Source organism: Arthrobacter sp. B0490, from assembly GCF_002929355.1.
Taxonomy (GTDB): domain Bacteria; phylum Actinomycetota; class Actinomycetes; order Actinomycetales; family Micrococcaceae; genus Arthrobacter_D.
The window spans coordinates 1-201,550 of sequence record NZ_PJIR01000007.1 but is presented as its reverse complement, the minus strand read 5'-3'; the positions used below and the strand labels follow the sequence as shown (position 1 = coordinate 201,550).

Below are 201,550 nucleotides of genomic sequence, written 5' to 3'. Positions count from 1 at the left end.
CGCGAAACTCGGCTTCCGGCGACGGACCCAGGCCGCCGTCTACATCTCGACGCCCTCGGGCGCCCCGTCCCGTCAGGTGCTCGGGTAGCACTGGGCATCCATCCCCCTGCGCCTCTGGGCCGGGAGGGCATGCCACCACGAACCCCGGCAGCCGGCGCCTTGCGGGAGGACGTCCGGGCCCTTCGGCGTGAGGCGCTCGGGCAGGTGTTCACCCCGACACGGATGGCGATCGATGGGTCGCGCCCTGGGCGATCCCCGCGTCGGTCCCGCCGGGTGCAGCCCGCCCGGGCGACGTGATGACGAGCGTCAGGCAGGGCGGGCGCAGCAGGAGTGTGTGCGTGACCGAGCCGACCCCCATCCCGGCCCTGGCACCGCGTCCGTGGCGGCCGATCACGAGGAGTTCCGCATCCCGGCTGTGTCGCATCAGGGCCCGGGCAGGGGTGCGCAGCACGTCCACGATCCAGCTGACCCCCAGGGACGGGTAGGCGGCGTGGACCGACCGCAGCATACCGGGAGCACTCGCAGCCAGCGCGTCCGAGGAGGGTGATCCCGGTTTCACCGCTGCGACGACACGCAGTGCGGCACCCGACCGGTGCGCCTCGGCTGCTGCCCGGGCCAGCGCAGCGTAGGATTCCTCGGAGCCGTCGACGCCTACCACCACATGGCTGTGGGCGGTACCGTTCCTGTCGCCGCTGTCCCTGTGACCTGCCGGGATGATCAGGACCGGAGCCAGCGACCCCAACACCACCTGGATGGCCACGGAACCCTCGAACACGCCGGTGAGGGTGTTCATGCGGTCAGCGCCCAGGACCAGTAGCGATGCGTCGGCCGACAGCCCCAGCAGGGCGTGGACGACATCGCCGCAGTGGAGGTAGGTGCCCACCCGCAGCGTCGGGTACCTGGTCGACCACCGGGTGGCCTCGTCCTGCAGCATCCTGCGGCCCGCAGCGACCACGTCGGCGTAGCACGTGCCGGGGGGCACCGAATCGGCAGCCGGGACGGCATGCACCAGCGTCAGTGGAAGATCGGCCGACCGCGCCCGACGGGCCGCCCACTCGAGGGACGGATTCAGACACGTGGCACCCCGCACGGCGACCAGGATCGCCCGCCGGTCCACCGGGCGCGGCGCCGCGGGATCCCCCGGCTGGATGGCCGTCAGCAGGGGAACCGCCGCCGGCTCCCGTTCCTGGACGCCGTCGTCGACCTGGTGTGTGGACCCGGCGGACAAGGGCCGGGAGACGGACCCCGGACGCCTGCTCGTGGTCGGTCGGTAGTGCGGTGCCGGGATTGTCATCTGCCGTGTCCTTACCGTTGACGCGACCGCAGAGAAATCCTCCTGCAGCACGAGGCCCCCTGGCCGGTCGAGACCGGATACGTGGGGGCCCTCCCCTTAACCGTCGCCGTAAACCGCCGGCCCGGGCAGGGCCTTTCGACCCTGATCCGGCTCTTTCTCCGGGCCGGGACCGAACCGGGCGGTCTTGCGTGCGACGGGAGGACGCCTCCGAGCGAGGACCACGAGGACGAGGTGCACAGGTGTCGTGCACTGTTCGAGACGGGCCTCCTGGACAGGGGCGCGGAGCACCGGTTCGACCGATTCACGGCCGAGGCCCGCGCACACTTCGGGGTGAGCTCGGAGGAAGGAGGTCGGGTGGTACCGGCCGTCCACCTGGGTCAGTTGGTGAAGTGGGTGCTCGAGGCCTTCCCGGTGGCCTGCACGATCAGGGACTCCGCGACCTCGCGGAGCTTCGTGTTCCGTGAGTTCGAGGCACTCTTCAGCAACGCGAACGCCTCCTCCTGGGTGCACCGATTCTGCGCGATGATGATGCCGATCGCGATGTCGATACTCGTCCGCGACTCCATCGCCTGCAGCAGATCCTCGGACGTGTCCTGGTGCCGTGCCACCCGCATCGCCATCTCCAGCGCCCGGCTCGCCTGCTCCACGAACACCCCCACCACCCGCTGCCGCTCACGCGTGAAGAACGACCGCGGCCGGGCATAGAACGTCAGCACACCTATACCCTCGGTACCCAGCCGCAACGGCGCCGCGAGCACGGACGCGAATCCCAGCGCATCACTGAGGCCGAAGTACCGCGCCCACCGCGCGTCGCTCGAGGCGTCCTCGACCACCACGACCTCCCCGCTCGCGGACGCCTCCAGCGCCGGACCCTCACCGACCCGGGACTGGCCCTCGTTGAGGATCTCGGCGGTCGGGGAACTGCTGGCCACCGTCGACTTCCTGTTGCCGCGCTGGGACATCAGCCCGCACGGCACCTCGCCCTCGTCGCCGAAGAGCGTCTCCCCGAGCACCGCCAGATGCTGCAGGAACTCGGCGATGCCCCGACCCTGCAGCAACAGATCCTGGGAGTCGTCGCCGGTCCTCATGGGGCGCACTTGCGGGGGCGGCTCGCCGCGGCGAGGAAGGAAGTGGTGCCCGAAGGAGGCATGGTCATGAACCCCGAGGTCATGGGTCGCTGAGGACCCGTTCGGTGTGCGCTCGCTTCTGAACGCGAACTCATCATAGGGGCGTGCAGCGGACCCCGCTGACATCGCCCGGGTACGCCGGTGCATGGGCGGCCTCCCGACGCTCCCTCGGACCCGAGCGGTGCGCGGGATTCTCCGGCTTCCACCGGATACATACATATGCATGGAATAACGGTGGGGTCGGGCCCGTTCTACCAGCAGGCCCAGGGTGGGCCTCACGGCAACCACGGGAGTACGACGATGGCACGCGAACTGGAACTCGGTCTCGACACCTTCGGGGATGTCACGCGCGGCGAGGACGGCCGGCCGCTCCCCTACCCGCAGGTCATCCGCAACGTCATCGCGGAGGGCGTCCTCGCCGACGAGGTCGGCGTCGACTTCATCGGCCTCGGCGAGCACCACCGCGACGATTTCGCCGTCTCCGCACCCGAGACGGTCCTCGCGGCCATCGCCGGGCAGACCGAGCGCATCCGCCTCGGGTCTGCGGTCACCGTCCTCAGCTCCGACGATCCCGTCCGCGTCTACCAGCGCTTCGCCACACTCGATGCCGCCTCGAACGGCCGGGCCGAGGTCATCCTCGGGCGCGGGTCCTTCACCGAGTCCTTCCCCCTCTTCGGCTACGACCTCTCCGACTACGAGCGGCTCTTCGAGGAGAAGCTCGACCTCTTCTCGGAGCTGATCAAGGAGGGTCCCGTCACCTGGTCGGGCAGCACGCGTCCCGGGCTCGAGAACCACGAGGTGTACCCGAAGACCGAGGGCGGGCACCTCAAGACCTGGATCGGCGTCGGCGGCAGCCCCGAGTCGGTGGTGCGCGCCGCACGCTACGGCATGCCGCTGATGCTCGCGATCATCGGCGGTGACCCTGCCCGCTTCGCCCCCTATGTCGACCTCTACCATCGTGCGCTCGATCAGCTCGGCATGCCCGCCCTGCCCATCGGCGTCCATTCGCCGGGCTACATCGCGGACTCGGACGAACAGGCCCGAGAGGAACTCTGGCCGGACAACCGGATCATGCGCGACCGCATCGGCCGCGAGCGCGGCTGGGGGCCCACGACGCGCGCGGAGTTCGACCAGGAGGCCGACGCCGGATCGCTCTACGTCGGCTCGCCGGAGACGGTCGCCCGGAAGATCGCGGCGACTGCGCAGGTCCTCGGGATCGACCGTTTCGACCTGAAGTACAGTGCGGGCCCCTTGCCGCACGAGAAGCTCATGCACAGCATCGAGCTGTACGGCACGAAGGTCATCCCCCTGGTGCGGGAGATGCTCGCGTAGGGGGCTTCCTCCCCCATCGATCCACCGAAATCGATCCACCGAAGGGCGGGCAGACGAATGCCCGCCCTTCGGCGTCCCCGCCGAAGGGCCGCCGCGTCCCTGCCGCGTTCACGCACGCGTCCGGGGCCTTCGCTCTTTCTTCGGTCTTCTTTCGCACTTCGGGCACGTCGCGTTTGAGCGGGGCCGAGGAGAGTGGACCTCAGGAGCGCAGCACTCCGCGATCTTCCCGCCGGTTCCGGACCGTCCACCGGAGCCGGCGGGCAGCTCCAGCAGGAACCAGAGGCAGTACACCGGCCGCACGACACCAGCGGCGTACAGAGGAGCAGGCGTGACGACGATCGACCTTCCGTCCATCACTCCGGGGATGCGGGCCACCCCGCGCGTGCTCCACTCCGCCGTGGTCCCGGAAGCCGACCCCCAGCCCGCTCCGGCCGGACCCGCGCCCGGACCCGCGCCCGCGGCGCAGCGTCGGTCCTTCGTCCAGCGACTGGCGAGCCTCCTCGGCACGCTGCTCATGGTGCTCGCCATCGTCGCCGTCCTGTTCTTCGCCGTCGGTCCCCGCTTCTTCGGGTACCAGACGGCCACGATGCTCACCGGCAGCATGGCACCCGAGATCGTGCCGGGCGACGTCGTGGTCACCACGCTGCAGCCCGTCAGCGGGATCGCCGTCGGGGACGTCATCAGCTACCACATCCCGGTCGAGGACCACCGCGTGGAGACCCACCGCGTCGTCGAGGTCATCCGGGGGGCCGACGGCACTACCGCCGTGCGGACCAAGGGCGATGCCAACGGATCGGTGGACCCGTGGATCGCCACGCTCGAGGGTGATTCCGTCTACGAGGCTGCGGCGGTGATCCCCCAGGTCGGCAACGCGATCCGCGCCCTCCGCACCCCGGTGGTCAGCCACGTGCTGGTCTACGGCATCCCCGCGGTGCTCGTCGGCGCCCTGCTCCTCATGATCTGGTCACGCCCCGACCAGGACGAGGCCGGGGACGACACCGAGGACGACACCGATCGGGCGATGATGACGGGCGACCCTGAGGGACGAGGGCATCGGGGCCCCTCACCGGAGCGCATCGAGGGTCCTGCGCTCGACCGGGCGGTCCTCGAGGGGCTCGGGGAGGAACTGGCGAGCCGGGCGGGTGCACTGCAGTTCGCCGAGGCGTTCGTGGACCTCCTCCCGCAGCGGGTCCGCGCCGTCGAGGACGCCTTCGCCTCCCGCGATGCCGATGCCGCGGTCGTCGCCCTGCTCAGCCTGAACGTCAGCGCGTCGATGGTCGGCGCACGCCGGCTCGAGGAGGGCTCGTCAGCGGCGTTGGGTCTGATCGACGACCCGCGTGAGTATCCGGCGGTCGTCGCCCGGTTGCGCATCCTGAGCGGGGAGTTTCAGGCCGCACTCGGCGGGATCATGCGGTAGCCGACCCCGCGGACGGTGCGGATGAACCGCGGAGCCTTGGTGTCCTCGCCCAGCTTCTTCCGCAGGTTCCGGATGTGCACCTCCACGAGGTGCTGGTCGTTGATCCAGCCGTCGCCCCAGATGCGGGCGAGCAGGGTCTCCCGCTGCCAGACGCGGCGCGGACCCGAGACGAGCGTCGCCAGGAGATCGAACTCGATCCGCGTGAGCGGCAGCTCGACACCGTCGAGCAGGGCGATCCGGCCTTCCGTGTCGACGTCGATGGGCCCATGGGTCAGCAGGTTCCCGGCCTGGGCCGGCTGTCCGACCGTCGCCGTGGCCACCCCGGCAGGCTGTGATGCCTCCGCTGTCCCGGCGCCGGGCCGGGGCTGTGAGCCGTCGCGGCCCGTGCTCCGCGGGCGGCGGAACATGGCATTCACGCGGGCCCCGACCTCACGCGGGCTGAAGGGCTTGACGACGAAGTCGTCCGCGCCGATCTCGAGGCCGATGAGGCGGTCGATCTCGTCCTGCCGCGCCGTGATCATGACGACGTAGGCGTCGGTGAGCGGCCGGATCTGGCGGCACACCTCCACCCCGTCGATGTCCGGCAGGTTCAGGTCGAGGGTCACCAGGTCGGGACGATGTTCCCGCACGAGGGCGACGCCCTGTCGTCCGTTCTCCGCCTCGAAGGTGGTGAAGCCGTTCATGCCGAGTGTCATGACCAGCAGCTCCCGCACATCGGCGTCGTCTTCGATGATGAGTGCGACGCGCGCATGGGGGTCGGATGTCATGGGTGACACACTGCCAGATGTTGGATCAACCACCGAGCGTGTCGGGGCCGGCAGGGCGTTTCTTTCGTCGATCCGTCAGCCGGATCCGCTCGCCTCAGCGGCCCGCCCCCACGCCGCGGGCGGCGATCCAGGCCGAGACCTCCGGGGCGGGTAGCGGCTCGGAGAGATGGAACCCCTGCACGACGTCGCATCCCCGTGCGAGCAGTTCCTCCTGCATCTGCTCGTCGCAGACGCCCTCCGCGACCACCCGGAGGCCCAGGCTGTGCGCCAGGTCGATGATCGAGCCCACCAGCCCGATGGCGCGCGGGCCCTCCCGCATGGCCGTGACGAAGGACCGGTCGAGTTTCAGTTCGTCGACGGGCAGGTCCCGCAGGTAGGCCAGGGAGCTGTAGCCGGTCCCGAAGTCGTCGATGGAGATCCGGACACCTTCCGCGCGGAGCCGCGCGAGGATCGCGGCGGTGCCGGCCGGTGTGGACATCAGCACGTCCTCGGTGATCTCGAGCACGATGCACGACGGAGGCACGTCGTGCTGCTCGAGGAGGGCGAGGATCTGGTGGGGCAGGCACGGCAGGATGCAGGAGCCCGAAAGGTTCACCGCGACGGTCAGATCGAGGCCCTCGGCCCGCCAGTGGGCGGCCCGGCGGATGGCGCGCCCGAGGACGAGTTCGGACAGCGGGGGCATCAGGCCGGCCTCCTCGGCGAGGGAGACGAAAGCGGCCGGGGAGAGCCGGCCGCGCGTCGGATGGTTCCAGCGCAGCAGCGCCTCGACACCCGTGACCCGGCGGTCGCAGAGGCGTACCTGCGGCTGGTAGTGCAGTTCGAACTGGTTCTCGGCCAGCGCCGTGCGCAGTTCCTGGACCGTCCGCAGCCGCAGCGCGCCGTCGTCGTCGTCCGTGGCGTCGTAGACGTGGTGGCCGGTGTGCCCGGACTTGGCACGGAACATGGCGATGTCCGCCTTCCTCAGGAGCAGCCCCAGGTCGGCGCCGTGTCGCGGCGTCAGGGCCACGCCGATGCTGGCACTGACCTGCAGGGTGGCGGTGCCCACCCGCACCGGTTCGGCGAGTTCGGCTTCCAGTCGCCGTACCGCCGAGACCGCTTCCGCCTCCGACACGCCCTCGAGGAACACGGCGAACTCGTCGCCGCCCAGCCGTGCGAGCAGGTCCCCCGGCCTCAGCTGACCTGCGAAACGTCCGCCCACCTGCACGAGGAGGGCATCCCCGACGGCGTGGCCGAGTGCGTCGTTGATGTGCTTGAAGCGGTCGAGGTCGAGCAGGAGCAGCGCGCCGGTGCTCCCGGCGGCGAGCCGGTCGGGCACATCGGTGAGCAGGGCGCGGCGGTTGGGCAGGCCCGTCAGTTCGTCGGTCCTCGCGAGCAGGACGAGCATGCGGTGCCGGAACACGAGCGGGACGGCCGCGAGCGCGAGGGTGGAGGCGGCGAACACCACGGCGAGGAGCGGGATCCGGACCTGGCTCCCGACGACCAGGACGGTGAGCGCCGCGGCCGTGGACACGACGGGCGCGGCGAGCTCCGGCACCCCGCGGCGCGGGAGGAGCGCCACACGGCCGGTGTCCGCCGCGCCGTCGACCCAGACGGCGATGGCGATGACGCCCGCCACCCAGCCGGCGTCGATGATCGAACCGACCGCGTAGTCCTGCATGCCCAGCGCGTAGGCGACGTCCGCGGCGGAGAAGACGATCATGCCGCCGATGAGGACGGGCCAGCGGGGGCCGATGTCGAGACCGCGGGTCGCCAGGATGCCGGCGATGGCCGTGATCAGGAGGAGGTCGAGGAGCGGGTAGACGACGGCGACGATCACCTCGATCGTCGTCCCGACGATGGCCCCCGGACCCAGGACCGGCGCGAGGATCATGGCCATGACCGACGCGGCCCCCAGCGCTCCCACCATGCTCTCCAGCAGCAGCGGCCACAGCAGGCTCTTCAGCTGGCGGATCACCACCACGCCCAGTGCTCCGAGCATGAGCGGGTAGAAGGCGAGGTAGGCCACGTCGGCGAGTGATGCGGAGGCCAGTGCCTCCTCGTTGCCGAGGGATGCGGCGTAGTAGGCGTCACCGGCGGTGTAGGCGGTCACGGCCGCCGTCCCGAGGACGATCCGGGGCTGGACGAAACGGGTCCGCACCACCGCGCTGACGCACAGGCCCACGCCCAGCAGTTCGGTCAGGATGGAGAGCCACCCATCCAGCAGTGGATCGAAGGTCGCCGGATCGCCGAGGAGGAGTCCCGTCGTGTAGACGGCCATCAGGACGGCCATCGCGGGGATGAGCACCCGGGAGGGGCCCCACCCGATCGGACGCCTCCCGGCGCGTGCATCGTCGCGCCGCATGGAACTCTCCTCGGTCGTGGTCCTGGTGCCGAAAGCATAGGTCGGCGTCCGGGGACCGGAGGCGATCTTCGGTCCCCGGACGCCGTATCCTGCGGCAATGCTTGGCTTGGGGCGGCGGACGCGCGACCCTCGGTACCCTCGTCCTATGCTCAACATCCTCGACCAGCTCCGGATGATGCCCGAAGTGGCTCGCCTCGCCAAGCGGACACCGCGCGATCCGGCCGCGGCCTGGGAGGGGTACTGGAGCCGCGTCCGCAGCACAGGGACCGAGGGGGAGGTGCTGTGGGACGCGGAGATCGGCACGGAGGCGGATCAGTACGCGCACGTCCTCGAGGGCCACATGGATGACGGCCTGCCGATCATCGACGTGGGGTGCGGCAACGGCCGGTGGACCCGCTGGCTCGCAGGGCGTTTCCCCTCGGCCCTCGGTGTCGACGTCGCGGAGAGCGCCGTGCGGCGTGCGGCACGCGAATCGGAGGGACTGCCCGCGGTCGTGTTCCGGACCCTCGACCTGACCGTGCCCGGCACGGGCAGGCTGCTGCAGGAGGAGCACGGTGATTCGAACGTCTTCGTCCGCGGGGTCTTCCACGTGCTGAGGCCCCGGCAGCGGAGGGATCTCAGCGAGAACATCCGGCAAGTCGTCGGCAGCCGGGGCCGCGTGCTGCTGACCGAGACGAACTTCCGGGGGAACCCGCTCTCCTACATGCAGAGCCTCGGTGCGCGACCGGGAAGCATCCCGGCTCCGCTCGAGCGTGCCATCGGCGGCATCCCGGTGCCGGGCCATTTCGGCCGGGCGGAGCGCCGTGCCGCCTTCCCCGACGGCTCCTGGTCGGTGCTCGCGGACGGCCCGGTCACCATCGAGGCCGTCCCGATGAGCGGCAGGACCAGCACCAGCATCCCCGGATACTTCGCTATGATGGGCGCTCGCTGATCCTTGGTCTCACAGGGTGTGCACGGCCCTCCGGTCCGGAAGCCTCAGCGTCGTTAGGAGACCGGCCATGACCGCACGACCGATCGAGGGCGGCAAGGCCACGCTCGAGCTGCTGCCCGACGGGATCCTCCACCTCGCGTGGGACAGGGACTGCACCATCACGGCGGAGGACGCCGAGTGGGCCATGGCGGCCGTCAACAGCCTCGCCGTGGGCGCGGGCCACCCCATGCTCGTCGACATGGAGACCACGAGGACGGTCACCCGTGGCGCCCGCGCGGTCTTCGCGATCCCCTGTGCCGCGTCGCGGATCGCCCTGCTGGGGTCGTCACCCGTGGACCGGATGCTCGCGAACTTCTTCCTCGGCGTGAACTCGCCTCCCTGCCCCACCCGGTTCTTCACGTCGCGGCACCTGGCGGTCGCCTGGCTGCAGAGCGGGGCGCACGAGCACCCCGCGAGCGCGTGACCTAGCCGAGGTGCACGGCGTCGTTCGACGTCGTGAACGCGTCCCGCGGCACGTTGATCATGAACCAGGAGACCGGCGACGCGAGCGCGAGGGCGATCGCAGCAGCCAGGAACACCACGGAGTAGCCGTCCACGAGCGACTGGAGCCCGCCGGCCGCGCCGCCCGCCAGGGTTCCCGCACCCGCCGTGTACAGCGCCGTGAAGACCGCCGTGCCGATCGAACCGCCGATCTGCTGCGTCGCGGTGACCGCGGCGCTGGCAACGCCCGAATCGCGCGGAGCGATACCGAGCAGGGCGACGTTCTGGAGGGGCACGAAGACGAGGGCCAGGCCGATGCCCAGGAGGATCTGGGCGGGCAGCACCTCGAGCACGTACGAGCCGCCCACCGTGATGCGGCTCAGCAGGAGCAGCCCCGCGGCGGCGATCAGGGGGCCGGCCGTCATGAGGACGCGGGGGCCCACGGTGGGCAGGAGCCGGGAGACGAAGCCCGCGGACACGATGATGGCGGCCGTCATGGGCAGGGACGCCAGCCCGGACACGAGCGGACCCATGCCGAGGACGATCTGGAAGTGGAGCGTCAGGTAGAGCAGCGCGCCCAGCAATGCCGCGCCGACCGCGATGGAGGACAGGTACGCGCCGGCACGCGCCCGGTTCGTGATGATGCGCAGCGGCAGGAGGGGGTGGTCCGCCCGGGACTCGACGAGGACGAACAGAGCCAGCAGCACCACGCCGAGGGCGAGGAACCCGAGGGTGTCCGGCCGGATCCAGCCGGCCTCGGCCCGCGAGAACCCGTAGACCACCGAAGCGAGACCGAGACTGACGAGGACGGCTCCCGGCACGTCGTAGCGGGTGCTCCCGTCGGCGCGGCTCTCCCGGAGCACGGGGATGCCGACGGCGATGGCCACGACGGCGATCGGCACGTTCACGAGCAGGCACCAGTGCCAACTGGTGTACTCGGTCAGCACGCCGCCGAGCAGGAGTCCGACGGCCGCACCGCCTCCGGCGATCGTCCCGTACACGGCGAAGGCCCGCACGCGGTCCTTGCCGCCGGGGAAGGTCACCGACAGGATGGCGAGCGCCGCGGGAGCCAGCAGTGCGGCGAAGGCGCCCTGGAGGCCGCGGGCCACGAGCAGCATCTCGCCCGACGTCGCGATGCCGCCGAGGGCGGAGGCGAGCGCGAAGCCGCCCATGCCGAGGAGGAAGGACCGCTTCCTCCCCCAGAAGTCGGCGATCCGGCCGCCGAGGAGGAGGAGCGCCCCGAAGGTCAGGGCGTAGAGGGTCACGACCCAGCTGCGGTCGCTGTCGGACATGCCGAGCTCCGCCTGGGCCTGCGGCAGGGCGATGTTGACGATGGTCCCGTCGAGGACGACGGTGAGCTGGGCGAGCGCGACGATCGCGAGCACGAGCCAGCGGTTCGCGGCGGCTCTCGGGGTGGCGGCGTCATCCAGGGTGGACGGGCCCGGGGTGGGGACGGACATGGATCTCCTCGTAGTGGTGGCGATCCGACAGTAGGGCGGGCATCCCGCCCAAGTCAAACGAACTAGTTCGTTTGGGTATACTCGAGGAATGCCTTCTCCGACGGACGTACGCTCCCGCATCCTCCTGGCCGCGCGGACCGAGTTCGCGACCTGCGGCCTGGCAGGGGCACGGATCGACCGCATCGCGAAGGCCGCCTCGGCGAGCAAGGAACGGCTCTACGCGCACTTCACCGACAAGGCGACCCTGTTCCAGGCCGTCCTCGACACCAATGCAGCCGAGTTCCACGAGGCCGTGGTGCTCGACCCCGCCGATGTCCCGGCCTTCGTGGGAGCCGTCTTCGACCACGCGTACGAGCACCCCGACATCCTGCGCATGCTCACCTGGGCGCGGCTCGAAGGCGTGGACTACGACCTCCCGGGCGGCACCTCGCCGGACGCCAAGCTGACGGCGGTGCGGAAGGCGCAGGACCTCGGCCACGTGGATGCGTCCTGGGCGCCCGAGGAACTCCTCCCGATCCTCTTCGGCATCGCGCAGGCCTGGGTGCAGGCTCCCCTCGTGGCGCATGAGAACGCCGCGACGACCCCGCTGTCCGCGCACCGCGCCTGCGCCGTGGAGGCCGCCCGGCGCGTCGTCGGACCGGCGGGCTGATTCCCCGCCCTCAGGGTCGGGTCGGCAGTCCCAGCGCCGGCACGGGCAGGCCGAACTCACGCCTGAGAGCGAGCCGGGCCGCATGGAATCCTGCCATGCCGTGCACCCCGGGCCCCGGCGGCGTGGACTGGGAACACAGGTACACGCCCTCGAGCGGAGTCGCCCAGGGCTGCAGGGACGGGACGGGACGGGCCACGATCTGGCGCAGGTTCACCGCGCCGCTGCTGAAATCGCCGCCCACGTAGTTGGCGTTGTAGGCCTCGAGCGCGCTCGCCGTCGTCGTGTGGCTGCGGAGGACGACGTCGCGGAAGCCGGGCGCGAACCGCTCGATCTGCGCCGTGATCGCCTCGGCCATGTCCCGGGTGGAGCCGCGTGGGACATGGCAGTAGGTCCAGAGCGTGTGCCTGCCCTCCGGCGCCCGCGTGGGATCGAACGAGGACGGCTGGGACAGGAGCACGTACGGACTCTCGGGGTGGCTGCCCTGCCGAACCTGCTTCTCCCCGGCGGCGATCTCCTCGCGCGTCCCGCCCAGGTGCGCGGTGCCCGCCCGGCGGAGCTCGGGATGCGCCCAGGGGACGGGCCCGGACAGGATGAAGTCCACCTTGCAGGCGGCATTGCCGTAGGTGAAGGCGGACAGTGCCGCCTCGTAGGTGGCCGGCAGCCGTCCGCGGGACATCGCCTGGAAGGTCTTCGGTGCCACGTCGAGGAGCACCGCCCGTGCATCGGACACCTCGGCGAGGGCCCCGATCCTGCTGTCGGTCACGATCTCTCCGCCGTGCTCGCGGAGATCGAGGGCGAGGGCGTCGGCGATCGACTGCGAGCCCCCGACGGGGATGGGCCAGCCGACCGTGTGGGCGAGGAGGTTCAGCACCAGGCCGGCCCCCGCACCGGTCAGCGAGGGCAGCGTTCCCACCGGGTGCGCCATCACACCGGTGACGAGGGCACGGGCCTCGTCGGTGCTGAAGCGGCGGTTCCACGACGGCAGTCCCTGGTCGAGGACGGCGAGACCGAAACGCAGCGCCGCCTCCGGCTTCTTCGGGACGCGCACCACGGAATCGAGCGTGAAGGCGAGGATGCCCTGCTCGCGCTCGGTGAGCGGCTGCAGGAGCCGGCGGTACGCTTCCCCGTCGGCGCCGAGCCCGGCCACGGTCCGCTCCAGGCTCCGGTAGGCGATCCCTGCCCGCCCGCCGTCCAGGGGGTGGGCGAAGGAGACATCGGGAACGGCGAACCCGATGCGCCGGCTCAGCTCGAAGTCCCGGAAGAACGGCGACGCGAGGGCCATCGGGTGGACGGCCGAGCAGAAGTCGTGGAGGTGCTCCTCGTCCATGAGCCGGAGGGACCTCGATCCGCCGCCCAGCGTCGGCGCGGACTCGTGCACCCTCACCGACAGTCCGGCGCGAGCCATCACGACGGCGGCCGCGAGTCCGTTGGGGCCCGCTCCGACGACCACGACATCTGGCATGAGGCTTCCTCTCCTGCCCTTCGGGGTCCGTCCCCGCGGGGCGCTGCTAGCTGTGCCCTGCGGACGCGCCGACGGCGCCCGGCCTGCTCCCCACCCGCCGGGCGAGACCCGTCACGCGCCGTGCAGCGGCCCTGACCGCCGCAGGACCCGTGCGGCGGGCTGCGAGCAGCGACGCAACGGCGGTGTAGCGCAAGGGATCGAGCGGGATGTCGTAGGTGGTGGGAACAACCACCACGTTCTTCGAGAAGTTCCGCTTGAAGGTCGTGACGTTCGCGAGACCCGGGTAGTTCTCGCTCGCGATGCCGGTCAGCCCGCACGCCGTGTTGCCCGCTGCCTTCAGCACGCGGAACGCCTCCCACAGGAGCAGGTACGGCGCGAAGGTGGAACGGGCCTCGAGCGTGCTGCCTGCGAAGTAGTACACGGAGTAGCCCCGGTACTCGGTGGTGATGAGCCAGCTGAGCGCCACGCCGTCGCGGTAGGCCACGAGGAGCCGCAGGTGATCACCCAGCACGGTCAGCAGGGTCTCGTAGTAGGAGGCGTCGAAAGCCTGGAAGCCGTCGCGTGCCGCGGTCTCCTGCATGATCGGGAACAGCTGCTCAGCGAACACACTCTTCCATTCGACTCGAGGAATATGTCTCACCTCGACGCCGTTGCGCCGCGCGCGGCGGATGCTGTTGCGCGCATTCGGGCGGAAGCCCCTGAGCAGATCAGCCTCGCTCGGCGTCAGGTCGACCACGATCTCCCGCTCGTACCACCCGTGCTCGATCGGACCGGTGGCCGGCGCCTGGAGGGTCGCGACCTGCATCCGCGCGTACAGCGGGTCGACCGCGGGGTGCTCCCGGAACTGCCCGCGCACGGCCTCCATCAGCAGGCGTTCGGCTGCGGGTGTGCGCTCGGAGAACCACACCGGGCCGTTGACGACGACCACGGACTCCCTGAGCCGGCGCACCACCTGCACGAAGCTCGCGGTCGCGACGAGGGTCCCGGCGGCGTCGAAGTAGGCCCAGATCCCCAGCGGCGTGCGTCCGAGGGCCCGCTCGAAGTCGACCCAGTGCGGCGTCTGCTCGATGGGGATCACGACGTCGGGGTGCGCTGCGGCCAGCTCCTCGAAGGCGTCGGGATCGAGGGGGGTGTAGGTCAGGGGTGCTGCGCTCACTGATGATCTTCCGCTGGTCGGTCTCGGTCGTGACGGTTCGGGGGGCCCGGGGCTGCTCCCCGCAGCGCATCGGCTCCGTCCGGCGGACCGGGTGGAGTGCCCGCGCCGTCCTGCAACCCTAGCGGAGCAGCGGGTCCCGGTCCCCTGCGGCTCCGTCCGGGCGCCGACCCTGTCACTTCCGGACGGGGTCGGGTCCGGAGGCGGAGGGTGACCCGGTCCGCCGCGTGGTCGAAGGCGCCTCCCTGCGGATCGTCGATGCCGATGCGTCGCACGGCATCGAGCCGCGGATCGAGGATCTCCCGCACCACCACTCCCATAACGTATGCAGTAGCAAGAATATGACCGACAACCGCCCACGCGTACATGCCGAGCCCGAGGTTGTGCTCGGCGGCGCCGCCGCTCGTCCGGCCGCCCAGGTAGAGCCAGACGGCCCACCAGTGCAGCACCTCGACGAGCTGCCAGGTCAGGACCACGTGCCACCGCGGGACGGCGAGCGCGATCAGGGGCACGAGCCAGAGGGCGTACTGCGGCGAGTAGACCTTGTTGCACAGGATGAAGGCGGCGACGATCAGGAGTGCGAGCTGCACCAGGCGGGGGCGCCGCCGTGCGCGCAGCGCGAGGACGGCGATGCCCAGGCAGGCGAGGGCGAAGAGGACCGCGGCCCCCGCGTTGATGGCGGGCGCCGGGATCACGGTGCCGGCGGCCTGGCGCGCCAGGGCGTTGTACACGTACCAGCCGGAGGAGAACCCGGCGTCGCGGGTCTCGGAGAACGTGAGGAAATAGCCCCAGCTGTCCGGGTCACGGAGCATGAAGGGGATGTTCACCGCGAGCCATGCCGCCGCCAGGCCCGCGGAAGCGGCGATGCAGGGCCGGTACCGTCCTGTCCGGACGGCCAGGACCAGCACGGCCCCGAGGAGGAGGACCGGGTAGAGCTTCAGTGCCGTGCCGAGTCCCCACAGGATGCCGGCGAGCACCGGCCGGTCGCGGGCGAAGGCGAGCATCCCCGCCGTCGCGAGCAGGACCGCCCACAGGTCCCAGTTGATGGTGCCGGACAGGATGATCACCGGGGCGGTGGCCACGATCGCCGCGTCCCACGGACGCCGGCCGGCGAGGCGGAGGGTCGCGAGGACGGTCAGGATCCACACGGCGGCGACGAGCACGGCGTTCACGTCGAAGTACAGCAGCGACTTCGTCCCCGCGGCGGCATCGCCGGCCGCGACGTCCACGAGGAACGCGGTGGCGGAGGCGATCAGGCCGAGGAGGACCGGGTACTCGAACAGGGCGCCGGGCGTGATGAACGGACGGATCCCCTCGCCCAGGCCCCGGCTCTGGTAGAGCTCGGTCCAGTCCGAATAGCACGCACGGTAGAAGTAGTCCGGTGAGGCCCACCCCGTCACGCGGCAGGGATTCTTGGTGATCACGGCGAGGACTGCGGAGGCGACCGTGAGGAGGATGAGCACCCGCTCGACGGTGAACCAGTCCGGCGCGACGCGCCCCGGGTCCGCATGCCGGCCCAGGGGTCCACCCGCCCCGTCGACGAGCGGCCGGAGCAGCGGATCCGACCGGCTCGGGATGCTGATGCGGTACGGTCCGCGTGGTCCCGCACCCGACGTCATCCTCCGAGCCTAGCCGTCTCGGGTCCGTCGACGGGTGATTCCGGGCCGCAGGGCGCGGGCCGGCGGAGGCTGCGGGAATGGGAGTGCCGACCGCGTGGTTGGAAACGGAACGTAGACTGGCATTTCCTGCCCACCGCGCTGGAGCGATGACGGGCGGGGCATATTCGACTGGCTTTCGAGGAGAACTGTGGGACAGAACCCCATTCGCGTGGCAATCATTGGAGTCGGCAACTGCGCCGCGTCGCTGGTGCAGGGTGTGCACTACTACCGGGACGCGGACGCATCGGGCGCCATTCCCGGCCTGATGCATGTCGAGTTCGGCAAGTACCACGTGGGGGACGTCGAGTTCGTCGCGGCGTTCGACGTCGACGGCAAGAAGGTGGGCCACGACCTCGCCGAGGCCATCGGCGCCAGCGAGAACAACACCATCAAGATTGCCGACGTGCCGCCCACCGGTGTCATCGTGCAGCGCGGCCACACGCTGGACGGTCTGGGCAAGTACTACCGCGAGACCATCGTCGAATCCGATGAGGAGCCCGTCGACATCGTCGCGCAGCTCAGGGACTCGAAGGCCGACGTGCTGGTCTGCTACCTGCCCGTCGGGTCCGAGCACGCCGCCAAGTACTACGCACAGTGCGCCATCGATGCCGGCGTGGCCTTCGTCAACGCCCTGCCCGTCTTCATCGCCGGGACCAAGGAGTGGGCGGACAAGTTCACCGAGGCCGGCGTGCCGATCGTCGGCGACGACATCAAGAGCCAGATCGGTGCCACGATCACGCACCGCGTGATGGCGAAGCTCTTCGAGGACCGCGGCGTCACGCTCGATCGCACGTACCAGCTGAATGTCGGCGGCAACATGGACTTCAAGAACATGCTGGAGCGCGACCGTCTCGAGTCGAAGAAGATCTCCAAGACACAGGCCGTGACGTCCAACGTCAAGGCCGAACTGCGTGCCGACGACGTCCACATCGGCCCGTCGGACTACGTCGCCTGGCTCGACGACCGCAAGTGGGCGTTCGTGCGCCTCGAGGGCCGCAACTTCGGCGACGCCCCCGTCTCGCTCGAGTACAAGCTGGAGGTCTGGGACTCCCCGAACTCGGCCGGTGTCATCATCGATGCCATCCGGGCAGCGAAGATCGCCCTGGACCGCGGTATCGGCGGCCCCATCCTCTCCGCCTCCAGCTACTTCATGAAGTCCCCGCCGGAGCAGTACGCGGACGACATCGCCCACGAGAAGGTCGAGGCCTTCATCCGCGGCGAGATCGAGCGCTAGAGGCGGTCGACCGCCGGGACCTCCGCATCGGGGCCGGGACGCGCTACGGCCGTCCCGGCCCTGTCGCGTCCGGTGGACCTGCGGCGCCGTAGCGCCTGATGGAGTGGCTGGCCTGGGCGAGGGCGACGACTTTCAGGACGAGCTGGTTGTGCAGGTGCATGCCGACGGCCGCCGTCAGGATGAAGTCCTCCACGGTGTCCTGCAGCTCCGTCGCGGCGAGCTGGGCGCCGGCGATCGTATCCGCGGCCCGCCCGTAGGCCTCCAGGACGTCCGGGCGCACCCCGACGCCGGCCGCGTCCATGACCGCGAGGTGATGGTCGACCGCCGAGCGTGCCTCGCTGTCCTCGTCCGGCCAGGCCATCGCCCGCACGAGCGCGTCGCCCGCCGCAGAGGCGGCGGCGGCGCCGTCGAGCCGGAGGACCACCGACTGCACCGTCGCGAGCAGGGCGAGCCTCCGTGGCGCGGAGTCCTCCACACCCGTCGAGGCGTCGAGGATGCGGCGGATGTCCTCGAGGCCCATCCCGACCGTGGACCGCAGCCCCCGGATCAGGCGCAGCCGCCGCACGTGCTCCTCCGTGTAGTCGGCCCTCGTCGGATTGATCGGAGTGCCGGGCTGCAGGAGCCCGGCGCGCAGGTAGAACTTGATGCTCGCGGGGCTCGTCCCCGAAACCTCGCTGAGCTCGGCGAGCCGCATGGACGGTCCTCCTTCTCGAGGGTCTCGACCCGGATAGTGGACCCGGACGGTACTATCCGGATATCCAACATCGGATAGTACAACTATCCTCGGGGCATGGACTGGAACCCGCTCCTCGTGACACACGTGGTCGCAGCGCTGTACGCACTCGTCGTCGGTCCGATCAACATCCTGCGGCGCCGCCGTGACCGGACACACCACCTCCTCGGCTACACCTGGACGGCGTCGATGTACTACGTCTGCGCCAGCAGCTTCTGGATCGTGAGCGACGGCCACTACAGCTGGCTCCACGGCCTGTCGGTGCTCACCATCGTCACGGTCAGCCTCGGGATCGTCAGTGCCGTGAGGCGGGACATCCGGGCACACGCGATGAACATGGCGGGCAGCTACCTCGGGCTGCTCATCGCCTTCCTCTTCGCGGCGACGGTTCCCTCCCGCGCCATCCCGAGGCTGCTCGCCGGCGACCCGGGCACCGCCTGGGCCGCCGGTGCACTCGTCGCCGCCACCGTCGCCGCCGTGTACCTCACGGTCCGGCCCCGCGACTCCCGCCCGCGATCCGGGAGGCGGACCGACGTGGGAGCCTAGGTCAGGCCGACAGCGTTCCCGTCGCCGTCCACGTCCATGCGCAGGGCTGCGGGCTCCTTCGGCAGTCCGGGCATCGTCATCACCGACCCCGTGAGGGCGACGATGAAGCCCGCCCCGGTCTTCGGGATGAGGTCCCTGACGTGCACGGTGAAGCCCTTGGGAGCACCGAGCAGGCCGGGGTCGTCGGAGAAGGAGTACTGGGTCTTCGCCATGCACACGGGGAGCCCCGACCAGCCGTTCGCCTCGATCTCACGGAGCCGGCGCAGGGCCGGCACGGAGAAGTCGACGCCGTCGGCACCGTAGATCTCCTGGACGATGATGCGGATCTTGTCCTCGACGGGGAGGTCGAGGGCGTAGAGGTGCCTGAACGTGACGGGCCGCTCCAGGGCCGCGAGGACCTTGGCGGCGAGGTCGTCGCCACCGGGTCCGCCGCCCCCCTGGGCCCAGACGTCGGCGACAGCGGCGGCGATGCCCTCACCCGAGCACCACGCCAGCAGCCAGTCGAGTTCTTCGGGCGAGTCCGTGGCGAACCTGTTGATGGCGACGACGGGCGAGGCGCCGAACTTCTCGGTGTTCCGCACGTGGCGGAGGAGGTTGGCCGTCCCCTCGCGGAGGGCGTCGAGGTTCTCGTGCGCCAGATCCGCCTTCGCAACACCGCCGTGCATCTTCAGCGCCCGGATCGTGGCGACGATGACGACGGCGTCCGGCGCCACATCGGCGGCCCGCGCCTTGATGTCCATGAACTTCTCCGCGCCGAGGTCCGCACCGAAGCCCGCTTCCGTCACCACGATGTCCGCGAGGCGCCGGGCGGTCTGCGTCGCGATGACGGAGTTGCAGCCATGGGCGATGTTCGCGAAGGGTCCGCCGTGCACGAGGGCGGGCGTCCCGGCGATGGTCTGCACGAGGTTCGGCTTGAGGGCATCCCTGAGCAGCAGCGTCAGGGCTCCCTCGACCTGGAGGTCCCGGACCGTCAACGGCCTGCGGTCGAAGGTGTACCCGAAGGTGATGTCCGCGAGCCGCCGTTTCAGGTCCGGGAGGTCCGTCGCGAGGCAGAACACGGCCATGATCTCGGAGGCCACGGTGATGTCGAAACCGTCCTGGCGGGGCGTGCCCTGGGCGGGACCGCCGAGGCCGATCACCACCTCGCGCAGCGCACGGTCGTTGACGTCCAGGACGCGCTTGAACGTGATCCGCCGCGGGTCGATACCGAGCTCGTTGCCCTGGTGGATGTGGTTGTCGATGAGGGCGGCGAGGGCGTTGTTCGCCGAGGTGATGGCGTGGAAATCGCCCGTGAAGTGCAGGTTGATCTCGTCCATGGGCAGCACCTGCGAGTACCCGCCGCCCGTCGCGCCGCCCTTCATGCCGAGGACGGGCCCGAGGGACGGCTCGCGGAGGGCGATCATGACACGCTGTCCCGCCCGGGCGAGGGAATCGGCGAGGCCCACGGTGCACGTGGACTTGCCCTCACCGGCGGGCGTGGGGCTCATGGCGCTGACGAGGACCACCCTGCCCCGGGTCCCGCCGGCGTCGGGCAGGAGGCGGGGATCGATCTTCGCCTTGAAGCGGCCGTGGAACTCGAGCGCCTCCCGCGGGATCCCCGCCGCATCGGCTATGTCCTCGATGGGCCTGACCGCGGCGGCGCGGGCAATCTCAAGATCGCTCATGCGCCCAATTTACCAGCGGAGCCGGGTCAGGTCGCGGGCAGTCCCGCGCGCTCGAGAACGTACGCGATCAGCGGCGCGTACAGCCCGGGGCAGACGTTGTCGTCGAGCGGGACGGCCACCTCCACCTGGCCCTGGGCCTCGGAGACGAACATTCCGGGGTCGTTGCAGTCCGCGAATCCGAGCGTGGGCAGGCCCGTGCTGGCGGCGTGTCCCGCCCACCCGTGGTCGGCGACCACCAGGTCGGGCAGCGCGAGGCCGTGCCCGGTGAGGGTGTCGAGGCTCAGCCGCATGGGGTCGGGGAAATGCGTATGCATCAGGCCGCCGTGCTGGTGCCACACGAGGACCCCGAAGACCTGGCGGATGTCGCCGGCCCCGAAGTGCCGCCCCTCGGGGACCTGCACGACCTCCGCCCCCGCAGCGGCCGCCGCCCGGGCGAAGGCCGCATGCACGGGCAGCAGGCCCGCGGGGTGGCCCGTGGCGAAGAGGATGCGCTCGCGACGGCGCACCGAAGCGCCCAGGCGGTCGGCGAAGCGGTCGAGGGCGGCCACGCATCTCGCCGCGTCGATGGTGTCCTGACCTTCGATGTGGCCGCGGTCGGGGCTGGTGCCCACGCGCTCGTGCATGAGGTCGAAGACGTCGTCGAACGTCCATGCGCGCGTGAGCTCCACCCCGAACCCGAGGTGTTCGTTGCCCTCGAGGAACAGGCGCATGTGTTTCAGGTTGTCCTGCCGGGAGGTGGCCACCTGGCCGGTGATGCGGACGGAGTCGAGGTAGTCGGCAAGCTCGGCGGCATTCACCCTCCCATCCTAGGGGCGCGGACGAACGGCCTCAGCGCGCGCCCGCCGGGGAGAAACGGTCGACGGCCGTCCGATAGCTCTGCGCCGTCAGCAGGGCGGTGCGCTGCCAGCCGAACGCGAGCGCATGCGTCGCTGCGCCGCGTCCGAGCGTCTCCCGGAGCCGGACGTCGTCGTGGAGCCGTTCGAGGGCGTCCGCCCAGTGATGGGCGGAGTGGCCGTTGACGAGGAGTCCGCTGCGTCCGTCGCTGATGGCCTGGGGCAGGCCGCCCACGTTCGCGGCGACGACGGGGGTACCGCAGGCCTGAGCCTCGAGCGCGACCAGACCGAAGGATTCGCTGAAGGACGGCATGACGACGGCGTCGGCCGAGCGGAACCACTGCGCGAGGTGCGTGGCCGTGACCGGCGGGTACAGCCGGACGTCGTGGGTCAGGCCGGCTGCGTCGATGACGGGCTGGAGCCTGAGCGCCTCGGAGCCGCTGCCCGAGCCGAGGATGCTGACGGCGAGCGGGATGTCCGGCCTGCGACGGCGGAGTTCGGCGGCCGCCGCGACCAGCACCTGCGGACCCTTGAGCTTTTGGATCCTGCCCGCGAACACCACGTGGAACTGCCCCGGCGGGACAGCGAGCCCGGTACGTGCGGCGTCCCGGTTCCCGGGGTGGAAGGTCGTGAGGTCCACGCCGGGCGCCACGACGTCGATCCGGTCCCGCGCCGCGCCGTACAAGGAGACGAGTTCGGAGGCCTCGGTGGTGGTATTCGCGATGAGGCGCGCCGCCCCGGCGACGATGTCCTGTTCACCGGCGACCCGGTCCGCCGGCTCCGGGGTGACGAGGGACTTCATGCGCAGGTTCTTCACCTTCGCCATGGTGTGCATCGAGTGCACGAGCGGGAGGTTCATCTCACGGCTGAGGGTGAGGCCCACGGCACCCGACACCCAGTAGTGCGAGTGCAGGACGTCGAAGTGGCCGTCCGCGAGGAGATCGGCGACATCGGTGAAGGCATCGGCGAAGGTCCCCGTGAGGCCGGGGAGGGTCTCCTTCGGGAGGCGTCGGCGGGGACCGGCTTCGAGGTGGTGGACCACGACGCCGTCGTCGAGGGCTTCGCGGTCGGGCCGGCCCTCTCCCGCGTCCCGCGTGAAGATCTCGACGTCGATGCCCACCCTGGCGAGTTCGAGTGCCGTACTGCGGACGTAGACGTTCATCCCGCCCGCGTCGCCCGCACCGGGTTGTTCGAGCGGCGAGGTGTGCAGGGACAGCATGGCTACGCGCCTGACGCCGAACACATGCTCTCCTCTCCGACCGGCTGGGGCAGCGCCGGTCGAACGACCCTGTCGACCATATAACGCGTCGTCCGCGCACTACATTCCGGTGGGTGCCTGCGTCAACGGAGTAGGCACCGGCAGGTACCGTGCCACGACAGCGAAGCCCGCGCGGGAGGCGCGGGCTTCGCAGGGTGGCTCGACCGAGGGGCCGATCGTCGTCGGCCCGGTGTCGGGCCGTGGCGCATCGGTGGGATCCGGATGGCCGTCACCTGATGTACATCGAGTGGGAGGGCAGCAGAAGCCGGTCACGGGCCTCACGGGAGCCGTGCGACGGTGACGACAGGATCCGTCCCCACAGCGAGAGGCCGTTCCTCCATCTCCTCAGCATGAGTTGTACCTCCTTCCTGTGGTGGAACCCGGGCATGGGAGCCACCGGTATACCTGGCAGGTCCTCGGTACCGGAGTCGTGCTGAAGCGGAGTCAGCGATCCGCTCAGAATGAATTCACCGCGCGCGGGAATCACCGGATCGGGGATCGCGGTCGGGGATTCCGATTCGTCCGCTAATTGGGCAGGAATGAGCCGGGAATTGGGCATGACAGAACTTCCTATGAGAAAAGGCAGGAAAAGGCCACGAAGAATGACGGGGGTGGCGCCGGGGAAGGAAACATGAGGGATCCGTGCACGGGGGGCACGGGATCTGCCGGCTGGTGCCGGTGCGCCGACTTCCTAGTGCGTACGGAGGAAGGCGGGATCGGCGCTACGGGCGAAAGCTCCGGTGAGCATGGTATTCACGATCTCCACCTCCATTTCATCGATAGCACGTGCGGTCGGGCGGCCGGGGCGACTCCCGATGATCGAGTTGGGAAGGCCCAATGGCACAACAGTTAAGCTACCCCATTCCATGTCATGGGTACAGCCCTTTGCACGGATCGATCGATATTTATTCTCGGGGAGGGGAATTCGACGTGGCGGCTGACGGCTAGAGATTCCAGTGCACGATCGCCGGGGTGTGCTTGTCCCAGCCGAGCGCGCAGACCGCGGCGGTGCCGAGGACGAAGCGGCGACCCTCGATCCCGCCGAACTGCAGCCACCGGGCGGCGACGATCCGCAGGAAGTGGCCGTGGGCCACGAGGAGCGCGTTCTCCACGGGTTTCGCCCCGGGATCACGGTCGGCGGGGGTGCCGCATCCGGCCTGTACCCGGGCGATGACACGGTCCGCCCGCTCCGACACCTGGTCCAGCGTCTCCCCGTTGGGTGCGCCGTCGTTCCAGATGAGGTATCCGGGGTTCTCCGCACGGACCGTGGCGCTGTTCCTGCCCTCGTTGTCGCCGTAGTCCCACTCGTGCGCGAACGGCAGCACTTCGGCGTCGGGGAATCCGGCGAGCTCCGCGGTGCGGACCGCGCGCTGCAGCGGCGAGGTCAGCACGAGGTCGAACCCGACGCCCTCGAGGTGTTCGCGCGCGGCGAGCGCCTGCTCCTCCCCGTGCTGCGTCAGCGGGAGGTCGGTGAGTCCCGTGTAGCGGCCGTCCCGGGACCATTCCGTCTCGCCGTGCCGCAGGAGCCACAGCTTCGGGAGCGGGGTCCCGGAGGGGGTGAGGTCGGGTGCTGCCGCGCCTGTCATCGGATTCATGGGTTCTCCTGGGATTCGGGCTGCTCGCTCCACCACTGGCGGAGCTTGGTCTCGGCCTCTGCGGGGTCATGCGGCCCGTGCTCCATCCGTTCCTCGAGGAGGAACCGGTAGGCCCGCCCCACCGCGGGGCCGGGGCGGATGCCGAGGAGCGCCATGATCTGCTCTCCGTCGAGGTCCGGCCGGATCGAGTCGAGTTCCTCCTGCTCGGCGAGCGCCGCGATCCTCGCCTCGAGGTCGTCGTACGCGAAGGCGAGGCGCTCGGCCTTCCGGCGGTTGCGGGTGGTGACGTCGGAGCGGGTCAGCCGGTGGAGCCGCTCGAGGAGGGGGCCGGCGTCGCTCACGTACCGTCGGACGGCGGAATCGGTCCAGCCGGCCTCGCCGTACCCGTAGAACCGCATGTGCAGTTCGACGAGCCGCGCGACGGCCTTGACGGTGTCGTTGTCGAACCGCAGCGTCCTGAGCCTCCTGGCGGCGAGCTTCGCACCCACGGCATCGTGGTGTCGGAAACTCACGGCACCGCCTGGTTCGAACTTCCGTGTCGCCGGCTTCCCGATGTCGTGCAGGAGTGCCGCGAGGCGCAGGACGACGTCCGGTGCGGGTACCGGGCCGTCGTCGCCCGTCTCGAGGGCGCAGGCCTGGCGCAGCACGGTCAGCGAGTGCTGGTAGACGTCCTTGTGGCGGTGGTGCTCGTCCGTCTCGAGGCGCAGTGCGGCGACCTCCGGGAGCACGTGCTCGGCGAGGCCGCTGTCCACCATCAGGTCGATCCCGGCGTCGGGCGCAGCTCCCTGCAGCAGTTTCACCAGTTCGTCGCGTATCCGCTCGGCGGAGATGATCGAGATCCGCTCGGCCATGGACACCAGGGCCTCCGAGACCTCAGGGGCCACGGCCATCCCCAGCTGGGACACGAAACGGGCGGCGCGCATCATGCGCAGGGGGTCGTCGGAGAACGACGACGACGGCGTGCCCGGCGTGCGCAGGACCCCGGCGTGCAGGTCGCGGACGCCACCGAAGGGATCGACGAGTTCGAGGGAGGGCAGCCTGAGCGCCATGGCGTTGATCGTGAAATCGCGGCGGACCAGGTCGTCCTCGAGGCTCGTGCCGAAGGCGACGGTCGGGTTCCGCGATGCCGGGTCGTAGGCCTCCGCGCGGTACGTGGTGATCTCGATCTGGTAGCCGTCCTTGCGCAGGCCGATGGTGCCGAAGGCGCGGCCGATCTCCCAGTAGGCATCGGCCCAGCGCTTGATGAGTGCGAGGGTCCGGTCCGGGTCGGCGTCCGTGGTGAAGTCGAGGTCGGGCGACACCCTGCCGAGGAACAGGTCGCGCACCGGGCCCCCGACGAGGGAGAGTTCGTGCCCCGCGGCGTCGAAGAGTTCGCCGACCTCGAGGACCACGGGAGGAAGGGGTGCGGTGAGTGTGGAAGTGTCCAGCAGGTGCGCCATAGTCCCTTAAGGGTGCCAGATCGGGGCCGGATTCCCACACCGCGTGCGGCCCCGCACGGATGCTGTACGAACGGGCGGGCGACGCGTCGCGCCGTCATCGGGGCTCCTGAAAGATCGTTAGAGTGGACTGCATGGACCGACCCGTTCCAAGTGCTCCCAAGCGCACTCCCTTGACAGTGTCAATGGGAACCACGGGTATGCCTGCCGTGCAGCACCAGCTGCCCACGGTGGAGGAGGTGTCGGCCGGCGGGATCGTCGTGGACACCACGCGGGAGACGCTCGACGTCGCCATCATCGCCCGCCTGAACCGCGGCGGCCGGCTCGAGTGGTGCCTGCCGAAGGGCCACCCGGAAGGCGCGGAGAACAGCGAGGAAGCGGCTGTCCGGGAGATCGCCGAGGAGACCGGCATCGAGGGCAGGATTGTCTCGGCCCTCGGCAGCATCGACTACTGGTTCACCGTCAGCGGGCACCGGGTCCACAAGACGGTCCACCATTTCCTGCTCATCGCCACGGGCGGCTATCTGACCATCGAGAACGACCCGGACCACGAGGCCGTCGACGTCGCCTGGGTCCCCCTGCAGGAACTCGGACGCAAACTGTCCTTCCCGAACGAACGCCGGATCGCCGATCTGGCCCGTGAGGTCCTGCCCGGGCACCTCTGAGCTCGCGCACACCGTCGTCCTCCGGATGAGACGATGGAGAGCGATGTCCGACACCAACACAGCCTCGACCCCCCTGCAGGATGCCGACCGGCCCGTCCCCGACGATCCTTCGGCTCCCCGCAACGGGTCCACCGCACGCTCGAGCGCCATCATGGCGGCCGGCACCCTCGTCTCGCGCCTTCTGGGCCTCGTCCGGGTGGCACTGCTCGCCACGGCGATCGGTGCTTCGGGGCAGGTGTCCGATCTCTTCACCTCGGCGAACAATCTGCCGAACTTCCTCTACCTGATGCTTGCGGGCGGCGTGTTCAATGCGGTGCTGGTGCCGCAGATCATCCGTGCCAGCCGCCGGCCCGACCGCGGAGCGGACTACGTCAGTCGGCTCCTCACGCTCGCTGCAGCGGCCCTCCTCGTGCTGACGGTACTGGTCACGCTCGCGGCACCGGTCATCGTGAGCCTGACGACGAGCTTCACGGGCGCCAACCTCGCCCTGACCACCGTGTTCGCCTACTGGTGCCTGCCGCAGATCTTCTTCTACGGCATGTACGCCGTGACCGGGCAGATCCTCAATGCCAACGGCTCCTTCGGTCCCTACATGTGGGCGCCCGTCGTCAACAACATCGTGTCCATCGCCTTCCTGACGGTCTTCATCGTGCTCATGGGGACCGAGCAGGTGGAACTGCACAGCCCCGACACCTGGACCTCCACGCAGACACTGCTCCTGGCGGGCGGAACCACGCTCGGCATCATCATCCAGGCGCTCGTGCTGTTCGTCCCGCTGAAGCGCCTGAACCTGGGGCTGCGTCCGAAGTTCGGCGTCCGCGGGACAGGACTCGGCCGGACGGGGAAACTCGCGTCCGTCACGATCGTGACCATGCTCGTCGGCAACGGCCTGTACCTCGTGAACCAGCGCGTCGCCACGATCGCCTCCGATGCCCGGCCGCGGTTCCTGGCACAGGATCCGCCGGTGCAGATCGCGGGGTCGACCAACCTGGAATTCGGCGCCATGGTGTACCAGTTGCCGCACGCGGTGATCGCCCTGTCCCTGGCCACCGTCATGTTCAACCAGCTGTCCTCGGCGCACGCCGACGGAGATCTGCCCACCGTCCGTGCCACCCTCTCCCACGGGCTGCGCATCATCGGCGTCGCGACCGTGTTCGGCGCTGCAGGCCTGCTCACGTTCGCCGGCCCCCTCGGCATGCTGTTCAGCGAATCGCCGGAGAGCGCCGCCATCAACGGTGTGATCATCGCGATCCTCGCCGTCGGAGCCCCGTTCCTCAGCGCCAACTTCTTCCTCAACCGGGTGTTCTACGCGAGCGAGGACGTGAAGACCCCGCTCAAAATCCAGCTGATCCTGTCCGTCGTAGGGGTGATGTTCGCCGTGGCGGCGGGCATGTTCGACCCACGGCTGATCGTGCCGATGCTCGCGGTCGCCTATTCGGTCGGCAACATCATCGCCGTCGCGATCAGCCATGTCTTCCTCACCCGGACCATCGGACCGTACGGGGCCGGGCACGTCTTCGACGTCCATGTGCGGCTCACGATCGCCGGCATCACCGCCGCCATCGCCGGGACGGCGCTGTGCTGGGTATTCGGCGGGTACGACGCCGAGGGCTTCGTCTGGCAGTCGAAACTCGCCGCCGTCGTGGTGCTCGTGATCGGCGGGCTGGTCATGGCGGCGGTCTACCTCGGGATGCTGAAACTGCTCCGTATCACCGAACTGGACGACTTCGTGGGGCCCCTTCTCGCGAGATTCCGCCGCGGCGGCGCCCCACCGTCCAGCCCGGGAAACGACTGACCGCCCGGTAGCATGGGTAGAAATCAGCCATGGTCCGCCGGGAGGAACACGTGCCAGAAGCAGTAGACGTCGGATCGGTGCTGGGCGGGCGCTACAAGGTGACCGCCTATGTGCTGGCCTCTGCTGAGCGGGACCTCGTGCTCGACGGCGTCGACCAGGTGCTCAACCGGCCCGTCAGCATCCTCGTGGCATCGGTCGGCAACGCCTCCCAGGTCGCCGAGAGCGCCCGTGAGCTGGCGACGGGCGACCGGAGCGGGAACATCCAGGTCCTCGATCTCGGCATCACCGAGTCGGGCACCTACCTCGTCACCAATCGCGCTCCTGCCGCGGACATGCTCGACCTCATCGTGCAGCAGGAGGCCCCGGCACGGGACACGCCGTACATCGAGCCGTTCTTCACCGACACCCTCGGCTCGGAGATCTTCGGTGGCCCCCGTTCCACGGAGCCCGAGATCCACGACGACGACGAGGACTACGACGACGCCCGGCACCACCGGAAGCCCCGCCTCTCCGGTCTGACGCGGCGCTTCGGACGGCAGAATCCCGAGGACGCGCCGCAGGACGAGACCTCCGACCTTCCTCCGGTCGTCGCGGAGCGCCGACCCAACTCCCACCTCGTCCCCCCTCCGCCCAGCCGTCGGCCGGGCGGAGCATCGCCCGCCGTCGTAGCGTCCGCTCCCGGCCATGGGGACAGCGGGCAGGCGCGCGACGGGGACCGGTCGCGTCAGGTCCCCGCGACGGCGGCAACGGCCGTCGCAGCCGGTACCGCCGCGGCGGTTGCCGTGCCCCCGGTCGCGGCGCAGCGTCCCGCGCGGGCCGCCTCACTCTTCCCGCAGCACCAGGACGACCCCGAGCATGACGACATCGAGCATGACGACATCGACCGCGTCGACGCCCCGGACCCGACGGACGACGATGGCGGTGGCCGCAAGTTCACCCGGGTCCTCGTCGGCGTGGTCCTCAGTGTCGTCCTCGTGGTCGCCGTCGTACTGGCCGCGACACAACTGGGGTCGCTCTTCGGTGGAAGCACCCTCGCCGACACCGGTGCCGACCAGGCGACGAGCGCGCCGGCGACGGAGGAACCCACGACGGCTCCGACCGCCGAGCCTTCGGCCGAGCCCGTGGTCGAGCCCGTCGTCCCGGTCGTATCGGGCATCACCCGCGTGGTACCCGACAACCAGGCTCTCGATGCTGCCAACGACGCCACCCTGCCCCTGATCATCGACGGCAATCCGGCGACCTTCTGGGGCAACCAGGTCTATGCGAGCGACACCTTCGGTGGCCTGGCGTCCAGCCTGGCACTGGTCGTCGAGCTCGAGGAGGAATCGGAGATCTCGGAGGTCTCCATCGATCAGCTCAACGGTGCCGGCGGCAGCTTCTCCGTGCTGGTCAACGACCAGCCGAACCTCGAGGGCGCGCAGCAGATCGCCCAGAGCGGCTTCACCGCACCGACGGTAACTCTTCCCATTCCGGCAGGTACGGCGGGCCCGCAGACCGGTCGATACGTCATCGTCAACTTCACCCAGCTGCCGAGACTCTTCAATATCCAGGCCCAGTACCCCTTCGGCCTGCGGATCGCCGAGATCCGGGTCGGCTGACCCCGGAGTTGCCGCCGGACGACCGTCCGGACGACGATCGGGTGTGTGCGCGAGTGCCCCGTCGACGGAATATCCACGACCGTGGATCCGTTGAGGGAAGTGTCCGCTGATACGCCCGATGCGGCCGTATCAGCGCATGAGAAGACAGAAAGGTCTTTCGAAACGTGACAACGCAAATCGATGTCCAGTTGGACACGCCCACTACAGGAAGCCCCGCCGGTGAACCGAAGATCCATGATGTCGTCATCGTGGGATCGGGGCCTTCCGGGTACACGGCAGCGGTCTACACCGCCCGTGCCAACCTGAAGCCCATCCTCATCGCCAGTTCGGTCAAGGCCGGCGGTGAGTTGATGAACACCACCGACGTCGAGAACTTCCCCGGGTTCGCCGACGGTGTCATGGGGCCCGACCTCATGGAGCAGTTCGAGAAGCAGGCCCGTCGCTTCGGCACCGAGATCCTCTACGAGGACGTCGTCTCGGCCGACCTCGCGGGTGACATCAAGAAGCTGACGATCGCCACAGGTGAGGAGTTCCTGGCACGGGCCGTCATCATCTCCACGGGCTCGGAGTACCGCGAGATCGGTCTGGACGACGAGAAGCGGCTCTCCGGCCACGGTGTGAGCTGGTGCGCGACCTGCGACGGCTTCTTCTTCCGCGATCAGGACATCGCCGTCGTCGGTGGTGGCGATTCGGCCATGGAGGAGGCACTCTTCCTCACCAAGTTCGCCCGCTCCGTCACCGTGATCCACCGCCGTGACAGTCTCCGGGCCTCCAAGATCATGCAGGACCGCGCCTTCGCCCACGAGAAGATCGACTTCCTGTGGAACTCCGAAGTGGTCGGCATCCATGGCGGCGACAAGGTCACCGGTGTCCGCGTGGCGAACACCGTCGATGGGACCACCAGCGACGTGGAGGTCACCGGCATCTTCGTCGCGATCGGCAACGACCCGCGCGTGGACCTCGTGAAGGACCAGCTCGAACTGACCAGTGAAGGAACCATCGCGGTCCAGGGACGGACGTCCAAGACCTCGCTGGCCGGCGTGTTCGCTGCCGGCGACGTGATCGACCCGACCTACCGCCAGGCGATCACTGCCTCGGGCAGCGGCTGTGTTGCCGCCCTCGACGTGGAGCACTACCTCGCCGACACCGCCGACCTCTCGGAGACGGCGGCCCGGGTACCCACCCCACCCGCCGAGGCAGTCTCCGAGTCCGCCACCCTCTGATCGACCAACCACAAGGAGTAGTGCTATGAGCAACGCAAAGGATGTGACGGACGCGTCATTCGACGCCGACGTCCTGCAGTCCAGCAAGCCAGTGATCGTCGACTTCTGGGCGGAATGGTGCGGCCCGTGCCGTATGCTCTCTCCGATCCTCGACGACATCGCTGCCGAGCATGCCGAGAAGATCGACGTGGTCAAGGTGAACGTGGACGACAATCCCGCGATCGCCGCGAAGTACGGCATCACCTCGATTCCTGCCGTGTACGTCTTCCAGGGCGGAGAGGTCGCCGCGACCTCGATCGGCGCGAAGCCGAAGCAGGTGCTCGAGCAGGAGTTCGCAGCTTTCATCAACTGACGCTGCGCGGAAAGGGAGGGCCCGTCGGATACCGACGGGCCCTCCGTCGTTGTACGGGCACCAGCTCGAGACGCAGGGTCTGTCGCCCACGCGGGGGACGGCATGGTCCGGCTCTCCGCGGCTTCGCCATCCGCGCGGGACCCCCTCTTCCGTTCGCTACCTGCCGAGCCTTTCGCGAATACCGGCAGCACGCATCCTGCGGCAGTCCTCCAGTGGTTTCACGTGGAACCGACACGGGAGTCGATGCGTGCCACCGTACGCCCCGACGCGGAGCCCGACGGACCCGGGCGGCGACGAGGTGGACAGAGGGGCGCAGTCGTTGCGCCCGCACGTCGGCATACCTCGGGACAAGCCCCGGCATACCCGGCCGGTTGGTCCGGCTGCTGACGATACCCTGCGTCCCGATGGGCAGAACGCCCTCCACCGGCTCCCGATGATGATCGAACATGGAGCTGCGTGCCTGATCTGCACATTCAACGCCAGCCGTTTGATCACGTTGCAACACGACCTCGGAAGACCGCGATATCTGCTGAAGCCGCATCGGCAGAAAACTTGGCGGCCCATGCGGAGCTCCTCGAGATCGTCGGTTCCACGTGAAACGACGACGGACGATAGTCCGTGGACGCGGGAGGCCGACCACAGCGGGAGACGCCGGGGACTGCGACTCTGCGCGCAGCAGCCTGCTGAGCTCGGCGCCGCGTCCATCCTTCCGTCGAGCGCCACTGCAGGACCCGCACGCCCACGCGGTCGATACCGGGCGGCTGCCGGATTCCACCGGCCACCGCTCACGAGAACGGGCCACGACCCCGCGGTCGGCGACAGCGCCCCCTCGGCAGCATGAGATGGCTACTGACCCGAAGTTCTCCAGCAGAGTGATCCTCCCGCCTGCGCTCACAGGACCAGGGCGCATCGACCCTCGTGCCGGCGCGCTGCACCTGATCACCCTCGCAGCAGACGCCGGCTCGTCGTTCTCGTCCGGCGATGTCCGTTTCCGGCGCTATCGCTCGATGTGGATCACGCCGGCATCCGTTCACCGCCCTCCGACCGTCTGAGCTGCCCCGCCGAAGGACGGAGCCGGGCGCGGCGGCGCGGCGGTGCGGGAGCGCGGGAGCTCGGGAGCTCGGGAGCTCGGGAGCTCGATCCACCGAGAGGGCAATTCGGTCCCCGCAGCGACGGGCTCCAATGCACCGTGTTCCACGTGAAACCGCGGCGTCCACGGATCGGATACTCCTACACCACGATCCTGCTACCGGACGCCTGCACGGCCCGGCGCTGGTTGTGTGCCGCAACACCTCGCGTACGCCGGTGTGGTCGACGGCTGCTTCCGGGTCCACCAGGGACGGCAAGAATACGCGGGAAATTATCAAGGTCTGACAACGAGGCGCCCATACAGCTCCCAACAGTGCAGTGCGGACTGCGCCAGGTCGATAGGATCTCCCGAACCCGCAAGGTCCGGTTTCACGTGAAACGTTTCCTCGGACGGGCATATTGCTGATCGTCCGGCAGATGCGGGGCTCCTCGCGCCCTCGTTGCACATCCCCGTCTCCAGCCTCGACGTCCTGCTCAGCGCGTAGCCAGATCCCGGCGCTGGGATCGAGGAGCAGCGATACGGTGGGATGTTTCACGTGGAACGTTCGGATATCGGGAGACGGCACGGCCGAGGAACAGCAAGTGTAACGGGTACAACCCAGGAACAGACTTCATCGCGCGCCTCCGGCCTAGTACCGGGCAGCGGCGGCCTATGATCCACGTGAAAAGCGGGCCCCGTGCGCGACACCAGGTGACATGTGCCAGCGGAAGCCCCGATCTCCCGGTGGCGGATGGGCGGAGATCCTCGCTTCGGCGTCAGCGGATGCTCGGCGTTCCTTCTGCGGCCGCGATCGCTCGCAGGCCCACGCAATACCTACCGAGCGGGGCTCGATCGCAATGGAGAAGGCCTCCGCAGATCGGCAGGTCGAACGCTGCCGTGCCGTCCCACGAGGCCACGATCAGGTCTCCGATGATCAGCCCGCCATTGATGGAACCAGGAAGGGCCGTGTTCCACGTGGAACACGGCCCTCCGATGTCGGGTCCTCAGTCTTTTGCCGGCGAGAGAACGCCGACGATCCTGTTCAGGTCGTCGACGCTCGCGAACTCGATACTGACGCGGCCCTTCTTGGCTCCCAAGGTGATCTTCACGTTGGTGTCCAACCGATCGGACAGCGACGTCGCCAGGTAGTCGAGGCGTTCGTGACGCGCCCCGTCACGGGGGCTGGACGGCTTGCTCGCCCTGCGGAGACCGCCCGACAGCGCGACGATCTCCTCCGTGGAGCGGACCGACAGTCCTTCCGCGACGATCCGCTGCGCCAGCTTCTCCATCTCGGCGGGATCACCGAGACCGAGAAGCGCCCGCGCATGCCCTGCGCTCAGGACGCCGGCGGCGACGCGGCGCTGCACCAACGGGGGCAACTTCATCAGGCGTAGGGTATTGGAGATCTGCGGCCGCGACCGCCCGAGTCGGCCGGCCAGTTCGTCGTGGGAGCAGCCGAAGTCGTCGAGGAGCTGCTGGTAAGCGGCAGCCTCCTCCAACGGGTTCAAGGCGCTCCGATGGAGGTTCTCCAGGAGCGCGTCCCGCAGGAGATCGTCGTCGAGGGTCGAGCGGATGATCGCCGGGATGCTCGACATCCCCGCCTCGCGTGATGCTCTCCATCGGCGCTCGCCCATGACCAGCTCGTAGGCGGGCTGGCCACCCTCATGCGAGGGTCGCACGACGACCGGCTGCAGGACCCCGATCTCCCGGATGGAATGCACCAGCTCCGACAGTTCGTCCTCGTTGAATTCGACGCGGGGCTGCTTGCGGTTCGGGTGGATGCTGTCGAGCGGCAGCTCAGCGAAGGTTGCTCCCGGCACCGGCAGAAGTCCGTCAAAGTCCGCCTGCGCCGGGCCGCTCTCCGATGCAGCGATATCGGTGGTTTCACGTGAAACGGATGCGGCGTCCGTAGAGGCGATCGATTCGGCCGCGGGGGTGTCCTCCGGATCGGGCCGCGGACCGGTTGACTCCGGCGACTCCTCCGATGGGCCGATCGACGACAGGCCCCCCTCGGGGCTCGTCGGATCATCGGCGGAGGAATCGCCACCGGGCGCACGACTCGGCCTCGTCCGGGACGGCGGCTCCGCGCTCGGGTCCGACGTGGAGGACTTGCGCGAAGCGGTTTTACCAACCCGTTTCGTTTGTGCGTCGAGGACGTTCTTGTTGATGCCGGTGCGGAGCGCCGACGAGTAGGAGCGGGGTTGCTCTGCCACGTCCTCTTCGGTCACCCGCTCGAAGAAGAGATCGACGGGTCGACCGCCCAGCTTCTTGGAGGTGTCCGACGCTGCTGCCGGCTGCCGCGGGGCGGGCTCGGGCTCCGGCTCGGGCTGAGCCACTTCTTCTGGTGGGGCGCTCGGTATCAGTGCCCCGAGCCCTCGCCCCAGTCCGCGCCGCTTTTCCGCCATGACATTCCTTCCGATCGGTGGAGCGAAGCTCCACCACGACTTCTTCGTGGCCGGGCCGGACGAGCCGGACCGGGTGCAGTGCTATGAACGCGAGGCGATCTCGGCGGCGGCTTCCTGATAGGACAGAGCGCCGCTCGAGGACGGGTCGTACGTCATGACGGTCTGCTGGTAGCTCGGGGCTTCGGAGATCCGCACCGATCGTGGCACGACCGCCTTCAGCACCTGCTGAGGGAAATGCTCGCGGACCTCGGCAGCCACCTGCGCGGCGAGGTTCGTCCGCCCGTCGTACATCGTCAGCAGGATCGTCGACACCGTCAGGTCCGCGTTGAGATGCTTCTGGATCATCTCGATGTTCTTGAGCAGCTGACTCAGGCCTTCGAGCGCGTAGTACTCGCACTGGATGGGGATCAGCACTTCCTTGGCCGCGACGAAGGCATTGACGGTGAGGAGTCCGAGGCTGGGCGGGCAATCGATGAAGACGAAATCGAGCCGCGGTTCACCCTTCTCCTCACGTGTCCTGGCGTACACATCGATGGCCCGCCGAAGGCGCTGCTCACGGGCGACCAGCGATACCAGTTCGATCTCCGCGCCGGCCAGATGAATCGTGGCGGGAGCGCAGATCAGGTTCGGCACGTCGGGACAGGGGGCCACGACGTCCCCCAACGGCACATCGTCGATCAACACGTCGTAGATCGAGTCCACGTCGGCGTGGTGATCGATGTTCAGCGCGGTCGAAGCATTTCCCTGGGGGTCGATGTCGATGACCAGTACCTGCAGCCCGGCGGTAGCGAGCGCTGCAGCGATATTGACCGTCGTCGTCGTCTTGCCGACGCCACCCTTCTGGTTGCTGATCGTCATGATGCGGGTACTGCTCGGCTTGGGAAGGGGCTTGCCCAGCAGTTTCTCCCTACGCTTCGTCTCCCTCGCCAGCTCGCGGCCGAGCGGAGAGGAATCGTCCATCGTCTCGAGGACGTTCTTCCCCTTGGCCTGCTTCCCGGCAGGCGGTGCGTCGACGGCGCCGGCGGATGCGCTCGTTGTTTCACGTGGAACGACGCCCATATTCGCCGGGTCAACAAACTGTCCGGGTTGAAGACGGCCGATGCTGACGGCGAGCGGGGATCCGGACATCGACAGGGGATCGGATTCGGTCGCGGGGGCGTCCTTGATGGTCACTCAGTAACTCACTCTCACATGCCAGACGTCGTTATGTACAAGGGTAGCCGTTCGCGCCCCGCGGGATCGGGTGCAGCGCTGGCGCCACGATGCCCGGACGTCAGGCGGTACGCAGCGGGATGCGGACGACGGTCGTCGGTTCCTGCAGCACCCCGACCCCCGCCGTGACGATCTCGGCGCCGCCACCACCGAGTTTCCTGATGATCTTCCGTGCCTTCTCGATCTCTTCCGCCGCACTGCGACCCTTGATCGCGAGGACCTCCCCGCCCGGCTTCGTCAGAGGTATGGTCCAGCCCGCGAGGGTGGAGAGAGCCGATACCGCCCGGGCCGTGACGTAATCCCCGGCGATCCTCCCCACCAACTCCTCCGCCCTGCCGCGATGCACTGTCACGTTGGTGAGAGAGAGATCCTCGACGACCTCGTTCAGCCATGTCACCCGCCGCTCGAGGGGTTCGACCAGATGGAGGTGGAGATCCGGCCGTGCGACAGCGATTGCCAGTCCGGGGAGTCCGGCACCGCTTCCCACGTCCACGACGGTTGCATCCCTGCGCATCAGATCAGCCACGACAGCGCAGTTGAGAACATGCCGGCCCCACAGGCGGGGCACCTCCCGCGGACCCAGCAGACCACGCTCGATCCCCGACGACGCCAGATGGGCGACGAAGGCCCGGGCCAGCGGAAGGCGGGATCCGAAGACGGTCTCGGCAGCGACGGCTTCCTCCGCAGAAGGCTCCGGGAAGGCAGCGACCGTCGGCAGGGACTGGTCAGTCATCACTGGGTGACACGACGATGTGCCGGGCCGGGCCCTCACCTTCGGACTCGCTCACCAGGCCCAGATCCGCCACGACATCATGGACGATCTTCCGCTCGTAGGCCGACATCGGCGCGAGGGCCACGTCCTCACCCGTCTTCTTCACGTCGGCGACGGCGTCCTGGGCGATCTTCGTCAGCTCGCGCGAGCGACGGTCCCGATAGCCGTCGACGTCGAGTACGAGGCGCGAACGCGAATCGGTCGCGGTCAGTACACTGAGGCGCGTCAACTCCTGAAGGGCTTCCAGCACCTCACCGTCCTGACCGACCAGCGTGCTGAGACCGGTGTCGGACGTGTCCTCCGAGACGATGGAGATGTAGGTACGTCCGCTGCGCACCTCGATGTCGATGTCACCGTCGATATCGGCGATGTCGAGCAGCTCCTCGAGGTAGTCCGCGGCGACGTCGCCCTCCTCGTCGAGCCGTGCAGCCTTCGTCTCGCTACCGGCCGCGACGTCGTCGTCGGACTCGGGATCGCCGAGGTCGGGAGTGTGCTCTTCGTTGTCTACCGTCATCGCTTCTTCCTCTTCTTGCGCTGGGGCTGGACCCGCTGGACCCGCTGTTCCTGGACGGTCTCGATCGCCGGCTCGGTCTTCCGGTCACCGAGCAGCGGAACCGCAGGCAGCCCCTTCTTCGCGCGCCGCTCCGCCAGCGCCTTGGCAGCGGGCGACCCGGGGGTCGGCATCCTGCGGATCACGTAGAACTGCTGGACCATGGTCCAGAGGTTGGTCGTGGTCCAGTACACCAGGACGCCGATCGGGAAGTTGATGCCGCCGATACCGAACACCAGCGGAAGGATGTAGAGCATGATCTTCTGCTGACGCATGAAGGGGCTCTGCATGGCCTCCTCCGACATGTTCTTCGCCATGATCTGCTTCTGCGTGATGAACTGCGACGCGGTCATCGCGATGATCATCAGCAGGGACAGGATGATGACGCTGAGGTTGCCGTCGGCGCCGAAGCTGCCGAGGAAGGTCGAGGAGAGGGGGGCACCGAAGATCGTTGCTTCGTCGAACTGGCGGACGGACTCCGGGGAGAGTGCACCGATCTCGGTGCCTTCCTCGCTGGCCCGCGCGACGCCGTTCAACACGGTGAAGAGCGCGAAGAAGAACGGCATCTGGATGAGGATGGGCAGGCACGCAGCGAACGGGTTGGTCCCGTGCTTCTTGTACAGCGCCATCTGCTCCTGCGTCATCGCCTGACGGGAGAGCTGGTCGGTCTTGCCCTTGTACTTCTGCTGGAGCTTGCGGAGGTCCGGCTGCAGGGCCTGCATCCCGCGCTGCGCCTTGATCTGCTTCACGAAGACGGGGATCAGGGCGGCACGGATGACGACGACGAGCCCGACGATCGACAGCACCCAGGTCCAGCCGGAGGCCGGGTCCATTCCGAGGAAGGTGAAGCCCTCGTGGAACATGAACATGATCCACGACACGAGCCACCTGAACGGTGCCAGGATCGTCTCAAAAAAACCCATAATCAGTTAGCTCCTCAAGCCGCAGGGCGGCTTTCGTCATCGGCCGGGATCACCGGATGGTTCAACACAACAATCGAGGGGGTCTTCCCCGCCGGGAAGACCCTGGAACCAGCCGGCACGTGGTCGACGCCGCCGTCGTTCCACGGGTGGCAACGGACGAGCCGCCTGGAGGCGAGCAAGGTGCCACGCATGAAACCGTGAACTGTCACGGCCTCGAGTGCGTAGGCGGAGCAACTCGGGTAGAACCGGCATACCGGCCCGTACAGCGGAGAGACGACCTTCCGGTACGCGATCAGCAAGCCGATCGCCGCCAGGCGGGGCAGCCCGACGGAGAAGGACAGGGCACTGGCAGCGACGCTCTTCACGATACTCTGCCTCGCCTTTCCGCCGTGTCGGAGCCTTCCAGCCTACGGACCACAGCGGCAAGGGAGCCGGTGAAATCCTTCCGCAGGCCCGACCAGTCGCTGTCCGCCGCTGCGGGGAGCGCGCGGACGACGACGTCGTACCCGTGGGGGTGCAGAGCCACCCACTCCGCCGAAACATGGCGGAGCCTTCTCTTAACGAGGTTGCGCGTGACCGCGTTCCCTACGTTCTTGCCGACGATGAAGCCGACGCGCGAAGGCGAGGAGACCGGTGTCCTGGAGCCGTATAGCACAACGTTCCGGCGCCCTGAGCGGGCGCCGGAACGTACGATACGTGCAAAATCCGCTGCCGTCCGCACCCTGTGGATCACCGGAAGCACTACGGGGTCCTGGCTGCCGAGGCAGGGAACCCGGTGCCGACGCGATCACCCGGAGGACGCATGGCGTGGGAGGAACCGCTTATGCCGAGAGTTCGGTACGGCCCTTGCCGCGGCGTGCCGACAGGATGGCACGACCAGCGCGGGTGCGCATGCGAAGACGGAAACCGTGCTTCTTGGCACGACGGCGGTTATTCGGCTGAAAAGTCCGCTTGCTCACTGTAGTTACTCCAGAACGATCTTGAGATGCGTCCGGCCCATTGCAACAAGGGGGAAGAACAGACTGACGCGATGAAGGTGTACATCCGACATTCGCGCTGGAGCTGTCACATCCCGAGGCCTCTTAGTACCCGGGAACACCTGTGATGGCATGCGAAATGCAGACATGTTGGACTACATAACGTTAGGGGACGCGCCTCAGGGGCGTCAAACTCGCTGTCACCAGCCTGTGGGCACTTTTTCCACCAGCCTGTGGACAACCGGTGCCCGAGACACACTACACGCCCCCCTCGGACACCCGTGTGAGACCCTTCACGATGGCCCCCGTACCGCGTCAGTCCGCTATCTTCTGCAGTTTTCATCCTCTAGTCTTGGCTCCGGTCCGTTTATCCACGACATGTGCACAACTCTGTGGATGACGGATCTTTCCGAGTGCGGGCAGTGCAGTCAAGAGAGGTCTTTGTGGGTACAGATGAGGTCAATGACGTCGGGAGCTCCTGGCGTAAAGTCATCCGGACCCTGGAACACGACGATCGAGTGACGCCCCGCCAGCGGGGATTCATGGTGCTGGCCCAGGCCCAGGGACTCATCGGTACCACCATGCTCATCGCCGTCCCGAACGAGCTGACGCGCGAGGTCCTGCAGACCCAGCTCAAGGGAGCCCTCGACGAGGCGCTGCGCGACGTGTTCCGCGAGGACATCCAGTGTGCGTTCGTCATCGACCCCGAACTCACCCCGGTGCGGGAGGAAGCACCCGAGCAGGAACCCGAGCGGGCATCGCCGGCGCCGAAGGGCGAGACCAAGCCGTCCCCGACGCCGCCCAGCAACTCCCACGAGTTCGGCCGGCTCAATCCCAAGTACATCTTCGACACCTTCGTGATCGGCTCGTCGAACCGCTTCGCCCACGCCGCCGCGGTCGCCGTGGCGGAGGCGCCGGCGAAGGCCTACAACCCGCTGTTCATCTACGGGGACTCCGGGCTGGGCAAGACGCATCTCCTCCACGCGATCGGTCACTATGCCCGGCACCTCTACACGGGCATCCGCGTGCGTTACGTGAACTCCGAGGAATTCACCAACGACTTCATCAACTCGATCCGCGACGACGAGGGATCGAGCTTCAAGCAGACCTACCGCAACGTCGACATCCTGCTCATCGACGACATCCAGTTCCTCTCCGGCAAGGACCGGACCATGGAGGAGTTCTTCCACACCTTCAACGCGCTGCACAACCACAACAAGCAGGTGGTCATCACGTCGGACCTGCCACCCAAGCAGCTCATCGGATTCGAGGAGCGCATGAGGTCGCGCTTCGAATGGGGCCTCCTGACGGACATCCAGCCGCCCGAACTGGAGACGCGCATCGCGATCCTCCGCAAGAAGGCGATCAGCGACAGCCTGAGCGCACCGGACGACGTCCTCGAGTACATCGCGTCCAAGATCGCCACGAACATCCGCGAACTCGAGGGCGCGCTGATCCGTGTGACCGCCTTCGCCAGCCTCAACCGGCAGCCCGTGGACGTCAACCTGGCCGAGGTGGTCCTGAAGGACCTCATCTCGGACGACGGTGCCCGGGAGATCACGTCGACGGTGATCATGGCGCAGACGGCGGACTACTTCCAGATCAGCATGGAGGAGCTCTGCAGCAAGTCACGGACGAGGACCCTCGTGACTGCGCGGCAGATCGCGATGTACCTCTGCCGGGAGCTCACGGACATGTCCCTGCCCAAGATCGGGCAGGAGCTGGGCGGCCGCGACCACACGACGGTCATCCATGCCGATCGGAAGATCCGCGAGCTGATGGCGGAGCGGCGGGCGATCTTCAACCAGGTCACCGAACTCACCAACCGCATCAAGCACAAGCAGCGCGAAGCCTGACCGAGGCGACTACCCGAATCGCACGCCTGTAATTAACAGGTGTGGACACAGCTGTGGATAACCAGGGGCACATCACCCCTCATCCTGAGGACAACCCCCGCCCAACCTGTGGATCCGCAGAATGACAAGGATTTCGCCCACAACCGCCGGCAGTCGACCGTCGTCCGACCTCACACGTTATCCACACCCCGGATCGGCCCCAGCCCCGGGATCAGCGCACTTATCCACAGTATCCACAGCAGTTATTAACACTACGAACCTTAAACTTCAAAAGTTCGTCAGATAACATTCCACGTCCCGTCCGTCCTCCATCGCCCCCGGTCCTGCTGCGCCGGACCGGTACGCGGCTAAGCTGTCACCCAGTAGGGTTGTAGTTCCCCGTGCCCGGACAACTCCGTGGGCGAACCCGATCCGACCATCCGCCGGTGATTCGCCGGGGGCTGTTTTTTTGACCTGGCGAAAGGCGGCACTGCTCCGTGAAATTCAGAGTTGAACGGGATGTACTTGCGGAGGCTGTGTCCTGGACCGCCCGTTCCCTGTCCCCGCGACCTCCCGTCCCCGTGCTCGCAGGACTGCTGATCAAGGCAGAGGGTGGCACACTGAGCCTCGCCAGCTTCGACTACGAGATCTCGGCCCGTCTCGAGATCGCGGCCGACGTCCTGGAGGAAGGCACCATCCTCGTCTCGGGGCGCCTGCTCGCCGACATCTGCAGGAGTCTGCCCTCCGCACCGGTCGAGGTCGCGACCGACGGGTCGAAGGTCACGCTGACATGCCGGAACAGCCGCTTCAATCTCGCCACCATGCCCGAGGGCGAATACCCCGAACTGCCGAAACTCCCGGCCGTGAGCGGCGTCGTCGACGGGGACGCCTTCGCACAGGCCGTGTCGCAGGTGATCATCGCGGCAAGCCGCGACGACACCCTCCCGATCCTCACCGGGGTCCGCATGGAGATCGAGGACGACCTCATCACACTCCTGGCCACGGACCGTTACCGGCTCGCGCTCCGCGAAGTGTCCTGGAAGCCGTCCACGCCCGGCATCTCGACCAGTGCGCTCGTGAAGGCGAAGACCCTGAACGAGGTGGCGAAGACCCTCGGCGGCGCGGGTGACCTGAACATCGCCCTGTCCGACGACTCCGAGCTCATCGGTTTCGAATCCGGCGGGCGGCGGACCACCTCCCTGCTCGTCGATGGGGATTACCCCAAGATCCGCTCGCTCTTCCCGGACAAGACCCCCATCCACGCCACGGTCCAGACCAGCTCGCTCGTCGAGGCCGTCCGCCGCGTCTCGCTCGTCGCCGAGCGGAACACCCCGGTGCGCCTGGCGTTCCAGGAAGGCCAGGTCACCCTCGATGCGGGGACCGGCGAGGATGCCCAGGCGTCGGAGGCCATCGAAGCCACCCTCGACGGCGAGGACATCACGGTCGCGTTCAACCCGCACTACCTGAGCGAGGGCCTCGGCGCGTTCAGCAGCCCGTTCGTGCGGTTCTCCTTCACCTCACCGCCCAAGCCTGCGGTCATCTCCGCCCAGGATGACGCCTCCGGCGAGGACAGGGAAGACTACAGGTACCTGCTGATGCCGGTCCGGCTGCCCAACCAGTAGCAGCCCCGCCAGGTATCCCGACCGGCCGGACCGCCGGCCGGGCACATCGTCAGAAAGAGAAGCTCATGCACATCGGCCTCGTTGGACTCGGAAAAATGGGATTCAACATGAGGGAGCGTCTCCGAGGGAAGGGGATCGAGGTCACCGGCTTCGACCGGAACCCCGACCGGACCGATGTACCGACCCTCGAGGAACTCGTGGCAGCGCTTCCCGCGCCGCGGATCGTGTGGGTGATGGTGCCCGCCGGTCAGGTCACCGATGCCGTGGTGAAGGACCTCTCGGAGATCCTGTCCGAGGGCGACCTGGTGATCGACGGGGGCAATTCGAAGTTCACGGACGACCAGATCCACGCCGTCCTGCTCGCACAGAAGGGCATCCGGTTCCTCGACTGCGGCGTCTCGGGCGGGGTCTGGGGACTCGAGAACGGCTACGGCCTGATGGCCGGCGGTGTGCAGGACGACGTCGAACGCGCCATGCCGATCTTCGACGCCCTGCGCCCTGAGGGCGACCGGGCCGAGAGCTTCGTCCACGTAGGGGACGTCGGTGCCGGCCACTACGCCAAGATGGTCCACAACGGGATCGAGTACGGACTCATGCAGTCCTACGCCGAGGGGTACGAACTGCTCGAGGCCAAGGACATCGTCAAGGACGTCCACGGCACGTTCGCAGCCTGGCAGAAGGGCACCGTCGTGCGGTCCTGGCTGCTGGACCTCCTCGTCAAGGCGCTCCAGGAGGACCCGGGACTATCGAAGATCGCGGGTTTCGTCGAGGATTCCGGCGAGGGACGGTGGACCGTGGAGGAAGCCATCGCCAATTCCGTGCCGGCCCCCGCCATCACCGCTGCCCTGTTCGCCCGCTTCACCTCCCGGCAGGAGGACTCACCCTCGATGAAGATGGTGGCGGCGCTCCGCAACCAGTTCGGCGGCCACGCGGTGAAGCCGGCCCAGCCGAAACCGGAGTAGGCAGGTCCCGGTGTACGTGGAGCACCTCTCACTCACCGGGTTCCGGAGCTATGAGCAACTCGACACGGCGATCGAACCCGGCATCACGGTCTTCGTCGGGCCGAACGGCGTGGGCAAGACGAACATCGTCGAGGCCATCGGCTACCTCGCCACCCTCTCCTCGCACCGCGTGAGCAGCGACAAGCCGCTCATCCGTTTCGGTGAGGACCGCGCGATCATCCGCGGCCGGTTCGTGCGCGGGACACAGCGCACCGGCGTCGAGGTCGAGATCAACGCGGACTCCGCGAACCGTGCCCGCATCAACAGGGCCAACCCCGTGCGTGCGCGGGATGCGGCGGGCATCCTGAAGACCGTCCTCTTCGCTCCCGAGGACCTGTCGCTGGTCAAGGGCGATCCCTCGGGACGGCGTCGGTACCTCGACGACGTCATGGTGTCCCTGCTGCCGCACCAGTCCGGGCTGCGGGCCGACTACGAGCGCGTGCTGAAGCAGCGCAACGCCCTGCTCAAGTCGGCGAGGGCCGCCGGGCGGTTCTCGACGGGACACGAGGCCACCCTCGACGTGTGGGACCAGCACCTCGCCGAGGCCGGGGCGCGGCTGCTGTCCGCCCGGCTCCTCCTCGTCGATCATCTCCGCCCCCATGTCCAGCGTGCCTACCAGGAGCTGACGGACGGTTCGAAGGTCACCGACATCACCTACGTCTCCAGCGTCTCGTCCTCGACGGACCTCCCCATGGACGACGCGGCGGACGCCGCACACGCCGGGGCGGCCGACGGGCTGAGGGAGCTCGACCTCCCGGCGCTCACGGAACTGTTCGTGGCGGGTCTCCTCCGCCACCGGAGGAAGGAGCTGGACCGCGGCCTCTCGCTCGTGGGTCCGCACCGGGATGAGCTCGGGCTCCTGCTGGGCGGCGCTCCGGTCAAGGGATATGCGTCCCACGGCGAGACCTGGTCGATGGCCCTTGCCCTGCGGCTGGCCTCCTACTACCTGCTGCTCGAGGAGGACCACACCCCGGGCGGCGATCCGGTCCTGATCCTCGACGACGTCTTCGCCGAACTTGACGCGCAGCGACGCACGCGCCTCGCCGCCATCGTGGCTCCTGCCGAGCAGGTGCTGGTGACGGCAGCCGTGGGTGACGACATCCCCGCGGCACTCCTCGGCCGTCAGATCCGCGTGATTCCGGGAGCCCTGGCCGGGGCGACGGACGACGCCGGTCGTGTCGGGGAGGACGGGGACGGCGTCGCGGACCGCCCTGCGGGAGAGGCACATGCCTGAGGGTCGCGAGGAGGACCCGTCGGACGCCGGCGAGGCGGAGTCGCGGGGCCGCCGGGACACGGACGGTACGGACGACGGCGATGGTCCGGCCCGGTCCCGACCTGATCTCCCCGAACAGGATGCACCCCAGGCTCTCCTCAACCGGCTGCGCAGTGCATCCGAGGCCCGCGGCACGCCCCGCGGACCGGCGGCGAAGCAGCCGGGGAAGACACCCCGGCGCCGGTACTCGCCCGAACCGGTCTACGGCGGACGTGACCCGGAAGGCGTGGGCAACGTGTTCTCGCGGATGCTCGCCGAGCGCGGCTGGAAATCCCCCGTGGCCATCGGATCGGTCCTGTCCCGGTGGGCGGAGATCGTCGGGACGGACATCGCGGCGCACTGCGTACCCGAGAGTTTCGACGCGGACACCGTCCTGGTCCGGTGCGACTCGACCGCGTGGGCCACGCAGTTGCGCCTCATCTCACCGGACGTGCTGCGGAGGTTCGAGGCCGAGCTCGGCCCCGGCGTGGTCAAGCGGCTCTCGGTCGTCGGGCCGGCCGCGCCGAGCTGGCGCAAGGGTGGGCGCACGGTCAAGGGACGCGGTCCGCGCGACACCTACGGGTGAGCCGAGAGCGCAATGCCATGTCCGCTGGACGGCCTGTAGCGCAATCGGGGGTCCCTCCGCCGTATCCGTCCTCATGGAAGGACCTACCATCCGCTCTGGACCCGGTTTATTGGCCGATGAGAGGCGGTTGGTACGCTCCCGCAACCATCCGCAGGGTAGAATACTAGGAGATTCATGTGGTCTATCCAGCTGAGGAGCCGTCTACGCCTGTGGCACACGAGAACGAGTTGAACGCAAGTGATGTGTTGATCGGCGAGGGTGAGTCCCCGATCCTGGAGGCCGCGACGGAACACGCGTACGGCGCCAGTGAGATCACCGTCCTGGAAGGCCTGGAAGCGGTCCGCAAGAGGCCGGGCATGTACATCGGATCGACAGGCCCCCGCGGCCTCCACCACCTCGTCTACGAAGTGGTGGACAACTCGGTGGACGAGGCGTTGGCCGGGTACTGCGACCACATCGAGATCACGCTCCAGGTCGATGGCGGCGTCAAGGTCGTCGACAACGGGCGCGGTATCCCCGTGGACATGCACCCCACCGAGGGGCGGCCGACCGTCGAGGTCGTCATGACCATCCTCCACGCCGGCGGCAAGTTCGGCGGCGGCGGGTACGCGGTATCGGGTGGCCTGCACGGCGTGGGCATCTCCGTCGTCAACGCCCTGTCCAAGCGCGTCGAGACCGAGGTGCGCCGTCAGGGGCACGTCTGGCGACAGTCCTTCAGGGACGGTGGCAAGCCGTTCGGTGAACTGGAACAGGGTGAGGAGACCTCGGAGACGGGCACCACGCAGACGTTCTACCCGGACGACACGATCTTCGAGAGCACCGAATTCGACTTCGAGACGCTCCGCGCGCGATTCCAGCAGATGGCGTTCCTCAACAAGGGACTGCGCATCACACTGACGGACGAGCGGGTCGACGCGGTGCAGACCGACGAAGTGACGGAGGCCGAGAGCGCACAGGAGTCCGACGGGGAGCCGAAGCACCGGGCGGTGGTGTACTTCTACGAGAACGGGCTGCTGGACTACGTCCGCCACCTCAACTCGTCCAAGCGGGTGGACGTCGTCCACCCGGACGTGATCGCCTTCGAGACCGAGGACACGGACCGGACCATGTCCGTCGAGATCGCACTGCAGTGGACCTCGGCCTACTCCGAGAGCGTGCACACGTACGCGAACACGATCAACACGCACGAGGGTGGCACCCACGAAGAGGGTTTCCGTGCGGCCATGACCACGCTGATCAACAAGTACGCGCGCGAGAAGAACATCATCAAGGAGAAGGACGACAACCTCACGGGTGACGACATCCGCGAGGGCCTGACGGCGGTCATCTCCGTGAAGCTCTCCGAACCGCAGTTCGAGGGCCAGACCAAGACGAAGCTCGGCAACTCCGAGGTCAAGGGATTCGTCCAGCGCGTCGTCACCGACCAGCTCGGCGACTGGCTGGAACGCAACCCCGGGCCCGCCCGCGACGTCATCCGGAAGTCCATCCAGGCGTCGCAGGCGCGCCTCGCGGCCCGCAAGGCACGCGAGTCCACGCGCCGCAAGGGGCTCCTGGAATCGGGCGGCATGCCCGGCAAGCTCAAGGACTGCCAGTCCAAGGACCCCGCACGGTCCGAGATCTACATCGTCGAGGGCGACTCGGCCGGGGGTTCGGCCGTCCGTGGGCGCAACCCCGAGACCCAGGCCATCCTCCCCCTCCGGGGGAAGATCCTGAACGTCGAACGGGCCCGCCTCGACCGCGCGCTCGGCAACAGCGAGGTGCAGGCCATGATCACCGCGTTCGGCGCGGGGATCGGCGAGGACTTCAACGTGGAGAAGGCCCGGTACCACAAGATCGTGCTCATGGCCGATGCCGACGTGGACGGCCAGCACATCACCACCCTGCTGCTGACCCTGCTCTTCCGCTACATGCGTCCGCTGATCGAGAACGGCTTCGTGTATCTGGCCCAGCCCCCGCTCTACCGGATCAAGTGGTCGAACGCCAAGCACGACTACGTGTTCAGCGACCGCGAACGCGACGAGGTCATCAAGATGGGCCTGGCCAACAACCAGCGCCTGCCCAAGGACAACGGGATCCAGCGGTACAAGGGCCTCGGCGAGATGGACTACACGGAACTGTGGGACACGACCATGGACCCCGACCACCGCACGCTGCTCCAGGTCACCATGGACGACGCCGCCGCCGCGGACCAGGTGTTCTCGGTGCTCATGGGCGAGGACGTCGAGTCCCGCCGCAACTTCATCCAGCAGAACGCGAAGGACGTGCGTTTCCTGGATATCTAGTGGGCGATTCCGGCATCCTGCCGGCGCCCTGATATCTGCTCGCTCCACGCAGATGTCAGGGCGCCCACACGGACCACCGGAATCACCCATGGCTCGGTCACGCGGTATCGCAGAGCACAAGACATGACGAACGGAACTGATTCATGAGTGACGACATCACCGGCAACGGCCCGGACGAGCCCATCGAGGGCGAGGTCCTGACGGACCGCGTCGAGCAGGTCGACCTGCAGACCGAGATGCAGCGGTCCTACCTCGACTACGCGATGGCGGTCATCGTCGGACGGGCCCTGCCCGACGTCCGCGACGGCCTGAAGCCCGTCCACCGGCGGGTCCTCTACGCGATGTTCGACGGCGGCTACCGCCCCGACCGCTCCTTCAACAAGTGCGCCCGTGTCGTCGGTGAGGTCATGGGCCAGTACCACCCGCACGGCGACTCCGCGATCTACGACGCCCTGGTGCGGCTGATCCAGGACTGGACCATGCGCTACCCGCTCGCCCTCGGCCAGGGCAACTTCGGCTCGCCCGGCAACGACGGCGCGGCGGCTCCCCGGTACACCGAGACGAAGATGGCCCCGCTCGCCATGGAGATGGTGCGGGACATCGACGAGGAGACCGTCGACTTCCAGGACAACTACGACGGCAAGAACCAGGAACCGACCATCCTGCCGTCGCGCTTCCCGAACCTGCTCGTCAACGGATCCTCCGGCATCGCCGTGGGCATGGCCACCAACATCCCGCCTCACAACCTCCGCGAGGTCGCCGAGGGTGTCCAGTGGTACCTGGAGAACCCCGGCGCCACGAAGGAGGAACTGCTCGAGGCCCTGATCGTCCGCATCAAGGGACCCGACTTCCCCACCGGCGCGCAGATCCTCGGGCACAAGGGCATCGAGGACGCCTACCGGACCGGACGCGGCTCCGTCACCATGCGGGCCGTCGTCAACGTCGAGGAGATCCAGAACCGGACCTGCCTCGTCGTCACGGAGCTCCCCTACCAGGCCAACCCCGACAACCTGGCCATCAAGATCGCCGAACTGGTCAAGGACGGCAAGGTCAGCGGCATCGCCGACCTGCGTGACGAGACCTCGGGCCGCACCGGCCAGCGCCTCGTGATCGTGCTGAAGCGCGACGCCGTCGCCAAGGTGGTGCTCAACAACCTCTACAAGCACACGCAGCTGCAGGACAACTTCAGCGCGAACATGCTCGCCATCGTCGACGACGTGCCCCGCACGCTGAGCCTCGACGCGTTCATCCGCCACTGGGTGACCCACCAGCTCGAGGTCATCGTGCGCCGCACCCGCTACAGGCTGCGTAAGGCGGAGGAGGAGGCCCACATCCTCCGCGGCCTCCTGAAGGCGCTGGACGCCCTCGACGAGGTCATCGCCCTGATCCGCGCGTCCTCCACCACCGAGCAGGCGCGCGACGGACTGATGGGGCTGCTGTCCATCGACGAGCTGCAGGCCACCGCCATCCTGAACATGCAGCTGCGGCGCCTCGCGGCCCTGGAACGGCAGAAGATCCAGGACCGCCACGCGGAACTCGAGTCCATGATCACCGAGTTCAACCGCATCCTCGCCTCCGAGGACGTCCAGCGCGGCATCGTCAGCACCGAGCTCGCGGAGATCGTCGCGAAGTACGGCGACGACCGCCGCACCGAGATCCTCATGGGCTACGACGGCGACATGAGCATGGAGGACCTGATCCCCGAGGAGGAGATGGTCGTCACCATCACCCGCGGCGGATACGTCAAGCGCACCCGCAGCGACAACTACCGCCAGCAGGCACGCGGTGGCAAGGGCATCAAGGGCGCCCAGCTGCGCGGCGACGACGTCGTCGAGCACTTCTTCGTGACCACCACCCACCACTGGCTGCTGTTCTTCACCAACCTCGGCCGGGTGTACCGCGCGAAGGCGTACGAGCTCGTGGAGGCGGCACGCGACGCCAAGGGCCAGCACGTCGCGAACCTGCTCGCCTTCCAGCCCGACGAGACCATCGCGCAGGTCCTCGACCTGCGCGACTACCAGCAGTCACCGTTCCTCGTGCTCGCCACGAAGCGCGGGCTGGTCAAGAAGACGCGCCTGGAGGACTACGACACCAACCGGACGGCCGGGGTGATCGCGATCAACCTCAGGGACAACGACGAGCTCGTCTCCGCGCAGCTGGTCTCCAGCGAGGACGACATCATGCTCGTCTCCCGCAAGGGACAGTCGCTGCGCTTCACGGCGGACGACGACGCCCTGCGCCCCATGGGCCGCGCGACGTCCGGCGTGACGGGCATGAAATTCCGCCACGACGACGAACTGCTCGCGGCCAACGTGGTCACCGACGACTCGTACGTCTTCATCGTGACCGAGGGCGGCTTCGCGAAGCGGACGAAGGTCGACGACTACCGTGTGCAGGGCCGCGGCGGGCTCGGCATCAAGGTCGCGAAGCTCGCCGAGGAACGCGGTGATCTCGTGGGTGCCCTCGTCGTCCAGGAGGAGGACGAGGTGCTCGTCGTCATGGGCGGCGGGAAGGTCGTCCGCTCCGCCGTCGCCGGCGTGCCCGCGAAGGGCCGGGACACCATGGGCGTGATCTTCGCGAAGCCCGACAAGACCGACCGCATCATCGCTGTCGCCCGCAACAGCGAGCGGAGTGTCGCCGTCGAGGAGGGACTCATCGACGATCCCGCCGAGGCGAGCCCGGACGTCGATGTCATCGGCACGATGACGCCGCAGGAGGATCCTGCGGAGTTCACAGCGGATGAAGTACGGTTGTCGACAGAGGAAACGGCTGAGCCTGACGCTGAGTCGCCGGAACACGGAGGTACTGAGTGAGCTCGGCCAACACCAACCCGCGGTCGCCCGGCGGACAAGTGCGAACGCCCGGGGCTCCTCCGCGCGTCAACGCCCCCGCGCGTCCCACGCAGCGCCCCGCCTCCGCAGGCGGGCAGGGGCGACCCGGACTCGTGAAGCCGGCACCGAAGGCGAAGGCCCGCAAGGCACGCCTGCTCGTGAGCAAGGTGGATCCCTGGTCGGTCCTCAAGATGTCCTTCCTCCTCTCGGTGGCGCTCGGTATCGTGACCGTCGTCGCGTCCTTCGTGATCTGGACGGTCCTGGACCTGACGGGTATCTTCGACGGCGTCAATGCGCTCCTGCGGGAGATCGCAGGATCGGAGAGCGGCGGGTTCGACCTCCGCCAGTTCGCGTCCCTGCCGCAGGTATTGTCCTTCGCGACCATCCTCGCTGTGGTGAACGTGGTGCTCCTGACAGCCCTCGCGATGCTCTCCGCGGTGCTGTACAACATCTCGTCCACCCTGGTCGGCGGTATCGGCGTCACGCTGACCGACGACTAGGAGGCCGGCCCCTTCGGCGCCGCCGGGCGATTTGAAGAATGCCGAGCCACTACTGTAAAGTCGTGTCTCGGCCCGAAGAGGTATCGGGGCGTATAGCTCAGGCGGTTAGAGCGCTTCGCTGATAACGAAGAGGTCCCAGGTTCAAGTCCTGGTACGCCCACGGATCCACCACCGGCAGGCGACTGCAAGGAGACTGTTGTGAAGAAGTTGCTCATCGCGGCAGCGGCTGCAGCGAGTCTCCTCGTGTACAAGCGCTGGCAGTATTCCGAGAAGAGCAAGGGTGTCTGGAGCAACGCGACGGACGACGTAGCCTAGCAAGGAGCAGAATCCGGTGAACGCGTGCCGGACGAGGTCCATTCGGGGGCATGGCGCAATTGGTAGCGCACCTGCTTTGCAAGCAGGGGGTTCGGGGTTCGAGTCCCCGTGCCTCCACCGAACGGAAGTCCCGGTCATCGACCGGGACTTCCTGCGTTAACCGTCCGTGCCCTGCCGGCGCCGGGCCGCGTGCGGCGTGTCATAGGGTTGCCGCGTGACCATCTTCCTCTCGCTCCTCGGCGTCATCGGGGTCTCGGCTTCCGGGCCGATCATGGCTGCGACCGCTGCGCCCGTCCTGGCGATCGCCTTCTGGCGGAACCTGCTCGGGGCCCTCCTCATGGGAGGGCCGGCCGCCGTGTCCAAGCGGGCGGAGTTCGCGGCCCTCACCGCAGCCGACTGTCGGAGGCTCGCCGTCGCCGCCGTCGCCCTCGCCCTGCACTTCGCCTGCTTCATCACGGCCCTCAAGCTCACCTCCGTGGCCGCCGCCACGGCCCTCGTCTGCCTGCAGGTGGCGTGGATCGCGCTGTTCGACGCGCTGCGGGGCTCCCGCCCGCAGCGGGCCGTGGTGGCCGGGCTGGGTGTCGCGTTCATCGGCGTCGTCGTCATCACCGGGTTCGATCTCTCCCTGTCCCCGGACGCACTCCTCGGCGACGTGCTGGCCCTCGCGGGCGGTGCCCTGGCGGGGGTCTACCAGATGGCCGGCGCCGCCGCCCGCCGCACCATGTCCACCGGGACGTACACGACGCTGTGCTACGGCGCCTGCGCGGTGATCCTGCTGGCGCTCTGCGCCATCACGCGGCAGCCGATCACCGGCTTCTCACCGGCAGCCTGGGTCGGGATCCTCGCCGTCACCCTCCTGGCGCAGATCATGGGTCATTCGGTGTTCAACCACCTGCTCGCCGTGATGAGCCCGCTCGTCGTCTCGATGATCATCCTGCTCGAGATCCCGGGAGCGGCCATCCTCGCGGCTGTGTTCCTCGATGAGACGCTACCCGCCGGGACGTACGGTGGACTGGCGCTGATCCTCGTGGGGCTCGCCGTCGTGATCCGGGGCCAGCAGAGGCGCCGCTCACGCCGTCCGCTGGACGAGGGAACCGCCCCGGCTCCCCCTCCGGTGCTCGGCGGGGAATAGTACCCCTCGCGTATATGTCCGTAGAAGCATCCCCCGGACAGACGAAGGGACCCCCGGCGCCAGGCCGGGGGTCCCTTGTCGTCGAGGACCGGCGTCAGACCTTGGGGTCGTCCGTGGGCTCTGCGGCGTGCTTGGCGCCGTCGGTGCCCTTCGCCGTGTCCGAGACCGAGGGGGTGCCCGTGGTCGCGGTGGCCGCGGGGACCTCGCCGGACGTCGCGGAGGCGCGATCCGCCGCCTCCTTGATGCTGATGACCGTGTCCTTGGCATCCTGCGGCTTCTGGGTCGAGGCCGGACCGGCGGTGGCCTTGATCGGGGCGGGGGTCTTCCAGGGGTCCTCGACGGGCTGCGAGGCGCGCCACGCGGCGACGCCCGCGACGATCGCGGCCGCGATGATGCCGAAGATCAGCCAACCCCTGCCGGACTTCCGGGCCTGGCTCTTCTTCAGGTCCTTCGACGCCTGCATGGTCGCGGCGACCAGGCGCTTCTGGGCGTTCTTGACCGCCTTCTTGTCACCCGTCATACGGATCACGGCGTTCTCCACGACGGGCGGCACGGTTGCCGCCGCAAGGGAGCGGGAGGCCGTGTCCGCGGCGTCGCCGAGCCTCGTGGACAGCGCGGGAAGGTACTCGTCGACGACCTTGCCCTTGGCGGTATTCAGTGCGGGGGTGGCCTTGTCGAGGGTTCCCTGGATCTTCGGGGTGGTCTCGTCGATCACCTGGGTGATCCGGGACCCCACCGTGTCGATGCTCTCCTGGATCAGGGGGGTGACGACGGCGACCCCTCCGGCGAGTCCCTCGGTGGCCTTGCGGACCGTGTCCTGCAGGGCCGGCCTGGCGGTCTCGAGGCCCTTCTCCCACCGCGGCTTCGCCCAGCCGTACGCGGCGTCGACACGCGGCGTCGCCCATTCGCGGGCGGCGGCCAGTCCGGCGGCGGCTGCCAACCCGAGAGCGACGCCTTCTTCGAGTTGGTGGGTGGCGCGTTGGTTCTTCTTCACAAATACCTCCAGGGGTGGTTGCTCGTTTTGATCAGCCTACGTGGCATGCGCGGAGGGTGCTATCCGTGCCGGGCGCAGGGGCGGTTCCGGGGGAACGTTTCACTGTGCGCGGAATGGGACCCCTCCAGCTTATTGTCAGGAGGCGCGTGGAAGAATGGGCGGATGACTGCTATTCCGACAGCAAAAGCGACCATCCACACCAACCAGGGCGATATCGAGATCAATCTCTTCGGCAACCATGCCCCGAAGACGGTCAAGAACTTCGTGGGCCTCGCGACGGGCGAGATCACGTGGACCCATCCGCAGACCGGCGAGGAGAGCAACGCACCCCTCTACAACGGCACCGTGTTCCACCGGATCATCAAGGACTTCATGATCCAGGGTGGGGACCCCCTCGGCCAGGGCATCGGCGGTCCGGGCTACAAGTTCGACGACGAGATCAACCCCGACCTCACGTTCACCGAGCCCTACAAGCTGGCCATGGCCAACGCAGGCCTCCAGAGCGGACGCGGCACCAACGGGTCGCAGTTCTTCATCACGTCCGTCCCCACCACGTGGCTGCAGGGCAAGCACACCATCTTCGGCGACGTCACCGACGAGGAATCCCGCAAGGTGGTCGACAAGCTCAACGCCATCGCCACCGACATGAGGGACAAGCCCCTCGACGACGTCGTGATCGACAGCATCACCGTGGAACAGCTCTAACCGAATGTCCTACGGTGTCCCCGCGCCCGACGCCGGCAGGCAGGAGGCCCCGGTCTGCCCCCGGCACACCGACCGCGTCAGCTATGTGAGGTGCCAGCGGTGCGGACGCCCTGCATGCGCGGAATGCCAGCGTCCTGCCGCGGTCGGGTTCCAGTGTGTGGACTGCGTCCGCGAACAGGCTGCCAACACCCCGACCCGGAAGAACGCGTTCGGCGGCGTCTCGCGCGGGGACACCCCCGTGGTCACCTACACGCTCATCGGCATCTGCGTGGTGGTGTTCCTCCTGCAACTCGTGATCCCGGGGATCACCCGGGCCTTCACCTACGCTCCGGTGTTCACCGCAGGCGCAGGGGGTGTGATCCCCCCCGAACCGTGGCGGATGCTCACGGCCGCGTTCCTCCACTCGCAGAACTCGTTCCTGCACATCGCGTTCAACATGTACGCGCTCTACATCCTCGGCAAGGTGCTCGAGCCCGCGATGGGACGGGCACGGTTCCTGGCCCTGTACCTCATCTCGGCCGTCGGCGGGTCCATCGGGGTCCTGCTCCTGAGCGACAACCCGCTCCAGGGCGTGGTCGGCGCGTCCGGCGCCGTGTTCGGACTGTTCGGAGCGCTGTTCATCGTCCAGCGGAAGCGTGGCGGCGACGTCCGCCAGATCGTCGTCCTGATCGCGATCAACGCGGTGCTCGGCTTCGTGGTGCCCGGCATCGCCTGGCAGGCGCACGTCGGCGGTCTCGTGGCCGGTGCAGCATGTGCTGCGGCCATCGCGTATGCCCCGCGCGGGAAACGGCAGGTGCGGACACAGATGCTCGGTCTGGGCGGCGTCGTCGTCCTGCTGGCCCTGCTGACCCTCGTGGGCGTCTCCCGGCTCCCCGTCTAGGACTGCCCGAACGACGAAGGAGCCGGTACCCGGGTACCGGCTCCTTCGTCGTTGTCCACACCCCTTATCCACACGGGGGATAACTTACACACATGTAATTCCACACCTGTGGATAAGCGGGGCCCGGAATCCCGCGGCAATCCGTGAATCATCAACAATCCCATGCACATCTGTGGATAACTTCATGCACAGCATGTGTACAGAGCGGAAGCAGCAGGACGAGCGGTTCGGAGCACCTGCCGTCGGGGTGACCAGCTGCCGGTCCTACCGCCAGCGTGTCGTCATGAGGAAGCCGACGATCGCGATCCCGAAGCCGGCGAGGATGTTCCATGATCCCCAGGCGGCGACGGGGAGGGTCGCCTCGGAGATGTAGAACGTGATGATCCACAGCAGGCCGATGATCATCAGCCCGAACATCACGGGCTTGTACCAGACCGGGTTCGGCTTAGGCTGCGACGACTTCGCGGCAGGCGCGGCGGTGCTGGCTCTCTTGCGGGGCTTCGATTCAGGCACGGATTCTCCTCGACGGGGTGCGACTGGGGTCAGTGGCACCGGTAGCTCGGTGGCGGCCCCGACGCGCTCCTCCCCGCAGGCTATCCTGTGGGGAGACTTTCATCCGGCCGGTTCTCCGATCGATTCTAGCCAAGATCGGCCGGCTACCGGTGCATTCCCAGGGGCAGGAGCGGCAGTGGCCCGATCGACCATGGACGCCGCACCCGAGACCCGGGTGGGACGCCCGCAACGGGCGCGCCGTCGTCGTACGCCCTTCCAGCTCGTCGCGCAGGTACTGGGCGAACTCCTGATCACCGCAGGTGTGGTGCTGCTGCTGTTCGTCGGGTGGGAGCTCTGGTGGACCAATATCGACTCGAGCATCAAGCAGGAACAGGCGCTCGAGCAGTTCTTCTCCGATGTGCCGCCCATCACGGCCCCCGATCCCGTCCAGGGCGGCGCCGGACCGGCGGCGCCCGAGGACTTCGGCGACCCGGTCGTCCTCCCGCAGCAGGACCTCGTGGGCACCTTCGGCGTCGTCTACATTCCGCGCTTCGGTGAGGGCTACTCGCGGCCCGTCACCTCCGGCGTGGGCACCGATGTGCTGGACAACCTCGGTCTCGGTCACTACCCCGGCACGGGTGTGCCGGGCGAGCTGGGGAACTTCGCACTGGCGGGCCACCGTCAGACCCACGGCCAGGTCCTCGACCAGATCCACACGCTGATGCCGGGGGACCGGATCTACGTGCAGACACGGGACGGGTACTACACCTACGTCTTCCGCAACACCGAGATCGTCCTGCCCGATCGCGCGGACGTCATCGCACCGGTTCCCACCCGACCCGATGCCACGCCGGAGGACAGGATCCTGACGCTGACCAGCTGCAATCCGCGCTTCGGCGCCCAGGAGCGTATCATTGCGTACTCGGTGCTCGAGTCCTGGCGTCCCATCGGGGCCGGGCCGCCCCCCGAGATCGCGGAGAACGTGGCCCGCGCAGCAGGACAGGGGTAGCGGCGATGTACGGATGGATCTTCCGGGCGCTGCCCGGTCCGCTCTGGATGCGCGTCATCCTGTCCGTGATGCTGGTGCTCGCGGCCGTCCTGGCGCTCATGCTCTTCGTGTTCCCCTGGGTCTCCCAGTTCAACCCGCTCACAGATTCAACGATTGGTTCCCCGTAGCTCATGGCTGACACCACCCGCATCCTCGTCGTCGACAACTACGACAGCTTCGTCTACACGCTGGTCGGCTACCTGCAGGAACTCGGGGCGGAGACGACCGTGGTCCGGAACGACGACGTCACCCTCACCGAGGCACAGGACATGGCCGCGTCCCGCGACGGGGTCCTGATCTCCCCGGGTCCCGGCACACCCGCCGAAGCCGGTGTCTGCGTGGACCTCATCAGGTGGTGCGGTGAGCACGGCAAGCCGATGCTCGGGGTCTGCCTGGGCCATCAGGCGCTCGCCGAGGCCTACGGCGGAACCGTGACGCACGCCCCGGAACTGATGCACGGCAAGACCTCCCTGGTCGAACACGATGCGACGAGCGTCTTCGCCGGCCTGCCGTCTCCCGTCACCGCGACGCGCTACCACTCATTGGCGGCGGTGAGCGACGACGTCCCGGCGGACCTCATCGTCACGGCCCGTACGGCGAGCGGCATCATCATGGGACTCGAGCACAGGACGGCTCCGCTGTGCGGCGTCCAGTTCCACCCGGAGTCGGTCCTGACCGAGGGCGGCTACCAGATGCTGGGCAACTGGCTCGAGTCCCTCGGACTCGAGGGCGCCGCGACCACCGCCGCCGGGCTGAGCCCGCTCATCGCTCGCTGACCTCCGTCCGGTGCTGATCGGCGGGCGGACCGCGGCCGTCGCGCGGCAGGGCCGGACGGCGCGGGCGGAGCGGACGGGCTAGTCGTCGCCCTCGGTGGGCCGCGGGTCGGACTGCTCGCCCGTGCCCCCGGTCGGCTGCCCGCTCGGCGTCTGCGAGGGTTCCGGGACCGGCGACGGTGCCGGTGGCACCGGCACCGGGACCGGCGGTGGTGCCTTCGCGACCGTCAGGACGATCTCCGTGCCCTGGTCCACCTCGGACCGCGCCGGCGCGGACTGCGCCGTGACGATCCCCGGCGCCACGACGCTGTTCTCGACCTCGCGCACGGCGGAGGGCAGCTTCACCGCGGGGTCGGTCAGCAGGGCCTGCGCCTGCCCGAGCGTGAGGTCCGTGAGCAGGGGAACGGTGACCTTGCCGTTGGACAGCACCAGGTCCACCGGACTGCCGACCGGCACGGACTGGCCGGCCTGCGGACTCGTGGTGATGACCCTGCCCTCCGGGACGTCGGCACTGGTCTCCTCCGTGATCGCGCCGCCCCGCAGTCCGAGGACCTCGAGCGCATCGCGGGCCGAGGATTCCGTGAGCCCGGCGAGCGTCTCCGGCAGCACCACGTTCGCCGGACCCAGCGAGACGGTGATGTTCACGCGCGATTCCCTGTCCACGGACGCTCCCGCGGCAGGATCGGAGGCGATCACGTCGCCCTCCTCCACGGACGCGTTGAACTCCTCGTCGCTCGACGGCACCAGCCCGGCGTCCACGATGGCGTCGGTGGCGTCCGCCTCGGCCAGACCCACGAGGTCGGGCACGCTGACGGTCACGGCCTCCTGGGAGGGCTGGTTGTCCGGGAGGTTGTTCAGGACGACGTAGCCGCCGGCGAGCACGAGCAGGACCGCGACGAAGAAGACGGTGAGCCAGGCCGCCCTCGACGACCTGCGCCTCCGGTCGTGCCCGTCGTCCTGCGGATGCACGGCATCGCGGGAGCCGAGGACGTCGAGCCGTCCGTCGTCGGGATGGTCCGGCGGTGTCCCCTGCACCGCGATCCGGTCCATCGCGCGCGTCTGCGGGTCGGCGGAGGCGAACGGCGCAGCCATCGCCGTAGCACCCCTTGCACCCGGACGGGGCGCGGGGACGTCCAGCGTCTCGGTCGCCGCGCCCGTGACGCCGGCGACGGCGATGCCGCGGGCGGCGTCGAGCAGCGCCCTGCGGAAGGACAGTGCATCCTGGAAGCGGTGTTCGCGGTCCTTCTGGAGTGCCTTGGCGAGGACGGAGTCGAGGGCGGGCGTCACCCCGGGATCGAGACTGCTCGCGGCCGGCGGTTCCTCACGCACGTGCTGGTAGGCCACGGACACGGGGCTGTCCCCGACGAACGGCGGCCGGCCGGTCAGCAGTTCGAAGAGCAGGCAGCCCGCCGAGTACAGGTCGCTGCGGGCGTCCACCGTCTCGCCCCGGGCCTGTTCCGGCGAGAGGTACTGAGCCGTCCCGAGGACGGCCTGTGTCTGCGTCATCGTGGCCTGCGAGTCGGCCATGGCGCGGGCGATGCCGAAATCCATGACCTTCACCGCGCCGTCGGGCGTGATCATGACGTTGGCGGGCTTGATGTCCCGGTGGACGATGCCCGCCTTGTGGCTGTAGTCGAGGGCGCCGAGCACCCCGGCGACGTACGTGACGCTGTCCTCGTGGGTCAGGTCGCCCGCCCTGACGTGGTCGCGCAGGGTGCGGCCGGCGACGTACTCCATCACGATGAACGGGACCCGGACCTCGTGTTCCGGCCGGTCGGGGATCTCCTCCTCGCCCGTGTCGTACACGGCGACGATGCTGGGATTGTTGAGCCCGGCAACGGCCTGTGCCTCCCTGCGGAACCGGGACTGGAACAGCGGATCCCGGGCGAGGTCCGAGCGGAGCACCTTGATCGCGACCGACCGACCCAGACGGAGATCACGGCCGAGGTGCACGTCGGCCATGCCGCCGCGCCCGATCAGCTCGCGGACCTCGTACCGCCCGTTCAGGATGCGGTCGGTGGTCATCACTCGGTGCCCTTCCCGCCCGGGCTCGTCCCCCGGGTCATGGTCCGGTGGTCGCCGTCGGTGACGCCGTCGGGCTCGGCGGAGCGGTCGTGGGCGCCTGGGTCGGGGGTGCCTGGGTCGGGGGTGGGCCCGAGGAGACCACGTAGTTCACCTGCGTCCCGGGGGCGAGCAGGGCCCCCGCCCCGGGCTCGACCCGGAGCACTGTGCCCGCCGCCTGCTCCGACTCCTCACTCCCCACGTTGACCGGCCGGAGACCGAGGTCGACGAGGATCGCCTCGACGTCGGCGGAGGTCCGTCCCTGCAGTCCGCCCGGGACCGTGACCTGCTCGACGGGTTCGGGGCCATCGGAGACGATGAGGGTGATCGTCGCGGGAGGGATCTGGGCCCCGCTCGGATTGATATCGAGGACGATGCCCTGGTCCTGTTCCGCGAACTGCCTCTCGATGTTCACCCCGAAGCCCAGGCCGATGAGTCGCTGTGTCGCCTCCGCTTCGGTGATGCCGCGATACTCGCTCGGCGAGATGATGACTTCGTTCGGCTCGCTCGTCGTCTGTTCGGGCGTCGGTGTCGGCGTGGTGGGCGCCGACGACGGCGTGGAGGCGCGGGACTGCGACGGGGTGGCGCTCGCGGACGTGCTCGTCCCGGCCGGGACGCTGTCCGGATCGTCCCCGTTCAGGAGGGGCTGGAGGACCAGGAACGCGATGGCGGCCAGTGCCAGCAGGAGCAGCACGATGAGCGGGATCAGCCAGGGGCTCCGGCGGTTGTCCTCCTCCCGACGGTACGGCTGGTCCGGCGTCGGGTCGACGTCCTCCTGCGACCAGTCCCGGGACGCGGCGATGCCGGCCGCGGCACCGGCCGCAGCGGGTGCCGCAACCGTGGGCAGGGCGGAGGTGGTGGGCGCGGGGACCGCCGTCGTCGACTGCGTGTCCTGGCGGGGGACGGCGGCCGTCGGGACGCCCGCTCCGGTTCCGAAGGCGAGCATGCCGGGGACCGCCGCCTCGGCAGCGCGGAGGTCGCCGGCCCTGATGGCGTCGACGCCGCGCGCGAGCGACTCGGCGTCGCCCGGCCGTCCGGCCGGGTCCTTGGCGAGCATGGACCCGATCAGTGCGCGGACCGGCTGGGGGATGGATTCCGGCAGGGGCGGCGGGGCGTCGTTGACCTGGGCGAGGGCGATGGCGATCTGCGATTCGCCGGAGAACGGCCTGCGGCCCGCGAGCAGTTCGTACCCGATGACGCCGAGCGCATAGATGTCGGAGGAGCCGGTGGCCGGCTGCCCGGTGGCCTGCTCGGGTGCCAGGTACTGCGCCGTCCCCATGACCTGCCCGGTGGCGGTCAGGGGGACCTGGTCGGCGAGCCGGGCGATGCCGAAGTCGGTGATCTTCACCCGGCCGTCGGGCATCACGAGGATGTTGCCGGGCTTCACGTCGCGGTGGACGAGGCCCTGCCGGTGCGCGACGGCGAGGGCCGTGGCGGTCTGCCCGATGATCGAGAGGGTGCGGTCCGGCGAGAGGACCTGCTCCTTCTCGATGACGGCGGACAGCGGCTGCCCCGGCACGAGTTCCATGACGAGGTAGGCGGAGCCGGCCTCCTCGCCGTAGTCGAAGACGTTGGCGATGCCCTCATGGTTCAGCAGCGCGGTATGGCGTGCCTCCGCACGGAAGCGGTTGAGGAACGCCGGGTCACCGGAGTACTCCTCCTTGAGGATCTTGATCGCGACGACGCGACCGAGGATCTGGTCCCGCGCCTTCCAGACCTCGCCCATGCCGCCGATGGCGATGCGCTCGGTCAGTTCGAACCTGCCGCCCAGGGTGATTCCTGACGTGGGCCTCATCTGTTCAACACCGCCTCTATGAGTCTCTTGGCACTGGGTGAGGTCAATTGCTGACCAGTAGGGATGTCCACGTTCTCCATCACGATCGATATGGCAACCTGCGGATCGTCCGCCGGCGCGAATCCCGTGAACCAGGCGTTGTCGCCGGTTTCGGAGACCTCCGCGGTTCCCGTCTTGCCGGCGACCTCGACGCCCGGGACCTGCGCCCCGGCCGCCGTGCCGTTGTCCACCACGTTCACCATCCAGTCGGTGAGCTGGTTCGCCGTCTCCTCGCTCACCGACTGCCGGAGCACCTCGGGCTGGGGCGACTCGATCAGCTCGAGGTCCGCTGCCCGGATCGACTTGATGAGCTGGGGCTTCATCTGCTGCCCGTCGTTGGCGATCGCCGAGGCCACCATGGCCATCTGGAGGGGTGTGACGCGTGTGTCGAACTGCCCGACGGCGGACTGCGCCAGTTCGGGTTCCGTCAGGTCGGAGGGGAAACTGCTCGCGATGACCTGCGTCGGGATGAACAGTTCCTCACCGAACCCGAAGTCCGCGGCCTGCTCCTGGATCGCTTCCTCGCCGAGATCCAGCGCGATCTGCGCGAAGGGGGTGTTGCAGGACTGCTCCAGCGCGAACTCGAGGTCCGCCGTCGTCCTGCTGGAGCAGCCGCCGGTGACGAAGTTCGGCAGGGCGTACTCGATGCCGGGGAACTCGAGGGCCGGCGGGTTCGGGATCTCGGACTGCGCGTCGTATCTCCCGGACTCGAGGGCCGCAGCGGCGTCCACGAGCTTGAAGACCGATCCCGGGGACACGAGGGACTGCGTGGCGGGATTCGTGTAGATGGACAGGCCCGGCTGCTCGGACAGAGCCGCGACGTTCTGCTCGATGATCGCGGTGTCGTGCCCGGAGACGAGGTTCGGGTCGTAGGTCGGCTTGGAGACCATCGCGAGGACGTTGCCCGTCGAGGGCTCCATGACCACGATCGAGCCCCGCTGCCCCTCCGGGATCAGGTCCGACGCGAGGCGCTGGATCTCCGGGTCGATGGTCAGTTCGACGGACGCGCCCTGCGCCTCGACGCCCGAGAACAGGCCGACCACGCGGTCGTAGAACAGCGAACTGCTGGTCCCGGCGAGGATGTCCGATTCCTTGTCCTCGAGCTGCGTCGACCCCAGCGAGAGGGAGTAGTAGCCCGTCAGGTGCGCGTAGAGCTCGGGTTCGTTGTACACGCGCTGGAAGTTGAACTCGTCGTCGGAGGGGACGGACTCGGCGATCGCCCGGCCGTCCACCAGGATGGCTCCACGCTCCCGGCCGAAGTCCTGATAGAGCTGGCGACTGTTCCAGTCGTTCTCGTTGAGATCCTGTGCCTGGAAGAACTGCACGTACGTGAGGGCACCGAGGACGAGGGCGAACATGCCGATCGCCACGACCCACGCGCTGCGGATGGCCTGGTTCATCGGGTTGCCTCCTTCGCGGGCCTCTTCTTCACGGGCTTCCCGTTCACGCCGAGCACTTCGGGGAACGAATCCTTCATGGGCACCGTCGGCGCCGGCCGGCGTGCGGTCTCCGAGATCAGGAGGAGCAGGGCCACGATGAGCCAGTTCGCCAGCAGCGAGGACCCGCCCGCCGACATGAACGGCGTGGTGAGGCCCGTCAGCGGGATCAGGCGGGTGATGCCGCCGATGACCACGAAGCACTGGAGGGCGATGGTGAACGAGAGGCCGCAGGCGAGCAGCTTCCCGAAACCGTCCTTCGTGCCGACTGCGGCCCGGATGCCGCGTGACACCAGGATCACGTACATCATCACGATGGCGACGACGCCGATGAGTCCCAGCTCCTCGCCCAGTGCGGCAATGATCATGTCGCTGTTGGCATATGTCACGAGGTCGGGACGCCCCTCGCCGAGCCCGGTGCCGATGAGCCCGCCGTTCGCCAGGCCGAACAGGCCCTGGACCACCTGACGGCTCCCGCCCGGAGCGCGGTCGTACACCTCGGGCGCGAAGGCGTTGATCCAGGAATCGAAGCGGAGAGCCACGTGGCTGAACAGCTCGAGGGCCACGAAGACGCCGGCACCGATCATCGCGAGGCCGATCAGGACCCAGCTGACGCGGCTCGTCGCCACATAGATCATGACCATGAAGAGGCCGAAGAACAGGATCGACGAGCCGAGGTCGCGCTGGAAGATCAGGACGCCGATGCTGACGAGCCAGGCCGCCGCCATCGGCGCGAGATCCCGGAACCGCGGGAACTGCAGCGGGCCGATCTTCTTGCCGGCCAGCAGGATGAGGTCCCGGTTCGTCGAAAGATACCCGGCGAAGAATATGGCCAGGGTGATCTTCGCGATCTCGCCGGGCTGGAACGTGCCGACGCCGACGGTGATCCAGATGCGCGCCCCGTTGATCTCCAGGCCGAGCGGTGTCAGGGGCAGGAGCAGCAGGATCGCGCTGACGATGAGGGAGATGTAGGTGAAGCGGCGCAGGATCCGATGGTCACGGAAGAGGATCAGCAGGACGGCTGCCGCCCCGATGGCCACGGCGGTCCAGAGGACCTGCTGCGGCGCGACGGATGTCGACCCCGACACGGCGGAGAGATCGAGGCGGTGGATCATCGCGAGTCCGATCCCGTTCAGCGCGACCACCAGCGGAAGGATCACCGGGTCGGCATACTTGGCGCGGAAGCGCAGGATGACGTGGATGAACAGGCTCATCAGGCCGAGCGTCAGCACCTGCGACCAGAAGTAGTCGCCGAAGGGCTCCTCCCGGCCGATGCCGGCCAGGTGGTTGGCCCCGCCGGCCACGACGAGGGCCAGGACCAGCAGCGCGAGCTCGATGTTGCGCCGCGACCGGGGCACGGTCAGGACATCACTCATTGGCGGCACCTCCACAGGCGACGGCGGGGGACGAGGGACTCGGCGAGGGCGCCGGTGCGGCCGACGGGCCGGCGGATGCTCCGGCCGTCGGGGAGGGTGCCGACGTCGCGGACGGGGCAGCCGTCACGGAGGGCCTCGCGGACGGGGACGGGGTGGCCGACGGGGTTGCCGACGGGCGGGCGGATCCTCCGGCCGTCGCGGACGGAGTCGGGGCGGGTGCTCCGGCCGTCCCCGACGGGGCCGGCGAGGCGGATGGGGTCTGCGGGGCTTCCGGATCGCAGCTCACGGCCCGCAGTTCGCTGCGCAGGTCGCCGACGATCCGCTCGGCCTCCTCCAGGCTGGCCGCCGGAAGTGTCTTCGACACCTGCGACCGCTGGTACTCGGGGAGGTTCGAGACGGGGATGTCGGTCATCTCGTAGAGCTCGCTGAGGCTGATCGGTCCGATCCTCTGGGGTACGCCGGTGAAGATCGCGACGCGGTTCTCCGACTCCGCCACGTAGTAGCGCGTCTGGGTCCAGGTGTAGCCGAGGCCGAGGACGGCGATCAGGATGAGGGTCATCAGGGAGAGGAACGCCGGGACGAGCCAGCGGCGTTTCCGCTTCCCGGTCTCGTGTCCTGCGTCCTCGCCGGCGTCGTCCGTGCCGGGTTCGGCCTTGTGCGTCAGCATCATCGCGGCGCGGCGCTCGGTGGAGCGCTGGGTCACGATGGGGATCTGGCCGGTCTCCGTGGCGAGGGCGGCGGACCCCACGAGGACGTGGGGGCGGGTCAGGAGGTCCTGGCGGATGATGTCGGCGCGGATCGCGGCGCCGGGGAGGTCCCCGTTCCGGTCGATCCCGTGCGCTGCGGCCGCCACGTCCCCGGGCCTGTCCCGTTCTCCGGCGGCCTGCCGCGCAGGGGGGATGGTGACGGGAGGCACGGCGTCGTCGTCGTCCGCCTCGACGACCTCGACGACCACGATGGTGATGTTGTCCGGCGAACCGCCCGCGAGGGTGAGCTCGACGAGGGTGTCGACGCACGCGCGGATGTTCCCCGTCTCCCGCATGACCTGCTCCACCACGCGGTCGTTGAGCACCGCGTTCAGGCCGTCGGAGCAGAGCAGCCAGCGTTCCCCGGGGTCGGCGTCGAACTCCTCGAGGTCCAGTTCCGGGCTCGCGTCGACGTCACCGAGGACCCGCATCAGCACGTTCTTGTGCGGATGGATCTCCGCCTCCTCCGGCCGGAGGCGTCCTTCGTCGATGAGGCGCTGGACGAAGGTGTGATCGGTGGTGATCTGGGCGAAGGTCCCGTCCTTGAGACGGTAGGCGCGTGAGTCGCCGATATGGGCGAGCTGCAGCTTCGAGTCCTCGAGCAGGATCGCCGTGACGGTGGTGCCCATGCCCGCGAGCTGCGGATTGGTGGTGACGAGTTCGGAGAGCAGGGAGTTCGCGGTCTGGATCTCGTCGGCCAGGTGGGTGGCGGCCTTGCCCCCGTGGGAGCCGTGGTCGAGGTGGACGAGGTCCAGGACGGTGGAGGCCGACGCGACGTTCCCGCCCGCGTGTCCGCCCATGCCGTCGGCGACGACCGCGAGGTATCGGCCCACGTAGGCGGAGTCGTCGTTCTTGGCACGCACCATGCCCACGTCGGAGCGGGCGGCGAACCTCAGGGCGAGCGGCACGCCTATGGCCTCAATTCGATGACCGTCTTACCGATCCGGATGGGGATGCCCGGCTCGACGGGCAGGGCGCGCGTGAGCTGCGCGCCTGCGAGGTAGGTGCCGTTGGTGGAACCGAGGTCCTCGATGAACCAGCGGCTGCCCTGCGGGAACAGGCGTGCGTGGCGGCCGGACGCGTAGTCGTCCTCGAGGACGAGGGTCGCCTCCTGGGCGCGGCCGAGGAGGATCGGGCTCGCGGCGAGGTCCAGGGTGGTCCCGGTGAGCGGACCCTCCGTGACGACCAGCCGGCGGGCGGCGGCGCGCACCGGTGCCGGTTCCTCCACGAGTTCGGGGTGCTTGCGGATCTCGCGTGCGGTCGGTGTGCCGACCTTGTTGCGCCGGCCCACCACGAGGTCGCGGCGCAGGGCCCCCACCGTACCGAGGACGAGGGCCCACAGCAGGATCAGGAAGCCGAAGCGCAGGAGCGTGACGGTGAGTTCGCCGGCTTCGCTCATCGCTGGACCCCTCCGGTCTGGGTCGGTACCAGGCGGAAGGTCAGGCGCGAACGCCCCATGGTGATCGTGGATCCGTCCGTGAGTTCGGCCTGCCCCTGGACGCGCTGCCCGTTGACGTAGCTGCCGTTGGTGGAGCCGAGGTCCACGGCGTACACGCGTCCCTCCTGGGTGCGGATCTCGAGGTGCCGCCGCGAGACGCCCGTGTCGTCGACGAGGATGTCCGCCTCGGAGGAGCGCCCCAGCACGATCGATCCGGAGTTGATCGAGTAGCGCTGACCGTCGATCTCGAGGACGGGCTGGTAGCGCGTCGGCTGGCGTCGGGGTGCCGCCGGAGCGGCCGGCCCGGCGGGGCGGCGGCCGGCGGCCTGCTTCTCGATGGACGAATCGATCTCGAAGATTCCTGCCTTCAGGTCCGGATCGTGCTCGAACGAGACGCGGACCGGCCCCTGGAGGCTGTACTGCTGGCTGTCGACGTGCGCGATGACGACGTCGCAGAGTTCCTCGGCAAGGGCCGAGCCCCACTGCTGGGCGAGCTCGAAGTCGGAGTCGGACAGTCGCGCCGTGAAGACGTTGGGTGCGAGGGTGCGGCCCTGCGACAGGACGAGGGAGCGGTTGTCCAGTTCCTTGCGCAGGGCACTGGCGATCTCGAGGGGTTGTACCTGGGAGCGCGAGCCCGTGGTGAAGGCGCCCCGGACAAGCTTCTCGAGTCCGCGCTCCACGTTGTCGAGAATGCCCATACGTCCCCTCCTCCCTCTTGCTGCACTGTGGTGTCGGATCCCGCCAGCGGTGTGCTGCGGGGCTTCTCCCGGTCCTGGGCACGGCGATGTCCCGCCGGGCATGTTCCCTCCGATACTACTGGGAGGCTCCGGGAATGGGCTTCACCGGCGGGCCCGGAGCATTACTTTGTCCTAACGATCCATGGCCGCAGGCTCCGGTCGGTGAGGCCGTCCGGACCCGATGGACGGCGTCGTTTAGGTGATTCCGTCCGGGCTCCGTTATGCTTGTCACTGCTGTTCACAACACCGGCGCCTGGCGTGTGGAGTTGGAATCTCGAAATTGCGCGAGTGGCGGAACGGCAGACGCGCTGGCTTCAGGTGCCAGTATCCGAAAGGGTGTGGGGGTTCAAATCCCCCCTCGCGCACATGGACAAGGGCTCCCGCCCGGCGGGGGCCCTTCCTCGTATACGGGGTGTCGGTCAGCGGAAGTCGCGGGACCTGGTGGTGGCCTTCAGCTGCAGGACCTCGATGCGGTCGGCGACGACGTTGACCACCCCCTCGGACGAGCGCTCGAGGACGCCGCGCACGATCACGCTGCTGGCTTCCCGCGCAACCCGGCGGTAGCGCTGCCAGACCCCCACCGAGCAGATGACGTTCACCAGCCCCGTCTCGTCCTCGAGGTTCATGAACGTGATCCCGCTCGCCGTCGCCGGCCTCTGCCGGTGCGTCACCACTCCCGCCACTTCGATCCGCCGGCCGGATTCCGCCGTCCTCAGCTGCACGGCGGTCAGGGCACCGCGGCGCTGCAGCCGCCCCCTGGCATGGCGCACCGGGTGGTCGTCCGGGGTGATGCCCGTGGACCACAGGTCCGACCCCACCTTGTCGACGTCGGAGAGTTCGGGCATCAGGGGGGGCTGGATGTAGACGGCGGTCCCCTTGATCTGCCCTTCGCGCTCCGTCGAGGCGGGACCGGCGTTCCACAGCGCCTCGCGGCGGCTGAGGCCCATCGAGTCGAAGGCGCCCGACGCCGCCAGTGCCTCGAGCTGTCCCGCATTGACGCCCGTGCGCCGCGCCAGGTCCGGCATGTCCTCGTAGGGACCGTTCCGTTCCCGCTCCTCGACGATCCTCTCCGCGAGCTTCACCCCGAGGGATTCCACACTGGCCAGCCCCAGCCGCACCGCGAAGTTGCCGTCACGGCGGTGGGGTGCCGAGTCGAAGGGCGTGTCCGGGTCGAAGTATCCGACGGGGGCCTGCTCGTCCTCGGTGCAGCAGTCCATGCCGGTGGTCCGTGCCCGGGGGTCGTCCGGGAGGTCGTAGCCCTCGAGGGGTTCGAGGCCGGCGTGCACCCCGGAGTGCAGGATGTCGGGGCGCAGGACGACGGCGCCGTGCCGTCGGGCGTCGGCCACGAGGGTCTGGGGTGAGTAGAACCCCATGGGCTGGGCGCGCAGGAGCGACGCGAGGAACGCCCCGGGGTAGTGCAGGCGCAGCCAGGCGCTGACGTACACCAGCAGTGCGAAGCTGATCGAATGGCTCTCCGCGAATCCGAAGTTCGCGAAGGCATGGATCTTGTCGTAGATGGTGTCGGCCACGTCACCGGTGATCCCGTTGGACGCCATCCCCTCGTACAGTTTCGCCTTGAGGGAGTCGATCCGCTCCTCCCCCCGCTTGGATCCCATGGCCCGGCGCAGGAGGTCGGCGTCCGCTCCGGTACAGCCGCCCACCACCATGGCCATCTGCATGAGCTGTTCCTGGAAGAGCGGCACCCCGAGGGTCCGTTCGAGGACGGGTTTGAGGTCGGGGTGGAGGTACCGGACCTCCTCCTCGCCCATCTTGCGCTTGATGTACGGGTGCACGGCGCCGCCCTGGATGGGACCGGGCCGCACGAGGGCCACCTCGATGACGAGGTCGTAGAACTGGCGGGGCTGCAGGCGCGGGAGCATGCCCATCTGGGCACGGCTCTCCACCTGGAAGACCCCCACCGAATCCGCGAAGCACAGCATGTCGTAGACGCCCTGCTCCTCCTTGGGGATGGTGTGCAGCTCCCAGGTCTCGCCGAAGTGCCGTGCCACGAGGTCGAAGTTGTACTGGATGGCCGCGAGGATGCCGAGGCCCAGCAGATCGAACTTCACCAGTCCCATCCAGGCGCAGTCGTCCTTGTCCCACTGGAGGACCGTCCTGCCGTCCATACGTCCATGCTCGATGGGGCATACCTCTCCCACCGGCCGGTCCGTCAGCACCATGCCGCCCGAATGGATGCCCAGATGGCGGGGGAACTTCAGGACCTCCTGCGCCAGGCCGACCACGGCGTCCGGGATGTCGTGGTCGCTGCTCGAGACGAGACCGCCCCACCGCTCGATCTGCCGGGACCAGGCGTCCTGCTGTCCCGGGCTGTGCCCCAGCGCCTTCGCCATGTCCCGCACGGCGAACTTGGGACGGTAGGTGATGACATTGGCCACCTGGGCGGCATTGAAGCGCCCGTACTTGCGGTAGACGTACTGGATGACCTCTTCGCGGCGGTCCGAGTCGAAATCCACGTCGATGTCCGGTTCCTCGTCCCGCATGCTCGAGAGGAACCGTTCGAAGGGGAGCTGGTACTTGATGGAATCCACGGCCGTGATCTCGAGCAGGTAGCAGACCGCGGAGTTGGCCGCCGATCCCCGTCCCTGGCACAGGATGCCGTTGCGGCGCGCGTAGTGCACGAGGTCGTGGACGATCAGGAAGTACCCGGGGAAGTTCTTGTCCTCGATCACCTCCAGCTCGCGTTCGATCCGCTCGCGGACGTCGGCCCTGCCCCCGTAGAGCTTGTCGGCGCCCTGCCAGACGAGCTCGCGGAGGTAGCTCATCTGGGTGTGGCCCTCCGGGAGGTCGATGTTCGGCAGCCCGGGTCGAACGCTGCGGAGGGTGAAGGCGAGATCGGAGGCGATGTCCACGGTGCGTTCCACGGCCCCCGGATAGTCCCTGAACCGCCGCGCCATCTCCGCTCCGCTGCGCAGGTGGGCGGCACCGGCCGCGGGCAGCCAGCCGTCCATCTGGTCCAGGCTCCGGCGTGCCCGGACGGCGGCCAGGGCGGAGGCGAGTCGGTGCTGCCCGGGGGTCGCGTAGTGCACGTTGTTGGTGGCGACGGTGGGCAGTCCCAGACGGGTGGCGACGGCGGCGAGGGCGTCGTTGTGCGCGGTGTCGAGGGGGTTGCCCTGGTTGGTGAGTTCGACGGCGACCGATTCCCTGCCGAACAGGTCCACGAGTGCCCGGAGCTCGGCCTCGGCCGCTTCCACGCCGTCCGCGACGAGCGCGGAGCGCACCGTCCCCTTCCGGCAGCCCGTGAGGATCATCCACTGGCCGCCGGCGTGCCCGGCGAGGCGCTCCAGGCTGTAGCGGGGCTTCCCCTTCTCGGCGTCCGGGGCGAGCTGGGCCTCGGTGATGGCCGTGGACAGGCGGTGGTAGCCGGCCGATCCGCGGGCGAGGACGAGTAGGTGCCGTCCTTCCGGGTCGGCCTCGCCGTTCTGCGGCCTGGACAGGCCGAGGGACAGCTCCGTGCCGTACAGGGTCGAGAACCCGGGATACTTCTCGGCGGCCTCCGCGAAGTGCACCGCGCCGTACAGCCCGTCGTGGTCGGTGAGGGCCATGCCGGTGAGCCCCAGCCGCTGGGCCTCCTCGGCGAGGTGCTCGGGGCTCGACGCACCGTCGAGGAAGCTGAAGTTGGAGTGGACGTGCAGTTCGGCGTACGGCACCACGGGACCTTCGGGGGCGGAAACCTCAGCAGGAGCCGTGTAGGGCTGGCGTTTCCGTGACCAGGCGGGGCTGTCGCCGCCGTCGGCCCCCGGGGGCGGTGCTCCCGGCCGGGTGGCCGAGAGGTTGCGTTCGAAGTCCGACCAGGGGATCGGTGGATTGTTCCAGCCCATGGCGTCCCTCCCTGTCTGGATGTCCTGCGGTCGTCTCGGTGGCGGATCCCGCCGTCAGTCGTAGCCGGCCTCCACCCACCACGCGTGGTCCTCGAGCAGCAGCAACCAGGCGGACCCCGAGTGGTCCACCAGCTGGAAGCGGTTGAGCACGCGCCCCTTCGGGTCCCACCAGCGTTCGTTGATCGGCCAGGGGCCGGCCCAGGAGTGCACGGGCCGGCGGCCGTCGTCGGGCCCGGCGCTGAAGAAGGCGGGATCGGCGCTCAGGAGGCCGCGCGTGTCGACGTCCACCGGGTTGCCGTTCGCGTCGACGACGACGGCGGGCACGGGGTCGGCGAACACGGTGGCGGGGGCAGGGCCGGGCAGCCTGCCGGGCCAGGGCTGGTTGCGGTCCTTCACCGGCACCTTCGCGGTCTGCTGCCCCGCCGGCGCGTCCCCCCACGGGATGTACACGCGGCGGTCCGCCAGCAGGCGCCCTCCGGCGATGACCGCGGTGAGCACGGCGCCGTGGCCCAGCATGCTCTGCACCCGGGCCAGCCCATGGTGGATGCCCTCGTCCGGTCCCGTTCCCCACAGGCCGTCCGCGTGGTCGCCGAGGTCCTCGACGATGTCGGGGACCAGGTGGACCCGGGTGATGCCGGAGGTCAGGCCGTGGTCGGAGGCGTTGGTGCCCTGGAGCTGCCAGCGCACGCGGTCCACGACGTCGTCGGCGTCGAACCAGCGCGGGTGCTGCCAGCGGCGCTCGGACGTCTCACCCGACTCCGTGTGCAGCGACACGTGCAGCACGGTGCATACGAGCCCCGCCTCGCGCAGTGCGTCGACGAACTCGCCGGCCCTGGTCCTGAGGGCGAACGCGAGCTGGTCGATGCGGGCGAGGGGAGGCTCGAAATCGGCGACTGCGTCGAGGTGGGGCGGCGGCGTCCGGGCGACGACGCTCCGGTGGTCCAGCCCGCGGGCCTGGCGGTGCGCGATGGCCCCCTCGATGCCGAAGCGGTTGCGGACATCGGAGGCCCTGAGCGCCGCGAAGTCGCCCAAAGTGCGGATGCCGAGGCGCCTGAGCAGCACGGCGAGCCGGGGTTGTCCGAGGACTTCCAGGGGGTAGCTGGCGAGGAACCAGGGCGAGCCGCCCGGCGGGATGACGACCAGCTGCTCGTCGTCGTCCAGCTGGTCGGTGGCCCTGGCCGCCTGCTCGGCGGCGAAGGGCCCGTCCGCGATGCCGACCCTCACGTCGGTGAGCCCGATGGCGGCGAGGGTCTGCAGGACCACGTCCGCGGCGTTGCGCTCGCCGCCGTAGTAGCGCGACGGCCCCTGGGCCCGGACGGCGCACAGCCCCGGGCGGACGACCTGCACGCCGGGCAGGATGGCCTCCACGGCCGCGGTCACGGGCTCGAAGGTGCGCTCGTCGAGTGCCGGGTCGTACGGGAGGGACACGAGCCCGGTGCTGCGGGCCTGGGCCTCGCGGATGCGCAGGCCCCGCTTCACGCCGTCCTGCCGGGCCGCAGGGGAACAGGCGAAGACCTCCCCGCGGTCCACGAGGACGAGTGCGGTCTCGGCGGGCAGCGCGTGTTCGCGCAGCGCTGCCGTGATGGGCCAGTCGGGGCACCAGAACATCAGGGTCCGGGTTGCCGGGGCCGTACCGGGAGGCCCGGTGGGCGGATCCGGCGTCATGAGGATTTCATCAGCCGGGGCTCGAACAGGGTCCCGGACGCGGTACCAGGGGTACCGTGCTGCAGATGCGGTGGCAGGGCCGTGCCCCGGAGCGCGGCTCCGGCGGGGGTCCCCTGCAGGTCCGCGAGTCCCACATAGGCGTGGCGGAGCCGCCCCGAGGGCTGGGTGGCGGTGATCTTCATGGAACGCGCCCTGAGGTGGCCGGTCCCCGAGCCGAGGCCCTCCCAGGCGCTCTCCGCCACGCCGATCGTCGAGTCGCTCTGCTTCCAGTTGCCGAGGGTGATCAGGGCCGCGCCGCGCTGGCGCAGCCTCGCCTTGAGGCGGGCCCATTCGGTGGGGGCGAGGTGTTCCGGGGAGCGGGTCAGGACGATCGAGACGACGTCCACGAGGGCCGCCGTGACGGTGAGCCACTGGGGTCCCGGATCGGGGACCAGGATGAGGCGTTCGAGGTTGATGCCGAAGCCCTGCGCCGCCTCCACGCTGAAGTCCGGCATGCCGATCACGCTGCACCACGCGCCGGTCGCTGACGGCCCGGCGAGCAGTGCCATGGCGAGGAAGGTGGAGTTCCGGACGGAGTAGGAGCCGCCGGACTGCAGGCCTCCGCCGGGCAGGATCCGGGCGAGGGCCGGAACCGTGGGCAGCCGGCGGGAATCGAGCTTGCCGGCCTGCATGCTGTTGATGCGGGCCTGGAGGCCGAGCGCGACGTCGGCCGGGGATGTCCCGCGGCGGTCGGCAGGGTTCGGCTGGAACGTGTCCTCGGAGTCGGGGGAGGGCTCATCCCGGGCGAGGGAAGGGCCGGCGGCTGGAGGCGTCACTCCCTAATATTCGAATACCTGTTCGATTAAGTCAATCGGCGTGTCGTCCCCGGAAACCGCTGTCCCCATGGTATGAGAACGCCCCGATCAGGGCCGTCCCCGGGGTGTCCCGTCATCCCGGGAGGCGCCCGCGCGGCACCCCGAGGCCCTCCGCCGCCCGTGTCCGGGGCTCAGGTGTCGGTCGCCTTGCGTGCCGCCTCGCGTTCCTTGACCCGTGCGGCGTCAGCGCGGACCGCCGCCTGCGTGGACCTCTCGGCAACCAGCCAGGCGGGCGGGTCCTGCAGGAGGGTGGTGATCTGCTCGCTCGTCAGGGGGTCGGTGACCCCGCCGCGGGCCAGCCCGCTGATGGAGATGCCGAGTTTCTGCGCGACGACGGGGCGCGGATGCGGGCCGGTGCGGCGCAACTGGGCGAGCCACTCGGGCGGGGTCTGCTGCAGTTCGTCGAACTCCGCACGCGTCAGCTCGGTCTCCTGGAAATCCTGGGGAGCTGCGGGCAGGTAGATGCCCAGTTTCTTGGCCGCTGTGGCGGGCTTCAAGGTCTGGGGGGTCTTCGGGGGATTCATGGTCCCAGCTTAACGGCCACGCCTGCCGGGGATGGTCAGGCGCTACTGTGAGGAGGTGCCCGCCGACCAGTCCCGAACCCTGTCCGTCGGCTTCGTCCCGGGTGTCACGCCGGGCAAGTGGGTGGCCCGGTGGCGTGAGCGGCATCCGGAGACACCCCTCGAGCTCCACCAGCACGACGACGCCCTGACGGCGCTCCGCGACGCATCCGACGACGTCGTCTTCGTGCGGCTTCCCGTGGACCGTGCCGGCCTCCACCTGATCCCCCTCTACGAGGAACAGCCCGTGGCGGTCATGTCGCGGGAGAACGAGCTGTCGCTCTACGAGGACGTACCGCTCGAGGAACTCGGGGGGGAGACCCTGCTCGACGTCGCCGCGTGCGGCGGCCCGAAGACGGCCGTGGAGGTGGCGGCCTCCGGTGCCGGCGTCGTCGTCCTGCCGATGTCCCTGGCCCGCCTGTACGCCCGGAAGGACGCCGTGCACCGGCCCGTCCCCGGCCTCCCCGGAACCACGATCGGCATCGCCTGGCGGGTGGAGGACGAGTCCGACGACGTCGAGGAGTTCATCGGCATCGTCCGCGGGCGGACGGCCCAGAGCTCGAGGCAGCCCTCGCAGCGGGAGGCGCCGAAGAAGAGTGCGTCGGAGAAGGCGGCGGCGAAGAAGGCAGCCACCGGAGGCGCCGGGGTACAGAAGGGTGGAACGGGTCGGAAGGGCACCGGGAGATCCCAGGCGGGGAAGCAGCAGGGGAAACCCGCCCGCCCGTCGGGCACGCGGGGTAAGCGGCGCTGACGGTCCGCTGATCGCCGTGACGCTGCACGTCATCGCGCGGAAGTCCCTGGGCGGCTGCATCTTCCCAGGCCGCCGATCGGGTCGCCACGGTGCTGCGGCCCGGGACTGGAGGGTCGTCCGGTCCCGCAGCGACGCCGGCCACGGCCGCGGTCCTCGTCGGTCGGCGGGACCCCGCTTCGGACCTGGAGGACGCGGAGAGGGAGGCACCGCCGGTGCCTCCCTCTCCGCGCGGACCGGGTTGGTGCGTCAGACCGTGGCGTGGTCCGTGCCGACGGGCGTGACGACCTCGGCGGTAGGCTCCATGTTCTCGGCGTCGACCATCCACGCGTACTGCTCGAGCTTCGCGATGAACCCGTGCAGCAGGTCGGCCGTCGTCGGATCCTCCTCGTCGATCTGGTCGTGGACGTCGCGCATCGTCTTCACGGAGGCGTTCAGCATGTTGACCACGAGGCCCACGGTGTCCTTGGTGGAGACGAGCCCGGCCGGGAACGGCTGGATCTTCGTGCCCTCGGCGACGGCGACGCTGCGGCCGTCGGGGACGGCGTGCAGGGCTCGCATGCGCTCGGCCATCTCGTCGGCGAAGGCGCGGGCGTCGTCGATGATCTCGTCCAGCTGCAGGTGGAGATCGCGGAAGTTCTTGCCGACGACGTTCCAGTGGGCCTGCTTGCCCTGCAGGTGCAGTTCGATGAGGTCGACCAGGACGGCCTGCATGTTGTCCGTGAGGGTGGGTGAAGCCTTCATGAATCCTCCAGTACTAGATTTTCCTGCTCGCGGCGGGGGTCCGGACACGCCGATTCCCGCCGGGCGGACTCCTTTCACCCTAGACCCGCGCGTTGGTCAATTCCAGCCGACCTGCATACGCTAAGGGGACTTATGGTCAGCCCTGCCGGATTCCCCGCGAGCGGGGTCGGGCGGCCCCGGACTCTCTACGAAGGAGGAACCTTTTGGCTTCTGTGCAGGAATCTATCGACGTAGCAGTACCGGTCAGCACGGCGTACAACCAGTGGACCCAGTTCGAGAGCTTTCCCCAGTTCATGGGGGGCGTCGAGTCCATCACGCAGACCTCGGACACCCGGACCCACTGGGTGACGAGCATCGGCGGCGTGCGACGCGAGTTCGACGCCGAGATCACCGAACAGCACCCGGACGAGCGGGTGGCCTGGAAGAGCACGGACGGCGAATCGCACGCGGGCGTGGTGACCTTCCACCGCATCGACCAGAACACCACGCGCCTCATGGTGCAGATCGACTGGCACCCGGAGACCTTCACCGAGAAGATCGGTGCCGTGGTGAACGCGGATGCCCTGCAGGTGAAGGGCGACCTCAAGAGGTTCAAGCAGTTCATCGAGAAGAGCGGCGGAGAGACCGGCGCCTGGCGTGGGAACGTCGACGCGCCGCCGACGGGCGGCTCGGAGGCCGAGCCGGCGAACAGCACCCTGCCGGACGCGTCCACCGACGACCCCGATTCGGGCGGACCGCGCGTCGACTGACGCACGACGCAGGACGAGGCGGGTCCCCTCCGGGGGGCCCGCCTCGAGTGGTCCTAAGGGATGTCGCCGACCTCGACGGACGCGATCGCCGCGGTGGCGAGGCGGGACAGTTCGGACGAGATGGGTGAGCTCCTCGCCGCGTCCGCGGCCACGGCCTGTCCCTCGGCACTGACCGCGTACGTCCCGAAGGCACGCACGACGACGGCGGTGGCCTCGTTCTCGTAGCGCGTGCAGTACACGTGGTAGGACACGAGGACCAGCGGGTAGACGCCGGGTGCGCTGGTGGTCCGATCGAGGTCGAGCGCGATGTCGTGGTCCTGGCGGCCGGGGACACGGCGGGCGAGGTCGACGGCGGCCGCGGCGGCTTTGGGCCCGGCCGGGACGTAGGCGTCCCCGACCTTGAGGGCCACGCGGCCGAGGGGGTCCCCCACGGCGGAATCGTCGGCATAGGTCACGGCGCCCACGGTGGCGGCCACGGTGCTCACCACGCCGGCGTTGCCCTTGGCGTTCTCGTTCTCGAGTGCGGACGGCCAGGTGCCGTCGGGCTCCTCGGTCCAGATCCCGGGCGCCACGGCGTGGAGGTAGTCGGTGAAGTTCTCGGTGGTGCCGGAGTCGTCGGATCGGCTGACCGCCGAGATGGGCAGTGCGGGGAGCTCGACGTCCGGGTTCTGGGCCGCGATGGCGGGATCGTCCCAGCGCGCGATCCCACCCCGGAAGATCCGGGCCACGGTGGCGGCATCGAGGTCCAGCCCGGAGATGCCGGGCAGGTTGAACGCGATGCTGATCGGGGAGATGTAGGCGGGGATGTTGAAGGCGCCGCCCGGGCCGCACGCCTGCGTCGATCCGGCGAGCTCCTCATCGCTGAGGAAGGCGTCCGATCCGGCGAATCCCACGGCTCCGGCGAGCAGCGCGCCCCTGCCCGCGCCCGAGCCGTCGGGCGAGTACTGCACCTGCGCGCGTGGGTGGAGGGTGGCGAATCCGGAGCGCCAGGCGTCCATGGCCGGTCCCTGCGCGGAGGATCCGGCGGCCGTCACCGCGCCCTGCAGGCTCATGTCCCCGCGTTGCGCTGCGGCCTCCTGCTCGGCGCCCAGCGGGTAGTCGGAGCCGCAGGCCGTGAGACCGAGGACCACGGCGAGGGACAGGGAGAGGGATGCTCGGGTTCTCACCCACGCCACGTTACAGGTGAAGACGAGGTGAACCGGAGGTGGACAGCAGGTGGACGGGTCGATCCGGCCGGGGTCAGCCGCGGCGCAGGCGGTAGCCGTCGCTCCTGTGGACGAGCCGGCGGCCACCGCCGTCGTTCAGCTGGATCCACACCACCGACGCGTCGTCGGTCCTCATGTCCAGTACCCCGCGGAGCTGCGTCCCGGCCGAGTGCTGGAGGGTGACATGTTCGCCGCGCTTGAAGCCGGACCAGTCCTGCAGGTCGGCGTCGGGGGTGAGGGGGGCGTCCATGGCGGGCCTTTCGCAGGGAGGTCGGGAACTACCACGCTAGCCACCCCTCCTGAACGCCGCGTGAACGTCCGCTGAAGACTGCCGCATGCCCGTCGACGGATCAGAGGGTGCGCCAGTCCCCGCTCGTCAGGTGCGAGCCGGCCTGCGGACCCATGAGGAGCATCCCGCCGTCCACGACGAACGAGGCGCCGTTGACGTAGCTGGAGGCACCGGAGGCGAGGAAGGCGATGACGTCGGCGATCTCCTCCGGCGCCCCCGGACGGCCCATGGGGATCCCGGGGCGGTCCATGGTGCGGGGGTCCTCGTCCTCGGAGGAGTTCATCGGGGTGTTGATCTCGCCGGGCAGGACCGCGTTCGCGGTGATCCCGCGGTCGGCCAGCTCGAGTGCGATGGTGCGGATCAGCCCGCCGAGCCCGTGCTTGGAGGCGTCGTAGGCCGCGGAGCCCACGCGCGGCTGCTCCTGGTGGACGCTCGTGACGGCGATGATACGGCCGCCCTGTCCGCCGTCGAGCATGTGCCGTGCGGCGCGCTGGAGGCAGACGAAGGCTCCGTCCAGGTTGGCGCCCATGGTCCCGCGCCAGGTGTCCCAGTCGGTCTCCATGAACATGGTGCCGCCGTTGACGCCCGCGTTGTTGACGAAGACGTCGAGACCGCCGAGTTCCTCCGCGAGCCGGTCGACGACGTCGCCGCATGCGGGGGCGTCCGTGGTGTCCAGCTGCGCGACGGCGGACCGCACGCCCTTCTCCCGGACGAGGCGCGCGGTCTCCTCCGCGCCCTCCTGGTCGGAGTGCCAGGTGACGCCGACGTCGCAGCCTGCCGCTGCGAGGGCGAGGGCCGTGGCCCGGCCGATGCCGGAATCGGAGCCGGTGACGATTGCCTTGGTGGGTGTGAAGTCCATGCCCCCATCCTTCGTGCCCGGCGCGCGACGCCGCAAGGGGTCCGTCCGACGCAGTACCCCCGGGCCCGGGCCCGGGGGTACTGGTAGGGCTCAGGACTCGACGGCGTCCTGGTGTCCGCTGCCGGAGGTCGGACCCCGGACGGCGCCGGACCGGATCGGCGTCGAGGCCTCGCCGCTGACGATCTCGATCTTGCGCGGCCTGGCGCGCTCGCTGACGGGGATCGCGACGCTCAGGACGCCGTTCTCGTACCGGGCGGAGATGCCCTCGGTGTCGACGCCCTGGCCCAGGCTGAGCTGGCGGAGGAACGAGCCGCTCTCCCGCTCACGGGTCAGCCACTTCACGCCCTCGGCGCTGCGCAGCGTGCGCTCCGCACGGATGGTGAGGAGCTGGCCGTCGACGTCGATGTCGACCGATCCGGGATCGATGCCCGGAAGATCCGCGGAGAGGATGTAGTGGTCCTTCTCGCGGTACAGGTCCATCGGCATGAGGCGGAGTCCGGGACGGCTCTCGAGGAGGGCGCCGGCAACGCGGTCCAGCTCGCGGAATGGATCGAACTTCATGGCCACTGGAAACAACTCCTTCGCATCTGGAGGTTGAGCGTCCTTCGCTCAACTACGGAAAAAATGTTAGCACTCGACCCCTGCGAGTGCCAGCAGGATCCGTGTTCGCCCAGGACGAACCCCCGGTGTCCCGGGCAACGCAGAAGGCCCGTACCGACGGGTCGGTACGGGCCTTCTGCGGTGCTGTCCCCAGCTGATCCTCGTGCCTGCGCGGGGCCTCGATCCCCGGGCCTTCCGCGTGTGAAGCGGATGCTCTACCAGACTGAGCTACACAGGCAATTGGTTCTCCAACAGCTTAGGGCATCCGGGCGCCGCGCCAAATTCCCCGCCACGCCCCGCCGGATACGCCGGTGATCGTGCTGGTCAACCGCCGACCGCCTCAGTAGCCTGAAGAAAAGCCTGCTGATCAGCCGCTCACGCCGAACCGGCGACGACGAAGGGATTGCACGATGGACGACCAGGACCTCCTCCAGCGCATCCAGGCACTCGTGCAGGAGGAACACGACCTCCGCGAGCAGCCGCAGGACGCCGGCGCGGCCGAGGCGCACCAGGACCACGTCGCACGCCTGAAGAAGGTGGGGGAGGATCTCGACCAGTGCTGGGACCTGCTCCGCCAGCGCCGGGCGAAGGCCGACGCCGGTGGGAACCCCGCCGACGCCGATGCGCGGCCCGTCAGCCAGGTGGAGGGGTACCGCCAGTAGTAGCCCGATCGCTACTACCCGCCGATATCGCGGCGGGACAGCCCCACGACGGCGGCCACCACGAGGATGCCGCAGAGGCCGAGGATGACCGCCATGCCGCCCGCCGCCCCGTTCCCGAGGCCGTTGGCGAGCGGCGCCGGGGAGAAGGCCCAGTCGTAGGGGGAGAGGTCCTTCACCCAGCTCGCCGCCTCCGCCTGGTTCCCGAGCGCATTGAAGGCGTAGCCGAGGACGGCCACGGCCGCACCCGCCGCGATCGAGGCCGTCCTCGAACCGGTCAGGGCGCCCGCGGTGAGCGACGCCAGGCCGCTCAGCAGGGACAGCAGGTACAGCGCGAACGTCCCGACGACGGCGTGGGCCGCGGGTATCCCGAGCTCGGAGGGGCCGTCGAGCGCGAGGAGGGCGCCCAGCAGCACGCCGCACACGACGGCGAGCCGGAGGCCGAGGGCGAGGGCCGCCTCGAGGGCCACCTGAGGGCGCGTGACACCGTGCGCGAGGGTGAGCTCGAGGGCGCCGCTCTCCTCCTCGCCGCCGATCGCGGCCGCCCCCCAGCCCACCGCGGCGATGGTCAGCAGGACGAAACCGATCAGTCCCAGCAGGGTCGCCTGCGCATAGCCCGCGCCCGTGGTGATCGAGTCGAAGCCGAGGGTGGAGACGAGTTCCGCAGGCAGGGACGAGACGACGGACTGGAGCTGGCCGGACGCCCCCATGGACGGGTAGATCGGCAGGTAGAGCAGGCTCGCCGCCACCACACCCGCGGACCAGCCGACCAGCCCCACGCGGGAGCGCTGCACGGCGTGGCGGACGAGGGGCAGGGTGCTAGCCATGGCGCACTCCGGCGTGCACCGGACCGGGCCGCCCGTACAGGCCGAGGACAGCCTGTTCGAGGTCGGGCTCCTCGATGACGACGTCCCGCGGTGCGAGCTCGGCCACGAGGGGGATCAGGGCCGCGGGTGAACCCGACACCCGGCCCTCCACCACCACGCGCCCGCCCGCGGGGCCCTGCGCCTCCTCCATCGCGAGGATCTCCAACCCCGCGCGGTCCAGTGCCCGGGCCTGCGCCTCGGTCAGGGCGTGGTCCAGCTCGAGGCGCACCGAGCGGGGAGCCTCGTCGCGCAGGTCGGCGACGCGTGCCGAGCGGACCAGGTGGCCCTCACGGAGCACCGCGACGTGGTCGGCGCCGTGCTGCACCTCGGAGATCACGTGGGAGGAGAGGAAGACGGCCTGGCCGCCTGCCTTCGCCTCCCTGACGAGGGCGAGGAACTCGCGCTGGACCAGGGGATCGAGACCCGACGTCGGCTCGTCGAGGACCAGCAGTTCGGGCCGGTGCATGAACGCCTGGACCAGGCCCAGTTTCTGCTTGTTCCCCTTGGACAGGGTGCCCACGCGGCGGGAGGGATCCAGGCCGAGGCGGTCGACCAGTCCACTGCGGAAGCGCCCGTCGACAGGGCCCGAGATGCGCCCGAAGTGCTCGAGCAGATCCGCGCCGGTGATGCGGCTGTCGAGCCTCAGCTCTCCCGGGAGATAGCCGATACGGCGGCGGAGACCCGGTCCCGCCCGCCACGGATCCGCGCCGAGGACCGTCGCCGAGCCTCCGCTCGGCCTGATCAGGCCGAGGATCAGGCGCATCGTGGTGGTCTTCCCGGCACCATTGGGGCCGATCACACCCACCACGCTGCCGGGAGGCACGGTGAGCGACACGGTGTCCAGCGCGGTACGCGTGCCGTACCTCTTGGTCAGGTCCCGTAGCTCCAGGGCGTGCTGCATGCTTCCTCCGATGGATGCCCGGCCGCGGCATCAGGCCTTTCGCAGCAGCCAGGAGAGCGTCAGTGCGCCGGAGCTGCGCCGGAACCCGCTCTGGCCGGAGATCACCTCGAGGGCGGCCCAGACCGCCAGGCAGACGGAGCTGGCGAGGCGGAGGCGTTCGCGGTTGCGTTCCTCGAGGGCCAGGAAGGACGCGGCGCCGAGCAGCGCCCAGCCCAGGATCGGCGCGTTCGGTCGCTGCGCCACGGTCTGGCGGCCGAGATCGTCGGTGAAGAATCCCATCATGCGCCCTTCTTCTTCGAGGTGCCGGAGGCCTTGGCCTCCCCGGCCTTCTTCTCGCGGTTCTTCTCCACGCTGCGGCGCAGGGCCTCCATGAGGTCGAGCACGTTGTCGCCGTCGTCGTCGTCCTGGGTCGCACCGAAGGTCTCCTCGGTGTCGATCGTGTCGCCCTTCTCGATCTTCGCATCGATCAGGGTGCGCAGCTGGACCTGGTAGTCGTCCGTGAAGTTCTCCGGGTCGAAGTCCGTGGAGAAGGAGTCGACGAGCGCCGCCGACATCTGCTTCTCCTTGGCCGAGATGCGCACCTTCTCCTCGAGGGCCGGGAACGAGGCCTCCCGCACCTCGTCGTCCCAGAGGAGCGTCTGGAGCATGAGCACGTCCCCGCGGACCCGCAGGGCGGCCAGGCGGCTCTTCTGCCGGAGCGAGAACTGCACGATCGCGGTCCGGTCCGTCTCCTCGAGCGTGCGCCGCAGCAGCACGTACGCCTTGGTCGAGGTGCCGTCGGGCTCGAGGTAGTAGGCCCGGTCGAGCATGATCGGATCGATCTGGTCGGTCGGCACGAACTCCACCACCTCGATCTCCCGGCTCCGTTCCACGGGCAGGGACGAGAGGTCCTCGTCGGTCAGCACCACCGTGTGCTCGCCGTCGTCGTACGCCTTGTCGATGTGCTTGAAGTCGACCACCTCGCTGCAGATCTCGCACCGGCGCTGGTAGCGGATGCGGCCGCCGTCCTCGTCGTGCACCTGGTGGAGGGGGATGTCGTGGTCCTCGGTGGCGCTGTACACCTTGACCGGCACGTTGACCAGCCCGAACGCGACCGCTCCCTTCCAGATGGCTCTCATGGGTCAAGTGAACACCAAGCAGGCTTAGTGGGCCAGAGGGCGCCGCCCGCCCACCCCTAGACTTGGGAGGTGACTTCCGAGACCGTAGAGCCCATCGTCAGCAAGACCACCAGCGACGACGGCGGCACCGTGCTGCGCCTGGAATTCCAGTTCGCGTTCCCGCCGACCGTGCTGTGGAAGCACCTGACGGAGGGCGAGAAGCTGAAGTACTGGTTCCCGTGCGAGATGGAGTTCGAGCCGCGCGCCGAGGCGGAGATCCTGTTCCGGTACGCCGACCAGAAACCGCTCCGCGGGGACGTGCTGGAGGCCGTGCGGCCCACGGTGCTCGCCTACACGTGGGAGAGGGACAGCCTGCGCTGGGAACTGACGCGGACGGGTGACAACGGCACGCGGCTCGTGCTGCTCCTGACCCCGGGCAGCCCGCGGCACTCGGCCACCATGGCCGCCGGCTGGCACCTCACCATCGCCGGCCTCGACGACTTCCTGAACAAGCGCAGCCTCGGGCAGGACCCGGCCCTGTGGGACACCTACGTGGCCCGGTACCGCGAGCAGTTCGAGGACTAGGGCCAGGACCGGACCCCGGCCGGCCCTGACCGGCAGGCGCCCCGCCGATTGGTACTGGACCGCCCTCGGCCATCCGGTCAAGACTGGGGACATGGCTCCTCCGCGCACGGCACGGCAGCAGACCGTCACCGTGGACGGACGCACGCTGCGTCTCTCCAACCTGGACAAGGTGCTGTACCCGGCCACGGGCACCACCAAGGCGGATGTGCTCGCCTACTACGCCGCCGTCGCCCCGCACCTCATCCGGCATGCGGCCCACCGGCCCGTGACGCGGAAGCGCTGGGTCCATGGCGTGGGCACGCCGGAGGAACCGGCCGAGGTGTTCTTCCAGAAGAACATCGACGACAACGCGCCTGCCTGGGTGCCGCGCCACGCGATCCGGCACAAGGACCACACGAACGTCTATCCCATGGTCGACGACCTCGCCACGCTCACCTGGCTGGGGCAGATCGCCGCGCTCGAGGTCCACGTGCCGCAGTGGCGCTTCACCGCGGACGGCGCCAGGGGGAACCCGGACCGGCTCGTCCTGGACCTCGATCCCGGCCCCGGCGCCGGCCTGGCGGAATGCGCCGCCGTGGCGCGGCTCGCACGGCCGATCCTGCAGGGCATGGGACTCGAGCCGTTCCCCGTCACGAGCGGGTCCAAGGGGATCCACCTCTACTGCGCGCTGGACGGTCGGCAGACGTCCGAGCAGGTGTCCGCCGTGGCCCGTGAACTCGCCAGGGCCCTCGAGGCCGACCACCCCGACCTCGCGGTCAGCGACATGAAGAAGGCGCTGCGCCCCGGCAGGGTGCTGGTCGACTGGAGCCAGAACAACGCGAACAAGACGACCGTGAGCCCCTATTCGCTCCGCGGACGCTTCGAGCCGACCGTCGCCGCACCCCGCACGTGGGACGAGCTCGGTGACGGCGAGAACCTCCGCCACCTCGACCACCGCGACGTCGCGCAGCGCGTCGAGGAGCTCGGGGACGTCCTCGCCCCCGCGACCCCGCCGGCCACGGGCGGCGACGGCGGCGATGGCAGGGGTGGTGCCGCGCCGTCGGACCGCCTGTCCACGTACCGCGCGATGCGCGACGCCGCGAAGACGCCCGAGCCCGTCCCAGAGGCCGTGGGTCCGCCCGGTGGGGACAGCTTCGTGATCCAGGAGCACCACGCCCGCCGCCTCCACTACGACTTCCGGCTGGAGCGCGAGGGCGTGCTCGTCTCCTGGGCGCTCCCGAAGGGACCGCCGCTGACGCCGAGCAGGAACCACCTGGCCGTGCAGACCGAGGACCACCCGCTCGACTACGGGACGTTCGAGGGAACTATTCCGCATGGGGAATACGGTGCCGGTGAGGTGACCATCTGGGATGCGGGCACGTACGAGCTGGAGAAGTGGCGGGACGGGAAGGAAGTCATCTGCACGCTCCACGGGAAGGCGGACGGCGGCCTCGCGAAGGGCGGGGCCGCGATCCGCCGCTACGCGCTCATCAACACCGGCGGTGGCCCCGACGGCAAGGGCAACTGGCTGATCCACCTCATGAAGGACCAGCCGGCGGCGGGACGGGACGCGACGGACCACGCCGAGGACACCGTGGCCGGTACGGCTCCGGGTGCGGCGTCCGATGGGGCGTCCGATCCGGCGTCCGGCAGGGATGCCACGGGCAGGGATGCTGACACGGCTCCGGGTACGACAGTGCCGGCTCCCGCCCGGCGCGGCCCGGAGGCCGTGCGGCCCATGATGGCCACGCTCGGCTCCGAGCAGGCCATCCCCGATCCCGACGCGTGGGCCTACGAGATGAAGTGGGACGGCGTGCGCTGCATCGCGGTGGTTCGGGACGGGGCGGTGACCCTGGTCAGCCGTAACGGGATCGACACCACGCCCACCTACCCGGAGCTCGGGGACCTGCCGGGCCTCGTCCACGCCGACGGCGCCGTGCTCGACGGCGAGATCGTCGCCCTCGATCCCAGGGGCCGGCCCGACTTCGGCCTGCTCCAGACCCGCATGAAGCTCACGCACCGGGCGGAGATCGACGCCGCCCGCCGTGTGACGCCCGTCCGCCTCATGCTCTTCGACCTCCTCGAGCTCGATGGCACCGACGTGACGCACCTGGAGTACTGCCAGCGGCGCGAGCTGCTCGGGAAGGCCGTGGACGCGGCGGACGACGGGCACGTGCAGGTCCCCCCGGCCCTGGACGCGACGCTGGGGGAAGCGGTCGAGGCGAGCCGGCAGCTGGGCCTGGAAGGGATTCTGGCCAAGCGCCTCACGAGCGACTACCAGCCCGGTGCGCGGTCGTCGTCGTGGGTGAAGATCAAGCACGTCCGCACGCAGGAGGTCGTGGTGGTGGGCTGGCGGCCCGGCAAGGGTACCCGGGCCTCGAAGGTCGGCTCCCTGCTCGTCGCCGTCCCCGACGGCGTGGACCTGCGGTACGTGGGCCGCGTGGGGTCGGGCCTCACGGAGCGGGACCTCGCGGAGGTGGGTGCCCGCCTCAAGAAACTGGGCCGCAAGACGGCACCGCTCGACGACGTGCCCGGCATCGACGCGTCCGACGCGCACTGGGTCCGGCCCGCCCTCGTGGGGGAGGTCCAGTACAGCGAGCACACCGGTACCGGCCGCCTCCGACATCCCGTCTGGCGCGGCTGGCGGCCGGACAAGACGCCGTCCGACGTCGTCGTCGAACTCTGAATCCGCCCCGTCCACGTAGTATGACCTAGGAGGCATATATGAGCAGTCTCGATATCCAGGGGTTGGACGCGTGGTGGCGGGCCGCCAACTACGTCTCGGTGGGGCAGATCTACCTGCGGGACAACGCCCTGCTGACGCGCCCGCTGACCGGGGAGGACGTGAAGGCACGGCTGCTCGGGCACTGGGGCACGACGCCCGGGCTCAACTTCGTCTATACGCACCTGAACCGGGTGATCTCGGCGCGCGGGCAGGAGATGCTGTTCGTCACCGGTCCCGGGCACGGCGGTCCCGCGAACGTGGCCAATGCGTGGCTCGAGGGGACCTACTCCGAGATCTACAGCACCATCGGCAAGGACGGCGCAGGCCTGAACGCCCTGTTCAGGCAGTTCAGCTATCCCGGCGGGATCCCGTCCCACGCCGCACCGGAGACGCCCGGGTCCATCCACGAGGGCGGGGAACTGGGCTACACCCTCGCCCACGCGTACGGCGCCGTCTTCGACAACCCGGACCTCATCGCCGCGGCAGTGGTGGGCGACGGCGAGGCGGAGACCGGGCCGCTGGCCACCAGCTGGCACTCGAACAGCTTCGTGGACCCCGCCGTGGACGGCGCCGTGCTGCCGATCCTGCACCTCAACGGCTACAAGATCGCCAATCCCACGGTGCTGGCCCGCATGCCCGAGGAGCAGCTCCGGCAGCTGATGTACGGATACGGGTACGAGCCCCACTTCGTCACGGTGTCCGATCCCTCGGCCACGGAGGAGGCCCACCGGGACTTCGCCGCCGTCCTCGACACCTGCATCGACGACATCCACGCCATCCAGGAGAAGGCCCGCACCTCACCCGCCGGGGCCGATGCGGGAGCGGCCCGGTGGCCCATGATCGTGCTCCGCTCGCCGAAGGGCTGGACCGGCCCGGCGGTCGTCGACGGCAAGCCCGTGGAGGGCACCTGGCGCGCCCATCAGGTCCCGCTGACCGAGATCCACAGCAACGAGGGACACCTGCACCAGCTCGAGGAGTGGATGCGGTCCTACGACCCGGCCTCGCTGTTCACCGGGACCGGGGAGCTGCGGCCCGAGATCGCCGCGCTCGCCCCGCACGGCGACCTCCGCATGAGCGCCACGCCCTACGCCAACGGCGGCTGGCTCCTCCGCGACCTGGTCCTGCCCTCCTACGCCGACCACGCCGTCGAGATCTCACGTCCCGGTGCGGAGAAGGTGAGCCCCATGATGGCCGTCGGCGGCTACCTCCGCGACGTCATCGACCTCAACCCGCACAACTTCCGCCTGTTCGGCCCGGACGAGACGGCGTCGAACCGCCTGTCCGCCGTGTACGAGGTGACGGACAAGGTGTGGCAGCCGCGGATCGAGGACGTCGACGAGCACCTCGCGCGTTCCGGCCGCGTCCTCGAGGTCCTCAGCGAACACCTCTGCCAGGGGTGGCTCGAGGGCTACCTGCTGACCGGGCGCCACGGCGTCTTCAACTGCTACGAGGCGTTCGTGCACATCGTGGACTCGATGTTCAACCAGTTCGCCAAATGGCTGAAGGTGCACCGCACGCTGCCCTGGCGGCAGCCCATCGCCTCCTTCAACTACATGCTCTCCAGCCACGTCTGGCAGCAGGACCACAACGGCTTCTCGCACCAGGATCCCGGCTTCATCGACCACGTGGTCAACAAGAAGGCGGACATCATCCGGGTCTACCTGCCGCCAGACGCCAATACTATGCTCGCCGTGACCGAGCACTGCCTGCAGACCCGCGACACCGTCAACGTGATCGTCACGGGCAAGCAGCCCACGCCCACCTGGCTGGGTCCGGAGGAGGCGCACCTCCACGTGAAGCGCGGGATCGGGATCCTCGACTTCGCGGGCTCCGAAGAGCCGGGCGTGGAGCCCGACGTCGTCCTCGGCTGCGCGGGCGATGTGCCGACGCTCGAGGCCGTGGCCGCGGCGGGACTGCTCAGGGCCGCCATCCCGGGGCTCAGGATCCGCGTGGTCAACGTGGTGGACCTCATGCGGCTGCAGGACAGCTCGGAGCACCCCCACGGACTGTCGGCGCGCGACTTCGACACGCTGTTCACGACGTCGAAGCCCGTGGTCTTCGCCTACCACGGCTACCCGTGGCTCATCCACCGCCTGACGTACCGGCGCAGCAACCACACGAACCTGCACGTGCGCGGCTACAAGGAGGAGGGCACCACGACGACGCCGTTCGACATGGCGATGCTGAACCAGATCGACCGGTTCCAGCTGGCCATGGACGTGATCGACCGCGTGCCGGCCCTCGGGGCCACCCAGGCCCGGTTCCGGCAGGACCTCCAGGACCAGCGGCAGCGCGCCTGGCAGTACACGCGCGACGCCGGGAAGGACCTGGAGTCCATCACCGGCTGGACCCTCGACGAATCCTCACCGGATGATGCACAGCACTGACCAACCCCACCAGAAGGAGAACCCCGCATGACCGAGACACGCATTTCCGCCACCCGGACGATCGATGCACCAGCAGCCGCGATCTTCACCCTGCTCACCAACCCGGCGCAGCATGCCGCGCTCGACGGCTCGGGGATGGTGCAGTCGGACAGCAAGTCGGACCGCATCACCGCCGTGGGCCAGGTGTTCACCATGAACCAGCACTGGGACAAGATGGGCGGCGACTACCAGACGGACAACCACGTGGTGGGCTACGACCCGAACAAGCTGCTCGCCTGGAAGACGGCGCCCGCCGGCGAGGTGCCGCCGGGCTGGGAGTGGGTGTGGGAGCTGCAGCCGTCGGGCCCGGATTCCACCGAGGTGTCCGTGAGCTACGACTGGTCCGGCGTGACGGACAAGGAGATCCTGAAGAAGCTGACCTTCCCCGAGGTGTCGCGGGACGCCCTGGACTCGACGCTCGCCAACCTCGCGGCGCAGGTCTCGGAGGCCTAGGAGGGCCCGGGCCGCGGACCAGTGACGGCCGGTCCCCTCGGGGCCGGCCGTCGTCGTGGGCGGCCTATCTCAGCAGCGCGACGTCCGAGACGAGTTCGATGTGGCGCTGCATCGCCTCGGCGGCAGCGGGCGCGTCCTGCGCCCTGATCGCCGCCGCGATGACCCGGTGCGATTCCAGGGACTGCTCGGGCCGGCCGGGCTGGGCGAGTGACTCGAGGCGCGTCTCCAGCACCATCTCGCCGATGAACGCCATGAGCTGCGCCATCACGGGTGAGTGGGCCGCCGCGGTGACGGCCTGGTGGAAGAGCTCGTCCCCGTGCGCGCCGCGGTCGCCGTCGTCGATCTCCGCCCGCATCGTGTCGAGGGCCCGTGCGATCGCGACCAGGTCCTCGTCCGTGCGGCGTTCGGCCGCCAGGGCCGCGAGCTTCACCTCGAGCGTGCTGCGGGCCTCGACGATGTCGGGGAGGCGGCTCTGGTGCTCGCGCAGCCCCTTGATCACGCTCGCCACGCTGGCACGGTGGCGCAGGACCGCGCCCGTGCCGTGCTGGACGTCGATGACGCCCAGGACCTCCAGGGCCACGAGGGCCTGCGCGAGGGTGGCGCGCGAGACCCCGAGGCGCTCGGCGAGCTCACGCTCCGCCGGCAGGAGGTCCCCCGGGCGCAGCTTCGCGGACTCGATGTAACCGAGCAGCTGCTCGACGAGCTGTTCGTACAGGCGCGGACGGGCGAGGCGTCCCAACGGTCGAGGACTGGCGTCGTCGGTCATCCTGGCTCTCCCCGTGTAGTGGTGCGCCCATGGTACCGGTGAACAGTTGACACAGACACATACTCTCCTACAGGCTAGGCCAGTGGTTTTGTAAGCCACATCACACGCTCGTCCGCCCTGTCCGTCGCCTGCTGGAGGATAACGATGTCCGCCCCACTCCTATCGATCATCATCCTCGCGGCGATGTTCCTGATAGCCACGCTGCTCCCCATCAATATGGGAGCCCTCGCATTCGTGGGTGCCTTCCTGCTCGGCGCCGTCGTCCTCGGCATGGATACCGACGACATCATCGCCGAGTTCCCGGGCGGGCTGTTCCTCACGCTCGTGGGGGTGACCTACCTGTTCGCCATCGCGCAGAACAACGGCACGATCGACCTCCTCGTGCAGGGCGCGGTGAAGCTGGTCCGCAACCGCGTGGCCCTCATCCCGTGGGTCATGTTCCTCATCACCGCCGTCATCACCGCCGTCGGTGCGCTCGGCCCGGCCGCGGTGGCGATCATGGCGCCCGTGGCGCTGGGCTTCGCGGCGCGCCACAAGATCTCGCCGCTGCTCATGGGCATGATGGTGGTCCACGGTGCGCAGGCCGGCGGGTTCTCGCCCATCGCCGTGTACGGCGTGATCGTCAACGACATCGTCGGGGAGTCCGGCTTCGAGTCGAGCCCCCTCGCCGTCTTCCTGGCGAGTTTCATCTTCAACCTGCTCATCGCCGTCGTCCTCTTCGTCGTCCTCGGCGGCCGGAAGCTCCTCTCCTCGCGCATGACCGAGTTCGTCGAGGAGGCCGCCGAGGCCCGCCTGAAGGCCAGCCCCGGCGTCCGCGCGGCCGACGTCGCCTACAAGGGGACCGGCAGCGGAACCTACGGCCCCCGCGATCCCGCCGGTGACGGCGTGCTCGCCACCAGGACGAAGGAGGACCGCTTCTCGCAGGGGGCCACCATCCTCGGCCTCGTCGCGCTCGCCGTCATCGCGCTCGGCTTCAAGGTCGACGTCGGTTTCGTCGCCATCACGGTCGCCGTCATCCTCGCGCTGATCTCCCCGAAGGCGCAGAGCGGGGCCGTGAACAAGATCGCCTGGTCCACCGTCCTGCTCATCTGCGGCATGCTCACCTTCGTCGGCGTCCTGCAGGCCGCCGGTACCATCGAGTACGTGTCCGACGGCGTCGCGGGCCTCGGCATGCCGCTCCTGGCCGCCCTGCTCATCTGCTACATCGGCGCGGTCGTCTCGGCCTTCGCGTCCTCGACGGCCATCCTCGCGGCCCTCATCCCGCTGGCCATCCCGTTCCTGGAGACCGGAGCCGTGGGAGCCGTCGGCGTGGTCTGCGCGCTCGCGGTGTCCTCCACGATCGTCGACGTCTCGCCGTTCTCCACCAACGGCGCCCTCGTCCTCGCCAACGCCCCCGAGGGGACGGACAAGGACCGCTTCTACAAGCAGATCCTCGGCTACGGCGCGATCGTCGTCGTGGCCGGCCCGGTCATCGCGTGGCTCGTCCTCGTGGTGCCCGGCTGGCTCTGAGCCGACCCCCGACCGATCCGCCAGCACGACACAGCACGACCACCGGAGGAAGCATGAGCGCCGAACAGACCACCGCCGGGACGACCGGCCGCGGGGGGCCGCTGGCCGGTCGCCTCGTCGTCGACCTCAGCCGTGCACTTGCCGGGCCCCACGCCGGCATGATGCTCGGGGACCTGGGAGCGCGTGTGATCAAGGTCGAGACCCCCGGCTCGGGGGACGACACGCGCGGGTGGGGCCCGCCCTTCGTCGGCCCCGAGGACGATCGCCAGTCCACCTACTTCCTGTCCTGCAATCGGAACAAGGAGTCCATCGCGCTCGATCTCAAGAGCGACGACGGCAGGACCGTCCTCACGGAACTGCTGCGCCGCGCGGACGTCGTCGTCGAGAACTTCAGGCCCGGCGTGCTGGACCGGCTCGGCTTCTCCACCGATGCCATGCTCGAACTGAACCCGGGCCTGGTCATCCTCTCCATCACCGGGTTCGGCCACGACGGCCCCGAGGCGAAGCGCAGCGGGTACGACCAGATCGTGCAGGGCGAGGCGGGGCTGATGTCCGTCACCGGACCCGACCCCGACAACCCCCAGCGCGTCGGCGTGCCGATCGCCGACCTGCTGTCCGGCATGTACGGGGCGTACGGCGCCGTCGCCGCGCTGCTCGAGCGCGAGCGGACGGGCAGGGGACAGGTGGTGCGGACGTCGCTGCTCGCCGCGATCATCGGAGTCCACGCCTTCCAGGGCACGCGCACCACCGTCGCGGGCGAGGTGCCGCAGGCGCAGGGCAACCACCACCCGTCGATCGCGCCGTACGGACTGTTCAACTGCCGGGGCGGCAAGGTGCAGATCAGCGTGGGCAGCGAGAAACTGTGGGCCACCTTCACGGCCGCCTTCGGGCTCGACGGCGCCCGCCCGGAGTTCGCGACGAACGCCGACCGCGTGCGGAACCGGGACCTGCTGATCGGCGTCGTCGAGGACGCGTTCTCCGCGTACGAGGCGGAGCCGCTGCTCGCGAGGCTCAACGAGGTGGGCATCCCCGCCGGCAAGGTGCGCACCCTCGACGAGGTCTACGCCTGGGAGCAGGTGCACTCGCAGGGGCTGCTCCTCACCGTGCAGCATCCGGTCCTGGGCGACATCGCCCTGCCCGGGCCGCCCCTGCGCTTCTTCGACGGTGCCTCCGAGACCACGCCGGCCGGCCATACAGCCCCGCCGCTGCTCGACGGCGACGGCGAGACCATCCGCGCCTGGCTCGCCCCGGCACCGGGCGGGCCCCGGGCGTGAGCGCACCCACCCGGCACCTCACGGCCCGCGAACTCATCGGCGCCGTCCTCGACGCCGGGTCCTTCACCTCGTGGGACGGTGAGGTCCCCCCCTATCCCGGAGCGACCCCCGCCTACGAGGAGGAACTCGCACGCGCACGGGAGAAGAGCGGGGCGGACGAGTCGGTGCTGACCGGCGAAGGTCTCATCCACGGCCGTCGGGTGGCCGTCATCGTCTCGGAGTTCACCTTCCTCGCGGGCTCGATCGGCGGCGCCGCCGCGCACCGGATCACCGCTGCGATCCGCCGGGCGACGGCGGAACGGCTGCCCCTGCTGGCCGGTCCGGCGTCGGGCGGCACGCGCATGCAGGAGGGTACCCCCGCGTTCCTGGCGATGGTGGACATCACCGCGGCCGTGCGGGCCCACCGGCAGGCGGGTCTGCCCTACCTCGTCTACCTGCGGCATCCGACGACGGGCGGCGTCATGGCCTCCTGGGGGTCGCTGGGCCACGTCACGGTCGCCGAGCCCGGTGCGCTCCTCGGGTTCCTGGGCCCCCGTGTGTACGAGGCGCTGTACGGGGCGCCGTTCCCGGCCGGCGTCCAGGCCGCAGAGAACCTGTTCGACAAGGGCCTCATCGACGCCGTCGTCCCGCCGGAGCACCTCGCGGGCATCGTCGACAAGGCCCTGACCGTCCTGCTCGCGCAGCCGGCGGGGAAGCCCGAACCGCCCCCGTCGGCCGCCGTCCGCCCCGGCACCGGTGACGCCTGGACGTCGATCCTCGTCTCCCGCAACCGGAGGCGGCCGGATCTGCGCCGCCTCCTCGCCTATGGTGCCCGGGACGTCCTGCCGCTCAACGGCACCGGCCAGGGCGAGAAGGATCCCGGGCTCCTGCTGGCCCTGGCGCGTTTCCGGGACCAGCCCTGCATCGTGCTCGGACACCAGCGGCCCCGCCGGCCGGGCGACTCCGTGATGGGCCCGGCGTCGCTCAGGGAGGCGCGGCGGGGCATGAAGCTCGCCGAGGAGCTCGGCCTGCCCCTGCTCACGGTCATCGACACCGCCGGCGCGGACCTGTCGAAGGAGGCCGAGGAGGGCGGGCTCGCCGGAGAGATCGCGCGGTCCCTGCACGACCTCATCGGCCTCGCGTCGCCGTCGGTGTCCCTGCTGCTCGGGCAGGGCGCCGGGGGCGGTGCGCTCGCCCTGCTGCCGGCGGACAGCACGATCGCCGCCGAGCACGCGTGGCTCTCCCCCCTGCCGCCCGAGGGGGCCAGCGCCATCGTGCACCGCACCGTGGACCGCGCGCCGGAGATGGCGGAGGCCCAGGGCGTGAAGATCGCCGCGCTCGTCCGCCGGGGTGTCGTGGACCACGTGGTGGACGAGCGGCCGGACGCCGCCGAGGAGGGCCGGGCCTTCTGCGAGCGGATGGCGGATGCCATCGAGTACGAGCTGGCGCGCGTGAAGGAACTCCCCGCCGACGACCGGCTGGAGCGCCGTGCCGCGAAGTACCGGGCGGGGACCGGCTGACGCGGACGTCCGGCTCCATCGCTCCGAACGCGACCCCGCCCGATCAGGCGGGGTGCTGCGCCCGGTACAGCTCCATCTGCCGGTACCGGCGCTGGAGGCTGTCCCGGCGGGGGGTGCTCTCCGCGTCCGTCGGCTCGGCGGTGAGATCGATGTGCCGCTCGCCGTAATGCCAGAGCAGCATGTCGTCGAGGAGCCGGTCCGGGCCGGGCGAGTACCGGTGGTCGAGCGCCTTGCGCACGGTGGTGATGGTGTCCGCCTGCAGCAGGGCCACGAGCCCGAGGGTGGTCTTCAGGCCATGGGCGGCCAGCAGTTCGGCAGCCCAGCCCCAGTTGTCGTCGGCCTTCCGGTCCACGTGCGGCAGGAGCGTCTGCCACACGTCGCGGATGCGGTTGGGCGTCAGGGGGGCGCTGCCCTCCCCGTCCTCGTCCCAGAAGCCGGTGACCGTCTCGTACCGCTCGTGCAGTTCCGCGAAGGCCGATTCCACCGTCTCGAGCATGGCCGCCGTCCCGGTGAACTGCCGGTCGAAGTACGGGCTCCAGGCCTTCGGGTTGGACGCCTTGAAGCGGATGTCGTGCTCGATCTCGGACCAGGCGTGGGCGAGCACGGTGCGCACCTGCACCTCGAACAGGTAGCTCCCGGCCGCCCTCGTCTCCGGGTCCACGGTCTGCTGGAAGGCGCGGACCACGTCGTTGTGAATGGTGCGCATGATGAGGTGGCGGCTCGAATAGCCGTACGTACCGGACTCGATCGACCCGATGTCCTTCTCGCGGTCGCCGCGGCAGTCGAACTCGTGGCGCTGGCGCTTGAGCAGGGTCGCCGCGAGGTCCACCTCGTGCGGGAGCGTGGTGATGATGCGGACGCCCACCAGGTCGGTGAGGTTCCGCAGGGGATCGGGGAACACGACGACCGGGGGCGCGCCGGCGTCGGGGGAGGGCAGGGTACGGGACGCCTTGTCGCGGAAGGACTCGACGGTCTTGGTGCGCGCGGTGACGAACAGGGGCTTGAGGTCCGTTCCGTCGAAGATCGCCTCGATGCTGTCCCGCATGGCGGCGGTGACGCGGTCGAGGGCCGGCCGGACGCGCTCGTACTCACGCGTATGCGCCTCGACGGCCGGCCTCAGCCGTTCGTCGAGATCATCCCATGCGCCCATGCACCGTGCCTTTCGAGAGGAGTGCCTTCATCGTAGCCAACCCGGCCGACGGTTACGCTTCAGCTGTGAATCCGGTGAACCCCGTGGGCCGACGCTCCCTTCTCGCCCTGCTCGCCGCCGCCGGGGCCGCCGTGCTCGCCGCCTGCGGCGTCGGGGGCACGGGACCGGGAGGGTCCCGCGGCGAGACGCGCGCGGTGGCGCCCCGACGGTACGGCTACGGCGACGATCCGAGCCAGTTCGCCGACCTCCACCTGCCTGCTGCGGACGTGGCCGTCCGCGGCGTCGTCGTCATCATCCACGGCGGCTACTGGCGTTCCACCTACGGCGCCGAACTGGGGGAACCCCTCGCGCAGGACCTCACGGGGCGCGGGTACGCGTGCTGGAACCTCGAGTACCGGCGGGCGGGCAACGGGGGCGGCTGGCCGGCCACGTTCGACGACGTCGCCGCCGGCATCGACGCCCTCGCACCCGCTGCGGCGGAGCACGGGCTCGACCTGGCGTCGACGACGGCACTCGGCCATTCGGCGGGCGGACACCTCGCGGTCTGGGCGGCGGGCAGGTCCGGGCTGCCGCCCGGTGCGCCGGGGGCCGGGACCCCTGCGGTGCCGCTGACCGCCGTCGTCAGCCAGGCCGGTGTGCTCGATCTCGCCGGGGCCCGGGAGCTGGGACTGAGCGGCGACGCCGTCGAGAACCTGCTGGGCGCCCCCGAGGACCCCGAACGGTACCGGCTCGCCGATCCGATGACCGCGATACCCCTCGACGTCCCCGTGTACGCGGTCCACGGCACGAAGGACACCACCGTCCCGCTCAGCCAGTCCGAGGACTACGTCGAGGCGGCGGCCTCCGCGGGCGCCGTGGCCGAACTGGTCCTGGTCCCGGGGGACCACTTCGCCGTCATCACGCCCGGGTCGGAGGCCTGGGAGCGGATCGTCGCACTGCTCGACGCCGCAGCGGACGCAGCCGACCCCGGCCTGCCCGAGGGGCCGGGGTCGGCGGGCGCTCCTAGTTGAGCGGGAGCGTGCCCTCCGGGAGGGCGCCGCCGGCGAGGAGTTCCCGCGCCGAGGCCGCCAGGGCGGTGAGCGCCACGCGCTGCGTCCACGGCCCGTAGGAGATGCGGGCCACGCCGAGCTCCTGCAGGCGGGACGGCGCGAGGCTGCCCGGTACGTTGATGACGCTCAGGCGCCGCGGGCCGAAGGCCTCGACGAGTGCGGTCACGGCGTGCTCGTCGAGCAGGCCGGGGACGAAGACGCCCGTGGCGCCGACGGCCAGGTAGGCCCTGCCGCGCTCGACGGCATCGGCCAGGACGTCCGCCGGGTCGCGGTCGCCGGCCTTCACGAACGCATCCGTGCGGGCGTTCAGCACGAAGTCGATGCCCTCCGCAGCGCCGGCCCTGAGGACGGCCTCCATCTGGGCCACGGCGTCGGCCAGCGGCCGCATCTGGTCCTCGATGTTGGCGCCGACGATCCCGACGCCGATCGCGCGGCGGACGGTGTCCCCGGGGTCGCCGTACCCGGACTCCAGGTCCGCCGAGACGGGCAGGTCCGTCGCGGCGGCGATCCGCCCGACGGCGGTGATCATCTCCTCGAGGGGGATGTTCTCGCCGTCCTCGTAGCCGAGCGACGCCGCGATCGAGTGGCTCGCCGTGGCGAGGGCCTTCGTGCCGGGGACGTCCGCGATCGTCCTCGCGCTGATGACGTCCCAGACGTTGACGACCTGCAGGATCTCCGGGGCGGAGTGCAGCTGGGCGAGAGTGGTGGCCTTCGCGGCGAGGTCGTTCCGTGCTTCAGTCATCGAGTACCTTCCGGGTGTGCGAGGCGATCCAGGCGGCTGCGCCGTCCACCTCGGTGGGATGGATTCCGTGGCCGCCCTCGCGGACGTGCCTGTCTACTTCGGCGCCGCGGCTCTCGAGGATCGAACCGACGCGGACCACGCTGTCGATCGGGGCCATGGCGTCGGATTCCCCGTTGAACAGGGCGACGGACGATCCCGAGAGGTCCGCGTCGATGGCGCGTCCCTCCAGCGGGAACATGCCGGAGAACGCGACGGCGTCCTTCACGGCGTCGGGGTGCAGGAGTGCCGTGGCGAGCGCGATGTTCGCGCCGTTGGAGAAGCCGACGGCGACGAGCGGTCGGTCGCCGATGCCGTAGTGCTCCCGCGCCCAGCCGACGAACGCCGCGAGTTCGCCCGCCCGGCGGACCACGTCGTCGACGTCGAACACGCCCTCGCCGAAGCGACGGAACCAGCGGTTCAGGCCGTGCTCCTGCACGGGTCCGCGCGGGGCGAGGTGGCCCGCGCCGGGAGCGAGGCGCTCCACGAGCGGCAGGAGGTCGTGTTCGGTACCGCCCGTGCCGTGCAGGAGCAGCAGCACGGGTGTGCCTGCCGCTCCTGCGGCGAACAGGTGCGGCCACTCGGAAGGTGGTGTCATGTCCGCCCCTACTTGAAGGCCTGGACGGCCGGGTTGTTCTCGGCGGGCAGCTCGATCTTCGCGACGGAGTGCGCGATGGCCTCGCGGTTCGGCTCGAGCCACGGCGGCAGCTTCAGGGAGCGGCCGAGCTCCAGCAGGGGCTCGTCGATGTCGAACCCCGGCGTGTCCGTCGCGATCTCGAGGAGCGTGCCTCCCGGCTCGCGGAAGTAGATCGAGGTGAAGTACTGGCGGTCGAGGATGGCGGTGACCGCGTAGCCGCGCTCGGCGAGCTCCTGGCGCCAGAGCTCCTGCGTCTGCTGGTCGGGGACACGGAACGCGATGTGGTGCACCGTGCCGCCGGCCACCAGGCCGCGCTCGCCGCGGGGATCGGTGACGACGTCGACGACCGTGCCGGGTTCGCCGTCGTGCGTGCTCAGGCGGTAGCGGCCGTCCCGTTCGCCGAGGACCTTCATGCCGAGGTCACGCGTGAGCGTCTCGAGGGTGCGGGCGGGGTCCTGGACCGTCAGCACGGAGGAGTGCTGGCCGCGCACCGCGTACTCGGCGGGCACGGAGGCGGAATCCCAGGGGTTGCGCGGGTCGGAGACGGAGGAGGCCACGAGGTCGATCTGCAGGCCGTCGGGGTCCCGGAGCGAGAGCCGCTCCTCCTCGGACGATGCGCGGGAGACGGTCGACCCGACGCCGAGGTCCCTGAAGTGCTCCTGCCACCAGCCGAGGGTGCCCTGGGGCACGGAGAAGGCCGTGGTGGTCGACTGTCCGCTGCCGATGCGTCCGCTCCGGATGCCCTGCCACGGGAAGAAGGTCAGGAGCGAGCCGGGGCGCCCGGACTCGTCGCCGTAGTACAGGTGGTAGGTGCCGGGATCGTCGAAGTTGACGGTCTTCTTGACGAGCCGCAGCCCCAGTCCCTTGATGTAGAAGTCGATGTTCTTCTGGGGGTCACCGGCGATCGCGGTGACATGGTGGAGACCTTCGGTTTGTACGGTCACGCTGTCCTCCTTCGGGGAACCGGGCGGGTGGGCACCGGCATGTCGATGCAAACGCATGCATCGCGGCGTTTGTTCCCCGGCGTCGCAGACAGCCCCCGCGAGCGATCCGCAGCCTGCTGAGCGTCGTGGGTCCCCAGCTTCCTGTGTCATCCTGTTCGCATGGCAGCGAGAGGGCGGGTCTCCGGGTGGGTCCGCCGCACCGGGATCGAGGTGGTCGGCTGGACCCTCGTGGTACTCGGTGTCGCCGCGCTCGTGCTGCCCGGACCGGGACTCCTGATGCTCGCCGCCGGCCTCGCGGTCCTGTCGCAGCAGTACCACTGGGCGCGCCGCTACCTGAAACCCCTGAAGTCGAACGCCTACCACGCGGCCGCGCTCGGGGTGAAGACCATCCCGAGGATCGCCGCGAGCTGTGCGAGCGCCCTGCTGATCATGACCCTCGGCGTGGTCTGGATCCTCCAGCCGGCGGTGCCGTCCTGGTGGTTCCTCGAGGACAGGTGGTGGCTGTTCGGGGGAGCGGGCACGGGCATCAGCCTCATCGTCTCCTCCATCATCGCCCTCGCGCTGATCGTCTACAGCGTGCGCCGGTTCCGCGGCCGCCCCATGCCCGCGCGCCCGTCCGGGCTGCGCACGGAGACGGAGTAGGCGGGGCGGGACCCCCGGATACGGGAGGCGTCGGGGCTGGTACGTTGAACGGGTGCTCACCGTGATCGGGGAAACCCTCATCGACGAAGTCGTCAGCGACACCGCCCCCATGCGCGCGCACGTGGGCGGCAGCCCGATGAACGTGGCCGTGGGACTTGCGCGCCTCGGACACCCCGCCCAGTTCGTGGGCCGCTACGGCGACGACGAGTACGGCCGGATGATCCGCGAACACCTCCGCGACAATTCGGTGCCGTTCCCCGTGGAACCCGACGCGTCGCCCACGAGCATCGCGACGGCGCGCCTCGACCCCGCGGGAGGAGCGTCCTACGACTTCCGGCTCGTCTGGGAGCTGCCGGGCCTCGCGGGACGGAAGGACGCGCTCCTCGACGGCACCACCCTGCTGCACACCGGGTCCATCGCCACGATGCTCGCCCCCGGGGCCGACGACGTCCTGGCCCTCGTGACGGCGGCCCACCCCCTCGTCACCGTCACCTACGACCCGAACTGCCGGCCCAGCATCATCCGCGATGCCGTGTTCGCCCGGCGGCAGGCCGAGAGGTTCGTCGCGCTCGCCGACGTCGTGAAGGCCTCCGACGAGGACCTCGAGTGGCTCTATCCCGACCGAAGCCCCGAGGACTCCGCACGCGCCTGGCTGGACGCCGGCGCCGCCGTCGTCGTCGTGACCCGCGGATCGAGCGGGCCCTGGGGCGTGAGCCGGGCCGGTGAGGCCGCCGTCCCCGCACCACCCACCAGCGTGGTGGACACCGTGGGCGCCGGGGACTCCTTCATGGCCGCCCTGGTGGGAGCCATCGTGGACCTCGAGCTCGACGGCGCCCATCGGCGGGACGACCTGCGCCGAATCACCCTCGGACAGCTGACCGGGATGCTGCAGTACGCGGCCCGGGCGGCAGCCATCACCGTCTCCCGCGCGGGCGCCAACCCGCCCTCGCGTGACGAGATGGCGCGCCAGGCCTGACCCCGCACCACGACACGAGGAGCACACCCATGACCCGCGACCCCTATGCGGACCTCCCGCAGGTACCCGCGTTCGAGCTGACCAGCGAGACGGTCGTCCACAACGAGCCCCTCGACCCGGCGCAGGCATCCGGGGTGATGGGAGCGGGCGGCAGGGACGAGTCGCCGCAGCTCAGCTGGAGCGGCTTCCCCGACGGCACGAAGAGCTTCGCCGTCACCGTCTACGACCCGGACGCCCCCACCGCGAGCGGGTTCTGGCACTGGTCCGTCGCCAACCTGCCCGTGACCACCACGTCCCTGCCCGCAGGTGCGGGGACCGACGGCTCCGGCCTCCTGCCCGACGGTGCCGTGCAGCTGCGCAACGACGGCGGCTTCGCCGGTTTCGTGGGTGCAGCGCCGCCGGCAGGTCACGGCCCCCACCACTACCACGTGGTGGTGCACGCCCTGGACGTCGAATCCCTCGAGATCCAGCCCGAGGCCTCGCCCGCCTACCTCGGCTTCAACCTCTTCTCGAGCACCATCGGCAGGGCCCGCCTGATCGGCACGTTCGAGCAGTAGGCACCTGTGACCGCCGGGAGGAACCGGGCGTCCGGCGTGAGCGGGGCCGCCGGTAGGGTGGAGTTCCGGAACCTGAAGGAGTCAGCGATGCGCCTGGTGGCGAGCGACATGGATGGGACCGTCGTGGGGCACGACGGCAGGATGAGCGAGCGCACCATCCGTGCGTTCCGCGCGTGTACGGAGGCGGGGGTCGACGTCGTGTTCGTCACCGGCCGCCCCCCGCGCTGGCTGCAGCCCCTGCGGGACCAGCTGGGCCACACGGGGACGGTCATCTGTTCCAACGGCGCGCTCACGTACGACCTCGAGGCGGAGCGCGTCCTCGACGCGAGGCTGCTGGAGCCGGAGGACGTCTACGCGGCGCGCGACATCATCCGCGATCTCTTCCCCGGGGCCACCTTCGCCGCGGAGACGGTGACCGGGTTCAAGATCGAGTCCGGGTTCGCCGAGGCGGCGACCTCCGAACTCCTCGGGGGCATCTCGGCGCAGCCCTTCGAGGAGTCCCTGCCGGGAGAGCACGTCGTGAAGTTCCTGGCGCGCGAGAGGACCGTCTCGCCCGACGAGTTCCTCGCGGCCGTGCGGCCCGCCGTCGCGCACCTCGTCTCCACGACGCACTCCGCGCCGACGATCGCGCTGCTCGAGATGGCCGTCCCCGACATCGACAAGTCCGTCACGCTCGCCCGGTACGCGGCCGAACGCGGGATCGACGCCGCCGATGTCGTCGCCTTCGGGGACATGCCCAACGACGTCCAGATGCTCGACTGGGCCGGCCAGGGCTATGCCATGGCGTCGGGACACCCGGACGCGCTCGCCGCCGCGAACCTCGTGGCACCGCCGTTCGAGGAGGACGGCGTGGCGCAGGTGCTGGAGGAACGGCTTGCGGCGCTCCGCACGGCCTGACCCGGGCCCCTACCGCTACCTCGACAACCGTCCCGGACCGGGCGACCGCGCCCTTCCCCTCGCGCTCGCACACCGGGGGTTCGCCCCCGGCGGCGGGGAGAACACGATGGCCGCCTTCGCCCGGGCCGTCGGGCTCGGCTTCCGGTACCTCGAGATCGACGTGCGCGCGTCCCGTGACGGCGTGGTGATGGTCTTCCATGACGGGATCCTGGGCCGCGTCACCGGCGCCGAGGGGCCGATCGCCGCACGGACGGCGGAGGAGCTGGCCGTCCTGCCCGTCGGCGGTGGCGGTGGCATCCCCCCGCTCGAGGAGGTCCTGCTGCGCTGGCCCGACGTCCGCCTGAACATCGACATCAAGAGCGACGACTGCGTGGAGCCCTTCGCGGAGCTGATCAACCGGCTCGGCGCCCATGACCGCGTGCTCGTGGCGTCGTTCTCGGACCGCCGTCGTCGCAGGGTGCTGAGCCTCCTCGACGCGCCGACGGCGTCCTCGGCCGGCATGGCGGTCAACGCCCTCCTGAGGCTGGCCGCGCCGCTCGGGCTGGCAGCACCGGTCGCCCGGCTGGCCGCCGTCCAGGCCCTCCAGGTCCCCGAGACGTACCGCGGCGTACGCGTGGTGACACGCCGCTTCGTCGCCTCGTGCCATGCCGCGGGCCTCCAGGTCCATGTGTGGACCGTCAACGCGCGGGAGGACATGGACCGGCTGCTCGATCTCGGCGTCGACGGCCTCGTGTCGGATGCAGCCGACGTCCTCGCGTCCTGCCTGCAGGACCGTTCGGCGTGGCCGCCGGGCCGCCCGGAAGGACCCTGAGCCCGCCTGCCGCGGTTCCTATGCCTGCAGGACCGGCTGGGCCAGTGTCCTCAGGTGGTGCAGGGCGGCAGGCGCGTAGGAGCGCATGGACGCGTCGTCGGCGTACACCAGCAGGCGCAGCCAGGCTCCGTACCTGTGCACCCGGGCGAGCTTCAGCGCCGGCTCGACCGCGGCACGCAGGTCCGGGAGGGGGGCGAAGCCCGTCCAGCGCCGGAGGTAGGTGCCGATCACGGCCTGGATCCGCGGGTCGTCCGGCGTCGTGTCCCACTGCCGGCACATCTCCGTGACGGGGACGAGCAGGGCGCTGAACGGGTGCGCCCAGTAGGAGTCGGCGAAGTCGAAGAACCGCAGCGGATCGGTGCCCGCCCCGGGGAGGAAGCAGTTCCGGGCCTGCAGGTCGTTGTGGTCGAGCGAGAGGGGCACCGGGATGCCGCGCAGCGTGTCCACGGCGCCGCGGATGGCGGGGAGGCCGCGCACGACGCCGTCCGCCTCCTCCGCGGACAGGTACAGCGGGTGCTCGGCCGGCAGGCCTGTGTGGAGCAGCAGCTGGTTCTCGACGAAGTTGGCGGCCACCTCGGGGTTCATGAGGACCAGCCCGGCCCGGGTGAGCCGTTCGCCGTGCGGGGCGACGAGCTGCTGGAGGTCGGCGAAGTCACCCGCGATGCGGGACCAGACGGCGGGGTCGCCCGGGTCCAGGCTGTCCAGGGTGGCGCCATGGTCCGCGGTGAGCATCCATCCGCGGGACGGCTCGATCGCCAGGGGCGCCGCCACGTGGTCCGGCGCCAGCTCCCCGAGCAGGGACATGATGGAGGCCTCCGCCAGCTGCCCCAGGTTGTTCTCCTTGAACCACAGCGTCCCGTGGTCGGTGGGAACGGTCAGCTGCGTGGACCAGAAGCGGAGGCCCGGCTGGTCGGACGGGCCGAGCCGCCGGACGCCGAGGGCCTCCAGTGCGGCGTCGATCCACTGGTCCGCCTCGTGCCTCCATCCGGGGGACGCCCACACCTCGAGGGGGTTCATCGGCCACTGGACGGGGTGACGGAGTGACGCATGCGTTCATTGTGACACCGCATCAGCCCAGCTTGGAGGGCCTGCTCCCGTGGTCGCTCGACTCGAGGTCCTCCGGGCCGGCCACGTGTTCGCTGCCCCGCGCCCTGGCGATCGCCGTCATGCCGTGGAAGATCACGAGCGCCGCCGCCGTTCCGAGGGCGATCCCCGCGAAGGTGAGGTCGCCGATGACCCAGGTGAAGTCGGCGATCCCGATGACCAGCGCCACGCCCGCGGTCGAGAGGTTGATGGGGTTCGAGAAGTTCACCTGGTTCTGCACCCAGATACGGACGCCGAGGATCCCGATCATGCCGTACAGGACCACGCCCGCTCCGCCGAGGACCCCGGCGGGCACGGTGGCGATGAGCGCACCGAACTTCGGGAAGAGGCTCAGCAGGATCGCGACGATCCCCGCGACCCAGTACGCGGCCGTCGAGTAGACGCGGGAGGCGGCCATGACGCCGATGTTCTCGGCGTACGTGGTGGTGCCGGAGCCGCCTCCCGCACCGGCGATCATGGTGGCGAGCCCGTCCGCCATCAGTGCGCGCCCGGTCAGGGGATCGAGGTCCCGATCGGTCATCGCTGCCACCGACTTCACGTGGCCGATGTTCTCCGCGACGAGCACGAGCACCACGGGCACGAAGAGGCCGACGACGGACAGGTGGAATTCGGGGGCCGAGAAGTCCGGGAGGCCGATCCAGGCGGCGTTGCCGATCGCGGCGAAGTCGACCTCACCGCGGATCATCGCGACGGCGTAGCCGGCGAGGACGCCGACGAGGATGGAGAGCCGCCCGAGGATGCCCTTGAACAGCACCGTGACGAGCAGGATCGCGACGACGGTGACGAAGGCGGTGAGGGGCGCCTGCTCGAAGCTCGCCTTCGCGGTCGGGGCCAGGTTCAGGCCGATCAGGGCGACGATGGAGCCCGTGACGATCGGCGGCATGGCGACCTGGATCCACCGGGCGCCGGCGGTGTGCACGATCAGGCCGATGAGCGCGAGGGCTGCACCGGCCATGATGATGCCGCCGAGGGCGCCGGCCGCGCCGTGCTGCGACTGAGCCGCCGCGATGGGCGCGATGAACGCGAAGCTCGAGCCGAGGTAGCTCGGCACCTTCCCCGCCGTGATCACGAGGAACAGGATGGTCCCGATGCCGGAGAACAGCAGGGTCGTGGAGGGCGGGAACCCGGTGATGAGCGGGACGAGGAAGGTCGCGCCGAACATCGCGACGACGTGCTGGGCGCCGATGCCGATGGTCCTCGGCCAGCTGAGGCGTTCCTCGGGTGCGACGAACCGCCCGGGAAGGACGTTCTTGCCGTCCCCGTGAAGGGTCCAGCCGATACCTCGTGAGCTCATGGACATGCCTTCCGGAAGGGGCGAGGGGTTTCCCGGAATCCTATCGGCAGCACGTGACCGGGATGTTACGTTGCTAGTTCTCGAGGGGAAGGGTAGGGGATGGTACTCACGGTCCGAGGACGCACCGTACTGGTGACCGGCGCGGGGAGGGGCATGGGCAGGCTGTACGCCGAACGCGCCGTCCGGGAAGGAGCGGCCGCCGTCGTGCTGTGGGACGTGGACGGCGCGGCCCTCGAGGAGGTGGTCGCGGCCCTCACGGCGCAGGCGACCACGCTGCACAGCTACGTGGTGGACATCGCGTCGGTGGAGTCCGTCCGGGCGGCGGCGAGCGCGGTCCTCGCCGAGGTCGGTGTGCCGGACGTGCTGGTGAACAACGCCGGGATCGTCCGCGGCAAGTACTTCTGGGAGCACGACCACGACGCCGACATCGACCTCACCCTGCGCATCAACGCCGGCGGCCCGATGCACGTCACGCGTGCCTTCCTCCCCGCGATGATGGAGCGCGGTACCCCGGCCAGGATCCTCAACGTCGCGTCCGCGTCCGGGACCCTGGCCGTGCCCAGGATGAGCGTGTACGCGGCGTCGAAGTGGGCCGTGATCGGCTGGAGCGACTCGCTCCGCCTCGAACTCGTGGCGGCCGGGCACCCCATCGCCGTGACGACCCTCATCCCGAGCTACACCAGGACCGGCATGTTCGAGGGCGCCCGCGGTCCCCTCCTCACGCCGCTCATGGAGCCGGGGTACGTGGTGGACAAGGCCTGGCGCGGCATGCTCGCCGGCCGGGCCCGTGTCCAGCTGCCCTGGACCGTGCAGCTCGCGGGGACGCTCCGGAACCTCCTCCCCCAACCCGCCTGGGACGTCGTCGCCGGGCGGGTCTTCGGGGTGTACAGCTCCATGGACCGATTCACCGGCCGCCCGGGCGGCACCCACGACCAGAAGGGCGCTCGATGAGCACCTCCGCGCACCTCCGACCGACGGACGCCGCCGCACTGCTGGCGGACCGGCGACGATACTTCGACACGGGCGTCACCCGCCCCGCCACCTGGCGCCACGGACAACTGCGCGCCCTGCGCCGGCTGCTCTCCGAGCGGTCTGACGATCTCACGACAGCGCTCGGGGAGGACCTCGCCAAGAACCGCACGGAGGCGTTCCTCACCGAGGTCGCCTCCGTGCGGGCCGAGATCGACTTCGCCCTGAAGCACCTGGACCGCTGGATGGCGCCCGAGAAGGTCGGTGTGCCCGCAGGACTGCTCCCGGCACGTGCCTGGACGCAGGCCCGCCCGCTCGGCGTCGTACTGATCATCGGGCCGTGGAACTACCCGCTGCAGCTCGTGCTGGCACCCCTCGTCGGGGCGCTTGCCGCGGGCAACGCCGCCGTCCTGAAACCCAGCGAGCTCGCCACCGCCACGTCCCGCCTGCTCGCGAGGCTCGTGCCCCGGTACCTCGACCAGGAGGCGGTGTCCGTCGTCGAGGGGGGCGTCGATGCCAGCACGGCGTTGCTCGCCCAGCCGTTCGACCACGTCTTCTACACCGGCGGTGAGCGCGTCGGGAAGATCGTCATGAGGGCCGCGGCCGAGCACCTGACGCCCGTGACGCTGGAGCTGGGCGGGAAGTCGCCCGCCGTCGTCGTGGGCGGGGACCTCCGCGCCGCGGCGCGCCGGATCGCGCTCGGCAAGTTCATGAACGCCGCGCAGACGTGCGTGGCCCCCGACTACATCCTGACGACACCGGTCGCCGCGCCGGAGCTGGCCGCAGCGCTGGCGGACACGGTCCGGGACTTCTACGGCAGCGACCCCCGGACGTCGAGGGACTACGGGCGCATCATCGACGAGCACCACTTCGACCGCCTCGTGGGCCTGCTGGCGGACGGCACGGTGGTCTCGGGCGGACGGCACGAGCGCGCGGAGCGGTACCTGGAGCCGACCATCCTGCGCGACGTCGACCCCTCGTCCGCCCTCATGCAGGAGGAGATCTTCGGGCCGCTGCTGCCCATCCTCGAGGTCGAGGACCTGGACGACGCGATCCGCTTCATCGGAGCCCGCCCCCACCCGCTCGCCGCCTACCTGTTCAGCGACCGCGACGAGCACCTGCGCGTGTTCACGGAGCGCGTCCAGGCGGGCGGCATCGCCCACAACGTCTGCAACATCCAGGTCGCGGTCCCCGGCCTGCCGTTCGGCGGCGTCGGCGCGAGCGGGACGGGGAGCTACCACGGGCGGCAGTCGTTCCGGACCTTCAGCCACCTGCAGCCCGTGATCTCCAAGCCCACCGGGATGGACACGCTGCGCCTCGCCTACCCGCCCTTCGGGCCGCTGAAGAGGAGGCTGCTGCGCAGGCTCCTCTAGCCGGTCAGCTGATGACGCCGTCCACGAGGGCCTTCGCCTCGGCCTGCACCTGCTTCAGGTGCTCCTCGCCCCGGAAGGACTCCGCGTAGATCTTGTAGACGTCCTCGGTACCCGAGGGGCGGGCCGCGAACCAGGCGTTCTCGGTGGTGACCTTGAGGCCGCCCACGGGGGCCCCGTTGCCGGGGGCCTCCGTCAGGCGGGCGGTGATCTCCTCGCCGGCGAGGGTCGTGGCGGTGACGTCCGACGGCGAGAGCTTCCCCAGCGCCGCCTTCTGCTCGCGGGTGGCTGCGGCATCGATGCGCGCGTAGACGGGCGCGCCGAAACGGTCGGTCAGCCCTGCGTAGTGCTGCGACGGCGTCCTGCCCGTGACGGCGGTGATCTCCGAGGCCAGCAGCGCCAGGAGGATGCCGTCCTTGTCGGTGCTCCACGGGGTCCCGTCGAGGCGCAGGAAGGAGGCTCCGGCGGATTCCTCGCCCCCGAAGGCGAGTTCGCCGCTGAGCAGGCCGGGCACGAACCACTTGAAGCCCACGGGGACCTCCTGCAGCACGCGGCCGAGGTCCGCCGCCACGCGGTCGATGATCGACGACGAGACGAGGGTCTTGCCGATCACGGCGTCCGCGCGCCAGTTCGGGCGGTTCGCGTAGAGGTACTGGATGGCGACGGCGAGGTAGTGGTTCGGGTTCATCAGGCCGGCGTCGGGGGTGACGATGCCGTGGCGGTCGGCGTCGGCGTCGTTGCCGGTGGCGATGTCGAATTCCGTGGCGCGCCCGATCAGCGACGCCATGGCCGACGGAGACGAGCAGTCCATCCGGATCTTCTCGTCCCAGTCCAGGGTCATGAACGCCCACTGCGGGTCCACGGTCGGGTTGACCACGGTGAGGTTCAGGTTGTGGCGCTCCCCGATCGCGCCCCAGTAGTCCACGGAGGCGCCCCCCATCGGGTCCGCGCCGATGTGCACGTTCGCCGACCGGATGGCGTCGAGGTTCAGCACGGACGGGAGGTCGTCGACGTAGTGCTGCAGGAAGTCGTAGCTGCTGATGCCCTCGGCGGTGCGGGCCTCGGCGATCGGGACGCGCTTCACGTCCCGCAGGCCGCCCTCGAGCAGCACGTTGGCGCGGTCGGCGATCCAGTTCGTGGCGTCCGAGTCGGCCGGGCCGCCGTGCGGCGGGTTGTACTTGAAGCCGCCGTCGCCCGGCGGGTTGTGCGACGGCGTGATGACGATGCCGTCCGCCCGCTCCGTGCGTGACGCGTTGTACGTGAGGATGGCGTGCGAGACGGCCGGGGTGGGGGTGTAGGCGCCGCGCGCATCGACGAGGACGCTCACACGGTTGGCCGCCAGTACCTCCAGGGCGGTGTTCTGCGCGGGTTCCGAGAGGGCGTGGGTGTCCTTGCCCATGAACAGCGGACCGGTGATGCCCTGGCCGGCACGGTACTCCACGATCGCCTGCGTGATCGCCGCGATGTGGCCTTCGTTGAAGGAGGACTTCAGGGAGGAGCCGCGGTGCCCCGAGGTCCCGAAGGCCACGCGCTGCGCGGGGTCCCCGAGATCGGGTTCGACGTCGAAGTACGCGTCGAGCAGCTTGGTCACGTCGACGAGGTCGCTGGGGAGGGCTACGGTGCCCGCTCGGTTAGCCATGGCCCCAGCATGCCAAAGAAAGCGTGCGATTACATCCGCCGGTTGCCCGCCACCCGATCATCAGTAAGCTGAGTATCAGCACCCAGCCAGGGGGCGGACGCATCACGGAAGGCACCACCATGAGCGAGAATTCCAGCGACACCCCGACCGGCGACCCCGAGGAGCAGGGCGCCGACGAGGCCGGCACGCTCGAGGAGCAGACGGCCGGCGGCTACGGCGGACCCGGCACCGAGGACGAGATCGCCCCCGACTTCGAGGTGGACAACGGCGGCGGTTCGGGCGACTGACGGCGGACCCGCCCGCCTCTCCGGTCCCTCCCGGCACCGCGGCTAGGGTGAGGGGGTGACCACGCCAGCGACCCCCCGCCCGCTCAGGATCGTCCTCGCACCGGACTCCCTCAAGGGCAGCCTCCCCGCGGCGGAGGCTGCGCTCGCCATGTCCGCCGGCGTGACGGCGGCCGCCGCGCGCCTCGGCCACCCCGCGCCCGACGTCGTCCTCGCCCCTCTCGCCGACGGGGGCGAGGGGACGCTGGACGCGCTCCTCACCGCCTGGTCCGTCGAACCGCGGACCACCCGGTGCCATGATGCCGCCGGGCGCGCGCGGACCGCGCGCTACGGCATCTCGGCGGCGCCTGCGGCATCGGGCCTCCCGGTCCGGGGCGTCCTCGAGGCGGCGGAGGCCAACGGCCTGCCCCTGGTCGCCGATCTCCCCCTCGACGCGCTGACCGCGACGAGCTACGGCGTCGGCGAGATCGCCGCCCGCCTCCTCGACGACGGCGCCGAGGAGATCCTCCTCTGCATCGGGGGATCCGCGACCACCGACGGCGGCACAGGGCTGCTCTCCGCCCTCGGCGCCCGCTTCCTCGACGCCGACGGTCGGCCGCTCCCGCCCGGAGGCGGCGCCCTCACGGCCCTGGTGTCGGTCGACACCCGCACCCTGCACCCCCGCGCCCGGAGCGTGCGCTGGCGCATCGCCGTCGACGTCGACAACCCCCTCTGCGGACCCCGTGGCGCCGCCGCCGTCTTCGGGCCGCAGAAGGGCGCGACGCCGGACGAGGTCGTGGTGCTCGATGCCGGCCTGGCGCACCTGGCGCGGGTCGTGGAGGACGCCACGGGCGCAGCGATGCTCGAGGTGCGCGGCGCCGGCGCCGCGGGCGGCCTGCCCGCCGTGCTCGTCCCGTTCCTCGGGGCGGAGATCGTGCCCGGTTCCGCCCTGGTGGCGGATGCCGTCGGCCTGTCCGGGGCACTCGCCGACGCGGACCTCGTCCTCACCGGGGAGGGATCCCTCGACGCGCAGTCGCTCGGCGGGAAGGTGGTGCAGGCCGTCGTCGGGAACGCCCCCGCCCGCTGCGCCGTCGTCGCGATCGCGGGACGCGTGCAGCTCACGGCGGCCGAGGTCCAGGGCGCAGGCCTGGCGGCGGCGTTCTCCCTCGCGACCGGCCCCACGGCGCTCGAGGAGCTCATCCGGAGGGCAGGGCCGCTGATGGAGGAGGCCGCCGCGCAGGTCTACGGCGTCTTCAGTGCGGGCCGCTTCCGCTAGACCCGGATCTCCCGCTTCAGGATCTTGCCGGTGGGGCCCTTCGGCAGGGCATCGACGAGCACCACGCGGCGGGGGTACTTGTACGCGGCGACGCGTTCCTTCGCGAAGGCCACGATCTCGGCGCCGAGCGCCTCGCGGGCGGCGTCGTCGGCGGGCGCGTGCTCGGCCTTGAGGCCGATGACCGCCACGATCTCCTCGCCGTGCAGGTCGTCCGGTACCCCGATCACGGCGGCCTCGGCCACGGCGGGGTGCTCGTAGAGCACCTCCTCCACCTCGCGCGGGTACACGTTGTAGCCGCCGCGGAGGATCACGTCCTTCTTGCGGTCCACGATGAAGATGAGGCCGTCCTCGTCGATCCGGGCGAGGTCGCCGGTCCGGAACCAGCCGTCGGGGATGGCCGCCCCGGTGGCCTCGGGGTTCTCCCAGTAGCCCTTCATGACGCAGTGCCCGCGGACGGCGAGCTCGCCCACCTCACCCTGCGGGACCTCGGTGCCCTCGGGGTCCAGCATGCGCACCTCGACGCCGTCCACGGGCGTCCCGATGGACCCGGGCTTGCGCAGGTGCCCCACCCGGTTGAAGCTGACGATCGGCGACGTCTCGGACAGCCCGTAGCCCTCCAGCAGGTCGGCGCCGAAGACGCGCTCGAACTCGTGCAGCACCTCGACCGGGAGTGCCGAGCCGCCCGACACGGCGACCCGCACGGACGAGAGGTCCGTCTCGGTGACGGCCGGGTGGCGCAGCATCGCGATGTACATCGTGGGGACGCCCTCGAAGATCGTGACCCGGTCGCGGGCGATGATCTCGAGGGCCTTGCCCGGCTCGAAGCGCGGCAGCAGGGTCACCGTGGCGCCGGTGAGGACGGCCGCGTTGAGCGCGCACGTCTGCCCGAAGATGTGGAAGAACGGCAGGCCGCCGAACAGCACCTCCCCCTCGGAGGTGCCCATGAGGTCCCGGGAGATCTCGGTGTTGCGGGCGAGGTTGGCATGGGAGAGCGTGGCGCCCTTGGGCCGGCCGGTGGTGCCCGAGGTGTAGAGCACGACGGCGGTGTCCTCGCCGTCGAGCTCCACCACGCCCGGTGCGGGTTCGGCGCCGGACACGCGCTGCATGAAGGTCGTGCTGTCCACGGCGATCACGCTCACGGGATCTCCGGTCCCGGTGCCGGACTCCTCGGCGCCGGCCTGCGCCTCGGCGAGAACGCCCTCCCAGGCGAAGACGAGCCGCGCACCGGAGTCGGTCAGGTGGTAGGCGACCTCGCGGCCCTTGAGCAGCGGATTGAGGGGCACGACGACGGCGCCCGCCCGGAGGACACCGTAGTAGACGAATGCCATCTGGGGAATATTCGGCATGATGAGGGCCACGCGGTCCCCGTGCCGTACGCCCTGCTCCGCGAGGATCGTCGCGACCTTCTGGCTGAGCACCTCCAGGGCGCCGAAGGTCACCTCCACGTCGTCGAGCTTGATGGCCACGGCCGAGGGGCTCCTCGTCGCAGTGGCCACGAGGTTGTTGGCGAGGTTCGGCACGTGATCTCCTTCGATCTCCGGTACGTCTGCAGCAGCTCCCGGTACGGATGTTACCGGTGGGTAGAAGTCTGTTGGATCAGGGGCGCCCACGCAACAGGACCCGCCCGGACGCGGACGGGTCCTGTCGGGACGAGGTGCCGGGGCCGGTCGGCGCCGGCGGAGCGCTACCGGACCCCGCTCATGGCCTTCCGGATGGCCGGGGCGCTCGCGAGGAGGGCACCGCCGAGGATGATCGCGGTGACGCCGCTGAAGGCGAAGTACGGCACCTCGTTCTCCTCGGAGTAGAAGCCGGCGAGGAGGCCGGACACCGTGGTGCCCAGCGAGATGGAGAGGAAGAACAGGGCCAGCATCTGCGTGCGGAAGGCCTCCGGCGCCAGCTTGGTGGTCACGGACAGACCGATCGGCGAGATGAACAGCTCGGCCCAGGTGAACAGCAGCAGGATCGCGGCCAGGCCGATCAGCGGCGTGCTGTTGGCTCCCCCGCCCGCGAAGGGGATGAACGCGAGGAAGGCGAGTCCCATGACGATCAGGCCGAAGGAGAACTTCACGGGCGACGACGGCTGGCGGCTGCCGAGGCGGGTCCAGAGGGCCGCGAAGACGCCGGCGAAGAGGATGATGAAGATCGGGTTGATCGACTGCACCATGCCCGGGGGCATCTCCCAGCCGAAGAGGTTCCGGTCCAGTCGGCTCTCGGAGTACAGGGCCACCACGGTGAACTGCTGCTGGAACAGGGACCAGAAGGCGGCGCTGGCGACGAACAGGGGCATGAAGGAGTAGACGCGGCGGCGTTCCAGGGCCGAGACCTTGCTGCTCGTGAGGATCACCGCGAAGTAGGCGACGGTCGCCGCGATCGCGGTGTAGGCCATCACACTGGCGAGGTTCCCGGCGTCGAGGAGTCCGGTGCCCAGGGCCCCGCCGATCAGGACGACGGCGACGACGGCGACGACGATCCAGCGCGGGTAGGCGGACCGGGGGAGGGGGTTCTCGATCTCGTGCGCGGCGGGCGGCAGGTTCTTGCGCGTGACGGCGTACTGGACGAGCCCGGCCGCCATGCCGATCGCGGCGAGGCCGAAGCCGACGTGGAAGCCGTAGGTGTCCCATGCGAGGTTGGTGAGCAGCGGCCCCACGAGGGCGCCGATGTTGATGCCCATGTAGAAGATGGAGAAGCCGGCGTCGCGGCGGTCGTCGCCGGGCGCGTAGAGCGTGCCGACGAGCGAGGAGGCGTTGGCCTTCAGGCCGCCGGAGCCGACCCCCACGAGGACCAGGCCGATCGCGAGGCCCACCACGCCGGGCAGCAGGGCCAGGGCGATGTGCCCGCACATGATGATGATCGCGGAGCAGAAGAGCACGCGCTCGGACCCGAGGACGCGGTCCGCGAGCCAGGCGCCGAGGATGGTCGAGAGGTACACGCCGCCGCCGTAGGCCCCGACGAGCCCGGCCGCCGTGACCTCGTCGAACGCGAGGCCGCCCTCGGCCAGGGAGTAGGTCATGTAGTACAGGAGCAGTGCCTGCATGCCGTAGAAGGAGAACCGCTCCCACAGCTCCACGCTGAAGAGGTTCGCCAGCATCCGCGGGTGACCGAAGAACGTCCTCCCGCCGGTGGCGGGGGTCTGCTTGGTTGTACTCACTTACTCCATGGTGCCGCTCGGGTGGGAGAAGCGCAAAACATCGGGCCGCTGCAGGAGGGCCTCGATCTGCGCGGTGACGGCGAGCAGCTGGGCCTCCTCCCCGGGGCGGCCGATGAGCTGCACGCTCATCGACAGGCCGTCCGGGAGGCGCAGGGTGGGGACCGTCACGGCCGGCAGGCCGCACACGTTGACCATCGAGGTGTAGGGCGAGTACTGGCACTGCCGGAGGTAGTCGGTGTCGCCGTCGGCGTCCGTGTACCAGCCGAGAGGGCGCGGCGTCATCGCCACCGCCGGCGTCAGGACCATGTCGTAGCGGGAGTACTGCTCGATGCTGTCCAGTTCGAACTGCCGCAGTACCTCGACGGCCCCGACGAGGTCGGCCGCCGTCCGGCCCAGCGCGCGACGGCGCAGCACGCGGGTGATGTCCGTCAGCCGGTCCTCGCGGTCGTCCGGGATGGGCGCGGCGGCGAGCCCGGCGGTCCAGACCAGCTGGAAGGCGTCGTGGTAGCGATGGTCGTACGTCAGGTCGGCCTCGACGATGTCGTGTCCGGCCCCCTGCAGCAGCCGGATCCCGGCATGGAAGGCGTCGGTCGCCGCGCTGTCCAGGGCGATGTCCATCGCGCCGGAGAAGGGCGAGGCGGTGCTGACGCCGATCCGGAAGCGTCCTTCCGCCCGCAGGGCGGCCTCGGTGAACGACCCGGGGTAGCGGGAGGCCGCACTCGTCGGCCTGTAGTTCGGCTCCCGCACCAGGGCGTCGAGGAGCAGGCCCGCGTCCACTGCGGAGTGGGCCAGCGGGCCGGCGACGACCAACTGGCCGAGGTCGGCCTGGCCCGAGCCCGAGGGCACGCGGCCGCGATTGGGTTTGAGGCCCACCAGTCCGGTCGCGGCCGCCGGGATCCTGATGGATCCGCCGCCGTCGGTGCCGGGGGCGAACGGGATCATGCGGGCGGCCACGGCCGCCGCGCTCCCGCCCGAGGAGCCGGCCGGGCTGAGGCGCGGATCCAGGGGGTTGCGGGCGGGGGGCGCCACGAGGTTCTCGCTGTAGCAGCTCAGCCCGAACTCCGGAACCTGGGTCTTGCCGAGGCTGATGGCGCCCGAGCGCCGGAGGACCGCTGCGAGGGGTGCATCCTTCTCGGCGACCGCGTGCTCGAGCGCGGCCGTGCCGAGCGTCGTCCTGACACCGCCGACGTCGGTGAGGTCCTTGTGGGCCAGCGGCACGCCGTGCAGCGGCCCGAGGGGCGCCCCGGAGCTGCGCAGGGCGTCCGCGTGGTCGGCCGCCCGCAGTGCGTCGTCGTGCGTGACGGTCACGAAGGCCCCGAGATCAGGGTTCAGGGCGTCGATGCGCCGCAGGAAGTGTTCCGTCGCCTCACGGGCGCCGACCGCCCCGCGTGCCAGGGCGTCCCTGAGGGTGAGTGCTGAGAGTTCGTGCAGTTCGCTCATGGGGCTCCAGTCGGCAGCGGGCCGTCGCGGGCCCATCACGCCGCAGGCCCTGACGGAACAACAAGGACAACTATAGGAGTCCGGTCCCTCCACCCGACGAGGAGTGGAGATGGCGGTGCCGCGCCGCCCCGTGAAAGGGTGGGTGCATGAGCGAACCCCAGAACGTACCGGTGACCGCCGTGCCCGGCGACGCGCACATCCTCGATGTCCGCGAGGACTACGAGTGGGAGGCGGGCCACGTGGACGGCGCCCTCCACATCCCGCTCGACCAGCTTCCGGCCCGGCTCGAGGAGCTGGACCCGGACGAGGACCTGCACGTCATCTGCCGCAGCGGCGGGCGCTCCCAGCGCGCGGCCGAGTGGCTCGAGGGCAACGGCTACACCGCCGTCAACGTGAGCGGCGGCATGGGCGCCTGGCTCGAGGCCGGCAAGCCGATGGTGTCCGAGACGGGTAGCGAGCCCACGGTCCTGTGACCCGTCCGCACAGTTCCTCCTTCGCCTACCTGGGCCCGGAGGGCACCTTCACGGAAGCCGCACTGCTGCAGGTGCCGGGTGCGGGGTCCGCCCGCCGCGTCCCGGCGTCGACGGTGGGTGCCGCGCTCGATGCCGTCCGGACGGGGTCGGTGGACGCCGCGATGGTGCCCATCGAGAACTCGGTGGAGGGCGGCGTGAGCGCCACGCTCGACGCCATCGCCGTCGGCGACCCGCTGCGGATCCTGCGGGAGGAACTGGTACCCATCACGTTCGTGCTCGCGGCCCGGCCGGGGGCGGAACTCGGTCGGGTCCGTCGCATCGCCACCCACGGCCACGCCTGGGCGCAGTGCCGCACCTGGGTCGACACGCATGTACCGGACGCGGAATACTTCCCGGCGTCGTCCACCGCGGCGGCCGCCTACGGCCTCGCCGACGGGGGGTCCGGTGGAGATGCACGCGGCGATACGGCCGGCGATTCCCGCGGGAGTGGTCCCGCAGGGGCCGGATACGACGCCGCGATCTGCTCGCCCCTCGTGGCCGGGCGACTCGGTTTGGCGGTCCTCGCGACGGACATCGGCGACGTGACGGACGCCGTCACGCGGTTCGTCCTCGTGGGGCGGCCGGATGTCCTGCCGCAGCGCACCGGATCGGACAAGACCACGCTCGTGATCCCCCTGCCGGAGGACCGCCCCGGGGCCCTGATGCAGATCCTGGACCAGTTCGCCGCGCGGGGCGTGAACCTCAGCCGCATCGAGTCACGGCCCACGGGCCAGTTCCTGGGTGACTACTTCTTCAGCGTGGACGCCGACGGGCACGTGGAGGACGCCCGGATCGCCGACGCCCTCAAGGGACTGCACCGCATCAGCCCGGGGCTCCGCTTCCTCGGGTCCTACCCGCGCGCGGACCGCCGCTCGCCCGCCGTCGAACGCCACACCTCCGACGACGCGTTCGGTGCCGCCGACGCGTGGCTCGCGACCATCCTCCGTCCTGCGGCGGAAGCAGCACCGTCGGGAGCCGAAGCACAGTAGGCTTACTATCGAAGGTCCTCCTCCCATTCGAAGGCTGGTTCCACGATGGCTCGATTGCGCCGCAGCAACACGCGCAGGCCCGGCATCACCCGACGCCGCCACGGCAAGGGCTTCAGCTACCGGGCCCCGAACGGCGAACTGCTGCAGGACCGCGACGAGCTCGGGCGCATCCGGGACCTCGTGATCCCGCCTGCGTGGAAGGACGTGTGGATCGCGCCGTACCCCAACGGGCACGTACAGGCGATCGGCACCGACGACGCCGGGCGGCGCCAGTACATGTACCACCCTGCCTGGCGTCAGCAGAAGGACCGTGAGAAGTTCGACCGCGCGCTGGACTTCGGTGCCAAGCTGCCGAGCGCCCGCCGCGCCATCACGCAGCACCTGCGCAGTGACGGGCTCCCGCGGGAGCGCGCCTTCGCCGCGGCCCTGCGGATCGTCGACTCCGGGGCCCTCCGGATCGGGTCCGCGCAGTACGCGGAGGCCAACGGGTCCTTCGGGGTGACCACGCTCCTCGTGGAGCACTGCAGCATCGACGGGCACACCGTGGCGTTCGACTTCCCCGGCAAGAGCGGACAGCACTGGGACACCCTCCTCGAGGACGAGGACCTCGCCGGTGCGCTGCGGCCCATGATGGAGCGCGAGGACGCCGACACCGTGCTCGCCTACCAGAGCGACGACGGCAAGTGGCACCACGTGGACGGATCACTGCTCAACGAGTTCCTCCGCCAGGTCACCGGTGGACCGTTCACGGCCAAGGACTTCAGGACCTGGCAGGCCACCGTCGTCGCCGCGATGGCCCTCGCCAAGGAGGACATCAAGGCCACGAGCCGCACGGCCCGCCAGAAAGCCGTCAGCGCGACCATGAAGGCCGTCGCCGACCACCTCGGCAATACCCCCACCGTGGCCCGCAGCTCCTATGTCGATCCGAGGCTGGTCGACCGCTTCATGAGCGGCGAGGTCATCCCGATCACCACCTACTCGGCGTCGGAGAAGGCCGTCCAGGAACTCCTGCGCGACTGAGCCCGCGCATTTCCAACCATCCCGTTCGTCAGTACGCTGGCAGCGGGCGCCCAACGAGGAGCGCATCCTTCGACGAAAGGCAGAATCATGACCGAGAACGCTCACGGAGGACACATCGTGAACCCCAACGAGGGCGACGGGTCGACGTCGGATCCGAACTGGCGCGGCGACATGGGCGACCAGGGCAACGACGTCCGATTCGCGGAGGAGCAGGCCCTCATCGACCAGCAGGCCGGCCACGCCGACCGCGACACCTCCGACGACGCCGCCGAGGAGAGCAGCTACACGAGTGCCGAGCCCGCCGGCGGCTCCGGCGGCTACACCTCCTCCCAGGACCCTGCCGAGGAGGGCGAGTACACCGACAAGGACAAGCCCCTCGTCGAGGAGCCCGAAGGCCAGGGCGGCTACACGGACAAGGACCGCTAGGACCGATCCGACCCCGCGCTAGGAACGGCGCGCAGCCGCCGGACGGGACGCCGGCGGCCCCGAGGGTCCGGGTGCCGACGCCGGCACCCGGACCCTCAGTGCGTGAGGGTCCACGCGGGCCGTCATCGAGGAGACGGACCCGGAGGGGTCGCCGTCGAGCTGGGTGGCGATCGGATCGCCCGACCACACCGACACCTCGCGGGCACGGTAGTAGCTGATCACCGGGATACCGCCGCGATGCCGCAGCAGGATCTTCGCAGCCATCCACGTCCAGCCGAGGAGACTGCGCGGGCTGAGCACCACCACGTCCAGGTAGCCGTCGTCGATGAGGGCATCCGGTACGAAGTCGACGCCCGCCGGCAGCTTCCCGCAGTTCGCCACCAGCAGGCTGCGGACCTTCCGGCTCTGGGGAGGCTGGCCGTCCAGGCTGATGGAGATGCGGCGCCGCCGGCCCGGGAGGTGGCGGACGCCGGCCTCGCTGTACGCGAGCCACCCGAACCTGTCCTTCAGGTCCTGCTTCGCGTCGGTCATCACGCTCGCGTCGAAGCCCACGCCGCCCATGACGAGGAACGGATGCTCCGACGAGGCCTGCGTGGAGTCGTTGCGCAGGCTGATCCGCGCCATGTCGATGCGCCGCTCGTGGCCGTGCAGGGCGAGGCGGAGGCATCCGGCGATGTCGTTGTACGGCAGGCCCAGGTTCCGCACGAGCAGGTTCCCGGTGCCGAGGGGCAGGAGGCCGAGGGCCGCCGGCCGGTGCGCGAGGGCCTGCGCCACGGCGCGCACGGTGCCGTCGCCGCCGGCCGCGAGGACGACGTCGGCCCCGGCCTGCAGTGCCTGCTCGGCCTGGCCCGTCCCCGGGTCCGCGATGGTGGTCTCGAGCACGAGGGGAGGATCCCACCCGGCATCGGAGCAGGCCTGCTCGACGAGGGCGCGCGTCGCGCCCGCCTGCAGCTTCGACGGATTGAGCACGAGGGCGACGCGCTGGGGTCCCGGCGCCACCGCGGTGGGCTCGTTGACGGAAGCGGTGGGCGTACGGGTCTGCTGCAGCCGCCGGACCGACCAGTAGCTCTGGATGGACGCGACGGCGGCGGACGCCGCCGCGGTCCCGGCAAGCAGTTTGCGGCGCATGGTCACCCACAATAGCGGCACGGCCGGCCGGGGCCGGCGGGCCCCCGGGCTTGGGTAGTCTTGACCGTGTGATCGACGTCAACGACCTCCGCCTGAATCCCGAGCAGTTCCGAGCATCGCAGCGTGCCCGCAGGGCGGACGAGTCGCTCATCGACGCCGTCCTCGCGGCCGACACCCGGCGCCGTGAGGCGGTCACGTCCTACGAGACGCTGCGCGCCGAGCAGAACGCCTTCGGCAAGAAGGTGGCCCGGGCCAAGGGCGCGGAGAAGCAGGCGCTCCTGGCCGAGGTGAAGGAGCTCGCGGCGGCCGTCAAGGTGGCAGCGGCCGGTTCCGAGGAGGCGAAGTCCGAGCAGGAGGCGCTGGTGCGCAGGCTGCCGAACCTCGTGCAGGACGGGGTGCCCGAGGGCGGCGAGGACGACTACGTGGTCGTCAAGACGGTCGGCACGCCGCGGGACTTCGCCGCCGAGGGCTTCGAGCCCCGCGACCACCTCGAGATCGGTGAGCTGATCGGGGCGATCGACATGGAGCGCGGCGCCAAGGTCTCGGGATCGCGCTTCTACTTCCTCAAGGGCGTCGGCGCCCGGCTCGAGCTCGCCCTGCTGCAGATGGCCATGGACCAGGCCATCACGGCGGGGTTCGTCCCGATGATCACCCCCACCCTCGTGCGTCCCGAGACCATGCAGGGCACGGGCTTCGACATCGCGCACGACGCCGAGATCTACCGGCTCGAGGCCGACGACCTGTACCTCGTGGGCACCTCGGAGGTCGCGCTCGCCGGGTACCACTCGGACGAGATCATCGACCTCACCGCGGGCCCCGTCCGCTACGCGGGCTGGTCCTCCTGCTACCGCCGTGAGGCCGGCTCCCACGGCAAGGACACCCGCGGGATCATCCGCGTCCATCAGTTCAACAAGGTGGAGATGTTCACGTACACGACCGTCGAGGAGGCCGCCGCCGAGCACGAACGCCTGCTCGCCTGGGAGGAGGAGATGCTCGCGAAGGTCGAACTGCCCTACCGCGTCATCGACACCGCCGCAGGCGACCTCGGGATGTCGGCCGCGCGGAAGTTCGACTGCGAGGCGTGGGTCCCGACGCAGGGCGACTACCGCGAGCTGACCTCGACGTCGAACTGCACCACCTTCCAGGCACGGCGTCTGAACATCCGCGAGCGTCAGGAGGGCGAGGGACAGAAGGGCACGCGTGCCGTCGCGACCCTCAACGGCACGCTCGCGACCACGCGCTGGATCGTCGCGATCCTCGAGCACCACCAGAACCCCGACGGCTCCGTCACGGTGCCGGCCGCCCTGCGTCCGTATCTCAACGGGATGGAGACCTTCCCGGTCCTGGCGCCGCGCTAGCAGGGCACCCGCGACGTCTGGTTCACTGAAGTATGAGTACCTTGAGCAACCTCGGCGGCACGGACGACCGGCAGGAGAACCGCAAGCACCACCTGATCGCCCTCGACGTCGACGGCACCCTCGTGGACCACGAGGGTTCCATGACGGAGGAGGTGCGTGATTCGGTGCGGGCCGCCGTCCAGGCCGGGCACGACGTCATCATCGCCACCGGCCGCTCCCTGGGCGCCACACTGCCGGTCATCGAACTGCTCGGCATCACCCGCGGCCACGCGGTGTGCTCCAACGGCGGCGTGACGCTGAGGATCGACACCACGCTGGCGGAGGGCTTCGAGGTCATCGACCGCGTCACCTTCGACCCGAAGCCCGCCCTGCTGGCCCTCCGTGACCGGCTCCCCTCCGCCAAGTACGCCCTCGAGGACGACCGTGGCCGGTTCCTGTCCACCGAGAGCTTCCAGGACGCGAGCTTCGGCTCCGACGCGCAGAGCGTGGACTTCGAGGAGATGCTCGAGAGCCGAGCGGTGCGCGTCGTCGTCTTCAGCACCGACAGTTCGGCGGAGGAGTTCGGCGCGGCCGTCGCGTCGATCGGACTCCACGGCGTGACCTACTCCGTGGGCTGGACCGCCTGGCTGGACATCGCCGCCTCCGGCGTCACGAAGGCCACCGCGCTGGAGGCCCTCCGGCGGCGGCTCGGCACGGACCAGGACCTCACGGTAGCCATCGGCGACGGCCGCAACGACATCGAGATGCTCCAGTGGGCCGGACGCGGGGTCGCGATGGGACAGGCCCCCGACGAGGTCCGCTCCGTCGCGTCGGAGGTCACCGGCAGCGTGTTCGACGACGGCGCCGCGAAGGTCCTGCGCTCCCTCGTCTGACACCGGCCGTCCGGTGCCGGTCAGGCGCCGGACGTGGTGGCAGCCCGCTCGTAGGCCAGGCCCGCCGCGGGGAGCGACGCCGGCCCCCGGGTGAGATCCAGCAGGCGCGCGGCGGCCGGGCGCGTCGCCCACTCCTCCATCCAGTGCGAGCGGACGACGGCGCGGCTCACGGCCTGCGTCGTGATGCCGAGTTCCTGCGCCACGTACTTCTGCTGCCCCCGCGCGCCCGGCGTCATGAGGTCGAGGACGGTCCACTCGGCGTCCGTGCGCGTGGAGACGATCTGCCCCAGCAGCCGGAGGACGGCCTCCGCCTCCACGGCGATCCCGCCGTCCGGCCCCTCGACCGCGAGGGGGATCCGCTCACCGGTCTTCCGTGCCCTGTTCACGGCCCGCCGGGCGTACACCAGGCCGTAGCCCTCGGCGTCGACGATCCGCTCGGGGACCGGGGGAGTGAGGCCGCCCACGCCGATCCCGACGTGCCAGCGCCGGTACCGGATGGCCCGCAGCGCCGCGTCGACCGCCGTCGTGGCCGAATCCACCACGCCCTGTACCTCGTCGCCGACGGAGCGCTGGAACGGGACCACGGCGGGCAGGTGGCGCAGGGCCCGGAGCAGGTCGCCCGTGAGGTCGCCCACCTCCCGCGAATCGCGCTGGTTGATGGTCAGGACATAGGACATGCGTCAAGTATGGGCGCGGGGCCCGTGGATCAACCGCTTTGCGTTGATTCCGCGCGTCCGTCGGTCGCGGCCGATGTCCTGCGCCGGGCGCGACCCCACCGGAGCGCCGGCCGGACGCCGAAGAGCCCGGAGACTGCCGGAGCCCCGGAGATGACGGAGCTCCCGCAGTCGCGAGACCTGCGGGAGCTCCGTGCCGGATGCCCGTCGTGCTAGCGGCCCTCGGGCGTGTCCGTCGCGTTCTCGGCCTCCACGGCGACGGAACGGCCCTGCGGCTCGTCGTGGGCGCTGCCCTCACCGATCTCCTGGAAACGCTTGAGGGACGCCTCGACCTCGGCCTCGGCCTCCTCGCGGCCGGCCCAGTCGGCGGCCTCCACCCACTTGCCCGGCTCGAGGTCCTTGTACTTCGTGAAGAAGTGCTTGATCTCGTCCAGGAGGAAGTCGGACACGTCCGACAGCTCCCTGATGTGGTCGAAGCGCGCATCCACCGGCACGCAGAGGACCTTCGCATCTCCGCCGCCGTCGTCGGTCATGTTGAAGACGCCGATGGGGCGGGACTCCACGAGGACGCCCGGGATCAGGTCGAAGTCCTGGAGCAGCACCAGCGCGTCCAGCGGATCGCCGTCCTCGCCCAGCGTGTTCTCGAAGTAGCCGTAGTGCGTGGGGTACTGCATCGACGTGAACAGGACCCGGTCGAGGCGCAGCCGGTGGGTGTCGTGGTCGATCTCGTACTTGACGCGCGAGCCCTTCGGGATCTCGATGGTGACGTCGAGCTTCATGGCAACTCCTGGGATAGGTCCGGGGTGACAGGCCGCGGCCGCGCCCCCCGGAGAAGGGCGCCGCGCCGGTCTACTGTTAATCGTCAGCCCTAACATATCGGTCGGCCGCCGGTACCCGAGCATTTCCCCGTGGATTCGGTGCTGCCCGCGAAAGCTCGAGAAAGGACACCGTGTGCGCCCGCTCCGCCTGCTGACCGGTCTCCTCCTCGTCCTGGTCATGGTGGCGCTCGCGGTGCCCCTGGCCACCCATCTCGTGCCGGGCGTCCTCGCCGCCGTCCACCCGCCCGCGCCGGTCGAGCCGCCCGTCACACCCGCGCTGCAGATCCCGCCCACGGCGGTGGCCGTTCCCGACGTCGTGACCCCGCTCCCGCCGTCGGCCCCCGCCCCCGACCCGGCGGTGCTCGGCCCGCAGCTCGAGGCAGCCCTCCAGTTCGCGGGTCCGGGCAGCTTCGCGGGAACCGTCGTCGACTCGGCGGACGGCACGGTCCTCTATGCGCGCGACGCCGGCCGCGTGCAGGCCCCGGCCTCCAACATCAAGCTGTTCACCGCTGTCGCCTCCATGACGTTCGGGCGGCCCGGGAGCACGCTCACGACCTCGGTCCTCGCCTCGGACACCAGGGCCGGGACCCTCTTCCTCCATGGCGGCGGCGACGTCCTCCTCGGGTCCGGCCCCTCCGACCCGGGCGCCGTCGTCGGCCGGGCGGGCCTCGGCACGCTCGCCGCAGACACGGCCGCCGCCCTCCCGGAGGGCTCCGGACCGTACTCGGTCCACCTCGACGACTCCCTGTTCGAGGGGGCGAGCCTGAACCCGACCTGGGCGGAGGGCGACGTCCGGGCAGGCGAGGTCGCCCCGCTCCACGCGCTCGCGATGAACTCGGCGTGGCTCGAGGAGGGACGCTCCGGTGGCCCGCGCTCGCAGGACGCGGCCCTCGACGCTGCCCGGGTGTTCACCGCGGCCCTCGCCACCGCCGCCGGCGAGCGCGGCATCCTGATCCGACCCGACGTGCAGCGGTCCGTCGCACCGGAGGACGCCGAGCCGCTGGCCGCCGTGGAGTCGGCGCCGCTGGCGGACCAGATGCGCCGGATGCTGGAGATCTCGGACAACTACCTGGCCGAGGCGCTGGCGCGCGTCGCCGCCCTCGACAGCGGGCGCCCGGCGTCCTTCGGGGGAGCCACCGAGGCGCTCACCGCCGCAGCCGACCGGCTCGGTGTCCCCCAGGAGGGGCTCCTCGTCGGCGACGCGGCGGGACTGTCCGTCCGCAACGCGGTCTCGCCGGAACAGCTCGCGGTGCTGGTCCGCGGGACCACCACCTCCGACGAGCCGGGGCTCGCCGCCGTCGCGCAGTCCCTGCCGATCGCCGGCGCGACCGGCACCCTCGCGACCCGTTTCACGGTCGACGACGGTCCGGCCAGGGCGGGCGCGGGCGTGGTCCGGGCGAAGACCGGGACACTGAACGCCGTCACGGGACTCTCCGGGCACGTGGTCACGGCGGACGGCCGTCTGCTCGTGTTCTCCTTCCTCGCGCTGGGCCTCGAGGGCAACACGGTCGAGGCACGGGCCGCCGCGGACGGCGCGGCCGCCGTCCTCGCAGGATGCGGTTGCCGCTAGTCCGGGTGGGGCGTCTCCCCTCCGCCGGGCCGCACACCCTCCGCCGGGCCGCACACCCGGCGCGGCGGCGCAGGGCCGGTGGGGCGTTCCCCCGGGTTTGGGCACCCGGCGCGGCGGCCGGCTCCATGGCGGCCCACGGCGGCCCACGGCGGCCCACCGCAGGCACCCCGCACACTTCCGCCCGGTCGCCGGCCCACCGGCGGCTGGGAGCCGCGGTCAGCGGGATGTGATCGAATAGGCGCATGTCCAGGAACGAGTCCGCAACCCCCCGCCCGCAGCTGGTCAACTGGGACGTCGCGGCCTCGACCGCAGCGTCCCTGACTCCCGCCGGGCCCACCATGAAACCCGCCGACATCGCCCGCGCCGTCCAGAACATGCGCGAGCTCGCCGACGCGTCCGTGGGCCACGTCCACGCCATCTCCCGGCTCGACGCCGCGCGGGACCTCCGCGACTCGGAACTGCTGATCGTGGACCGCGCCTCCTGGTCGAAGGCCAACTCGCAGAGCTTCCGCACCCTCATGGAACCCGCGCTGGACCAGCTCGCGTCGTCGCGCCCCGAGGTCCTCAAGTCCGCGTCCCTGGTCCTCGGCGGGACCGTCACCGGCGCCCAGCTGGGCGCCATCCTCGCGTTCCTCTCCAGCAAGGTGCTGGGCCAGTACGACCCGTTCGTGCCCTCGCGCAACGGGCAGGGGGGCCGGCTCATGCTCGTGGCGCCGAACATCATCTCGGTCGAACGGGAACTGAACGTCGACCCGTCCGACTTCCGTCTCTGGGTGTGCCTCCACGAGCAGACGCACCGCGTGCAGTTCGCCGCCGCGCCCTGGCTGAAGGACCACATGACCGGCCACATCGGGGAGCTGACCTCGGGGCTCGTCGACAAGGCCGACTCGCTCTCCGACCGGCTCGGGGCTGCCGTGAAGAACATCACGGCCGCGAAGGCACGAGCGCGCGGCGAGGGCACGGCGGCGGACACCCCGTCGCAGGACATGGGCGTGCTGTCGATCCTCCAGGATCCCGACGACAAGGCCCGCCTCTCCCACCTCACCGCGGTCATGAGCCTGCTCGAGGGCCACGCGAACGTCGTGATGGACGGCGTGGACGGGAGTATCGTGCCGTCGGTCAAGACCATCCGCCGCCGCTTCAACGCCCGCGGGAAGTCCCGCGGCCCGCTGGAGAAGGTCATCCGGCAGCTCCTGGGGCTCGACGCCAAGATGCGCCAGTACAGCGACGGCTCGAAGTTCGTCCGGAGGGTCGTCAGCCAGACCGGCATGGAGGGCTTCAACGCGGTGTGGGAGTCGGCGTCGCACCTGCCCACCGAGCAGGAGATCCACGCACCCGACGAATGGATCGACAGGATGAGCCTGCGCCGTGGCTAGACGGCCGCGGCTGCTTCCCGCGGTCGGCACGGCCCGCAACCTGCTGGCAGCAGGGCTCGGCGGGATCCTCGCCGAGCCGGCGCCGCGACGCGGACGCGGTCCGGGTGAACCGCCGGCGGGCCCCGGCAGCCCGGCCGGGAGCGCCGGTGCCGCCCCGCCGTCGAAGGAGCTCCCCCTCGTCCTCGTCGCCTGCAGCGGCGGCCCCGATTCCCTCGCGCTCGCGGCCGTCGCCGCGCACCTGGCCTCCACGGGGCGTTGCCGGGTCGGCGCCGTCGTCGTCGACCACGGACTCCAGCCCGGCAGTGCCGCGACGGCGGAGCAGGCGGCGGCCGCGGTACGGGGCCTCGGCCTCGATCCCGTCGAGGTGCAACGGGTCGTCGTGGACGGCGGCGGCATGGGTCCGGAGGCCGCGGCCCGGAGTGCCCGCTATGCCGCGCTCGATGCCGCCGCCGCGCGCCTCGGAGCCGCCGCCGTGCTGCTCGGGCACACCCTCGACGACCAGGCGGAGCAGGTCCTGCTCGGCCTCGCCCGCGGTTCCGGCACGCGCTCCCTCGCCGGGATGCCGGCACGCCGCGACCTCTACGTCCGCCCGTTCCTCGAGCTCCGCCGCGCCGAGACCGAGGCCATCTGCGCCTTCTACGGGCTCGAGCCCTGGCACGATCCGTCCAACCTCGACCCCGCCTTCGCCCGCTCCCGCGTGCGCGGCGAGGTGCTGCCGTTCCTCGAGGACCGGCTCGGGCCGGGGATCGCCCAGGCACTGGCGCGGACCGCCCGCATCCTCGGGCAGGACGCGGACCTCCTCGAACGGCTGAGCGCCGAGGCGTACGCCGCCCTGCGGCTTGCCGGCGACGACGGCTCGATCCTGCTGCCGGAGGACGGCCTGCGGGGGCTCCCGGCCGCACTGCGGCAACGCGTCCTCGCCCTCGCGGCCCTCGAGCTCGGCGCGTTCCAGCCGAGCTTCGAACGCCTCCGCGCCGCGGAGTCGCTGCTGGAGAGGAAAGGGTCCGCCGGACCGGTGCAGCTGGGCGGGAAGGTGACCGTCCACCGACAGGTACGCGGACGCGCTGTTCTCCGGGGGGATGCAAGCTATGGCAATCTTGTCCTTGGTAACAATGGCAGCAACGATGGCCCCGGCGTGATGCACTCACGCCGTGCAACCCAGGAGTAATCGGTGGATTCCAACGACGTCCGGTCGGACCTCAAGCACGTCCTCTACACCAAGGAGGAGATCCAGCAGCGGATCAACGAGCTGGCACAGCAGATCGACGCCGACTACCAGGGCCGGGACATCCTCCTCGTCGGCGTCCTCAAGGGTGCCGTCATGGTCATGGCGGACCTCGCCCGCGCGCTCCACTCCCACATCACGATGGACTGGATGGCCGTCTCGTCCTACGGGTCCGGCACGCAGTCCTCGGGCGTCGTCCGGATCATCAAGGACCTCGAGACGGACCTCATGGGCAAGCACGTCCTGATCGCCGAGGACATCATCGACTCGGGCCTGACGCTGTCCTGGCTCAAGGCGAACCTCCTGTCACGGGGTCCCGCGTCGGTCGAGATCTGCACGCTCCTGCGCAAGCCGGACGCCGCGAAGGTGGAGATCGACGTGAAGTACGTGGGCTACAACATCCCCAATGAATTCGTCGTCGGCTACGGCCTCGACTTCGCGGAGAAGTACCGCAACCTCGATTTCATCGGTACCCTCGCGCCGCACGTCTACGAATAGCGGGTCCCTCGCTGCACGCGGGCACTACGCCAAGAGGGAACTATCGGCCCGATGTGCGCGTGGTGAATCTGGAACGGTGTATATGTTGAGGTGCTCATCTGGCACCCGCACGGCAATGCGCCGGCATATTTTTACTTGCATCAGCAGGAGGGACAGGGCTTGCTGCCCTGAGACGAATGAAATTCAAGAACATCTTCAAGGGGCCCATCTTCTGGATCGTCCTGGGGGTCGTGGCTCTCCTGCTGGTCCTGCCGAGCCTCTTCGGCACCGGAAGCTCCCGCGTCGACACCAACGTCGGGCTCCAGCTCCTCGAAGATGACCAGGTCTCGCAGGCCAAGATCTACGACGGCGAGCAGCGCGTGGACCTCACCCTCCGCGACGACTACGAGGACAAGGGCAAGAGCGTCCAGTTCTTCTACAGCTCCGCGCGCGCCGAGGGTGTCGTCGACGCCATCAACACCTCGGACACGGACGGCTTCACCGACCAGCCCGCCGAGAGCAACTGGCTGCTGAGCCTCGCCGGCCTGATCTTCCCGATCCTCATCCTCGGCGTCATCTTCTGGTTCCTCCTCAGCCGCATGCAGGGCGGCGGGTCGAAGGTCATGCAGTTCGGCAAGTCCAAGGCCAAGCTCATCAACAAGGACATGCCCCAGGTGACCTTCAACGACGTCGCCGGCGCTGACGAGGCCGTCGAGGAGCTGCTGGAGATCAAGGAGTTCCTGCAGGAGCCGGCGAAGTTCCAGGCCCTCGGCGCCAAGATCCCGAAGGGCGTCCTCCTGTACGGGCCTCCCGGTACCGGCAAGACCCTCCTCGCCCGCGCGGTCGCCGGCGAGGCCGGTGTCCCCTTCTACTCCATCTCGGGCTCCGACTTCGTCGAGATGTTCGTCGGCGTGGGCGCATCCCGCGTCCGTGACCTCTTCGAGCAGGCGAAGAACAACTCGCCCGCCATCATCTTCGTGGACGAGATCGACGCCGTCGGACGCCACCGCGGTGCCGGGGTGGGCGGCGGCAACGACGAGCGCGAGCAGACCCTCAACCAGCTCCTGGTCGAGATGGACGGCTTCGACGCCACCACCAACGTGATCCTCATCGCCGCGACCAACCGCCCCGACGTCCTCGACCCTGCCCTCCTGCGCCCGGGCCGGTTCGACCGCCAGATCGGCGTCGAGGCGCCGGACATGAGGGGCCGCGAGCACATCCTGTCCGTGCACTCCAAGGGCAAGCCGATGGCATCCGGTGTGGACCTGAAGGGCGTCGCGAAGAAGACCCCGGGCTTCACCGGCGCCGACCTCGCGAACGTCCTCAACGAGGCCGCGCTCCTCACGGCCCGTTCGAACGCCCAGCTGATCGACGACCGCGCACTCGACGAGGCCATCGACCGCGTCATCGCCGGCCCCCAGAAGCGCAGCCGCGTGATGAAGGAACTCGAGCGGAAGATCACCGCCTACCACGAGGGCGGCCATGCACTCGTGGCCGCGGCCCTGCGCAACACGGACCCGGTGACCAAGGTGACCATCCTGCCGCGCGGACGCGCCCTGGGTTACACCATGGTGATGCCGAGCGACGACAAGTACTCGGTGACGAGGAACGAGCTGCTCGACCAGCTCGCGTACGCGATGGGCGGTCGGGTCGCCGAGGAGATCGTCTTCCACGACCCGTCCACGGGCGCCTCGAACGACATCGAGAAGGCCACCGGCACCGCGCGGAAGATGGTCACCCAGTACGGCATGAGCGAGCGCATCGGCGCGGTGAAGCTGGGACAGGGTGCCGGCGAGCCGTTCCTCGGCCGCGACATGGGCAGCGACCGCGACTACTCCGACCAGATCGCCCTCGTGGTCGACGAGGAGGTACGCCGCCTGATCGACAACGCCCATGACGAGGCGTACCAGATCCTCACCGAGAACCGCGACGTGCTCGACCGTATCGCCCTCGAACTGCTCGAGCGCGAGACCCTCAACCAGGCCGAGATCGCCGAGGTGTTCTCCGCCGTCCGGCAGCGCGAGCTGCGCGAGGTGTGGCTGTCCAAGCAGACCCGCCCCGTGCATTCCCTGCCTCCCGTCACCTCCGCGAAGGAGCGTGCCGAAGCGCTGGAGAGCGGCCGGCCCGCGCCGGAGTCCGTCGCCCCGCAGGACCAGATCGCCGACGCCGACCTCCCCGGCGACTTCGATGTCCGGGGCTCGGAGCTGCCCTCGCCCGCGTCGAACGAGGGCTCCCGCGAGCCACGGGACAGCTAGTCCGCAGGACGCCGCCGGCCAGAGGGCCGGCGGCAGCGCCAACGAAGGGGAGATGACCCGTGACAGATTTCGACGACGAAGTGGTGGACGCCGCCCTGGTCGCCACCGGATCGCCCGTCGACCAGCTCCGCATCCAGCGGGCGGTGCGGGAGATCCTGGCGGCCATCGGCGAGGACCCTGACCGCGACGGCCTGCTCGAGACCCCGAAGCGGGTCGCGAAGGCGTACGCGGAGATGTTCGCCGGTCTCCACCAGGACGCCGGCGAGGTCCTCTCGACCTCCTTCGACCTGGACCACCAGGAGCTCGTCCTGGTGAAGGACATCCCGTTCTACTCGACGTGCGAGCACCACCTGGTGCCGTTCCACGGAAGCGCCCACGTCGGCTACATCCCCTCGGTGGACGGCCGCGTGACCGGTCTGAGCAAGCTGGCACGGCTCGTCGAGGTCTACGCCCGCAGGCCGCAGATCCAGGAGCGGCTGACGACGCAGATCGTCGATGCGATGATGGAACACCTGAAGCCCAAGGGCGCGATCGTCGTCATCGAATGCGAGCACATGTGCATGTCGATGCGCGGGGTGCGGAAGCCCGGCGCGAAGACCGTCACGTCCGCCGTCCGCGGTCAGATCCGCGAGACGGCGACGCGCGCCGAGGCCATGAGCCTCATACTCGGAAGGTAGGACCACCTGATGGATTCTCTCGCAGCAGCGCCCGGGACAGGACCGGCCACGTCGCCGCTGCCGGTCATCCGGCCGGTCCGCGCGGCCAAGACCCTGCGGGACCTGCCCTCGGACCGCGCCGTCGTCATGGGGATCCTCAACGTCACCCCGGATTCCTTCAGCGACGGCGGCAGGTACGCCGGCACCGACGACGCGATCGGCCACGGCCTCCGCATGCACTACGGCGGAGCCGACATCATCGACGTCGGCGGCGAGTCCACACGGCCCAACGCCCGGGAGGTGCCGGTCGAGGAGGAGCTCGCGCGCGTCCTCCCCGTGGTCGCGGCGCTCGTGAAGGCGGGAGCCCTCGTCAGCATCGACACCATGCACGCGGAGACGGCGCGGCAGGCCCTCGACGCCGGAGCCGCCATCATCAACGACATCTCGGGCGCCGAGCTCGATCCCGCGATGCCTGCCCTGGTCGCCGAACGCGGCGTGCCCTACATCCTGACCCACCGCCGAGGGACCGCCGCCACCATGGACGCCCTGGCGGAGTACGACGACGTCGTCGCCGAGGTGACCGCTGAGCTCGCCGCTCTGCGGGACCGCTTCGTCGCGGCCGGCGTCGCCGCGGACCGGATCATCCTCGATCCGGGACTGGGTTTCGCGAAGACCGACGAGCACAACTGGGCCATCCTCCGGCACCTGGACGCCTTCACCGGGATGGGCCACCGCGTGCTCGTGGGAGCGTCCCGCAAGCGTTTCCTCGGCACACTGCTGACGTCCGCGGGGAAGGCAGCGACGCCCGACGAGCGCGGACCCGCTTCGCTCGCCGTCGCGACCCTCGCCGCCGCGGGCGGCGCATGGGGCGTGCGCGTCCACGACCCGGCCGCGACGCTCGACGCCGTCAAGGTCGCCGCCGCCACCGGCCCCCGCCCGTGACGGTCCGGTCCGCCCCAGGCCGCCCCGGCTCACCGTCGGGGGACCTCGACGCCGTCACGCTGAGGGGCATCACCGCGACGGGCTACCACGGCATCTTCGACCACGAGCGCCGTGACGGGCAGCCCTTCGTCGTCGACATCGTCCTCCACCTCGACCTGCAGCCCGCCGGGACGAGCGACGACCTCGCGCGGACCGCCCATTACGGGGAGCTCGCCGACCTGGTGCACGGGATCATCGAGGGCGGGCCGTTCGACCTCATCGAGGCCCTCGCCGAGACCATCGCGGCGTCCGTCCTCGGGTCCTTCCCGGTCGCCGCCGTCGACGTCACGGTCCACAAGCCGCAGGCACCCATCGAGGTGCCCTTCGGCGACGTGGCCGTCACGCTGCGCAGGAGCAGGGCGTGAGCGGCACCGTCAGGTCCGTGCTCGCCCTCGGCAGCAACCTCGGCGCCAGCAACGACACCCTGGTGCGCGCCGTCGCGGACCTCGTGGAATCGGATCACGTCCGCCTCCACGGCGTCTCGCCCGTCGTGCGGACCAAGCCGGTGGGCGGGCCCGAGCAGCCCGACTACCTCAACATGGTCATCGAGGTCGAGACGGACCTCGGCCCGTACGAGCTCCTCGAGCACTGCCGGGCCGTCGAGGAACGGCACCACCGCAAGCGCACGGAGCGGTGGGGGCCGCGGACGCTCGACGTCGACATCATCACCTACGGCACCTGGACGTCGGACGACGAGACCCTCACCATCCCGCACCCGCGTGCGGCGTCGCGGGCCTTCGTCCTGCAGCCGTGGGCGTGGATGGACTCGGGGGCCGTCCTGGCCGGCCGGCCCGTGGTGGAACTCGCCGCGGAGGCCGAGGACCTTGCGGGCCTGGTGCCCTTCGAGGGAGTCTAGGACGCTGTGAGCACCCTTCGGTTCCGCTGGTTGGCCCTGGTCGGCCTGGTGGCCGGATTCGTCGGCTGGCTGGTCAACTGGCTCGCCACGCGGAACGGCTTCGGCACGCCCACCCTGCCCCTGACATCGCTCGTCACGACGGCGGTCATCATCGGCATCACCCTGGTCTTCGGCCGGCGCGTGCTCCGCTGGCGCAACGGCGACCACGACCGCCCGCTCGACCCGATCCTGGCCACCCGCACCCTCGTCCTCGCGCAGGCGTGCGCATACGCCGGAGCGTTGAGCCTCGGCTGGCACGCGGGGATCTTCGTGGACCAGGCGGCCCTCCTCCCGGTGCGGTCCGCCACGGCGCCCCTGTGGGGCTCGGCCGCCCTGATGGCGGGTGGGATCATCATGATCATGGTGGGATTGGTCGTCGAGGACTTCTGCCGGCTTCCGCCCGACGACGACGGCTCGGGCGCGGCGGGCTCCAGCGAGGGGGAGTATGCGTAGGGAACCAATCGATCCGTCCGGGCTCGAGTGGTCCAGGGTGTCGCCGAAGTACCTGCGTGTCAGGGTCATCGGCTGGCTCATCGGATCACTGGTCTGGCTCGTCCTGGCGAGCATCCCGCTGGTGCTGCGCCTCCTGGAAATCTGGGAGTCCTTCCCGCCCGTGTGGCTCGCGTGGGGGCTGCCCGCCGTCGTGCTGGTCCTGTCCGCCTGGCGCGGACTCCTGCTGCCGCGGCAGGTCGCGTCGATCGGCTACGCCGAGCGCGACGACGACCTCCTCGTGCGCCAGGGCGTCTTCTTCCAGCGCACCCTGGTGGTCCCGTACGGCCGCATGCAGTACGTCGACGTCGCCGTCGGCCCCCTCGAACGCGCCTACGGGATCTGCACCCTGAAGCTCCACACCGCCGCTCCCGCCACCAACGCCTTCATCCCCGGGTTGCCGGCCGAGGAGGGCACACGCCTGCGCGAGCAGCTGTCCGCGCGGGGAGAAGCCAGGCTGGCGGGGCTGTGACCCTGGCAAACGGTCCCTCCGGAACGCCGCCGCCTCCCGCCCCCGACGGCGTGGCCGGCGCGGGCGCCGACGCATGGCAGCGCGTCCACGTCATCTCGCCGCTCGTCCGCGGCTGGATCGTGCTCGTCGCGATCCTCTACTTCGTGGGCAGGGACTGGTTCGAGGGCCTGTTCTCCGCGGAGACCAGGGGGCGCGGTCCGCTCCCCGAGGGCGTCGGCGTCCTGGTCGCCGGCGGGGTCCTCCTCGCGGTCGTCCTCCTCGTGGCCGGTGCCTTCCTCGTCTCCTGGTACTTCACGCGCTATCAGGTGACGGCCGAGCACGTGCGCGTCCACTCCGGCGTCGTCTTCCGCCAGCAGCGGCAGGCGAGGCTGGACAGGGTCCAGGCGATCGACATCGTCCAGCCGTTCCTCGCCCGCATCTTCGGACTGGCCGAACTCAAGTTCGAGGTGGCCGATGCCGGCGAGTCCGCCGTCCGGCTCGCCTTCCTGAAGCTCGACGACGCCCGGAAGCTGCGCGCCACGATCCTCGCGCGCGCGGCGGGGGTGGATGCGGACCCCGACCACCCCGAGGAGGTCGTCGAGGCGCCGGAGCGCGAGGTGGTGGCGATCCCGCCCGGCCGCGTCATCGGGGCCGCCGTCCTGTCCGGGATGACCGTGGCGCTCGTCGTGGCGGCCGTCGTCGTCGTGACGCTCGGCGTCGTCTTCGAGACTCCGATCATCGCGACGTCCTTCATCCCCATCCTCATCGGCGTGGTCGGCGGCTACTGGTCCGCCCTCAACACCGGCTACAACTTCCGTGCCGCCACCTCCCCGGACGGCATCAGGATGCGCTACGGCCTGCTGGACACCAGGGCGCAGACCGTCCCGCCCGGCAGGGTGCAGGCCCTCAGCATCGTCCAGCCTCCGCTCTGGCGGTTCAAGGGCTGGTACCGGGTCACCGTGAACGTGGCGGGCTACGGCGCCTCCGTCTCCAGCGAGGGGCAGGCGCGGGCCACCCTGCTGCCGGTCGGGACGCGCGACGAGGTGCTGCAGACCCTAGCGCTGGTGCTCCCCGATCCCGGGACGCCGCGCCCCGTCGAGGTCTTCGCGGCGGGCATGGCCGGCCGCGACGGCGGCGAAGGATTCGTCACCACACCACGCCGCGCCCGGTGGCTCGCGCCGCTCGCGTGGCGGCGGAACGGCTTCGCCGTCACGGGGACGGCGCTGCTCCTGCGCTCCGGCGTGCTGTGGCGCCAGCTCGTCGTCGTCCCGCACGAGCGGACCCAGTCCCTCTCCCTCCACCAGGGACCCGTGGACCGACGCTTCGGGGTGTCCGACCTGCAGCTCCAGACCACGCCGGGGCCCGTCAGCGCCCGCGTGTTCCTCGCCGACTCCGACACCGCATGGCAGCTCTTCCACGGGCAGGCGGCGCGGGCCGCGGAGGCGCGACGCCGCAGCGGCCCCGAGCAGTGGATGAAGCCCGTCCCGGTAGCCGCGCCCCCGGCCGGTGCTGCGGTCGACCTGCCGGTCGGCGTTCCGGGCGGCGGCCCGGTTCCCCCTTCGCACGCCCCCGGACCGGGCGATGGCGGTGGCGGCAGCGCCGCGCAGGGCGGCGCCGGGGTGCGGTCCGGCGACGGAGGTGGCCTCTCCGGGCGGTCCGACGCGGTCCCGTCCACCCCGGGCGCCCGGCTTCCAGGGACCCCGGAGACCCCCGCGACCCTCGGGGCTCCAGGAACGCAGCAGCTTCCGGGGACGCCTGAGGCCCTCCCCGCACCCGGGACCCCGGAGCCCGCCGGGACCCCGAAGCCCGTCGAGACCTCCGGGACGGCTCCCGGCCCCGTGCGCGAGGTCATGCCCGACGTGCCGCGCTACGTCCCGGCTCCGTCCCCGAGCGAGGAGCCCGCAGATGGCCGGCGCTGACGCCTCGAGGCGCCCCGGGCGGCTCGGGGTCGGCGTCGTCGGCGCCGGCAGGGTCGGCGCCGTCCTCGGTGCGGCCCTGCGGTCCGCGGGCCACGCCGTCGTCGGCGTCTCCGCCGTGTCCGAGGCGAGTCGGGAGCGCGCCGAGAACCTCCTGCCCGGGGTGCCCGTGCTGGAGGTCCCGGATGTCATCGAACGCGCCGAGCTGGTGCTGCTCGCCGTACCGGACGACGCCCTGCCCGAACTGGTCGAGGGCCTCGCACAGCTGGGCGCATGGCAGGCCGGGCAGCTCGTGGTGCACACCTCCGGCCGCTACGGCACCTCGGTCCTCGGGCCCGCCCGCGCGGCCGGCGCCATCCCCCTGGCCATCCATCCGGCCATGACGTTCACGGGGCTGAGCCTCGACCTGGGGCGGCTGCCGGACTGCATGTTCGGGATCACCGCCCCCGCCGCGGTGCTGCCGATCGCGCAGGCGCTCGTCGTCGAGATGGGGGCCGAGCCCGTGGTCATCGAGGAGGAGTCCCGCGCGCTGTACCACGCAGCCCTCGCCCACGCGTCCAACCACCTCGTGACGATCACGGCCCAGTCCGCGCAGCTCCTGACGGACATCGGGGTCCAGCACCCCGACCGCCTGCTCGGCCCCCTCATGAAGGCCTCGCTCGAGAACGCACTGTCGTCCGGGGAGGGTGCCCTGACAGGCCCCGTGGCCCGGGGCGACGCCGGGACGGTCCGCGCCCACCGGGCCGCGCTGGACGCCCACGACGCCCCCGACACCCGGCAGGCCTACCTCGGCATGGCGCGAGCCACGGCCCTGCGCGCCCTCGAGCGGGGCATCCTCTCGCCCACGCAGGGACAGGCCATCCTCGCCGTACTCGCCGACACCCCTGCGGACGAGCCGCCCGGCGGTACCCCGGACGTCCGACCCTGACACCCCCCGACGACGACCGTCGACGACACCCCCGAAGGCACGCCGGCCCCGCCCGGCCCCTCTCCGCCCGCCTGCCCGACCACCCGCCCCCGTCCCGGAAGGACACCCGTGACCCCGACCGGCACCCCCCGCCCGGCCACCCCGCTCCTCGTCTCCACGCCTGCCGCCCTGCGCGCGGCCACCACCGCCCTCCTCGACGACGCCCGGTCCCGTGCGCAGGGCGGACGGCCGTCGCTCGGCCTCGTACCCACCATGGGCGGCCTGCACGAGGGCCATGCCACGCTCGCCCGCACCGCGCGGGAGGCCACCGACGTCGTCGTCGCGTCCATCTTCGTGAACCCCCTGCAGTTCGGCGACCCGGCGGACCTCGAGCGCTACCCGCGCACGCTCGACGACGACCTCCGGCTCCTCGGCGAGTGCGGCGTCGACGTCGTCTTCGCCCCGTCCGTCCAGGACATGTACCCCGGCGGCGAGCCGCTGGTCCGCCTGAGTGCCGGACGCATGGGGGAGGTGCTGGAGGGCGCCTCCCGGCCCGGCCACTTCGACGGCATGCTCACCGTCGTCGCCAAGCTCCTCAATCTCGGGCTGCCCGGCACGGAAGCCGACTACCGCGCGTACTTCGGCGAGAAGGACGCGCAGCAGCTCGCGCTCGTCCGCCGCATGGTGCTCGACCTCGACGTGCCCGTCCGCATCGAGGGCGTGCCCATCGTGCGCGACGCCGACGGCCTGGCTCTGTCCAGCCGTAACCGCTTCCTCGGCGCCGGCGAGCGCCGGGCGGCCCTGGTCCTCCCGCGCGTGCTGGAGACGCTCCGGAGCCGCGCCCTGACGGGCGCGCCCCTCGACCTCCCCGCGGCCCGCGCGGAGGTCGACGCCGAGGAGGGCGTGGACCTCGACTACCTGGAGATCGTCGACCCGTCGTCGTTCGCGCCGGCGGGGGACGGCGCGCGCCCGGGCCGCCCCCTCGCGGTCGTGGCGGCGCGGGTGGGCGCCGTCCGGCTCATCGACAACGCCTTCCTGCCGCCTGTGGGCTGACGCACACCGGGCAGCCCACCGCCGGCCCGGCGGGGAGCCGTAAACTTGTCTTCCGTGACCCTTGACGAAACCCTCCCCCCGGACGACCTCAACGAGCAGATGCGCTTCCGGCTGCAGAAGCGCGCAGCCCTGCTCGACGCCGGGATGGAGCCCTACCCGGTGCGACCCGAGCGGACGCATGCGCTCGCCGAGGTGCGGGAGGAATTCGCAGACCTCGCCGCGGGCGAGTCGAGCGGCAGCCGGGTCGCCGTCGTCGGCCGCGTGGTGTTCATCCGCAACTCGGGCAAGCTGTGCTTCGCCACCCTGCAGGAAGGCGACGGCACCCGGCTCCAGGCCATGCTCAGCCTCGCCGAGATCGGCGCGGACAGCCTCGCCGAGTGGAAGTCCCTCGTGGACCTCGGCGACCACGTGCAGGTGCAGGGCGAGGTGATCAGCTCCCGCCGCGGCGAGCTGTCCGTCATGGCCGGCTCCTGGACGATGGCGTCGAAGGCGCTGCGCCCCCTGCCCACGCTCCACGCCGGGGTGAACGAGGAGACGCGCGTCCGCCAGCGCTACGTCGACCTGATGGTGCGCGAGGAAGCACGCCAGATGGTCCGGACCCGCGCCGCCATCACGCGGACCCTGCGCGAGACGCTCAACCGCCACGACTACATCGAGGTGGAGACCCCCATCCTCCAGCTCGTGCACGGCGGAGCCACGGCCCGCCCGTTCGAGACGCACCTCAATGCATTCGACCAGAAGATGACGCTCCGGATCGCCCTCGAGCTGTACCTGAAGCGCGCCGTGGTCGGCGGGATCGACCGCGTCTACGAGATCGGCAGGATCTTCCGCAACGAGGGCGTCGATTCGACGCACAGCCCCGAATTCACCATGCTCGAGTGCTACGAGGCCTACGCGGACCAGTTCGTCATGGCGGACCGCATGAAGGAGATGATCCTCGCCTGCGCGGACCTCCTCGGCTCCCGCACCATCGAGACGGCGAAGGGCACGATCGACCTCGACGGCGACTGGGCGTGGCTCGGCGTGTACCCGGGCCTCTCGACCGCCGTGGGACAGGACATCACCCCGGACACCGCAGTGGAGGAACTCCGGATCATCGCGGAGCGCCACGAGGTCCAGCTCAACCCGGCGTGGGGTGCGGAGAAGGTGGTCCTCGAGCTGTTCTCCGAGATCGTCGAGCCGACGCTCCTCCAGCCGACCTTCGTCTACGACTACCCCCCGTCGGCCCAGCCCCTCGCGCGGCCCCACCGCGAGGACCCGCAGCTCATCGAGGCCTGGGACCTCATCATCGGCGGGATGGAACGCGGCACGGCATTCTCCGAGCTCATCGACCCCGTCATCCAGCGCGAGCGGCTGACGGAGCAGTCGCGGCAGGCGGCCGCGGGTGACGACGAGGCCATGCAGCTCGACGAGGATTTCCTCCGGGCCCTCGAATACGGTGCTCCGCCCATGGGCGGGATCGGGCTCGGAATCGACAGGCTCGTGATGCTTTTCACGAACGTCGGAATTCGCGAGTCCATACTCTTCCCCATTCTCAAGCCCGAGGCAGGCCAGTAGCCATGGAATATGTCGCAGTACTGCTGCCGTCCGCCTGTCTGGCCGTCCTGTTCTACTTCGTGATCAAGGCCATATTCAACGCGGACCGCGCGGAGCGGGAGGCGATGGCGCATGCCGAGGAATTGCAGGACGCCGAGGACGCGCGCCGCAGGGAATCAGGCGACGATAAAAAAGGCGATCAGGAAATAAACCCCGGCTGAATCTCCTTCTTTGACCTCGATTGAATTGTGGCCCATAATCGTTCTGGGGACATCGATATCGAGGAAAAAAGTAGGAGATCATTGTGGCGCAGAAAGTAAAGATCATTCTCATCGATGACATCGACGGCGGCGAGGCCGACGAGACCGTGCGATTCGGCCTGGACGGCGTGCAGTACGAGATCGACCTCTCCGAGGCGCACGCCTCGGAACTCCGTGCCGCACTCGGCGACTACGTGGGTGCCGCACGCCGCAGCAACCAGTCGAAGCAGCGGTCGACCACCGCGGGTGCGCCGGCTGCATCCCGTAACCAGGAGGCCGCCCAGATCCGCGAGTGGGCGAGGGAGAACGGCTACGACGTCTCCTCCCGCGGGCGCGTCAACAGCGAGATCGTCGAGGCCTACCGCGCCGCCCAGCGCTGACCGCCTCCACCGGACGCCGGAGCGGTAGCCCTCCGGCGTTATCTCGCCTGTGGCGAACACGCGCCCAAAGCGCACTCCGGCCCCGTAGCATCGAAATACGCGTTAGCTAGGAGTGTGTGTCTGATGTTTGAGAGATTTACAGATCGTGCCCGTCGAGTTGTTGTGCTGGCCCAGGAAGAGGCCCGCATGCTCAACCACAATTACATCGGCACCGAGCACATCCTGCTTGGCCTCATCCACGAGGGCGAGGGTGTGGCCGCCAAGGCCCTCGAGTCGCTCAGCATCTCGCTGGGCGCCGTGCGGGAGCAGGTGCAGGAGATCATCGGGCAGGGCCAGCAGGCCCCGTCCGGTCACATCCCCTTCACCCCCCGGGCCAAGAAGGTACTGGAGCTCTCCCTGCGGGAGGCACTCCAGCTCGGCCATAACTACATCGGCACCGAGCACATCCTGCTCGGACTCATCCGTGAGGGTGAAGGTGTCGCCGCGCAGGTCCTCGTGAAGCTCGGCGCGGACCTCAACCGTGTCCGCCAGCAGGTCATCCAGCTGCTGTCCGGTTACCAGGGCAAGGAGCCGGCGGCTGCCGGCGGCCCGCAGCAGGAGGGGACTCCCGCCGGTTCGGTGGTGCTGGACCAGTTCGGACGCAACCTCACGCAGGCGGCGCGCGAATCGAAGCTCGACCCCGTCATCGGGCGCGAGCAGGAGATGGAACGCGTCATGCAGGTCCTCTCCCGCCGTACCAAGAACAACCCCGTCCTCATCGGTGAGCCGGGCGTCGGCAAGACCGCCGTCGTCGAGGGCCTCGCCCAGGCGATCGTGCGCGGCGACGTCCCGGAGACCATCAAGGACAAGCAGCTGTACACGCTCGACCTCGGATCCCTCGTGGCCGGCTCACGCTACCGCGGCGACTTCGAGGAGCGGCTGAAGAAGGTCCTCAAGGAGATCCGCACCCGGGGTGACATCATCCTGTTCATCGACGAGATCCACACCCTGGTGGGTGCGGGTGCCGCCGAGGGTGCCATCGACGCCGCATCGATCCTGAAGCCCATGCTCGCGCGTGGCGAACTCCAGACCATCGGCGCCACCACGCTCGACGAGTACCGCAAGCACATCGAGAAGGACGCCGCCCTCGAGCGCCGCTTCCAGCCCATCCAGGTCGCCGAGCCCTCCGTGGCCCATGCGATCGAGATCCTCAAGGGCCTCCGTGACCGCTACGAGGCGCACCACCGCGTCTCGATCACGGACGGCGCCCTGACCAGCGCGGCGACGCTGGCCGAGCGCTACATCTCGGACCGCTTCCTGCCGGACAAGGCGATCGACCTCATCGACGAGGCGGGAGCGCGCCTGCGTATCCGCCGGATGACGGCCCCGCCGGAACTGAAGGAGATCGACGACCGCATCGCGGACGTCAAGCGCGAGAAGGAGTCGGCCATCGACTCCCAGGACTTCGAGGGTGCCGCATCGCTGCGCGACAAGGAGCAGAAGCTCCACGACGAGCGCAGCGACAAGGAGCGCCGCTGGAAGTCCGGCGGACTCGACGACATCGCCGAGGTGGATGAGGAACTCATCGCCGAGGTGCTGGCGAACTCCACCGGCATCCCCGTGTTCAAGCTGACCGAGGCCGAGTCCTCGCGACTGCTTAACATGGAGTCCGAGCTGCACAAGCGGGTCATCGGGCAGAACGAGGCCATCAAGTCCATCTCCCAGGCCATCCGCCGTACGCGTGCCGGCCTGAAGGATCCGAAGCGCCCGGGCGGCTCGTTCATCTTCGCCGGCCCCACGGGCGTCGGCAAGACCGAGCTCGCCAAGGCCCTCGCGGAATTCCTGTTCGGCGAGGAGGACGCCCTCATCACGCTGGACATGTCCGAGTACTCCGAGAAGCACACCGTCTCGCGACTCTTCGGTGCCCCTCCGGGCTACGTGGGTTACGAGGAGGGCGGCCAGCTGACCGAGAAGGTCCGCCGCAAGCCGTTCTCCGTGGTGCTGTTCGACGAGGTGGAGAAGGCGCACGCCGACCTCTTCAACTCGCTGCTGCAGATCCTCGAGGACGGACGCCTGACCGACAGCCAGGGCCGCATGGTGGACTTCAAGAACACGGTGATCATCATGACCACCAACCTCGGTACCCGCGACATCTCGAAGGGCGTCATGACGGGCTTCCAGTCCGGCACCGACACCACGACGAGCTACAACCGGATGAAGGCCAAGGTGCAGGAGGAGCTCAAGCAGCACTTCCGGCCCGAATTCCTCAACCGTGTCGACGACACCGTGGTGTTCCCGCAGCTGACGCAGGACGAGATCGTCGAGATCGTCGACCTGTTCCTCGCACGGCTGAGCGGACGCATGGCGGACAAGGGCATGACGATCGCCCTGACCCCCGCGGCCAAGGTCCTCCTCGCCACCCGTGGCTACGACCCCGCGATGGGGGCCCGGCCCCTGCGCCGCACCATCCAGCGCGAGATCGAGGATCAGCTCTCGGAGAAGATCCTGTTCGGCGAGATCAAGTCGGGCGAGCGGATCGACATCGACGTCGAGGGCGAAGGCGTGGACGCGATCTTCACCTTCGTCGGACACGGTGCTCCCAAGGAGCTCGAGGACTCCCCGGCAGCGCTCGAGGCGACCGTCCCCGAGTAGCGTCCGGCTGTACCCGACGAACCCGCCCCGGACCCCGGGGCGGGTTCGTCCGTTAAGCGGCACGCCCGCATGATTGGGTGCTTACAGCAACCAGATTCCTCCGGTAGAGAACGTCTGTGATCCCGACCACACGCGATGGTAGAGATGAGGCATGACCACCCCCTTCTCATCGCTCGACGACTTCGTCGCCCTGCCACGCCTCAGCGGACTCGTCCTCAACCGGGAGGGCACCCGCCTCGTCACCTCGGTGGCCACCCTCGACCCCAAGAAGACCGCCTACCGGACGGCGCTCTGGGAGGTGGATCCCACGGGCGACCGGCCCGCACGACGCCTGACCCGCAGCGCCGCCGGCGAATCGGGAGCCGCGTTCCTCCCCAGCGGGGATCTCCTCTTCACCTCGGCGCGCCCCGACCCCGATGACGCCGAGGGCGAGAAGCGCCCGGCGCTGTGGCGGCTCCCGGTCGGCGGCGGTGAGGCGTCGCTGCTCCTGACACGCGAGGGCGGCGTGGCGGGCGTATCGACGGCGGAGGCCGCCGACGTCGTCGTCGTCACCGGCAACTCGCTCGCCGGGTCGGCGAACGAGGAGGACGACGCCGAGCGGCGCAAGGCACGCAGGGAGTCAGGTGTCGCCGCGATCCTGCACACGGGGTACCCCGTCCGCTACTGGGACGCCGACCTCGGCCCGGACGAGCCCCGCTATCTCGCCCTGCAGGACGTCGGCGGCGACGGCGGCCACGCCGTCGAGGACCTCGTCCCCTCCGCCCGCGGGGGCCTCCGGGACGCACATCCCGTCCTGAGCGCCGACGGTTCGACGCTCTTCACGGCCCTCACCGTCCCCGAGGAGCGCGGCTCCCAGCGCACGGTCCTCGCGCGCGTGGACGTGGCGACGAAGGAGCTCGCCGTCCTCCTCGACGACCGGCAGAACGACTACTCACCGGGGCCCGTGAGCCCCGACGGCCGGTACCTCGCCGTCGTCAGGAACCGCCGCACCACCGCCGACCTGGCGCCGAGCACCAGCCTGCTGCTGCTCCCGCTCGACGGCGGCGAACCCGTGCCACTGGCCGCGGACTGGGATCGCTGGCCCGCACCCGCTGCATGGCTGCCCGACGGGTCGGCCCTCGTGGTCACGGCGGACGACGCCGGCGGAGCGCCCGTGTTCGTGCTCGACGTCGCGACCGGATCGGTGCGGCGCGTGACGCAGGACGTCGCCGCGTACTCCGACGTCCGGGTCTCACCGGACGGCACGACGGCCTACGCCGTCCGCAGCTCCTACCTCTTCCCCGCGGAGGTCGTGCGCATCGACCTCGCCTCGGGCACCACCGAACGCCTCGCCAACCCTGCCGAACGCCCCGAGGTCCCGGGATCGCTCGAGCGCATCGAATCCGTCGGCGAGGACGGACAGCCCGTGGGGTCCTGGCTCGTCCTGCCCGAGGGTGCATCCGCGGATTCCCCCGTCCCGGCGCTGCTGTGGATCCACGGCGGTCCCATCGGCTCCTGGAACGCCTGGACGTGGCGCTGGTCGCCCTGGATCATGGCGGCCCGCGGCTACGCCGTGCTGCTGCCCGACCCCGCGCTGTCCACGGGCTACGGCCAGCACATGGTCGAACGCGGCTGGGGCCGGTGGGGCAGCGAGCCCTACACCGACCTGATGGCGGCCACCGACACCCTCGTGGCACGCGATGACATCGACGAGACGCGCGTGGCGGCCATGGGCGGCAGCTTCGGCGGGTACATGGCGAACTGGATCGCCGGCCACACGGACCGCTTCGCCGCGATCGTGACCCACGCGAGCCTGTGGGCACTGGACCAGTTCGGCCCCACCACCGATGCCGCCTACTACTGGCAGCGGGAGATGACACCCGAGGCGATGCGCGAGAACTCACCGCACCTCCACGTGGGCGGGATCAGCACCCCCATGCTGGTCATCCACGGCGACAAGGACTACCGCGTGCCCATCGGCGAGGGGCTGCGGCTGTGGTACGAACTCCTCTCCGCGTCGGGACTGCCGGCGGACGACGACGGCAACACGCCGCACCGGTTCCTCTACTTCCCGGACGAGAACCACTGGATCCTCAAGCCCCAGCACGCGCGGATCTGGTACGGCGTGGTCGAGTCCTTCCTCGCGTCGCACGTCCTCGGAGAGGACCGCGAGCTGCCCCCCGAGCTGGGCCTGTAGGCTGCCGGGCGGGGCTGCGCTCAGTAGAGTGGGACGGATGACCCCGCCCTTCACCATCCGCCGCGCCCGCACCTCGGACGTCCCCGCCATCAAGGCCCTCGTCGAGCCGCTCGCCCAGGAGCGCATCCTGATGGCCAAGGAGACGGTGGCCTACTACGAGGGACTCCCCGAGTTCCGCATCGCCGAGTCCGACGGCGGCGAGGTGCTGGGCTGCGGGGCGCTGCACATCATGTGGGAGGACCTGGCGGAGGTGCGTACCCTCGCGACGTCCCCCGCGGCCCGGGGGCGCGGCGTGGGCCACGCGCTCGTCGAGGAGCTGCTCGAGGAGGCCCGGGCGTTCGGGGTCGGCCGCGTGTTCTGCCTGACCTTCGAGGTCGACTTCTTCCGCCGCCACGGCTTCGAGGTCATGGCGGACCAGTCCGCCGTCGACCCCCGGATCTACTCGGAGCTGCTGCGCTCCCACGACGAGGGCGTCGCCGAGTTCCTCGACCTGGCCCGGGTCAAGCCCAACACCCTGGGCAATACGCGCATGATCAGGGAACTCCGGGCGGGGTGACTGGCTTTCTCCGGAACACCGGGGATAAGGTAAGACCGCTTAGCATTCCCATCGGGGTGCGGGCACGCCACCGGATCCGGTGGCCGTACACCGAGCTGAAGGAGGTCCGACTTATGGGACTGGATGACAAGATCGGGAACAAGGGCGAAGGCCTGGGCGGCAAGGTCAAGGAAGGTCTTGGCAAGGCGACCGGCGACGAGAACCTGGAGGCCGAAGGCCACAAGGACCAGGCGACCTCGAAACTGAAGGACGCCGGCGAGAACGTCAAGGACGCGTTCAAGGGCCACTGACCCGCCCCGGCCGCACCTTTCGATCGAGCGGCCAGACCACCTGAGGGAGGCGCCCGTGACGGGCCCCTCCCTCAGGCGTTCAACGGGCCCTCGGGGGTGCGCCCGGGCGCTGCACGGCTATAGGCAGGCGCAGGAACGGACGGTAGTGTTCCGAGTGGCCGACGTGGTCCATGGAAGGCGGGCTGCAGGGCCCCAACCTGTCCGTTCGCAGTCTTCGCAGTCAAGGAGCAGCCGTCGTGAAGAAGCTCATCAACGACCCCAAAGCCGTGGTCAACGAGTCGGTCGAAGGATTCGGCATCGCACATGCCGACCTGGTGACCGTCCATCCGGATCCTCTCTTCATCATCCGCAAGGACGCCCCCGTCCGGGGCAAGGTGGGCCTGGTCTCCGGAGGTGGAAGCGGCCACGAGCCGCTCCACGCGGGCTTCGTGGGACGCGGGATGCTCGACGCGGCCGTGCCCGGCGCGGTCTTCACCTCTCCCACGCCCGACCAGATCATCCCCGCCACCACCGCCGTCGACGGCGGCGCGGGTGTCCTGCACATTGTCAAGAACTACACGGGCGACGTCCTCAACTTCGAGACGGCCGCGGAGATGGCCGAGGCCGAGGGCGTCACGGTGCGCTCCGTCCTCGTCAACGACGACGTCGCCGTCGAGGACTCCCTGTACACGGCGGGTCGGCGCGGCGTGGGCGGGACCGTCCTCGTGGAGCGCATCGCCGGAGCGGCCGCGGAGCGCGGCGACGACCTCGACGGCGTCACGGCCGTGGCCCAGCGGGTCATCGACGGCGTCCGGTCCATGGGCGTCGCGCTCGCCGCGTGCACCGTGCCGCACGCCGGGGTCCCCAGCTTCGAGCTGTCGGACGACGAGATCGAGATCGGCATCGGCATCCACGGTGAGCCCGGCCGGCACAAGATCGCCATGGAGGACGCCGACGGGATCACCCAGCGGCTCCTCGACCCCATCGTCGCCGACCTCGAGCTGACCTCCGGCGACCGCACCATCGTCATGGTCAACGGCATGGGCGGCACGCCCGCCAGTGAGCTCTACATCGTGTACCGGAAGGTCGCACAGCTCCTCGAGGGCCTCGGCGTCAGCATCGAACGGTCCCTCGTGGGCAACTACATCACCGCGCTCGAGATGCAGGGGGCCTCGCTGACGGTCCTGCGGGCCGACGACGAGATGCTCGAGCTCTGGGACGCGCCCGTGCACACCGCCGCGCTGCGCTGGGGGGCATGACCATGGCGGAGGTCCTCGACACCGGATGGGCCGTGCGGTGGATGCACGAGACCGCGCGCGTCGTCGCCGAGAACCGCGCCCTCCTGATCGACCTCGACAGGGTCATCGGTGACGCCGACCACGGGGAGAACCTCGACCGGGGATTCAGCGCCGTCATCGCCAAGCTCGACGCCGGCGAGGCGCTCGCGACCCCCGCGGCAGTCCTCAAGCAGGTCGCGATGACGCTCATGTCCACCGTCGGGGGCGCCGCGGGGCCACTCTACGGGACGGCCTTCCTGCGCGCCGCGGCCTCCCTCGGCGATGCGGGGGAGATCGACGCCGGGGCTGCCGCCGCCATGATCCGGGCCGCCCGTGACGGCATCGTCGCCCGCGGCAAGGCCGAGGTGGGGGACAAGACCATGGTCGATGCATGGACGCCCGCCACCGAGTCCGCCGAGACCGCCGCCACCGCAGGTGCCACCCCTCCGGAGGTGCTCGCGGCTGCCGCGAACGCCGCCCACGCCGGCGCGGTGGCCACCGAACCCCTGATCGCCCGCAAGGGCAGGGCGAGCTACCTCGGTGAGCGCAGCGCCGGGCATCAGGACCCTGGCGCGGTGTCCACGGCCCTGATCCTGACGGCGGCCGCTGCGGCGGCCGGGGGAGAGGTCGCGTGAGCGTCAGCCTCGTCGTCGTCTCCCACAGCGAGAAGATCGCGGAGGGCGTCGTCGAGCTGGCCGCGCAGATGGCGCCCGACGTCGTCCTCGTCGCCGCAGGGGGAGCGGAGGACGGTGCCGGCCCTGCCCGCATCGGGACGAGCTTCGACCGCGTCCAGGCGGCCCTCGGGCAGGCATCCGGGGCTGACGGGGTGGTGGTCCTGACCGACCTCGGTTCCGCCGTCATGACTGCGGAGATGGTGCTCGAGTTCCTGGAGCCCGAGGCGCGGGCGTCGGTCCGGCTCGCCCAGGCCGCCCTGGTGGAGGGGGCCGTCGCGGCCGCCGTGCAGGCCCAGGGCGGCGGGACCCTCGACGAGGTGGTCCGGGCCGCGGAGCGGGCCGTGGTGTCCGTCCGCCCCGAGGAGTTCGAGCCCTTCGTCAGTCATGCGGCGGCCGTGCCGGGAGGCGGCGCCTCCACGGGCGCTGCCGACGCCCCCGGTGCGTCCGCGGGGCCGACCGTCAGCGGCTCGTGGACCCTGCCCAACCAGATGGGCCTGCACGCCAGGCCTGCTGCCACGCTCGCCACGGGGCTGACGGACCTCGACGCCGAGGTGACCGTGAACGGGGTGGACGGCAAATCCGTGATGCTCCTCATGAGCCTGGGGCTGGGCCAGGGCAGGACCGTGACGGTGGAGGCGAGTGGTCCCGATGCCCAGGCCGCGGTCGACTTCGTCGGGCAGGCGGTCCGGTCGGGGTTCGGCGAACCCGCCTGAAAGCCCGGGAGCCGGCCGACTCCTAGCCCGGCAGGCGGATCCCGCCGTCGGTCTCCTCCGCGAGGCCGTCGGCCAGGAGCCCGGCGAGTGCGCGCTCGAGCTGCTCGGCGGGAGCGCGCAGGCCGTGCAGCGCGGTCAGCGCGCCCGGCTTCCCCTGCGGGACGTGCACGGCCACGGCGGAGTCGCCGATGCTCAGGTCCACCGGTGCGTCCAGCAGGACGGACCGGGGGACAGCGGTGTCGGTCTCCCGCAGCACGGCGACGAGAGCCCCCCGTACCTGTCTGTCCGTCCCCGCCCACGACTGGCCCTTCGGGACGTACTCGGGTGCCGGCCGCCCCGCGGCGATCCAGGCGCATGCATCGAAGACGGGGCACGCGTCGCACAGCGGGCTCCTGGCCGTGCAGATGATGGCGCCCAGTTCCATCACGGCGGCGTTCCAGCGCACGGACAGTGCATCGTCCTCGGGCAGCAATTCCACGGCACGCCTCGTCTCGGCGGCTGTGAGCGCCGGCGCGGGGAGTGCCGTGCCGCCGAACAGCCGGGCGTGGACACGCCGGATATTGGTGTCGACCACGGTCTCGCGGCGGCCGAAGGCGAAGGCCGCCACGGCGGCGGCGGTGTAGGCGCCCACCCCGGGCAGCGACAGCAGTTCCTCGTGGGTTCGCGGGACCTCGCCGTCGTGGTGCGCCACCATGGCCGTGGCCGCGGCGTGCAGCCGGAGTGCGCGGCGCGGGTATCCGAGCCGGCCCCAGTGGCGGACGGCGGCGCCCGCCGGTTCGGCGGCGAGGTCCGCCGGGGACGGCCATCGTTCCAGCCATTCACGCCAGACCGGGAGCACCCGCACCACGGGGGTCTGCTGCAGCATCACCTCGCTGACGAGGATGCCCCACGGTGAGCACCCGGGCTCGCGCCACGGCAGGTCCCGTGCGGCGTCCGTGAACCAGTCGGTGACCCGCACCTGAAGATCCCGCAGCCGGACGTCCCTCACCTGAGGATCCGTCGACCGCGGATCCTGCGGTCCAGGGGCAGCGGGCCCGTCGAGGCCGGCGGGGCGCGCCTGATCGGCGGACGTTCCGCTGCGGGGGATTCGGGGATGTTCCTGGATCATTGTCGTGAATACTCTATCCACCGGCGTGGTGCCCGGAGGAATGCGGGAAGCCCTCCCTAGCCTTGATGGATGGAACCAACGGGCGGGCACGACGACGACCACGGCAGAGGCGGCCGCGCCGGCGGTCGGCGGCGGCCGAGTCCTGCTGTCTACCGCCGCCGGCGCCTGGCCGTGACCGTCCTCGTGCTCCTCGCGGTGATCGCCCTCATCATCGGCGCCATCGCCCTCGCAGGAGCCCTCGGGCGCGGCTCCGATGCGAGTGCCGGCGGGTCTCCGACGCAGGACACCACCGCAGCACCCGCGTCCGAGGGCCCTGTCGGAGCGACGGGTCCGGCGACAGCGGCTCCGACGACGGCGACGCCGTCAGCCGGCCCGACGGCGTCCCCCGCGCAGAGCGCATCGGCCCAGCCGTCGGCTTCCCCCGATGGCGTGTGCGATCCGGACGACGTGGTGGTCGAGGCCGGGACCGACCGGCCGAGCTACGGGCCGGACGACACCGTGCTCCTCTATCTCGTGGTCCGCAACGAGGGTGACACGGCCTGCACCGCGAACGTCGGCACGTCGCAGATGGAGTTCCTGGTGACCTCCGGCGACGAGCGCGTGTTCTCCTCCATCGACTGCCAGCAGGCCTCGCAGGATCTCGAGCGCAGCATCGAACCGGGCGCCGACCAGCGCGCGGAGTTCGAGTGGCCACGCAACCGGAGCATGCCGGGCTGCACGGCGGTCGAGGAGGAGCCCGGCGCGGGGCCGTACACGGTGACCACGAAACTCGGCCTCCGGAGCAGCAGCCCGGTGGACTTCACGCTGCAGTAGGACCCGCCGGCGACCGGCGTCGCGTCAGGGGATCGTCACATGAAGCGGTCGAGGAGGCTCGTCTCCGCGATCCGGGACAGGCCCTCGCGTACGGTCCGGGCCCGCTGCTCGCCGATGCCGTCCACGGCCATCAGGTCCTCGATGTTCGCGGCCATCAGGTTCTGCAGTCCGTCGAAGTGCTCCACCAGCCGGTTCGCGACGGCGGGCGGTACCGCCTTGATGCCGGAGAGGAGGCGGAAACCCTTGGGCTGGATGACGGCCTCCAGCGAGTCCAGCGACGGATTGAACCCGAGGACGCTCGCGATGGTCCCGAGATCGATGAGGTCGGTGGAGCTGAACCCCTGCAGGGCCGCGACGCGCTCGTCGACCGGTGCCGTGCTGTTGCCGAGGTCCATGTAGTCGCGCAGCACCATCTCACTGCCCGGGCCGAGGCCCGTGGTGAGCTCCTCGACCTGCAGCGACAGCAGGCGGCCGTCCACGCCCAGCTCCAGGACGTACTGGGAGATCTCCTCGGAGATGCGTCGGACCATCTCCTGGCGCTGGAGGGTGACGGCGACGTCTCGCACGGTGACCATGGCTTCGATCTCGAGCGCCGACAGCGAGTTGGTGACCTGGTCGAGCCTCGCGCGGTAGCGCTCGAGCGTGGCCAGGGCCTGGTTCGCCCGGGCGAGCACGGGCTCGGAGCCTTCGAGGACGAACCGGAGCCCGTCGATGTACAGGGCGATGATCTGCATGGACTGGCTGACGCTGATCACGGGGAGGCTGGTCTGCTTGGCCACGCGCTCCGCCGTCCGGTGGCGTGTTCCGGACTCCTGCGTCTCGATGGTGTGGTCCGGCACGAGCTGGACCGCCGCGCGGAGGATGCGGCTCGCATCCTTGTCGCAGACGATCGCGCCGTCCATCTTGGCCAGTTCGCGCAGGCGCGTCGGGGAGAACTCGATGCCGATGTCGAAGCCGCCCGAGCAGATCGAGTCCACGGTCCGGTCGAATCCGAGGACGATCAGCGCGCCGGTGCGCCCCCTCAGGATGCGCTCGAGCCCGTCACGCAACTGGGTCCCCGGGGCTACTCTGGCGAGGGTGGCTTTGAGCGAGTCCTCCGGACTACGAACCATGGCCTATCCTTTCGCTGCCCGCGCTGTCGATGGCCCGGCGCAGTCGGGCGGCCGCCGTCGAGCCTCGGACAGCGGGCAGGAACTGCGGGATCACCCGCGCAGCCGAACATAATACTACTGGCGCGCACGAATTCCTCCGCACCGGCGCCGTCGCAGATCGGTAACGCCCGCACCGGGCGTCGCCGCGGTACGGGAGCGGGGCAGGCCACCCGGCATCGCGGGCGGCGACCAGGCACGCCGCCCCTGCCGTCGTCGCCCCCGGCGCTGTCCTGTCCCGTCGGCCGACCCTAGAAGAGGAGGGCCAGCGCCTCGGCCAGGGTCGAGACCTCCCGCACCGAGAAGCCCTTCGGCACGGGGCCGGTGCCGCCGGGTGACGCCGGGACGATCGCGTGGGTGAACCCGAGCCGCTCCGCCTCGTGGATGCGCCGACCGATACCCGGGACGGGCCGCACCTCGCCCGCGAGACCCACCTCGCCGAAGGCGATGAGCCGCGCGGGCAGGGGGTGGTCGGTCTTGGCGGAGGCGATGGCCAGGGCGACGGCGAGGTCGGTGGCCGGTTCCGTGAGGCGGACGCCGCCCACGGTGGCCACGTAGCTGTCGTCCTTGTGGAGGCTGACCGACGCACGGCTCTGCAGGACCGCCAGGAGCATGGCGACGCGCGAACTGTCGAGCCCGCTCGTGGCCCGGCGCGGCTGGGAGTTGGCGGATTCGGCGAGCAGCGCCTGCACCTCGGCGAGGAGGGGGCGCCGGCCCTCGAGCGTCACCGTGATGCAGGTCCCCGACACCGGGTCCTTGGTGCGCGAGACGAAGAGGCCGCTGGGGTCGGCCAGTCCCTCGATGCCGTTGTCCGTCAGGTCGAAGCACCCGACCTCGTCGGTGGGGCCGTACCGGTTCTTCACCGCACGGAGCAGGCGCAGGCGCGAATGCCGTTCGCCCTCGAACTGGCAGACGACGTCGACGAGGTGTTCGAGGAGCCGCGGGCCGGCGATCGAGCCGTCCTTCGTGACGTGACCGACGAGGAGCGTGGTCATGCCGCGGGCCTTGGCCGCGCCGATGAGGGACGCGGCCACCTCGCGGACCTGCGTCACACCGCCGGCGCTGCCGTCCACGGCCGCACTGCTCAGGGTCTGCACCGAGTCGACGATCAGCAGTGCCGGGTCGATCTTCTCCACCTGGCCGAGGGCCTGGCCGAGGTCGGTCTCGGCGCTCAGGTACAGCGAGTCGGCGACGGCGTCGATCCGGTCCGCCCGCAGCTTCACCTGGGCTGCGGACTCCTCGCCGGTGACGTAGAGGACGTCCTTGCCCAGCCGGGCCACCCGGGCGGCGACGTCGAGCAGGAGCGTGGACTTGCCGACGCCCGGCTCGCCGGCGAGCAGGATCACGGCACCGGGCACCAGGCCGCCACCGAGTACGCGGTCGAGCTCGTCGATCTTCGTCGGCTGGAACCCGGACAGCGTGGCGTCGACGTCACCGATCCGCTGCGCCGGTGTGGTGACGGCTGCTGCAGCAGTGGTGCGCGCGACGACCTGCCCGGTCTCCTCCACGGTGCCCCACGCCTGGCATTCGCCGCAGCGTCCCACCCATTTCGCCGTCGTCCATCCGCATTCGGCGCAGCGGAAGTTCGGGGTGTTGCTGCGGCCCGCGCGGGCGGCGGGAGAGGTCTTCGTGGGCATGCTTTCAGGCTACCGGCGTGCACCGACAGACGGGCTCGCCGGCCGGGTGGGCCGTGGTTCAGAGCCGCGGGAGGTAGTCGGCGGCGTCCTCGTGCGAGAGGCCGGTGGCGCTCAGCAGGTCGACGACGAGCGGCCGGAGGAGGAGTACCAGCCCTTCGCCCTCGAGGCCGCTGATGTCGAGGGTCTCCGGGTGGAGGTCGGTGGCGACGGCCGCCAGTTCGGTGCGTGCCCGCCGCAGGTTGAGGCGCCGCTCCGCCGCATCCCCCGCCGACAGGCCGCGGCTCAGGGCGTCGACGGCGTCGGCCGTGTCCTCGAGGGACTGGCTGAGCGCCTCGATCGCCTCGTCCGTGAGCGCGGCGTGGTTGATGGCCGACGTCAGGCGGCGCGAGAACACGCGACTGTTGCGGATGGCGAGGTCGATCGACTCGATCGCGCTGCGCAGGTCCCCCAGCTCGTCGCGGTGGCGCCGGTACGCGGGGGAGATGCGGGCCACCTCCTGCGCCGCCTTCATGCCGCCCGTCAGGGTGTCGAGCTGGGACTGGCAGTTCCGTGCCCGCACCAGCGCGTGCCACGCCAGGGTGGAGTCGCTCTGCCGGAGGGCCGACGCGCTCTCGCGGATCACTCCGGAGAGCTCACCCAGGAGACTGCGGACATTGGTCTTCGGTTCGCGGCGCGGGTCCCGGGGGAGGAGCACGGTGATCACGAGCGCGAACAGGCCTCCCACGATCGCGTCGACGCTCCGGGTGAACGGTCCGCCCTCGGGCGCGGGCAGCAGGACCACGAGCAGGGACTGCAGCCCCAGCTGGGTGGTGAAGATGGTTCCGCTGTCCAGGAACCGTGCCAGCAGGATCGAGATGAACAGGACGACGGCGGCCTGCCAGAGGCCGGTGCCGAAGAAGGTGAGCAGGAGGTCGCCCACGGAGATGCCGAGCGTGCAGCCGATCGCCACCTCGAGGACCCGCCGTATGCGCGGATCCCGGGAGAAACCCAGCGAGATCATCGACGACGTCGCAGCGAACAGCGGCCCGCTGTGGCCGAGGATCTCCTCCGCGAAGGCGTAGGCGCCCACCGCGCAGACGGTCATCTGCAGTGCGGGGACCACCGAGTTCGAGCTGCGCTTGAGGCCCGTCCGGGAGCGCTTGCGCAGGAAGGCGAGGGTGGCGGTCACTCCCTGGCGCGGCGGCATGCCCCCAGTCTAGGAGGTGCACCGGAACGAGACGTTCGTCTCATTCGGCGGTGCGAACCGGCCGAACTGTGGAATGGCCCTGCGCTGTTCACCTTCCGTTAATGTCGCTTGGTCAGTCTCGTTACCTGCACTGCCTAGCTTGAAGGATGTACAAGAACGCGTACATCTCTACCGTGTGCCACTCGTGCACCGATGAATACATCCCTGGAAGGGGCAAAATCTAGTGAAGGCTCTTCGCTTTGGCCGCGCTGCGGCAGTTATCTCCGTAGCCGCGCTGGCGCTGACCGCTTGTGGTTCCGACAACGCCACCGGCGAGCCGGCCGCGGAGGGACCCGCTTCCTCCGCCTCAGGCACTGCCGTGTCCGGGACCCTGACCGGCATCGGTTCATCCGCGCAGAATTCTGCGATGGAGGCCTGGAAGGCCGGGTTCGAGTCCGCCAACCAGGGCGCCATGGTGCAGTACTCCCCGGACGGCTCCGGTGCGGGTCGCAAGGCCTTCCTGAGCGGCGGCGCGCAGTTCGCCGGCTCGGACGCCTACCTCAAGGACGACGAGATGACCCAGGCCGTGGAGGTCTGCGGTCCGGACGGTGCACTGAACGTCCCGACCTACATCTCCCCGATCGCGATCGCCTTCAACCTGGGCGACGTCACCGAGCTGAACCTCGACGCCCCCACCATCGCGAAGATCTTCAAGAAGGAGATCAGCACCTGGAACGATCCCGCGATCACGGCCCAGAACGAGGGCGTCGAACTGCCCGACACCCCGATCACCGTCGTGCACCGCTCGGACGAGTCCGGCACCACCGAGAACTTCGTCGACTACCTCGCCGCCGCGGCGCCCGAGGACTGGACCTACGAGGTCGAGGGCGCCTGGCCCGCGGACCTGCAGTCCGAGAACGCCAAGGGCACCTCGGGTGTCGTCCAGACGGTCACCTCGACCGACGGCGCCATCACCTACGCCGACGCCTCGGCCATCGGAGACCTCGGCAAGGCCAAGGTCAAGGTCGGCGAGGAGTACACCGAGATCAGCTCCGACGCCGCGGCGAAGGCCGTCGAGGTCGCCACCCCGGTCGAGGGACGCCCCGAGCTCGACATGTCCCTCGAGCTCGAGCGTGACACCACCGAGTCCGGCGCCTACCCCGTCGTCCTCGTCAGCTACCACGTGTACTGCACCTCCTACGACAGCCAGGAGACCGTCGACCTCGTGAAGGCGTTCGGCTCCTACGTCATCAGCGAGGAGGGCCAGGCAGAGGCCGAGGCCTCCGCCGGCAACGCCCCGCTGTCCGCAACCCTCAGCGAGAAGGCCCAGATGGCCATCGACTCCATCAAGGTCGCCTCCTAGCGAAGGCCACCGGTCCCGTCTGGTCTAATGGAGACCGGGCGGGACCGTCCGCCGTTCACGGCTGGAATCAGCAGTGACCCTCCCCTCGGTCCGGCATCCGGGCCGTCACTGCATTCGAACTCGACCGCCCTGGAAGGCAGAGACGTGTCAACCAATTCGCTGAAAGCGTCGACAGATCGAGGCCGCGCAGGCGACAAGATCTTCTCCGGCATCTCCCTCACCGCCGGCATCCTGATCCTGGCAGTGCTCTTCAGCGTCGCAGTGTTCCTGCTCGTGCAGGCCGCGCCGACCTTCACCGCCGATCCCGCCGAGATCACGGGCGGCAACGGTTTCTCCGCCTACATCCTCCCGATCGTCATCGGCACGGTCATCGCCGCGGTCATCGCCCTCGTCATCGCCACGCCCATCGGCATCGCCGTCGCCCTGTTCATCTCGCACTACGCACCGCGGCGTCTGGCACGCGCGTTCGGGTACGTCATCGACCTGCTCGCAGCCATCCCCTCGGTGATCTACGGCGCCTGGGGCTACATCGTCCTCGCGCCGCAGTTGGCCAAGGGCTACGCCTGGCTCGCGGAGAACCTGGGCTGGATCCCGATCTTCGCCGGACCCGCCAGCCAGACGGGCAAGACCATGCTCACCGCGGGTATCGTCCTCGCGGTCATGGTCATCCCGATCATCACCTCGCTCAGCAGGGAGATCTTCCTGCAGACCCCCGGCCTCCACGAGGAGGCGGCGCTCGCGATGGGCGCCACGCGCTGGGAGATGGTCCGCATGGCGGTCCTGCCCTTCGCGCGCCCCGGGATCATCAGCGCGACCATGCTCGGCCTCGGCCGAGCCCTCGGCGAGACCATGGCCGTGGCCCTCGTCCTCTCGCCCGGTGCGCTCGTCGCCAGCCTCGTGAAGACGGGCAACCAGACCATCGCCGCCGAGATCGCGCTGAACTTCCCTGAGGCGTTCGGCCTGCGGCTCAACGAACTGATCGCGGCGGGCCTCGTGCTCTTCGTCATCACGCTGATCGTCAACATGATCGCCCGCTACATCATCACCCGGCACAAAGAATTCTCGGGAGCAAACTAATGGCAGCGAACCAGACGCTCCAGCGTCGCCAGTCCCAGCTCACGCGCGGCCACCTCCCTTCCTACGCGGTGTGGGTGGTCCTCGCGGCCGCCGTCATCCTCGGCGCTGCGCTCTCCTCCCTCATCGGGTTCAGCGTGGTCGGCTGGGCGGTCATCTCCGCCGTCGTGTTCGTGATCGCGGCAACCATCGTCACCGCCGTCGGCGAGGGCGAGCGCAAGGCAAAGGACCGACTCGTCACGTTCCTTGTGTACGGCGCCTTCCTGGTCGCCCTGCTGCCCCTCGTCTCGGTCCTGTGGACCGTGCTCGAGCGGGGGGTCCCCGGACTCAATTACAACTTCCTGTTCACGTCGATGAACGGCGTCACCGGCGCCGTCGACAACCAGGCGGTGGAGAACGGCACGCCCGTGCTCGGCGGCGCGTACCACGCCGTCCTCGGCACGCTGCAGATCACCTTCTGGGCGACGCTCATCTCCGTGCCCATCGGCCTGCTCACCGCGATCTACCTGGTCGAGTACGGGGCCGGCAAGAACCTCACGAAGGCGATCACCTTCTTCGTGGACGTCATGACCGGCATCCCCTCGATCGTCGCGGGCCTGTTCGCCGCCGCGCTGTTCGCGCTCCTCTTCGGACCGGGCACCCGCACGGGGTTCGTTGCCGCCGTCGCGCTCTCCGTCCTCATGATCCCCGTGGTGGTCCGTTCCACCGAGGAGATGCTGAAGATCGTGCCGAACGAGCTCCGCGAGGCGTCCTACGCGCTGGGCGTCCGCAAATGGCGCACGATCACCAACGTGGTGATCCCGACGGCGATCTCCGGTATCGCCTCCGGCGTAACCCTGGCGATCGCCCGTGTCATCGGCGAGACGGCCCCTATTCTTGTAACGGCTGGGTTCGCGAGCTCCATCAACTGGAACGTCTTCAGTGGCTGGATGAGTACGCTTCCCACCTTCATCTACTACCAGATCCTCACGCCGACATCCCCGACGGCGCCCGATCCGAGTACACAGCGCGCCTGGGCCGCAGCGCTCCTGCTGATCCTCATGGTGATGCTCCTGAACCTGGTCGCCCGGTTCGTCGCCCGCATGTTCGCCCCCAAGACCAGCCGCTGACCGCACGCGGTAGCCGACCCGAAGGAACCAATGTCCAAGCGAATCGACGTCAAGGACCTCAACGTCTACTACAGCAAGTTCCTTGCCGTGGAGGACGTCAACATCAACATCGAAGCCCGTTCCGTCACGGCGTTCATCGGTCCCTCGGGTTGCGGCAAGTCCACGTTCCTCCGCACGCTGAACCGCATGCACGAAGTCATCCCCGGTGCGCGGGTCGAGGGCGAGGTGCTGCTCGACGGCGACAACCTGTACGACACCGCCGTCGACCCCGTGACCGTGCGCGGCCAGATCGGCATGGTCTTCCAGCGGCCCAACCCGTTCCCCACCATGTCCATCCGGGACAACGTCCTGGCCGGCGTGAAACTCAACAACAAGCGCATGAGCAAGTCGGACTCCGACGACCTCGTGGAGAAGTCGCTGAGCGGCGCCAACTTGTGGAACGAGGTCAAGGACCGTCTCGCCCGGCCGGGATCCGGCCTGTCCGGCGGGCAGCAGCAGCGCCTCTGCATCGCGCGCGCCATCGCGGTGTCCCCCCAGGTGATCCTTATGGATGAGCCGTGCTCGGCCCTGGACCCCATCTCGACGCTCGCCATCGAGGACCTCATCAACGAGCTCAAGGCCGAGTACACGGTCGTGATCGTGACCCACAACATGCAGCAGGCGGCCCGCGTGTCGGACAAGACGGCGTTCTTCAACATCGCCGGCACGGGTAAGCCCGGCAAGCTCATCGAGTACGACGACACCACCACCATCTTCAACAAGCCCTCGGTGAAGGCCACGGAGGACTACGTCTCGGGCCGCTTCGGGTAGGCACCGGCACGCGATGACGGCACACGTCGACGGCGGCCCCTGACGGGGCCGCCGTCGTCGTTTCTCCGTGCAGGCACCCGGCGCGCTTCGTTCGGCGCAGGGCCGTGGCGGAGATGCAGGTGCGGGGGTACTCCGCCGCGGGTGTGGGCGCCCGGCGCGGCGGCCCCGAAGGAAGGGGAGGCGTTACAGCAGGGGGCTCAGGGCCAGGAGGAACACCGCGCCCAGCAGCGCCGTGACCGGCGCGGTGCCGAGCCAGACGGCGAGGATCCGCGCCACCTGCGGCCGCTGGACGGAGGCGAAGCGCTGGTTCGCGCCGGCCCCCACGATCGCCGACGTCATGGTGTGCGTGCTCGAGAGCGGGAAGTGCAGGGAGATGGCGCCGACGAACAGCATCGCCGAACTCACCCCCTGGGCGGTCATGCCCCGCAGCGGATCGACGCGCGCCAGCCGATGGCCGAGGGTGTGCGTGATGCGCCACCCACCGAAGAGCGATCCGGTGGTCAGGAGCACGGCGGCGAACACCTGCACCCAGAGCGGCATGTCCGAGCCGCTCGCATAGCCGGACCCCACGAGGGCCAGCAGGATCACCGCCATGGTGCGCTGCCCGTCCTGGAGCCCGTGCCCGAGGGCGAAGGCGCCCGCGAGGACCGACTGCGCCATCCGGTTGCCCCGGTTGACGCCGCCGGGCGAGCGGTGGCGCAGCAGCCAGGTGGCGGGGAACACCGCGGCGTACGCCAGGAGGTAGGCGACGACGGGGGAGAGGACGAGGGGCAGCACGATCTGCAGCAGGAGCGCCTCCCCGGCGCCGGTCATCGCCGGGCCGTCCGTCAGCCCGGACGCCCCACCGGCCCCGATGATGCCGCCGAGCAGGGCATGGGTCGACGACGACGGCTTGCCGCGGTACCAGGTGAACAGCCCCCAGACGCCGGCAGCCAGCAGCGCCGCCAGGAGGATGCCGAGCCCCGTGGTCCCCGGGGGGAGCCCGAAGCCGGCATCGGTGAAGAAGAGCGCGAGCGAGGTGCTGAGCAGCGCGCCGACGAGGTTGAAGAGTGCCGCGAGCAGGACGGCGACGGTCGGCGTGAGCGCCCGGGTCCGCACGGCGGCGGCGACGGAGTTCGACACGTCGTGGAAGCCGTTGAGGAACGCGAAGCCGCCCGCAGCGAGGATCACCGCACCGAGGAGGAGGGGCTCCACCTACGATTCCTTGACGAGGATGCTGCCCACCTGGGTGGCGACCCGCCGGATGTCCTTCGTGACGTCGACCAGCTGGTTCGCGACGTCGCGGTGCCGTGCGTACACGAGGGGTTTGTGGTCGTTCAGCAGTTCGGCGCACCAGCTGCGGTGGGTCCGCTCGGCGCGGCGGGCGAGGCGCAGGATCTCGATCCAGTACTCCTCGAGGTCGTCCATGGAGTTGAGCCGCTGCATGGCGGCGGCCGTCAGCTCGGCCTGCCGGTTGATGACCTCGAGCTGGTCGGCGGCCCGCTGGCTCAGCTTGTTCAGCTTGTACAGCGCGATGAGCTCGCCCGCGCCGTCGAGCTTCTCGATCGCCTCGTTCAGCAGGCGGGACAGCGCGTAGAGGTCCTCGCGGGGCAGCGGGTTGATGAAGGACGTACGCATGGACGTCAGGAGCGCGAAGTGCAGGTCCGTCGACGCCGACTCGTGCTGGTGCAGTTCCTCGGACAGGCGGTCGTACTCCTGCGTGGAGGCGCCGAGGATCGCGGACATCGTGCCGACGCCGAGGACGAGCTGCTGTGCCATGCGGGAGAGGAGTTCGAGCCCAGCGTTCTCCTGCGGGAAGAGACGTAGTTTCACGGGGTCTTCCTCGCAGGATATGGACGTGTCAGCACGCACGCCGCGAAGGCGCCGGGTGCCGGAGGGCAAAGTAGTGGCGCCGAACCGGGAGCGCCTCTCGGCGGAAGGCCGCTCGAAGCGGCTGAGTGTTGAAGCCCGGGGGTTCCACGGTTCGACGCCGTGTTAAGTCTTGCCCTCACCGGAGCCGCTGTCAACACACCCCGGGCGGCGGGATCAGTCGAGTTCCCCGCGCCGCCATGATGCCGCGGCGTGTTCGAGGTCCTCGGCGGTCTTGATGAGCTGGTGGGAGTTGCGCGTCAGTTTCGACGCGTGGGGGCCGTTGGCCGGTTCGGCGTCGTCGGCGTGGTTGGCCTGTCCGAGCGCGACGACGCGGCAGAAGGCGGCGAAGCGTTCGAGGGCCACGTCGAAGTCGCCCTCGAAGGCACCGGAGAGGATGGTGTTCGCCATGGCGGTCATCTCCGTGGCGCCGGGCGGCTCGGCGACGCCCGCCACGACCTTGGACACCTGGGCCACTTCCTTGCCGGAGGCGAAATAGGCGGCGATGCGCTCGGGGTTCTGCTGCGTGGCCGCACGCAGCGCGTACAGCCGCCACAGTGCACCGGGCAGCGACCGCGCCGGGCTCTCCGCCCACATCTCCGCGATGGCCTCCAGCCCCTGCTGGTCGGCGAGTTCGACGAGGCGGCGCGTCACGTCCGGGTCATCGGCGTCACGTCCATGGTGCACGAGGGCATGCGCGGCCATGTGGGCGGCCTCGGACACCCGTGAGGGGTCGACCCCGCCCGCGAAAACCTCGAAGTCAGCCGGAGCGAAGGGCTTCGGCTTGTGGGGCCGTGGGCTGTTGTTCGTGTAGTCGCCATCCATGAATCGAGGATACTCCTGCGGAAATTCGGGCCGGAAGGGCGGGTCCGGGAGCAGTCTTCCGAGCGCTGATGATTGCGATAAAGTAGGCGGGTCATTGCTCCCCGTCGTCGGATCCATCGGACGCGGCGGCGGTGGCGGTGTGGCGGGCCCTTAGCTCAGTTGGCTAGAGCAACGGACTTTTAATCCGTGGGTCGTGGGTTCGAGCCCCACAGGGCCCACCATGGAGGACCCCGGGATTCCCGGGGTCCTCCCTCTTCCGGCTCACCCCGGTACTCCGGCTCACCCCGGTAGTCCCGCCTACCCCGACACCTCATGGACGACGAACGCCGTGAGGAAGCCGAGCGCCGCGATGAGCCCGGTGAACATGTGCTGCTTGTCGAAGGCCTCGGGAATCATGGTGTCGGCCACCATCGCGAGGATGGCGCCGGCAGCGATGGCCGTGATGAACGCGATGGTGACTCCGGAGGCGCCCGCCAGCAGCGAGTACCCCGCGAGTGCGGACAGTCCCGAGACCAGTGCGATCCCGCCCCAGAGGCCGAACACGTAGCGGGAACTGCGCCCCGAGGCCTTCATGCCCCGCGGTGCTCGAGAGCCCCTCGGGGACGTTCGAGATGAAGATCGCCACGAGGACTGCCGGGTTCACCGCGCCCCCCGCCACGAGTCCGAGGCCGAGGACGACGGATTCCGGGATGCCGTCGAGCAGCGCCCCGAGCGCGATCGCGTTGCCGCTGCCCGCCGCGTCCGACTCCGACGGCTGCTGGCCGCCCGAACGCTTGCGGTGCTGGGCGCCCTTCCGCGCGAGGACGGCATTGGCGCCCACGTAGGTCACCGCTCCGACGAGGAAGCCGAGCGCCGTGGGAACGAGCCCGCCGCTCTCCTGCGCCTCGGCGACGAGCTCGAAGGCGAGCGCCGAGATGAGCACCCCGGCCCCGAACGCCATCACGAAGGACACGGTGCGCGGCGGCACCGTCCACGTCCAGGCGATGGCGGACCCGATGAGCAGTGCACCCCCCGCGATCGCGCCCCACGCGAAGGCCTGCAGCCACAGTGGCACCTGATGCCTCCAGTTCCCGTACCGCACGGCACGACGACGAAAAACCTGACCAAGCCTGTCACACGGTGCCCCGGCGGGAAGTGGGACACCCGGCCACGCCGGGGATTGACTCGCCGCCCCCGCTCGTTTGCACTGGTAGGAGGAAATCGGTGCTGCGGGCGCGGGACGGTGTACCGCAGCAGAGCGGAGAGGTATCCATGGACGCAGTCGCCCTGGCCGGAGGCGTCGCCGGAAGCCTGGCCGCCTGCGCCGTGATGATCGCGGCCGCGGCCCTGGTCGGCTGGCGTCTCGACGCCGTGTCGCGCAGCGGCGGGGGAGCCGACGACTACTTCTGGATCGGGTTCGGGGGCCTCGTCGTGATCACGGGTGCGGGGCTCGTCGCCGGATCGTCCGGGGGCGCCGGGGCGATGCCGGCCGTGGTGGTCGGGATCGTGTGCGCGGGCGCGGCGGTCACGTGGGCCTGGTGGCGCCATGACCGGCGGGGACGAGCTGCCGCGGAGGCCTCACGGGCGGGGGCCGCGGCGGACCTGCGACGGCGCCACGCCGAGGTGGTCCGCCGGTGGGCGGACTACGACGTCGACCCCGCGAAGGCGATCCGCTACCCGGCCATGCACGATCCCCGCCACCCCGTGGGATGGCCCGTGGTCCGCGCCCTGCGCGCAGCCGACGCCGCACGCGATGGTGATGCCTCCACCGACCCGGCAGGATATGCGGCGGCGGTGGGCCGGTTGGAGCAGGCGTTCGAGACAGCGGAACACGATCTCGCCGCCCCTGACGAGCGGCGCCCGGCGCGACATCGGGCGTTCCGCCCTCGACCCTGAATCGTTACCTCGAAGACGGTTCCGGGGGACCCCGCGCGGCTAGGGTTAAGTTACCGAAGCGAACCACTAGGGGTTCCGGCCCGCCCGCGAGGGAGCCGGCAGAACGACAGGGGAGGGTAATGCGCGTCCTGACGCACTGCTGTGCAGGCCTGCTCGCCGCCTCCCTGCTCGTCGCGGGCTCGCCCGCCGCCTTCGCGAACCCCTCGGACCACTCGCGGAGCGTGGTTCCCGACAGCGGGAACGGGAACCGGCAGGAAGTCCGCTTCGCGACCTACAACGCAAGCCTCAACCGGTCGGCACCGGGCGAACTGCTCCGTGATCTCGGCACGCCGGGAAACGCGCAGGCGCGCGCCGTCGCCGAGGTGATCCAGATCAACCGTCCCGACGTCGTCCTCCTCAACGAGTTCGACTACGTCCCCGGCAACCGCGCCGCCGACCTGTTCGACGAGAACTACCTGCGCGTCGGCCAGAACGGCAAGGCGCCCCTCGAGTACCCGTACGTCTACACCGCGCCGTCCAACACGGGCGTCCCGAGCGGGTTCGACCTGAACAACGACGGCAGCGTGGGCGGGGCCGACGACGCCCTCGGGTTCGGCGCCTTCGAGGGCCAGTACGGCATGGTCGTCTACTCGAAGTACCCCATCGAGACGGACTCGGTGCGGACCTTCCGGAACTTCCTGTGGAAGGACATGCCCGGCGCACTCCTCCCCGACAACCCGGCCACGGATGCGCAGGGCGACTGGTACTCCACGGACGAGCTCGCCGTCCTGCCGCTGTCCAGCAAGTCGCACTGGGACGTCCCCGTGAGCATCGGGGGCAGGACGATCCACGTCCTCGCCAGCCATCCGACCCCTCCCGTCTTCGACGGGCCGGAGGATCGCAACGGCCGGCGCAACAGCGACGAGATCCGCTTCTGGTCGGACTATGTCACGGGCGGGGACGTCGCCTCCTACATCTACGACGACGCGGGCGCGCCGGGCGGCCTCCGGCGCGGCGAGCGGTTCGTCGTGATGGGCGACCAGAACAGCGACCCGCGCGACGGCGATTCCCTGCCCGACTCGATCGGCCGGCTGCTCGGCAACAGGCTGATCCAGGACCCCCTGCCGACGTCGGAGGGCGCCACCGAGGCCTCGGCGCTGCAGGGTGGCGCGAACGCCGATCACCGGAGCGATCCCGCCCAGGACACCGCCGACTTCGAGGACCGGGAGGGAGGGAACCTCCGCGTGGACTACGTGCTGCCTTCCCGCAGCCTGAGGGTGACAGGCTCGGGCGTCTTCTGGCCCCGCGCCGGGATGCCCGGGTCGGACCTGACCGGGATCGTCCCCTTCCCCACGAGCGACCACAGGCTCGTCCACGTCGACGTCACCCTGAACGGCGTCCGGCAGCGCTGACCTCCGGGCACGGCACCGTCAGCCCCGCGGGCCTTGTCGCGCCGCGGGTGCCGGGTGTACGGTCGGACGCATGAGGACAATCCCTTTTCAGTAATCGGGCCGGCTCCCGCCGTGCTCAGCGCCACTTGTCGATGACATCCTCCGAGTGCGCCCACTGAATCTGTCCGATCCTTCCCGGCACCCCCGGCGCATGGTTTCCAGCGCGGAGTGCTGCCCGGCCTGACGCGTTCCGTGGGTGCGACCACCAGAAAGGAACACCATGACCAGCATGCCCCAGAACAAGCAGTCCCGATCCACCCCGCAGCCTGCCCAGGAGCCCACCGCGGAGGAGAATGCGGCGGCGAAGGAGTCCCAGGCCCGCAGGGTGCAGGACGACCCGCGCGCACAGCTCGCGCTCGCGAAGAAGAACCACGCGGCCAATCCGACGGCGGCCTCGGGGGCGGCGCATATCAAGGCGGCCCATGAGAGCAGCAAGCAGGGGAAGAAGGAGAAGAAGGTGCGCTGGTAGGCGCTTCCGGAGGCCGGTGTCCCGGCGGCCGGTGAGAACGGGCTTAAGTGGAGCTGGCTCCGAGTTCTGCGTATGGGGGAATCGCAGAAGTCGGAGCCAGCAATCTCAGTATACTTCTACGCGAGCCCGAAAAGTCCAATCGAAAGGTGATGATGGCGGTCACAGCCAAAGCCTTCCAGCTGTGGCGTTCCCGAATCGCTCCGCAGGACACCGTCTCCGACCTCTGCAGGGTCGCCGGCATCAAGCGTTCCACCCTCGCCCAGCAGCTCGTGCGCGGCAAGGTGTCGGTACCGACCGTCGTCGCCGTCGCCCGCGGCTACGGACTCCCCGCCGTCGACGCGCTCGCCGTCTTCGAGGGCTACGAGGATCTTCCGGCCCGGATCGCACCGCCCACGGACGCCGAACTCGTCAGCCAGGTCTCGCACACGGACATCCTGCGACTGCTCGTGGCGCGCAGCGAGGACAGGGAGTCCTCCTGCACGGACGTCCAGATGCATCTCGCGCCGTTCCCGCACCGGAACTCGGTCCGCGCCTGGATCGAGGCGATCGATCCCGGTGACCTGCGCCAGCAGCTCGCTGCGAGCACCGGTGTGGCCCGGCAGAACCTCTCCGCCCAGCTCACGGCGGGGCGGCTCGCCCCGGAGATCGCCGTGCAGGCCGCACGTATCGCCGGGGTGTCGCTGACCAGCGGGCTCGTGGTGACCGGACTGCTCACTCCCGCCGAGGGCGGATGGCCCGAGGACGGGCGGGCCCGGGCGCTGTGCGCCCTGAGCGACCTGGACCTCGTGTTCCTCGCGCGGGACCGGCTGGACGTGCTCGGCAAGCAGATCCGGCGGGCCGAGCTCGACGACGGCAAGGACCGCGCCATGTGGGAGAACCTCGGATGACCACGACGACCATCCAGTGGATCGCGCTCGTCCTGTGTGCAACGGGAACCGCGGTCCGGATACCGGGCGCTCGGAAAGGGCACGGGCGGACGGTCTTCGTGGCCCTCGTGCTCCTGACCGTCGCCGTCGGCCTGTCGATCCCGCCGATCTACGAGGCCGCCGACGGTCTCCTGGGATCGGTGAACATCGCGAACCTGCTCCTGAGGCTCGCCCTCTACACGGTGTTCCTGCTGATCGGGGTCCGGATGGCAGCGGCGTTCGATTCGCCCCTGGCCCGCCGCCTCGTCGTGGGCCGGTTCGGCGTGGCGATCCTCGCGCTGACGGTCGCGGCGACGCTGTACTTCTTCGTGGCGAGTGAACTGCAGGGCAGTTCCACCGCCCTGCGTGCCTTCGACGACCAGGACACCGTGCAGCAGTACGCCGCGGTGGGGCGGCTCTATCCCGGGTACGTGGCCGCCTGTCTGGTCCTCCCTGCGGTCGCCTCGGCACTGGACCGGGGGGCGCGGACCATCCACCGTGTGGCGTGTGCCCTGCTGGCCGGCGGCTTCTCGCTGGTCGTGGTGTTCGTGCTGCTGCGGCTCACAACCCTCCAGCTGGGGGCATGGGACATCCTCCTCCCGTTCTCGGCCATCCTGCTCACGGTTCTGGGGCTGTGCCTGATCTGGCTGAGCCACACCCTGGGCAGGCGGCGCAGCACCAGGGCGAACAGACTCGCCTAGGCATTCCCGGCCGTCCCCGGACCGAGGTGCCCGCCCCGCGCGGTGAACGAGACACAATCGTGTCCTGGCCGTGCTCACGATTTCATGATCGTGTGCCAAAATAATGATTATGTAACTGCCGCTTTCCGTGGGGGGTGAGCGGATGTTACCCGGCAGATAGGTGAGTCCATTAGAACGGGTGGACCCACCTATCTGTTCTTGAGCACTTCCACGACGAAGGGCGCCATCCGCTGGAGTCAGCGGGTGGCGCCCTTCGTCGTGGGGAGTGCTACTCGGCGTCGTGGTCCGTCTCGATGATGCGCGCGAGGGCCTCGAGTGCGTCCTCGGCACCGTCGCCCTCGGCCCGCAGGACGATGACGTCGCCGTGGGAGGCACCGAGGCTCATGAGGGAGAGGATGCTCGAGGCGTCCATCGCCTCCTCGGCGGGCTCGCCGTCCATCGCGATGGTGACCTCGAGGGGGAGTTCACCGGCGGCCTCCGCGAAGATGGAGGCCGGACGGGCGTGCAGTCCCACGCGACTCGCCACGGTTGCCTTGCGTTCTGCCATGATGTGCTCCTTCTTTCGTGAATGGGTTCAGGTACAGCCAACCGGACCGGGGGTCAGGCTGCAACCGGCTCCGCGACGGGAGTGTTCTTCTTGCTGGTGGCGTACCGCTTCAGGGCGATGACGGCCAGGGCCGAGACGACCGTCCCCACCAGGATCGCGACCAGGAACATCGGGAAGTTCCCGATGGCGAAGAAGACGAAGAGGCCGCCGTGCGGGGCCTGCGAGGTGACGCCGGTCCCCATGACGATCGCGCCGGTGACCGCAGAGCCCAGGAGGGACGCCGGGATGACGCGCAGCGGGTCCGCCGCTGCGAAGGGGATCGCGCCCTCGGAGATGAACGCCGCGCCCAGCAGCCAGGCGGCCTTGCCGTTCTCGCGCTCCGGTTCCGTGAAGCGACGGCGGTCGATCAGGGTGGCCAGGGCCATGGCGAGCGGCGGGACCATGCCGGCCGCCATCACGGCCGCCATGATCTGCAGCGGCGCCGGGTTGTCGAGCGTCGCGGCCCCGAGGCCGGCGACGGCGAAGGAGTAGGCGACCTTGTTGACCGGGCCGCCGAGGTCGACGGCCATCATGAGTCCGAGGATCACGCCGAGCCCCACCGCCGCCGTGCCGGTCAGCCCGGACAGCCAGTTGTTGAGCCCGACGGTGATCGCGGCGATCGGGCCGCCGAGCACGAGGAACATCAGGCCGGACGCCACGATGGACGCCACGAGCGGGATGATGACCACGGGCATCAGGCTGCGCAGCCAGCGCGGCACGGAGAGGCGCCCGATCATCATGGCGACGTACCCTGCGAGCAGGCCGCCGACGATGCCGCCGAGGAAGCCTGCACCCATGAAGCCGGCGACGGCGCCCGCGACGAAGCCGGGTGCGATGCCGGGCCGGTCGGCCAGCGCGTACGCGATGTAGCCGGCGAGGGCGGGGACCAGGAACCCGAGCGACAACTGGCCGATCTTGAAGGCCACGGCCCCGAGGTATTCGCCCAGCCCTCCTGCCGGCAGGTTCCCGAGGCTGTTCTCGAGGACCACGGCGTCGGCGGTCTCGGTGATGAGGTATCCACCGAGCAGGAAGCCGAGGGCGATCAGCAGGCCGCCGCCGGCGACGAAGGGGATCATGTAGCTGACACCCGTGAGGAGCGCGCGCTTCAGGGTGCTGCCGACGCTGTCCCTGCCGCCGTCGTCGTCCGTCTGCTCACCGCCACCAGCGGTGCCGGCGACCCTGCGGGCGTTGGGGTTCTGGGCGGCCGCGACGGCCTCCTCGACCATCTCGCCGGGCTCGTCGATGCCGCGCTTGACGGGCGAGCTGATCACCGGCAGGCCGGCGAACCGCTGCTTGTCGCGGACGTCCACGTCGACGGCGAAGATGACGGCGTCGGCGGCCGCGATGACGGCGGGGTCCAGCGGCGTGGCGCCGGAGGAGCCCTGCGTCTCGACCTGCAGGTCGATGCCGCGCTCCTTGGCGGCCGCGACGAGCGAGTCGGCCGCCATGTAGGTGTGGGCGATGCCGGTGGGGCAGGCCGTCACGGCGACGAGGCGGCGCACCCGGGTCTCCGTGGACCGGCCGTGCTCGACGGCGGGCCCCGTGGTGTCGGTCCCGCCGGGCGAGGTGCCGAGCGTCGCCGCGGCCTCGTTCGTCCGTGCTCCGGCGGCAGTTTCGGCGGTCCCGGCTGCGCCGGCGGTGTGCGCTCCCGCGCCGCCGGCCGTCGGGGCGTCCCCGAGGCCGAGCGCGCCGTTGACCAGCGCGACGACGTCGTCCGGCGTCCGTGCGGCACGGAGCGCAGCGGTGAAGTCCTTCTTGATGAGCGACCGCGCGAGCTTGGAGAGCAGCTTGAGGTGCTCCTGGTCGGCGCCGTCGGGTGCCGCGATGAAGAAGACGAGATCCGCCGGGCCGTCCTTCGCGCCGAAGTCCACGGCCGGCGCGAGCCGGGCCATGACGAGGGTGGCGTCGGAGACCGCCGTGGAACGGCAGTGCGGGATGGCGATGCCTCCGGGGACACCCGTGGAGGTCTTGTTCTCCCGGGCGAGGGCGTCGGCGTACAGGCCGTCGACCTCCGTGGAGCGGCCCTGGGCGGCGACCTGCTCCGCGAGGTAGCGGATCACCGTGGACCTCTCGGTCCCCAGGTCCTTGTCCAGAGTCACAAGCTCCGGAGTGATGAGATCGGACATCAGATTTCCTCCTGTGCGAGGGACCCTGCGAGGGGTCCGGTAGCGCTTGGTTCGATCACGGGCAGCGTGACCATGAGGGGTGTGACCACGACGACGGCGGGCGTCGTCTGGTCGAGGGATGGAACGGTGGAGCCCGGTAGGGCGGCGGCCGCCGATCCGTGGGCGACGGCCTGGCGCAGGCAGTTCTCGGGGAGTTCGCCTGCACTGTGCGCCAGCAGGTAACCGGCCAGCGCGGAGTCTCCTGCGCCGACCGTGGAACGCGCCGTGACGGGCGGGTGCACGGCGTGCCAGGCTCCCGCGTTCGTCACGAGCAGGGCGCCCTTGGAGCCAAGGGTCGCCAGGACAGCACCGACCCCCGCGGTGATGAGCACCGCGCAGGCCTTGGCGGCCAGTTCGAAGTCCTGCTCCAGCTCGTCACCGGACCCGATCCCGGTGAGTTCACTGAGTTCCTCCGCATTGGGTTTGAGCAGATCGGGTGCCGGGACGCCCCCGGCGGCCTCGAGGAGGGGCTCGCCGGAGGAGTCGATCGCCACGCGCGGGGCGGAGGACCCGTAGGTCTCCCGGACGGCCGCCGTGACCCGCGTGTAGAAGGTCGGGGGGACACCCGGCGGCAGGGACCCGGCGAGGACCAGCCAGTCCGCGCCGTCGCTCTCGGCGACGACGACGGCGAGGAGGTCCTCCAGGCGCTCGGGCGAGAGCTCCGGTCCGGGCTCGTTGATCTTCGTCGTCGTGCCGTCGGGCTCGGTGATGGCCGTGTTGATGCGGAGGGACGCGCCGATCGGCAGGTTCCGGAACGGGACGGACACCGAGCGCAGGCCGGTGAGCACGGGATCGTCGTCGTCGCCCGGGAGGACGGCGAGCGTGCGGGTGCCGGACATGGCCAGGGCCCGGCTGACGTTCACGCCCTTGCCTCCCGCTTCCTGCACCACGTGCGTGGCGCGCTGGACGGCGCCGCGCAGGAGCGGCGCGCTGAGGTCGACGGTGCGGTCGATGCTGGGGTTCGCGGTGAGGGTCAGGATCATGCCACGATCACCTCCACATCGGCGTCGGCGAGGGCTGCCGCGAGGCCGCTGCGCGGTGCGCGGTCGGTGATGAGTGCATCGATATCCTCCAGGGTGGCGAAGCTGATCAGGGTCTCCTCGTCGAACTTCGACGAGTCCGCCAGGAGCACTACGCGCCGGGCGGAGCGGACGATGGCGGTCTTCACGGCCGCCTCGTCGACGTCGGGAGTGCTGAGGCCGAAGCCCGGGCTGATCCCGTTGGCACCGATGAAGGCGATATCGGCGCGCAGGCGGGCGAAGTGCGCCACGGTGCTGCTGCCCACGGCCGCGCTCGTCAGTGCGCGCACGCGGCCGCCGACGAGTTCGACGCTGAGGCCGGCGCCGGAGACGAGTGCCGCGATGGGAACGGAGTGGGTCACGACCGAGAGCCCCGGCCGCGCCTCGTCGACCAGCAGCTCGGCCAGGCCGCCCGTGGTGCTGCCGGCATCGAGCACCACGGCTCCGGTCTCGGGGGTGAGGGAGAGTGCGGCCTCGGCGATGCGCTTCTTCTCGGGCGAGTGCTGGGTGGAGCGGCTCAGGAGGCTCGGCTCGTGGGTGGTCGCGCCGCTACCGGCGATGGCGCCCCCGTGTACACGGCGCAGGACGCCGTCGTTCTCGAGGAGCGCGAGGTCACGGCGGACCGTCTCCTTGGTGATGCCGAAACGTGAGGAGAGGCCGGCCACCGTGACACGCCCGTCGGCGGAGACGAGGCTGCTGATCTGTCGATAGCGCTCTTCCGCGAACATGGCGACTCCGTTGTCTGCTGCCCGTCTACACCGGCAGGATGTGGCTTTGTGTTTGTTTGAGTGACTCTATCCCCGTTTCGGGTGTGACGTCAAGCACATCGGGCGGCGGGTCAAAAACAACCGCAGATGCCGAAGGGCCGGAGCAATGCTCCAGCCCTTCGGTGCTGCAGTCCGGTCCTAGAGGCCCGTATCGCGCGTCTCCCGACGCGTGATGGTCTCCCCCGTGGCGGGATCGACGAGGGACCGCGACTCCGATACCCTGTTCTGCCGGCGGGGCGCCGCCAGGAGGAGGGAGGCGACGAGGCCGAGCACGCCGACCGCCATGAGGATGTAGCCCACCAGGTTGATGTCGACGATGCTGATGACATCCGCCTGAATGGCGAAAGCAAGAATTGCACCCAGTGCAATAAGAAAAATCGATGAACCGATTCGCATAACAAGAACTCCTTCGGGTTGTCCTGACAAGTGTTTCGGGAGAATTCCCCAGCGGTTAAGGTCCTGTGCCACTTCCTCCCGATGCGGCGCCGCTGAAGCACAGCCTAGGGTGTGTTACGCGTCACGGCAGGGATCTGGACGTCCGACGTTCGGTGGCGGGGCCCGCGCAACGGTTCGGAAAAGATCCGCGCTCGGGTCTTGATAAGCAGGATTAACGGGGTGCTAGGATTGCACCCTAAGCATGCTGATGAAGTACAGTTGGGCGAAGCTGCACTACGGTGCATCGGACTATCAGGCAGTGAGCCGCCCTCGGGCAGGCCACTGAAAATCACTCAAAGGAGCATCTAATGAGTTTCATCGCTTTCCTCATCCTCGGCCTCATCGCAGGCGCCCTCGCCAAGCTGATCCTGCCCGGTAAGCAGGGTGGAGGCATCATCATCACCATGCTGCTCGGCGTTGTCGGCGCGTTCCTCGGCGGATTCATCGGCGGCAGCCTCCTCGGCATCAACATGGGCAGCACGTTCTCATGGCAGTCCATCCTGTTCGCCGTCCTCGGCGCGCTGATCGTGCTCGCCATCTACGGCGCCGTCACGAAGCGCCGCGGCTCGCGCGTCTAGTTCCAGGCATCAGCTGCACCAGGGGGTACAGCTGAGCAAGGGCGTCACCGACAGCGGTGGCGCCCTTTGCTGTTACCCCGACCCTGCAGATACGGCTCTGCGCCACCAGCAGAACGCCGACCCGACACGGCGCACCCCACCTAGACTCGATTCCAGGTGCACGTCGATCCACCCGCGGAAAGGACCACGATGTTCGGCCGAAACAAGGAGAACCCGGCAGTCAAGGCTGCCAACGGGACGCTGTTCGACAAGGACGGCAACCCCAAGCCCGCGATCCTCCGCGGCATCGAGCGGGCCCTGGATGTGCAGCGGCCGCTGATCCTCTCGAATCTGAACCGGCTGCGCCGTCGCTACCCTGACGCATCCCCCGCCGAGCTGGCACGTCTGCTCGAGCGTGACTACCTGCGCGCGACCACGCTGGCCGGCGCCGCCGTGGGCGCGACCGCCGCAGTGCCCGCCGTCGGCACCCTGGCGTCCCTCGGGCTCTCGGCCGCCGCGACGGTCGGTTTCCTCGAGGCCACCGCCCTGTACGCCGAATCCGTCGCCGAACTGCACGGCGTCAACACGCAGGACCCCGAGCGGTCCCGGGCGATGGTGATGGCCATCCTCATGGGTGAGGAGGGCACGGCGCTGATCCGCTCCATCCTCGGCGCCTCGGCCGGGCAGGGTGCGCCCCAGTACTGGGGGCAGCTCGTCAACAAGTCGGCGCCCCCCTCGCTCGTGAAGACCGTCACCGGGTCCATCCAGCGGCGCTTCCTGAAGAAGTTCCTCGCCAAGCAGGGCGGGTTCATGCTCGGGCGGGCCCTGCCCTTCGGCGCGGGTGCCGTGATCGGCGGGACGGGCAACCACCTCATGGGCAAGGGCGTCATCAAGACCACCCGCGAGGCGTTCGGCCCGCTGCCGCAGACCATCCCCGGCGACCTGGCCGACGTGCTGCAGCTCCCCGATCCCGGAGCGCGGCAGAAGCGGGCCTAGCCGAAGATCGCGTTCGCGAGCGCGAAGATCAGCAGCCCGGCCAGCGACCCGACCACGGTGCCGTTGATGCGGATGAACTGCAGGTCCTTGCCGACCTGCAGTTCGATCTTGCGGGACGTCTCCTCGGCGTCCCAGCGGCCCACCGTCTCGGAGATGACGCCGGCGATCTCGCTGCGATAGGTCCGCACCGCGTAGGAGGCGCCGTCGGCGATCCAGCGGTTGACCTTCCCCGCCAGTTCGGCGTCGCTCGTCAGGCGGGACCCGAAGTCGCGCACGGCAGCCTTGAACTTGGACGTCAGTTCGCTCTCGGGGTCGTTGACGGCCTCGAGCAGGGCGTTCTTGATGGTGGCCCAGGTGCGTGCGGTGAGGTCCCGCACACGCGGGTCGTCGAGCAGCTGCCCCTTGATCTCCTCGGCCTTCGCGATCGTCTCGGGCTTGTGCTGGAGGTCCTGCGCGAGGTCCCGCAGGTACTTGTCGATGGCGAGGCGCACGTCGTGCCGCGGGTCGTCCTGGACGGCGCGGATGAACTTGGACAGTTCGGCGTGCACGCGGTCGCCCACGACGCCGTCGACCAGGCGCGGCACCCAGGTGGGGGAGCGCTGCGCCACGACGCGCGTGACCACCGCGTAGTTCGCGTCGACCCAGTCACCGGCCCGGTCGACGAGCAGGTCCACGAGCTGGTGGTGGTGCCCTTCGGCGAAGATGCGCTCGGCGATGCCACCGATCGGCGGGCCCCATGGCGGATCCAGCAGGTGCTTGCGGACCATGGACTCGATCACGCCCTGCACGGCGTCGTCGTTCAGGACCGTGAACATGCCGCGGATCAGGGCGGCACCCTCGATGGCCACCCGGTCCGCGCTCTCGGGTTTCTCGAGCCAGGCACCGGCCTTCTGGGCGATCCGCGCGGAGTCCAGCTTGGCGCGCACCACGTCCTCGGACAGGAAGTTCTCCTCCACGAACTGCCCGAGTGATTCCCCGATCTGGTCCTTCTTGCGGGGGATGATCGCGGTGTGCGGGATCTTGATGCCCATCGGGTGCTTGAAGAGGGCCGTGACGGCGAACCAGTCGGCCAGGGCGCCCACCATGCCACCCTCGGCGGCCGCCCGCACGTATTCGAGCCACGGGTAGGTGTCCTGCAGTGCGAAGGCCACGAGGAAGATGGCGGCCATCACCCCGAGCAGTGCTGTCGCCAGCAGCTTCATGCGGCGGAGGGCCTCGGCCCGCTCGGTGTCGGTACCGGTCATCTGAGCGTTCACCCTTCCGAGTCTATCGAGGCCGTCCTCCCGGACGAGGAGGACGGCGGGCCGATGGTGCGCCGCCGGCGGGGTCACGTACCGTGATACGCACACCACCGACGACGGAAAGGGCTGCTCCGTGCCCCCTGTGATCTTCGCCCACCGCGGTAGCAGCGGAACCTACGCCGAGCACACCCGCGCCGCCTACCTGCAGGCCCTCGCGGACGGCGTCGACGGCGTGGAATGCGACGTGCACCTGAGCCGTGACGGACACCTGGTGTGCATCCACGACACCACGCTGGACCGCACGACGAGCGGCTCCGGGGACGTGGCCGACCGCACCGTGGACGAACTGAGGACGCTCGACGTGTCCTCCTGGAAGGGTGTGGGCATCCCCTCCGCCTACGGCGACGCCGGCGGGCAGTTCCTCACCCTCACCGACCTGCTGGTCCTCCTGCGTGCTGCCGGCCGGCCGATCCGCCTCGCCATCGAGCTGAAGCACCCGAGTCCGTTCGGGCTGCGTCTCGAGGAGGCCCTGATCGCCTTCCTCATGGATGAGGGGTGGGACCCGGAATCGTCGATGCTGGACACCATCGAGATCAGTTTCATGAGCTTCAACCCGGACTCCATGCGTCAGCTCGCCGAGTCGGCCCCGCACCATATGCTGTGCCAGCTGGTCGCGGACGTCGAGCCCCAGGAGGTCCGCGACGCACTGCGCTTCGGTTCGATCGCGGAGGGCGCCCTGATCGCGGTCCTGCAGAGGGCGCTGAAGGAGGGCGAGGAGCTGATCGACGCCCAGGAGGTCGGCATCGCAGGTCCCGGCGTCGAGTACGTGCGCGACCACCCCGATCGGGTGCGCCAATGGATCCAGGCAGGGGTGCGCGTGCGTGCCTGGACGGTGAACACCGCGGAGGACGCCCGCTTCCTCGCCGGGCTCGGGGTGCAGGAGATGACGTCGGACTATCCGGCGCGGATCAGGCTCGCGCTGAAGGGCAACGGGCAGTAGCCGTACGACCTTGCGGGGCCGCTGTGGTTGAGTAAGAAGATGCAATCGCCGATCGAGGATTACGCGCTCCTGTCAGACCTCCACACGGGTGCACTGGTTTCCAGGAGCGGCAGCGTGGACTGGCTCTGCTTCCCCCGGTTCGACTCCGACTCGGTCTTCGCCGCCATGCTCGGCACGCCCGACCACGGCCGCTGGCTGGTCGCCCCGCCGCACCCCGAGGCCGAGGTGGTGGACCGCAGCTACATCGACTCGACCTTCGTCCTCCAGACCCACTGGAGGACCCCCGACGGCGAGGTGCTGGTCACGGACTTCATGCCGGTCACCGACCGCCGGGCCAATGTGGTGCGGCGCATCCAGGGCCTGCGCGGAACCGTCACCCTCCACCAGGAACTGGAGATCCGCTTCGGCTACGGCGACGTCCTCCCCTGGGTCACCCAGGGGACGGACGACGGGGTCCCGGTGCTCCTCGCCATCGCGGGACCCGACGCGCTGGCGCTGCGCGGACCGCGGCTCCGAGCGAGCAACCACCGCCACGAGGGCACGTTCGAGGTGACCGAAGGCGCCGTCGTCGACCTGGAACTGCTCTGGTATCCGTCGCACCGCGACACTCCTCAGGGACTCGACGTCGATGACGCGCTCGACGCCACGATCAGCTACTGGCGTGCCTGGGGTGCCAGCATCGTCGGGGACGGAGAGTACTCGGACGCGGTACAGCGCTCGATGCTCGTGCTGCGCGCCCTCACCCACGAGGACACGGACGGCATCGTGGCGGCCCCGACGACGTCGCTGCCCGAGGAGTTCGGCGGCGGCCGCAACTGGGACTACCGGTACTGCTGGCTGCGGGACGCTGCGCTGACGCTCGAGGCCATGATGACCCACGGGTTCGCCGAGGAGGCGCTGGGATGGCGCCACTGGCTGCTCCGGGCGGTCGCCGGTGATCCCGAGGACCTGCAGATCATGTACGGGGTCGCGGGCGAGCGGCACCTGCCCGAGCGGGAGCTCGGCCACCTCCCCGGCTACGCGGATTCCCTGCCGGTGCGCATCGGCAACGGTGCCGTGGACCAGTACCAGGCCGACGTGGTCGGCGAGGTCATGGTGGCGCTGGAGAAGATGCGCGGTCAGGGCGTCACCGAGGACCATTTCTCCTGGCCCCTGCAGCGCGCGCTGCTCGGCTTCGCGGAGAAGCACCTCGACGACCTCGACCACGGCATCTGGGAGATGCGGGGCAACCCGCAGCACTTCACGCACTCCCGCGTCATGATGTGGGCGGCCTTCGACTGCGCCGTCCGTGCGGTGCGCGACCACGGGCTGCCCGGACCGATGAAGCACTGGGTGTCGCTGCGGGACCGGCTGCGCGAGGAGATCCTGGCTCGCGGCTTCAACCGCGAGCTGAACGCGTTCACGCAGGTCTACGGCGGGACCGAGGTGGATGCCTCCCTGCTGCAGCTCCCGCAGGTGGGCTTCCTCTCCTACGACGACCCCATGATGCTCGGCACCGTGCAGCAGATGGAACGGGACCTCGTGAACGCCCAGGGGCTGCTGCTGCGCTACCGTACCGGCAACTCCGACGACGGGCTCGAGCCCGGCGAGCACCCCTTCCTCGCCTGCTCCTTCTGGCTCGTCGAGCAGTACGCGCACAGCGGCCGCCGGGACGATGCTAAGCGGCTCATGGACCAGCTGGTGGGCTACTCCAACGAGCTCGGCCTCCTGTCCGAGGAGTACGACGCCGAGAACAACCGGATGGCGGGCAACTTCCCGCAGGCCTTCTCGCATCTGGCCCTGGTGCGGGCCGCCGACGCGCTGCAGCCGGTCAGCAGCGAGGCCGGTCCCTACGAGGCGATGGCCCGGGAGTAGTCCCGGGCCATCGCCGAGGACCCCTCGTCGCCGGGGGTCCTCCCGGTGCTAGGCCGTGACGCCCTGCGGCTTCAGGACCACCTTGATGGTGCCGTCCGTCTTCTTCTGGAAGTTCTTGTAGGCGGCCGGGGCCTCGTCGATCGAGACCTCGTGCGTCATGAGGTCCGTGACGCCCAGCGGGTCCGAGGCCTCCTCGACGATCGGCAGCAGCTCGTCCGTCCAGCGGCGCACGTTGCACTGGCCCATGCGGAACTGGACCTGCTTGTCGAACATGCTCATCAGCGGCATGGGGGTGGCCGAGCCGCCGTAGACGCCGCTGAGCGAGACGGTGCCGCCGCGGCGGACGGCGTCCATCGCTGAGTGGAGGACCGCCACGCGGTCGCTGCCGCCGGTCTCCATGACCTTCTGCGCGAGCTTGTCCGGCAGGACGCCGACGGCGTTCTGCGCGAAGGCACCGACCGGAGAGCCGTGCGCCTCCATGCCGACGGCGTCGACGATCGCGTCCGGGCCGCGGCCGTTCGTCATGCTGCGGAGTTCCTCGGCCGTGTCCTTCGTGAAGTCGATGGTCTCGATGCCGTGGCGCTTCGCCATGTCGCGGCGGTCCGGCACGGGTTCGACGGCGATGACGCGGTGGCCGAGGTACTTGCCGATCCGCGCGGCGAACTGGCCGACCGGGCCGAGGCCGTAGACCGCGAGGACGCCGCCGTCGGGGACGTCCGCGTAGTTCACGCCCTGCCAGGCCGTGGGCAGGATGTCCGAGAGGTAGAGGTAGCGCTCGTCGGGAAGTTCGTGACCTACCTTCACGGGACCGTAGTCGGCGAACGGCACACGGAGGAACTCGGCCTGACCGCCCGGGACGGAGCCGTACAGCTCGGAGAAGCCGAACAGCGAAGCTCCCGATCCCTTCGCGTGGACCTGGGTGGTCTCGCACTGCGACTGCAGGCCACGGGTGCACATGAAGCAGAAACCGCAGGAGATGTTGAAGGGGATGACGACCCGGTCGCCCACCTTCAGGTTGGTCACTCCTGCGCCGACCTCCTCGACGATGCCCATCGGCTCGTGCCCGAGGATGTCACCCTTGTGCATGTACGGGCCGAGGACCTCGTACAGATGCAGGTCCGAACCGCAGATGGCGGTCGAGGTGATGCGGACGATCGCATCCGTGGGCTCCTGGATCCGGGGGTCCGGGACGTTCTCCACGCTGACGTTGCGCCTGCCCTGCCATGTCACTGCCTTCATGGTGTTCTCCTCCGGGTAGTAAGTAGGCTTTCCTTTCCTACTATTCACCCCTTCGACACAGATGGGAAGCCGGGTATCGCCTCGCCTACGCTTGGGAGGTGGTGCTTCTCCAATCCCCGGCGGTCCGCATCGCCCTCTCCGTGGCGATCGCCACCGGACTGTACGGACTGTCCTTCGGCGCACTGTCCGTCACCGCGGGGCTCGACCTCCTCCAGACCATGGCACTGAGCCTCCTGCTGTTCAGCGGCGGCTCCCAGTTCGCCTTCATCGGCGTCATCGCGGGCGGAGGCAGCGGCATCTCCGCGATGTCGGCGGCCGCGCTCCTCGGTATCCGCAACGGCGTCTACGGCATGCAGATCAACGTCCTGCTGCGTCCCTCCCGCTGGAAGAGGCTGCCTGCCGCGCACCTCACCATCGACGAATCGGTGGCCACGGCCACCGGCCAGGCCGATCCCGACGAGCAGCGGCGCGGATTCTGGGCGGCGGGGATCGGCGTGTTCGTGCTATGGAACCTGTTCACGCTCGTCGGCGCGCTCGCGGGCAACGCCATGGGCGACCCCGCCCGCTGGGGGCTCGACGGCGCCGCCGTCGCCGCGTTCCTCGGGCTGCTCTGGCCCCGGATCCGCACGAAGGAGCCGGCTGCCATCGCCGTCGCCTGCGCCGTGGTGACGCTCCTCGCCGTGCCGTTCGTGCCCGCGGGCGTCCCGATCCTCATCGCGGCGGTGGTCGCAGCGGTCCTCGGGCTCGCCGGTCTCGGACCGGTCACCGAGGGGCTGGAGCCCGACGTCGAGCCGTACCCCTCCGGCCCGGCACGGAAGGACCCATGAACCTCTGGGGCTGGATCCTGCTGGCGTGCGCCGTGTCGGTCGCCACGAAGTTCGCGGGCTACCTCGTGCCCGCGAAACTGCTCGACAACCCGAGGATGCTGCGCGTCGCGGGATCCCTGACCATCGGCCTGCTCGCGGCACTGACGGCCGTCAACACGTTCGCCTCGGGTCGGGCCCTCGTCGTCGACGCCCGCCTCGTGGCCCTCGTGGCCGCCGCCGTCGCGCTCCGCCTGCGGGCGCCGTTCCTCGTCGTCGTCGCCGTGGGTGCGCTCGCGGCCGGGCTGGCGCGACTGCTCGGGGCGGCGTAGACCGCGCTCACGCCGTCGTGCGCGGCACGAACATGATCAGTCCGACGCCGACGAGGCACACCGCCGAGCCGAGCACGTCCCAGCGGTCGGGCCGGAAGCCGTCGACGAGGACGCCCCACGCCAGCGATCCCGCCACGAAGATGCCCCCGTACGCGGCGAGGATCCGGCCGAAGTTCGCGTCCGCCTGCAGCGTCGCCACGAACCCGTAGGCACCGAGCGCCACGACGCCGAGCCCCGCCCACCACCACGGCTTCCCTTCGCGCACGGCCTGCCAGATGAGCCACGCCCCACCGATCTCCGCGAGGGCGGCCAGGACGAACAGGAGGGCGATGCGCAGGATCGTCATGGCTCCAGTCTGCCGGAGCGCCGTCGCCGCCCGGGAAGGACCGGCGGGGCGTGTGCTTCACTGGGGGCATGATGCACAGGAGCGGGACCTCGCGGCCGGCCGAGGCGGCGCTGGCGGCGGCTGCGGGGGCCTATGAAGCCGCGCTGCCGGGGCTGCGCGCGCAGTTCGCGATCGACGGCCTCGACCGGACCGGTGTACCGACGTGGGCGACCTGGTGGCGGGGTGCGGGGGCGGCTCTCGGCGGCGTCGGTTACGGTCCGTCGGCGGCGCAGGCGCGCGTCGGCGCCCTGGGTGAGACGGTCGAGAGCGCCTTCTCCCTTCTGGCGTTCGCGCGCCTCGGACGGACGACGGCGTCGTACGGTGAACTCCGACGTCGTCGCGGCGCAGCGGGAGTCGCCGACCCGCGGACCCTGGGGCTGCCGGTGGGCTCCCCCTATTCCGACGACATGGTCCTGACCTGGGTGCCGATGCGCCGTGCCCTCGCCGCCCGGGGCGCGGGCGGTTCCGATCCCCACGGCGTGCCGACCCTCGAGCTCGACGAGGAGACCGTGCTCGTACCGGTCGATCTCGTCGCGAGCAGTCCCTCGGAGCTCGACGGTCGGGATACGGGCGAGCGACTGCTGATGCCCGTCGCGAACGGGATGGGCGCGGGGACGAGCCTGCGGCAGGCCGTCGTCCACGGCGTCCTCGAGATCCTCCAGCGCGACGGCAACGGCCTCACGTTCCGGGCGTTCGACCGCGGCGCCGTGGTCGAGCTCGGCCCGGACGACGGGGACGCCGAGACCCGCCAGGCGCTCGGAGCACTCCGCGCAGCCGGGGTGGAGGTGCTGGTGAAGATCGCCTCGACCGACCGTGGCATACCCGATCTGTACGTCGTCGGGCACGCGCCCGGCGACGATCTCGTCGTCGCGACGGCCTGCGGCGAGGCCGCGCATCCCGACCGGGACGTTGCGTTGCGCAAGGCGGTGCTCGAGTTCGCGTCGGCCCGTGCCCGCAAAGCATTCATGCACGGTCCCCTGGCCGCGGTCCGACGTGTCGCGCCGGCGGACTACCTGGACGACGCGCTGTCCGCCGTGGATCCCACCGCCGAGGAGCCGCGCGTGCTCGACGCGACAGTGGGCTGGCTGACCGCCGGCCCGGAACAGGAGGCGGCCGTGTGGGCGCGCCTGGACGCCACGCTGTTCTCCCGCCGGTCCGCCGTGCGGTTCGGCGACCTGCCGACCAGCCCGGCTGCCGATCCGGCGGCGATCATGGCCGAGCACGGGCTCGAGGTCCTCGTCGCCGACCTGACTCCTCCCGGATCGACCGATGACGGCGAAGCGCGGGCGGTCAAGGTCGTGGTGCCCGGGACCGAGGTCGAGACCGTCGCCTACTCCCGGATCGGCGAGGCTGGTGTGCGGAGGCTCGTCGACGACGGTCGCGACGATCTCGCGTGCGTGGGCCGGCGGCCCGAGGGTGGGGGCTGGCGCGAGGTGATCCTGACGCCCGAGGCCGTCGAGCGGCTCGGCGGGCCGGCGTGGCTGGACCGGGACGCCGTCGACGCCGTGGCGGCCGGGCTGCTGCCGCTGTACCGTGAGCCCGGCCGGCATACCGCCCGGCTCGTCCTCGGGGAGCAGTAGTGCGTCCGACGAACGCGGCGGCTCCGGCGATTCCGACGGTGCGATGAGCACGGGACAGAGCGAGGACGAGCTCGAGAGCTACATCCTCGACCAGGGTGAACGACCCGGGGGAGCGTCGGTGGTCCTCCTGGACGACGCCGCCGTCGCGGCCGGGGCGGACCCGTCCACCTTGATCCCGGGCGCCCTGGACCCGCTCCCGGAGCCGCTCCGACGGCCCGCGCCGTTCACGTACGAGGCCTACGTCCTGCAGAGCGTCCTCGGGGAATCCCTGCTCGGGAGTGAGGGCGCCGGGTGGTCCCGGGACGAGCTCCGGGCGATCCCGCTCGTGGCCCTGAACTTCCACGACGTCTCACCGGACCACCTCGAGGCCGTGGACCGGCGGTTGAACAAGCTCGCGAGGCTGCGGGATCTGCTGGCCGGCGACAGCGGGGACTCCCGCCGGCGGGTCGTCGTCCTCCTGTTCGACGGGTACGAGGACGCGGCAGGGATGATCGTCCCGATCTGCGAACGGCTCGGCCTCCCTGTCGTGATCCTGCCCATCGCCGTCGAGGTCGAGGACGACCGTGCCGGCACGCTGGGCGACGACGAGCTGATCCGGTTGGCCCGGAAGCACGCACTGGGCTTCCATACACTCACCCACCGCATGGCGGACGAGATCACCCCGGCCACGGTGACCTCCGAGGTCACCGACGTCGTGCACCGGCTCACCCGCCTTGCCGGCCGTGCACCCCGCGTGGGCGCGTGGTGCGGCGGGGCACGCTTCGACGACAGCCTGCTCGGGAACCGGCGGCTGCGTGAGCTCGGGGTGACCGCCCTCGTGTCGAACTGGTCCTGGGAGACGATCTAGGGTGCGCGGCGTCGGGGCGCTGCCCTGACCAGGACGCGTTCGCCCGCCTCGGAGGGCGTCCCGGGCCCGCTCAGGAGGCGTCGACGACGGCGGCTGTCGCCTCCGCGATCGCCGCCTCCTCGTCGGTCGGCACCACGAGGACGGGGAAGGCGGACCCCTCGGAGCTGATGACGCGGGCCTCCTTGCTGCGTTCGGCGTTCTTCCCCTCGTCGAGGTCCAGGCCCAGTGCGCCCAGTCTGGCGACGACGGCGGATCGGAAGGCGGCCGCGTTCTCGCCGATGCCCGCGGTGAAGACGAGCGCCTGCGCCCCGCCCACGGCCACGTGGTACCCGCCCACGTACTTGGCGAGCCGGTAGGAGGCCACCTCGATGGCGGTCCGCGCGCGGTCCTCGCCCCTGTCCGCGGCCTCGGTGACCGAGCGCATGTCATTGGTGCCCGCGAGGCCCTTCAGCCCGCTGCTGCGGTTCAGGAGCGTGTCGAGATCCTGTTCCGAGTACCCCTCGCGCAGCAGGAACAGCAGGATGGACGGATCGATGTCACCCGAGCGGGTCCCCATGACCAGGCCCTCGAGGGGTGTGAAGCCCATCGACGTGTCGATACTCTCGCCGTCGCGCACGGCCGTGACGGAGGCGCCGTTGCCGAGGTGCGCGATCACGCCCGTGAACGTGTCGGCGCCGAGCAGTCCGGCGGCCCCACGTGCCACCCAGGCGTGGGAGGTGCCGTGGAAGCCGTAGCGGCGGATGCCGAACCTCCGGTACAGCTCGTCCGGCACGGCGTAGCGCCAGGCGTGCTCGGGCAGGGTCCGGTGGAACGCGGTGTCGAACACGGCCACCTGCGGCATGGACGGCCACTTCTCGGTGATGGCCCGGATGCCGGTGACGGCCGCGGGGTTGTGGAGGGGCGCGAGCGGGTTGAGGCGCTCGATGGCCCGCGTGATCTCGTTGTCGATGAGCACGGGCTCGCTGAAACGCTCGCCGCCGTGCACCACGCGGTGCCCGACGGCGTCGATCCGGCGGTCCCCGAGCGCTGCCGCGACCTCGCCGTCCACGCGGTCCAGGGCGGCGGCGTGGTCGGGGACGTCGGCCTCGCCGATACGTTCCACCAGTCCCTCCGCCAGGACGTCGTCGCCCTCCCGCACCTGGTACTTGAGCGAGGATGAGCCGGAGTTGATGACGAGGATGATCATGGGGTCCTGTCGGAGAGGAGGCGGGGGAGGCGGGGAGGTCGGGGGGTCAGGACGCGGGCTGCTGCGCCTGGACGGCGGTGATGGCCACCGTGTTGACGATGTCCTCCACGGTGCAGCCGCGCGAGAGGTCGTTGACCGGTTTGCGGAGGCCCTGCAGGACGGGTCCGACGGCGACCGCGCCGGCCGACTGCTGGACCGCCTTGTAGGTGTTGTTGCCGGTGTTGAGGTCCGGGAAGATGAACACCGTCGCCTGACCGGCCACCGTGGAGCCGGGGAGCTTGGAGGCCGCCACGGAGGCGTCGACGGCGGCGTCGTACTGGATGGGCCCCTCGACGGCGAGGTCGGGGCGCTGCCGGCGCACGATCTCCGTGGCGCGGCGCACCTCGTCGACGGCCCCGCCGGAGCCCGACTCGCCCGTGGAGTAGGAGAGCATCGCGATGCGGGGTTCCACCCCGAACTGCGCGGCTGTCTCCGCGGAGGCCACGGCGATGTCCGCGAGCTGCTCGTCGTTCGGATCCGGGTTGACCGCGCAGTCCCCGTACACGAGGACGCGATCCTGCAGGAGCATGAGGAACACCGACGAGACGATCTTCGCGCCGTCCTTCGTCTTCACGAACTCGAGCGCGGGCCGGATGGTGTTCGCCGTGGTGTGGGCCGCTCCCGACACCATGCCGTCCACCTTCCCGAGCTGCACCATCATGGTCCCGAAGTATGCCCCTTCGAGCATGCGCTCGCGGGCCTGGTCGAGCGAGACGTTCTTGTGGGCGCGGAGCCGGGCGTATTCGGTCGCGAACTCGTCGCGCAGCTCCGACGTCGCGGGGTCGATGAGGGTGATCCCGGTGAGGTCGATGCCCTGCCCCGAGGCGAGTTCGCGCACGCGGGCCTCGGGGCCGAGGACCGTGAGGTCGCAGACGTCGCGGCGGTGCAGGATCTCGGCGGCCTTGAGTACGCGGACGTCCTCTCCTTCCGGGAGCACGATGTGCCGGCGCTCGGCCCGCGCCCGCTGGATCAGCTCGTGCAGGAAGCGCAGCGGGGTCATGCTGACCGGCCGGGGGAGTTCGAGGCGCTCCAGCAGTTCGTTCTCGTCCACCTGCCGCGACCAGGCGCCCAGGGCGGCTGCGGCCTTGCGGCGCAGTCCGCTGGCGATCTCGCCCCGCACCTCGCTGACACGGCGTGCCGCCGTATAGGTGTCGTCGTCGAGCGCGAAGACCGGGAACGGGGCCTGGGCGAGCAGGGCGAGGATGCTGGGTTCGGGGGCGAGCCCGCCGGTCAGCACCATGCCCGACGGCACCGGGAACTCGGGCGAGAAGGACGACGCGAGGGTCGCCACATGCACGTCGGCGCGGTCACCGGGGACGATCACGAGGGCGCCGTCCTTCAGCAGGTGCAGGAAGTTGCCCACGTTCATGGCGGCCACGCGGACGCTCGTCACGTCGCGCTCGAGGTTGGAGTTGCCGGCGATCTGGCGTGCCCCGAGCGCCTTCGACACCTCGGAGACGGTGGGCTGGGAGATCTCCGCGAGTTCCGGGATGACGTACACGGGACGCCCGGATTTCCCGGGCCGCACGTGTTCGCTGATGGAGGCGACGGCGTCGTCCGCTGCCCGGTTGACCATCATCGCGAGGAGGGACACCTTCGCGGCGTCGAGTTCGCGGCGGGCGACGTCCACGGCGTCGGCGGCCTCGTCGACGGACATGTCCTTGGCGCTGACCACGGCGAGCACCATGGCGCCGAGGTTGTTGGCGAGGCGCGCGTTGAGGTCGAACTCGACGGCGGCGTCGTTGCCCGAGAGGTCCGTGCCCTCGACGATGACGACGTCGCACTCCGTAGCGATCTCGCTGTAGATGGCGACGCAGCGGGCGTCGATCTCGGCGCGGTCGCCGGCCACGAGCAGGGCGCGTGCCTCGGCGCGGGTCAGCCCCCCGCGGGCGCGGCTCTCCGGCAGGTTGAAGCCCCGCTGCATGAGCAGCACCATCGGGTCGGCGGCGGGGTCGCTCCCCTCGACGATGGGACGGAAGAAGCCGACCCGGTCGGCGTGCCGATGCAGCATGTCGGCCAGGCCCAGGGAGATCAGGGACTTGCCGGAGCCGTTGGTCATGGCGCTCACATAGATTCCGCGGGTCATGGGCCCAGTCTTGCAGGCTCCCGGAGGGGCCGCCATAACGGGTGTCACGCTGTCGCGGGCTCGTCCGGTACCGCGGGAGGGTGGGTATCACCACCTCGGCGTGCTGCTCGCGACCGGTCCGTCCTTCCTTCCGGCGCGGAGGATCCCTCGAGGCGCTTGACGGTGGAGGACACCGCGCGTAATGTACAACCACATGGTTGTAGATCAGATACGGGAGGACGAGGTGGACCGCCTGTTCCAGGCGCTCGCCGACGCGACACGGAGGGACATCGTGGCGCGCGTCCTCGTCGCCGAGTATTCGGTATCCGGACTCGCCGGGCAGTACGACATGAGTTTCGCCGCCGTGCAGAAACACGTGGCCGTGCTCGAGCGGGCATCGCTCGTCACGAAGGAGAAGCGCGGACGGGAGCAGATCGTGCGGGGAGAGGTCGACGGCGTGCAGAAGGCCCGCCGCCTGCTCGACGACTACGAGAGGATCTGGCGGCAACGGGTCGACCGGATCGGGGAGATCCTCGCCCAGGACGAGGATCGCACATAGGGAGGCAGCATCATGGCGGTCATCAGTGCGGAGAAGGACACGCAGGAACTCAACTTCCGGCTCGTCGCCGAGTTCGACGCCGATGTCAAGCGGGTCTGGCGGATCTGGGAGGATCCCCGCCAGCTCGAACGGTGGTGGGGGCCGCCCACGTGGCCGGCGACGTTCGACACCTACGACTTCGTGGTCGGTGGGCGCGCCGAGTACTACATGACGGGTCCGGACGGCGAGAAGGCCCACGGCTGGTGGATCCTCACCGGCATCGACGCGCCCACGCGTCTCACGTTCGACGACGGCTTCGCGAACGAGAACCGCGAGCCCATGGACGAGCTCGGCCGGACACACGCCGTCGTCACGCTCGAGGATCTCGGCGGCCGGACACGCATGACGCTGGTCACCGGCTTCGAATCGCTCGAGCAGCTCGACCAGATGGTGGAGATGGGCATGGAGGAGGGGCTGAAGGGCGCCCTCGGGCAGGTGGACGCGATCCTCGCGGAGGAGGACGCCGCCGTCTGACGCCTCCTGCCGCGGAAGGAGGAGGGTCAACGAGAGAGCGCCGCCGTCCCAGGAGGGACGGCGGCGCTCTGTCGTACTCGGGGCTTTACGCCGTCGCCGTCTTCGACGTGCGGGGCGGCAGGGCGAGCTTGAAGATCTTGGCCCAGGTGGAACCGACCTGCTTGGGCAGCGGGCCCGTGGTGTAGGGGAGCTTGTACCGGGTGCAGATCTCGCGGACCCTGACCGCGACCTCGGCGTACCGGTTCGAGGGCAGGTCGGGGAAGCAGTGGTGCTCGATCTGGTGGGACAGGTTGCCGGTCATCAGATGCATGAACTTCGAACCGGAGATGTTGGCCGAGCCGATCATCTGGCGGACGTACCAGTCGCCGCGGGTCTCACCCTCGACCTCTTCCTCGGTGAACGTGTCCGTCCCTTCGGGGAAGTGACCGCAGAAGATGACTGCATGCGCCCAGAAGTTGCGGATGGCATTGGCGGCGAGCGTCCCGTACAGGGCCTGCTTGCCGGAGCCGGTCAGCATCGCGACGGCAGGCGTGGCGGCGTAGTCCTTCGAGAACTGCTTGACGACCTTGACACCCACGGCCTTGAGGTCGCGGTTCATGGCTTCCTTGGACTTCAGGCCCTCCTTGTACTCCGGGATCTCGAGGTCGTACAGGGCGATGCCCCACTCGAAGACCGGCGCCAGGATCGCGTTGTACAGGGGGTTGCCGAGGTTGAACGGCTTCCACGGCTGGTCGGGGTCCATGCGGAGCAGGTTGTATCCGACGTCCCTGTCCTTGCCGATGACGTTCGTCCAGCGGTGGTGCAGGTCGTTGTGGGTGTGCTGCCACGAACGCGCGGGGGTCACGAAGTCCCACTCCCAGGTGGTGGAGTGGATGTCCGGATCGCGCATCCAGTCCCACTGGCCGTGCAGCACGTTGTGCCCGATCTCCATGTTCTCGAGGATCTTGGCGAGGCTCAGCATGGCCGTGCCGGCGAACCAGGCGGGCTTGTACTTGCTGAACAGGAGCGTTCCGCGCCCGGCGAACTCGAGGGAGCGCTGCACCTTGATGACGCGGCGGATGTACGCGGCGTCGGCGCTGCCGCGCTTGGCCAGGATCTCGTCGCGGACGGCGTCGAGTTCGCGGCCGAGCTCCTCGACCTGCTCGTCGGTCAGGTGCTTTGCGGCGTCGGGGCGGACCAGGGGGTGGCCGGACGCCGCAAGGGCGCCCGGGCGGGTCACAGTGGTGGTCATGGGAGCTCCTCCGGTTGGGGGTTTACAGGTCGAGGTTCACGGGTCCGGCGGCTGCCGAGACACAGGTCTGGATGAGTTGGCCGGGCGTGTTGTGCAGCTCTCCCGTGCGGAGGTCGCGCACCTGGCCGGCGCGGAGCGGGATGAGGCAGCTGTGGCAGATGCCCATCCGGCAGCCGCTCGGCATGAGGACGCCCGCGTCCTCGCCGATGTCGAGCAGCGGGGTGTCGCCGTCCGCCTGCACCTCGCGGTCGGACTGCTCGAAGGTGACCAGGCCGCCGTCGTGCCCCGCGCCCGCCGTCAGGTCGGTGCTGAAGCGTTCGATGGTCAGCGTGCCCGTCGCTGCCTGTGCCTCCGCTCCCGCCGTGACGTTCGGGACGGTGCGTGCCTGCTCGACGGCCGCCTCCTGCTGCCACAGGTCCTCGGCATCGTTGAGGAACCCCTCGGGCCCGCACGCGTAGGCTGCACGCGAGCGCCAGTCCGGGCAGAGGTCCGCGATGGTCTGGGCCGTGAACTGCAGGCGGCCGCGGGCGCTCGTGAACCAGTGGCGGACCGTGAGGTTGGGGAACTGGTCCGCCAGTTCGTCCAGCTCCTCGCGGAACAGGCTCTTCTCCGGTGTGCTGTTGGAGTTGATGAGCACCACATCGGCGTCCGGCCGGCGCGGGACCAGGGTGCGGATCATCGACATGACCGGCGTGATGCCACTGCCCGCCGTGAGCATGAGCAGGGACCGCGGATGCTCGGGGAGCACGAAGTCGCCCTGCGGCGGGGCGAGGAACAGGACGTCGCCCGGCTTGGTGTCGCGCACCAGCACGTGGGACACCGATCCGGCGTCCTTGACGGTGATGGCGGGATCATGCCCGGCCGCGTTGCTCAGGGAGTAGGAGCGCCACTGGCGGACCCCGTCGAGCTCGACGCCGATGCGCGCCCACTGGCCTGCCTGGTGCGCGTGCCAGCCGTGACCGGGGCGGAAATAGATCGTGGCGGAGTCCTCGGTCTCATGCGCCACGCGGGTCACGATGCCGCGGAGCTGGCGCGAGGAGTACACAGGATTGAACAGCGCCAGGAAGTCTTCCGCCGTCAGCGGGGTGGTCAGCGCGGCCGTTGCACGCGCCAACTTCATGAACCGGATCATTGAACCAACGATATAGCCTCTCCCGCTAATACTCTGCACCCGTGGCATAGAGTTGGGGCAGAAGAATTATCTTGACGAAACAGATCGGAGTCGTTCCCGTGAGTTCTGACGCGATGGTGACCGCTCCTCCGGAGCCGCCCTGGCTCGCCCTCCCGCCCGAGGTCAGCGACCGGCTGAGGCCCCTCACGCCGGATCTCGTCGAGGCCATCATCCAGGCGGTCCCCCAGTTGGTCCCCGCGTACGCCCGGCCCATCGAGGGGAACTTCGGGCGCGGACTGCGCAGGGGCGTGGCCGCCGCGCTCGAGCGGTTCCTCGAACTGCCGGGCACCGGGATGCCGGCGCTGTCCGACCAGAGCCGCCAGCTGGTGGCGGGCCTCGGCAGGGGCGAGTTCCGCCAGGGACGCAGCATGGACGCGCTGCTCGGCGCCTACCGGATGGGTGCGCGCGTCACGTTCCGGGAGATGTCGCGGCGTTCCATGGAGGAGGGCCTCGGTCCGTCCGTCGTGGTGGATCTCGGGGAATCGATCATGGCCTACATCGACGAACTCTCCGCCGTGAGCGCCGAGGCCTACGCCTTCGAGCAGTCGGAGCGCGCGGGGGCCGTGGACCGGCGTCGTGCCGAGCTGCTGGAGCTGCTCCTGCTCGGGCAGGCGGACGAGACAGCGCTCCGGCAGGCGGCGTCCCTCGCGGACTGGGCCGTCCCCGCGCAGGTCGTCGTGGTGACGCTGCCCCTCGAACGCGCCCCGGGGATCCGTCAGCGGCTCGGGCCGGGGACGATCGTCGTCGAACGCGAGACGGACGCCGTCGCCCTGGTCCCCGAACGGGGTGGGTGGCAGCGTGCCGAGCTCGACCGCGTGCTCACCGGGCGAAGCGCCGCGATCGGGCCTGCGGGCGGGATCGACCTGGTGGCGCAGTCGCTGCGCCTGGCCGTGCTGGCCGCCTCCATGCTGCCGCCGCGCGAGGGTGCGGACGAGCGGCCGGTCTGGGCGGACGAGCACATGACCGAGGTGGTCCTCGCGGCCGAACCGTCGGCCGTCGGGGAGCTGGCCCGCCGGAGGCTCGCCCCGCTCGCCGACCTGCCCGACGGCCAGCGCGCGAAGCTCGAGGAGACCCTGCTGGCCTGGCTGCGGCACTGGGGTCAGCGGGCGCCCATCGCGGAGGAGCTCGGCATCCACGGGCAGACGGTCGGCTACCGTGTCCAGCAGTTGCGTGAGCTGTTCGGCGACGACCTGAAGGATCCGAAGGTCCGCTTCGAGCTCGAGATCGCGCTGCGCAGCGACCGGAGGGTCCCCGCCTAGGGTCCGGTGTACGTGGCCGCCGTCCAGAGGTGGAACAGGGCGTACGCCCGATAGGGCCGCCACGCCTCCGACCGGCGTCCCGCGTCCCGGATGCTCGGATTGCCCATCGCACGGCGTGCCACGAGGTCCCCCGGCGTGAAGGCGTCGGGATCCCGCAGGACGCGCACGGCGAGGTAGTCGGCGGACCACGGCCCGATCCCGGGGATGGCGAGCAGGTCCTTCCGCACCGTCGCGTGATCGCCGGCGGGGTCGAGGGACAGGCCGTCGACGACGGCGCGCGCCACGTTCTGCACCGTCGCGGCCCGCGTGCGGGTCACGCCGACGGCGTCGCGCAGCTCACCGTGCGGCGCCGCGGCGATGGCCTGCGGCGTGGGGAACAGGGTGAGACCCGCCGTCGAGGGCGTCCCGTAGGCGGCGGCGAGCCGGCCACCGAACGTGCCGCCCGCGGCCACCGACACCTGCTGCCCGAGGACCGTCATGATCGCGGCCTCGAAGGCCTCGGGGTAGCCGACGGCGCGGAGACCGGGACGGCGTCGCACGAGCGGGCCGAGGAGCGGGTCGCCGTCGAATGCCCGCGCGACGGCTGCGACATCCGTGTCCAGGTCCAGCCACGCACGCGTGGTGCGCACGAGGTGCGCGAACTCGCCGTCGTCGTCCGTGTCCGCGGTGAGCTCGACGTCGTCGGGCCGGACGGTGACGGTGACGCGGCGAGGGCCGCCCGGTGTGGCGAGCAGGCGCGTGTGCGAGCGGCCGGACTCGCCCGTTCCCGAGACCTCGCAGCCGGGGATGGCGTGGTTCGCGAGGATCGCGGCCATCGGACCTGGCTCGAGCCCGCCGACCGGGGTGAGCACTCGGGTACGGCTCACGGCAGGATGGCGTCCACGTATCCGCCGTCCACGCGGACCGCGGCGCCGGTGGTGGCCGACGCGAGGGGGGAGGCGAGGTAGGTGACCATGTTGGCGATCTCCTGCGGCTCGATCAGGCGCTCCAGCAGCGACTGCGGGCGGTGGTCCTTCATGAACTGCCGCTGCGCGTCCTCCCACTCGAGGTCCTTGTCCACGAGCTGGTAGACGAAGTCCTCGACCCCACCGGTGTGGGTGGGCCCGGCGATGATCGAGTTCACCGTCACGCCGGTGCCGCTGGCCTCCTTCGCGAAGCCGCGCGAGACGCCGAGGAGTGCCGTCTTGGAGACGCCGTAGTGGATCATCTCGGCGGGGATGACGACGGCGGAGTCGCTCGCGATGTACTGGACGCGGCCCCACCCGGCGTCGATCATGCCGGGCAGGTAGGAGCGGGTGAGGCGGATCGCGGTGAGCACGTTGACCTCGAAGTATCGGCGCCACTCGGCGTCGTCGATCTCGAGGACCGGCTGGGCGCCGAAGATCCCGAGGTTGTTGATGAGGATGTCCACGGCGGGCAGGACGCCGAGGGCCCTGGCGACGCCGTCGTCCGTGGTGACGTCGGCCGCGACCGCGACGAGGTCGGCGTCGGGCACGTCCCGGCGGATGCTCTCCATGGCGCGGGCGACGCTGCGGTCGCTGCGGCCGTTCACCCCCACGCGGGCGCCTGCGGTCGCGAGGCCGGCCGCGATGGCCATGCCGATGCCCTGCGTGGATCCGGTGACGAGCGCCGTCCTGCCGCTGAGGTCGATTGCCAATGCCATGGGAGCTCCTGGGACCGTCGGGGAGGGGACTGGGACCTACCCTACGACGGCGGCGCCTCCCGTCTCCGTGTAGCATGCCCGGCCCTGTTCCGTCACATCGAAGTGTGGAAAGACGTCCGTTCGGGGCGTGGAGAGAATTTCCGGTTGCAGCCGGTATATTGCACCCGGTATATGGAATACTTCCGCCTCTTCCGAGGTTGAGAGTGGCATCTGGGCGTATTCCCGCCCACAGAAGGAGATCTACCCCCATGGCAACCGACTACGACGAACCACGCGTCCGTCCGGAAGACCAGCCGGCCAATGAGTCCCTCGAGGCTATCCAGGCACAGCGCAGCGCGACCACGCAGACCGCGCTGATCGATGTCGAGGACGGCGAGACCGCCGAGGGGATCGACCTCCCCGGAGCCGACCTCTCACATGAGGAACTCCTGATCCAGGTCATCCCGCAGCAGGAGGACGAGTTCACCTGCATGTCCTGCTTCCTGGTCCATCACCGCAGCCAGCTTGCGCGCGAGAAGAACGGCGACAAGTACTGCACCGAGTGCGAGGGCTGACAGAGCGTCCGGACGTACGAGAAAGCCCCTGGCCCTCCGGCCGGGGGCTTTCTTCGTTGATCGGTCGGCCCTCCGGGGGTGGTCGGAGCGGGTCCGCCGCCATCGCCCTCCACCGGCCAGTACGGTGGAGGGATGGAGTCCTCTCACGTCATCGTCCTGCCCGGAGGCGGCTACGGCATGCTGTCCGACACCGAGAGCGAGGTGATCGTCGAACGTCTGCGCTCGCTGGGCCTCTCGGCCAGCGTCTTCCACTACCCCGTGCAGACCCGGCACCCCGGCCCTCTCGACGCCGTCCGCGAGGAGATCCGCCGCGTCCGCGCCGCCGGCGTCGAACGGCTGGCCCTGCTCGGGTTCTCGGCGGGCGGGCACCTCGCCGGACACGCGGCCCTGACGGCCTCCGTGGATGCGGTGGAGGGCGTCGACGCAGCCGTCCTCTGCTATCCCGTGGTGTCGATGGAACTCGCCACGCACCGCGGCTCGCAGGACGAGCTGCTGGGGCCCGACGCCGGCGGGGAGCTCCGCGCGGCGACGTCCCTGGACCGCCTCGTGACGGCCGACGCCCCGCCGTTCTTCATCTGGCACACCGCGGCCGACGAGGCCGTCCCCGTGGAGCATGCGTACCTCCTCGGGCAGGCGCTCGCCGCGCGCTTCGTCCCGCACGCCCTCCACGTCTTCGCCGAGGGCGAGCACGGCCTCGGGCTGGCCACGGGAGCGGGCGCCGCCGAGCAGTGGAGCACCCTGGCCGCCGACTGGCTCGTGGCACAGGGCTGGTGACCCGCCGGGTCCGGCCCGCGGGCGAGGCCTCGTGATCCTGCAGACCCTCGTGGCGCTCGGTCCGGTGATCGGACTGATCGCCCTCGGCTATGCCCTCAGGTCAGGCAGCCTGCTCGCGCCCGCGTTCTGGCCGCCCGCGGAGCGGCTCTGCTACTTCGTCCTCCTGCCGGCCCTGTTCGTCGGCGGCACGGCGACGGCGGACCTCGCGGGACTGCCGATCGCCCTGATGGCGCCGATCCTCGCCGGGCCGGTCGTCCTGACGGCGCTCGGGCTCGTGCTCGCGCAGCGGTGGCTGGACCTCGACGGACCCGCCTTCACCTCCGTGCTGCAGGGCAGCATCCGCTTCAACAACTACCTCGGACTCTCCATCGCCCTCGCCCTCTTCGGGCCCGACGGCGTCGCGCTCGCCGCGATCGCGAACACCGTCCTCGTGCCGCTCGTGAACGTCCTCTGCACGCTCGGCTTCGCGCGGTACGGATCGGAGCGGCTGACGCTCACCGGCACCGTCCGCAGCATCGTGACCAATCCGCTGATCCTCGGCTGCGTCATCGGGATCCTGCTGAACGTCTCGGGTGTCGGGCTGCCGCCGGGCGTCGCCGAGTTCGTCAGGGCCCTCGGCAGCGCGTCGCTGCCGCTCGGCCTCCTGTGCGTGGGGGCGGCCCTGGATCTTCGCAGCCTGGGCAGCAATGCGGGCGCCGTCGTGCTGGCGACCGCGGTGAAGTTCGCTGTGCTGCCCGGCCTCGGGATCGCCGGCTGCCTGCTGCTGGGCCTCACCGGGGAGCCCGCCGCCACGGTGATCCTGTTCCTGTCCCTGCCCACGGCGTCCTCGGCGTACGTCATGGCGAGGGCGCTCGGCGGCGATGCGCGGCTCATGGCCTCGACGATCACGCTGCAGACGCTTGCCGGGGTGCTCTACCTGCCCGTGGTCCTCCTCGTCATCCGCAGGCTCACCGGCTGAGGGTGTGCGCGCCGAACTGTTCCTCGAGCTCGTGCAGGTCGAGGTCGCACCCCTTGTCCGATCCCCGGAAGGTGCGGCGGTACGCGGCGGGGCTGACGCCCAGGGCTTTCTGGAAATGGTGGCGGAGCAGCACGGCCTGGCCGAAGCCGGCCGCCCGGGCGACGGCGTCGACGGTCAGCCGCGTCTCCTCCAGCAGCGACTGGGCGCGCAGCAGTCGTTGCCCGGTGAGCCAGGCCGCCGGCGTCGTCCCCGTCTCGGCGCGGAACCGCCGGGCGAAGGTCCGTTCGCTCATGTGCAGGCGCCGGGCGAGTGTCGCCACGGAGATGTCCTGGTCCAGGTGGTCGCCGAGCCAGACGAGCAGTTCCTCCATGGACGCGCCGCACTCGGTGGGGATGGGCCGCTCGATGAACTGGGCCTGGCCGCCGTCGCGGTGCGGAGGGACCACCATGCCGCGGGCGATCGCCGTCGCCGCCTTCGGCCCGAACTCCTGCCGGACGAGGTGCAGGCTCGCGTCGATCCCCGAGGCCGTGCCGGCGCTCGTGAGGATGTTGCCGTCCTCCACGTAGAGGACGTTCTCGTCCACGTGGGTGCCCGGGTAGGCGTCGGCGAGGCTCTTCGTGTACCGCCAGTGCGTCGTCGCGGAGCGGCCGTCCAGGAGCCCCGCCTCGGCGAGGGCGAACGCCCCCGAGCACACGGAGAAGATGCGGGCGCCGCGGCGGTCCGCGGACCGGAGGGCCTCCAGGACGGCGGCGGGCACCACGGTGCCGGCCGAGAAGGGGGCCATGATGACGAGGTCGGCGTCGGCGACACCCGTGAGGTCGTCGTCCACCTGCAGGGCCACACCCGACGACGTCCGGACCATGCCGGGCACCGGCGTGCAGACGCGGAGGTTGAAGGGGGGAAGGCCCACGCCGAGCGCCGAGCGGTCGATCCCGAACACCTCGCAGACAACGCCGAACTCGAAGACGGGGAGGCTCGGCAGGACGATCACGGCAACCTTGGTGAGCATGCAAGAAGTATGGCAGTTTTTGAGCGTTACGGGTCGTTTCTGCCACTTTTTTTCGTCGACCCGCAGGATCAGGATCGACGCATGAACATTCTGCTGATCCTCCTGGTCATCGTCCTCACCGCACTCCTGGCGCGGTATCTCCTGCGGATCGTCGGCGCGGACGTGCCGTCGGACCATCCGGCGTCGCACGCCGACTGGAGCATCGACTCCCTGCCGAGCTCCGGCTACGCCCTGCGGCACGACTCCTAGGGCGTTGCCGGCGGTCAGTGCCCGCCGTTGGCGTGCTGTTCCCTGATCGACGCCCGCGCCTCGCCGTACAGCGTGCTCTCCGCCGCCACGAGTGCCGCGGCCATCGCGGCCGCGAGGGCGAGGGCCGCCAGGGGCGCGAGCGGTGCGGCGACGGGGACGAGCAGGAGCAGGACGGCGGTGCCGACGAGCCGCAGCTTCTTCCAGTAGCCGGCCATGCGGCGCCAGAAGGCCGAGCTGCCGAGCAGGAACAGGGCGGCTCCGCCGAAGAGCGCGAACGAGCCGAGCAGGCCGAAATCCTCCGTGTCGTAGACGTGCGCGAGGACGTCCTCCACCCCGAACGCCGAGAGGATGATCCCGGCCACCAGGGGCAGGTGCAGATAGGTGTAGGCGTCGACGGCGGCCGATGTGCGTTCCTCGCCGCGCAGGGCGGCGAAGCGGTGCTCGGCGGCGATCGCCGTGACGTCGAAGTGCAGCCACCAGAGGCAGACGGACAGGGCGATCCCGAACACCGCGCCGAGGAGGATGGGGACGCTCACCGGTTCCTTGGAGGCGCCGACTCCGATGGCCACGATCGATTCGCCGAGCGCCAGGATGACGACCAGCCCATGACGCTCGGTCCAGTGCGCCGCCGAGGGCAGGCGCCAGTCCCCGTGGGTGGACGTGAGGTAGGTGAGGGTGATGTCGAGCGCCAGCCCGGCCAGCCAGAACCAGGTCTGCGCCGTCCCTCCGATCACCGCGCCGGCGAGGATGAGGGCGGAGCCGGAGAACATGGCGACGGAGGTCTTGAGGACCTGGCGCTGGAGCGGCTTGTCGTCCATCGCCGCGTACAGGTAGAGCGTCAGGTGCATCAGGCGCACGACGAAGTACGCCAGTGCGAGGACGAGGGGGCCGCTGAGACCGCCCGCCAGGTCGTGGAAGGCTTCGGGGATGGCGAGTGCAGCGATGAACATGGCGACCATGACGACGGACAGGCCGAGGCGCATGATGCCCTCGTCCACGTGCGTCTGGTTGCCGAGCCACGAGTAGGACACCCAGGACCACCAGAGCAGCCCCAGGATGATCATGCCCTGCAGTACTCCGAGGAACGAGTGCTCGTGGGCCATGAAGCCGGTGACCTGCGTGAGGGCGAACACGAAGACCAGGTCGAAGAAGAGTTCGAAGGTGGTGACGCGGTGCGATTCGTCGGAGACGCGCGCCGCCCGAAGGGATCTCCGCCGGAGGTGCATGCGGCACAGTCTAGGACCGTCGGGACCGATCGCCGAGGGTTCGTGGATTATGAAGTGCAGACCGAGTAGTAAGCATGCTTGCTATCGCTTCGGGTGGGCCCTACGGTGAAGGAAAGCAACTCCTCGAAAGGGCAATCATGATCACGCTTGAACAGATGAAGGATGCCATGAACGCCGGCGCCAACGTGCTGAGCGAAGACGGCGCCGTCCTCGGTCCCATGGGCCAGCTGTACGTCGACGACGCCACGGGCGAGCCGAGCTGGGTCACGGTGGCCACCCACACCATGGGCAACCCCGAGTCCTTCGCGCCGCTGCGCGGGGCGGCGCTCGCGGGCCGCGACGTCCGCCTGCCCTATACGCACGCCAAGGTCTACGACTCCCCGAAGATGTCCCTGGACGGGCATCTGAGCCCCGAGGAGGAGCAGCACCTCCTGCGCTACTACGGCCTCATGGCGCCGAAGGACGACGCCGGGACGGACCAGGCCGCTGCCACCGCCGGCATCGCCGACTCCGGTCGCACGGCCGATTCCGATCGCGCCGATACGGACCGCAGCCGCGACACGGACCGCACCCGCACGCAGTCGTCCCGCCCCGAGGGCGACTACTCCATGACACGCTCCGAGGAGCAGCTGCGCGTGGGTACGGAGATCCGCGAGACCGAGCGCGTCCGCCTCGTCAAGCGCGTGGTCACCGAGGACGTCACCATGACGGTGCAGATCCGCCGCGAGGAGCTCGTCGTCGAGCGCGTACCCGTCAAGGACGGCGTCCCGTTCTACGACGACGGCCAGAACTCCTACACCGAGGCCGAGCGCGAGCGCCTCTACTCCGCCGTCGAGACGGCCTTCAACGGCGACACCGTCGAGGTGGTCCTCTACGAGGAGAAGCCCCGCGTGGAGATGGACGTGGTGCCGATCGAGCGCGTGCGCGTGCGTCGCGAGGCGCGCACCCACGACGAGGTCGTCAGCGGCCAGGTGCGCAAGGAAGTCATCGAGACGGAACGCGTCGAGCTGTAGGCAGTCCCCGGCGGCCTCGATCGAGGCGGCCGGCGCGTCGAGAGGACGGTAGTCACCGGAGTCCTTCCGGAGGTGACTGCCGTCCTCTCTGCGTCCTACTGGTCCCTCGAGGACAGCACGCAGAACTCGTTGCCGTCAGGGTCCGCCAGGACCTCCCAGCTGACGTCGGGTCCCTGACCGATGTCGATCCGACGGGCGCCGAGCGCGATCAGGCGGCCGATCTCGGCGCCCCGGTCCTGGCTGGTATGCGGCGCGAAGTCGAGGTGCAGGCGGTTCTTCCCCCGCTTCTCGTGCTCCACCGCCACGAACACGAGGCCGGGCGGCACCTGCTCGAAGGAGAGCTTCGGGCCCAGCTCGCGGGCCCAGGGGGGCACGAGGACGGCCTCTTCGTCGTCCTCGAACATCACCTCCCAGCCCAGCGCCTCGGCCCACCAGCGCGCGAGGGCGCGGTGGTCGGTGGATTCGATGACGGTGGAATACCAGCGCAGGGTCATCTGCCGATTGTGCCCGGACCGTGACGCGGGGGCACCGGGACACCGGACAGCTTCCGTCCGCATTCCTGGCGCGGGCCCTGGGCCGCTCGGCGGCCCTCAGCGTCCGAGGCGGCTCCGGAACAGCAGGTGGATGAAGTAGGGCGCCCCGAGCAGCGCGGTGAGCAGCCCCGCAGGCAGTTGCGCCGGGGCGATCGCCGTCCGGCCGATGAGGTCTCCGAGGCAGACGAGGATCGCCCCGAGCAGCATCGCCGTCGGGAGGATGAGCCGGTGTGACGCCCCCACGAGCGCCCGCGCGGCGTGCGGCGCCACGAGGCCCACGAAGCCGATCACCCCGATCCCGGCCACCGACGACGCCGTGAGCAGCACCGCCGCGGCGAGCAGGACCACCCGGGCACGCGGCACCTGCACGCCGAGCAGGCGCGGTGTGTCCTCGTCGAGGGCCAGCAGGTCCTGCGCGCGGGAGAGGGACGCGATCACGGGCAGGCCGATGAGGAGGGCCACGGCCATCGGCACGAGGTGCTGCAGCGACCGGCCGTAGGTGGATCCGGACAGCCAGGTCAGTGCCTTCGACTCGTTCCACGGGTCGGTGAGGACGATCAGCAGCGTGATGACGGCGGTCGCTGCGGCGGACACCCCGATGCCGATGAGGACGAGGCGGTCCGCCTGCATGCCGCCCCGGAAGGACAGCCCGAACACGATGAGGGCGACGACGGCGGCACCGACGCCGGCCGCGGCGCTCATGGTCCAGAAGCCGGCCAGCGGCACGAGGGTGATGACGAGGACCGCGCCCACCCCGGCCCCGCCCGAGACGCCGATGATCGCGGGCTCCGCGAGCGGATTCCGGGTCACGGCCTGGATGGCGGTGCCGGCCAGGGCGAGGGAGGCGCCCGCGAGGAGGGCCGCACCCACACGCGGTGCCCGGGCGTCCATGACACTGGACACGACCGGCCCGGCCTGGCCGGACACCCAGTTGGCGATGTCACCGAGGAGGAGCTTCGCGTCGCCCAGCAGGAACCCGGCGATCGTCACCGCGACGAGCAGCCCCGCGAGGACCACGAGCACCGCCGTGCTGCGGGCCGCCCCGACGGTCCGCAGGGAGACGGAGCGGGCCTCACGGGTGGGACCGTCCGAACGCATGCGATGGGCGAGGACCACGAGGAAGGCGGCGCCGAAGACCGTCGTGACGACGCCGGTGGGCACCTCGACCGCGCTCTCGGCGCCGACGACGGCGCGCAGCAGCACGTCGGCGCCGAGGACGAGGAAGACCCCCATCAGCGCCGCGGCGGGGATGAGGGCGATGTGCCGGTGCAGGCCCGGGATGAGGGGAACCGCGAGGCGGACGACCGCGGGAGCGGCGAGCCCCACGAAGCCGATGGGCCCGGCGACGGTGACGGCCGCGGCGGAGAGCAGCATGGCGAGGACGATCGCGGTGACCTGCGTGCCGCGCACGTTGATGCCGAGCACGCGGGCCTGGTCGTCGCCGAGCGTCAGCAGGTCCAGGGAGCGCGACTTCGCGAGCAGGACGAGCAGGGCGGCGCCGGCCAGGGGTGCGAGGACCACGAACTTCTCGAGCCCGCTCTGCCCGAGGGATCCCGAGCCCCAGGCGAAGAGGCCGCGCGTCTCCTGCGAGAACAGCAGCAGCAGGGTGCTGGTCAGGGCGTGGAACGCGAGCGCGATCGCCGAGCCGGCCAGCACCAGCCGCACGCTCGAGGACTGTCCGGCCCCCGCGAGCGCGAGGACGAGGGCGGCGGCACCGAGCCCGCCGAGGAAGGCCACGCCCACGGATCCGAGCAGGGGTACCTGCAGGCCGACGGCTGCAACGGCGACGACGGCGAGATGCGCGCCCGCATTGACCGCGAGCGTGTCGGGCGAGGCGAGGGCGTTCCGCGAGACGGACTGCATGACGGCGCCCGCCGCCCCGAGTGCCGCTCCGACGAGCAGTCCGGCCGCCAAGCGGGGGATGCGGCTGGCCGCGACGACGTCCCCCGTGGTGGCGTCGTCGTTCCCGAGGAGCAGGCCGAGGATGTCCGCCGCGCCGACGCTCGAGGTGCCCTGCGTGATGTGCACGAGGGCGAGGATCGCGGTTGCGGCGGCGAGCAGGCCGCCGGCGACGGCCGGCCGCACTCCGGGGCGCGGGCCCTCGGCCCGGGCCGGGCGCGGAGCGGACCCGGTCAGCGTCGCCGGCGGCACGGGGCTACTTCGCTGCCCGCGCCGTGGCGGCGTCGACGGCCGCGTCGATGAACTGCTCCATGGAACTGGGGCCGCCGAACGTCCAGAGGGCGTCGGGGAAGCGCGTCACCTGGCCGGCCTCGACGAAGGGTAGCGACGTCCAGACGGCGTTGTCCTCCAGTTGCTCCTGGTAGGGGTCGCCGAAGGCATCATTGGCGAGGTACCAGAAGGCGGTGTCCTCCGGCAGGGCGGTGAGGCCTTCGACGTCGGTCTGCCCCAGGCCGTAGGCGGCGTCGCCCTCCACGGTCCAGGCGTCGGCGAGACCGAGCCGGCCGAAGACACTGCCGACGAGTGAGCCCTCGGTGAAGGGGCGGATCGAGACGCTGCCGGCGTCGACATAGGCGTCGGAGAAGGCCACGGGGGTCCCGGCGCCGCCCGCCTCCTCGATGGCTGCCTTGCCCTCGGCGACCTTCGCCTCGAACCCGGACTTCAGCTCGGCGGCCTGGTCCTCGGTGCCGGTGACCGTGGCGATCAGGTCGAGGTTGTCGAACATCTGGCCGATGTTGTCGGTGGCGTCACCTCCGGGCACGACGACGACGGGCACGGTCTTCTCGATCTGCTCGATCGCGCCCTCGGCGAGCTGGTCGGTGACGATGACGACGTCGGGCGTGAGGGACACGAGGGTGTCGATACTGGGCTCGCCGCGCACCCCGACGTCGGTGACGGAACCGTCGAGCGGTTCGGCGCTGACCCACTGGGCGTAGCCCTCCACGTCCGCGGCGCCGACCGGCATGACGCCGAGCGAGACGAGGTTCTCGACCGCGTTCCATTCCGTGGCGACCACCCGCTCGGCGGGCCCGTCGAGGGTGATCTCCTTGCCACGGGCGTCGGTGACCGTGATGCTCCCGCCGGCCGCGGCCTCCTCGGTGGGCGTGCTGCCGGTGGCTTCCTCGGTGGTGCCGCACGCGGTCAGGGAGAGCAGGGCCACCGCTGCCAGGGCAGCGAGGATCTTCGGTTGTGTCATCGTCTTCATTTCTCTTCGGAGCGCACGGTGCGCGGGTGGATCAGGAGGCGGCGGGTGCGCTGAGGCTCAGGGGGGTCGCGTTGTGGCGTCCGACGGCGCGCGTCGAGACGGTGCCGCCCGCGACGGTGACGTCGACGCGCACGCCGTAGGCGCGGGAGAGGTTCTCGGGGGTGAGGACGTCCACGGGCGTGCCCCGCGCCATCACGGCACCGTTCTCGAGCAGCACCACGGTGTCGGCGATGGCTGCGGCCTGGTCGAGGTCGTGCAGGACCACGCCGACGGTCACCCCGTGGTCGGTCGCGAGGTCTCGGACGACGTCGAGGATCTCCACCTGGTAGCGCAGGTCGAGGTAGGTGGTGGGCTCGTCGAGGAGCAGCACCCCGGTGTCCTGGGCGAGGCAGCTCGCGAGCCAGACACGCTGTACCTGCCCGCCGGAGAGCGCCGCGACGGGGCGGTCGGCGAGTTCCGCGGTGCGGGTGAGCTCGAGGGCGCGTCCGACGGCGGCGGCGCCCTCGGGGTCCTGGCCCGTCCAGCGGCTGCGGTGCGGATGGCGGCCGAAGCCGACGACCTCCCGGACGGTGAGTCCGCCGGGCACGGGGCGGCTCTGGGCCAGCAGCGTGATGGTGCGGGCGAACTCGCGGGGGGAGAGCGCGAGCACGTCGGCACCGTCGTCGAGCGTCACGGTCCCGGCGTCGGGCGCATGCAGGCGGGCGATGGTGCGCAGCAGCGTGGACTTGCCGCTGCCGTTCGGGCCGATGAGGGCCGTGACCGTGCCGGGCGTGAGGTCGAGGGAGACGGACTCGACGACCCGCTGGGTGCCGTAGGAGATGCCCAGGTCCGCGACGGAGAGGGCGGGCGCGGTGGCGGGTATCTTCGGGGGCACGATCTCAGGTTAGGCTCTCCTAACCAGCAGTGCAAGAAATAACGTCACACCCGCGTGTCCTAATTCGGCGGGCTCCACCGGCGCGGACTGGACCGGATGACGGAAAAGGCCCCGGGCACGAGGTCCCGGGGCCTTCCCGTCGTTCCTGCCGGAGTGCCGGCGGGAGGATTATGCGCGTGCGGTCTTGCGGGTGTTGTCGCGCGTCAGCAGCAGGGCCAGGGCGATCATGCCCACACCCAGGAGGAAGTGCAGCCAGTTGTCCGCACCGTTGAGGGGTACGAAGTTGCCGGCGGACTGCTGGTCGATGACGAGGCCGTAGACCC

At 70.1% G+C, this 201,550-nt stretch carries 189 protein-coding genes, 5 tRNA genes and 1 pseudogene; 107 read left to right on the top strand and 88 right to left on the bottom strand.

What is annotated here, in order from left to right; translation table 11 throughout:
* Positions 1-208: 208 nt before the first annotated feature.
* Positions 209-1,294 carry a universal stress protein gene (locus CXQ97_RS12720; RefSeq protein ID WP_104181226.1) on the bottom strand — a complete coding sequence of 362 codons (1,086 nt, stop codon included), beginning with the start codon at positions 1,292-1,294 and terminating at the stop codon, positions 209-211.
* A 377-nt stretch (positions 1,295-1,671) separates the two neighbouring features.
* Positions 1,672-2,382 carry a GAF and ANTAR domain-containing protein gene (locus CXQ97_RS12715; RefSeq protein WP_181035067.1) on the bottom strand — a complete coding sequence of 237 codons (711 nt, stop codon included), beginning with the start codon at positions 2,380-2,382 and terminating at the stop codon, positions 1,672-1,674.
* A 339-nt stretch (positions 2,383-2,721) separates the two neighbouring features.
* Between CXQ97_RS12715 and CXQ97_RS12710 the strand changes: the two genes are divergently transcribed.
* Together CXQ97_RS12710 and CXQ97_RS19525 are read left to right on the top strand one after the other, a co-directional pair.
* The gene (locus CXQ97_RS12710; RefSeq protein ID WP_104181245.1) at positions 2,722-3,753 is read left to right on the top strand and encodes an LLM class flavin-dependent oxidoreductase; all 1,032 of its coding nucleotides are present in this window, start codon (positions 2,722-2,724) and stop codon (positions 3,751-3,753) included.
* Positions 3,754-4,081: 328 nt separating this feature from the next.
* Positions 4,082-5,170, top strand: coding sequence for a signal peptidase I (locus tag CXQ97_RS19525; RefSeq protein ID WP_258062547.1), 1,089 nt, complete (start codon positions 4,082-4,084; stop codon positions 5,168-5,170).
* Here the strand turns inward: CXQ97_RS19525 and CXQ97_RS12700 are convergent.
* Positions 5,140-5,937, bottom strand: coding sequence for a response regulator transcription factor (locus CXQ97_RS12700; RefSeq protein ID WP_104181224.1), 798 nt, complete (start codon positions 5,935-5,937; stop codon positions 5,140-5,142). The genes CXQ97_RS19525 and CXQ97_RS12700 overlap by 31 nt on opposite strands.
* A gap of 94 nt (positions 5,938-6,031) precedes the next feature.
* Complete coding sequence (locus tag CXQ97_RS12695; RefSeq protein ID WP_104181223.1) at positions 6,032-8,278, bottom strand: bifunctional diguanylate cyclase/phosphodiesterase; 2,247 nt, start codon at positions 8,276-8,278, stop codon at positions 6,032-6,034.
* Positions 8,279-8,423: 145 nt separating this feature from the next.
* Here CXQ97_RS12695 and CXQ97_RS12690 point away from each other — a divergent pair, with 145 nt between their 5' ends.
* Together CXQ97_RS12690 and CXQ97_RS12685 are read left to right on the top strand one after the other, a co-directional pair.
* On the top strand, positions 8,424-9,209 hold the full coding sequence (locus CXQ97_RS12690) for a class I SAM-dependent methyltransferase (protein ID WP_104181222.1): 786 nt from the start codon (positions 8,424-8,426) through the stop codon (positions 9,207-9,209).
* A gap of 67 nt (positions 9,210-9,276) precedes the next feature.
* Positions 9,277-9,672, top strand: coding sequence for an STAS/SEC14 domain-containing protein (locus CXQ97_RS12685; protein ID WP_104181221.1), 396 nt, complete (start codon positions 9,277-9,279; stop codon positions 9,670-9,672).
* Between the two features lies 1 nt (position 9,673).
* Here the strand turns inward: CXQ97_RS12685 and CXQ97_RS12680 are convergent, their stop codons facing one another.
* Positions 9,674-11,149 carry an MFS transporter gene (locus CXQ97_RS12680; RefSeq protein ID WP_104181220.1) on the bottom strand — a complete coding sequence of 492 codons (1,476 nt, stop codon included), beginning with the start codon at positions 11,147-11,149 and terminating at the stop codon, positions 9,674-9,676.
* 88 nt (positions 11,150-11,237) lie between these two features.
* On the opposite strand from CXQ97_RS12680, the gene CXQ97_RS12675 reads away from it, so the two are divergent.
* Positions 11,238-11,798, top strand: a complete 561-nt coding sequence (locus CXQ97_RS12675) for a TetR family transcriptional regulator (RefSeq protein WP_104181219.1) — start codon at positions 11,238-11,240, stop codon at positions 11,796-11,798.
* Between the two features lie 10 nt (positions 11,799-11,808).
* On the opposite strand, the gene CXQ97_RS12670 is transcribed toward CXQ97_RS12675, so the two are convergent.
* Genes CXQ97_RS12670 through CXQ97_RS12660 form a run of 3 tightly spaced genes read right to left on the bottom strand, consistent with a single transcriptional unit; the run spans position 11,809 to position 16,032 of the window.
* Positions 11,809-13,260: an NAD(P)/FAD-dependent oxidoreductase gene (locus CXQ97_RS12670; protein ID WP_104181218.1), complete on the bottom strand. Its 1,452-nt coding sequence runs from the start codon at positions 13,258-13,260 to the stop codon at positions 11,809-11,811.
* Positions 13,261-13,306: 46 nt separating this feature from the next.
* A complete protein-coding gene (locus tag CXQ97_RS12665) occupies positions 13,307-14,416 on the bottom strand; it encodes a peptidoglycan bridge formation glycyltransferase FemA/FemB family protein (RefSeq protein WP_104181217.1) in 1,110 nt (369 codons plus the stop codon).
* A complete protein-coding gene (locus CXQ97_RS12660) occupies positions 14,413-16,032 on the bottom strand; it encodes a glycosyltransferase family 87 protein (RefSeq protein WP_104181216.1) in 1,620 nt (539 codons plus the stop codon). Before CXQ97_RS12660 ends, CXQ97_RS12665 begins: the two co-directional genes overlap by 4 nt.
* A 187-nt stretch (positions 16,033-16,219) precedes the next feature.
* On the opposite strand from CXQ97_RS12660, the gene CXQ97_RS12655 reads away from it, so the two are divergent.
* Positions 16,220-17,305 carry an inositol-3-phosphate synthase gene (locus CXQ97_RS12655; RefSeq protein WP_104181215.1) on the top strand — a complete coding sequence of 362 codons (1,086 nt, stop codon included), beginning with the start codon at positions 16,220-16,222 and terminating at the stop codon, positions 17,303-17,305.
* 43 nt (positions 17,306-17,348) lie between these two features.
* Here CXQ97_RS12655 and CXQ97_RS12650 read toward each other — a convergent pair whose 3' ends face one another.
* Positions 17,349-17,999 carry a MerR family transcriptional regulator gene (locus tag CXQ97_RS12650; protein ID WP_104181214.1) on the bottom strand — a complete coding sequence of 217 codons (651 nt, stop codon included), beginning with the start codon at positions 17,997-17,999 and terminating at the stop codon, positions 17,349-17,351.
* Positions 18,000-18,095: 96 nt separating this feature from the next.
* Here CXQ97_RS12650 and CXQ97_RS12645 point away from each other — a divergent pair, with 96 nt between their 5' ends.
* Positions 18,096-18,584 (top strand): DUF2306 domain-containing protein, encoded by a 489-nt coding sequence (locus CXQ97_RS12645; protein ID WP_104181213.1) that lies wholly within the window; start codon positions 18,096-18,098, stop codon positions 18,582-18,584.
* Here CXQ97_RS12645 and CXQ97_RS12640 read toward each other — a convergent pair.
* The 5 genes from CXQ97_RS12640 to CXQ97_RS12615 all read right to left on the bottom strand — a co-directional run bounded on the left by CXQ97_RS12640 (position 18,581) and on the right by CXQ97_RS12615 (position 25,373).
* Positions 18,581-20,248: a formate--tetrahydrofolate ligase gene (locus CXQ97_RS12640; RefSeq protein WP_104181212.1), complete on the bottom strand. Its 1,668-nt coding sequence runs from the start codon at positions 20,246-20,248 to the stop codon at positions 18,581-18,583. The two genes, CXQ97_RS12645 and CXQ97_RS12640, sit on opposite strands and share 4 nt — an antisense overlap.
* A 26-nt stretch (positions 20,249-20,274) precedes the next feature.
* The gene (locus CXQ97_RS12635; RefSeq protein WP_104181211.1) at positions 20,275-21,045 is read right to left on the bottom strand and encodes a phosphatase; all 771 of its coding nucleotides are present in this window, start codon (positions 21,043-21,045) and stop codon (positions 20,275-20,277) included.
* Positions 21,046-21,076: 31 nt separating this feature from the next.
* Positions 21,077-22,324 (bottom strand): D-inositol-3-phosphate glycosyltransferase, encoded by a 1,248-nt coding sequence (mshA, locus tag CXQ97_RS12630; protein WP_104181210.1) that lies wholly within the window; start codon positions 22,322-22,324, stop codon positions 21,077-21,079.
* A gap of 959 nt (positions 22,325-23,283) precedes the next feature.
* Positions 23,284-23,934: a histidine phosphatase family protein gene (locus tag CXQ97_RS12620; RefSeq protein ID WP_258062543.1), complete on the bottom strand. Its 651-nt coding sequence runs from the start codon at positions 23,932-23,934 to the stop codon at positions 23,284-23,286.
* Positions 23,931-25,373 (bottom strand): CCA tRNA nucleotidyltransferase, encoded by a 1,443-nt coding sequence (locus CXQ97_RS12615; RefSeq protein ID WP_104181208.1) that lies wholly within the window; start codon positions 25,371-25,373, stop codon positions 23,931-23,933. The genes CXQ97_RS12620 and CXQ97_RS12615 overlap by 4 nt, the downstream gene beginning before the upstream one ends.
* A gap of 182 nt (positions 25,374-25,555) precedes the next feature.
* Here CXQ97_RS12615 and CXQ97_RS12610 point away from each other — a divergent pair, with 182 nt between their 5' ends.
* The 5 genes from CXQ97_RS12610 to trxA all read left to right on the top strand — a co-directional run bounded on the left by CXQ97_RS12610 (position 25,556) and on the right by trxA (position 31,003).
* Positions 25,556-26,035: an NUDIX hydrolase gene (locus CXQ97_RS12610; protein ID WP_258062542.1), complete on the top strand. Its 480-nt coding sequence runs from the start codon at positions 25,556-25,558 to the stop codon at positions 26,033-26,035.
* A 43-nt stretch (positions 26,036-26,078) separates the two neighbouring features.
* Positions 26,079-27,830 carry a murein biosynthesis integral membrane protein MurJ gene (gene murJ, locus CXQ97_RS12605; RefSeq protein WP_104181206.1) on the top strand — a complete coding sequence of 584 codons (1,752 nt, stop codon included), beginning with the start codon at positions 26,079-26,081 and terminating at the stop codon, positions 27,828-27,830.
* Positions 27,831-27,880: 50 nt separating this feature from the next.
* Positions 27,881-29,428 carry an ABC transporter substrate-binding protein gene (locus tag CXQ97_RS12600; RefSeq protein WP_146069640.1) on the top strand — a complete coding sequence of 516 codons (1,548 nt, stop codon included), beginning with the start codon at positions 27,881-27,883 and terminating at the stop codon, positions 29,426-29,428.
* A gap of 230 nt (positions 29,429-29,658) precedes the next feature.
* The gene (gene trxB / locus CXQ97_RS12595; protein WP_181035068.1) at positions 29,659-30,651 is read left to right on the top strand and encodes a thioredoxin-disulfide reductase; all 993 of its coding nucleotides are present in this window, start codon (positions 29,659-29,661) and stop codon (positions 30,649-30,651) included.
* A gap of 25 nt (positions 30,652-30,676) precedes the next feature.
* The gene (gene trxA, locus CXQ97_RS12590; protein ID WP_104181203.1) at positions 30,677-31,003 is read left to right on the top strand and encodes a thioredoxin; all 327 of its coding nucleotides are present in this window, start codon (positions 30,677-30,679) and stop codon (positions 31,001-31,003) included.
* A gap of 2,073 nt (positions 31,004-33,076) precedes the next feature.
* On the opposite strand, the gene CXQ97_RS12585 is transcribed toward trxA, so the two are convergent.
* The 8 genes from CXQ97_RS12585 to rpmH all read right to left on the bottom strand — a co-directional run bounded on the left by CXQ97_RS12585 (position 33,077) and on the right by rpmH (position 38,893).
* Positions 33,077-34,477, bottom strand: a complete 1,401-nt coding sequence (locus CXQ97_RS12585) for a ParB/RepB/Spo0J family partition protein (protein WP_181035066.1) — start codon at positions 34,475-34,477, stop codon at positions 33,077-33,079.
* Positions 34,478-34,558: 81 nt separating this feature from the next.
* The gene (locus CXQ97_RS12580; RefSeq protein ID WP_306739933.1) at positions 34,559-35,650 is read right to left on the bottom strand and encodes a ParA family protein; all 1,092 of its coding nucleotides are present in this window, start codon (positions 35,648-35,650) and stop codon (positions 34,559-34,561) included.
* A 100-nt stretch (positions 35,651-35,750) separates the two neighbouring features.
* Entirely contained in the window at positions 35,751-36,422 is a 672-nt protein-coding gene (rsmG, locus tag CXQ97_RS12575) for a 16S rRNA (guanine(527)-N(7))-methyltransferase RsmG (protein ID WP_104181241.1), read from the bottom strand.
* Positions 36,415-36,975, bottom strand: coding sequence for a R3H domain-containing nucleic acid-binding protein (locus CXQ97_RS12570; protein ID WP_104181202.1), 561 nt, complete (start codon positions 36,973-36,975; stop codon positions 36,415-36,417). The genes rsmG and CXQ97_RS12570 overlap by 8 nt, the downstream gene beginning before the upstream one ends.
* A complete protein-coding gene (gene yidC, locus CXQ97_RS12565) occupies positions 36,972-37,934 on the bottom strand; it encodes a membrane protein insertase YidC (protein ID WP_104181201.1) in 963 nt (320 codons plus the stop codon). The genes CXQ97_RS12570 and yidC overlap by 4 nt, the downstream gene beginning before the upstream one ends.
* 14 nt (positions 37,935-37,948) lie before the next feature.
* Positions 37,949-38,257 carry a membrane protein insertion efficiency factor YidD gene (gene yidD / locus CXQ97_RS12560; RefSeq protein ID WP_104181240.1) on the bottom strand — a complete coding sequence of 103 codons (309 nt, stop codon included), beginning with the start codon at positions 38,255-38,257 and terminating at the stop codon, positions 37,949-37,951.
* Positions 38,258-38,295: 38 nt separating this feature from the next.
* Positions 38,296-38,655 (bottom strand): ribonuclease P protein component, encoded by a 360-nt coding sequence (gene rnpA, locus CXQ97_RS12555; protein ID WP_258062553.1) that lies wholly within the window; start codon positions 38,653-38,655, stop codon positions 38,296-38,298.
* A gap of 100 nt (positions 38,656-38,755) precedes the next feature.
* Positions 38,756-38,893 (bottom strand): 50S ribosomal protein L34, encoded by a 138-nt coding sequence (rpmH, locus tag CXQ97_RS12550; RefSeq protein WP_022892375.1) that lies wholly within the window; start codon positions 38,891-38,893, stop codon positions 38,756-38,758.
* Positions 38,894-39,354: 461 nt separating this feature from the next.
* On the opposite strand from rpmH, the gene dnaA reads away from it, so the two are divergent.
* From dnaA to CXQ97_RS12495, 12 genes are all read left to right on the top strand, one after another.
* Entirely contained in the window at positions 39,355-40,767 is a 1,413-nt protein-coding gene (gene dnaA, locus CXQ97_RS12545) for a chromosomal replication initiator protein DnaA (RefSeq protein ID WP_104181199.1), read from the top strand.
* Between the two features lie 476 nt (positions 40,768-41,243).
* Positions 41,244-42,368: a DNA polymerase III subunit beta gene (gene dnaN, locus CXQ97_RS12540; RefSeq protein ID WP_104181198.1), complete on the top strand. Its 1,125-nt coding sequence runs from the start codon at positions 41,244-41,246 to the stop codon at positions 42,366-42,368.
* Between the two features lie 65 nt (positions 42,369-42,433).
* The gene (gene gnd, locus CXQ97_RS12535; RefSeq protein WP_104181197.1) at positions 42,434-43,330 is read left to right on the top strand and encodes a phosphogluconate dehydrogenase (NAD(+)-dependent, decarboxylating); all 897 of its coding nucleotides are present in this window, start codon (positions 42,434-42,436) and stop codon (positions 43,328-43,330) included.
* 10 nt (positions 43,331-43,340) lie between these two features.
* On the top strand, positions 43,341-44,603 hold the full coding sequence (gene recF, locus CXQ97_RS12530) for a DNA replication/repair protein RecF (protein ID WP_104181196.1): 1,263 nt from the start codon (positions 43,341-43,343) through the stop codon (positions 44,601-44,603).
* Positions 44,596-45,207 (top strand): DUF721 domain-containing protein, encoded by a 612-nt coding sequence (locus tag CXQ97_RS12525; RefSeq protein ID WP_104181195.1) that lies wholly within the window; start codon positions 44,596-44,598, stop codon positions 45,205-45,207. The genes recF and CXQ97_RS12525 overlap by 8 nt, the downstream gene beginning before the upstream one ends.
* Positions 45,208-45,476: 269 nt before the next feature.
* Positions 45,477-47,489: a DNA topoisomerase (ATP-hydrolyzing) subunit B gene (gene gyrB, locus CXQ97_RS12520; protein WP_258062552.1), complete on the top strand. Its 2,013-nt coding sequence runs from the start codon at positions 45,477-45,479 to the stop codon at positions 47,487-47,489.
* A 143-nt stretch (positions 47,490-47,632) separates the two neighbouring features.
* On the top strand, positions 47,633-50,302 hold the full coding sequence (gene gyrA, locus CXQ97_RS12515) for a DNA gyrase subunit A (protein ID WP_104181193.1): 2,670 nt from the start codon (positions 47,633-47,635) through the stop codon (positions 50,300-50,302).
* Entirely contained in the window at positions 50,299-50,820 is a 522-nt protein-coding gene (locus CXQ97_RS12510; RefSeq protein ID WP_104181192.1) for a DUF3566 domain-containing protein, read from the top strand. The genes gyrA and CXQ97_RS12510 overlap by 4 nt, the downstream gene beginning before the upstream one ends.
* Positions 50,821-50,906: 86 nt before the next feature.
* A tRNA-Ile gene (locus tag CXQ97_RS12505) sits at positions 50,907-50,980 on the top strand.
* A gap of 38 nt (positions 50,981-51,018) precedes the next feature.
* Positions 51,019-51,135, top strand: a complete 117-nt coding sequence (locus tag CXQ97_RS20085) for a DLW-39 family protein (RefSeq protein ID WP_219815413.1) — start codon at positions 51,019-51,021, stop codon at positions 51,133-51,135.
* 44 nt (positions 51,136-51,179) lie between these two features.
* Positions 51,180-51,252 (top strand) — tRNA-Ala (locus CXQ97_RS12500).
* Positions 51,253-51,349: 97 nt separating this feature from the next.
* Positions 51,350-52,267: a DMT family transporter gene (locus CXQ97_RS12495; protein ID WP_104181191.1), complete on the top strand. Its 918-nt coding sequence runs from the start codon at positions 51,350-51,352 to the stop codon at positions 52,265-52,267.
* Positions 52,268-52,361: 94 nt separating this feature from the next.
* Here CXQ97_RS12495 and CXQ97_RS12490 read toward each other — a convergent pair whose 3' ends face one another.
* Positions 52,362-53,261, bottom strand: a complete 900-nt coding sequence (locus CXQ97_RS12490) for a hypothetical protein (RefSeq protein ID WP_104181190.1) — start codon at positions 53,259-53,261, stop codon at positions 52,362-52,364.
* 162 nt (positions 53,262-53,423) lie between these two features.
* On the opposite strand from CXQ97_RS12490, the gene CXQ97_RS12485 reads away from it, so the two are divergent.
* Together CXQ97_RS12485 and CXQ97_RS12480 are read left to right on the top strand one after the other, a co-directional pair.
* Positions 53,424-53,966, top strand: coding sequence for a peptidylprolyl isomerase (locus tag CXQ97_RS12485; RefSeq protein WP_104181189.1), 543 nt, complete (start codon positions 53,424-53,426; stop codon positions 53,964-53,966).
* Between the two features lie 4 nt (positions 53,967-53,970).
* Positions 53,971-54,846, top strand: coding sequence for a rhomboid family intramembrane serine protease (locus tag CXQ97_RS12480; protein WP_104181188.1), 876 nt, complete (start codon positions 53,971-53,973; stop codon positions 54,844-54,846).
* A gap of 264 nt (positions 54,847-55,110) precedes the next feature.
* On the opposite strand, the gene CXQ97_RS12475 is transcribed toward CXQ97_RS12480, so the two are convergent.
* The gene (locus CXQ97_RS12475; protein ID WP_104181187.1) at positions 55,111-55,359 is read right to left on the bottom strand and encodes a cell division protein CrgA; all 249 of its coding nucleotides are present in this window, start codon (positions 55,357-55,359) and stop codon (positions 55,111-55,113) included.
* A 175-nt stretch (positions 55,360-55,534) separates the two neighbouring features.
* Between CXQ97_RS12475 and CXQ97_RS12470 the strand changes: the two genes are divergently transcribed.
* Genes CXQ97_RS12470 through CXQ97_RS12465 form a run of 3 tightly spaced genes read left to right on the top strand, consistent with a single transcriptional unit; the run spans position 55,535 to position 57,162 of the window.
* Positions 55,535-56,347 carry a class E sortase gene (locus CXQ97_RS12470; protein WP_258062537.1) on the top strand — a complete coding sequence of 271 codons (813 nt, stop codon included), beginning with the start codon at positions 55,535-55,537 and terminating at the stop codon, positions 56,345-56,347.
* 5 nt (positions 56,348-56,352) lie between these two features.
* Positions 56,353-56,514, top strand: a complete 162-nt coding sequence (locus CXQ97_RS19880) for a hypothetical protein (protein WP_181035064.1) — start codon at positions 56,353-56,355, stop codon at positions 56,512-56,514.
* A gap of 3 nt (positions 56,515-56,517) precedes the next feature.
* On the top strand, positions 56,518-57,162 hold the full coding sequence (locus CXQ97_RS12465) for an aminodeoxychorismate/anthranilate synthase component II (protein ID WP_104181185.1): 645 nt from the start codon (positions 56,518-56,520) through the stop codon (positions 57,160-57,162).
* A 78-nt stretch (positions 57,163-57,240) separates the two neighbouring features.
* Here CXQ97_RS12465 and pknB read toward each other — a convergent pair whose 3' ends face one another.
* The 7 genes from pknB to CXQ97_RS12430 are packed head-to-tail and all read right to left on the bottom strand — an operon-like array spanning position 57,241 to position 66,748.
* Positions 57,241-59,184 (bottom strand): Stk1 family PASTA domain-containing Ser/Thr kinase, encoded by a 1,944-nt coding sequence (gene pknB, locus CXQ97_RS12460; protein WP_104181184.1) that lies wholly within the window; start codon positions 59,182-59,184, stop codon positions 57,241-57,243.
* Positions 59,185-59,221: 37 nt separating this feature from the next.
* Entirely contained in the window at positions 59,222-61,015 is a 1,794-nt protein-coding gene (locus CXQ97_RS12455; RefSeq protein ID WP_104181183.1) for a protein kinase, read from the bottom strand.
* Positions 61,012-62,454 (bottom strand): penicillin-binding protein 2, encoded by a 1,443-nt coding sequence (locus CXQ97_RS12450; RefSeq protein WP_104181182.1) that lies wholly within the window; start codon positions 62,452-62,454, stop codon positions 61,012-61,014. Before CXQ97_RS12450 ends, CXQ97_RS12455 begins: the two co-directional genes overlap by 4 nt.
* Entirely contained in the window at positions 62,451-63,866 is a 1,416-nt protein-coding gene (locus tag CXQ97_RS12445; protein WP_104181181.1) for an FtsW/RodA/SpoVE family cell cycle protein, read from the bottom strand. The genes CXQ97_RS12450 and CXQ97_RS12445 overlap by 4 nt, the downstream gene beginning before the upstream one ends.
* Positions 63,859-65,478, bottom strand: a complete 1,620-nt coding sequence (locus tag CXQ97_RS12440) for a protein phosphatase 2C domain-containing protein (protein WP_104181239.1) — start codon at positions 65,476-65,478, stop codon at positions 63,859-63,861. Before CXQ97_RS12440 ends, CXQ97_RS12445 begins: the two co-directional genes overlap by 8 nt.
* A gap of 44 nt (positions 65,479-65,522) precedes the next feature.
* Complete coding sequence (locus CXQ97_RS12435) at positions 65,523-66,011, bottom strand: FHA domain-containing protein (protein ID WP_104181180.1); 489 nt, start codon at positions 66,009-66,011, stop codon at positions 65,523-65,525.
* Positions 66,008-66,748 (bottom strand): DUF3662 and FHA domain-containing protein, encoded by a 741-nt coding sequence (locus CXQ97_RS12430; protein ID WP_104181179.1) that lies wholly within the window; start codon positions 66,746-66,748, stop codon positions 66,008-66,010. The genes CXQ97_RS12435 and CXQ97_RS12430 overlap by 4 nt, the downstream gene beginning before the upstream one ends.
* Positions 66,749-67,069: 321 nt before the next feature.
* Between CXQ97_RS12430 and CXQ97_RS12425 the strand changes: the two genes are divergently transcribed.
* Positions 67,070-67,152, top strand: a tRNA-Leu gene (locus tag CXQ97_RS12425).
* 54 nt (positions 67,153-67,206) lie between these two features.
* Here CXQ97_RS12425 and CXQ97_RS12420 read toward each other — a convergent pair.
* From CXQ97_RS12420 to CXQ97_RS12405, 4 genes are all read right to left on the bottom strand, one after another.
* Positions 67,207-70,626 (bottom strand): error-prone DNA polymerase, encoded by a 3,420-nt coding sequence (locus tag CXQ97_RS12420; RefSeq protein WP_104181178.1) that lies wholly within the window; start codon positions 70,624-70,626, stop codon positions 67,207-67,209.
* Between the two features lie 54 nt (positions 70,627-70,680).
* The gene (locus tag CXQ97_RS12415; RefSeq protein WP_104181177.1) at positions 70,681-72,291 is read right to left on the bottom strand and encodes a DNA polymerase Y family protein; all 1,611 of its coding nucleotides are present in this window, start codon (positions 72,289-72,291) and stop codon (positions 70,681-70,683) included.
* Positions 72,288-73,106: a hypothetical protein gene (locus CXQ97_RS12410; RefSeq protein WP_104181176.1), complete on the bottom strand. Its 819-nt coding sequence runs from the start codon at positions 73,104-73,106 to the stop codon at positions 72,288-72,290. The genes CXQ97_RS12415 and CXQ97_RS12410 overlap by 4 nt, the downstream gene beginning before the upstream one ends.
* Positions 73,107-73,276: 170 nt before the next feature.
* Complete coding sequence (locus CXQ97_RS12405) at positions 73,277-73,669, bottom strand: DUF5997 family protein (protein WP_104181175.1); 393 nt, start codon at positions 73,667-73,669, stop codon at positions 73,277-73,279.
* A 55-nt stretch (positions 73,670-73,724) separates the two neighbouring features.
* Here CXQ97_RS12405 and CXQ97_RS12400 point away from each other — a divergent pair, with 55 nt between their 5' ends.
* Positions 73,725-74,456, top strand: coding sequence for a LysR substrate-binding domain-containing protein (locus CXQ97_RS12400; RefSeq protein WP_181035063.1), 732 nt, complete (start codon positions 73,725-73,727; stop codon positions 74,454-74,456).
* 246 nt (positions 74,457-74,702) lie between these two features.
* Here CXQ97_RS12400 and CXQ97_RS12395 read toward each other — a convergent pair whose 3' ends face one another.
* The gene (locus CXQ97_RS12395; protein ID WP_104181173.1) at positions 74,703-75,197 is read right to left on the bottom strand and encodes a Dps family protein; all 495 of its coding nucleotides are present in this window, start codon (positions 75,195-75,197) and stop codon (positions 74,703-74,705) included.
* Positions 75,198-75,409: 212 nt separating this feature from the next.
* Here CXQ97_RS12395 and CXQ97_RS12390 point away from each other — a divergent pair, with 212 nt between their 5' ends.
* Positions 75,410-75,946: an SRPBCC family protein gene (locus CXQ97_RS12390; RefSeq protein WP_306739948.1), complete on the top strand. Its 537-nt coding sequence runs from the start codon at positions 75,410-75,412 to the stop codon at positions 75,944-75,946.
* Between the two features lie 53 nt (positions 75,947-75,999).
* Here CXQ97_RS12390 and CXQ97_RS12385 read toward each other — a convergent pair whose 3' ends face one another.
* The 5 genes from CXQ97_RS12385 to CXQ97_RS12365 form a co-directional block, all read right to left on the bottom strand.
* On the bottom strand, positions 76,000-77,112 hold the full coding sequence (locus CXQ97_RS12385; protein ID WP_258062534.1) for a phosphate ABC transporter substrate-binding protein PstS: 1,113 nt from the start codon (positions 77,110-77,112) through the stop codon (positions 76,000-76,002).
* A gap of 73 nt (positions 77,113-77,185) precedes the next feature.
* Complete coding sequence (locus CXQ97_RS12380; RefSeq protein WP_104181170.1) at positions 77,186-77,401, bottom strand: hypothetical protein; 216 nt, start codon at positions 77,399-77,401, stop codon at positions 77,186-77,188.
* A 100-nt stretch (positions 77,402-77,501) separates the two neighbouring features.
* The gene (locus tag CXQ97_RS12375; protein ID WP_104181169.1) at positions 77,502-78,299 is read right to left on the bottom strand and encodes an SDR family oxidoreductase; all 798 of its coding nucleotides are present in this window, start codon (positions 78,297-78,299) and stop codon (positions 77,502-77,504) included.
* A gap of 90 nt (positions 78,300-78,389) precedes the next feature.
* Positions 78,390-78,860: an Hsp20/alpha crystallin family protein gene (locus CXQ97_RS12370; protein ID WP_104181238.1), complete on the bottom strand. Its 471-nt coding sequence runs from the start codon at positions 78,858-78,860 to the stop codon at positions 78,390-78,392.
* Between the two features lie 203 nt (positions 78,861-79,063).
* Positions 79,064-79,137 (bottom strand) — tRNA-Val (locus CXQ97_RS12365).
* Between the two features lie 172 nt (positions 79,138-79,309).
* Between CXQ97_RS12365 and CXQ97_RS12360 the strand changes: the two genes are divergently transcribed.
* Positions 79,310-79,561, top strand: coding sequence for a DUF2630 family protein (locus CXQ97_RS12360; protein ID WP_104181168.1), 252 nt, complete (start codon positions 79,310-79,312; stop codon positions 79,559-79,561).
* 14 nt (positions 79,562-79,575) lie between these two features.
* Here CXQ97_RS12360 and CXQ97_RS12355 read toward each other — a convergent pair whose 3' ends face one another.
* From CXQ97_RS12355 to CXQ97_RS12340, 4 genes are read right to left on the bottom strand one after another with little or no spacing between them, the layout of a single operon-like run.
* Entirely contained in the window at positions 79,576-80,385 is an 810-nt protein-coding gene (locus tag CXQ97_RS12355; RefSeq protein ID WP_104181167.1) for an ABC transporter permease subunit, read from the bottom strand.
* Positions 80,378-81,325, bottom strand: coding sequence for an ABC transporter ATP-binding protein (locus CXQ97_RS12350; protein WP_104181166.1), 948 nt, complete (start codon positions 81,323-81,325; stop codon positions 80,378-80,380). Before CXQ97_RS12350 ends, CXQ97_RS12355 begins: the two co-directional genes overlap by 8 nt.
* 30 nt (positions 81,326-81,355) lie before the next feature.
* Positions 81,356-81,607: a hypothetical protein gene (locus CXQ97_RS12345; RefSeq protein ID WP_104181165.1), complete on the bottom strand. Its 252-nt coding sequence runs from the start codon at positions 81,605-81,607 to the stop codon at positions 81,356-81,358.
* Complete coding sequence (locus CXQ97_RS12340; protein WP_104181164.1) at positions 81,604-82,443, bottom strand: Ku protein; 840 nt, start codon at positions 82,441-82,443, stop codon at positions 81,604-81,606. The genes CXQ97_RS12345 and CXQ97_RS12340 overlap by 4 nt, the downstream gene beginning before the upstream one ends.
* 69 nt (positions 82,444-82,512) lie before the next feature.
* On the opposite strand from CXQ97_RS12340, the gene CXQ97_RS12335 reads away from it, so the two are divergent.
* The 4 genes from CXQ97_RS12335 to CXQ97_RS12320 all read left to right on the top strand — a co-directional run bounded on the left by CXQ97_RS12335 (position 82,513) and on the right by CXQ97_RS12320 (position 88,590).
* Positions 82,513-83,007, top strand: coding sequence for an SRPBCC domain-containing protein (locus CXQ97_RS12335; RefSeq protein WP_104181163.1), 495 nt, complete (start codon positions 82,513-82,515; stop codon positions 83,005-83,007).
* Between the two features lie 91 nt (positions 83,008-83,098).
* A complete protein-coding gene (locus CXQ97_RS12330; protein ID WP_104181162.1) occupies positions 83,099-85,672 on the top strand; it encodes an ATP-dependent DNA ligase in 2,574 nt (857 codons plus the stop codon).
* Between the two features lie 38 nt (positions 85,673-85,710).
* Positions 85,711-88,098 (top strand): phosphoketolase, encoded by a 2,388-nt coding sequence (locus tag CXQ97_RS12325; protein WP_104181161.1) that lies wholly within the window; start codon positions 85,711-85,713, stop codon positions 88,096-88,098.
* A 27-nt stretch (positions 88,099-88,125) separates the two neighbouring features.
* On the top strand, positions 88,126-88,590 hold the full coding sequence (locus CXQ97_RS12320; RefSeq protein ID WP_104181160.1) for an SRPBCC family protein: 465 nt from the start codon (positions 88,126-88,128) through the stop codon (positions 88,588-88,590).
* 64 nt (positions 88,591-88,654) lie between these two features.
* Here the strand turns inward: CXQ97_RS12320 and CXQ97_RS12315 are convergent, their stop codons facing one another.
* Complete coding sequence (locus CXQ97_RS12315) at positions 88,655-89,356, bottom strand: FadR/GntR family transcriptional regulator (RefSeq protein WP_104181159.1); 702 nt, start codon at positions 89,354-89,356, stop codon at positions 88,655-88,657.
* Positions 89,357-89,500: 144 nt separating this feature from the next.
* On the opposite strand from CXQ97_RS12315, the gene CXQ97_RS12310 reads away from it, so the two are divergent.
* From CXQ97_RS12310 to CXQ97_RS12300, 3 genes are read left to right on the top strand one after another with little or no spacing between them, the layout of a single operon-like run.
* On the top strand, positions 89,501-90,865 hold the full coding sequence (locus CXQ97_RS12310) for an SLC13 family permease (protein ID WP_104181158.1): 1,365 nt from the start codon (positions 89,501-89,503) through the stop codon (positions 90,863-90,865).
* A 53-nt stretch (positions 90,866-90,918) separates the two neighbouring features.
* The gene (locus tag CXQ97_RS12305; RefSeq protein WP_104181157.1) at positions 90,919-92,139 is read left to right on the top strand and encodes a CaiB/BaiF CoA-transferase family protein; all 1,221 of its coding nucleotides are present in this window, start codon (positions 90,919-90,921) and stop codon (positions 92,137-92,139) included.
* Entirely contained in the window at positions 92,136-93,638 is a 1,503-nt protein-coding gene (locus CXQ97_RS12300; RefSeq protein WP_104181156.1) for a carboxyl transferase domain-containing protein, read from the top strand. The genes CXQ97_RS12305 and CXQ97_RS12300 overlap by 4 nt, the downstream gene beginning before the upstream one ends.
* Positions 93,639-93,681: 43 nt before the next feature.
* Here the strand turns inward: CXQ97_RS12300 and CXQ97_RS12295 are convergent, their stop codons facing one another.
* Positions 93,682-94,788 (bottom strand): GTP pyrophosphokinase family protein, encoded by a 1,107-nt coding sequence (locus tag CXQ97_RS12295; protein ID WP_104181155.1) that lies wholly within the window; start codon positions 94,786-94,788, stop codon positions 93,682-93,684.
* 194 nt (positions 94,789-94,982) lie between these two features.
* On the opposite strand from CXQ97_RS12295, the gene CXQ97_RS12290 reads away from it, so the two are divergent.
* Positions 94,983-95,798, top strand: coding sequence for an alpha/beta hydrolase (locus CXQ97_RS12290; protein WP_104181237.1), 816 nt, complete (start codon positions 94,983-94,985; stop codon positions 95,796-95,798).
* Here CXQ97_RS12290 and CXQ97_RS12285 read toward each other — a convergent pair.
* From CXQ97_RS12285 to CXQ97_RS12275, 3 genes are read right to left on the bottom strand one after another with little or no spacing between them, the layout of a single operon-like run.
* On the bottom strand, positions 95,791-96,579 hold the full coding sequence (locus CXQ97_RS12285; protein ID WP_104181154.1) for an isocitrate lyase/phosphoenolpyruvate mutase family protein: 789 nt from the start codon (positions 96,577-96,579) through the stop codon (positions 95,791-95,793). The two genes, CXQ97_RS12290 and CXQ97_RS12285, sit on opposite strands and share 8 nt — an antisense overlap.
* Positions 96,572-97,213, bottom strand: a complete 642-nt coding sequence (locus CXQ97_RS12280; RefSeq protein WP_104181153.1) for an alpha/beta hydrolase — start codon at positions 97,211-97,213, stop codon at positions 96,572-96,574. The genes CXQ97_RS12285 and CXQ97_RS12280 overlap by 8 nt, the downstream gene beginning before the upstream one ends.
* 8 nt (positions 97,214-97,221) lie before the next feature.
* Positions 97,222-98,196: a ring-cleaving dioxygenase gene (locus CXQ97_RS12275; RefSeq protein WP_104181152.1), complete on the bottom strand. Its 975-nt coding sequence runs from the start codon at positions 98,194-98,196 to the stop codon at positions 97,222-97,224.
* Between the two features lie 159 nt (positions 98,197-98,355).
* Here CXQ97_RS12275 and CXQ97_RS12270 point away from each other — a divergent pair, with 159 nt between their 5' ends.
* The 5 genes from CXQ97_RS12270 to CXQ97_RS12250 all read left to right on the top strand — a co-directional run bounded on the left by CXQ97_RS12270 (position 98,356) and on the right by CXQ97_RS12250 (position 102,079).
* Complete coding sequence (locus tag CXQ97_RS12270) at positions 98,356-98,838, top strand: PGPGW domain-containing protein (RefSeq protein WP_104181151.1); 483 nt, start codon at positions 98,356-98,358, stop codon at positions 98,836-98,838.
* Positions 98,839-98,890: 52 nt separating this feature from the next.
* On the top strand, positions 98,891-99,814 hold the full coding sequence (locus CXQ97_RS12265; RefSeq protein WP_104181150.1) for a carbohydrate kinase: 924 nt from the start codon (positions 98,891-98,893) through the stop codon (positions 99,812-99,814).
* 29 nt (positions 99,815-99,843) lie between these two features.
* Positions 99,844-100,371: a YbhB/YbcL family Raf kinase inhibitor-like protein gene (locus CXQ97_RS12260; RefSeq protein ID WP_104181149.1), complete on the top strand. Its 528-nt coding sequence runs from the start codon at positions 99,844-99,846 to the stop codon at positions 100,369-100,371.
* Positions 100,372-100,458: 87 nt separating this feature from the next.
* Positions 100,459-101,268 carry an HAD family hydrolase gene (locus CXQ97_RS12255; protein ID WP_104181236.1) on the top strand — a complete coding sequence of 270 codons (810 nt, stop codon included), beginning with the start codon at positions 100,459-100,461 and terminating at the stop codon, positions 101,266-101,268.
* Complete coding sequence (locus CXQ97_RS12250) at positions 101,246-102,079, top strand: glycerophosphodiester phosphodiesterase family protein (RefSeq protein WP_181035069.1); 834 nt, start codon at positions 101,246-101,248, stop codon at positions 102,077-102,079. Before CXQ97_RS12255 ends, CXQ97_RS12250 begins: the two co-directional genes overlap by 23 nt.
* Before the next feature lie 18 nt (positions 102,080-102,097).
* Here the strand turns inward: CXQ97_RS12250 and CXQ97_RS12245 are convergent, their stop codons facing one another.
* Both CXQ97_RS12245 and CXQ97_RS12240 read right to left on the bottom strand, forming a co-directional pair.
* Positions 102,098-103,096, bottom strand: coding sequence for a hypothetical protein (locus CXQ97_RS12245; protein ID WP_104181147.1), 999 nt, complete (start codon positions 103,094-103,096; stop codon positions 102,098-102,100).
* 52 nt (positions 103,097-103,148) lie between these two features.
* Positions 103,149-104,477, bottom strand: a complete 1,329-nt coding sequence (locus tag CXQ97_RS12240; RefSeq protein ID WP_104181235.1) for a uracil-xanthine permease family protein — start codon at positions 104,475-104,477, stop codon at positions 103,149-103,151.
* Between the two features lie 99 nt (positions 104,478-104,576).
* On the opposite strand from CXQ97_RS12240, the gene CXQ97_RS12235 reads away from it, so the two are divergent.
* On the top strand, positions 104,577-105,428 hold the full coding sequence (locus tag CXQ97_RS12235; RefSeq protein WP_104181146.1) for an SDR family NAD(P)-dependent oxidoreductase: 852 nt from the start codon (positions 104,577-104,579) through the stop codon (positions 105,426-105,428).
* Entirely contained in the window at positions 105,425-106,819 is a 1,395-nt protein-coding gene (locus CXQ97_RS12230; protein WP_104181145.1) for an aldehyde dehydrogenase family protein, read from the top strand. The genes CXQ97_RS12235 and CXQ97_RS12230 overlap by 4 nt, the downstream gene beginning before the upstream one ends.
* Before the next feature lie 4 nt (positions 106,820-106,823).
* Here CXQ97_RS12230 and pgm read toward each other — a convergent pair whose 3' ends face one another.
* Positions 106,824-108,455, bottom strand: a complete 1,632-nt coding sequence (gene pgm, locus CXQ97_RS12225) for a phosphoglucomutase (alpha-D-glucose-1,6-bisphosphate-dependent) (RefSeq protein WP_104181144.1) — start codon at positions 108,453-108,455, stop codon at positions 106,824-106,826.
* A 119-nt stretch (positions 108,456-108,574) separates the two neighbouring features.
* Between pgm and CXQ97_RS19875 the strand changes: the two genes are divergently transcribed.
* A complete protein-coding gene (locus CXQ97_RS19875) occupies positions 108,575-108,742 on the top strand; it encodes a hypothetical protein (protein WP_181035061.1) in 168 nt (55 codons plus the stop codon).
* A 55-nt stretch (positions 108,743-108,797) separates the two neighbouring features.
* A complete protein-coding gene (locus CXQ97_RS12220; RefSeq protein WP_104181143.1) occupies positions 108,798-109,994 on the top strand; it encodes a glycerate kinase in 1,197 nt (398 codons plus the stop codon).
* Here CXQ97_RS12220 and CXQ97_RS12215 read toward each other — a convergent pair.
* The 3 genes from CXQ97_RS12215 to CXQ97_RS12205 all read right to left on the bottom strand — a co-directional run bounded on the left by CXQ97_RS12215 (position 109,991) and on the right by CXQ97_RS12205 (position 114,582).
* Complete coding sequence (locus tag CXQ97_RS12215; protein ID WP_104181142.1) at positions 109,991-111,514, bottom strand: long-chain fatty acid--CoA ligase; 1,524 nt, start codon at positions 111,512-111,514, stop codon at positions 109,991-109,993. The two genes, CXQ97_RS12220 and CXQ97_RS12215, sit on opposite strands and share 4 nt — an antisense overlap.
* 164 nt (positions 111,515-111,678) lie before the next feature.
* Entirely contained in the window at positions 111,679-113,142 is a 1,464-nt protein-coding gene (locus CXQ97_RS12210; protein ID WP_258062531.1) for a peptide MFS transporter, read from the bottom strand.
* Positions 113,143-114,582 (bottom strand): amidase, encoded by a 1,440-nt coding sequence (locus CXQ97_RS12205; RefSeq protein WP_104181141.1) that lies wholly within the window; start codon positions 114,580-114,582, stop codon positions 113,143-113,145. It lies immediately after the preceding gene.
* A 146-nt stretch (positions 114,583-114,728) separates the two neighbouring features.
* Between CXQ97_RS12205 and CXQ97_RS12200 the strand changes: the two genes are divergently transcribed.
* The 4 genes from CXQ97_RS12200 to CXQ97_RS12185 all read left to right on the top strand — a co-directional run bounded on the left by CXQ97_RS12200 (position 114,729) and on the right by CXQ97_RS12185 (position 117,529).
* Complete coding sequence (locus CXQ97_RS12200; protein WP_104181140.1) at positions 114,729-115,055, top strand: rhodanese-like domain-containing protein; 327 nt, start codon at positions 114,729-114,731, stop codon at positions 115,053-115,055.
* Positions 115,052-116,083 (top strand): prephenate dehydratase domain-containing protein, encoded by a 1,032-nt coding sequence (locus CXQ97_RS12195; protein ID WP_104181139.1) that lies wholly within the window; start codon positions 115,052-115,054, stop codon positions 116,081-116,083. The genes CXQ97_RS12200 and CXQ97_RS12195 overlap by 4 nt, the downstream gene beginning before the upstream one ends.
* Positions 116,084-116,128: 45 nt before the next feature.
* Positions 116,129-117,103 (top strand): DNA topoisomerase IB, encoded by a 975-nt coding sequence (locus tag CXQ97_RS12190; protein ID WP_104181138.1) that lies wholly within the window; start codon positions 116,129-116,131, stop codon positions 117,101-117,103.
* A gap of 87 nt (positions 117,104-117,190) precedes the next feature.
* On the top strand, positions 117,191-117,529 hold the full coding sequence (locus CXQ97_RS12185) for a hypothetical protein (protein WP_104181137.1): 339 nt from the start codon (positions 117,191-117,193) through the stop codon (positions 117,527-117,529).
* An 18-nt stretch (positions 117,530-117,547) separates the two neighbouring features.
* On the opposite strand, the gene CXQ97_RS12180 is transcribed toward CXQ97_RS12185, so the two are convergent.
* Positions 117,548-118,657 carry a diacylglycerol kinase family protein gene (locus CXQ97_RS12180; protein WP_104181136.1) on the bottom strand — a complete coding sequence of 370 codons (1,110 nt, stop codon included), beginning with the start codon at positions 118,655-118,657 and terminating at the stop codon, positions 117,548-117,550.
* A gap of 68 nt (positions 118,658-118,725) precedes the next feature.
* On the opposite strand from CXQ97_RS12180, the gene serS reads away from it, so the two are divergent.
* Positions 118,726-120,015 carry a serine--tRNA ligase gene (serS, locus tag CXQ97_RS12175; protein ID WP_104181135.1) on the top strand — a complete coding sequence of 430 codons (1,290 nt, stop codon included), beginning with the start codon at positions 118,726-118,728 and terminating at the stop codon, positions 120,013-120,015.
* A gap of 32 nt (positions 120,016-120,047) precedes the next feature.
* Positions 120,048-120,887: an HAD family hydrolase gene (locus CXQ97_RS12170; protein WP_104181134.1), complete on the top strand. Its 840-nt coding sequence runs from the start codon at positions 120,048-120,050 to the stop codon at positions 120,885-120,887.
* A 20-nt stretch (positions 120,888-120,907) separates the two neighbouring features.
* Here CXQ97_RS12170 and CXQ97_RS12165 read toward each other — a convergent pair whose 3' ends face one another.
* Complete coding sequence (locus CXQ97_RS12165; RefSeq protein WP_104181133.1) at positions 120,908-121,564, bottom strand: hypothetical protein; 657 nt, start codon at positions 121,562-121,564, stop codon at positions 120,908-120,910.
* A gap of 209 nt (positions 121,565-121,773) precedes the next feature.
* Entirely contained in the window at positions 121,774-122,340 is a 567-nt protein-coding gene (locus tag CXQ97_RS12160; protein ID WP_104181132.1) for an inorganic diphosphatase, read from the bottom strand.
* A 172-nt stretch (positions 122,341-122,512) separates the two neighbouring features.
* Between CXQ97_RS12160 and dacB the strand changes: the two genes are divergently transcribed.
* From dacB to dhaM, 24 genes are all read left to right on the top strand, one after another.
* Entirely contained in the window at positions 122,513-123,949 is a 1,437-nt protein-coding gene (dacB, locus tag CXQ97_RS12155; RefSeq protein ID WP_104181131.1) for a D-alanyl-D-alanine carboxypeptidase/D-alanyl-D-alanine-endopeptidase, read from the top strand.
* Positions 123,950-124,191: 242 nt separating this feature from the next.
* On the top strand, positions 124,192-125,325 hold the full coding sequence (locus tag CXQ97_RS12150; protein ID WP_104181130.1) for a zinc-dependent metalloprotease: 1,134 nt from the start codon (positions 124,192-124,194) through the stop codon (positions 125,323-125,325).
* Positions 125,318-126,493 (top strand): tRNA lysidine(34) synthetase TilS, encoded by a 1,176-nt coding sequence (gene tilS / locus CXQ97_RS12145; RefSeq protein WP_258062530.1) that lies wholly within the window; start codon positions 125,318-125,320, stop codon positions 126,491-126,493. Before CXQ97_RS12150 ends, tilS begins: the two co-directional genes overlap by 8 nt.
* A 3-nt stretch (positions 126,494-126,496) precedes the next feature.
* Positions 126,497-127,048 carry a hypoxanthine phosphoribosyltransferase gene (gene hpt / locus CXQ97_RS12140; protein WP_104181129.1) on the top strand — a complete coding sequence of 184 codons (552 nt, stop codon included), beginning with the start codon at positions 126,497-126,499 and terminating at the stop codon, positions 127,046-127,048.
* A 176-nt stretch (positions 127,049-127,224) separates the two neighbouring features.
* A complete protein-coding gene (ftsH, locus tag CXQ97_RS12135) occupies positions 127,225-129,282 on the top strand; it encodes an ATP-dependent zinc metalloprotease FtsH (protein WP_104181128.1) in 2,058 nt (685 codons plus the stop codon).
* A gap of 59 nt (positions 129,283-129,341) precedes the next feature.
* Positions 129,342-129,959 (top strand): GTP cyclohydrolase I FolE, encoded by a 618-nt coding sequence (gene folE / locus CXQ97_RS12130; RefSeq protein ID WP_104181127.1) that lies wholly within the window; start codon positions 129,342-129,344, stop codon positions 129,957-129,959.
* A 9-nt stretch (positions 129,960-129,968) separates the two neighbouring features.
* Positions 129,969-130,880 carry a dihydropteroate synthase gene (gene folP, locus CXQ97_RS12125; RefSeq protein WP_104181126.1) on the top strand — a complete coding sequence of 304 codons (912 nt, stop codon included), beginning with the start codon at positions 129,969-129,971 and terminating at the stop codon, positions 130,878-130,880.
* The gene (folB, locus tag CXQ97_RS12120) at positions 130,877-131,284 is read left to right on the top strand and encodes a dihydroneopterin aldolase (RefSeq protein WP_258062529.1); all 408 of its coding nucleotides are present in this window, start codon (positions 130,877-130,879) and stop codon (positions 131,282-131,284) included. The genes folP and folB overlap by 4 nt, the downstream gene beginning before the upstream one ends.
* Positions 131,281-131,775, top strand: coding sequence for a 2-amino-4-hydroxy-6-hydroxymethyldihydropteridine diphosphokinase (folK, locus tag CXQ97_RS12115; RefSeq protein ID WP_104181124.1), 495 nt, complete (start codon positions 131,281-131,283; stop codon positions 131,773-131,775). The genes folB and folK overlap by 4 nt, the downstream gene beginning before the upstream one ends.
* A 6-nt stretch (positions 131,776-131,781) precedes the next feature.
* Complete coding sequence (locus tag CXQ97_RS12110) at positions 131,782-132,267, top strand: DUF3180 domain-containing protein (protein WP_104181123.1); 486 nt, start codon at positions 131,782-131,784, stop codon at positions 132,265-132,267.
* Positions 132,260-132,775: a PH domain-containing protein gene (locus tag CXQ97_RS12105; protein ID WP_104181122.1), complete on the top strand. Its 516-nt coding sequence runs from the start codon at positions 132,260-132,262 to the stop codon at positions 132,773-132,775. Before CXQ97_RS12110 ends, CXQ97_RS12105 begins: the two co-directional genes overlap by 8 nt.
* Positions 132,772-134,673: a PH domain-containing protein gene (locus CXQ97_RS12100; RefSeq protein WP_306739910.1), complete on the top strand. Its 1,902-nt coding sequence runs from the start codon at positions 132,772-132,774 to the stop codon at positions 134,671-134,673. The genes CXQ97_RS12105 and CXQ97_RS12100 overlap by 4 nt, the downstream gene beginning before the upstream one ends.
* The gene (locus CXQ97_RS12095; protein WP_104181121.1) at positions 134,660-135,598 is read left to right on the top strand and encodes a Rossmann-like and DUF2520 domain-containing protein; all 939 of its coding nucleotides are present in this window, start codon (positions 134,660-134,662) and stop codon (positions 135,596-135,598) included. Before CXQ97_RS12100 ends, CXQ97_RS12095 begins: the two co-directional genes overlap by 14 nt.
* A 108-nt stretch (positions 135,599-135,706) precedes the next feature.
* Complete coding sequence (gene panC, locus CXQ97_RS12090) at positions 135,707-136,630, top strand: pantoate--beta-alanine ligase (protein ID WP_104181120.1); 924 nt, start codon at positions 135,707-135,709, stop codon at positions 136,628-136,630.
* A gap of 54 nt (positions 136,631-136,684) precedes the next feature.
* Positions 136,685-138,187, top strand: coding sequence for a lysine--tRNA ligase (gene lysS / locus CXQ97_RS12085; RefSeq protein ID WP_258062528.1), 1,503 nt, complete (start codon positions 136,685-136,687; stop codon positions 138,185-138,187).
* A gap of 2 nt (positions 138,188-138,189) precedes the next feature.
* Positions 138,190-138,387, top strand: coding sequence for a hypothetical protein (locus tag CXQ97_RS12080; protein ID WP_104181119.1), 198 nt, complete (start codon positions 138,190-138,192; stop codon positions 138,385-138,387).
* An 83-nt stretch (positions 138,388-138,470) separates the two neighbouring features.
* Positions 138,471-138,806, top strand: a complete 336-nt coding sequence (locus CXQ97_RS12075; protein ID WP_104181118.1) for an Lsr2 family protein — start codon at positions 138,471-138,473, stop codon at positions 138,804-138,806.
* 123 nt (positions 138,807-138,929) lie between these two features.
* Complete coding sequence (locus CXQ97_RS12070; RefSeq protein ID WP_104181117.1) at positions 138,930-141,437, top strand: ATP-dependent Clp protease ATP-binding subunit; 2,508 nt, start codon at positions 138,930-138,932, stop codon at positions 141,435-141,437.
* Between the two features lie 151 nt (positions 141,438-141,588).
* The gene (locus CXQ97_RS12065) at positions 141,589-143,613 is read left to right on the top strand and encodes a S9 family peptidase (RefSeq protein WP_104181116.1); all 2,025 of its coding nucleotides are present in this window, start codon (positions 141,589-141,591) and stop codon (positions 143,611-143,613) included.
* Between the two features lie 37 nt (positions 143,614-143,650).
* A complete protein-coding gene (locus CXQ97_RS12060; RefSeq protein ID WP_104181115.1) occupies positions 143,651-144,169 on the top strand; it encodes an amino-acid N-acetyltransferase in 519 nt (172 codons plus the stop codon).
* A gap of 113 nt (positions 144,170-144,282) precedes the next feature.
* On the top strand, positions 144,283-144,459 hold the full coding sequence (locus CXQ97_RS12055) for a CsbD family protein (protein WP_104181114.1): 177 nt from the start codon (positions 144,283-144,285) through the stop codon (positions 144,457-144,459).
* Between the two features lie 236 nt (positions 144,460-144,695).
* Entirely contained in the window at positions 144,696-145,697 is a 1,002-nt protein-coding gene (gene dhaK / locus CXQ97_RS12050; protein WP_104181113.1) for a dihydroxyacetone kinase subunit DhaK, read from the top strand.
* 2 nt (positions 145,698-145,699) lie between these two features.
* Complete coding sequence (gene dhaL, locus CXQ97_RS12045; RefSeq protein WP_104181112.1) at positions 145,700-146,350, top strand: dihydroxyacetone kinase subunit DhaL; 651 nt, start codon at positions 145,700-145,702, stop codon at positions 146,348-146,350.
* On the top strand, positions 146,347-147,102 hold the full coding sequence (gene dhaM / locus CXQ97_RS12040; protein WP_104181111.1) for a dihydroxyacetone kinase phosphoryl donor subunit DhaM: 756 nt from the start codon (positions 146,347-146,349) through the stop codon (positions 147,100-147,102). Before dhaL ends, dhaM begins: the two co-directional genes overlap by 4 nt.
* A gap of 22 nt (positions 147,103-147,124) precedes the next feature.
* On the opposite strand, the gene CXQ97_RS12035 is transcribed toward dhaM, so the two are convergent.
* Positions 147,125-148,090 carry an A/G-specific adenine glycosylase gene (locus CXQ97_RS12035; RefSeq protein ID WP_258062525.1) on the bottom strand — a complete coding sequence of 322 codons (966 nt, stop codon included), beginning with the start codon at positions 148,088-148,090 and terminating at the stop codon, positions 147,125-147,127.
* Positions 148,091-148,279: 189 nt separating this feature from the next.
* Here CXQ97_RS12035 and CXQ97_RS12030 point away from each other — a divergent pair, with 189 nt between their 5' ends.
* Positions 148,280-149,023 (top strand): hypothetical protein, encoded by a 744-nt coding sequence (locus CXQ97_RS12030; protein ID WP_104181109.1) that lies wholly within the window; start codon positions 148,280-148,282, stop codon positions 149,021-149,023.
* Between the two features lie 35 nt (positions 149,024-149,058).
* Here CXQ97_RS12030 and disA read toward each other — a convergent pair whose 3' ends face one another.
* The 3 genes from disA to CXQ97_RS12015 form a co-directional block, all read right to left on the bottom strand.
* Positions 149,059-150,135, bottom strand: coding sequence for a DNA integrity scanning diadenylate cyclase DisA (gene disA, locus CXQ97_RS12025; RefSeq protein ID WP_104181108.1), 1,077 nt, complete (start codon positions 150,133-150,135; stop codon positions 149,059-149,061).
* A gap of 287 nt (positions 150,136-150,422) precedes the next feature.
* Positions 150,423-151,808: a DNA repair protein RadA gene (gene radA / locus CXQ97_RS12020; protein WP_104181107.1), complete on the bottom strand. Its 1,386-nt coding sequence runs from the start codon at positions 151,806-151,808 to the stop codon at positions 150,423-150,425.
* A 58-nt stretch (positions 151,809-151,866) separates the two neighbouring features.
* Positions 151,867-152,994, bottom strand: coding sequence for an aromatic acid exporter family protein (locus CXQ97_RS12015; protein WP_104181106.1), 1,128 nt, complete (start codon positions 152,992-152,994; stop codon positions 151,867-151,869).
* A 223-nt stretch (positions 152,995-153,217) separates the two neighbouring features.
* Between CXQ97_RS12015 and CXQ97_RS12010 the strand changes: the two genes are divergently transcribed.
* From CXQ97_RS12010 to pstB, 4 genes are all read left to right on the top strand, one after another.
* Positions 153,218-154,336 carry a phosphate ABC transporter substrate-binding protein PstS gene (locus CXQ97_RS12010; protein ID WP_104181105.1) on the top strand — a complete coding sequence of 373 codons (1,119 nt, stop codon included), beginning with the start codon at positions 153,218-153,220 and terminating at the stop codon, positions 154,334-154,336.
* Between the two features lie 144 nt (positions 154,337-154,480).
* Positions 154,481-155,413, top strand: coding sequence for a phosphate ABC transporter permease subunit PstC (pstC, locus tag CXQ97_RS12005; protein WP_104181104.1), 933 nt, complete (start codon positions 154,481-154,483; stop codon positions 155,411-155,413).
* The gene (gene pstA / locus CXQ97_RS12000) at positions 155,413-156,519 is read left to right on the top strand and encodes a phosphate ABC transporter permease PstA (protein ID WP_104181103.1); all 1,107 of its coding nucleotides are present in this window, start codon (positions 155,413-155,415) and stop codon (positions 156,517-156,519) included. The genes pstC and pstA overlap by 1 nt, the downstream gene beginning before the upstream one ends.
* A 30-nt stretch (positions 156,520-156,549) precedes the next feature.
* On the top strand, positions 156,550-157,329 hold the full coding sequence (pstB, locus tag CXQ97_RS11995; RefSeq protein ID WP_104181102.1) for a phosphate ABC transporter ATP-binding protein PstB: 780 nt from the start codon (positions 156,550-156,552) through the stop codon (positions 157,327-157,329).
* A 183-nt stretch (positions 157,330-157,512) separates the two neighbouring features.
* Here pstB and CXQ97_RS11990 read toward each other — a convergent pair whose 3' ends face one another.
* The 3 genes from CXQ97_RS11990 to CXQ97_RS11980 form a co-directional block, all read right to left on the bottom strand.
* Positions 157,513-158,523 carry an inorganic phosphate transporter gene (locus CXQ97_RS11990; RefSeq protein WP_104181101.1) on the bottom strand — a complete coding sequence of 337 codons (1,011 nt, stop codon included), beginning with the start codon at positions 158,521-158,523 and terminating at the stop codon, positions 157,513-157,515.
* Complete coding sequence (locus CXQ97_RS11985) at positions 158,524-159,141, bottom strand: DUF47 domain-containing protein (protein WP_104181100.1); 618 nt, start codon at positions 159,139-159,141, stop codon at positions 158,524-158,526.
* Positions 159,142-159,354: 213 nt separating this feature from the next.
* Positions 159,355-160,002, bottom strand: a complete 648-nt coding sequence (locus CXQ97_RS11980; RefSeq protein ID WP_104181099.1) for a hypothetical protein — start codon at positions 160,000-160,002, stop codon at positions 159,355-159,357.
* A gap of 144 nt (positions 160,003-160,146) precedes the next feature.
* Here CXQ97_RS11980 and CXQ97_RS11975 point away from each other — a divergent pair.
* A tRNA-Lys gene (locus CXQ97_RS11975) sits at positions 160,147-160,223 on the top strand.
* 76 nt (positions 160,224-160,299) lie between these two features.
* Here the strand turns inward: CXQ97_RS11975 and CXQ97_RS11970 are convergent.
* Positions 160,300-161,056: pseudogene (locus CXQ97_RS11970) on the bottom strand (ZIP family metal transporter).
* Positions 161,057-161,253: 197 nt separating this feature from the next.
* Between CXQ97_RS11970 and CXQ97_RS11965 the strand changes: the two are divergent.
* The 5 genes from CXQ97_RS11965 (at position 161,254) to CXQ97_RS11945 (ending at position 165,382) form a co-directional block, all read left to right on the top strand.
* Positions 161,254-161,877 (top strand): hypothetical protein, encoded by a 624-nt coding sequence (locus tag CXQ97_RS11965; RefSeq protein WP_146069639.1) that lies wholly within the window; start codon positions 161,254-161,256, stop codon positions 161,875-161,877.
* Positions 161,878-161,996: 119 nt separating this feature from the next.
* Complete coding sequence (locus tag CXQ97_RS11960) at positions 161,997-163,268, top strand: endonuclease/exonuclease/phosphatase family protein (RefSeq protein ID WP_104181097.1); 1,272 nt, start codon at positions 161,997-161,999, stop codon at positions 163,266-163,268.
* A 259-nt stretch (positions 163,269-163,527) separates the two neighbouring features.
* Positions 163,528-163,776 (top strand): hypothetical protein, encoded by a 249-nt coding sequence (locus CXQ97_RS11955; RefSeq protein ID WP_104181096.1) that lies wholly within the window; start codon positions 163,528-163,530, stop codon positions 163,774-163,776.
* A 149-nt stretch (positions 163,777-163,925) separates the two neighbouring features.
* Positions 163,926-164,663, top strand: coding sequence for a hypothetical protein (locus CXQ97_RS11950; RefSeq protein ID WP_306739899.1), 738 nt, complete (start codon positions 163,926-163,928; stop codon positions 164,661-164,663).
* Entirely contained in the window at positions 164,660-165,382 is a 723-nt protein-coding gene (locus CXQ97_RS11945) for a hypothetical protein (protein WP_104181095.1), read from the top strand. The genes CXQ97_RS11950 and CXQ97_RS11945 overlap by 4 nt, the downstream gene beginning before the upstream one ends.
* 268 nt (positions 165,383-165,650) lie before the next feature.
* Here CXQ97_RS11945 and CXQ97_RS11940 read toward each other — a convergent pair whose 3' ends face one another.
* The 5 genes from CXQ97_RS11940 to CXQ97_RS11920 form a co-directional block, all read right to left on the bottom strand.
* A complete protein-coding gene (locus CXQ97_RS11940; protein ID WP_104181094.1) occupies positions 165,651-165,929 on the bottom strand; it encodes an HPr family phosphocarrier protein in 279 nt (92 codons plus the stop codon).
* 53 nt (positions 165,930-165,982) lie between these two features.
* A complete protein-coding gene (locus CXQ97_RS11935; protein WP_104181093.1) occupies positions 165,983-168,094 on the bottom strand; it encodes a fructose-specific PTS transporter subunit EIIC in 2,112 nt (703 codons plus the stop codon).
* The gene (locus CXQ97_RS11930; RefSeq protein ID WP_104181092.1) at positions 168,094-169,116 is read right to left on the bottom strand and encodes a 1-phosphofructokinase family hexose kinase; all 1,023 of its coding nucleotides are present in this window, start codon (positions 169,114-169,116) and stop codon (positions 168,094-168,096) included. Before CXQ97_RS11930 ends, CXQ97_RS11935 begins: the two co-directional genes overlap by 1 nt.
* Positions 169,113-169,880 (bottom strand): DeoR/GlpR family DNA-binding transcription regulator, encoded by a 768-nt coding sequence (locus CXQ97_RS11925; protein WP_104181091.1) that lies wholly within the window; start codon positions 169,878-169,880, stop codon positions 169,113-169,115. The genes CXQ97_RS11930 and CXQ97_RS11925 overlap by 4 nt, the downstream gene beginning before the upstream one ends.
* Positions 169,881-170,057: 177 nt before the next feature.
* The gene (locus tag CXQ97_RS11920; protein ID WP_104181090.1) at positions 170,058-170,315 is read right to left on the bottom strand and encodes a DUF6458 family protein; all 258 of its coding nucleotides are present in this window, start codon (positions 170,313-170,315) and stop codon (positions 170,058-170,060) included.
* 347 nt (positions 170,316-170,662) lie between these two features.
* On the opposite strand from CXQ97_RS11920, the gene CXQ97_RS11915 reads away from it, so the two are divergent.
* Together CXQ97_RS11915 and CXQ97_RS11910 are read left to right on the top strand one after the other, a co-directional pair.
* On the top strand, positions 170,663-170,932 hold the full coding sequence (locus CXQ97_RS11915; RefSeq protein ID WP_104181089.1) for a GlsB/YeaQ/YmgE family stress response membrane protein: 270 nt from the start codon (positions 170,663-170,665) through the stop codon (positions 170,930-170,932).
* 189 nt (positions 170,933-171,121) lie between these two features.
* A complete protein-coding gene (locus CXQ97_RS11910) occupies positions 171,122-171,907 on the top strand; it encodes a hypothetical protein (protein WP_104181088.1) in 786 nt (261 codons plus the stop codon).
* Here CXQ97_RS11910 and CXQ97_RS11905 read toward each other — a convergent pair.
* A complete protein-coding gene (locus CXQ97_RS11905; RefSeq protein WP_104181087.1) occupies positions 171,904-173,151 on the bottom strand; it encodes a DUF445 domain-containing protein in 1,248 nt (415 codons plus the stop codon). The genes CXQ97_RS11910 and CXQ97_RS11905 overlap by 4 nt on opposite strands.
* 130 nt (positions 173,152-173,281) lie before the next feature.
* Here CXQ97_RS11905 and CXQ97_RS11900 point away from each other — a divergent pair, with 130 nt between their 5' ends.
* Entirely contained in the window at positions 173,282-174,148 is an 867-nt protein-coding gene (locus tag CXQ97_RS11900; RefSeq protein ID WP_104181086.1) for a glycerophosphodiester phosphodiesterase family protein, read from the top strand.
* A 21-nt stretch (positions 174,149-174,169) separates the two neighbouring features.
* Positions 174,170-176,002, top strand: a complete 1,833-nt coding sequence (locus CXQ97_RS11895; RefSeq protein ID WP_306739944.1) for a glycoside hydrolase family 15 protein — start codon at positions 174,170-174,172, stop codon at positions 176,000-176,002.
* 48 nt (positions 176,003-176,050) lie between these two features.
* Here the strand turns inward: CXQ97_RS11895 and CXQ97_RS11890 are convergent, their stop codons facing one another.
* Positions 176,051-177,241 carry a zinc-dependent alcohol dehydrogenase gene (locus CXQ97_RS11890; protein ID WP_104181084.1) on the bottom strand — a complete coding sequence of 397 codons (1,191 nt, stop codon included), beginning with the start codon at positions 177,239-177,241 and terminating at the stop codon, positions 176,051-176,053.
* A gap of 98 nt (positions 177,242-177,339) precedes the next feature.
* Here CXQ97_RS11890 and CXQ97_RS11885 point away from each other — a divergent pair, with 98 nt between their 5' ends.
* Together CXQ97_RS11885 and CXQ97_RS11880 are read left to right on the top strand one after the other, a co-directional pair.
* A complete protein-coding gene (locus CXQ97_RS11885; protein ID WP_104181083.1) occupies positions 177,340-178,068 on the top strand; it encodes an AzlC family ABC transporter permease in 729 nt (242 codons plus the stop codon).
* Positions 178,065-178,376, top strand: coding sequence for an AzlD domain-containing protein (locus tag CXQ97_RS11880; RefSeq protein ID WP_104181082.1), 312 nt, complete (start codon positions 178,065-178,067; stop codon positions 178,374-178,376). Before CXQ97_RS11885 ends, CXQ97_RS11880 begins: the two co-directional genes overlap by 4 nt.
* Positions 178,377-178,383: 7 nt before the next feature.
* On the opposite strand, the gene CXQ97_RS11875 is transcribed toward CXQ97_RS11880, so the two are convergent.
* A complete protein-coding gene (locus CXQ97_RS11875) occupies positions 178,384-178,722 on the bottom strand; it encodes a YnfA family protein (RefSeq protein WP_104181081.1) in 339 nt (112 codons plus the stop codon).
* 68 nt (positions 178,723-178,790) lie between these two features.
* Between CXQ97_RS11875 and CXQ97_RS11870 the strand changes: the two genes are divergently transcribed.
* Both CXQ97_RS11870 and CXQ97_RS11865 read left to right on the top strand, forming a co-directional pair.
* Entirely contained in the window at positions 178,791-180,341 is a 1,551-nt protein-coding gene (locus tag CXQ97_RS11870; RefSeq protein WP_104181080.1) for a YcaO-like family protein, read from the top strand.
* A 43-nt stretch (positions 180,342-180,384) separates the two neighbouring features.
* A complete protein-coding gene (locus tag CXQ97_RS11865; RefSeq protein WP_104181079.1) occupies positions 180,385-181,188 on the top strand; it encodes a polysaccharide deacetylase family protein in 804 nt (267 codons plus the stop codon).
* A gap of 70 nt (positions 181,189-181,258) precedes the next feature.
* On the opposite strand, the gene CXQ97_RS11860 is transcribed toward CXQ97_RS11865, so the two are convergent.
* Positions 181,259-182,374 (bottom strand): acetate/propionate family kinase, encoded by a 1,116-nt coding sequence (locus tag CXQ97_RS11860; RefSeq protein WP_104181078.1) that lies wholly within the window; start codon positions 182,372-182,374, stop codon positions 181,259-181,261.
* A gap of 46 nt (positions 182,375-182,420) precedes the next feature.
* Positions 182,421-184,499, bottom strand: a complete 2,079-nt coding sequence (gene pta, locus CXQ97_RS11855; RefSeq protein WP_104181077.1) for a phosphate acetyltransferase — start codon at positions 184,497-184,499, stop codon at positions 182,421-182,423.
* 193 nt (positions 184,500-184,692) lie between these two features.
* Between pta and CXQ97_RS11850 the strand changes: the two genes are divergently transcribed.
* Positions 184,693-185,037: a metalloregulator ArsR/SmtB family transcription factor gene (locus tag CXQ97_RS11850; protein ID WP_104181230.1), complete on the top strand. Its 345-nt coding sequence runs from the start codon at positions 184,693-184,695 to the stop codon at positions 185,035-185,037.
* A gap of 12 nt (positions 185,038-185,049) precedes the next feature.
* Entirely contained in the window at positions 185,050-185,550 is a 501-nt protein-coding gene (locus CXQ97_RS11845; RefSeq protein WP_104181076.1) for an SRPBCC domain-containing protein, read from the top strand.
* Positions 185,551-185,635: 85 nt separating this feature from the next.
* Here the strand turns inward: CXQ97_RS11845 and CXQ97_RS11840 are convergent, their stop codons facing one another.
* The gene (locus CXQ97_RS11840) at positions 185,636-186,781 is read right to left on the bottom strand and encodes an acyl-CoA desaturase (protein ID WP_104181075.1); all 1,146 of its coding nucleotides are present in this window, start codon (positions 186,779-186,781) and stop codon (positions 185,636-185,638) included.
* Positions 186,782-186,803: 22 nt separating this feature from the next.
* The gene (locus tag CXQ97_RS11835; protein ID WP_104181074.1) at positions 186,804-187,913 is read right to left on the bottom strand and encodes a ferredoxin reductase; all 1,110 of its coding nucleotides are present in this window, start codon (positions 187,911-187,913) and stop codon (positions 186,804-186,806) included.
* A gap of 113 nt (positions 187,914-188,026) precedes the next feature.
* Between CXQ97_RS11835 and CXQ97_RS11830 the strand changes: the two genes are divergently transcribed.
* Positions 188,027-189,211: a CdaR family transcriptional regulator gene (locus tag CXQ97_RS11830; protein WP_104181073.1), complete on the top strand. Its 1,185-nt coding sequence runs from the start codon at positions 188,027-188,029 to the stop codon at positions 189,209-189,211.
* On the opposite strand, the gene CXQ97_RS11825 is transcribed toward CXQ97_RS11830, so the two are convergent.
* Both CXQ97_RS11825 and CXQ97_RS11820 read right to left on the bottom strand, forming a co-directional pair.
* Positions 189,208-190,077 (bottom strand): AlkA N-terminal domain-containing protein, encoded by an 870-nt coding sequence (locus tag CXQ97_RS11825; protein ID WP_219815412.1) that lies wholly within the window; start codon positions 190,075-190,077, stop codon positions 189,208-189,210. The genes CXQ97_RS11830 and CXQ97_RS11825 overlap by 4 nt on opposite strands.
* Positions 190,074-190,868 carry an SDR family NAD(P)-dependent oxidoreductase gene (locus CXQ97_RS11820; RefSeq protein WP_104181228.1) on the bottom strand — a complete coding sequence of 265 codons (795 nt, stop codon included), beginning with the start codon at positions 190,866-190,868 and terminating at the stop codon, positions 190,074-190,076. The genes CXQ97_RS11825 and CXQ97_RS11820 overlap by 4 nt, the downstream gene beginning before the upstream one ends.
* Before the next feature lie 254 nt (positions 190,869-191,122).
* Between CXQ97_RS11820 and CXQ97_RS11815 the strand changes: the two genes are divergently transcribed.
* From CXQ97_RS11815 to CXQ97_RS11805, 3 genes are all read left to right on the top strand, one after another.
* Positions 191,123-191,428, top strand: coding sequence for a DUF4193 domain-containing protein (locus tag CXQ97_RS11815; RefSeq protein ID WP_104048589.1), 306 nt, complete (start codon positions 191,123-191,125; stop codon positions 191,426-191,428).
* 132 nt (positions 191,429-191,560) lie between these two features.
* Positions 191,561-192,202 carry an alpha/beta hydrolase gene (locus CXQ97_RS11810; protein ID WP_104181072.1) on the top strand — a complete coding sequence of 214 codons (642 nt, stop codon included), beginning with the start codon at positions 191,561-191,563 and terminating at the stop codon, positions 192,200-192,202.
* Between the two features lie 31 nt (positions 192,203-192,233).
* Positions 192,234-193,160 (top strand): AEC family transporter, encoded by a 927-nt coding sequence (locus CXQ97_RS11805; protein WP_104181071.1) that lies wholly within the window; start codon positions 192,234-192,236, stop codon positions 193,158-193,160.
* Here CXQ97_RS11805 and CXQ97_RS11800 read toward each other — a convergent pair.
* Entirely contained in the window at positions 193,150-194,169 is a 1,020-nt protein-coding gene (locus CXQ97_RS11800) for a GlxA family transcriptional regulator (protein WP_104181070.1), read from the bottom strand. The two genes, CXQ97_RS11805 and CXQ97_RS11800, sit on opposite strands and share 11 nt — an antisense overlap.
* Positions 194,170-194,250: 81 nt before the next feature.
* Between CXQ97_RS11800 and CXQ97_RS19870 the strand changes: the two genes are divergently transcribed.
* A complete protein-coding gene (locus CXQ97_RS19870) occupies positions 194,251-194,418 on the top strand; it encodes a hypothetical protein (RefSeq protein ID WP_181035060.1) in 168 nt (55 codons plus the stop codon).
* A gap of 14 nt (positions 194,419-194,432) precedes the next feature.
* Here CXQ97_RS19870 and CXQ97_RS11795 read toward each other — a convergent pair whose 3' ends face one another.
* On the bottom strand, positions 194,433-195,644 hold the full coding sequence (locus tag CXQ97_RS11795) for a low temperature requirement protein A (protein WP_104181069.1): 1,212 nt from the start codon (positions 195,642-195,644) through the stop codon (positions 194,433-194,435).
* A gap of 137 nt (positions 195,645-195,781) precedes the next feature.
* On the opposite strand from CXQ97_RS11795, the gene CXQ97_RS11790 reads away from it, so the two are divergent.
* Positions 195,782-196,657, top strand: a complete 876-nt coding sequence (locus CXQ97_RS11790) for a YsnF/AvaK domain-containing protein (RefSeq protein WP_181035059.1) — start codon at positions 195,782-195,784, stop codon at positions 196,655-196,657.
* 95 nt (positions 196,658-196,752) lie between these two features.
* Here CXQ97_RS11790 and CXQ97_RS11785 read toward each other — a convergent pair whose 3' ends face one another.
* From CXQ97_RS11785 to CXQ97_RS11765, 5 genes are all read right to left on the bottom strand, one after another.
* Positions 196,753-197,151: a VOC family protein gene (locus CXQ97_RS11785; RefSeq protein WP_104181067.1), complete on the bottom strand. Its 399-nt coding sequence runs from the start codon at positions 197,149-197,151 to the stop codon at positions 196,753-196,755.
* 96 nt (positions 197,152-197,247) lie between these two features.
* Complete coding sequence (locus tag CXQ97_RS11780) at positions 197,248-199,341, bottom strand: iron ABC transporter permease (RefSeq protein ID WP_219815411.1); 2,094 nt, start codon at positions 199,339-199,341, stop codon at positions 197,248-197,250.
* Positions 199,342-199,345: 4 nt separating this feature from the next.
* Positions 199,346-200,344 (bottom strand): iron-siderophore ABC transporter substrate-binding protein, encoded by a 999-nt coding sequence (locus tag CXQ97_RS11775; RefSeq protein WP_104181066.1) that lies wholly within the window; start codon positions 200,342-200,344, stop codon positions 199,346-199,348.
* Positions 200,345-200,384: 40 nt separating this feature from the next.
* A complete protein-coding gene (locus CXQ97_RS11770) occupies positions 200,385-201,227 on the bottom strand; it encodes an ABC transporter ATP-binding protein (RefSeq protein ID WP_104181065.1) in 843 nt (280 codons plus the stop codon).
* A gap of 168 nt (positions 201,228-201,395) precedes the next feature.
* A partial coding sequence (locus tag CXQ97_RS11765; RefSeq protein ID WP_146069638.1) for a DUF4383 domain-containing protein occupies positions 201,396-201,550 on the bottom strand: 155 nt, incomplete at its 5' end.

Excerpts from the sequence above, each read along its gene's own strand:
- CXQ97_RS12720 (WP_104181226.1), bottom strand. The coding sequence starts at position 1,294 with ATGACAATCCCGGCACCGCACTACCGACCGACCACGAGCAGGCGTCCG.
- CXQ97_RS12715 (WP_181035067.1), bottom strand. The coding sequence starts at position 2,382 with ATGAGGACCGGCGACGACTCCCAGGATCTGTTGCTGCAGGGTCGGGGC.
- CXQ97_RS12710 (WP_104181245.1), top strand. The coding sequence starts at position 2,722 with ATGGCACGCGAACTGGAACTCGGTCTCGACACCTTCGGGGATGTCACG.
- CXQ97_RS12700 (WP_104181224.1), bottom strand. The coding sequence starts at position 5,937 with ATGACATCCGACCCCCATGCGCGCGTCGCACTCATCATCGAAGACGAC.
- CXQ97_RS12695 (WP_104181223.1), bottom strand. The coding sequence starts at position 8,278 with ATGCGGCGCGACGATGCACGCGCCGGGAGGCGTCCGATCGGGTGGGGC.
- CXQ97_RS12690 (WP_104181222.1), top strand. The coding sequence starts at position 8,424 with ATGCTCAACATCCTCGACCAGCTCCGGATGATGCCCGAAGTGGCTCGC.
- CXQ97_RS12685 (WP_104181221.1), top strand. The coding sequence starts at position 9,277 with ATGACCGCACGACCGATCGAGGGCGGCAAGGCCACGCTCGAGCTGCTG.
- CXQ97_RS12680 (WP_104181220.1), bottom strand. The coding sequence starts at position 11,149 with ATGTCCGTCCCCACCCCGGGCCCGTCCACCCTGGATGACGCCGCCACC.
- CXQ97_RS12675 (WP_104181219.1), top strand. The coding sequence starts at position 11,238 with ATGCCTTCTCCGACGGACGTACGCTCCCGCATCCTCCTGGCCGCGCGG.
- CXQ97_RS12670 (WP_104181218.1), bottom strand. The coding sequence starts at position 13,260 with ATGCCAGATGTCGTGGTCGTCGGAGCGGGCCCCAACGGACTCGCGGCC.
- CXQ97_RS12660 (WP_104181216.1), bottom strand. The coding sequence starts at position 16,032 with ATGACGTCGGGTGCGGGACCACGCGGACCGTACCGCATCAGCATCCCG.
- CXQ97_RS12650 (WP_104181214.1), bottom strand. The coding sequence starts at position 17,999 with ATGCGGCTCGCCGAGCTCAGCGAGGTTTCGGGGACGAGCCCCGCGAGC.
- CXQ97_RS12645 (WP_104181213.1), top strand. The coding sequence starts at position 18,096 with ATGGACTGGAACCCGCTCCTCGTGACACACGTGGTCGCAGCGCTGTAC.
- CXQ97_RS12640 (WP_104181212.1), bottom strand. The coding sequence starts at position 20,248 with ATGAGCGATCTTGAGATTGCCCGCGCCGCCGCGGTCAGGCCCATCGAG.
- CXQ97_RS12620 (WP_258062543.1), bottom strand. The coding sequence starts at position 23,934 with ATGAATCCGATGACAGGCGCGGCAGCACCCGACCTCACCCCCTCCGGG.
- CXQ97_RS12615 (WP_104181208.1), bottom strand. The coding sequence starts at position 25,373 with ATGGCGCACCTGCTGGACACTTCCACACTCACCGCACCCCTTCCTCCC.
- CXQ97_RS12610 (WP_258062542.1), top strand. The coding sequence starts at position 25,556 with ATGGGAACCACGGGTATGCCTGCCGTGCAGCACCAGCTGCCCACGGTG.
- murJ (WP_104181206.1), top strand. The coding sequence starts at position 26,079 with ATGTCCGACACCAACACAGCCTCGACCCCCCTGCAGGATGCCGACCGG.
- trxA (WP_104181203.1), top strand. The coding sequence starts at position 30,677 with ATGAGCAACGCAAAGGATGTGACGGACGCGTCATTCGACGCCGACGTC.
- CXQ97_RS12585 (WP_181035066.1), bottom strand. The coding sequence starts at position 34,477 with ATGGCGGAAAAGCGGCGCGGACTGGGGCGAGGGCTCGGGGCACTGATA.
- rsmG (WP_104181241.1), bottom strand. The coding sequence starts at position 36,422 with ATGACTGACCAGTCCCTGCCGACGGTCGCTGCCTTCCCGGAGCCTTCT.
- CXQ97_RS12570 (WP_104181202.1), bottom strand. The coding sequence starts at position 36,975 with ATGACGGTAGACAACGAAGAGCACACTCCCGACCTCGGCGATCCCGAG.
- yidC (WP_104181201.1), bottom strand. The coding sequence starts at position 37,934 with ATGGGTTTTTTTGAGACGATCCTGGCACCGTTCAGGTGGCTCGTGTCG.
- gnd (WP_104181197.1), top strand. The coding sequence starts at position 42,434 with ATGCACATCGGCCTCGTTGGACTCGGAAAAATGGGATTCAACATGAGG.
- CXQ97_RS12525 (WP_104181195.1), top strand. The coding sequence starts at position 44,596 with ATGCCTGAGGGTCGCGAGGAGGACCCGTCGGACGCCGGCGAGGCGGAG.
- gyrA (WP_104181193.1), top strand. The coding sequence starts at position 47,633 with ATGAGTGACGACATCACCGGCAACGGCCCGGACGAGCCCATCGAGGGC.
- CXQ97_RS12485 (WP_104181189.1), top strand. The coding sequence starts at position 53,424 with ATGACTGCTATTCCGACAGCAAAAGCGACCATCCACACCAACCAGGGC.
- CXQ97_RS12480 (WP_104181188.1), top strand. The coding sequence starts at position 53,971 with ATGTCCTACGGTGTCCCCGCGCCCGACGCCGGCAGGCAGGAGGCCCCG.
- CXQ97_RS19880 (WP_181035064.1), top strand. The coding sequence starts at position 56,353 with ATGTACGGATGGATCTTCCGGGCGCTGCCCGGTCCGCTCTGGATGCGC.
- CXQ97_RS12465 (WP_104181185.1), top strand. The coding sequence starts at position 56,518 with ATGGCTGACACCACCCGCATCCTCGTCGTCGACAACTACGACAGCTTC.
- pknB (WP_104181184.1), bottom strand. The coding sequence starts at position 59,184 with ATGACCACCGACCGCATCCTGAACGGGCGGTACGAGGTCCGCGAGCTG.
- CXQ97_RS12455 (WP_104181183.1), bottom strand. The coding sequence starts at position 61,015 with ATGAGGCCCACGTCAGGAATCACCCTGGGCGGCAGGTTCGAACTGACC.
- CXQ97_RS12450 (WP_104181182.1), bottom strand. The coding sequence starts at position 62,454 with ATGAACCAGGCCATCCGCAGCGCGTGGGTCGTGGCGATCGGCATGTTC.
- CXQ97_RS12445 (WP_104181181.1), bottom strand. The coding sequence starts at position 63,866 with ATGAGTGATGTCCTGACCGTGCCCCGGTCGCGGCGCAACATCGAGCTC.
- CXQ97_RS12440 (WP_104181239.1), bottom strand. The coding sequence starts at position 65,478 with ATGGTGCGTGCCAAGAACGACGACTCCGCCTACGTGGGCCGATACCTC.
- CXQ97_RS12435 (WP_104181180.1), bottom strand. The coding sequence starts at position 66,011 with ATGAGCGAAGCCGGCGAACTCACCGTCACGCTCCTGCGCTTCGGCTTC.
- CXQ97_RS12430 (WP_104181179.1), bottom strand. The coding sequence starts at position 66,748 with ATGGGCATTCTCGACAACGTGGAGCGCGGACTCGAGAAGCTTGTCCGG.
- CXQ97_RS12420 (WP_104181178.1), bottom strand. The coding sequence starts at position 70,626 with ATGGGCTGGAACAATCCACCGATCCCCTGGTCGGACTTCGAACGCAAC.
- CXQ97_RS12415 (WP_104181177.1), bottom strand. The coding sequence starts at position 72,291 with ATGACGCCGGATCCGCCCACCGGGCCTCCCGGTACGGCCCCGGCAACC.
- CXQ97_RS12405 (WP_104181175.1), bottom strand. The coding sequence starts at position 73,669 with ATGAATCCCCCGAAGACCCCCCAGACCTTGAAGCCCGCCACAGCGGCC.
- CXQ97_RS12395 (WP_104181173.1), bottom strand. The coding sequence starts at position 75,197 with ATGAAGGCTTCACCCACCCTCACGGACAACATGCAGGCCGTCCTGGTC.
- CXQ97_RS12380 (WP_104181170.1), bottom strand. The coding sequence starts at position 77,401 with ATGGACGCCCCCCTCACCCCCGACGCCGACCTGCAGGACTGGTCCGGC.
- CXQ97_RS12375 (WP_104181169.1), bottom strand. The coding sequence starts at position 78,299 with ATGGACTTCACACCCACCAAGGCAATCGTCACCGGCTCCGATTCCGGC.
- CXQ97_RS12370 (WP_104181238.1), bottom strand. The coding sequence starts at position 78,860 with ATGAAGTTCGATCCATTCCGCGAGCTGGACCGCGTTGCCGGCGCCCTC.
- CXQ97_RS12360 (WP_104181168.1), top strand. The coding sequence starts at position 79,310 with ATGGACGACCAGGACCTCCTCCAGCGCATCCAGGCACTCGTGCAGGAG.
- CXQ97_RS12355 (WP_104181167.1), bottom strand. The coding sequence starts at position 80,385 with ATGGCTAGCACCCTGCCCCTCGTCCGCCACGCCGTGCAGCGCTCCCGC.
- CXQ97_RS12350 (WP_104181166.1), bottom strand. The coding sequence starts at position 81,325 with ATGCAGCACGCCCTGGAGCTACGGGACCTGACCAAGAGGTACGGCACG.
- CXQ97_RS12345 (WP_104181165.1), bottom strand. The coding sequence starts at position 81,607 with ATGATGGGATTCTTCACCGACGATCTCGGCCGCCAGACCGTGGCGCAG.
- CXQ97_RS12340 (WP_104181164.1), bottom strand. The coding sequence starts at position 82,443 with ATGAGAGCCATCTGGAAGGGAGCGGTCGCGTTCGGGCTGGTCAACGTG.
- CXQ97_RS12330 (WP_104181162.1), top strand. The coding sequence starts at position 83,099 with ATGGCTCCTCCGCGCACGGCACGGCAGCAGACCGTCACCGTGGACGGA.
- CXQ97_RS12325 (WP_104181161.1), top strand. The coding sequence starts at position 85,711 with ATGAGCAGTCTCGATATCCAGGGGTTGGACGCGTGGTGGCGGGCCGCC.
- CXQ97_RS12320 (WP_104181160.1), top strand. The coding sequence starts at position 88,126 with ATGACCGAGACACGCATTTCCGCCACCCGGACGATCGATGCACCAGCA.
- CXQ97_RS12315 (WP_104181159.1), bottom strand. The coding sequence starts at position 89,356 with ATGACCGACGACGCCAGTCCTCGACCGTTGGGACGCCTCGCCCGTCCG.
- CXQ97_RS12310 (WP_104181158.1), top strand. The coding sequence starts at position 89,501 with ATGTCCGCCCCACTCCTATCGATCATCATCCTCGCGGCGATGTTCCTG.
- CXQ97_RS12305 (WP_104181157.1), top strand. The coding sequence starts at position 90,919 with ATGAGCGCCGAACAGACCACCGCCGGGACGACCGGCCGCGGGGGGCCG.
- CXQ97_RS12295 (WP_104181155.1), bottom strand. The coding sequence starts at position 94,788 with ATGGGCGCATGGGATGATCTCGACGAACGGCTGAGGCCGGCCGTCGAG.
- CXQ97_RS12285 (WP_104181154.1), bottom strand. The coding sequence starts at position 96,579 with ATGACTGAAGCACGGAACGACCTCGCCGCGAAGGCCACCACTCTCGCC.
- CXQ97_RS12280 (WP_104181153.1), bottom strand. The coding sequence starts at position 97,213 with ATGACACCACCTTCCGAGTGGCCGCACCTGTTCGCCGCAGGAGCGGCA.
- CXQ97_RS12270 (WP_104181151.1), top strand. The coding sequence starts at position 98,356 with ATGGCAGCGAGAGGGCGGGTCTCCGGGTGGGTCCGCCGCACCGGGATC.
- CXQ97_RS12260 (WP_104181149.1), top strand. The coding sequence starts at position 99,844 with ATGACCCGCGACCCCTATGCGGACCTCCCGCAGGTACCCGCGTTCGAG.
- CXQ97_RS12255 (WP_104181236.1), top strand. The coding sequence starts at position 100,459 with ATGCGCCTGGTGGCGAGCGACATGGATGGGACCGTCGTGGGGCACGAC.
- CXQ97_RS12245 (WP_104181147.1), bottom strand. The coding sequence starts at position 103,096 with ATGAACCCCCTCGAGGTGTGGGCGTCCCCCGGATGGAGGCACGAGGCG.
- CXQ97_RS12240 (WP_104181235.1), bottom strand. The coding sequence starts at position 104,477 with ATGAGCTCACGAGGTATCGGCTGGACCCTTCACGGGGACGGCAAGAAC.
- CXQ97_RS12235 (WP_104181146.1), top strand. The coding sequence starts at position 104,577 with ATGGTACTCACGGTCCGAGGACGCACCGTACTGGTGACCGGCGCGGGG.
- CXQ97_RS12230 (WP_104181145.1), top strand. The coding sequence starts at position 105,425 with ATGAGCACCTCCGCGCACCTCCGACCGACGGACGCCGCCGCACTGCTG.
- pgm (WP_104181144.1), bottom strand. The coding sequence starts at position 108,455 with ATGGCTAACCGAGCGGGCACCGTAGCCCTCCCCAGCGACCTCGTCGAC.
- CXQ97_RS19875 (WP_181035061.1), top strand. The coding sequence starts at position 108,575 with ATGAGCGAGAATTCCAGCGACACCCCGACCGGCGACCCCGAGGAGCAG.
- CXQ97_RS12205 (WP_104181141.1), bottom strand. The coding sequence starts at position 114,582 with ATGAGCGAACTGCACGAACTCTCAGCACTCACCCTCAGGGACGCCCTG.
- CXQ97_RS12200 (WP_104181140.1), top strand. The coding sequence starts at position 114,729 with ATGAGCGAACCCCAGAACGTACCGGTGACCGCCGTGCCCGGCGACGCG.
- CXQ97_RS12190 (WP_104181138.1), top strand. The coding sequence starts at position 116,129 with ATGGCTCGATTGCGCCGCAGCAACACGCGCAGGCCCGGCATCACCCGA.
- CXQ97_RS12185 (WP_104181137.1), top strand. The coding sequence starts at position 117,191 with ATGACCGAGAACGCTCACGGAGGACACATCGTGAACCCCAACGAGGGC.
- CXQ97_RS12180 (WP_104181136.1), bottom strand. The coding sequence starts at position 118,657 with ATGCGCCGCAAACTGCTTGCCGGGACCGCGGCGGCGTCCGCCGCCGTC.
- CXQ97_RS12170 (WP_104181134.1), top strand. The coding sequence starts at position 120,048 with ATGAGTACCTTGAGCAACCTCGGCGGCACGGACGACCGGCAGGAGAAC.
- CXQ97_RS12165 (WP_104181133.1), bottom strand. The coding sequence starts at position 121,564 with ATGTCCTATGTCCTGACCATCAACCAGCGCGATTCGCGGGAGGTGGGC.
- CXQ97_RS12160 (WP_104181132.1), bottom strand. The coding sequence starts at position 122,340 with ATGAAGCTCGACGTCACCATCGAGATCCCGAAGGGCTCGCGCGTCAAG.
- CXQ97_RS12150 (WP_104181130.1), top strand. The coding sequence starts at position 124,192 with ATGTCCAGGAACGAGTCCGCAACCCCCCGCCCGCAGCTGGTCAACTGG.
- ftsH (WP_104181128.1), top strand. The coding sequence starts at position 127,225 with ATGAAATTCAAGAACATCTTCAAGGGGCCCATCTTCTGGATCGTCCTG.
- folP (WP_104181126.1), top strand. The coding sequence starts at position 129,969 with ATGGATTCTCTCGCAGCAGCGCCCGGGACAGGACCGGCCACGTCGCCG.
- CXQ97_RS12105 (WP_104181122.1), top strand. The coding sequence starts at position 132,260 with ATGCGTAGGGAACCAATCGATCCGTCCGGGCTCGAGTGGTCCAGGGTG.
- CXQ97_RS12095 (WP_104181121.1), top strand. The coding sequence starts at position 134,660 with ATGGCCGGCGCTGACGCCTCGAGGCGCCCCGGGCGGCTCGGGGTCGGC.
- CXQ97_RS12080 (WP_104181119.1), top strand. The coding sequence starts at position 138,190 with ATGGAATATGTCGCAGTACTGCTGCCGTCCGCCTGTCTGGCCGTCCTG.
- CXQ97_RS12070 (WP_104181117.1), top strand. The coding sequence starts at position 138,930 with ATGTTTGAGAGATTTACAGATCGTGCCCGTCGAGTTGTTGTGCTGGCC.
- CXQ97_RS12065 (WP_104181116.1), top strand. The coding sequence starts at position 141,589 with ATGACCACCCCCTTCTCATCGCTCGACGACTTCGTCGCCCTGCCACGC.
- CXQ97_RS12060 (WP_104181115.1), top strand. The coding sequence starts at position 143,651 with ATGACCCCGCCCTTCACCATCCGCCGCGCCCGCACCTCGGACGTCCCC.
- CXQ97_RS12055 (WP_104181114.1), top strand. The coding sequence starts at position 144,283 with ATGGGACTGGATGACAAGATCGGGAACAAGGGCGAAGGCCTGGGCGGC.
- dhaL (WP_104181112.1), top strand. The coding sequence starts at position 145,700 with ATGGCGGAGGTCCTCGACACCGGATGGGCCGTGCGGTGGATGCACGAG.
- CXQ97_RS12030 (WP_104181109.1), top strand. The coding sequence starts at position 148,280 with ATGGAACCAACGGGCGGGCACGACGACGACCACGGCAGAGGCGGCCGC.
- disA (WP_104181108.1), bottom strand. The coding sequence starts at position 150,135 with ATGGTTCGTAGTCCGGAGGACTCGCTCAAAGCCACCCTCGCCAGAGTA.
- radA (WP_104181107.1), bottom strand. The coding sequence starts at position 151,808 with ATGCCCACGAAGACCTCTCCCGCCGCCCGCGCGGGCCGCAGCAACACC.
- CXQ97_RS12015 (WP_104181106.1), bottom strand. The coding sequence starts at position 152,994 with ATGCCGCCGCGCCAGGGAGTGACCGCCACCCTCGCCTTCCTGCGCAAG.
- pstA (WP_104181103.1), top strand. The coding sequence starts at position 155,413 with ATGGCAGCGAACCAGACGCTCCAGCGTCGCCAGTCCCAGCTCACGCGC.
- pstB (WP_104181102.1), top strand. The coding sequence starts at position 156,550 with ATGTCCAAGCGAATCGACGTCAAGGACCTCAACGTCTACTACAGCAAG.
- CXQ97_RS11980 (WP_104181099.1), bottom strand. The coding sequence starts at position 160,002 with ATGGATGGCGACTACACGAACAACAGCCCACGGCCCCACAAGCCGAAG.
- CXQ97_RS11965 (WP_146069639.1), top strand. The coding sequence starts at position 161,254 with ATGGACGCAGTCGCCCTGGCCGGAGGCGTCGCCGGAAGCCTGGCCGCC.
- CXQ97_RS11960 (WP_104181097.1), top strand. The coding sequence starts at position 161,997 with ATGCGCGTCCTGACGCACTGCTGTGCAGGCCTGCTCGCCGCCTCCCTG.
- CXQ97_RS11955 (WP_104181096.1), top strand. The coding sequence starts at position 163,528 with ATGACCAGCATGCCCCAGAACAAGCAGTCCCGATCCACCCCGCAGCCT.
- CXQ97_RS11950 (WP_306739899.1), top strand. The coding sequence starts at position 163,926 with ATGATGGCGGTCACAGCCAAAGCCTTCCAGCTGTGGCGTTCCCGAATC.
- CXQ97_RS11945 (WP_104181095.1), top strand. The coding sequence starts at position 164,660 with ATGACCACGACGACCATCCAGTGGATCGCGCTCGTCCTGTGTGCAACG.
- CXQ97_RS11940 (WP_104181094.1), bottom strand. The coding sequence starts at position 165,929 with ATGGCAGAACGCAAGGCAACCGTGGCGAGTCGCGTGGGACTGCACGCC.
- CXQ97_RS11935 (WP_104181093.1), bottom strand. The coding sequence starts at position 168,094 with ATGTCCGATCTCATCACTCCGGAGCTTGTGACTCTGGACAAGGACCTG.
- CXQ97_RS11930 (WP_104181092.1), bottom strand. The coding sequence starts at position 169,116 with ATGATCCTGACCCTCACCGCGAACCCCAGCATCGACCGCACCGTCGAC.
- CXQ97_RS11925 (WP_104181091.1), bottom strand. The coding sequence starts at position 169,880 with ATGTTCGCGGAAGAGCGCTATCGACAGATCAGCAGCCTCGTCTCCGCC.
- CXQ97_RS11920 (WP_104181090.1), bottom strand. The coding sequence starts at position 170,315 with ATGCGAATCGGTTCATCGATTTTTCTTATTGCACTGGGTGCAATTCTT.
- CXQ97_RS11915 (WP_104181089.1), top strand. The coding sequence starts at position 170,663 with ATGAGTTTCATCGCTTTCCTCATCCTCGGCCTCATCGCAGGCGCCCTC.
- CXQ97_RS11910 (WP_104181088.1), top strand. The coding sequence starts at position 171,122 with ATGTTCGGCCGAAACAAGGAGAACCCGGCAGTCAAGGCTGCCAACGGG.
- CXQ97_RS11905 (WP_104181087.1), bottom strand. The coding sequence starts at position 173,151 with ATGACCGGTACCGACACCGAGCGGGCCGAGGCCCTCCGCCGCATGAAG.
- CXQ97_RS11890 (WP_104181084.1), bottom strand. The coding sequence starts at position 177,241 with ATGAAGGCAGTGACATGGCAGGGCAGGCGCAACGTCAGCGTGGAGAAC.
- CXQ97_RS11880 (WP_104181082.1), top strand. The coding sequence starts at position 178,065 with ATGAACCTCTGGGGCTGGATCCTGCTGGCGTGCGCCGTGTCGGTCGCC.
- CXQ97_RS11875 (WP_104181081.1), bottom strand. The coding sequence starts at position 178,722 with ATGACGATCCTGCGCATCGCCCTCCTGTTCGTCCTGGCCGCCCTCGCG.
- CXQ97_RS11870 (WP_104181080.1), top strand. The coding sequence starts at position 178,791 with ATGATGCACAGGAGCGGGACCTCGCGGCCGGCCGAGGCGGCGCTGGCG.
- CXQ97_RS11865 (WP_104181079.1), top strand. The coding sequence starts at position 180,385 with ATGAGCACGGGACAGAGCGAGGACGAGCTCGAGAGCTACATCCTCGAC.
- CXQ97_RS11860 (WP_104181078.1), bottom strand. The coding sequence starts at position 182,374 with ATGATCATCCTCGTCATCAACTCCGGCTCATCCTCGCTCAAGTACCAG.
- pta (WP_104181077.1), bottom strand. The coding sequence starts at position 184,499 with ATGACCCGCGGAATCTATGTGAGCGCCATGACCAACGGCTCCGGCAAG.
- CXQ97_RS11850 (WP_104181230.1), top strand. The coding sequence starts at position 184,693 with ATGGTTGTAGATCAGATACGGGAGGACGAGGTGGACCGCCTGTTCCAG.
- CXQ97_RS11845 (WP_104181076.1), top strand. The coding sequence starts at position 185,050 with ATGGCGGTCATCAGTGCGGAGAAGGACACGCAGGAACTCAACTTCCGG.
- CXQ97_RS11840 (WP_104181075.1), bottom strand. The coding sequence starts at position 186,781 with ATGACCACCACTGTGACCCGCCCGGGCGCCCTTGCGGCGTCCGGCCAC.
- CXQ97_RS11835 (WP_104181074.1), bottom strand. The coding sequence starts at position 187,913 with ATGATCCGGTTCATGAAGTTGGCGCGTGCAACGGCCGCGCTGACCACC.
- CXQ97_RS11830 (WP_104181073.1), top strand. The coding sequence starts at position 188,027 with ATGGTGACCGCTCCTCCGGAGCCGCCCTGGCTCGCCCTCCCGCCCGAG.
- CXQ97_RS11815 (WP_104048589.1), top strand. The coding sequence starts at position 191,123 with ATGGCAACCGACTACGACGAACCACGCGTCCGTCCGGAAGACCAGCCG.
- CXQ97_RS11810 (WP_104181072.1), top strand. The coding sequence starts at position 191,561 with ATGGAGTCCTCTCACGTCATCGTCCTGCCCGGAGGCGGCTACGGCATG.
- CXQ97_RS11800 (WP_104181070.1), bottom strand. The coding sequence starts at position 194,169 with ATGCTCACCAAGGTTGCCGTGATCGTCCTGCCGAGCCTCCCCGTCTTC.
- CXQ97_RS19870 (WP_181035060.1), top strand. The coding sequence starts at position 194,251 with ATGAACATTCTGCTGATCCTCCTGGTCATCGTCCTCACCGCACTCCTG.
- CXQ97_RS11795 (WP_104181069.1), bottom strand. The coding sequence starts at position 195,644 with ATGCACCTCCGGCGGAGATCCCTTCGGGCGGCGCGCGTCTCCGACGAA.
- CXQ97_RS11790 (WP_181035059.1), top strand. The coding sequence starts at position 195,782 with ATGATCACGCTTGAACAGATGAAGGATGCCATGAACGCCGGCGCCAAC.
- CXQ97_RS11785 (WP_104181067.1), bottom strand. The coding sequence starts at position 197,151 with ATGACCCTGCGCTGGTATTCCACCGTCATCGAATCCACCGACCACCGC.
- CXQ97_RS11775 (WP_104181066.1), bottom strand. The coding sequence starts at position 200,344 with ATGACACAACCGAAGATCCTCGCTGCCCTGGCAGCGGTGGCCCTGCTC.